Source organism: Wolbachia endosymbiont (group B) of Pammene fasciana, from assembly GCF_947251495.1.
In the GTDB taxonomy this organism is placed as follows: Bacteria; Pseudomonadota; Alphaproteobacteria; order Rickettsiales; family Anaplasmataceae; genus Wolbachia.
Genome location: NZ_OX366360.1, coordinates 692,057 through 922,742 on the forward strand (window position 1 = coordinate 692,057; position 230,686 = coordinate 922,742).

The 230,686-nt window shown below is 34.0% G+C and carries 210 protein-coding genes, 8 tRNA genes, 2 rRNA genes, 1 other RNA gene, 18 pseudogenes and 1 riboswitch (2 of these 240 cut by a window edge); of the genes and pseudogenes, 75 read left to right on the forward strand and 164 right to left on the reverse strand.

What is annotated here, in order from left to right:
- On the forward strand, nt 1–585 hold the 3' portion of the coding sequence (tsaB, locus tag OPR29_RS03145) for a tRNA (adenosine(37)-N6)-threonylcarbamoyltransferase complex dimerization subunit type 1 TsaB (protein WP_007302675.1). 21 nt of this gene lie to the left of the window's left edge; only the last 585 of its 606 coding nucleotides appear in the window; its start codon lies off the left edge, out of view; its stop codon occupies nt 583–585.
- Here the strand turns inward: tsaB and OPR29_RS03150 are convergent.
- Complete coding sequence (locus OPR29_RS03150) at nt 555–1,139, reverse strand: AAA family ATPase (protein ID WP_265025046.1); 585 nt, start codon at nt 1,137–1,139, stop codon at nt 555–557. The genes tsaB and OPR29_RS03150 overlap by 31 nt on opposite strands.
- Nucleotides 1,140–1,374: 235 nt before the next feature.
- On the opposite strand from OPR29_RS03150, the gene OPR29_RS03155 reads away from it, so the two are divergent.
- Nucleotides 1,375–2,085 carry a class II aldolase/adducin family protein gene (locus tag OPR29_RS03155; RefSeq protein ID WP_007302673.1) on the forward strand — a complete coding sequence of 237 codons (711 nt, stop codon included), beginning with the start codon at nt 1,375–1,377 and terminating at the stop codon, nt 2,083–2,085.
- A gap of 182 nt (nt 2,086–2,267) precedes the next feature.
- Here OPR29_RS03155 and OPR29_RS03160 read toward each other — a convergent pair.
- A pseudogene (locus OPR29_RS03160) lies at nt 2,268–3,096 on the reverse strand (IS630 family transposase).
- 78 nt (nt 3,097–3,174) lie between these two features.
- Nucleotides 3,175–3,822: a heme exporter protein CcmB gene (locus OPR29_RS03165; RefSeq protein WP_007302672.1), complete on the reverse strand. Its 648-nt coding sequence runs from the start codon at nt 3,820–3,822 to the stop codon at nt 3,175–3,177.
- Nucleotides 3,823–3,930: 108 nt separating this feature from the next.
- Here OPR29_RS03165 and OPR29_RS03170 point away from each other — a divergent pair, with 108 nt between their 5' ends.
- Nucleotides 3,931–4,308 carry a TraR/DksA family transcriptional regulator gene (locus tag OPR29_RS03170; protein WP_007302671.1) on the forward strand — a complete coding sequence of 126 codons (378 nt, stop codon included), beginning with the start codon at nt 3,931–3,933 and terminating at the stop codon, nt 4,306–4,308.
- Here OPR29_RS03170 and OPR29_RS03175 read toward each other — a convergent pair.
- The 10 genes and pseudogenes from OPR29_RS03175 to ssrA all read right to left on the reverse strand — a co-directional run bounded on the left by OPR29_RS03175 (nt 4,298) and on the right by ssrA (nt 13,766).
- Nucleotides 4,298–4,775 (reverse strand): annotated as a pseudogene (locus OPR29_RS03175) (transposase). The gene OPR29_RS03170 and the pseudogene OPR29_RS03175 sit on opposite strands and share 11 nt — an antisense overlap.
- A 27-nt stretch (nt 4,776–4,802) precedes the next feature.
- Complete coding sequence (locus OPR29_RS03180) at nt 4,803–5,909, reverse strand: DnaJ domain-containing protein (protein ID WP_406848648.1); 1,107 nt, start codon at nt 5,907–5,909, stop codon at nt 4,803–4,805.
- A gap of 250 nt (nt 5,910–6,159) precedes the next feature.
- Nucleotides 6,160–7,440, reverse strand: coding sequence for a flavodoxin-dependent (E)-4-hydroxy-3-methylbut-2-enyl-diphosphate synthase (gene ispG / locus OPR29_RS03185; RefSeq protein WP_265025047.1), 1,281 nt, complete (start codon nt 7,438–7,440; stop codon nt 6,160–6,162).
- A gap of 16 nt (nt 7,441–7,456) precedes the next feature.
- Nucleotides 7,457–8,095 carry a TRP75-related protein gene (locus OPR29_RS03190; protein ID WP_265025048.1) on the reverse strand — a complete coding sequence of 213 codons (639 nt, stop codon included), beginning with the start codon at nt 8,093–8,095 and terminating at the stop codon, nt 7,457–7,459.
- Nucleotides 8,096–8,274: 179 nt separating this feature from the next.
- Nucleotides 8,275–8,829: a hypothetical protein gene (locus OPR29_RS03195; protein ID WP_265025049.1), complete on the reverse strand. Its 555-nt coding sequence runs from the start codon at nt 8,827–8,829 to the stop codon at nt 8,275–8,277.
- Between the two features lie 181 nt (nt 8,830–9,010).
- Nucleotides 9,011–11,122: a DNA translocase FtsK gene (locus OPR29_RS03200; RefSeq protein ID WP_265025050.1), complete on the reverse strand. Its 2,112-nt coding sequence runs from the start codon at nt 11,120–11,122 to the stop codon at nt 9,011–9,013.
- The gene (locus OPR29_RS03205) at nt 11,123–11,401 is read right to left on the reverse strand and encodes a YggT family protein (protein WP_012481756.1); all 279 of its coding nucleotides are present in this window, start codon (nt 11,399–11,401) and stop codon (nt 11,123–11,125) included.
- A 368-nt stretch (nt 11,402–11,769) separates the two neighbouring features.
- Nucleotides 11,770–12,726, reverse strand: coding sequence for an IS5 family transposase (locus OPR29_RS03210; RefSeq protein WP_213863789.1), 957 nt, complete (start codon nt 12,724–12,726; stop codon nt 11,770–11,772).
- Between the two features lie 263 nt (nt 12,727–12,989).
- On the reverse strand, nt 12,990–13,418 hold the full coding sequence (locus tag OPR29_RS03215; protein ID WP_213863728.1) for a ClpXP protease specificity-enhancing factor SspB: 429 nt from the start codon (nt 13,416–13,418) through the stop codon (nt 12,990–12,992).
- A 16-nt stretch (nt 13,419–13,434) separates the two neighbouring features.
- Nucleotides 13,435–13,766: a transfer-messenger RNA gene (gene ssrA / locus OPR29_RS03220) on the reverse strand.
- Nucleotides 13,767–14,231: 465 nt separating this feature from the next.
- On the opposite strand from ssrA, the gene OPR29_RS03225 reads away from it, so the two are divergent.
- The gene (locus tag OPR29_RS03225) at nt 14,232–15,212 is read left to right on the forward strand and encodes a hypothetical protein (RefSeq protein WP_265025051.1); all 981 of its coding nucleotides are present in this window, start codon (nt 14,232–14,234) and stop codon (nt 15,210–15,212) included.
- A 52-nt stretch (nt 15,213–15,264) separates the two neighbouring features.
- Here OPR29_RS03225 and cgtA read toward each other — a convergent pair whose 3' ends face one another.
- The 10 genes and pseudogenes from cgtA to OPR29_RS03270 form a co-directional block, all read right to left on the reverse strand.
- Nucleotides 15,265–16,287: an Obg family GTPase CgtA gene (gene cgtA, locus OPR29_RS03230; protein WP_265025052.1), complete on the reverse strand. Its 1,023-nt coding sequence runs from the start codon at nt 16,285–16,287 to the stop codon at nt 15,265–15,267.
- Nucleotides 16,275–17,549 carry a phosphopyruvate hydratase gene (eno, locus tag OPR29_RS03235; protein ID WP_265025053.1) on the reverse strand — a complete coding sequence of 425 codons (1,275 nt, stop codon included), beginning with the start codon at nt 17,547–17,549 and terminating at the stop codon, nt 16,275–16,277. The genes cgtA and eno overlap by 13 nt, the downstream gene beginning before the upstream one ends.
- A gap of 195 nt (nt 17,550–17,744) precedes the next feature.
- Nucleotides 17,745–18,701: an IS5 family transposase gene (locus OPR29_RS03240; protein ID WP_213863789.1), complete on the reverse strand. Its 957-nt coding sequence runs from the start codon at nt 18,699–18,701 to the stop codon at nt 17,745–17,747.
- A gap of 44 nt (nt 18,702–18,745) precedes the next feature.
- Nucleotides 18,746–18,895 (reverse strand): WPE palindromic element domain-containing protein, encoded by a 150-nt coding sequence (locus OPR29_RS03245; protein ID WP_264686144.1) that lies wholly within the window; start codon nt 18,893–18,895, stop codon nt 18,746–18,748.
- An 87-nt stretch (nt 18,896–18,982) separates the two neighbouring features.
- Nucleotides 18,983–19,567, reverse strand: a pseudogene (locus OPR29_RS05980) (glutamate ligase domain-containing protein); the annotation flags it as partial.
- A 249-nt stretch (nt 19,568–19,816) separates the two neighbouring features.
- Nucleotides 19,817–19,951: pseudogene (locus tag OPR29_RS05985) on the reverse strand (recombinase zinc ribbon domain-containing protein); the annotation flags it as partial.
- A 39-nt stretch (nt 19,952–19,990) separates the two neighbouring features.
- A complete protein-coding gene (locus OPR29_RS03255; protein WP_265025055.1) occupies nt 19,991–20,602 on the reverse strand; it encodes an SURF1 family protein in 612 nt (203 codons plus the stop codon).
- 1 nt (nt 20,603) lies between these two features.
- The gene (bfr, locus tag OPR29_RS03260; RefSeq protein WP_213863731.1) at nt 20,604–21,080 is read right to left on the reverse strand and encodes a bacterioferritin; all 477 of its coding nucleotides are present in this window, start codon (nt 21,078–21,080) and stop codon (nt 20,604–20,606) included.
- A 53-nt stretch (nt 21,081–21,133) separates the two neighbouring features.
- Nucleotides 21,134–21,607, reverse strand: a complete 474-nt coding sequence (locus OPR29_RS03265; protein ID WP_064085312.1) for an RDD family protein — start codon at nt 21,605–21,607, stop codon at nt 21,134–21,136.
- On the reverse strand, nt 21,607–22,248 hold the full coding sequence (locus tag OPR29_RS03270) for an HAD family hydrolase (RefSeq protein WP_010401658.1): 642 nt from the start codon (nt 22,246–22,248) through the stop codon (nt 21,607–21,609). The genes OPR29_RS03265 and OPR29_RS03270 overlap by 1 nt, the downstream gene beginning before the upstream one ends.
- A gap of 125 nt (nt 22,249–22,373) precedes the next feature.
- Between OPR29_RS03270 and OPR29_RS03275 the strand changes: the two genes are divergently transcribed.
- Nucleotides 22,374–22,853 carry a hypothetical protein gene (locus OPR29_RS03275; RefSeq protein WP_264685478.1) on the forward strand — a complete coding sequence of 160 codons (480 nt, stop codon included), beginning with the start codon at nt 22,374–22,376 and terminating at the stop codon, nt 22,851–22,853.
- A complete protein-coding gene (locus OPR29_RS03280; protein WP_264685479.1) occupies nt 22,831–23,037 on the forward strand; it encodes a hypothetical protein in 207 nt (68 codons plus the stop codon). The genes OPR29_RS03275 and OPR29_RS03280 overlap by 23 nt, the downstream gene beginning before the upstream one ends.
- Here OPR29_RS03280 and tnpA (OPR29_RS03285) read toward each other — a convergent pair.
- Nucleotides 23,034–23,451 (reverse strand): annotated as a pseudogene (tnpA, locus tag OPR29_RS03285) (IS200/IS605 family transposase). The gene OPR29_RS03280 and the pseudogene tnpA (OPR29_RS03285) sit on opposite strands and share 4 nt — an antisense overlap.
- Nucleotides 23,452–23,770: 319 nt before the next feature.
- Between tnpA (OPR29_RS03285) and OPR29_RS03290 the strand changes: the two are divergent.
- Nucleotides 23,771–24,664, forward strand: a complete 894-nt coding sequence (locus OPR29_RS03290; protein ID WP_265025056.1) for a hypothetical protein — start codon at nt 23,771–23,773, stop codon at nt 24,662–24,664.
- A gap of 62 nt (nt 24,665–24,726) precedes the next feature.
- Here OPR29_RS03290 and fumC read toward each other — a convergent pair whose 3' ends face one another.
- The 4 genes from fumC to OPR29_RS03310 all read right to left on the reverse strand — a co-directional run bounded on the left by fumC (nt 24,727) and on the right by OPR29_RS03310 (nt 30,728).
- The gene (fumC, locus tag OPR29_RS03295) at nt 24,727–26,115 is read right to left on the reverse strand and encodes a class II fumarate hydratase (protein WP_017532669.1); all 1,389 of its coding nucleotides are present in this window, start codon (nt 26,113–26,115) and stop codon (nt 24,727–24,729) included.
- Between the two features lie 192 nt (nt 26,116–26,307).
- A complete protein-coding gene (locus OPR29_RS03300; protein WP_265025057.1) occupies nt 26,308–27,306 on the reverse strand; it encodes an ankyrin repeat domain-containing protein in 999 nt (332 codons plus the stop codon).
- A 7-nt stretch (nt 27,307–27,313) separates the two neighbouring features.
- Nucleotides 27,314–27,715, reverse strand: coding sequence for an ankyrin repeat domain-containing protein (locus OPR29_RS03305; RefSeq protein ID WP_265025058.1), 402 nt, complete (start codon nt 27,713–27,715; stop codon nt 27,314–27,316).
- 214 nt (nt 27,716–27,929) lie between these two features.
- The gene (locus OPR29_RS03310) at nt 27,930–30,728 is read right to left on the reverse strand and encodes a PD-(D/E)XK nuclease family protein (protein WP_265025436.1); all 2,799 of its coding nucleotides are present in this window, start codon (nt 30,726–30,728) and stop codon (nt 27,930–27,932) included.
- 108 nt (nt 30,729–30,836) lie between these two features.
- Here OPR29_RS03310 and OPR29_RS03315 point away from each other — a divergent pair, with 108 nt between their 5' ends.
- The 6 genes from OPR29_RS03315 (at nt 30,837) to OPR29_RS03340 (ending at nt 39,408) form a co-directional block, all read left to right on the forward strand.
- Entirely contained in the window at nt 30,837–33,896 is a 3,060-nt protein-coding gene (locus OPR29_RS03315; protein ID WP_265025059.1) for a phosphoribosylformylglycinamidine synthase subunit PurL, read from the forward strand.
- A 77-nt stretch (nt 33,897–33,973) separates the two neighbouring features.
- A complete protein-coding gene (locus OPR29_RS03320; protein ID WP_213863960.1) occupies nt 33,974–34,486 on the forward strand; it encodes a hypothetical protein in 513 nt (170 codons plus the stop codon).
- 262 nt (nt 34,487–34,748) lie between these two features.
- Nucleotides 34,749–34,826, forward strand: a tRNA-Arg gene (locus OPR29_RS03325).
- 82 nt (nt 34,827–34,908) lie between these two features.
- A complete protein-coding gene (dnaJ, locus tag OPR29_RS03330; protein ID WP_012481762.1) occupies nt 34,909–36,027 on the forward strand; it encodes a molecular chaperone DnaJ in 1,119 nt (372 codons plus the stop codon).
- A gap of 168 nt (nt 36,028–36,195) precedes the next feature.
- The gene (locus OPR29_RS03335) at nt 36,196–37,830 is read left to right on the forward strand and encodes a ribonuclease J (protein ID WP_265025060.1); all 1,635 of its coding nucleotides are present in this window, start codon (nt 36,196–36,198) and stop codon (nt 37,828–37,830) included.
- A gap of 321 nt (nt 37,831–38,151) precedes the next feature.
- A complete protein-coding gene (locus OPR29_RS03340) occupies nt 38,152–39,408 on the forward strand; it encodes a Tol-Pal system protein TolB (RefSeq protein ID WP_265025437.1) in 1,257 nt (418 codons plus the stop codon).
- Nucleotides 39,409–39,446: 38 nt separating this feature from the next.
- Here OPR29_RS03340 and gatC read toward each other — a convergent pair whose 3' ends face one another.
- From gatC to tkt, 3 genes are all read right to left on the reverse strand, one after another.
- Nucleotides 39,447–39,800, reverse strand: coding sequence for an Asp-tRNA(Asn)/Glu-tRNA(Gln) amidotransferase subunit GatC (gene gatC / locus OPR29_RS03345; RefSeq protein ID WP_010401704.1), 354 nt, complete (start codon nt 39,798–39,800; stop codon nt 39,447–39,449).
- Nucleotides 39,790–40,710 carry a ribose-phosphate diphosphokinase gene (locus OPR29_RS03350; protein WP_254229701.1) on the reverse strand — a complete coding sequence of 307 codons (921 nt, stop codon included), beginning with the start codon at nt 40,708–40,710 and terminating at the stop codon, nt 39,790–39,792. The genes gatC and OPR29_RS03350 overlap by 11 nt, the downstream gene beginning before the upstream one ends.
- 184 nt (nt 40,711–40,894) lie before the next feature.
- Nucleotides 40,895–42,823, reverse strand: a complete 1,929-nt coding sequence (gene tkt, locus OPR29_RS03355; RefSeq protein WP_265025061.1) for a transketolase — start codon at nt 42,821–42,823, stop codon at nt 40,895–40,897.
- 113 nt (nt 42,824–42,936) lie between these two features.
- Here tkt and rpsD point away from each other — a divergent pair, with 113 nt between their 5' ends.
- The 7 genes from rpsD to OPR29_RS03390 all read left to right on the forward strand — a co-directional run bounded on the left by rpsD (nt 42,937) and on the right by OPR29_RS03390 (nt 46,985).
- Entirely contained in the window at nt 42,937–43,551 is a 615-nt protein-coding gene (gene rpsD / locus OPR29_RS03360) for a 30S ribosomal protein S4 (RefSeq protein WP_006012690.1), read from the forward strand.
- Between the two features lie 10 nt (nt 43,552–43,561).
- Nucleotides 43,562–43,648: transfer RNA gene (locus OPR29_RS03365), tRNA-Leu, on the forward strand.
- Between the two features lie 20 nt (nt 43,649–43,668).
- On the forward strand, nt 43,669–43,863 hold the full coding sequence (gene iscX, locus OPR29_RS03370; protein ID WP_007302643.1) for a Fe-S cluster assembly protein IscX: 195 nt from the start codon (nt 43,669–43,671) through the stop codon (nt 43,861–43,863).
- Between the two features lie 267 nt (nt 43,864–44,130).
- Nucleotides 44,131–44,454 (forward strand): DUF721 domain-containing protein, encoded by a 324-nt coding sequence (locus tag OPR29_RS03375; RefSeq protein ID WP_006012687.1) that lies wholly within the window; start codon nt 44,131–44,133, stop codon nt 44,452–44,454.
- Nucleotides 44,455–44,508: 54 nt separating this feature from the next.
- Nucleotides 44,509–44,823: a 50S ribosomal protein L28 gene (gene rpmB, locus OPR29_RS03380; RefSeq protein WP_007302640.1), complete on the forward strand. Its 315-nt coding sequence runs from the start codon at nt 44,509–44,511 to the stop codon at nt 44,821–44,823.
- A complete protein-coding gene (gene lipA / locus OPR29_RS03385; protein ID WP_265025062.1) occupies nt 44,816–45,688 on the forward strand; it encodes a lipoyl synthase in 873 nt (290 codons plus the stop codon). The genes rpmB and lipA overlap by 8 nt, the downstream gene beginning before the upstream one ends.
- A 340-nt stretch (nt 45,689–46,028) precedes the next feature.
- The gene (locus OPR29_RS03390) at nt 46,029–46,985 is read left to right on the forward strand and encodes an IS5 family transposase (RefSeq protein ID WP_213863789.1); all 957 of its coding nucleotides are present in this window, start codon (nt 46,029–46,031) and stop codon (nt 46,983–46,985) included.
- Nucleotides 46,986–47,155: 170 nt separating this feature from the next.
- Here the strand turns inward: OPR29_RS03390 and OPR29_RS03395 are convergent, their stop codons facing one another.
- From OPR29_RS03395 to OPR29_RS03405, 3 genes are all read right to left on the reverse strand, one after another.
- Nucleotides 47,156–47,983, reverse strand: coding sequence for a hypothetical protein (locus OPR29_RS03395; RefSeq protein WP_213863955.1), 828 nt, complete (start codon nt 47,981–47,983; stop codon nt 47,156–47,158).
- Nucleotides 47,984–48,103: 120 nt separating this feature from the next.
- The gene (locus OPR29_RS03400) at nt 48,104–48,868 is read right to left on the reverse strand and encodes a hypothetical protein (protein ID WP_265025063.1); all 765 of its coding nucleotides are present in this window, start codon (nt 48,866–48,868) and stop codon (nt 48,104–48,106) included.
- Nucleotides 48,869–49,014: 146 nt separating this feature from the next.
- Nucleotides 49,015–50,163, reverse strand: coding sequence for a hypothetical protein (locus OPR29_RS03405; RefSeq protein ID WP_264685484.1), 1,149 nt, complete (start codon nt 50,161–50,163; stop codon nt 49,015–49,017).
- A gap of 303 nt (nt 50,164–50,466) precedes the next feature.
- On the opposite strand from OPR29_RS03405, the gene OPR29_RS03410 reads away from it, so the two are divergent.
- Nucleotides 50,467–51,423 (forward strand): IS5 family transposase, encoded by a 957-nt coding sequence (locus tag OPR29_RS03410; protein WP_213863789.1) that lies wholly within the window; start codon nt 50,467–50,469, stop codon nt 51,421–51,423.
- A gap of 357 nt (nt 51,424–51,780) precedes the next feature.
- On the opposite strand, the gene OPR29_RS03415 is transcribed toward OPR29_RS03410, so the two are convergent.
- From OPR29_RS03415 to OPR29_RS03430, 4 genes and pseudogenes are all read right to left on the reverse strand, one after another.
- Nucleotides 51,781–52,923 carry an AAA family ATPase gene (locus OPR29_RS03415; protein WP_265025064.1) on the reverse strand — a complete coding sequence of 381 codons (1,143 nt, stop codon included), beginning with the start codon at nt 52,921–52,923 and terminating at the stop codon, nt 51,781–51,783.
- Between the two features lie 87 nt (nt 52,924–53,010).
- A pseudogene (tnpA, locus tag OPR29_RS03420) lies at nt 53,011–53,429 on the reverse strand (IS200/IS605 family transposase).
- A 49-nt stretch (nt 53,430–53,478) separates the two neighbouring features.
- Nucleotides 53,479–53,661, reverse strand: a complete 183-nt coding sequence (locus OPR29_RS03425; RefSeq protein WP_265025065.1) for a hypothetical protein — start codon at nt 53,659–53,661, stop codon at nt 53,479–53,481.
- 317 nt (nt 53,662–53,978) lie between these two features.
- Complete coding sequence (locus OPR29_RS03430; RefSeq protein ID WP_265025066.1) at nt 53,979–55,136, reverse strand: ankyrin repeat domain-containing protein; 1,158 nt, start codon at nt 55,134–55,136, stop codon at nt 53,979–53,981.
- A 482-nt stretch (nt 55,137–55,618) separates the two neighbouring features.
- Between OPR29_RS03430 and OPR29_RS03435 the strand changes: the two are divergent.
- A pseudogene (locus OPR29_RS03435) lies at nt 55,619–55,900 on the forward strand (transposase); the annotation flags it as partial.
- Nucleotides 55,901–56,015: 115 nt separating this feature from the next.
- Here OPR29_RS03435 and OPR29_RS03440 read toward each other — a convergent pair.
- Nucleotides 56,016–56,720, reverse strand: coding sequence for a ComF family protein (locus OPR29_RS03440; protein ID WP_265025067.1), 705 nt, complete (start codon nt 56,718–56,720; stop codon nt 56,016–56,018).
- A 51-nt stretch (nt 56,721–56,771) separates the two neighbouring features.
- The gene (gene uvrA, locus OPR29_RS03445) at nt 56,772–59,585 is read right to left on the reverse strand and encodes an excinuclease ABC subunit UvrA (RefSeq protein WP_265025068.1); all 2,814 of its coding nucleotides are present in this window, start codon (nt 59,583–59,585) and stop codon (nt 56,772–56,774) included.
- 325 nt (nt 59,586–59,910) lie between these two features.
- On the opposite strand from uvrA, the gene OPR29_RS03450 reads away from it, so the two are divergent.
- Both OPR29_RS03450 and OPR29_RS03455 read left to right on the forward strand, forming a co-directional pair.
- On the forward strand, nt 59,911–61,242 hold the full coding sequence (locus OPR29_RS03450; RefSeq protein ID WP_265025069.1) for an ankyrin repeat domain-containing protein: 1,332 nt from the start codon (nt 59,911–59,913) through the stop codon (nt 61,240–61,242).
- A gap of 60 nt (nt 61,243–61,302) precedes the next feature.
- Nucleotides 61,303–62,301, forward strand: a complete 999-nt coding sequence (locus OPR29_RS03455; protein WP_007302625.1) for a pyruvate dehydrogenase complex E1 component subunit beta — start codon at nt 61,303–61,305, stop codon at nt 62,299–62,301.
- A gap of 10 nt (nt 62,302–62,311) precedes the next feature.
- On the opposite strand, the pseudogene OPR29_RS03460 reads toward OPR29_RS03455, so the two are convergent.
- Nucleotides 62,312–62,655, reverse strand: a pseudogene (locus OPR29_RS03460) (TrbC/VirB2 family protein); the annotation flags it as partial.
- A 199-nt stretch (nt 62,656–62,854) separates the two neighbouring features.
- Between OPR29_RS03460 and lepB the strand changes: the two are divergent.
- Nucleotides 62,855–63,640 carry a signal peptidase I gene (gene lepB / locus OPR29_RS03465; protein ID WP_265025070.1) on the forward strand — a complete coding sequence of 262 codons (786 nt, stop codon included), beginning with the start codon at nt 62,855–62,857 and terminating at the stop codon, nt 63,638–63,640.
- 3 nt (nt 63,641–63,643) lie between these two features.
- Here the strand turns inward: lepB and OPR29_RS03470 are convergent, their stop codons facing one another.
- Genes OPR29_RS03470 through iscU form a run of 4 tightly spaced genes read right to left on the reverse strand, consistent with a single transcriptional unit; the run spans nt 63,644 to nt 66,743 of the window.
- Nucleotides 63,644–65,539, reverse strand: a complete 1,896-nt coding sequence (locus tag OPR29_RS03470; protein WP_265025071.1) for an Hsp70 family protein — start codon at nt 65,537–65,539, stop codon at nt 63,644–63,646.
- Nucleotides 65,517–65,975, reverse strand: a complete 459-nt coding sequence (locus OPR29_RS03475) for an iron-sulfur cluster co-chaperone HscB C-terminal domain-containing protein (protein ID WP_214303510.1) — start codon at nt 65,973–65,975, stop codon at nt 65,517–65,519. The genes OPR29_RS03470 and OPR29_RS03475 overlap by 23 nt, the downstream gene beginning before the upstream one ends.
- Entirely contained in the window at nt 65,968–66,354 is a 387-nt protein-coding gene (locus tag OPR29_RS03480; RefSeq protein ID WP_006012614.1) for a HesB/IscA family protein, read from the reverse strand. Before OPR29_RS03480 ends, OPR29_RS03475 begins: the two co-directional genes overlap by 8 nt.
- Nucleotides 66,355–66,359: 5 nt before the next feature.
- Entirely contained in the window at nt 66,360–66,743 is a 384-nt protein-coding gene (gene iscU / locus OPR29_RS03485) for a Fe-S cluster assembly scaffold IscU (RefSeq protein WP_007302620.1), read from the reverse strand.
- A gap of 176 nt (nt 66,744–66,919) precedes the next feature.
- On the opposite strand from iscU, the gene ftsY reads away from it, so the two are divergent.
- Nucleotides 66,920–67,831: a signal recognition particle-docking protein FtsY gene (ftsY, locus tag OPR29_RS03490; RefSeq protein WP_265025072.1), complete on the forward strand. Its 912-nt coding sequence runs from the start codon at nt 66,920–66,922 to the stop codon at nt 67,829–67,831.
- Between the two features lie 996 nt (nt 67,832–68,827).
- Here ftsY and radA read toward each other — a convergent pair.
- Both radA and OPR29_RS03500 read right to left on the reverse strand, forming a co-directional pair.
- On the reverse strand, nt 68,828–70,171 hold the full coding sequence (gene radA / locus OPR29_RS03495) for a DNA repair protein RadA (protein ID WP_052264751.1): 1,344 nt from the start codon (nt 70,169–70,171) through the stop codon (nt 68,828–68,830).
- 66 nt (nt 70,172–70,237) lie between these two features.
- Complete coding sequence (locus OPR29_RS03500; RefSeq protein WP_052264750.1) at nt 70,238–71,509, reverse strand: MFS transporter; 1,272 nt, start codon at nt 71,507–71,509, stop codon at nt 70,238–70,240.
- Nucleotides 71,510–72,157: 648 nt separating this feature from the next.
- Between OPR29_RS03500 and topA the strand changes: the two genes are divergently transcribed.
- Nucleotides 72,158–74,608 carry a type I DNA topoisomerase gene (gene topA / locus OPR29_RS03505; RefSeq protein WP_007302615.1) on the forward strand — a complete coding sequence of 817 codons (2,451 nt, stop codon included), beginning with the start codon at nt 72,158–72,160 and terminating at the stop codon, nt 74,606–74,608.
- Between the two features lie 178 nt (nt 74,609–74,786).
- Here the strand turns inward: topA and OPR29_RS03510 are convergent, their stop codons facing one another.
- From OPR29_RS03510 to OPR29_RS03545, 8 genes are all read right to left on the reverse strand, one after another.
- A complete protein-coding gene (locus OPR29_RS03510; protein ID WP_213863946.1) occupies nt 74,787–75,671 on the reverse strand; it encodes a P44/Msp2 family outer membrane protein in 885 nt (294 codons plus the stop codon).
- A gap of 100 nt (nt 75,672–75,771) precedes the next feature.
- Nucleotides 75,772–77,790 carry a type IV secretory system conjugative DNA transfer family protein gene (locus OPR29_RS03515; RefSeq protein WP_265025073.1) on the reverse strand — a complete coding sequence of 673 codons (2,019 nt, stop codon included), beginning with the start codon at nt 77,788–77,790 and terminating at the stop codon, nt 75,772–75,774.
- 30 nt (nt 77,791–77,820) lie between these two features.
- Complete coding sequence (virB11, locus tag OPR29_RS03520; protein ID WP_007302612.1) at nt 77,821–78,813, reverse strand: P-type DNA transfer ATPase VirB11; 993 nt, start codon at nt 78,811–78,813, stop codon at nt 77,821–77,823.
- A 1-nt stretch (nt 78,814) separates the two neighbouring features.
- Complete coding sequence (locus OPR29_RS03525; RefSeq protein ID WP_265025074.1) at nt 78,815–80,326, reverse strand: TrbI/VirB10 family protein; 1,512 nt, start codon at nt 80,324–80,326, stop codon at nt 78,815–78,817.
- Nucleotides 80,327–80,342: 16 nt separating this feature from the next.
- Nucleotides 80,343–81,134, reverse strand: a complete 792-nt coding sequence (virB9, locus tag OPR29_RS03530; RefSeq protein ID WP_029237539.1) for a P-type conjugative transfer protein VirB9 — start codon at nt 81,132–81,134, stop codon at nt 80,343–80,345.
- Nucleotides 81,121–81,801: a VirB8 family type IV secretion system protein gene (locus OPR29_RS03535; protein WP_007302609.1), complete on the reverse strand. Its 681-nt coding sequence runs from the start codon at nt 81,799–81,801 to the stop codon at nt 81,121–81,123. Before OPR29_RS03535 ends, virB9 begins: the two co-directional genes overlap by 14 nt.
- A 72-nt stretch (nt 81,802–81,873) precedes the next feature.
- Nucleotides 81,874–82,959: a GTP cyclohydrolase II gene (locus OPR29_RS03540; protein WP_213863944.1), complete on the reverse strand. Its 1,086-nt coding sequence runs from the start codon at nt 82,957–82,959 to the stop codon at nt 81,874–81,876.
- Nucleotides 82,960–82,979: 20 nt separating this feature from the next.
- A tRNA-Leu gene (locus OPR29_RS03545) sits at nt 82,980–83,067 on the reverse strand.
- A 190-nt stretch (nt 83,068–83,257) separates the two neighbouring features.
- Here OPR29_RS03545 and OPR29_RS03550 point away from each other — a divergent pair.
- Both OPR29_RS03550 and OPR29_RS03555 read left to right on the forward strand, forming a co-directional pair.
- On the forward strand, nt 83,258–84,493 hold the full coding sequence (locus tag OPR29_RS03550) for a metallophosphoesterase family protein (protein ID WP_265025075.1): 1,236 nt from the start codon (nt 83,258–83,260) through the stop codon (nt 84,491–84,493).
- A 15-nt stretch (nt 84,494–84,508) separates the two neighbouring features.
- Nucleotides 84,509–84,849: pseudogene (locus OPR29_RS03555) on the forward strand (transposase); the annotation flags it as partial.
- Nucleotides 84,850–85,004: 155 nt separating this feature from the next.
- Here OPR29_RS03555 and dcd read toward each other — a convergent pair.
- The gene (dcd, locus tag OPR29_RS03560) at nt 85,005–85,562 is read right to left on the reverse strand and encodes a dCTP deaminase (protein WP_006012513.1); all 558 of its coding nucleotides are present in this window, start codon (nt 85,560–85,562) and stop codon (nt 85,005–85,007) included.
- 71 nt (nt 85,563–85,633) lie between these two features.
- Entirely contained in the window at nt 85,634–87,091 is a 1,458-nt protein-coding gene (locus tag OPR29_RS03565; protein ID WP_265025076.1) for a TrkH family potassium uptake protein, read from the reverse strand.
- Nucleotides 87,092–87,215: 124 nt separating this feature from the next.
- Here OPR29_RS03565 and OPR29_RS03570 point away from each other — a divergent pair, with 124 nt between their 5' ends.
- Entirely contained in the window at nt 87,216–88,172 is a 957-nt protein-coding gene (locus OPR29_RS03570) for a hypothetical protein (RefSeq protein ID WP_265025077.1), read from the forward strand.
- A gap of 102 nt (nt 88,173–88,274) precedes the next feature.
- Here OPR29_RS03570 and OPR29_RS03575 read toward each other — a convergent pair whose 3' ends face one another.
- From OPR29_RS03575 to rpsB, 5 genes are all read right to left on the reverse strand, one after another.
- Entirely contained in the window at nt 88,275–89,291 is a 1,017-nt protein-coding gene (locus OPR29_RS03575; protein WP_012482020.1) for a substrate-binding domain-containing protein, read from the reverse strand.
- Between the two features lie 193 nt (nt 89,292–89,484).
- Entirely contained in the window at nt 89,485–90,042 is a 558-nt protein-coding gene (gene frr, locus OPR29_RS03580) for a ribosome recycling factor (RefSeq protein WP_214303504.1), read from the reverse strand.
- Nucleotides 90,043–90,049: 7 nt separating this feature from the next.
- Nucleotides 90,050–90,793 carry a UMP kinase gene (pyrH, locus tag OPR29_RS03585; protein WP_015588403.1) on the reverse strand — a complete coding sequence of 248 codons (744 nt, stop codon included), beginning with the start codon at nt 90,791–90,793 and terminating at the stop codon, nt 90,050–90,052.
- Nucleotides 90,777–91,622: a translation elongation factor Ts gene (gene tsf / locus OPR29_RS03590; RefSeq protein WP_108784350.1), complete on the reverse strand. Its 846-nt coding sequence runs from the start codon at nt 91,620–91,622 to the stop codon at nt 90,777–90,779. Before tsf ends, pyrH begins: the two co-directional genes overlap by 17 nt.
- Entirely contained in the window at nt 91,619–92,434 is an 816-nt protein-coding gene (gene rpsB / locus OPR29_RS03595; protein ID WP_012482019.1) for a 30S ribosomal protein S2, read from the reverse strand. Before rpsB ends, tsf begins: the two co-directional genes overlap by 4 nt.
- A 181-nt stretch (nt 92,435–92,615) precedes the next feature.
- Between rpsB and OPR29_RS03600 the strand changes: the two genes are divergently transcribed.
- The 3 genes from OPR29_RS03600 to glmS all read left to right on the forward strand — a co-directional run bounded on the left by OPR29_RS03600 (nt 92,616) and on the right by glmS (nt 95,056).
- Nucleotides 92,616–92,692: transfer RNA gene (locus OPR29_RS03600), tRNA-Asp, on the forward strand.
- 130 nt (nt 92,693–92,822) lie between these two features.
- Nucleotides 92,823–93,236, forward strand: coding sequence for a preprotein translocase subunit YajC (yajC, locus tag OPR29_RS03605; protein WP_006012489.1), 414 nt, complete (start codon nt 92,823–92,825; stop codon nt 93,234–93,236).
- A gap of 8 nt (nt 93,237–93,244) precedes the next feature.
- Entirely contained in the window at nt 93,245–95,056 is a 1,812-nt protein-coding gene (glmS, locus tag OPR29_RS03610; RefSeq protein WP_265025078.1) for a glutamine--fructose-6-phosphate transaminase (isomerizing), read from the forward strand.
- Nucleotides 95,057–95,321: 265 nt separating this feature from the next.
- Here the strand turns inward: glmS and OPR29_RS03615 are convergent.
- Nucleotides 95,322–95,475: pseudogene (locus OPR29_RS03615) on the reverse strand (IS481 family transposase); the annotation flags it as partial.
- Between the two features lie 213 nt (nt 95,476–95,688).
- Here OPR29_RS03615 and OPR29_RS03620 point away from each other — a divergent pair.
- Nucleotides 95,689–96,435: a hypothetical protein gene (locus OPR29_RS03620; protein WP_213863941.1), complete on the forward strand. Its 747-nt coding sequence runs from the start codon at nt 95,689–95,691 to the stop codon at nt 96,433–96,435.
- 16 nt (nt 96,436–96,451) lie between these two features.
- Here the strand turns inward: OPR29_RS03620 and tnpA (OPR29_RS03625) are convergent.
- Nucleotides 96,452–96,870, reverse strand: a pseudogene (gene tnpA, locus OPR29_RS03625) (IS200/IS605 family transposase).
- Between the two features lie 340 nt (nt 96,871–97,210).
- On the opposite strand from tnpA (OPR29_RS03625), the gene OPR29_RS03630 reads away from it, so the two are divergent.
- Nucleotides 97,211–98,242: a hypothetical protein gene (locus tag OPR29_RS03630; protein ID WP_254229829.1), complete on the forward strand. Its 1,032-nt coding sequence runs from the start codon at nt 97,211–97,213 to the stop codon at nt 98,240–98,242.
- On the opposite strand, the gene OPR29_RS03635 is transcribed toward OPR29_RS03630, so the two are convergent.
- Nucleotides 98,232–98,756, reverse strand: a complete 525-nt coding sequence (locus tag OPR29_RS03635) for a gamma carbonic anhydrase family protein (RefSeq protein WP_265025079.1) — start codon at nt 98,754–98,756, stop codon at nt 98,232–98,234. The genes OPR29_RS03630 and OPR29_RS03635 overlap by 11 nt on opposite strands.
- 116 nt (nt 98,757–98,872) lie before the next feature.
- Between OPR29_RS03635 and secG the strand changes: the two genes are divergently transcribed.
- The 5 genes and pseudogenes from secG to OPR29_RS06075 all read left to right on the forward strand — a co-directional run.
- Nucleotides 98,873–99,193 carry a preprotein translocase subunit SecG gene (gene secG / locus OPR29_RS03640; protein WP_213863938.1) on the forward strand — a complete coding sequence of 107 codons (321 nt, stop codon included), beginning with the start codon at nt 98,873–98,875 and terminating at the stop codon, nt 99,191–99,193.
- The gene (locus OPR29_RS03645; protein WP_265025080.1) at nt 99,193–100,800 is read left to right on the forward strand and encodes a CTP synthase; all 1,608 of its coding nucleotides are present in this window, start codon (nt 99,193–99,195) and stop codon (nt 100,798–100,800) included. The genes secG and OPR29_RS03645 overlap by 1 nt, the downstream gene beginning before the upstream one ends.
- A gap of 39 nt (nt 100,801–100,839) precedes the next feature.
- Entirely contained in the window at nt 100,840–101,133 is a 294-nt protein-coding gene (locus OPR29_RS03650) for a hypothetical protein (RefSeq protein ID WP_007302591.1), read from the forward strand.
- A 17-nt stretch (nt 101,134–101,150) separates the two neighbouring features.
- Nucleotides 101,151–101,558 (forward strand): nucleoside deaminase, encoded by a 408-nt coding sequence (locus tag OPR29_RS03655; RefSeq protein WP_007302590.1) that lies wholly within the window; start codon nt 101,151–101,153, stop codon nt 101,556–101,558.
- A gap of 73 nt (nt 101,559–101,631) precedes the next feature.
- Nucleotides 101,632–101,773: pseudogene (locus OPR29_RS06075) on the forward strand (IS3 family transposase); the annotation flags it as partial.
- Between the two features lie 258 nt (nt 101,774–102,031).
- Here the strand turns inward: OPR29_RS06075 and OPR29_RS03660 are convergent.
- Both OPR29_RS03660 and OPR29_RS03665 read right to left on the reverse strand, forming a co-directional pair.
- Nucleotides 102,032–103,009, reverse strand: coding sequence for a hypothetical protein (locus OPR29_RS03660; protein ID WP_265025081.1), 978 nt, complete (start codon nt 103,007–103,009; stop codon nt 102,032–102,034).
- Nucleotides 103,010–103,057: 48 nt separating this feature from the next.
- Nucleotides 103,058–103,261, reverse strand: coding sequence for a hypothetical protein (locus OPR29_RS03665; protein ID WP_265025082.1), 204 nt, complete (start codon nt 103,259–103,261; stop codon nt 103,058–103,060).
- Between the two features lie 429 nt (nt 103,262–103,690).
- Here OPR29_RS03665 and OPR29_RS03670 point away from each other — a divergent pair, with 429 nt between their 5' ends.
- Together OPR29_RS03670 and ccmA are read left to right on the forward strand one after the other, a co-directional pair.
- Nucleotides 103,691–104,122: a hypothetical protein gene (locus tag OPR29_RS03670; protein ID WP_265025083.1), complete on the forward strand. Its 432-nt coding sequence runs from the start codon at nt 103,691–103,693 to the stop codon at nt 104,120–104,122.
- A gap of 347 nt (nt 104,123–104,469) precedes the next feature.
- The gene (ccmA, locus tag OPR29_RS03675) at nt 104,470–105,093 is read left to right on the forward strand and encodes a heme ABC exporter ATP-binding protein CcmA (protein ID WP_265025084.1); all 624 of its coding nucleotides are present in this window, start codon (nt 104,470–104,472) and stop codon (nt 105,091–105,093) included.
- Nucleotides 105,094–105,108: 15 nt separating this feature from the next.
- Here the strand turns inward: ccmA and argS are convergent, their stop codons facing one another.
- The 5 genes from argS to ubiE form a co-directional block, all read right to left on the reverse strand.
- A complete protein-coding gene (argS, locus tag OPR29_RS03680; RefSeq protein WP_265025085.1) occupies nt 105,109–106,809 on the reverse strand; it encodes an arginine--tRNA ligase in 1,701 nt (566 codons plus the stop codon).
- Nucleotides 106,810–107,037: 228 nt separating this feature from the next.
- The gene (locus tag OPR29_RS03685) at nt 107,038–108,447 is read right to left on the reverse strand and encodes a hypothetical protein (protein WP_265025086.1); all 1,410 of its coding nucleotides are present in this window, start codon (nt 108,445–108,447) and stop codon (nt 107,038–107,040) included.
- A 119-nt stretch (nt 108,448–108,566) separates the two neighbouring features.
- Nucleotides 108,567–108,779, reverse strand: a complete 213-nt coding sequence (locus tag OPR29_RS03690) for a hypothetical protein (protein WP_265025087.1) — start codon at nt 108,777–108,779, stop codon at nt 108,567–108,569.
- 133 nt (nt 108,780–108,912) lie between these two features.
- Nucleotides 108,913–110,610 (reverse strand): ABC transporter ATP-binding protein, encoded by a 1,698-nt coding sequence (locus OPR29_RS03695; RefSeq protein ID WP_265025088.1) that lies wholly within the window; start codon nt 110,608–110,610, stop codon nt 108,913–108,915.
- A gap of 174 nt (nt 110,611–110,784) precedes the next feature.
- Nucleotides 110,785–111,483, reverse strand: coding sequence for a bifunctional demethylmenaquinone methyltransferase/2-methoxy-6-polyprenyl-1,4-benzoquinol methylase UbiE (gene ubiE, locus OPR29_RS03700; protein WP_052265047.1), 699 nt, complete (start codon nt 111,481–111,483; stop codon nt 110,785–110,787).
- Between the two features lie 149 nt (nt 111,484–111,632).
- Here ubiE and OPR29_RS03705 point away from each other — a divergent pair, with 149 nt between their 5' ends.
- A complete protein-coding gene (locus tag OPR29_RS03705; protein ID WP_254229834.1) occupies nt 111,633–112,784 on the forward strand; it encodes a Bcr/CflA family efflux MFS transporter in 1,152 nt (383 codons plus the stop codon).
- 106 nt (nt 112,785–112,890) lie between these two features.
- Here the strand turns inward: OPR29_RS03705 and OPR29_RS03710 are convergent, their stop codons facing one another.
- Nucleotides 112,891–113,847 (reverse strand): IS5 family transposase, encoded by a 957-nt coding sequence (locus OPR29_RS03710; RefSeq protein WP_213863789.1) that lies wholly within the window; start codon nt 113,845–113,847, stop codon nt 112,891–112,893.
- 351 nt (nt 113,848–114,198) lie between these two features.
- On the opposite strand from OPR29_RS03710, the gene OPR29_RS03715 reads away from it, so the two are divergent.
- Nucleotides 114,199–115,458: an ankyrin repeat domain-containing protein gene (locus OPR29_RS03715; RefSeq protein WP_265025089.1), complete on the forward strand. Its 1,260-nt coding sequence runs from the start codon at nt 114,199–114,201 to the stop codon at nt 115,456–115,458.
- Nucleotides 115,459–115,849: 391 nt separating this feature from the next.
- Here the strand turns inward: OPR29_RS03715 and tnpA (OPR29_RS03720) are convergent.
- The 9 genes and pseudogenes from tnpA (OPR29_RS03720) to pgsA form a co-directional block, all read right to left on the reverse strand.
- A pseudogene (tnpA, locus tag OPR29_RS03720) lies at nt 115,850–116,268 on the reverse strand (IS200/IS605 family transposase).
- 382 nt (nt 116,269–116,650) lie between these two features.
- Nucleotides 116,651–117,331 (reverse strand): thiamine diphosphokinase, encoded by a 681-nt coding sequence (locus OPR29_RS03725; RefSeq protein ID WP_149168814.1) that lies wholly within the window; start codon nt 117,329–117,331, stop codon nt 116,651–116,653.
- On the reverse strand, nt 117,303–117,587 hold the full coding sequence (locus OPR29_RS03730; protein ID WP_010404806.1) for a SemiSWEET family sugar transporter: 285 nt from the start codon (nt 117,585–117,587) through the stop codon (nt 117,303–117,305). Before OPR29_RS03730 ends, OPR29_RS03725 begins: the two co-directional genes overlap by 29 nt.
- A riboswitch (TPP riboswitch) is annotated at nt 117,576–117,678 on the reverse strand. Its footprint overlaps the gene before it by 12 nt.
- Before the next feature lie 76 nt (nt 117,679–117,754).
- Complete coding sequence (locus OPR29_RS03735; protein ID WP_010404803.1) at nt 117,755–118,624, reverse strand: SPFH domain-containing protein; 870 nt, start codon at nt 118,622–118,624, stop codon at nt 117,755–117,757.
- Entirely contained in the window at nt 118,608–119,648 is a 1,041-nt protein-coding gene (locus tag OPR29_RS03740) for a M23 family metallopeptidase (RefSeq protein ID WP_265025090.1), read from the reverse strand. The genes OPR29_RS03735 and OPR29_RS03740 overlap by 17 nt, the downstream gene beginning before the upstream one ends.
- Nucleotides 119,645–120,385: a YebC/PmpR family DNA-binding transcriptional regulator gene (locus OPR29_RS03745; protein ID WP_265025091.1), complete on the reverse strand. Its 741-nt coding sequence runs from the start codon at nt 120,383–120,385 to the stop codon at nt 119,645–119,647. The genes OPR29_RS03740 and OPR29_RS03745 overlap by 4 nt, the downstream gene beginning before the upstream one ends.
- Before the next feature lie 7 nt (nt 120,386–120,392).
- Nucleotides 120,393–121,079: an outer membrane protein assembly factor BamD gene (gene bamD / locus OPR29_RS03750; protein WP_007302577.1), complete on the reverse strand. Its 687-nt coding sequence runs from the start codon at nt 121,077–121,079 to the stop codon at nt 120,393–120,395.
- 67 nt (nt 121,080–121,146) lie between these two features.
- On the reverse strand, nt 121,147–122,103 hold the full coding sequence (locus OPR29_RS03755) for a hypothetical protein (RefSeq protein WP_007302576.1): 957 nt from the start codon (nt 122,101–122,103) through the stop codon (nt 121,147–121,149).
- A gap of 99 nt (nt 122,104–122,202) precedes the next feature.
- A complete protein-coding gene (gene pgsA / locus OPR29_RS03760) occupies nt 122,203–122,745 on the reverse strand; it encodes a CDP-diacylglycerol--glycerol-3-phosphate 3-phosphatidyltransferase (protein WP_265025092.1) in 543 nt (180 codons plus the stop codon).
- A gap of 121 nt (nt 122,746–122,866) precedes the next feature.
- Here pgsA and OPR29_RS03765 point away from each other — a divergent pair, with 121 nt between their 5' ends.
- The gene (locus OPR29_RS03765) at nt 122,867–124,189 is read left to right on the forward strand and encodes a malic enzyme-like NAD(P)-binding protein (protein ID WP_082241867.1); all 1,323 of its coding nucleotides are present in this window, start codon (nt 122,867–122,869) and stop codon (nt 124,187–124,189) included.
- Between the two features lie 10 nt (nt 124,190–124,199).
- Here the strand turns inward: OPR29_RS03765 and OPR29_RS03770 are convergent, their stop codons facing one another.
- Nucleotides 124,200–125,114, reverse strand: a complete 915-nt coding sequence (locus OPR29_RS03770; RefSeq protein WP_019236934.1) for a P44/Msp2 family outer membrane protein — start codon at nt 125,112–125,114, stop codon at nt 124,200–124,202.
- Between the two features lie 119 nt (nt 125,115–125,233).
- On the opposite strand from OPR29_RS03770, the gene OPR29_RS03775 reads away from it, so the two are divergent.
- Both OPR29_RS03775 and grxD read left to right on the forward strand, forming a co-directional pair.
- The gene (locus OPR29_RS03775; protein ID WP_007302571.1) at nt 125,234–125,452 is read left to right on the forward strand and encodes a BolA/IbaG family iron-sulfur metabolism protein; all 219 of its coding nucleotides are present in this window, start codon (nt 125,234–125,236) and stop codon (nt 125,450–125,452) included.
- Between the two features lie 16 nt (nt 125,453–125,468).
- Nucleotides 125,469–125,786, forward strand: coding sequence for a Grx4 family monothiol glutaredoxin (gene grxD / locus OPR29_RS03780; protein WP_007302570.1), 318 nt, complete (start codon nt 125,469–125,471; stop codon nt 125,784–125,786).
- Nucleotides 125,787–125,843: 57 nt separating this feature from the next.
- Here grxD and OPR29_RS03785 read toward each other — a convergent pair whose 3' ends face one another.
- From OPR29_RS03785 to ppdK, 5 genes are all read right to left on the reverse strand, one after another.
- Nucleotides 125,844–126,755, reverse strand: coding sequence for a hypothetical protein (locus OPR29_RS03785; protein ID WP_264376750.1), 912 nt, complete (start codon nt 126,753–126,755; stop codon nt 125,844–125,846).
- A 148-nt stretch (nt 126,756–126,903) separates the two neighbouring features.
- Nucleotides 126,904–127,938, reverse strand: coding sequence for an efflux RND transporter periplasmic adaptor subunit (locus tag OPR29_RS03790; protein WP_250147227.1), 1,035 nt, complete (start codon nt 127,936–127,938; stop codon nt 126,904–126,906).
- Nucleotides 127,939–128,195: 257 nt separating this feature from the next.
- A complete protein-coding gene (locus tag OPR29_RS03795; RefSeq protein WP_265025093.1) occupies nt 128,196–128,543 on the reverse strand; it encodes a hypothetical protein in 348 nt (115 codons plus the stop codon).
- Complete coding sequence (locus OPR29_RS03800) at nt 128,530–129,567, reverse strand: hypothetical protein (protein ID WP_265025094.1); 1,038 nt, start codon at nt 129,565–129,567, stop codon at nt 128,530–128,532. The genes OPR29_RS03795 and OPR29_RS03800 overlap by 14 nt, the downstream gene beginning before the upstream one ends.
- Nucleotides 129,568–129,751: 184 nt before the next feature.
- Nucleotides 129,752–132,379, reverse strand: a complete 2,628-nt coding sequence (gene ppdK / locus OPR29_RS03805; RefSeq protein WP_265025095.1) for a pyruvate, phosphate dikinase — start codon at nt 132,377–132,379, stop codon at nt 129,752–129,754.
- Nucleotides 132,380–132,945: 566 nt separating this feature from the next.
- Between ppdK and fabG the strand changes: the two genes are divergently transcribed.
- Entirely contained in the window at nt 132,946–133,680 is a 735-nt protein-coding gene (gene fabG, locus OPR29_RS03810) for a 3-oxoacyl-[acyl-carrier-protein] reductase (RefSeq protein ID WP_254229850.1), read from the forward strand.
- Nucleotides 133,681–133,773: 93 nt separating this feature from the next.
- Nucleotides 133,774–134,109 (forward strand): TrbC/VirB2 family protein, encoded by a 336-nt coding sequence (locus tag OPR29_RS03815; protein ID WP_254229851.1) that lies wholly within the window; start codon nt 133,774–133,776, stop codon nt 134,107–134,109.
- Nucleotide 134,110: 1 nt separating this feature from the next.
- Here the strand turns inward: OPR29_RS03815 and OPR29_RS03820 are convergent, their stop codons facing one another.
- The 36 genes from OPR29_RS03820 to carA all read right to left on the reverse strand — a co-directional run bounded on the left by OPR29_RS03820 (nt 134,111) and on the right by carA (nt 154,933).
- Nucleotides 134,111–135,400 (reverse strand): M48 family metalloprotease, encoded by a 1,290-nt coding sequence (locus OPR29_RS03820; protein WP_265025096.1) that lies wholly within the window; start codon nt 135,398–135,400, stop codon nt 134,111–134,113.
- Between the two features lie 71 nt (nt 135,401–135,471).
- Nucleotides 135,472–136,116: a 3,4-dihydroxy-2-butanone-4-phosphate synthase gene (ribB, locus tag OPR29_RS03825; RefSeq protein ID WP_007302560.1), complete on the reverse strand. Its 645-nt coding sequence runs from the start codon at nt 136,114–136,116 to the stop codon at nt 135,472–135,474.
- A 3-nt stretch (nt 136,117–136,119) separates the two neighbouring features.
- The gene (gene greA / locus OPR29_RS03830; RefSeq protein WP_007302559.1) at nt 136,120–136,614 is read right to left on the reverse strand and encodes a transcription elongation factor GreA; all 495 of its coding nucleotides are present in this window, start codon (nt 136,612–136,614) and stop codon (nt 136,120–136,122) included.
- Between the two features lie 9 nt (nt 136,615–136,623).
- Nucleotides 136,624–138,165, reverse strand: coding sequence for a F0F1 ATP synthase subunit alpha (atpA, locus tag OPR29_RS03835; protein WP_265025097.1), 1,542 nt, complete (start codon nt 138,163–138,165; stop codon nt 136,624–136,626).
- The gene (gene atpH, locus OPR29_RS03840; RefSeq protein WP_007302557.1) at nt 138,162–138,710 is read right to left on the reverse strand and encodes an ATP synthase F1 subunit delta; all 549 of its coding nucleotides are present in this window, start codon (nt 138,708–138,710) and stop codon (nt 138,162–138,164) included. The genes atpA and atpH overlap by 4 nt, the downstream gene beginning before the upstream one ends.
- A gap of 38 nt (nt 138,711–138,748) precedes the next feature.
- Nucleotides 138,749–139,102 carry a YraN family protein gene (locus tag OPR29_RS03845; protein WP_010404733.1) on the reverse strand — a complete coding sequence of 118 codons (354 nt, stop codon included), beginning with the start codon at nt 139,100–139,102 and terminating at the stop codon, nt 138,749–138,751.
- Between the two features lie 11 nt (nt 139,103–139,113).
- Entirely contained in the window at nt 139,114–139,542 is a 429-nt protein-coding gene (rplQ, locus tag OPR29_RS03850) for a 50S ribosomal protein L17 (RefSeq protein WP_010404731.1), read from the reverse strand.
- A gap of 7 nt (nt 139,543–139,549) precedes the next feature.
- Nucleotides 139,550–140,617: a DNA-directed RNA polymerase subunit alpha gene (locus OPR29_RS03855; protein ID WP_265025098.1), complete on the reverse strand. Its 1,068-nt coding sequence runs from the start codon at nt 140,615–140,617 to the stop codon at nt 139,550–139,552.
- 20 nt (nt 140,618–140,637) lie between these two features.
- A complete protein-coding gene (rpsK, locus tag OPR29_RS03860; RefSeq protein ID WP_006012273.1) occupies nt 140,638–141,024 on the reverse strand; it encodes a 30S ribosomal protein S11 in 387 nt (128 codons plus the stop codon).
- 24 nt (nt 141,025–141,048) lie between these two features.
- Nucleotides 141,049–141,417: a 30S ribosomal protein S13 gene (gene rpsM / locus OPR29_RS03865; RefSeq protein WP_007302553.1), complete on the reverse strand. Its 369-nt coding sequence runs from the start codon at nt 141,415–141,417 to the stop codon at nt 141,049–141,051.
- 59 nt (nt 141,418–141,476) lie between these two features.
- The gene (locus OPR29_RS03870; protein WP_007302552.1) at nt 141,477–142,118 is read right to left on the reverse strand and encodes an adenylate kinase family protein; all 642 of its coding nucleotides are present in this window, start codon (nt 142,116–142,118) and stop codon (nt 141,477–141,479) included.
- The gene (secY, locus tag OPR29_RS03875) at nt 142,115–143,443 is read right to left on the reverse strand and encodes a preprotein translocase subunit SecY (RefSeq protein WP_007302551.1); all 1,329 of its coding nucleotides are present in this window, start codon (nt 143,441–143,443) and stop codon (nt 142,115–142,117) included. Before secY ends, OPR29_RS03870 begins: the two co-directional genes overlap by 4 nt.
- A 3-nt stretch (nt 143,444–143,446) precedes the next feature.
- Entirely contained in the window at nt 143,447–143,917 is a 471-nt protein-coding gene (gene rplO / locus OPR29_RS03880; protein WP_019236927.1) for a 50S ribosomal protein L15, read from the reverse strand.
- Nucleotides 143,918–143,920: 3 nt separating this feature from the next.
- Nucleotides 143,921–144,433 (reverse strand): 30S ribosomal protein S5, encoded by a 513-nt coding sequence (gene rpsE, locus OPR29_RS03885; RefSeq protein ID WP_007302549.1) that lies wholly within the window; start codon nt 144,431–144,433, stop codon nt 143,921–143,923.
- A 12-nt stretch (nt 144,434–144,445) separates the two neighbouring features.
- Nucleotides 144,446–144,817: a 50S ribosomal protein L18 gene (gene rplR, locus OPR29_RS03890; protein ID WP_007302548.1), complete on the reverse strand. Its 372-nt coding sequence runs from the start codon at nt 144,815–144,817 to the stop codon at nt 144,446–144,448.
- A 5-nt stretch (nt 144,818–144,822) separates the two neighbouring features.
- Nucleotides 144,823–145,368, reverse strand: coding sequence for a 50S ribosomal protein L6 (rplF, locus tag OPR29_RS03895; protein ID WP_007302547.1), 546 nt, complete (start codon nt 145,366–145,368; stop codon nt 144,823–144,825).
- Nucleotides 145,369–145,384: 16 nt separating this feature from the next.
- Nucleotides 145,385–145,780, reverse strand: a complete 396-nt coding sequence (gene rpsH, locus OPR29_RS03900) for a 30S ribosomal protein S8 (RefSeq protein WP_007302546.1) — start codon at nt 145,778–145,780, stop codon at nt 145,385–145,387.
- Nucleotides 145,781–145,802: 22 nt separating this feature from the next.
- Nucleotides 145,803–146,111, reverse strand: coding sequence for a 30S ribosomal protein S14 (gene rpsN / locus OPR29_RS03905; protein ID WP_007302545.1), 309 nt, complete (start codon nt 146,109–146,111; stop codon nt 145,803–145,805).
- A gap of 12 nt (nt 146,112–146,123) precedes the next feature.
- On the reverse strand, nt 146,124–146,660 hold the full coding sequence (gene rplE / locus OPR29_RS03910; protein ID WP_007302544.1) for a 50S ribosomal protein L5: 537 nt from the start codon (nt 146,658–146,660) through the stop codon (nt 146,124–146,126).
- A gap of 6 nt (nt 146,661–146,666) precedes the next feature.
- Nucleotides 146,667–146,984: a 50S ribosomal protein L24 gene (rplX, locus tag OPR29_RS03915; RefSeq protein ID WP_007302543.1), complete on the reverse strand. Its 318-nt coding sequence runs from the start codon at nt 146,982–146,984 to the stop codon at nt 146,667–146,669.
- Nucleotides 146,984–147,343, reverse strand: coding sequence for a 50S ribosomal protein L14 (gene rplN / locus OPR29_RS03920; RefSeq protein WP_007302542.1), 360 nt, complete (start codon nt 147,341–147,343; stop codon nt 146,984–146,986). Before rplN ends, rplX begins: the two co-directional genes overlap by 1 nt.
- An 18-nt stretch (nt 147,344–147,361) precedes the next feature.
- A complete protein-coding gene (rpsQ, locus tag OPR29_RS03925; RefSeq protein WP_007302541.1) occupies nt 147,362–147,592 on the reverse strand; it encodes a 30S ribosomal protein S17 in 231 nt (76 codons plus the stop codon).
- Nucleotides 147,585–147,788, reverse strand: coding sequence for a 50S ribosomal protein L29 (rpmC, locus tag OPR29_RS03930; RefSeq protein ID WP_007302540.1), 204 nt, complete (start codon nt 147,786–147,788; stop codon nt 147,585–147,587). Before rpmC ends, rpsQ begins: the two co-directional genes overlap by 8 nt.
- Nucleotides 147,789–147,799: 11 nt before the next feature.
- A complete protein-coding gene (rplP, locus tag OPR29_RS03935) occupies nt 147,800–148,213 on the reverse strand; it encodes a 50S ribosomal protein L16 (protein ID WP_006012233.1) in 414 nt (137 codons plus the stop codon).
- Between the two features lie 11 nt (nt 148,214–148,224).
- A complete protein-coding gene (gene rpsC, locus OPR29_RS03940; protein ID WP_007302538.1) occupies nt 148,225–148,845 on the reverse strand; it encodes a 30S ribosomal protein S3 in 621 nt (206 codons plus the stop codon).
- 39 nt (nt 148,846–148,884) lie between these two features.
- On the reverse strand, nt 148,885–149,235 hold the full coding sequence (gene rplV, locus OPR29_RS03945; RefSeq protein WP_007302537.1) for a 50S ribosomal protein L22: 351 nt from the start codon (nt 149,233–149,235) through the stop codon (nt 148,885–148,887).
- Nucleotides 149,236–149,244: 9 nt separating this feature from the next.
- A complete protein-coding gene (gene rpsS / locus OPR29_RS03950; protein ID WP_010404687.1) occupies nt 149,245–149,529 on the reverse strand; it encodes a 30S ribosomal protein S19 in 285 nt (94 codons plus the stop codon).
- A gap of 3 nt (nt 149,530–149,532) precedes the next feature.
- Nucleotides 149,533–150,357 carry a 50S ribosomal protein L2 gene (gene rplB, locus OPR29_RS03955; protein ID WP_052265061.1) on the reverse strand — a complete coding sequence of 275 codons (825 nt, stop codon included), beginning with the start codon at nt 150,355–150,357 and terminating at the stop codon, nt 149,533–149,535.
- A 1-nt stretch (nt 150,358) separates the two neighbouring features.
- Nucleotides 150,359–150,646, reverse strand: a complete 288-nt coding sequence (locus OPR29_RS03960; RefSeq protein ID WP_007302534.1) for a 50S ribosomal protein L23 — start codon at nt 150,644–150,646, stop codon at nt 150,359–150,361.
- Complete coding sequence (gene rplD / locus OPR29_RS03965) at nt 150,643–151,257, reverse strand: 50S ribosomal protein L4 (protein WP_007302533.1); 615 nt, start codon at nt 151,255–151,257, stop codon at nt 150,643–150,645. Before rplD ends, OPR29_RS03960 begins: the two co-directional genes overlap by 4 nt.
- A 2-nt stretch (nt 151,258–151,259) precedes the next feature.
- Nucleotides 151,260–151,982 (reverse strand): 50S ribosomal protein L3, encoded by a 723-nt coding sequence (gene rplC, locus OPR29_RS03970; RefSeq protein WP_029237662.1) that lies wholly within the window; start codon nt 151,980–151,982, stop codon nt 151,260–151,262.
- A gap of 9 nt (nt 151,983–151,991) precedes the next feature.
- Entirely contained in the window at nt 151,992–152,312 is a 321-nt protein-coding gene (rpsJ, locus tag OPR29_RS03975) for a 30S ribosomal protein S10 (protein ID WP_012482004.1), read from the reverse strand.
- A gap of 14 nt (nt 152,313–152,326) precedes the next feature.
- Nucleotides 152,327–153,499: an elongation factor Tu gene (gene tuf / locus OPR29_RS03980; RefSeq protein WP_265025099.1), complete on the reverse strand. Its 1,173-nt coding sequence runs from the start codon at nt 153,497–153,499 to the stop codon at nt 152,327–152,329.
- A 79-nt stretch (nt 153,500–153,578) separates the two neighbouring features.
- Nucleotides 153,579–153,649 (reverse strand) — tRNA-Gly (locus tag OPR29_RS03985).
- Nucleotides 153,650–153,653: 4 nt separating this feature from the next.
- Nucleotides 153,654–153,735 (reverse strand) — tRNA-Tyr (locus OPR29_RS03990).
- 109 nt (nt 153,736–153,844) lie between these two features.
- Nucleotides 153,845–154,933, reverse strand: a complete 1,089-nt coding sequence (carA, locus tag OPR29_RS03995; protein WP_052265062.1) for a glutamine-hydrolyzing carbamoyl-phosphate synthase small subunit — start codon at nt 154,931–154,933, stop codon at nt 153,845–153,847.
- Between the two features lie 202 nt (nt 154,934–155,135).
- On the opposite strand from carA, the gene OPR29_RS04000 reads away from it, so the two are divergent.
- Together OPR29_RS04000 and OPR29_RS04005 are read left to right on the forward strand one after the other, a co-directional pair.
- Nucleotides 155,136–155,852, forward strand: coding sequence for an SDR family NAD(P)-dependent oxidoreductase (locus tag OPR29_RS04000; protein WP_007302529.1), 717 nt, complete (start codon nt 155,136–155,138; stop codon nt 155,850–155,852).
- A gap of 132 nt (nt 155,853–155,984) precedes the next feature.
- Nucleotides 155,985–156,452 (forward strand): hypothetical protein, encoded by a 468-nt coding sequence (locus OPR29_RS04005; protein ID WP_007302528.1) that lies wholly within the window; start codon nt 155,985–155,987, stop codon nt 156,450–156,452.
- Nucleotides 156,453–157,226: 774 nt separating this feature from the next.
- Here OPR29_RS04005 and fsa read toward each other — a convergent pair.
- Nucleotides 157,227–157,871 (reverse strand): fructose-6-phosphate aldolase, encoded by a 645-nt coding sequence (gene fsa / locus OPR29_RS04010; protein ID WP_007302527.1) that lies wholly within the window; start codon nt 157,869–157,871, stop codon nt 157,227–157,229.
- 409 nt (nt 157,872–158,280) lie between these two features.
- On the opposite strand from fsa, the gene OPR29_RS04015 reads away from it, so the two are divergent.
- A complete protein-coding gene (locus OPR29_RS04015) occupies nt 158,281–161,517 on the forward strand; it encodes a coiled-coil domain-containing protein (protein ID WP_265025100.1) in 3,237 nt (1,078 codons plus the stop codon).
- Between the two features lie 402 nt (nt 161,518–161,919).
- On the opposite strand, the gene OPR29_RS04020 is transcribed toward OPR29_RS04015, so the two are convergent.
- The 3 genes from OPR29_RS04020 to pstC all read right to left on the reverse strand — a co-directional run bounded on the left by OPR29_RS04020 (nt 161,920) and on the right by pstC (nt 164,888).
- A complete protein-coding gene (locus tag OPR29_RS04020) occupies nt 161,920–162,261 on the reverse strand; it encodes a hypothetical protein (protein WP_019236916.1) in 342 nt (113 codons plus the stop codon).
- A gap of 5 nt (nt 162,262–162,266) precedes the next feature.
- On the reverse strand, nt 162,267–163,703 hold the full coding sequence (atpD, locus tag OPR29_RS04025; RefSeq protein ID WP_026097268.1) for a F0F1 ATP synthase subunit beta: 1,437 nt from the start codon (nt 163,701–163,703) through the stop codon (nt 162,267–162,269).
- A 96-nt stretch (nt 163,704–163,799) separates the two neighbouring features.
- Nucleotides 163,800–164,888, reverse strand: coding sequence for a phosphate ABC transporter permease subunit PstC (gene pstC / locus OPR29_RS04030; RefSeq protein WP_012482001.1), 1,089 nt, complete (start codon nt 164,886–164,888; stop codon nt 163,800–163,802).
- Nucleotides 164,889–164,995: 107 nt separating this feature from the next.
- Here pstC and rpmH point away from each other — a divergent pair, with 107 nt between their 5' ends.
- Genes rpmH through OPR29_RS04045 form a run of 3 tightly spaced genes read left to right on the forward strand, consistent with a single transcriptional unit; the run spans nt 164,996 to nt 165,773 of the window.
- The gene (gene rpmH, locus OPR29_RS04035) at nt 164,996–165,130 is read left to right on the forward strand and encodes a 50S ribosomal protein L34 (RefSeq protein ID WP_080600798.1); all 135 of its coding nucleotides are present in this window, start codon (nt 164,996–164,998) and stop codon (nt 165,128–165,130) included.
- Nucleotides 165,114–165,491 (forward strand): ribonuclease P protein component, encoded by a 378-nt coding sequence (rnpA, locus tag OPR29_RS04040; RefSeq protein ID WP_081439702.1) that lies wholly within the window; start codon nt 165,114–165,116, stop codon nt 165,489–165,491. The genes rpmH and rnpA overlap by 17 nt, the downstream gene beginning before the upstream one ends.
- A 60-nt stretch (nt 165,492–165,551) precedes the next feature.
- Nucleotides 165,552–165,773, forward strand: coding sequence for a hypothetical protein (locus OPR29_RS04045; protein WP_254229952.1), 222 nt, complete (start codon nt 165,552–165,554; stop codon nt 165,771–165,773).
- Here OPR29_RS04045 and OPR29_RS04050 read toward each other — a convergent pair.
- From OPR29_RS04050 to OPR29_RS04060, 3 genes and pseudogenes are all read right to left on the reverse strand, one after another.
- Nucleotides 165,752–166,609: pseudogene (locus tag OPR29_RS04050) on the reverse strand (IS66 family transposase); the annotation flags it as partial. The gene OPR29_RS04045 and the pseudogene OPR29_RS04050 overlap by 22 nt on opposite strands.
- A gap of 191 nt (nt 166,610–166,800) precedes the next feature.
- Nucleotides 166,801–166,907, reverse strand: a 5S ribosomal RNA gene (gene rrf / locus OPR29_RS04055).
- A gap of 67 nt (nt 166,908–166,974) precedes the next feature.
- A 23S ribosomal RNA gene (locus OPR29_RS04060) occupies nt 166,975–169,738 on the reverse strand.
- Between the two features lie 331 nt (nt 169,739–170,069).
- Here OPR29_RS04060 and OPR29_RS04065 point away from each other — a divergent pair.
- The 3 genes from OPR29_RS04065 to ruvX are packed head-to-tail and all read left to right on the forward strand — an operon-like array spanning nt 170,070 to nt 173,498.
- Nucleotides 170,070–171,140, forward strand: a complete 1,071-nt coding sequence (locus tag OPR29_RS04065; RefSeq protein ID WP_007302520.1) for a methyltransferase domain-containing protein — start codon at nt 170,070–170,072, stop codon at nt 171,138–171,140.
- A 48-nt stretch (nt 171,141–171,188) separates the two neighbouring features.
- Nucleotides 171,189–172,973 (forward strand): ribonucleoside-diphosphate reductase subunit alpha, encoded by a 1,785-nt coding sequence (locus tag OPR29_RS04070; protein ID WP_007302519.1) that lies wholly within the window; start codon nt 171,189–171,191, stop codon nt 172,971–172,973.
- Between the two features lie 57 nt (nt 172,974–173,030).
- Nucleotides 173,031–173,498, forward strand: coding sequence for a Holliday junction resolvase RuvX (gene ruvX / locus OPR29_RS04075; RefSeq protein ID WP_143689150.1), 468 nt, complete (start codon nt 173,031–173,033; stop codon nt 173,496–173,498).
- A 25-nt stretch (nt 173,499–173,523) separates the two neighbouring features.
- On the opposite strand, the gene ruvC is transcribed toward ruvX, so the two are convergent.
- From ruvC to pheS, 12 genes are all read right to left on the reverse strand, one after another.
- Nucleotides 173,524–174,012 carry a crossover junction endodeoxyribonuclease RuvC gene (ruvC, locus tag OPR29_RS04080; RefSeq protein ID WP_019236913.1) on the reverse strand — a complete coding sequence of 163 codons (489 nt, stop codon included), beginning with the start codon at nt 174,010–174,012 and terminating at the stop codon, nt 173,524–173,526.
- The gene (locus OPR29_RS04085) at nt 174,013–174,840 is read right to left on the reverse strand and encodes a cytochrome c oxidase subunit 3 (protein ID WP_019236912.1); all 828 of its coding nucleotides are present in this window, start codon (nt 174,838–174,840) and stop codon (nt 174,013–174,015) included.
- A 47-nt stretch (nt 174,841–174,887) separates the two neighbouring features.
- Complete coding sequence (locus OPR29_RS04090) at nt 174,888–175,547, reverse strand: TenA family protein (protein ID WP_007302513.1); 660 nt, start codon at nt 175,545–175,547, stop codon at nt 174,888–174,890.
- Nucleotides 175,548–175,586: 39 nt separating this feature from the next.
- The gene (locus tag OPR29_RS04095) at nt 175,587–176,252 is read right to left on the reverse strand and encodes a TenA family protein (RefSeq protein ID WP_265025101.1); all 666 of its coding nucleotides are present in this window, start codon (nt 176,250–176,252) and stop codon (nt 175,587–175,589) included.
- A 109-nt stretch (nt 176,253–176,361) separates the two neighbouring features.
- On the reverse strand, nt 176,362–177,528 hold the full coding sequence (metK, locus tag OPR29_RS04100) for a methionine adenosyltransferase (protein WP_265025102.1): 1,167 nt from the start codon (nt 177,526–177,528) through the stop codon (nt 176,362–176,364).
- A 39-nt stretch (nt 177,529–177,567) separates the two neighbouring features.
- A tRNA-Ile gene (locus OPR29_RS04105) sits at nt 177,568–177,644 on the reverse strand.
- A gap of 8 nt (nt 177,645–177,652) precedes the next feature.
- Nucleotides 177,653–177,922: a 50S ribosomal protein L27 gene (gene rpmA, locus OPR29_RS04110; RefSeq protein WP_006012184.1), complete on the reverse strand. Its 270-nt coding sequence runs from the start codon at nt 177,920–177,922 to the stop codon at nt 177,653–177,655.
- A 10-nt stretch (nt 177,923–177,932) separates the two neighbouring features.
- Nucleotides 177,933–178,235 (reverse strand): 50S ribosomal protein L21, encoded by a 303-nt coding sequence (rplU, locus tag OPR29_RS04115; RefSeq protein ID WP_007302510.1) that lies wholly within the window; start codon nt 178,233–178,235, stop codon nt 177,933–177,935.
- Nucleotides 178,236–178,453: 218 nt separating this feature from the next.
- Nucleotides 178,454–178,933, reverse strand: a complete 480-nt coding sequence (locus OPR29_RS04120; RefSeq protein WP_265025103.1) for an acyloxyacyl hydrolase — start codon at nt 178,931–178,933, stop codon at nt 178,454–178,456.
- Nucleotides 178,934–179,166: 233 nt separating this feature from the next.
- Entirely contained in the window at nt 179,167–179,637 is a 471-nt protein-coding gene (locus OPR29_RS04125; RefSeq protein ID WP_052264904.1) for a P44/Msp2 family outer membrane protein, read from the reverse strand.
- 82 nt (nt 179,638–179,719) lie between these two features.
- On the reverse strand, nt 179,720–180,955 hold the full coding sequence (locus OPR29_RS04130; protein WP_019236908.1) for an NTP transferase domain-containing protein: 1,236 nt from the start codon (nt 180,953–180,955) through the stop codon (nt 179,720–179,722).
- Complete coding sequence (pheS, locus tag OPR29_RS04135; protein ID WP_265025104.1) at nt 180,956–181,999, reverse strand: phenylalanine--tRNA ligase subunit alpha; 1,044 nt, start codon at nt 181,997–181,999, stop codon at nt 180,956–180,958. It lies immediately after the preceding gene.
- A 211-nt stretch (nt 182,000–182,210) separates the two neighbouring features.
- Between pheS and OPR29_RS04140 the strand changes: the two genes are divergently transcribed.
- The 4 genes from OPR29_RS04140 (at nt 182,211) to OPR29_RS04155 (ending at nt 186,965) form a co-directional block, all read left to right on the forward strand.
- The gene (locus tag OPR29_RS04140; protein ID WP_213863789.1) at nt 182,211–183,167 is read left to right on the forward strand and encodes an IS5 family transposase; all 957 of its coding nucleotides are present in this window, start codon (nt 182,211–182,213) and stop codon (nt 183,165–183,167) included.
- A 530-nt stretch (nt 183,168–183,697) separates the two neighbouring features.
- Nucleotides 183,698–185,683, forward strand: a complete 1,986-nt coding sequence (locus tag OPR29_RS04145; protein ID WP_265025105.1) for a hypothetical protein — start codon at nt 183,698–183,700, stop codon at nt 185,681–185,683.
- Between the two features lie 40 nt (nt 185,684–185,723).
- A complete protein-coding gene (locus OPR29_RS04150) occupies nt 185,724–186,320 on the forward strand; it encodes a riboflavin synthase (RefSeq protein WP_007302503.1) in 597 nt (198 codons plus the stop codon).
- A 57-nt stretch (nt 186,321–186,377) separates the two neighbouring features.
- Nucleotides 186,378–186,965, forward strand: coding sequence for a CvpA family protein (locus OPR29_RS04155; RefSeq protein ID WP_007302502.1), 588 nt, complete (start codon nt 186,378–186,380; stop codon nt 186,963–186,965).
- Nucleotides 186,966–187,095: 130 nt separating this feature from the next.
- Here OPR29_RS04155 and OPR29_RS04160 read toward each other — a convergent pair whose 3' ends face one another.
- Nucleotides 187,096–188,421 (reverse strand): phosphomannomutase/phosphoglucomutase, encoded by a 1,326-nt coding sequence (locus OPR29_RS04160; protein ID WP_213863916.1) that lies wholly within the window; start codon nt 188,419–188,421, stop codon nt 187,096–187,098.
- Nucleotides 188,422–188,550: 129 nt separating this feature from the next.
- On the opposite strand from OPR29_RS04160, the gene OPR29_RS04165 reads away from it, so the two are divergent.
- The 4 genes from OPR29_RS04165 (at nt 188,551) to OPR29_RS04180 (ending at nt 194,097) form a co-directional block, all read left to right on the forward strand.
- Nucleotides 188,551–190,671, forward strand: a complete 2,121-nt coding sequence (locus OPR29_RS04165) for a coiled-coil domain-containing protein (RefSeq protein ID WP_265025106.1) — start codon at nt 188,551–188,553, stop codon at nt 190,669–190,671.
- 189 nt (nt 190,672–190,860) lie between these two features.
- Nucleotides 190,861–192,372, forward strand: coding sequence for an actin-bundling T4SS effector WalE1 family protein (locus tag OPR29_RS04170; protein ID WP_265025107.1), 1,512 nt, complete (start codon nt 190,861–190,863; stop codon nt 192,370–192,372).
- A 235-nt stretch (nt 192,373–192,607) separates the two neighbouring features.
- On the forward strand, nt 192,608–193,315 hold the full coding sequence (locus OPR29_RS04175; protein ID WP_265025108.1) for a uroporphyrinogen-III synthase: 708 nt from the start codon (nt 192,608–192,610) through the stop codon (nt 193,313–193,315).
- On the forward strand, nt 193,315–194,097 hold the full coding sequence (locus tag OPR29_RS04180; RefSeq protein ID WP_265025109.1) for an exodeoxyribonuclease III: 783 nt from the start codon (nt 193,315–193,317) through the stop codon (nt 194,095–194,097). The genes OPR29_RS04175 and OPR29_RS04180 overlap by 1 nt, the downstream gene beginning before the upstream one ends.
- Before the next feature lie 37 nt (nt 194,098–194,134).
- On the opposite strand, the gene OPR29_RS04185 is transcribed toward OPR29_RS04180, so the two are convergent.
- The 6 genes and pseudogenes from OPR29_RS04185 to OPR29_RS04215 all read right to left on the reverse strand — a co-directional run bounded on the left by OPR29_RS04185 (nt 194,135) and on the right by OPR29_RS04215 (nt 204,992).
- Complete coding sequence (locus OPR29_RS04185; protein ID WP_007302496.1) at nt 194,135–195,085, reverse strand: hypothetical protein; 951 nt, start codon at nt 195,083–195,085, stop codon at nt 194,135–194,137.
- A gap of 851 nt (nt 195,086–195,936) precedes the next feature.
- Complete coding sequence (polA, locus tag OPR29_RS04190) at nt 195,937–198,465, reverse strand: DNA polymerase I (RefSeq protein ID WP_265025110.1); 2,529 nt, start codon at nt 198,463–198,465, stop codon at nt 195,937–195,939.
- 111 nt (nt 198,466–198,576) lie between these two features.
- Nucleotides 198,577–200,043, reverse strand: a complete 1,467-nt coding sequence (gatA, locus tag OPR29_RS04195; protein WP_265025111.1) for an Asp-tRNA(Asn)/Glu-tRNA(Gln) amidotransferase subunit GatA — start codon at nt 200,041–200,043, stop codon at nt 198,577–198,579.
- A 186-nt stretch (nt 200,044–200,229) separates the two neighbouring features.
- On the reverse strand, nt 200,230–202,602 hold the full coding sequence (gene gyrB / locus OPR29_RS04200; protein WP_007302477.1) for a DNA topoisomerase (ATP-hydrolyzing) subunit B: 2,373 nt from the start codon (nt 202,600–202,602) through the stop codon (nt 200,230–200,232).
- 221 nt (nt 202,603–202,823) lie between these two features.
- Nucleotides 202,824–204,056, reverse strand: a complete 1,233-nt coding sequence (locus OPR29_RS04205) for a hypothetical protein (RefSeq protein WP_019236892.1) — start codon at nt 204,054–204,056, stop codon at nt 202,824–202,826.
- A 70-nt stretch (nt 204,057–204,126) separates the two neighbouring features.
- Nucleotides 204,127–204,992: pseudogene (locus tag OPR29_RS04215) on the reverse strand (ankyrin repeat domain-containing protein).
- A gap of 232 nt (nt 204,993–205,224) precedes the next feature.
- Here OPR29_RS04215 and OPR29_RS04220 point away from each other — a divergent pair.
- Genes OPR29_RS04220 through plsY form a run of 5 tightly spaced genes read left to right on the forward strand, consistent with a single transcriptional unit; the run spans nt 205,225 to nt 210,090 of the window.
- Nucleotides 205,225–205,908, forward strand: a complete 684-nt coding sequence (locus OPR29_RS04220; protein WP_265025114.1) for a phosphatidylserine decarboxylase — start codon at nt 205,225–205,227, stop codon at nt 205,906–205,908.
- Nucleotides 205,905–206,690 carry a CDP-alcohol phosphatidyltransferase family protein gene (locus OPR29_RS04225; RefSeq protein ID WP_254229922.1) on the forward strand — a complete coding sequence of 262 codons (786 nt, stop codon included), beginning with the start codon at nt 205,905–205,907 and terminating at the stop codon, nt 206,688–206,690. The genes OPR29_RS04220 and OPR29_RS04225 overlap by 4 nt, the downstream gene beginning before the upstream one ends.
- A gap of 8 nt (nt 206,691–206,698) precedes the next feature.
- Complete coding sequence (locus OPR29_RS04230) at nt 206,699–208,033, forward strand: alanine/glycine:cation symporter family protein (protein ID WP_265025115.1); 1,335 nt, start codon at nt 206,699–206,701, stop codon at nt 208,031–208,033.
- A 2-nt stretch (nt 208,034–208,035) separates the two neighbouring features.
- Nucleotides 208,036–209,502 (forward strand): alanine/glycine:cation symporter family protein, encoded by a 1,467-nt coding sequence (locus OPR29_RS04235; protein WP_052264702.1) that lies wholly within the window; start codon nt 208,036–208,038, stop codon nt 209,500–209,502.
- A gap of 12 nt (nt 209,503–209,514) precedes the next feature.
- Nucleotides 209,515–210,090, forward strand: a complete 576-nt coding sequence (gene plsY / locus OPR29_RS04240) for a glycerol-3-phosphate 1-O-acyltransferase PlsY (RefSeq protein WP_007302484.1) — start codon at nt 209,515–209,517, stop codon at nt 210,088–210,090.
- Here plsY and OPR29_RS04245 read toward each other — a convergent pair.
- From OPR29_RS04245 to OPR29_RS04255, 3 genes are all read right to left on the reverse strand, one after another.
- Nucleotides 210,085–211,899, reverse strand: coding sequence for a hypothetical protein (locus OPR29_RS04245; RefSeq protein WP_265025116.1), 1,815 nt, complete (start codon nt 211,897–211,899; stop codon nt 210,085–210,087). The two genes, plsY and OPR29_RS04245, sit on opposite strands and share 6 nt — an antisense overlap.
- A gap of 55 nt (nt 211,900–211,954) precedes the next feature.
- Nucleotides 211,955–212,851, reverse strand: a complete 897-nt coding sequence (locus OPR29_RS04250; RefSeq protein ID WP_007302486.1) for a cation diffusion facilitator family transporter — start codon at nt 212,849–212,851, stop codon at nt 211,955–211,957.
- A 27-nt stretch (nt 212,852–212,878) separates the two neighbouring features.
- A tRNA-Val gene (locus OPR29_RS04255) sits at nt 212,879–212,951 on the reverse strand.
- 695 nt (nt 212,952–213,646) lie between these two features.
- Here OPR29_RS04255 and OPR29_RS04260 point away from each other — a divergent pair.
- Nucleotides 213,647–213,922, forward strand: a pseudogene (locus OPR29_RS04260) (DnaJ domain-containing protein); the annotation flags it as partial.
- Nucleotides 213,923–214,788: 866 nt separating this feature from the next.
- Nucleotides 214,789–218,172 (forward strand): annotated as a pseudogene (locus tag OPR29_RS04265) (peptidase M2).
- Between the two features lie 204 nt (nt 218,173–218,376).
- On the opposite strand, the gene OPR29_RS04275 reads toward OPR29_RS04265, so the two are convergent.
- Nucleotides 218,377–219,333 carry an IS5 family transposase gene (locus OPR29_RS04275; protein WP_213863789.1) on the reverse strand — a complete coding sequence of 319 codons (957 nt, stop codon included), beginning with the start codon at nt 219,331–219,333 and terminating at the stop codon, nt 218,377–218,379.
- Between the two features lie 275 nt (nt 219,334–219,608).
- On the opposite strand from OPR29_RS04275, the gene OPR29_RS04280 reads away from it, so the two are divergent.
- Nucleotides 219,609–220,694 (forward strand): hypothetical protein, encoded by a 1,086-nt coding sequence (locus tag OPR29_RS04280; protein ID WP_265025119.1) that lies wholly within the window; start codon nt 219,609–219,611, stop codon nt 220,692–220,694.
- Between the two features lie 90 nt (nt 220,695–220,784).
- Here OPR29_RS04280 and rlmB read toward each other — a convergent pair whose 3' ends face one another.
- Entirely contained in the window at nt 220,785–221,552 is a 768-nt protein-coding gene (gene rlmB, locus OPR29_RS04285; protein WP_007302490.1) for a 23S rRNA (guanosine(2251)-2'-O)-methyltransferase RlmB, read from the reverse strand.
- A gap of 92 nt (nt 221,553–221,644) precedes the next feature.
- On the opposite strand from rlmB, the gene OPR29_RS04290 reads away from it, so the two are divergent.
- A complete protein-coding gene (locus tag OPR29_RS04290) occupies nt 221,645–222,136 on the forward strand; it encodes a Smr/MutS family protein (protein ID WP_007302491.1) in 492 nt (163 codons plus the stop codon).
- Between the two features lie 11 nt (nt 222,137–222,147).
- Here OPR29_RS04290 and uvrC read toward each other — a convergent pair whose 3' ends face one another.
- The 9 genes and pseudogenes from uvrC to nuoH form a co-directional block, all read right to left on the reverse strand.
- Nucleotides 222,148–223,965, reverse strand: a complete 1,818-nt coding sequence (gene uvrC / locus OPR29_RS04295; protein ID WP_012481994.1) for an excinuclease ABC subunit UvrC — start codon at nt 223,963–223,965, stop codon at nt 222,148–222,150.
- Nucleotides 223,949–226,057: a glycine--tRNA ligase subunit beta gene (gene glyS, locus OPR29_RS04300; protein ID WP_265025120.1), complete on the reverse strand. Its 2,109-nt coding sequence runs from the start codon at nt 226,055–226,057 to the stop codon at nt 223,949–223,951. Before glyS ends, uvrC begins: the two co-directional genes overlap by 17 nt.
- A gap of 3 nt (nt 226,058–226,060) precedes the next feature.
- The gene (locus OPR29_RS04305; RefSeq protein ID WP_265025121.1) at nt 226,061–226,900 is read right to left on the reverse strand and encodes a glycine--tRNA ligase subunit alpha; all 840 of its coding nucleotides are present in this window, start codon (nt 226,898–226,900) and stop codon (nt 226,061–226,063) included.
- A 44-nt stretch (nt 226,901–226,944) separates the two neighbouring features.
- The gene (locus tag OPR29_RS04310) at nt 226,945–227,703 is read right to left on the reverse strand and encodes a phosphatidylglycerophosphatase (RefSeq protein ID WP_265025122.1); all 759 of its coding nucleotides are present in this window, start codon (nt 227,701–227,703) and stop codon (nt 226,945–226,947) included.
- A gap of 202 nt (nt 227,704–227,905) precedes the next feature.
- Complete coding sequence (locus OPR29_RS04315; RefSeq protein ID WP_265025123.1) at nt 227,906–228,133, reverse strand: hypothetical protein; 228 nt, start codon at nt 228,131–228,133, stop codon at nt 227,906–227,908.
- A 29-nt stretch (nt 228,134–228,162) separates the two neighbouring features.
- Nucleotides 228,163–229,016, reverse strand: a pseudogene (locus OPR29_RS04320) (IS982 family transposase).
- A 10-nt stretch (nt 229,017–229,026) separates the two neighbouring features.
- The gene (locus OPR29_RS04325) at nt 229,027–229,152 is read right to left on the reverse strand and encodes a hypothetical protein (protein WP_265025124.1); all 126 of its coding nucleotides are present in this window, start codon (nt 229,150–229,152) and stop codon (nt 229,027–229,029) included.
- A 244-nt stretch (nt 229,153–229,396) separates the two neighbouring features.
- Entirely contained in the window at nt 229,397–230,395 is a 999-nt protein-coding gene (gene hemB, locus OPR29_RS04330; RefSeq protein WP_052264901.1) for a porphobilinogen synthase, read from the reverse strand.
- Nucleotides 230,388–230,686 carry the 3' end of an NADH-quinone oxidoreductase subunit NuoH gene (gene nuoH, locus OPR29_RS04335; protein WP_265025125.1) on the reverse strand. Its footprint extends 727 nt past the window's final position, so only the last 299 of its 1,026 coding nucleotides appear in the window; the start codon falls outside the window, past its right edge; the stop codon is at nt 230,388–230,390. The genes hemB and nuoH overlap by 8 nt, the downstream gene beginning before the upstream one ends.

Below are 230,686 nucleotides of genomic sequence, written 5' to 3' on the forward strand. Positions count from 1 at the left end.
ACTGTAGGTGCTGGTAGTTCAATAGCAGTAATTGATTACGATGGTAATTGTTTTGTAGAACGCAATTCTGCAAACAATAGTCATGCAGAATCATTTTTTCAAATACTGAATACTTTGTTTGATAAGCATAATTACAGCTACGATAAAATAGACCATTTAGCAGTGATAGTTGGACCAGGAAGTTTTACTGGAATCAGAGTTGGTATATCAACTGCACAAGGTATAAATCTTGCTACAAATAAGCCGTTATATGGGGTTAGTGCCCTGGAAGCTCAAGCATATGCAATATCGCTACTTTGTACAAATAGCAAAAAAAATATTAAAGCTATAATCGAAGATGATCAAAAGTTTTATACGCAGTTATTTGATTTCAATTTGTTACCGCTATCAAATCCTGCTGTAGTAAGTGAACTCCAGCCTGAAACGCACTGCATTACATATATGGATTGCAGTTTACCAAAGTTGGATGCTAGCCATGCAGGGCTATTAGTCCGTTATAGACTAAAAAATAAACAAAAATTAAATGGAGTTGAGGCTCTATATTTAAATGAGCCTCAGTATATGAAATCGTTGCCTATTGCGTAAACACTATTAATTTGGCCAAGTTTGTACATCTGACTTACTATTTCTTCTGCTACTTCTTTTATACTCATATTTGAATTTTCTACCTCTATAGCATTTTGTGGTACAAATAAATCTTCCTCCCTAAATTTAATACTATTTATATTAGTAACCTTCCTATTTTTTCTTTGCTTTTTTGATATAGTACGCTCTTGTAATATCAATGGATTGCACCTAAGTACTATAGGGAGGATTTTTGTGCTCATTTTTTTACTAAGTTCTACTACTGAGTTATATATTCTTATGTTGTAATCATTATTTTTAATTAATTCATCAACAAATATATAATTTTTTGAGTCAATAAGATAGGCTTCTATTGCCTGAAACATAACATGTGTAGTGTTATATATTCTATCTCGAGCTTCTTTGGAAGTTTGATTATATTCAAGTCCACTTACAATTACTGCATTTATCATACTAGATAATACTATTGCTGTAGAAAGTTTACCACTTCCTGGAAGACCAGTGATATATATGAAAAATTTTGTTAGCTGTTTTTTTATCTCAACGTTTATCATATTATTTTTAATATTAAAACCTACAATTATAATAACATAAAAACAAGGCTTTAAAACATATGAAACATTACATAAAAAGTCGCTTTTATAGTTAAAATACTATGTAATCTAGAAATGTAAACTCTAATCACCTAAGGCAAGTAAAAGTGCTTAGTATTTTAACGTAGGTTCACCTTTTAGTTTGTAATAAACTTTTTTTTACGTATAAATCTTTAGAAAATTTTAGTCAAGAGCTATGTTATTAACAAATAGTGAGTTGAAAAGAGACCTAGTTAACGCCTATCAAATTTTATCTTATCTTAAATTAGATGATCATACGTATACTCATCTCTCTGTACGTTCTGAAGATAAAAAGTCATTTTATGTTTATCCGTTTGGTATACGTTTTTATGAAGTAGATGAAAGTTCATTGATGAAAGTATCGTTTGATGGGAATATAATTGAAGGCAAAGAATATCAATATAATAAAACTGGCTATGTAATCCATGGCTTCATTTATCAAGCAAGGAAAGATATTCAAGCAATTTTTCATCTACATACACCTTCTATTGTAGCAGTTTCTTCTCTCAAGGATGGATTACTCCCAATAAGTCAGTGGGCGCTGCACTTTTATAATAAGGTATCTTACCATGATTATAATTCCCTGGCACTTGATGATACAGAAGGAAAAAGATTAATAGCTGATTTGAAAGAAAATTTTGTGATGTTAATGCGCAATCATGGATCTATAACATGTGGTCAGACTATACAAGAAGCAATGTTTTATACGTATCACTTAGAACAAGCTTGTAAAACTCAATGCCTGATGCTAGCAATGAATAGGGAGTTGTCAATTCCAAGTGAAGAAATTTGCTCAAAAGCCGTAAAGGATCTTCTGTCTTTCGAAAGCAATCTTGGTGAGAGAGATTGGCACGCATGGGTTAGGTTGATTAAAGGTAAGTTATAAAAGTTTCTGACTCTTCGATAGATATTAGATTTCTTGCATAACCAGCCAGTCTGAAATCCAATAATGGTTTCACACGCTGTAATTCATGCAAGAAGTCTAATGTCTCCATCTCTACTTAAGTTAACACCCTTAACTAAGCAGATACAAGTAAATATAGCCCTTCCCATAATAGTCCAAAAAGGTCATAAGAAAGAAGAATCGACAGCATGACGAAAAGATTTGAATAAAGGAATGTTTTTTCTGGTTCTGTTTTTTATAGCAAACCAATAATGCTCAATTTTGTTGAAATCTGGAGAATATGGAGGAAGATATAAAATTTCTGCACCAACTCCTTTAGCAAATCTTATTAGACTTATGAAAAGTAGCATTATCAAGGATAACAGTTTGTCCAGGTTCCAAAATCGGTGTCAGAAACTGCTCAAACCATTTATTAAAGATATCCATATTGCAGTGGCCTTTAAAGGTTAACGGAGCAATTATTTTTCTTCCACTTAAGGCTGCAACCATGCTAATTCGTTGAGTTTTCTTTCCAGATTTTAGGGCATAAAACCGCTGTCCTTTCTGGCAATACCCATAGGTTCAGTGTTATCAATGCCAGACTCATCTATATACACTAATTCTTTAGGTTCTTTTGTTGCTATAACCTTTGAAAATTGAGCTCGCTTTTCTTCATTTCTTTCTTTATATCCGTAGGTCTTTTTTTTCTTGTGAATCCTATATTTTTAAGTGCTCGATGAATTGTTTGTCTACTAATATTGCCCCAGCATCTCTGACTGAGTTTTGCCACCTTGCTCATTTGCAAATTCGGCAAATGCATTCCAGTCGGTAATTTTATGCCACGCTTCCAAGCTTTTTTGATTGAAAATCTCCCGTTTTCTCACGTCTTTTCTTCCACTCATATAAAGTTGTTTTTCCGATCTTAAATCTCTTGGCAACAGTTTCTCCACTCTCTCCTTCATCCAATGCTTCCATTACCTTTTTTCTTAAGTCATAACTATTTGCTACTGGCATCCTTACCTTCCACTACTATCAATCCATATCTTACTCTTTTTGGACTATTATGAGAAGGGCTATAACTAGTAAGTTTTTTCAATCCTGCTCCACAGCAAATTTTAATGCTATGTGAGTAGTTATAGTGCTGTTAACAATTAAAATGACAAAAACTAAGATGGTGATTAGTAGTGTATAAATATTCAAGGATAAATTTTCAAATTGAGTTAGCAATTTGAAATATACAAAAGTTGGCATTATCATTGGCAAAACAAGAATTTGCGACACTCCTGATGCTAAGTTATTTCGACCAATCATCAATGCATTTCCAGTAGCTGAAATATTAATGATTATCAGCGTATTAAATAATAAAGACACTCCAACTGCTATTGAATGTTCAATATTATTGCCTAGAATTGCAAAGCTGAACATGAAAGAAATCACTGAAATCGGTAACCCAAATAACAACCAGTGAGCGAAGATTTTATAAGCAACTATCAGCCTAGAAGAGAGTGGCTGTAAAAAGATTTGCTCTAATATTCCATCATGATAATCAGATGTAAATAAATTATTTGTAGAGATCTGCAAAACAAATGTAGCACATATCCATGTTAATGTTAATATGACTTCTTGTTTACTGTTGTTTTCAAGTGTATATGAAGATAAACTTAACATTATAATAAAAATACATACTATATAAGTAAGATTATTATCATTTATTACTAATTTTTTTACCAAACTAATCATACCAGGATTTTAAATGTTTATTATAAATTATAGTGTTTACTTTGAGGGTAGTATAATTTTTTGTGTTTACAAGTTATATAAGTTTTAATATATTTTATTGATAATGCTATGGAAAAATTAATAAAAATAAAGTTACCGGAAGATTACGTTCCTTCAGAAAATGAAGAATATATGAACGTAAAACAACTGGAATACTTTAGCTTAAAGTTACAATCAATACTCTCTGAACTGGAGAAACAAGATCTAGAAGATAGTAGTATTTATTCTGATAGTGAAAATGGAGAATTAATTAAGCGCCGAAAAGATAGAAAAGAAAAAATTAAGGAGGCGTTGGAAAAAATAAAATTAGGCATTTATGGTTACTGCGATGGAACGGGAGAAGAAATAGGAGTCGAAAGACTTAAAGCTAATCCGCTTGCTATGTATTGTATTGAAGAACAAGAGAGAATAGAAAAAGAAAAGAACGTGTATAACATTAATGATTAGAACTTGTTCGCGAATTCAAGCATATTTCTCTCCTTAACATAACTCTACTCATAGCCAGATATATGAAATTTTCAGTGAATAAATCTTATTCTTTCGATAGTCTTCTATTCCTAAAGCAAAAGTCCTTTCTACAACCCACCTTCTTGGCTGCACTTTAAACCCCTCATTGGTAGTAGCTAAGGCGGTGTGTCTTTGTTGACTTAGAACCTACATGAAGGCCTTTTGACAATCTCAATATCCATACCATATTCTTCCTTTATATGATTTTTTAAATTTTCTCCTTGGTATCCCATCACATAGTAAATACCGCCATTTACACCTATACACAATACATAGAAAATTGCTTCTAATATTTCTCTTTTGCTATACTTTGACGACCTTCCTCCTTTCCTGTATGATACTCTGGAGTAGCTTTCTATTCTTGTCCATTCCCTTTGACTTAGGTCTGCTGGATGCTTTTTTCTCATCTTTACCCAGCACTAAAACTTTAGATATTATAGCCTTTTACTAATCTCTGGACAAGCTCTAGCTTCGGTAAACTCAGTAGAAGGTTCTTTTGCAAAAAATGCAGCATGTACAGCATTTTTAATGAAAAAACACGCGGCAAGTGCAAATATTGCTGTTGGTATATAACACCAAGGAGAAGCTATACTAAAAAAAGTAGCAGAAGCTACTGTTAAGCAACAACAAGTCAGTATCGTTTGATCACGTAGATAACGTCTATCAACTCCACCGTACTCAGCCATCAACCTTTTAACTTTATCATTGTTACCGTATGGCAGAGTAAGCGTTTTAATCAAATTCATTACACCATTATTAGTGAAATATGGAGCACACTCTATAACTCTGGAGCCATTAACCTTCTGATTAGGATCTGCACCATACTTTAGAAGCAACTCTACATATTTTTCGCGTTTATCGTTGTCACAATTGATTGCTTGATATAATGGACCTCGACCATTTTCATCTAACATATTAGGATTAGCACCACATTGTAACAATAACTCTACAATTATGCTGTCGTCGAGAACCATATAATAGTATAACGAAGCTTCATTATGTAATAGCTTTATATTAGGATCAGCACCATTTTCTAAAAGAAGTTTCAAAATACTATAATTTCTTGAATCTTTAGCTTGCATTAAAGCAATAGATAATGGAAAGTAAATATAAATAAGTTTTTCATTGATGTAATCACCAAATCTTCCATCTTTACTGCTTTTGAATTTGGAAAAAAGCTTTTCAAGAAACTTTATATCCTGATTATATAGAGCCCTACTTAAGTAAAACCTCAAATCTTCAGGCGAATTAATTTCATTTAAATTTTCGTCAGTTAGATTTGTAACCTCTTCTATGCTTTCCTTAGTAAGAAATTCATATGCAGAACCTAGCTTTTTAAATTTCTCCTCATTTTGTTTCTTTACAGCTTCTGAATGTTTATCAGGATGATATTTCAAGGCTAATTTTCTATACGCTGATTTAATTTCTTGTTCACTGGGCACATCGCTTGATTCAAAACCTAATATTTTTAAAGCTTCCTTTCTACTTACAATAAATTCCCCACTGAAATATGTTAAATTAAACGTAACCCAAAATTTCAAAAAGTAAAGCTTTTATGTCAAATTGCATCTATTTCATAACTGTACAAATATTGTAGATCAGGAAACTTCAGTCCTTGATACTGGAATAACATCTCTATACTACTCCGGGCCAATCTAAATATTAAGAAATTTACCATATAAAAAAAAGGCAGAAGAAACCCTATTATCTATTTTTTAAATTTACGTTCTTTATTGTCTCATTTGACGTTCACTAAACAGAATGTAGTCTAAGTACAAACTTGTGAAAGGCTTATGTGTAATGCTTCTCCACATAATCACTAATAATTTCCTTAAATTCTTCAAAAATATTATCACCTTGTAAAGTTTTGAAATATTTGCCGTCTTTGTAGACTGCTGAAACAGGTTTTTCTCCATACCCAGGCAGGCTGATCCCCAGATTTGCATGTTTGCTCTCTCCAGGACCATTTACTATGCATCCCATAACAGCAACTTTCATATACTCTACACCAGGATTATTTTTCTTCCATACCGGCATATGAGTTTTTATGTAGCCATTTACTTCCTTAGTTAATATACGAAAACGATCGCTACTTGTGCGTCCACAACCAGGACATGAACTCACCTGAGGGTTAAAGTAGCGCAAACCTATAGACTGCAGTATTTCCTGACATACTACCACCTCATTAGTGCGTGATTCACCAGGGCGCTGAGTTAAAGAAGCCCGGATAGTGTCTCCAATACCATTTTGCAATAAATAAGTAAGCCCTGCTGTGGTATTTATTATGCCTTTATTACCCATACCAGCTTCGGTTAAACCCAAATGCAGCGCATAATTGGAAGATTTTGCAAGTGCCGTATAAACCAAAATTAAATCCTGCACTCTACTGACTTTACATGAAATGATTATTTTCTCTGCATTAAGGCCAATCTTTTCAGCTTTTTTTGCACTACCAAGAGCAGACATTACAAGCGTCTTACGTAATATAACATCAGAAGTTTTTGGATTACTAGACAAGGAGTTTTCATCCATTAATTTTTGTGAAAGGTACTTATCAAGACTACCCCAATTTACTCCAATTCTGACAGGAAGATCATGCGTTATTGCATACTCTATAATTTTTTCAAATTTTTCATCACGTTTATCACCAAAGCCTATATTACCTGGATTTATCCTAATTTTACCCAGAATTTTAATGTTGTCTGGATAATCCTGAATCAGCCTGTAGAGCTCATATTGTCCACAGCCTACTAATATCTTACCATCAAAGCCTTCTTTATTTATTTCCTCTACTATATAAGGTATTGCTTTTGCTACTTCCTCTGAGTTCAAAGCAATTCGCACCAATTCTGAACCTGCATGCGCTAGTTCTATTACTTCTTTTGCATATTTCTGAGCACTGCTTTTTATGTTGTCAGAATCTATATGTGCACCAAGTGCCATGGATTGAACGACTATAGGATTATTTCCACCTATCTTCACTTGTCCAACTTTTACAGTATGAGTTTTATGCCTGGAAACCGGCGATGACTCATATGCATCATCACTCAATGTCAGGTCTCTATCTAGCATATTATTAATCGTGACACTATTTTACTGTGTCAACTACACTGCCAAATGAACTTGAACCATTTAAACTATGCTGTGGTGTTCTATTTAGATCAGTAATAGAATCATGAGAGCACGTTCTTCTTGATGGAGTTTCTTTTATAGTAACATTTATAGGGGAAACTTTTTTTTCTCGTGTTGAAGTAACTTTTTTCCCTTTTTGTTGTTCACTTTTTTTATGCTGCTTACTTTCATACTGAGAAACTGGCTCTTGATCTATAAATACAGCACCCTTTAAACGTGCAAGATTAATACCATGCTGATTGATCATAGCATCCTCTTCATCTTCAACTATACAGGCCCCTACCTCGTTTGGCTGGTTATCAAGGCTAGCAATTTTTTTTTCTTTTAATTTTTTGATTAGATCTTCTTTATTTATGTTAGCATTAGATTGCACTTGTAACTTTTTTTTCTTGAGAATCTCCCTACGCTTTTCATATAATTTATACGACTCAGCAAATTCCTCATCTGCATGAAAATTTATACCACCAGGGTTACCAGGAGGTATGTACCTCTTACTGAGCTTTACCTTAGACTTCGCTTCAACATTATGTACAGTAAAGAAACTAGAAACCAAAAGTATTAATGTAAATAAAACTTTAGAAAAGATCTTAAGCATGCTATAGTGAATATTGTACTTTAAAAGATACCAATTAACGAACTTTAAGTAAATCAGAATCTCTACTAACTTTATAATACAAACATCTTTCTAAAAAATTTACTACCAAAACCTGCAAAATCTAAAGAAAGTTTAAGGTGTTACAAATTTTACGTAACACCTCTTCAAGAAGAGCATTATCAACTCAAAAAGTCAATCAGTGGTGTTTCATGACTAACAACATTGCTTGCGTCAACTTTTCCATTTGGTGTACCTTGAGACAAGTCGTTTTTCTTTTCTTTATCAAGATTAACTCCCTGATAGATACAGAATGCAACAAAACTAGTTACAGCTATTGCAGCAACAGCACTGACTATGGCACAAGTTAGTATTGCTTGTTCTTGTCCCCCTACCATGTCTGCAAATGTTTCTACTTTTTCTTCTAAGCCTGTAAATTTTTCTTGCAAGCCGCTTAAGTGCTCTTGCATAGCTTGAAACTGCTCAGTACCAATCTTGTCTTCTAATGCACCAAAAACTTTTTCAAACTGCTCAACATCTATCTTTTGAGCTTCTTGCCACTCTTTTAATGCACTAAATACCTCTTCAAACTGTTTAGCATCTATCTTTTGAGCTTCTTGCCATTCTTTTAATGCGCTAAATACTTCTTGAAACTTTTTAGCATCAATATTTTGACTTTCCTGCAATGCTGTTACATCCGATTTATCAAAACCGAATACAAATTTGGTTATACCCATTTTTAACCCCCTAGCTAATTAATATATTACTATTGTACGTTTTTAGTAGTTAATTTAGTATTAAACACTATACAACTGGGATCCAATAAGAAATATCTGGTCATGCGCTGGAACTTTTGAATTCCAGTTATGCAAGAGATCTATTGATCTTAAAATAACTTTCTTTGGTTTAAGTTAAGGGTTATTCTACCAATATCTCTCTCTTTCCTGAGTAACTCGGAGCACTGACAATACCTTCTTTCTCCATTCTTTCAACAATATTTGCAGCTCTGTTATAGCCTATTCTAAGTTGCCTTTGAATGTAACTAGTTGAAACCTTTTGATCTCTCTGAATGATGGCCACTGCTTGCTTGTATAGATCGTTCTCTTCATCTTCTGTTTCACCTTCTGATTCCGCGAAAGAATTTTCATCTTCTTGAGTGATTTCCTCCATGTAGTTTGGCTCACCTTGCGTTTTCAGATGATCAACTATATTTTGCACCTCATCATCACTTACAAATGGACCGTGCACTCGAATAATCTTACCACCAGAGGCCATATAAAGCATATCACCCATACCGAGTAACTGTTCGGCCCCTTGTTCACCAAGTATTGTACGGCTATCTATCTTAGAAGTAACAGCAAAACTAATTCTCGTTGGAAAGTTTGCTTTTATCACACCTGTTATCACATCTACAGATGGGCGTTGTGTTGCCATTATGATGTGTATTCCTGCAGCACGAGCCATCTGAGCTAAACGTTGAATAGAGCATTCTATATCTTTGCCAGCAACAAGCATTAAATCTGCCATTTCATCTACGATCACCACAATATACGGAAATGTCTCCATTTTAAGTGGTATTTTTTCAAATAAAGGTTTACCCGTTGTTGAGTTAAAGCCAATCTGTACAACGCGCTCCAACTCTATTCCGCTATTCATCGCTTCTGTAATTTTTTGATTATAGTTTATTACATTCCGCACATTTAAATATGACATCATACGATAGCGATTTTCCATCTCTTTCACGATCCACTTAAGAGCAATAACAGCTTTTTTTGGCTCTGTTACCACTGGTGTTATTAGATGCGGTATTGCATCATATATTGAAAGCTCAAGCATTTTTGGATCGATCATTATCATCTTGCATTCATCAGGACTTAGTCGATAAACAAGCGACAGAATCATCGTGTTAATTGCAACCGACTTACCTGACCCTGTAGTTCCGGCAACAAGCAAGTGGGGCATTTTAGTCAGATCTGCAATAACTGGTTTTCCGCTTATTTCCTTGCCAAGCGCAATTGGAAGATTTAAGTTTGCATTTTGGTATTCTGGCGATTCAAGTAAATCACGCAGCATTACAATCTCTCGCTCCTTGTTTGGCAATTCTATTCCCATGGCATTTTGTCCACGAATTATTGAAATACGTGCAGAAAGTGCACTCATTGAACGTGCAATATCATCTGCAAGACCAATCACTCTTGCAGATTTTGTACCTGCTTGTGGTTCAAGTTTGTATAAAGTCACAACCGGTCCATAACATACACTTATAATTTTTCCTTGCACGCCAAAATCACTCAGCACCTGTTCGAGCAGAGATAAATTCTTATTGCTCTCTAATGCATTCAACTGTTTTCTCTGCATAGATTCTTCTACTTTAGAAAGTAAGTGAATGCTTGGAAACTCAAACTCGCTAGAAGGTGGTTTAAAAATCTCTTCGGTAGCTTTTTTCTGTCTTTCTTTTGGTTGTTGTCTAGTGGTTCTATATTTTCCCTCTATTACTAATGGTGCTATTGAATAATCAGTAGTTTTACGTAACCTGAAAAACAGAAACTTTGCAAAAAAGGAAGCTATTTTTTTGCATAGGAAAAGTAAAGAATAAACTGTTCTCTTCCAACCAACCAACCCTACAACACCTATTGATGCTACTATTGTGAATATGTAAAATGGGCAGTGGTCAATTAGAGCATTACCGACTATTCCACCGTGCATGTATCTAGCAGTAATGCCAAGCGAAAGTTGCGACAATATAGCATATATTGCTACATTGATTAACGTTAGGTAGATAATTTTCAGCAATGATGCTCTGAAAATTAAAAAGTAAACTATGGTTGTAGCTATTGTAATACTAGCGAGTCCAAGAAATTGAACCAATATATCAGCTAAATATGAACCTACTACTCCGCCCAAATTTGTTACTTCCTGATTTGTAGCTGTATTTAAGGATGGATCTTTATAATTATAGCTAAAAACCGATATATATATATACATTAATAGTGACAAGTATATCGCTGATTTTAGCTGTTTTTTTAACATCTACTTAAAGTAATAAGTAATTGTATATTTTACAAAGTGAATTGCTATTATCAATATCATCACGGATAAATCTAATCCATTGAATGGTTGTATATACCTTCTGATAACCTTTAGTGGAGGATAAGTGAGTCTGTTTAAAGTTTGCATTATGCTGCTTACAATCTCATTATACATGTTAACTACATTCAATTTAATCAACAAATCGAGAGCAATTGAGCATATTAGAACGAAGCTGTAAAGATCAAGTAACAGGTTAAGTAAGTATATGATTGGATGCATATTACTAATTTACACTAAAACCTATTATGTGTAGTGATATGTATAAAATCAAGCCCCACAATAATTTTTATGCTGAAATAGGTGTAAACAATAAGCTATAAGATATTATACCCTTTGATTCCACGTGGATAAAAAACTTATTGATAAATTAACGGAGAGATGTGTACTGTATGAATAGCTTTTTGATCATGTTTATTACATGCAGGATAAGTGTTCAGGTACGTATGAAACCAGCGCTTCTTTTCTTGTCACCTCTTGTTACCTAAATAGCCTCTGTTCAAGTAGCCCCTTTGTTGTCATCCAAGTGCCCAGACACTGGGATGGCTTTGTTGCACAGCTCTTCGGATAGTGGGTAATGTATAATAAATTCATGAAGCTATATCAAACTTAGCCATGCCTATTTCAGTAAATTTGTTAAGCAAATAACACTTGAGTAGCAGTTCCTTCTCACGATTAATCTCAGATTTATTCCTAAAACTAAATCCAAATATTTGCTTCAGTCGCGAGAAAAAACTTTCTATATAAGATCTCTTCCAATAATTTATCTCTTTTTTCCACCTCTTCATACCATCTTCATCATATGACTTTATGAGCTTGATTGTAGAATTTCTCTCATTCATATAATCCAACTTTGGATGCTCTACTGCATTATTTTGCGGAGGAATCCTTGTCTTTATGTCAAGCTCATCGCACAGTTTGTATAACTTCTTTCGATTATATGCCCTATCTGCATATATCGTGCTTATGTTATACTTGGTATCCACTCTTTCAATAAGATCACAGGCTCCATAGTGGTCGGAATAAACTCCACTACTGTATTTTGCAGCTATAACTTTTTTACTACCTATCTCTAGCATTACATGTAGCTTTCTTGTTTGCTCATAGCGGCGATACTTTCTATCTGTACCATTTGCCTTACTATGGCCTGGAATATTATTGTAGATGCTGATACCTGTACTATCTATAGCAATTTCAATATCTTCCATATCGTTCTTATCAACTCTGCAGTCGTTGATTTTGATATTAAGCTTTTTAAACCTTCTTGAAGCCTGCGAATAGCTGATAATTTGCAAAATTTTCCCTATTTGCTCAAGATATTTCTCTATAAATCCCACTGTTTGCCTAAGACCAATCCTGAATAGATAGGTTATTATGTGAATTAGAATCACTACTTTGTCGCTGTAGACATTGTTGCCACCTGCTACTTTTGGACTATTTTCGTACCAATTTTCAATGGCATCGTTGATATAATGAAAAACATTTCCCCTTTCTTGAAGAAATTTGTTATATTCATTGCAGTTACTGACTTTCATTCTTATTGGCATATTTTTCCTTTGTCGGCTAAATATCTATTTTATAACAAATTCCATCAGTAACTGCCTGTTCTTTCCTTGAGTGGTGCAACAAAGCCCACTGGGATCCAGATTGGCACTAAGTTGGTAAACATGAAAGCGCTTTATAACGTTTTTTATGTGAAAGCTAATGTCAGCTACTCAAATGACACCATTTGTTATAAACTCACTTTTACTCTATGGTCTTGTCGATATCCTGAACAGATACAATATTTTTTATTTATAAAATTAAGCAACTACTTATCGTAAAGTTGATCTATAGATATAATACTACCATTTGATGATTTTTCAGCACATTTTTCACTTTCGTATTCTTTATCAGAATCAACGCTAAATACTAAAATATCTCCTGAAATTTTATCATGAAACTCACTAATAGCAAAAAACGGTACAGTGACTTGTTCTTGTTTTCCACGAAAGCTCAAACTGACGCTAAACTTATCTTCAAGAACTTTTAGACCAAAAAATTGATGCTGTAATATAATAAGCATTTGAGTAGGGTATGATTCTTTCAAGTAGTCTGGTATGACAACACCATTAAAGCGCGTAAAAAATACTATTTCTAAGTGAGGAGTAAAAACATTATCTAATATAGTATTCAAAGCCTTTTTGATAACTTGAAATTTAGCATAACTAAGCGACTTCTGATAATCTGTTTTATCCATATAACCCTTACATGTTTGGGGGAACTTCTGTTACCCGGCGTTCCCTAAACCGTGCTTATAGCAATGAAGTTATAGTGCCTAAATTAAGCAGCTAATGCAACATTGTCTTCGGCAGCAAAGTTATCGTTTGCATCTAAATTATGAACTCTTAGCGGTGGTATCTAACCGAGCAAAGGTACCATCTTTACTATGCATGTCGATCCTTATTCGCCCCCGTATCAAAAATATGGTGGAGGCGCCGAGTACTGCCCTCGGGTCCAATACACCTATTACAAGGTAATTTTATTGCCATAGTGTATAAAAATACACATGTTTATTATACAGTAGTATTGAATAAATGTCAAGTTATTGAACTCCAAATTGATTGGCAACTAAAAAACTAATATAAAAATTACTTCGCCTATTTATCTAATCTTAGTATAATCAAAGTAGAGGTATTTTTAGAGCTCAAAATCTATCTTCGTCTGCAGACTTTTCTATCAAATAATCAAACTAAGTAAAGAATGTAGCGTATCTTCTTCAGCGCAAATGGGTGCACACATATGCTTAATCTCTGTCGCATGTGCGTTACATTTTTTCTGAATCTTTTCTAAGATGAGGGTAAATTTGGCTCTTTTTGCAGCTGTATATATTTTAATTAGCAATAAAATAGACATAAGGTTTCTATAGCACAAATGCTTTTGATAAAAGCTTTTTAAGCGTCTAGTCCTATTTCTTATATAAAAGAATTTGATTTATTAATAATATTTCTATTGATATTTACTACTACATATAGTATAATAAATTAGTTCTTAGTATTAAAATCTTCTTCTTATGAAGAAAAGTAGAGAGATCTTTAACAAAAGTAATACTAATCTTCTGGTTATTTCAACAATAGCTGGTGTAGCTTTCATAGCATCAGTAATGCCCATGATTGCCTTAAGTTTAACGTTACCTACAATCATTATTCTATGTGTTGTTGCTCTATTATCTGCTGTGGTTGGTATTTTTTCAATGTATTATGCTATTAGAAACAACATTAACAGATTGGGAAATGTGTTTGATATAAACAATCTCTATGCAAAGAAAGTAGATATAAAATTCTCACAAGGTGACATAATAAATGTAACCTCTAACTATAAATATCCCCTAACTGCAAAAATTCAAAAAGAGTTCGATGGGTTATGTGATATACTTTGCAATTATGTTACTGAACACGATTTACTACTTGATATAGGCTCATCACAAGAACTTACAGAAAAAAGTAGATATGAAAACATTCTCAGTGAGCTAGAAACACACACAGTACATTCACACATATTAAAAACCTCATCTTTAATCGAAAAAACATTGGCATTTTTATTTGGAATTTATCCTTGTAATATATTAACATATCCTAATCAACTAAAAATAATCAATTATAATAGTAGTAGTGGGTCTTATTGTATAAAAAAAGAAATACTTGAAAAAGATATTAATAGTATTGGTTACGGAAATTATATCAAGTTCTGCACTTTTAAAAGAACAACAACTCAATTTCACGGTCATTCTATGTTAATAAGAAAGAATGGAAACAATGATTTTACATTTTTTGACCCTAATGATGGTATTAGATTTAACCTTACACTAAGTGAATTAGTAGCATTTCTAAATAAACAAATGTTCGATCATAAAAAAATGTGGTCTCATAATGATGTTGCTTTTATTGACAATACGAAGTGCTTAAAGAAAATTCAAAGCTACCCAAGCCAAGAATTGACACCTACAAATGTGAATATAGCTAAAAATGGGATCAAGGTCAATTGCAGTGTTTAATATACTGAAAGAATCGGATTTACCTTAAGTGACCAACTGTTAAATAAAAAATTTATGTCTTAAAAGGATCATACACATCAATTTTTTTAGGGTCGCTTTTTTTCATTTTCTCACTCAATAACCTCAGAATGGGCTGTAAATCATCGTCGATTGATAAACACAGTACTTCTCTATCAAGAGAATTGGCTAAATGATTCTTCTTCTCAAGAATTTCTGCTTCCTCCAATAAGTCGCATTTGTTTAACACGACAGTTTCTTCCTTCTTGATAAGGTCACTATTGTAAAGCTTCAGTTCATTATGTGTACAATTATAAGCTGAGATAACGTCATCGCGCGTTACATCAATTAAATGCAGTAAAATTTTGCACCTTTCTATGTGCCTTAAAAATTTGTGTCCGAGCCCAACTCCAAGATGAGCATCAGCGATTATTCCAGGAATATCTGCTATCACAATTTCGCTATAATCTACTTTTGCTACACCTAAATGTGGTCTTATAGTAGTAAATTCATAATCGCCTACTTTCGTATCAGAATTTGAGCAGCGGGTTAAAAATTTAGATTTACCTGCATTTGGCATACCAATAATGCCAACATCAGATAAAACTTTTAGCTTCAATATTATATTTCTTTCTTCGCCAGGCTGACCATGAGTAAAATGTCTTGGTGCCCTATTAGTAGCAGATTTAAAGTTAGTATTTCCAAGCCCACCTTTTCCACCTTTCACTACTTGAAATTCCATGTCAGGTTTATCAAGATCTACTATTATTTCCTCACTTTCTTCATCGATTATTTGTGTGCCAACTGGAACTTTAAGTATAATATCTTTTCCTGCTGTGCCAGATTTATCTCTACTCGTACCACTTTTTCCACTACTCGCTTTAATATGTCTTCGACAACGAAAATTAAGCAAAGTGTTGAGATTTGCATCACTGACGAAAATTATGTCTCCTCCCCTGCCCCCATTACCACCGTTTGGGCCACCAAATTCAACGAATTTTTCTCGACGAAAACTAGCGCAGCCATCGCCACCATCACCTGCTTTTAAATATAATTTAACTTCGTCTATGAAATCCATGCTAACCCGCGATAATATTTAGCATTCTCTCCTAATGAACTTTCTATTCTCATCAATTCATTATACTTTGCAAGCCTATCAGAACGCGACAGCGAGCCAGTCTTTATTTGCCCACAATTCGACGCAACTGATATGTGGGATATCGTTGTGTCTTCTGTTTCACCTGAGCGATGCGAAATAATAGCCCTATAGCCATTTGATTTTGCCATTTCAATAGCAGCAAAAGTTTCCGTAAGTGTTCCTATCTGGTTTGGCTTGATTAGTACAGCATTTGCCATTTTCTCCTCTATTCCTTTACTTATTAGTTCACAATTTGTAACAAATAAATCATCTCCAACCAATTGAACTTTATTCCCAAGTTTTACAGTAAGTAATTTCCAACCTTCATAGTCGTCTTCATTCATTGCATCTTCTATAGAAATTATTGGATATTTGCCTACAAGGTCAAAATAATACTGAACCAATTCCTCTGAAGTGAGTTCTCTGTTTTCAAATTTATAAACTCCATCTTCATAAAAAGTAGATGCAGCAACATCAAGACCCAGTGCAAAGTGATTTTTCATCGAATAACCGGCAGATTCAACAGCCTGAATTATCAAATTAAGAGCTTCTTCAGTGCTTCCAATGTTTGGTGCAAAACCACCTTCATCTCCTACGTTTGTACTATAACCTTTTTTCTTAAGAATGCTGCACAAGTTATGAAATACCTCTGCAGATATTCTTATTGCTTCACTGAAAGTTTCAGCACCAACAGGAAGAATCATAAATTCTTGAAAATCGAGTTTATTATCCGCATGTACTCCACCATTAATGACGTTAATTAGCGGAACTGGCATCTGCTTCTCCCCTACGCCCAAATATTTATATAACGGTGTTTTGAAACTGTTTGCTGCTGCTTTTGCAACAGCAAGAGACACACCCAAAGTTGCATTTGCTCCAAGTTTAGATTTATTTTTTGTTCCATCTAGTTCAATTAAAACTTTATCAATTGCACTCTGGTTTGCTGCATCCATGCCAATGATTTTATTTGCTATCACTTCACTCACAGATTGAACAGCTTTCAGCACTCCTTTACCACAATACCTTTTTTCATCTTGATCTCTCAGCTCCAATGCTTCTAGTTTACCGGTCGAAGCCCCAGAAGGGACAGCGGCTCTACCTGTTGCTCCATCACATAGTTCTATTTCTACCTCAATTGTTGGGTAACCCCTGCTATCTAAAATTTCTCTTGCAAATACACTGCTGATCGTCTTTTTCATCATGCTAAACCTCCACTAGATTCACAATTGTGTTCACGTTCGGGAAATGTCACCCCAGCGCTGTAACATTTCAGTGTACGAACATTGCAACCTACAGATAAACAGATAATTTGAGTAGCAGATGGTGTCATTCCAGTGCTTGACACTGGAATGGCTTTGTTGCACAGCTCTTCGGATAGTGGGTAATGTATAATAAATTCATGAAGCTATATCAAACTTAGCCATGCCTATTTCAGTAAATTTGTTAAGCAAATAACACTTGAGTAGCAGTTCCTTCTCACGATTAATCTCAGATTTATTCCTAAAACTAAATCCAAATATTTGCTTCAGTCGCGAGAAAAAACTTTCTATATAAGATCTCTTCCAATAATTTATCTCTTTTTTCCACCTCTTCATACCATCTTCATCATATGACTTTATGAGCTTGATTGTAGAATTTCTCTCATTCATATAATCCAACTTTGGATGCTCTACTGCATTATTTTGCGGAGGAATCCTTGTCTTTATGTCAAGCTCATCGCACAGTTTGTATAACTTCTTTCGATTATATGCCCTATCTGCATATATCGTGCTTATGTTATACTTGGTATCCACTCTTTCAATAAGATCACAGGCTCCATAGTGGTCGGAATAAACTCCACTACTGTATTTTGCAGCTATAACTTTTTTACTACCTATCTCTAGCATTACATGTAGCTTTCTTGTTTGCTCATAGCGGCGATACTTTCTATCTGTACCATTTGCCTTACTATGGCCTGGAATATTATTGTAGATGCTGATACCTGTACTATCTATAGCAATTTCAATATCTTCCATATCGTTCTTATCAACTCTGCAGTCGTTGATTTTGATATTAAGCTTTTTAAACCTTCTTGAAGCCTGCGAATAGCTGATAATTTGCAAAATTTTCCCTATTTGCTCAAGATATTTCTCTATAAATCCCACTGTTTGCCTAAGACCAATCCTGAATAGATAGGTTATTATGTGAATTAGAATCACTACTTTGTCGCTGTAGACATTGTTGCCACCTGCTACTTTTGGACTATTTTCGTACCAATTTTCAATGGCATCGTTGATATAATGAAAAACATTTCCCCTTTCTTGAAGAAATTTGTTATATTCATTGCAGTTACTGACTTTCATTCTTATTGGCATATTTTTCCTTTGTCGGCTAAATATCTATTTTATAACAAATTCCATCAGTAACTGCCTGTTCTTTCCTTGAGTGGTGCAACAAAGCCCACTGGAATCCAGTTTTTATTATACAGCCACTTATTTAAAGTTAAGTCTTCTGGATCCCAGTGTCTGGGCACTGGGATGACACCATTCTTAATGGAAGCTATCCCCATATCACAATGTCTGTACAGTTGTTTGCCTAGACACTGGGATCCAGTTTTACTACACAATTTTATCATATAAATCACCAATGCTTAAGTTTATTTTACTAGCAGCAGCTTTGCAGTTTCTTTCGCTAGTTTAGCTATATTACTACCAGCACCAATAAATAATACTACATCTCCTGAACTTGTCGAATTACTAATAAAATGTGAAATGAGTAAAGCATCATTCATAATCTTCACATCATTAAACCCATTACTGATCAAGGCTTTTTGTATATCATCAATTCCACAGCCAGGAATAGGCTTATCTTCTGGAGGATGGACAGGAGTGAGAATTACATAATCAAACATCATGAAAATTCGTACGAACTCATCAAAAAAATTACGAATACGAGCAAAACGAAGCGGCTCGATAATTCCTATTACCTTTCTTTTAGCAATCGAACGTGCTGCTGCCAGGGTTGCCTGTATTTCATTTGGATGGTGAGCATAATCCTCAATTAACTTAACACCTTTAATATTGGCAATTAAAGAAAATCTCCTTGCTACTCCTTTAAATTCCAAAAGACCTTTTTTAATCTCTTCATCACTAATTCCAAGTTTCACTGCAGCTGATATTGCAGCCAGGGCGTTGCTAACTTTATGCATTCCTATTGCATTTGATAGCACTACATTCTTTATAATTCTGGTACAAGGTTGAATATCTTCTTTTTGTCCTTCGAGAGAGAGTTCTTTTAATTGAAACACTATATGTACATTATCATCATCAATTTCAATGCGTTGAACTAATTTTCTAATTATATTAAGTTTAGTCTCCCAATCTGCCTCTGATAAATCACACTTTTCCTTCGTTATGTGCTCTCTTACCATCTTAACTTCTTCCCATACTACCTCTTCTAGTATATCCGCGCGTATTGATTTGCTGTTACATTCACCAAAACGTTTTCCAGGACAACGATAGTAACTTCTTCCTCCCTTAGCATTACTCATTCCATAATAAACGGATTTGCAACACTGACATATCACTAACCCTTGTAATAAGTATTTTCTTCCACTTTGTTGCATTTTTTCTATTTGTAGCTTTTCTTTTTCCAAACTGTATCTCTACGACTTATATATATTTTGCCTATAGTAAAATACGCATATAATGAGCCAAATCAAGGAAAGTGCAAACCAAGTAATTGCGTATTCAAGATGCTTTATTGGCTGTATAGTCAATTTGCCACCAAAATTATCTTGCCACAATATACATTTCTCTAGCTTAATACCTAGTTCATTGGAGATCTCTTTTGTACTTAGGGTAAACCATGTATTTGAAGCAATATCATTTTTGATAAACCAATTTTTGCTACCATCACAATACAAAACGCCATCAGCAGCTACTTTTTCAATTTTTGCTTTTTCTTCTTTTTTTTCTCTGACTATTCCTTTATTTATTAACATGTAATGTCCATTGATAAGCAACATAGGAGACAGCACATGATAGCCACGTTGACCTGCGAAAACATATAGTTCTATATCACTTAAAATTCCGTCGATTTTAACGTTTCTGTAGTTAAACTTTGAAAGATTATCACTAGGCAGTAGATGAATAACTGGAAGATCCATATTTTTGATAATATTATTCTTCCAGCTCAATCTAAATAACTGCCATAACCCGAGTGAAAAAAGAAGTAAAAAAGGTATAATGAAAATAAATACTGTTTTTCTTAACACTCTATATTTGTGTTCTCAAGTAATTTTCAATACCCATAAGCTCAATAAGGTCAATCTGTTCTTTGATCCAATGTAAGTGCTCTTCCTCATTTTTCAGTAGTCCTTCTAATAACATTACACTCACGAAATCCTTTTCTTTTTCAGCAACGGAAATTGCCTCTTTGATGCCCTTGATACCTTCTTCTTCTAAGTTAGAATTATCTTCTAAGATTTTCTGCATTGTATCTTTTGTGAACTTTCCTTCATACTTTGAGATTTTATTTGTATCTTGAAAATTTGGCATGCCCTTAAGCAGTAAAATTCTTTCTGCCAACCTATTTGCATGCTCAAGTTCTTCATTAAGCTCGTTTTTCATCTTTTCTGCAAGTTTATTAATTCCGCTATTTTTAAGAATCGCAGAATGCAAAAGATACTGGCGTACAGAAGTCAGCTCATTTGTAAGTAATTTATTTAAATGTTCTACTATTTCTTTATTCATAACCTTTCTTTAGCTAATATACCAATGTAATCTACATAACAATCAAGGCAACATCAATTCATTTTTCTCACAACAATCGTATCAAATAGCACATCATGAAATGCCTGTTTCCTCTGAGAGAAGCAAGCAACTAAATACCAACTGAAGGTAAGCATCACTATAATCACTTCTAGTGTACTTAAAGCATTTACTGATGTTTGAAAAAGTTTGATAAAGGTGATAATTGAATTATTTAGCATAGGAAGGAAAAACTGAGAGATAGTGCGATCAAATGCTAAGCTCAAACCTATTTTAGAACTATCTAAAGTGATAGTATATATATTCATTAACTGTTGACCAGGAGTTGCTTGAGCTGTTGAAGATATAAAATATGTAAAGTATCCACAATTTATACACATGTATGACAGGTGTAAAATTAATGGAAAATCCCCTAATGACAACACAATTAGTAAGGTTGGAATTAATAAAATTGCTACATCTATTAAATATGCGCAAAAGCGCCTGTGTACACTAGCGATCTCTGTCATTACCACCTATCTTTCAAATACTTTACTATGAATTCTGTAAGTTTATTAAAATGTTGAAAATATAACAAATCTTCATAACCTCTTATTGATTGTCCGTATACAATAGGTAAGCAATTTGCATTTTGTGCACATAGAATATCTGTGATGCTGTCACCAACAAAAAACACATTTTCTCTATTTACAGGTAGCGTACTCTCCTCTAGTGCAAATAGCAGTGGAGTTGCAGATGGTTTATCTTCTGCAGTATCACATGATCCAACTATTCTTTCAAAGTAAGAATCTAGTTTAAAGTAGGCAACTTCTTGACGTAAATTAGTATTTTTCTTATTGCTAACTATCGCTAGGTAAATATTGTGGCTTTTCAGTGTCTGCAGCATTTTCTCTACTCCTTCATTCAGAGTAATATTTTGTAACAATGCATTATCTAGGTATTTTTGATATATCTGATTCGCTTTTTTCCACTGATCACCAAACAAATTGACCATGTAGCTCTTTCTTGATTCATGAGAATTTCTATCAACAACCTTACTGCCAGATCCCATCAAATCTAAAGTATGCTTAATGGCATTAGAAATATTATCTTGAGTATCAACTAAGGTATTATCCCAATCGAATACTACCGCTAATCGGCTATTTTTCATTTTTATATTGTTACGTATTTTAAGCTAATAAGTAAATAATATTTTGATGATAAAGCTTCTATGTTAATCATTTTTACATAATTACCTAGTATACTTATTTTAGCATAAGCTTTTATATAGTAGGTATGATACAGCTTCAAGATATATCAAATATTGAGAAGAAATTTCAAGATGCTTTTGCAGGCGCTTTTCCAGAAAGCACGTCGCTGAAAGATAAAGTGAAGATTATCAATGAGTTGCGTCTAGATCTTAAAGCTTACAAAAGGCAAGTAACTAGACAAAGTCTCGAGAAAAAGTTTGAAGATATTTCTGCATTGGAAGATAAAGTGAAGGCCAGTGCAAAATTAAATCGTAGTCTTAGAGATCGAATGAACCGTGCAGCTAAAAAAGTAGCTAAAGATTTTGAAAAGATCGTCGAGTTGAATCGGGAACTTAAAGATGTTTTTCCAGAAAATTCTTCATTGGAAGATAAAGTAAAAATTATTGTTAAATTGCACCGAGAGCTTAAAGCTCAAAAAGGGCGTAAAGATGAAGTGAAGATTATTAAAAAATTGATTCATAATCTTGAAGGTCGAATGGATCGTGCAGCAAAAAAAAATAGCTGAAGATTTTAAAAAGATTGCTGGATTTAAACAAAAATTCGAAGGAAAAGACGTTTTTACAAGTAAAAAAGTTGCAGAGTTTGAAAGTAATAAAAAATCTCAAACTACATTAGAAGGCAAAATTTCTGATCAAATTCAACCACTATGGATTAAAATCCAAAGATTGAGAGAGAGCATAGAATGCTAACTTTCGACTTGAAAGTCACCAAATTTATCTTCTTTTTTAGAGTGATTTTCAATATAATTTTTTATCATTTCGTCAGTTACATTTCCGCTAGTCCTGACAAAGTAGCCTACTGCCCACAACCCAATATCTCTTTTTTAGCTCTGGAAAGTTTTGCTGGATTTTTCTGGAACTTTTTCCTTTTATTAACTGCACTAACTTACTAATACTTAAGTATGGGGTACAGAAACGTATACGTGTACATGACTTGACGCAACTCTACCTCTGATAATTTCTACTTGATTATTTGCACATACTTCTTGTACAACTTCTTTAGCTTTCTGTCCAATATCTCCAACTAGTACTGGATATCGATATTTTGTTATCCACACTATGTGATATATATACAGAGTGACTGCTTTTTCTATAATATTCCACATTCTTTCAGATTTTTCACCTTAAAATTATATTCTTAAAAGGATGGACTTCAAGTCCAGGGTTTTTCTCCCAAATTTGGGACAATAAAAAATTTGCTTTCAATACACTCGATTGTATTTCTCCCCAATCTACTTTATTTAAAACCCTATTTAATCAACTGAATCCCCAGCAAAAAGAAGATTATAAAGTAAATTTAGAGACAAAATCAACTGTCAAAGCTAAGCTTGTCCTAAAGAATGTTTACTTAAGCAATAAAGAGAGTTCAAGCAACTTAAGTACTGAAAACTCCAATGAACCGTTAATACAAAACAGAGATGATTTGCCAGCAGCACATTTCTCTCTTATATCTCCTGCGTTCGAGGAAACAGTTGTTGAACATACATTTGATACTAGACTAGAACTTTCTTCTGACAAAGAGAATCAATCATGTAGCCAAACAGTAATTCCATTTCTGGGTTTTGCTGAATTCGATAATCAATTCTGCAATACTGTAACAGAAAATTCAACAGTTAGTAGTAGTTTAACGTCGAATGAGCATATATCAGATAGCCTAGAAGGTGAGCAATTATCCCCAGAGTATTATAACTATTTGATAAATGGAGTAACTAGTCTGCAATCCTCAATTGTGGATGATTTGCCAGAGTTAAATTTATCTCCTATAACTCCTGCATTCGAGGAAACAATTGTTGAACATACATTTGATAGTAGACCAGACTTTTCTTATGAAAATGAACCGTTAGTAAACAAAAGAAAAAGAGCTGAAGAGAATCAATTATATAGCCAAATAATTCGTTCAATAACTGGAAAACAGCGATCACAAGACTTATATTTTACAGCGTATAATAGTCTTACAGAATGTGAATTAGAAGAAATATGCACAGTGGAGCCACCAGCAAAGCGCCAGTGCATATCAGTACCTCCATTTGAGGGTTTTGCTGAATTCCATAATCAATTCTGCAATATAGTACCAGAAGATTCAATAGTTAATGATAGTGCAGTGCCAGAAGAACATACTAGCCTGGAAGGTGAGCTAACTTTCCTAGACTCTCAAATAAATGGCGGAGAGCCATTCACTAGTCTGCAATCCTCAAATGTGAATCCATTGCCAGAGTTCAGTTTCTCTCTAAGCTCTGTTACGCTAGATGAGATGGTTAAGAGATATGGCTTTAATCACAATGACCACGCTCTAAGTGATTTAGAAGAGTATATGTAGAGCAACCAGCAAAGTTCCATACATATTACCACAATTAACTAGGGACAAAAAAAGGTGGTAGATTAACCTACCATCTCCTCTGGTTTCACTATCCTTTCAAACTCCTCCTCAGTGAGCAGTTGAAGTTTTGCTGCTGCTTCTTTTAGAGTGATATTTTCTTTATAAGCAAGCTTCGCTATTTTTGCTGCATTGTCATATCCTATATGCGTATTTAATATAGTAACTAGCATTAACGACTGATTTAGTAAATCCTTTATTCTTTCTTCGTTTGCTTTAATATCAACTACGCATTTCTCTGCAAAATTTAAACTTGCATCAGCTAAAAGTCTTATAGACTGCAAAACATTGTAAATTATCACCGGCTTAAACACGTTCAATTCAAAGTGACCATTTGAGCCACCAATTGTCACTGCAACATGATTTCCCATAACTTGAGCACATACCATAGTCACTGCTTCGCATTGAGTTGGATTCACCTTACCCGGCATGATTGAAGAGCCAGGCTCATTTTCTGGTAACATTATTTCTCCAATCCCGCATCTTGGACCAGAACCAAGTAGCCTTATATCATTTGCAATTTTCATCAAGCTTACTGCTACTGTATTGAGTGCTCCACTGAGCTCAACTAAAGCATCATTTGCTGCTAGTGCTTCAAACTTATTTTTTGCTGAAATAAATGGAAAATTAGTGATTTTTGCCACTTCTTTAGCAAAATCCTCAGCAAAACCCTTTTTAGTATTGATTCCCGTGCCAACCGCGGTACCACCTTGTGCAAGTTCATATACATTGCTTAGAGTTGACTTTACTCTCTCTATTCCCTTTTTAATCTGAACTGCATAGCCAGAAAATTCCTGCCCAAGTGTTAGAGGAGTTGCATCTTGCAGATGAGTACGCCCTACTTTTATTATATCTTTAAATTCATGAACCTTATTATTTAGCGCTTTATATAATTCTTCAAGATTGGGAATAAGCAAGCGGTTTATTTGCTCTGCTACTGCTATATGCATTGCTGTTGGAAAAGTGTCATTTGATGACTGACCACAGTTTACATGATCATTTGGATGCACTGGAGACTTACTACCTAAATCACCGCCCAAAATTTCTATTGCACGATTGCTGATCACTTCATTCACATTCATATTGGTCTGCGTTCCAGAACCGGTTTGCCAAACAACAAGCGGAAATTGATTATTAAATTTACCGTCTATTACCTCCTGTGCCGCTGTGCAGATTGCATCCCCTACTCTATTATCTATGCTACCCTGTTTCATGTTAACACGTGCTGCTGCAAGTTTTACTATTGCTAGCGCTTTAATCAGGGGCTCTGGCATTTTCTCTGTACCAATTTTGAAATTTTCCAAAGAACGCTGAGTCTGAGCTCCCCAGTAACGTTCACTTGGTACTTTTACTTCTCCTAAGCTATCTGATTCTATCCTAATTTTTTTATCCATATTTCCTCCTTCTAGTGCTTGACGTTACCTACATATATGAATTAATTAAATCAAATTGTATTTCAGTGTCAAGTTGAGACATTTTTAGTGAAGACCTTAGAAAATTTTCAAGCCATATCTTTTGCTTCTATTATTTTTTTATTGTTATTAAGGCAATCATGCAACCTTAAGCAATAAACCTACTTTCACTCTCTATAAGGCTATTCTACTTAGAGCTTGAATAGTGAAAACATCTTTAAGCGCAGAAGCTATACCTTTGTTTGCTTTCTCTTTTTTTACTTCTACAATCATATAACCCAACATTGCACCTAACGCTAGACTAACGGTCGCTGATGCTGCACAAACTGTAATCACTGCTCCCGCAGAACATGATATTGTCATACCTGCAACATAACCTACTATACCACTAACACCAATGCAGACGTATTTCTTCCGTAGCTCTTTTTGTATATGACTTTTCAGATATTCTTTTACATCTAAATGCCCGTTTCTAGTAGCATAATTCAGAGCAGTGTTTTCATAGCCATCTTTCACATTAACATTTGCTTTTGCTGTTTCTATCAGGTACTTTACTACCTCTAAATAGCCACTTCCAGCAGCCCACATTAGAGCAGTTCTTCCATAGTGATCTGTTGAATTAATATCTTCTTTCTGTTTTTCTATCAGGTATCTTACTGTTTCTAATTGACCATTTTTGGCAGCTGAAAATAATCCTGCATGATTGTTAATCATTTGTGCAAATGATAATGTTTTTAGTTTAGGGGGTTGTAACTCTTGAGTATTAAAGTTTAATTGTGCTGGAACAATTTCTACTTCAAGCTCTACATGTTCTCTTGTGAAACGATCAAGTAGCCTTTTTACCTGATCAATTGTTTGAATTCTTACCTTATAATACCACGATAAAGAATTGATTATTTCCCTGTTGTTAAGAAAAAATATCACTAATTCTATTTTACCTGTTAAATCTTTAGCATAGATTGAGTATTCTATATTTAATCTATCTTGTGCAATATTTCGTATTGTCTCACTCTCTGTCCAAATTCTTACCTGTTCATTAATTCTCTTACTTACAAGAAAATTATATAATTCACTATCTTCTTCCTTCATTTTATTGAGCTCATCCTTACAGTCATACCAATAAGATGATAACTCTGGTATACAAGTAGGAAGAGGCAAGCGAGGTATTGACATATCAAGATTAGCTATTAAATGGATATCTAGTTAGAAGCTTTGCTATCTCCGTATGGCCATTTACAATAGCATATGTTAGGGCAGAGAATTGACCTTTACGTTTCACATTTAAATCAGCTCCATTTGCTATTAGAAGTTGTACTACCTCAAGATGACCATGGGCAGCAGCATGAATTAGAGCAGTTATGTTTCCCGGAGATTCTGCATTAACATTTGCTCCCTCTTCTATCAAGTATTGTAATATCTCTAGTTGACCATTGTCAGCAGCCCATATTAAAGCAGTTCTCCCATAATCATCATCTATTGTATTAATAATTGCTCCACCCTGTATAGCTTGCTGAACAAAATCTAGCTGTCCTTTTTTAGCAGCATCAATTAGCTGCGCATTTAGCTGTTTTTGTGATGGCATATACCCCTCTAAAATAAATATACAATTTAAAGCTATTTTAGCCACTATTCAAGTTTTAATGGCTAAAATTGATTGAATCACTTTTTAGTGTTTTTTTATGGTTGTTTGAGTCTAGCAAAGATGAGTCTATATCACAATCTAGTAATTCTCCTACTGCACTTAGTAAACCAGCTGTACAACCAGCTATTTTGATCTGGATGAGAGGAGATATAATTTATAACCACTCCCCTATCCTTTCTAGTTGTTTGTAGATGTTAAATCTCAGGAATTTATCAAAATAAGGAGAGGCAATGAAGGGAGTAGTATCTCTTAAATAATTAGATAAGAAATCTGGTAGAATATTCTGAAATTCATGCATTTTTTGTCTATAATCTTTCAAAGCAATAACCTTTATTTTATCATAATCAAGTTTCCAATAAGCAAGCTCCGAGACTTCTTTTTTTGTTGTGTATTCCACTGCTAAAGCTTGTAAAATTAATTGCGGGAAAAATCCTGACATAACTTCCTCATTGGAAGGTGGTGAACCAAGTTTATAGTCTATAATTGCTACTTGCCCACCTGGTAGATACTCAACTCTATCACATCTTGCTGTCAATAAAATTTCTTCTGTCATTCGAGTATCTGACCAGCTCTTATTACACAATTGTCTGGTGTGTTCATTTGCAATCAAATTTTTTGGATCCAAGTAGTCAAGCACTGGGATGACACCCTTATTCTTAGTGGAAGTTGTACAGCATCCGCGCAGTTGTGTGTCACGCGCTGGAATATGAAATATCGGATAGGAAAAGCTCTTCTCCAACTCAACTTGATTGTTTCCAGTCCTATCAAGCTCAACAAAAGATTGAATTATCCTCTGCAACCTTACCCACCACATATTTGAAAAGTGGAATCGATTAGACGAGAATATTTCTCGTGCAATATTCATCAGCGACTTTTCGTTGCGTAAATATCTTGCAAGAATATTGTGTACCATAGTGCCAAACTCCAATATCGATGGCTTAAAATTTAAGTCTTTCAACTGTCTAAGGTTCAGTATGTATTCAACATAAAATGAATAAGGGTTACGAATCAGTTTTTCTACCGCACTGCAAGACATCACTTGCATTTTTGCTTGCCTCACTTCAGTTTTAGGTTTTGGCATAGGCTGAGTACATGGAACAATGCACTCAGGTGTATTTAATATTCTTAGCCAATTGCGATAAGGATATTTTGGTTCTTGTAACAGAACTTCCAAACGGCGCAATAGAATTGATTTTCTATCACTCACTAGCCTCGTAATATAAACCTTGCCGGCACCAAATAAATTGCGCAAAGTATACAAAAAGTACCCTTGCTCTTCTTGCACAGAAGGAAGGTTAAATTTTTCTCTATTCAGTGCACTCAAAAACGGATTCTGAAAATTTGGTATATCATTAAATCCAGCAAGTACTACAACCTTATTGTGATATAAGCTGAATTTATCTAAGTTATTTTCTGGAGAAAAAAACTTCCTTTTTAAAAATAATATCAGGATTTGGCTATATAACTCTAAGGAGCATTTTATTGCTACATCTTCACATGCATTTAAGAAATCACGAGTAAAATTACCTATTTCACCATTTAGCTCTAAAAAATTGATATTAGAAAGGACATTAACACACTGCAAATGAGCTGATGCCACATCAAAAATGGGATAATTTACAAGATACAGTAAAGGATTAAATATAATCTTTAACTTACTGATAATAATTAATATATCTTCTTTATGTCTTAGCTTTTTACAAGTATTAATAGCGTTAATAATATCCTTAAGACCATTTGTATTAAAGCTACGCAATACTTCTATCTCAAACTCAGATAAAATACGAGTGTACTCTTCTTGAGCGTAACCAAAAGTCACTAGCCTATGTTTAAGAAGAGAAAGCAATGCCACACCGTTCCATTTTGAGTTCAAAATCTCAATACTATAAAGCAGAAGCGTCACATAAGAATAGTTTTCCGATATGGTACACGCCATACGATCTGCAAGTAATTTATCAAAGACAAACAAAGAAGCGTTTTCATAACCTTCATTCTTTATAATTAGTGACGTCACTTGTGCTTCTTCCTCCCTTGAATCACAAGTGATGACTTCAATATTTTCAATTGATCCGCCACCAACTTCACTTAGATCAGCAGTTGTATCGAAGATATAATCAAGATATTCCTCAGGACTTCCTGTTATCCCAGCCCTTTCTTCTGTCATCCCAGTGCTTAACACTGGGATGACACCAGAACACGCTTCTGACAGAAAACTAACATCCCTTCTATCCACTTTTAAATAATCGAGTAAATCTTTCAGGCAATGTTGATAGTGTTTTTTATCAAGTGATTTCCAATCTTTTTCGTTCATTTTCAAATTCAGGTTAGGTAGAATTATCTTTCCAAATGGCAGGTCATATATAGCCTTAATCAATAACTTGTAGATTTCACCCTTTCCAATTCCAATAAAGATCATATGCTGATCTTTCTGCAGGAAGTTTATCATATTGTTTATGTAGTCATTCTTATGCTTTAGTATATCTATTACTCCCAAACCTTTTAAAGTTTTACTCCAAGTTTTGATAAGTAAATTTATGAAATTCCCTACTTTTTTTGAGTGCTCATCAAGTTGATAATCACCCTCTATTTGGGTATATTGAAGCAATGACGGCAAACTGTAAACCAGATCGATTGGAAAATTATCATTGTTTTTTTTATTCCACTCCAATATAAATTGAATGAGTAGCAGTGTTCTTTTTGTTGGGTTGATAACTTTAACTCTATCAAGATTTAATATTAAATCTTCTTCATCAATGTTTTCTAGTGAAACTATCTCTGGCAAAATTATAGTTCTGTAATTCTTGAATGCACTCAGCAATGCTATAACATCCCTCTTGCAGGGAAGTATGATCTTTATCTCGGGAATTTTTTCTCTTTCATATTCAGAAAATATGTGCTGAACCAGCACATCAAAAAGGGACTCATTCACATTAACAGTAAAAACTCTTCCCACTAACAGTAACAATTAATACAACACTTTTATTGTATAGAAATTATTTAAAATATAAATGTGCTCGCAGTTTCTTATGCTATGATATATTAAAGTCTTTCACAATATTACATGGCAAACATCAGAATAGAAGTTTTTAATAAATGTGAACAAGTTAGCCGCAGAAGGGTAGTTAATGTTTACTTGATTTACATAAGCAAAGAATTACCATCAAAATTACATGAAGAAATTTGTGGGCTATTTTATAATAAAGCCATACAAGACTGCCGTTATTATTCCTACAATGAAAACCTTGAAGAAGTTCAATATAACTTCATAGAATCACAAGCAAAGTGGGGCTTGGAGATAAGCTTTTTACCTGGCATGACCGATAACGTAGGAAACACGGCAAAACAAATTGTTAGAGAATATCTAATGAGCAAACGCCACATTGATGAAAGTGTTTCTATCAAGGCAAGAAGTTCAAAATTGATTCTAAGTCAAGGAGGTTTTCCAACCGAAGATGACATAAAACAGGAATTCAATCCTATTACTGAATATTGCACACTTTTCCATAAAGAAAACGGCAATTGCCATTGGAAGTATTACAGTAAACAAAATACCCCAGTTGGTGTCATTACAGCGCGTGACCAGGAAAAAAAAGAATGGATTCCAGTGTCAAGCACTGGGATGACACCAGGTAATAATGGAGCAAAATCTGTCAAACTCAATGTAAGTGACCAAGAGCTTGAAAAAATCAGCAGAGATGGAATCGATGGTAATGGCACTTTAGGGCTCTCGCTGGCAGCAATGAAAGCTATAAAGGATTACTTTAAAAAACTCGGTAGAAATCCATATGATATTGAACTTGAGTCTCTGGCACAGACTTGGTCTGAACATTGTAAACACAATATTTTTTGCTCCCCTATTGATGAAATAAAAGATGGTCTATATGCTCATTATATTAAGCGTGCAACGCGTGAGATAAATTCTAACATATGCGTGTCAGTTTTCTCCGACAACGCAGGAGGAATAATTTTTGATGACGATTACTTGATTGTAGATAAAGTTGAAACTCACAATAGTCCTTCAGCTCTCGATCCGTTCGGTGGAGCAATGACTGGAGTGCTTGGAGTTAATCGAGATATAGTCGGTTTTGGCAAAGGTGCAGAACCTATCATGAATACTTATTACTTTTGCTTTGCCAAAGAATCAAAAGGCAAACTTTATAGAGATAAAGAGCGTACTGATAAAATCTTACCACCAAAATATATAATGAAAGAAGTGATTCACGGTGTTAATGTTGCTGGTAATTGCTCCGGTATTCCAACGCAACTTGGATCGGTATACTTTGACGATAGATTCTGTGGAAAGCCATTAGTTTTTGTTGGAAGCATCGGAATTATTCCACGGAATATAAATAATGCACCTTCACACATAAAAGAACCCAAAAACGGTGATAAAATCGTAATTATTGGTGGAAGAGTTGGAAGGGACGGAATTCACGGTGCAACTTTTTCTTCAGAGGCATTGTCGGGAAACAGCCCTTCAACAATTGTGCAAATTGGTGATCCTATAACACAAAAAAAATTATCCAACGCCGTCGTAAAAGCAAGAGATCTTGGTCTTTATAATGCAATAACGGATAATGGAGCAGGCGGTCTATCATCGTCCATTGGTGAAATGGGAAAAGACGGATTTGAAGTTGATTTGAGCAAGGTTCTCCTTAAAAACGATGGTATGGCTCCGTGGGAAATATGGATATCAGAATCACAAGAGAGAATGACCTTAGCAGTGCCAGAAGAAAATCTTCCTGCGTTTAAGCAAATCATGAAAACACATGATGTGGAGGTCTGTGTAATTGGAGAATTCAACAAAAGTGGCAAAGCCGTTGTTAAATGTCCCCCAGGAGAAGTAATAATGGACATCGAAACTGAATTTCTGCATGACGGTAATCCCAAAGTGCATTTACAGACGAAACCGTGGTCTAAGGAGTCTGCTGTATCCTTTCCTGTCATCCCAGTGCTTGACACTGGGATCCAGCAGGTAAAGCCTGCAAACATTTTACGCCAAAACCCATACGATGGTAGAGCTGAGCGTGAAATGGATTCCAGTCTCAGCTACTTGCATGACACCTTTGAACTAAAAGAAATGCTAAGCAGACCAAACATACGCAGCAAAGAGTTTATAGTGGTGCAATATGACCATGAGGTTCAAGGATCGTCAATACTGAAACCACTGCAAGGCAAGGGAAGAGTGTGCAGCGAAGCTGTTGTCTCGAGGCCAGTCCTTTCTTCAAACAAAGGTGTTGTAAAATCGCAGGGATTTGGCTCAAGTTATGGAGAAATTGACACTTATCACATGGCAGCATGTGCGATTGACACTGCCATACGCAACTACGTAGCTGCAGGAGGAAATATAAATCATCTAGCGTTGCTCGATAATTTTTGCTGGTGTGATGCTTATAATCCAGAAAGATTGTGGCAACTAAAGAGAGCTGCAGAGGCTTGTTACGACTTTGCAACTGCATTTAAAACACCATTCATATCCGGAAAAGACAGTATGTTCAATGACTTCAAGGGATATGATGAAAATGGCGAGAAAGTGATGATATCTGCACCACCTTCACTACTCATTTCAGCAATTGGAATTATAGACAATATTGAAAATGCGGTATCGCTTGATGTGAAAATGCCAGGGGACTTGATATATGTGCTTGGTACAACCCACGATGAGCTTGGTAGATCTGAATATCAGTTATATAGTGGAATAGATAATAACAACGTGCCAAAAGTTAATGCAAAGAGCGCTAGGAAGTTGTATGAACGTTACAACCAGGCAATAAAAGATGGCATAATTGTCTCTGCAATTGCACCAAACTTAGGCGGCTTAATTATTGCTTTGGCAAAATCGCTAATTGCAGGAGACCTTGGTGCTGAAATTGATCTTTCACTAGTACCAATAGGAAAAACACAAAATACAGACATAATAAACAAGATAATAATGTTTTCTGAATCGCAAAGTAGAATATTAGTAACCATTGCCCCGCAAAATCAGCGGAAGTTTGAAGAATTGTTTAAAGGTATAGTTTTTTCATGTATTGGAAAAGTGACAGAGGAGAAAGCTCTCAATATAAAGGATATTATAAGAATAGATTTGAAAGACTTAGGTACTAGTTTAAATAACTTTTGATTACGCTAGACAAATTTTTCATTATGTGTAATGTCTGATTAAAATAAATGCATATTATTAAATTTGGGTAGGTGATTATGTCCATTTTATCAATACTCTTGCTTATCAGTCTTTCTTTACTTAACACTTCAAATAAATTAATGATATGTGCTGCCTTATTTGTGGGAGCTACTTTAGTTGTAAACTCAATGGTTGAGTTTTATGGTAGAAGCAAAGCTACTTACAGCTTAATAGTGTGTACAGTGATATGCTGTCTTTTTAAATTGCAAAATTTTAGTTTTATGATACTGGTTCTATATACTCCAATTTTAATCTCTCTTCTCTCAAGCATAGTTGTTTTTGAAGAATTAAAGTCGAAATTGAATTTTCATATGGCAAATTTCATCACTTTAATTATAGCATCGGTCATTGATAGTACGATTATTTGTGTTGGACTACTATACAAAATTTCTGCAGGTAAATGCTTATCAATATATATTAAAGATTTAATTTTCAAGTTTTCCTATGCATCGATATTGAGTATCTGCTTGTTTGTAGGAATGTATTTATTCTCCTTGGCAAGCAAGAAGTATTTTAAGGTTTCTGCATAACCCGTCTTCTGATATAGCCAAAATAGTTTAGATTTAACTATAACCGTCATTCCGCTATTTGTTAGCAGCTTGGCAGTATAATGTGAAAAGCTCTTATTCGGATAGCGGTTCTAAAATCAAAGTAATTGGAAACTGTTAACTTAAGTTATCCTTTAAGAGAGCTAGTACAATTTCTTACAGGTTTCATACATGATAAGAGTTTTATTTTTAGCTAAACCAATTGAAATAAGCTATAAAATCTGTTAAAGTCAGCTTTGTGCAAGCACCCTTAGCTCAGTTGGATTAGAGCATTTGACTACGGATCAAAAGGTCGGGCGTTCAAGTCGCTCAGGGTGCACCATATTTTATAGGAAATAGAGGTCATACTTGAAATTCATATATGTAATACCTATCTTTAAAGGTAAAATACTGAGCTATTATATATGAACAAAAAAGACTACTATGATCTGCTAGAAGTGAGCAGAAATGCTAGTACTGACGAGATAAAAAAAGCATATAAAAAACTAGCATTAAAATATCATCCTGACAGAAATCCTGGTAATAAGGAAGCAGAGGAAAAATTTAAAGAAGTAACAGCTGCATATGAAGTTCTATCTGACTCTGAAAAAAGAGCAGGTTATGATCGTTATGGTCACGATGGTGCTTCCGGTGGATTTGATTTCAGCCAAGCTGGAGGGGATTTTAGTGATATATTTAACGATTTTTTTGGTGGAGGATTCGGCGGCAGTACAAGTAGGTCAAGAACAAAAAGAAGTACAACAGGAGTATCTGGAGCAGATCTGCGCTACGACCTTAAAATTACCTTGGAAGATGCATTTAAAGGAATACAAGCACCTATACATTATGTGACAAATATAAAATGTAATACATGCCAAGGCACAGGTAGCGAAGGAGCAATCAAACCAGTTCAGTGCAACACATGCCAGGGAAGCGGTAGAATTAGAACTCAACAGGGCTTTTTTACCATTGAAAGAACGTGTACTACATGCTATGGGGAAGGAGAAATAATACAAAATAAATGTAAGAAATGCGGTGGAAGTGGACGTAAAAGAGATGAAGTAAATATCTCCGTTTCAATTCCAAAAGGCATAGAAGAAGGAGCTAAGGTAAGGGTCAGTGGTAAAGGAGAAGCTGGAGCAAGAGGTGGAAAAAGCGGAGATTTATACGTATGTGTGAAAATAGCTACTCATCAGATCTTCACTCGCAATAGAGCAGATTTACACTGTAAAGTGCCTATAAGAATGACACTAGCAGTACTTGGTGGTGAAATCGATATTCAATCAATTGATGGAGCTAAAATAAAAGTAAAGGTCCCTGAAGGCACTCAAACTGGTACCAAACTACGTTGTAGGGAAAAGGGTATGCCATATATGAACTCACATGCTCGTGGTGATTTATACGTACAGGTAATAGTTGAGACTTTAAATCCAAAGAATTTAACCCAAAAGCAGATTGAGCTATTAAAAGCGCTTGAGGAAGAGGAACATGAAAGTGTAGAGCAGAAATCTGAAGGATTCTTTGGAAAAGTAAAAAAAAAGTGAGAAATTTGCTAAGTGATATAAAGAGGTAGCTGTCTACATTTAATTCTTTTTACCAATTTGAAAGCCTTCTCTTTTAGTGAAAAGATTTTTTAAGTTATGCAAAAGTGATAAATTCCTTTATTTAAGGTCGAAGTTTTGCTATTCTCACATTTTAATAATTTAAAATTAATGAACATAAACAAAAATGAGTTTTTATTTCTTCCTCTTGGAGGAGTAGGAAGAATTGGGATGAACGTTAGCCTATATCATTATCAAGGTAAGTGGATTATGATCGACCTTGGTATCGGTTTTGCAGATGAAACTATGCCAGGTGTTGAGCTGCTCATTGCTGATGTAGATTTTATTGCTCAAAGAAAAAAAGATTTGCTTGGAATAATAATTACACATGCACATGAAGACCACTGCGGTGCAGTGCCTCATCTGTGGGAAGAATTAGAATGTCCCATATATACAACAAAGTTTACGGTTAATTTTCTCAAAGAAAAATTGAAGGAATTTCGATTAGAAGGTATAGTACCTGTGAAAGAGGTTGACATAAATGGCAGTATAAATTTGGGTCCTTTTACCGTTGAGTTTATAAATGTAACTCACTCAATTCCTGAAGCAAATTCAATATTAATTAGCACTGAAGTAGGTAGTGCACTTCATACTGGAGACTGGAAATTTGATCCAAAACCTGTTGTTGGATTAATTTCTAATATAGAGCGTTTAAAAGAAATTGGCGATAAAGGTGATCTACTTGCAGCAATTTGCGATTCAACTAATATATTAAGCAAGCATCACCCTGAGTCAGAAAGTGCAATTTATAATAATATTTACAATATAATAAAGCGGTCTAAAAAATTGGTTGCTGTCTCGCTATTTGCCTCGAATGTGGCGCGAATTGAAACAATAAGCCAAGCTGCAAAAGCACTAAATAGAAAAGTGGTTTTACTTGGCAGATCTTTATGGAGAATAGTGAAAGTTGCTCAGGATAGTGGTTATTTAACTGATTCTCCTGAGTTTCTAGAAGCAAAGGAGGCAGTAAATTTTCCAAGGGAAAAGCTGGTGCTACTTTGCACAGGTTGTCAAGGTGAGCCACTGGCAGCTACCGCAAGACTTGCCGCTAAGAGTCATCAAGCATTTAAAATGCAGCAAGGTGATACCATGATCTTTTCATCAAAAATCATTCCTGGCAATGAAACTCGTGCACATAACATGCTCAATGCCTTTATTGAGATGGGAGTGGAAGTTATTACTGAAAAAACAGAGAATGTTCATGCTTCCGGTCATCCAGTAAAAGCAGAGCTAAGGGAAATGTATTCTTTGATAAAACCTAAGATGTCTATTCCGGTTCATGGTGAGTATATTCATACGGATGCACATGTAAAGTTTGCTAAAGAGTGCGGTGTGAAAAAAGCAATAATGATTGCACCAGGTGATATTGTTAATTTGGAAAATGGGGAAAAAGTTAGCTCCATTGATGTCAACTACTTTGGTATTGATGGTATGTTACTCCGTCATCCAGAATGCAGCGTTATAAAAATGCGTGAGAGAATGAGAGATGCCGGAGCTATCGTAGTGACAGCAGTTGTAAACAAGAAAAATAAACTGCTTGCTAAGCCAAAAGTATTTGCACCTGGTGTTTTCGAAGCGCAAAAAGATGCAGCCATTATGCAAAAGATCATAGAGAAGGTTGAGTCAGCATTTAGTCCACAACCGATAAAAAAAATAAGAAATAAGATTGAAAGTTCAATATTTAGTATCTTAAAGGAATATTTACTAAAAAGACCTATAATTGAAGTCCAAATAGAACAGGTATAGAAATATACCTCTTTTTATTAACCATTATTTGAGTAAGAAGTTAACAATGTATTCTTTGATGTTATTTCAGCATGCAATACTGGAATCCGTAAAAAAAAATCAGTGTCAGATCACACAACTATACAAACATTGTGATTTGAATCTACTAGAAGGGTGCAATCTCAACGCCCAGGCAAACATTGTAGTTTTAGAGCAATCTCCACCAGTAGAGTGTCATTCCAGTGTCAAGTACTGCAGAAATTGATTTACTCTACTGTCATGCAGTTTAACTTCAAAAGTAAGCTATTTGCTGAGATGAAAGGAGGTAATGCAAGAAATCTAATGAAGCTATTCGTTCAACTGGTGTTATTTATTTCGTTATTTATTCCTTATTCCACAAAAGCTGTTTTATATGTTGATATAAAAAAAAGCAATATTGGTAATATTGATCTTGTTGTATCTAAATGTGCATGCAAGACAGAAGTGGAAAGTGAGCTAAGTGAAAGCATCACAAAAGTAATTGAAACAAATCTATCTAATTGTGGCTTATTTAATGTGAAACGTAACACGAAAGTTGAGTCTTGGAAAAGCGATACTGTAGTCACAATAAGTTTAAGTGAAGTATCAAACAGAAATTTAGAGCTATCTTTTCGTTTATCTGACAGCTTTACAAACAGAAAATTACTCACTCAGTCAGTTGTTTTTCCGGCAAAAGACTGGAGAAAAATTGCTCACCTCGTTTCGGATGTGATACATGATAGACTGATTGGTGAGAAAGGGCACTTCAACACAAAAATCACGTATATTGCTGAAGAAAAAGATAGCAATTATAAATCCGTACGTAAAATTGCTGTGATGAATCAAGATGGAAGTAATATAAAGTACTTAACAAATGGTGAGAAATTTGTGTCAACACCAAGATTTTCACCAAATGGAAAGGGTATTGTTTATATCTCATACACAAATGGTAAAAGTTATATAATATTAAAAAATTTAAAAGATAACACTGAATCAATAATCAGCGCATTTGAAGGAGTTATTTCTGCACCAAGATTTTCTCCTGATGGTAAATCTCTTTTTATTTCCCACTCATTGAGTGGTGAAACAAATATATTATCTCTAGACTTAAGCAGTAAACGAACAAAAAAAATTACTAAAGGTTCAGCTATAAGTACTTCTCCCTCTTTGTCTCCAGATCAAAAGTACATGGTTTTTAGTTCTGATATAAGTGGAAGTCAGCAACTATATATCATAGATTTCACTAAAAAAAGCAAAAAACCCAAGAGAATTAGTTTTGGAAATGGAAGATATGCTACACCTGTTTGGTCGCCAAAAGGAGATCTGATAGCTTTTACAAAAATTCAGTCAGGAAAATTTTACATAGGAGTTATGAAGCCAGATGGCAAAGAAGAGCGCTTGCTTTCAGAGGGACATAAAATTGAATCTCCGGCATGGCTACCAAATGGCAGAGAAATTATCTTTACTAACGCAGAATCACCAAGCAACTCTAAATTATATTTAGTAGATTTAGTAAAGAAAAATCAAAAAATGGTTTTTACTCCAACGAATGCTTCTTTACCAGATTGGTCTTATTTTTGAAAGTAGATCTATAAAATCGGTATAAATCTTGCTTTATCTTAATCGTTTATAACCTTCGGTACTACGAAATACCCATGCTCCGATTTTGTATTGGATAATATTTCTTCTTTAATGTTTTGAGAATTTATAATATCATCGCGTACATGGACATCCTTATCTATAGTTCCATAACGCATAGGAGAAACACCTTCAGTATTAACTTTCAACAAAGTATCATGTATCCAATCCAGCATTGTCAGTTCTTTTGAGTAGTATTGAATCTCATCATCGGATAACTTAATCCTCACAAGCTGTGCAGTTTTAAGCATTTCTTCCTTAGTAATTGTTATTTTTCTCTTATTTGCAAATTCTATTAACGAAGTGATAACATCTTCTGTTGATCTAGCTGGCACTTTTACCTCCTTGCATAAAGCAAATTAAAATATTTACAATTGAAACAACCTCTATCTTATCATTTTTTTCAAATTTGTGAAATACGGTGTCCGTAATTACTAATTTATCCAGAGAAGAGGAAGAGATTTTCTCAACTGCATTTCCTGAAAGTATTCCATGTGTAATGCACGAAACTACAGACTTTGCTCCTCGGTTTTTTAAAGCAAGAGCTGCATTACATAATGTTCCGCCAGAGTCAACTATATCATCAACAATGACGCAATTTTTGTTTGCAACTTCTCCGATTACATTCATTACCTCAGATGTACCTGCTTTTTCTCTATATTTATCTACTACAACAATATCATTATCCAACTTATGTTTTTCCTCTAAAATCTTTGCAAAAGCACGAGCTCTGCCAATTGCTCCAACATCAGGCGCAACTATTGCCAAGTTTTCCTTGTATATAGAGTTAACAAATACTTCAAAACAACTTAGATTAGTAACTGGTATATCAAAAAAACCTTCAATTTGACTTGAATGCAAATCAATAGCAGCAACACTGTTTGCACCAGCTGTTTGAATAAGATTTGCAGTTAATTTAGCACTTAAAGCAGATTGCATATTATTGTTTTTAATAACCCTATCCTGCCTACTGTATCCGTAATAAGGAATAATAGCTGTTATTCTCTTGGTTCCAGATCTCTTTGCTGCATCAATTGTAAGCAGAAGCTCCATAAGGTTATCATTTACAGGGGAAGAAAGAGATTGTACTATATATACTTCTTGATTACGTAGATCATTTGCTACTTCTACATTTACCTCACCATCGGCAAATCTTGACACCTGATTGGGGAATAGCTGAGCATTTAGCCCACTTGCTATTGAATCTCCTAATCGTTTACTAGCGCTACCTATTATTACCTTCATATATACCAATTAAGTTTTGAAAATTATACAGAAACCATGGAATGATTAAAACTTTATTCTTGCCGTCAAGTAGCTCATAGAAAAGAAAAAGTTACTCGAAACATTTCACTAGCTTTCTTATCATAATAACGGTACTGGCTGAGTTCATTAAGTAATTTTATGCGCAGCGTAATGACAAAAAGTGTTATTCACAAACACATTTTACTACATAATCAGCGCTAATATTAAAATGCTTATAAAGAGCTTCATAAGGTGCTGATTCTCCAAAATTTTTCATGCCAATAAATATACCGTTTGAACCTATATATTTATGCCAACCCACTTCACTTCCAGCTTCAATTGCAACTTTGATGCTGTCATTATTTAATACTACCCCTTTATATTCATCACTTTGCTCGTCAAAAAGCCTCCAACACGGCATAGAAATGACCCTTGTACCTACACCTTTTTCCTGTAATTTTTCTCTTGCCTCAACTGCAATTTCAACTTCAGATCCGGTAGCAAATATCGTCACTTCTAGCTTCCCTGAATATTCGCATAGTATATATGCACCAAATTTTGATAGGTTGACCAATTGGTCAGTATAAGAGTGCATGTAATTAATATTTTGCCTTGAAAGCGCAAATAGTGCAGGTGACTCTTTTTTTTCAAGTGCAATGCTAATGCACTCCAAAGTTTCAATTGCATCTGCTGGCCTAAAAACATACAGATTTGGTATAGCTCTCAAAGAAGCTAAATGCTCTACTGGCTGGTGAGTTGGACCATCCTCTCCTACTCCAATTGAGTCATGAGTCATTACATATATAACCTGCTGTTTCATCAAAGCTGAAAGACGTATAGCAGGGCGGCAGTAATCGGAAAATACTAAAAAAGTTCCACCATAAGGAATAATTCCACCATGAAGAGCCATACCATTCATACAAGCTGCCATAGCGTGCTCTCTCACTCCATAATGGACATAAGAGCTACTATAATTATTACTATCTATTGTCTGCATATGCTTATATTTAGTACAATTTGAACCGGTAAGATCAGCAGAGCCACCAATTAGTTCTGGCATAGACTTAGTTAATAGTTCCATTACTCTGCCGAAAGAAGATCGAGTAGCTTCGTTTGGCATTAGCTTACATATTTGTTTCTTCAGATCAGCCAAATCACTCTCGATATTATTCGGCAAACGTTTCTCAAGTCTTCTTTGTAGTTCTTTATTGATCAAGGATGTATAGTTTTGCTTTGCCCTCTTAACTGTTTCTATCCAAGCGTTTCTCACATCTTCTGGTACATGAAATGGTTCATAGTCCCAATTTAATTTTTCTCTCATCTGTTTTACATCTTCCTCTGTAAAGGCACCACTATGAGCAGAAGATGTGCCAGCACGGCTCGAAAATTTTCCGATAATAGTTTTGCAACAGATTAGTGTAGGTTTATCAGACTTTTGCGCCTGCTCTATTGCAAGGGATATAGCATCAAAGTCATGCCCATCGATTTTGTCAACATTCCATCCATACGCTGAAAAACGCTTTTCTACATCATCAGAGCAAGAGAGGCTAGTAGAGCCGTCTATAGAGATGTCATTGTCGTCAAAAAGTGCTATCAGCTTATTTAATTTAAGATGCCCAGCAAGGGACGCTGCTTCATGGCTTATACCTTCCATAAGACAACCATCTCCTAGCATTACATAAGTGTAGTGACTGATTTCAAACTGCTTTTCAAGAATCGATTCAGCAAGTGCCATGCCAACAGCAGTGGCAAATCCCTGACCAAGCGGGCCTGTTGTTGCTTCTATACCAGAAGTTAAGCCAAATTCTGGGTGACCTGGAGTTTTTGATGTAAGTTGCCTGAAGTTTTTTAGTTCATCTATACTAATGTAGCCTGTCAGATATAATATAGAGTATTGCAACATTGAACCGTGACCATTTGATAGGACGAAACGATCTCTACTGATCCATTGAGAATCATCAGGGTTATGGTTTAGGTATTTAGCAAATAATACAGTGGCAACATCTGCCATGCCAAGTGGCATACCTGGATGTCCAGAATTTGCTTTTTGTACTGCATCAATTGATAAAAAGCGGACAGCATTTGCCATGGATTTTAGTAGTAGATGATTCATGTATTAATAGGAAAACTTAAAAGTGAAGTATACCATATCATAGTGGCAAAAACAAGTTGACACTTAATGTTAAAATCATTAATAATTTATAGTTAGATTGTGAGAATTTTTGTATGACAACTGTTATCAATAGAAAGTATAGAATCAGTCGCAGGCTTGGTGTAAACTTATGGGGTAGAGCAAAAGATTCGGTCAATAAAAGAAAATACCCTCCAGGTCAGCATGGTATTCTTGGATTTAAGAAGTTATCTGATTTTGGTAAGCAGTTTGCTGCACATAAAAAATTTAAGTTCTACTATGCAATTTCAAGTAAGCAGCTTAGACGTACATTTTTAGATGCCTACAAAAGAAAGGGTTATACGGCTGATAATTTTATTGGTGCCTTAGAATCAAGGTTAAGCTCTGTTTTATATCACTCTGGTTTTGTGCCAACAATTTACTCGGCAAAACAGCTTATATCTCATAAACATGTTACAGTTAATGATAAGGTGGTTAACATATCAAGTTATAGAGTGAAGCCTGGTGATATAGTAAAAATAAGGGAAAGAGCAGCAAAAATTCCTATATTAATAGAGGCTGAACAAAAACAAGAACGTAAGGCTCCAGATTATTTAGAGGCAGATAGCAAAGCACTTTCAGTGAAGTATTTGAGAGCGCCTCAATATTCCGAAGTCCCCTATTCAGCAGACATGGAAGTCAATTTAGTAGTAGAATTTTACTCTAGATAAACAACATAAGGCCCGTGTGGCGGAATCGGTAGACGCAGCGGACTTAAAATCCGTGGGTTTTGCGACCTTGGGAGTTCAAGTCTCCCCATGGGCACCAGTTTAATTTATTAAAAAAGTATGAAATGGCTTGATATAGAAGATATTGCAGAAGCTCTAGAAGAGAAATTTCCAAATGAAGATATAATTAGTATTAGATTCACTGAACTTAAAAGAAAAGTCTTGGATTTAGAAGAGTTTGATGATGATGAAAAGTATTGTAATGAAAAAATATTAGAGGCCATTCAAGCAGCTTGGATTGCAGAAAGATCTTAAAAAACAGATAGCTATAAGAAAATTACTGCATACAGTAAAAAGATAATCTTCTTGGAAATACTATACTTTACTCGAATTTTAATTAGCTTCATAATAATTTAACAAATTAAAATTAAAAATGATTACAAGGTAGGAAACACAAAATTCTGGCAAATGCTAGATATACAAATACTGCTTTTTATGTGTGAGGCCGAGGATCATGAAAACAATAAGTTAGTTTTTTGTATCAGAAAGTTGTAATATAATTTAATTTTAAGCACTGGAAAGATGTTTAAATATAGCGGGCCAAAGAAATTAAAATCTATAATAGAAAACTATGCATTAAAATGCATGAAAAATAAGATCAGCAAAAATGAAATACGTCTTATTTTAAACTGGAAAAGTATAGTTGGAGAGGAATTAGCAGAATGTACAAAACCACAAAAGATCTCATACGCACAAAACGTAAATTCTGGTGTTCTGCATCTGTTAGTAACAAATGGCAGTAAAGCATTAGAAATGCAGCATATGGTTTCTCTTGTAATAGAAAAAATTACAGTGTTTTTTGGCTATAAAGCAGTATACGGTATAAAAATCAAGCAAGGGAGTTGACTATTTAACTATATAAGGTTAACCTAGTTACATAGGATAAATTGGTATATTGAAGTGAGTAGAATTTGTGAATTAACAAATAGAAAAAAGTCTTTTGGTAATAAGGTATCGCACTCAAATCGTAAAACAAAGCGTACCTTTCTCTTAAATTTACATAAGGTTACATTAACGAGTAATATATTAGAAAAAAAGTTTAGCTTTCGTATAGCGACAAGAACTTTAAGAACTATAGATTACAAAGGTGATCTTGATGCTTTCTTGCTCAACACAAAAACAATCAAACTAAGTAAAGAAGCGCAAAAGATAAAAAGAAGACTAAAGAAAGTTTTAGCAAAACAAGAGGTAGAGCTAGCTGTTTCAGATGCATAGTAAGCCTACATGGCTCAGAGCAAAAGCTCCAGCTGGTAAAGTATTCAATGAAACCTTAAACACTGTTAAGCTACATAACTTACATACAGTATGCGAAGAAGCTGCGTGTCCAAATATTGGTGAATGTTGGAATAAACGTCATGCTACTGTGATGATTCTCGGTTCTGTTTGTACTCGTGCTTGTGCGTTTTGCAACGTTGCAACTGGCATTCCTGATAAGCTCGATCCTCATGAACCAGAAAATTTAGCAAAAGCAATAAAAAAGTTAAATTTAAAGCACGTTGTCATTACCTCTGTTGACCGTGACGATTTATCAGATGGTGGTACAAATCAGTTTATAAGGTGTATAGAAGAAATTAGAAAGATAACTTCGGAAACAACAATAGAGATTCTCACTCCTGATTTTTTAAATAAGAAAGGAGCATTTGAAGCAATAGCTATTGCATCACCTGATGTTTATAACCACAACATCGAAACAGTACCAAGGCTGTATGCAAAAATAAGACCAAGAGCTCGTTATTTTCATTCACTATATTTGCTAAAGATGGTGAAACAGATTAATCCTAAACTTTTCACGAAGTCAGGGCTTATGGTTGGTCTTGGAGAAACAAAAGAAGAAATCTTTCAGGTTATGGATGATTTACGTAGCGCCGAAGTTGATTTCATTACAATTGGTCAATATCTGCAACCAACTCCAAAGCATGCAAAAATTGATAGATATGTTACTCCAGAAGAGTTTGAGCATTATAAATATATTGCTTATTCTAAAGGCTTCTTGGTAGTTGCATCAAGCCCATTAACGCGGTCATCGTACCACGCTGAAGAAGATTTTAACAGACTTGCTGCTGCTAAAACTTCAACCTAATTTAACCTATCTGTTCAAAGAAATGTGCACTCCCTTTCTTTTCATTCAAGTAGCCTCTTATCCTTCCAGTAGCCCATCGGTGTTATTTCAGTAACACCTGTTATTCGAGTAGCCTAACACTGAAACCAAGAGGACTGACCAGGCAATCAGAACTGGTCACGCGCTGGAATGACACCGTCATAAATTGCTAGGCCTTCATAATGTCATCCCAGTTTCCTCTTTACTCTTGTCATCCCAGTACTTGATACTGGGATGGCTTTGTTGCACCACTCAAGGAAAGAACAGGCAGTTACTGATGGAATTTGTTATAAAATAGATATTTAGCCGACAAAGGAAAAATATGCCAATAAGAATGAAAGTCAGTAACTGCAATGAATATAACAAATTTCTTCAAGAAAGGGGAAATGTTTTTCATTATATCAACGATGCCATTGAAAATTGGTACGAAAATAGTCCAAAAGTAGCAGGTGGCAACAATGTCTACAGCGACAAAGTAGTGATTCTAATTCACATAATAACCTATCTATTCAGGATTGGTCTTAGGCAAACAGTGGGATTTATAGAGAAATATCTTGAGCAAATAGGGAAAATTTTGCAAATTATCAGCTATTCGCAGGCTTCAAGAAGGTTTAAAAAGCTTAATATCAAAATCAACGACTGCAGAGTTGATAAGAACGATATGGAAGATATTGAAATTGCTATAGATAGTACAGGTATCAGCATCTACAATAATATTCCAGGCCATAGTAAGGCAAATGGTACAGATAGAAAGTATCGCCGCTATGAGCAAACAAGAAAGCTACATGTAATGCTAGAGATAGGTAGTAAAAAAGTTATAGCTGCAAAATACAGTAGTGGAGTTTATTCCGACCACTATGGAGCCTGTGATCTTATTGAAAGAGTGGATACCAAGTATAACATAAGCACGATATATGCAGATAGGGCATATAATCGAAAGAAGTTATACAAACTGTGCGATGAGCTTGACATAAAGACAAGGATTCCTCCGCAAAATAATGCAGTAGAGCATCCAAAGTTGGATTATATGAATGAGAGAAATTCTACAATCAAGCTCATAAAGTCATATGATGAAGATGGTATGAAGAGGTGGAAAAAAGAGATAAATTATTGGAAGAGATCTTATATAGAAAGTTTTTTCTCGCGACTGAAGCAAATATTTGGATTTAGTTTTAGGAATAAATCTGAGATTAATCGTGAGAAGGAACTGCTACTCAAGTGTTATTTGCTTAACAAATTTACTGAAATAGGCATGGCTAAGTTTGATATAGCTTCATGAATTTATTATACATTACCCACTATCCGAAGAGCTGTGCAACAAAGCCTACTGGGATCCAGAAGACTGATTAGTCAATCAGAACTGGTCACGCGCTGGAATGACATCATTTTTTTTTGCATGAAAAGACTGGATTTTCATGATACCCACTTATTAGTTTCGTCTAATTTATTTTACCACTCTGCTGAACGGATACATTCTAACTGAGAGCAAAGCACACTTACATCATTTAACACCTTCAGTGGCTCCCCTAGACTATGTTCCACTTTTGTCTCAAATTTAAATCCCAAATTTCCAAAAAATTCTTGAAAATACTCAATAGTAATGTCACACAAACTTCTACCACTTGTTTTATAATTTTTCAGCTCTTTCGGAATAATAAGAGACACTTTACCATCTTCATATGTTACATTTCTACCCTTACAGTTCAGTTTAAATTCTACTGAACTGTAAAAACCTGGTGTTTTGATATCACTAGCAAGATCACTGCTAAGTACCCTTATACATTCCATGCTAAAACTGAGTTTTAGACAATTGGAACTATGGCAATCCATACTATAAGTTATTATTATATCAGAATCTAACACAAGCAAGCCAAGTGGAAAAAGAGCCTTTAATAAATGCAGAAACAAAAAATGATTATATCCTTCTTGATGATAACTAGTTATCAATTCTTCTATAATAGAGTCATTTGGAACTGTTGCACCAACACGTATAAACATTTCCATAAAGACTACTTTAAGAAACAAACAATAGTTTCTTTTCCCTTTTTCATTCCCTAAAATGAGATCTTTATGTTTTGAATATAGCTCCTCGATAAGCTCATTGGTTATTTTTTGTTTGTTGATAGTAAGGTTGTGTGATCTATCAAGGTCAATATATGTGTTGTAACCAGAGTTTATGCTACTCCAACCACCTGATTTCATTGGTATAGATTTTAAATCAGAATACTTGAGCTTTTTTACTTCAGATTTCAATGCGTTAACTATTTTTTTTGACATATCACAATCTTATATTATATACGTATTACGTACTTTTCATCATAAGTAAAGGTTTTCTGTAAAACTTGATTTACTTTTTATTATACTCACCTTATTAAAAAAAGCGGAGATTTCAATATCTTATTTTAAATTCTTCAAGTTTAGATTCTTGTCTTTGGTTGTATTTATATCACTTAATACTCCAAGTGGCTTATCCAGATTATACTCAAAATTTTCCTCAAAAAAGTGAAATCCAAATTTTTCGCAAAATTTCTGAAAATACTCAATAATAACGTCAAACAAATTCTTATCATTTGCTTTGTAATTTTTCAGCTCCTTAGGAATAGTGAGAGAAACCTTACCTTCTTCATATATCACATTTTCACCTTCACATTTTAGTTTAAACTCCACTGAGTTTTGTAAATCACATACTAAAATTTTATTACCGTTATATATACCATCATTTACGCTAAAACTGAACTTCAGATAATTTGGATCTTCACAACTTATATAGGTCCTTTCTCTGTAAGAAGGAATTAAATAGTGGAATGAATACATGCACAATCCAAAAGAACGAAGTGCTTGACTTTGAGAAGAAAAGAATTGCTTGTACCCAGACCTGTTATAATAAGTTATCAATTCTTCCATAATAGAGTCATTTGGAACTGCTGTACCGGCGTGTACAAATATTTCCGTGAAGATTTGCTTAAGAAACAGACGATAACTCCCTTTTTTGTCCTTATCTTCTGTAATGAGATTTTCATGTTTTAAATATAAATTTTTAATGAGATCATTAGTTATTGCCTTCCCATTAATAACAAGGTCACAAACAAATTCATATTCACTATTGAAGTCCATATCTAAATCCTTATATGTTCTATAATCAGAACTTTCTGTAGACTTCAAATCAGCATATCTCCTCTACCTCGCCTTATCTTTCAGCTCATTAATCACTTTTTTTGACATATATACTATAATAGATATAAATCATTAATTTTTAACTAATATAGACTATGAACTGTAACTTGAGTTTCTTGCGGGTTTGCACTTGATTACTTTAACGATAGATCTTCCAATTCCATCTGATCTACTTGTACTTTTTCTAACTCACTTTTTACCTGCTTATGGTATAAGTTTTCTCTTCTCGCCCAAGATAGATCACTATCTATTATATAAACGTAATTGCCATTGTCCTCTTCGAAGCAAAACAGCTTCAGTTTACTTTCGTCTTGACCAATTAATTCACTACGAATTACTTCTACAGTATAAAATTGACCCAAATTCATACTTACTTCAGGATGTTGCATATACCTTAACACCCGTGGCTCATATAATTTTCTTATCTCACCATTTTTGAGATCACCTATTGTACACTCTATCTTCTTTAATCCGTATTTAATAACTCTCACTAATCTCTTCGTCTCATAATCCCACAGCTGTTCTTCTTCCAATCTTTTACATGCGGTAAAAAATTGTGATTCTTCTCTTTGCATAAACCGAGATAAACGTTCTGCCAACTCATAGCACATTTTTTCTTGACTCAGTATTTCTCTTTTATATTGAGCTAAAATATTAATCGCTATACTTGGACAACTTACTGCAATCAAGTCATTATTTAAATCCGTTTTAATAATTTTGCCGCTCTCTTGATTAACATGTACAGTAACTTGCCCTAACAAAATTCCCTTAGAAATCGTTATGTCTTTTCCTATATGAGTGTCAATGGCTTTTAAAGAATCAAAGTCTATATATATTGCACCTTTCTCTCCTGTCATTTTTTCTGAAAGAGCAAGAGCAATCAATCTAAAGGTATCTATTTCAACAGCAAAATACATCCTTTGCTCCTCTGACATATTATACATATTCTTAAAGAAATCCTTTATGCTAATGTCTTCACCATCTACCTTCCATCCTGTATCTATTTCGCTCCAGTCGTATTGGTGTAAATCTACAACATGCACTCCTTCCATTCCTTTCAGTTCACGCTTTAAATCATCTATTTGATTTTCTTCAAATCCAGGACCATTTATAACCAGATATATGTCCCTCTCCTCTTCATTTGTTAATTTATGATTTTTGATTATATCTAAGTAACTAAGATCACTATTCTTACCATTCAGTAGAGACGCACCATATACTCTTGGCACCCAAGTTAGTATTATTGGTGCTTTATTTGATAATTTTTTTATATTACCGATCATTGTTTTACCTCACAACATTCACGGCATAATAAAACATTAGTAAAAAAATTCAACCAATTGCTTTTCAGCAGAGTGATAGAATCAGTTAGACGAGAAAAGAAAACTATAGGGTCAATTTGTGACACTAAAATCCAGAAAATTTAATTTCAAACCAGCACTTTCTTCCTTGTCATTCCAGCACGTGACCAGTTCTTATTGCCTGCTCTGGACCCCAGTGGGCTTTGTTGCACCACTCAAGGAAAGAACAGGCAGTTACTGATGGAATTTGTTATAAAATAGATATTTAGCCGACAAAGGAAAAATATGCCAATAAGAATGAAAGTCAGTAACTGCAATGAATATAACAAATTTCTTCAAGAAAGGGGAAATGTTTTTCATTATATCAACGATGCCATTGAAAATTGGTACGAAAATAGTCCAAAAGTAGCAGGTGGCAACAATGTCTACAGCGACAAAGTAGTGATTCTAATTCACATAATAACCTATCTATTCAGGATTGGTCTTAGGCAAACAGTGGGATTTATAGAGAAATATCTTGAGCAAATAGGGAAAATTTTGCAAATTATCAGCTATTCGCAGGCTTCAAGAAGGTTTAAAAAGCTTAATATCAAAATCAACGACTGCAGAGTTGATAAGAACGATATGGAAGATATTGAAATTGCTATAGATAGTACAGGTATCAGCATCTACAATAATATTCCAGGCCATAGTAAGGCAAATGGTACAGATAGAAAGTATCGCCGCTATGAGCAAACAAGAAAGCTACATGTAATGCTAGAGATAGGTAGTAAAAAAGTTATAGCTGCAAAATACAGTAGTGGAGTTTATTCCGACCACTATGGAGCCTGTGATCTTATTGAAAGAGTGGATACCAAGTATAACATAAGCACGATATATGCAGATAGGGCATATAATCGAAAGAAGTTATACAAACTGTGCGATGAGCTTGACATAAAGACAAGGATTCCTCCGCAAAATAATGCAGTAGAGCATCCAAAGTTGGATTATATGAATGAGAGAAATTCTACAATCAAGCTCATAAAGTCATATGATGAAGATGGTATGAAGAGGTGGAAAAAAGAGATAAATTATTGGAAGAGATCTTATATAGAAAGTTTTTTCTCGCGACTGAAGCAAATATTTGGATTTAGTTTTAGGAATAAATCTGAGATTAATCGTGAGAAGGAACTGCTACTCAAGTGTTATTTGCTTAACAAATTTACTGAAATAGGCATGGCTAAGTTTGATATAGCTTCATGAATTTATTATACATTACCCACTATCCGAAGAGCTGTGCAACAAAGCCATTCCAGTGTCAAGCACTGGAATGACATTAAATGATTTTTCTTTGAATTTGAGTTATGCAAGCAAGCCCCTTTGTTGTCATGCAAGTAGCCCCTTCGATGTCACCCGAGTAGCCCTCTTCCTGTCATCCCAGTACTGGGATCCAGCCTTTCTTACCAACAAAAAACTTGGCATAACTTGCGTGCTCAAAAAATTCCTGGATTTCAGTACTGGAATGACACCCTTTTAGAAGTTCCTTCTGGATAAAAACTATTGTCAAGCACTGGAATGACATGATTCGACTTGCATGACCAGACTGTGTAGTAATTCTCTTTATTCCTCGATTTGCCACTTACTTCCTCGAGAAGATACATCACTCAATGAAGAGCTTACTGATGAACTTCTAGATAAGCTTCCAGATGATAGCCTTGTATCCTTGTTTTTAGTTTTTCCGTTACTATGTTTCTCATTCTTCTTATCTTCAATGTTATGTTCCTTCTTAAATCTTTCACATAAAGTGAAAATAGGAGTGCTTTTGCCTTTACTTTTCTCCTCTCGTATATACTTGGCTAAACCAATCAGATTTGCTGGTGAAAAACCATTAGTACTCTTTACAATAGTTTCAATATTTAGAGGGCTTAATTCTTTGAGATATTCTTTTAGTATTCCCCTACGCGTACTTTCTTTATCCAGCCCAGGAACCTCAATACACTCCAAACGACCACCCCTAGTAAACGCAGGATCTAAATGATCCTTATGATTAGTTGCAGCAATCACCATTATATTTTTTGAGGATAAAAACTCTTTATCCAATTTAGTGAGTAAATAAGTTAAAGGCCCTGCATCCTCATTAACAGTTCGCTTTTTACCAACTCCGTCAATCTCATCTATAAAAATCATACAAGGACTGTTTGTCTCTGCTTTCTCAAAAACTTGATCTATATTCCTTTGACTAGACAAGCAAGACGCAGAAACAGACATAAACGCAAACAGAGATTTAGTTTGATTTGCAATTGCCTTACTAATACTAGTCTTACCAGTTCCTGGTGGACCGTACAAGAGATATCCTCCGCTTTTTGACTCACAAATTCCTCTCAACTTTTCTTTTATGTCATTTGGTAATATAATATCACTAAATGTTGTATTCCACCCTCTTTCTTCATCTTTTGCGTAAAATTCCATATTCAGCTTTGCTTCTACTTCATTTTTTGTTGCAGGACTATTAATTAACCTTGCAGAAAGATCACTAACCTCTTTTTTTAACCCATTCACTTCATCTTTCGTTACAAAATTCTCTGAAATTCTATGAACTTTTTCTTCTAGACCACTAAACCCGTATTTATTTTCTTTATCCTTTCCATCTTCTAATTCTTCTTTAATTGGAGTTAGCTTATTTTCTTCTTTCCTTAACCCTTTATTCGGCTCTTCGACTTCAGCTTTCGAGTTTTCTTGAGATTTTTTATTTTGTTTAATCATTTTATATGAAAACACAATTACTACTGCAGAAAGCGCAATTCAACCACTATGGATTAAAATCCAAAGATTGAGAGAGAGCATAGAATGCTAACTTTCGACTTGAAAGTCACCAAATTTATCTTCTTTTTTAGAGTGATTTTCAATATAATTTTTTATCATTTCGTCAGTTACATTTCCGCTAGTCCTGACAAAGTAGCCTACTGCCCACAACCCAATATCTCTTTTTTAGCTCTGGAAAGTTTTGCTGGATTTTTCTGGAACTTTTTCCTTTTATTAACTGCACTAACTTACTAATACTTAAGTATGGGGGTACAGAAACGTATACGTGTACATGACTTGACGCAACTCTACCTCTGATAATTTCTACTTGATTATTTGCACATACTTCTTGTACAACTTCTTTAGCTTTCTGTCCAATATCTCCAACTAGTACTGGATATCGATATTTTGTTATCCACACTATGTGATATATATACAGAGTGACTGCTTTTTCTATAATATTCCACATTCTTTCAGATTTTTCACCTTAAAATTATATTCTTAAAAGGATGGACTTCAAGTCCAGGGTTTTTCTCCCAAATTTGGGACAATAAAAATAACAGGGGGAGCTATATTTAAAGCTGCAACTGAAGATAAAAATGCAACGTAAGGAGCTACAGCAAAAACTCCAGATGTAATTAATGTAAGAGAAGCAATAGCACCAGCTATAAAAAAAGGTATATTAGCTCTACTAGACATATTTTAGCTTATAAACAGTTAATTTATAAATAATACATTTAAAGAGTACAAGCTTTTCATAGTAAAGCAAGACTAATTAAAGAGATAACTCAAGGTGTCCTTAATCAATCTATGATCGAGGTATTATGCAGTATTAAGATATAAGATGGTATGTTGTATTTTTAATTCAGTGTTCTTTTTCTGTCATTCCAGGGTACTGGAATGACAGATGCTATGATAAGAAATTCAATAACTTAAAGTAGGTAATTAAAGCCTCTAATTAAAATATGAATCTATAGTTATCATAAGCAACACTAAAGAAGTGCGGAAGTAAAAATTTACGAAAGAGCATTATGTATACGTATGCTTTGTAGATCTAAACTTTGCCACCCTTCTGTTAAGCTTTGCCTCCCTTCCATTACGTTTTGTCGCTCTTTTATTTCTTTTATTTCGTTATCGAATTTTGACATTAGATATTTAACATAACCAGATGTTAATGCTGTTGATGCAGATACAGCTATTGCTGCCGTAACAGATGTTAATGTAATTTCCATTGTCTCGGTTATAAAAAGCGTCGATGTTACAAAATTCCCTAACATGGCAACTAAGCCACCAACAACTACACTACCTTGAACTACTTTATTTTTTAAAAACCCTTTTATACTCTCTACCGTATCTTCTTGGTGATTTATAATGGCATAATACAAAGGAGTTTTCTGCAAACTATCTTTTTTATAAACATCTGCACCTCTGTCTAGTAGAGCATCTACTATCTCTAAATAGCCATTTTTAGCAGCATAATGCAAAGGAGTACTACCATTTCTATCTTTTACATGAACACTTGCGCCTTCAGCTAACAGAGCATCTACTACCTCTACATGGTTACTTAAAGTAGCATAATGCAAAGGAGCACTACCATTTTCATCTTTTACATTAATATCTGCACCTGTTTTTAGTAGAACATTTACTACATCTATGAATTTATATATAGTAGCATAATGTAAAGGAGTACGACCATTTCCATCTTTTATATTAACACCTGCACCTCTCTTTAGTAGAGCATTTACTACATCTATGAGTTCATATATAGTAGCATAATGCAAAGGAGTACTACCACTTCTGTCTTTTACATTAACATCAGCACCTTTTTTTAGTAGAGCATTTACTACACCTACACATCTACTATAAACGGCATGATGCAAAGCAGTCTCTCTATTTTCATCTTCTACATGAACATCCGCATGCCTATCTAATAAAACATTCACTAAATCCTTACAGCTAGATGCTGCAGCTGCAATTAATAATGTAAATTCGGCATCAGGATCACTTTGGATGAATGTATGATTTATACTAAAATTTTTATTTTCCCACTCTTGATACGCTATTGTATCTTCCCTTCGCAATACCTCTTTTATTTTATTAATTACGTTATCTTTATTTACACTTGCATCTTTATCAATTGCACTTAATATCTTTTTCAGATTTTCAAAATTCATCTTTACCTCCTATAACTTTACGTTGCAGTTACTACACAATTACAAACAAAAGTAAACACATTTTTGGAAATTATTTAGAAAAAGAATCCATTAAAAAAGTCAGTGATTTGCAATAAATAACTGATCCATTTAATTGAAAGAAATATGTGATGTAACTATAGTCATTATAAACAACAATAGAAAAAACACGGAAGTAAAAAATTTATACTGATCTTATCATATTTATTATTAGCATAATTATAAACATGGGAAAGCAAATACAAGTCAACTTATCTAAAAAAATAGTGAGAGGGTCTTATCTGGCGCAAAATGGATGGCCAACCTTAGTGAAAATTATTTTGCATCATTGAATAATAACAGCATTAAACCAGCCAGCTCTATAAGAAAACTAATAGAGGCTTTTTTACTTGTTCCAATTATTACATCCAGTGCTATTACACTAGCATGTACCTATTTTTTTCTGAATGCAGTGAGTATTCAAAAATATGATTGCAGCTTTGAATAAGGGAAAAATTATGGCGCCTATGATTTTTGAAGGCTATTGCGATACAGACGTTTTTAATAGCTAGTTCAAGCTTTTTGCTGGGTGATTTTGGATAATGCAACTTTTCATAGAAAATAAGTGACTTTGTTAAAAGTGTCGGTGCTGAAGTTATATATCTGCCTCCATATTCTCCTGATTTTAATCAAACCATTGGTTTGTTATAAAAAATTTAGCCAGAAAGAATATTCAGCTATTCGAACTATTAGAAAAAGAGCTATAATTATAGACTCCGTATACACTATAACTAGACTTTTTTTTAAGAGGAATGATACACAAGTTAGTACTAAGACACTAAACAGTTTTCAAAAATGAAAATTATACCTTAAAGCTGATTTTCATACAGTTCTTGCAAGCGATAGCACTCTCACTTCTCTGGCACCAGAGTTTAAAATTTCCTGAGAGCAAGACCTTGCGGTTGCGCCAGTTGTTACTACATCATCAACCAATATCACGATTTTGTTTTTGATAATTTCGCTGTTACTTACTTTAAAAGTATTTTTCAAATTTTTTTCACGCTGTTTAAGTGAAAGACCAGCTTGAGGTTTGGTGTGACGAATACGTTTTATTGCAAATGGTGTATAAGATAAATTAGATAACTTACTTAATTCCTTCGCGAGCAATTCTGCTTGATTATATTTACGTTTAAATAAGCGTATTTTATGTAGCGGTATGGGAACTATGACCTCTGCATTTTGAAACATGTCTTTGTTAGCTTTGTACATCCACTTTGCATAGACTTTCACATAATTTAAATTATCAAAAAATTTAAAATTTATAATCATATTTTTGCTATGTTCATCATAAGCAAAAACTGATCTTAATACTTTAAATGGTGAAGGGTTACTGATGCATTTACCACATGTATCAATGTTATCTGGAATTACTACACCACAAACATTACAGTAATGCTTAGTTAAAAAATTGATTTTTTTATTGCATTCACTACATAAATCATAACTTTTATCAATTATACGTTCACAACTTACGCATACGTTTGGAAATATGAGATCTGTAGCTTTTTTTAATAAGAGAAGATTCATGAATTAAATATGTTAGGTATACCTTTTAAAATGCTCCTCATAACCTAATTATTAAGAAATAGTCGATACTTGATCCAATAAATATGTTTTAAGATACTTGCCTGTAACGCTTTTTGGAGTCTGTGCAACTTTTTCTGGAGTTCCTACAGCAACCACTTCGCCACCTTTTACTCCACCCTCTGGACCAATATCTATTATGTAATCAGCAGTTTTTATAACATGTAAATTGTGCTCAATAACTATAACAGTATTTCCTAAATCAACTAGCCTATGGAGTATTTTCAGTAAATTATTTACATCTTCAAAATGTAACCCAGTTGTTGGCTCATCGAGAATATACAATGTTTTCCCGGTAAATCGCTTTGATAGTTCCTTAGACAGCTTTATTCGTTGTGCTTCACCCCCGGACAACGTTGTTGACGACTGTCCAAGCGTTATATAGCCAAGCCCTACTTCCTGTAAAGAAATCAACTTTTCCTTTATCATTGGAAGATTTTCAAAAAAGTCACATGCTTGATCTATTGTCATATCAAGCACATCAGAAATTGATTTTCCCTTGTAAGTAACTTCCAATGTTTCTCGGTTATACCTCTGTCCTCTACATTGCTCACATTTCACATAAACGTCCGGTAGGAAATGCATCTCGATCTTTAAATGCCCATCACCTTTACAAGCTTCACATCTTCCTCCCCTGGTATTAAATGAAAATCGGCCTATATTGTAACCTCGTGCCTTCGACTCTGGGAGACCTGCAAACCAATTTCTGATGTGAGTAAACATACCAACATATGTTGCTGGATTTGATGCTGGGGTCCTACCAATTGGCGATTGATCAACTTCTATAATTTTATCTATATACTCAAGGCCTTCTATTTTGTCGCATTGACCATGCCTTGCAGATGAATGATTTATCTTGTGTGCTGAGTATTTATATAATGTTTCTATCACTAAACTTGATTTCCCTCCTCCTGATATTCCAGTAACACAAATAAAATTCCCTATAGGAAATTCAACATTTATATTTTTTAAGTTGTTCTCACAAGCATTAACTACCTTTATGAACTGAGTTGTTTGCTTTCTTCTTTTTGAAATTGAAATTTCCTTCTTTCCACTTAAATACTGTCCTGTTATGCTCTCTGAATTTTTCAGTAACTGATCTGGTGTTCCTTCTGCAACAACTTTTCCTCCGTTTACACCAGCTCCAGGACCAATATCAATCACATAATCAGCAGCCATTATTGTGTCTTCATCATGTTCAACAACAATCACAGTATTACCCATGTCTCTCAGATTTTTAAGTGTGGCAATTAATCGATCATTATCACATTGATGAAGGCCAATTGAGGGTTCGTCAAGCACGTATAGCACTCCTGTTAAACCAGAGCCAATTTGCGAAGCAAGCCTGATCCTCTGGCTTTCACCACCAGAGAGAGTGCTAGATTCACGGTCAAGTGTAAGGTAATTTAGCCCTACATTCTTTAAAAATGTCAGCCTTTTGATTATTTCGTTTAATATTTTATTTGAAATTTGCTTATGTTGTTCTGTGAGCTTGTCTGGCAAATTTTCAAACCAATCAAGGGATTCATCGACGCTGAGCCCTGATATTTCACCTATGTGTTTTTCATCAATTTTCACTGTAAGTGCTTCTTTTCTCAATCTATAGCCAGCACATTCTTTGCAGTCAGTAACAGAACAATACCTATCAATAAGTGATGCATCGTAATCCATCTGGCGTTCTAGGATACTGACCAAACCTTGAAATTTCATTTCTCTAGAGCCAAAAAGTATTAAATCCTTCACTTTTTGGTCTATATTCTTCCACGGAACATCAAGACTAAATTTGCAATTTTCAGCCAGTGACAGAATTGCATTTTTTAGCAATCCATAGTTTGTATGCACTTGACGGAATATTGATCCAATTGGCTTTAAAGCACCTTCAGATATCGAGAGCGTTTCATCTGGCACTATTAGCTTTGCATCAACACTTAGCTTTTTACCGAGCCCATTGCATGAACTGCATGCACCGTAGGGGCTGTTAAAAGAAAACAATCTTGGCTCTATTTCTTCAAGAGTAAAGCCAGACTCAGGACATGCAAAATTCTCTGAGAAAGTTAAAGTTTGACCATTTTTATACTCGGAATTGTGGTTATCAGGTAAGTTAACTATTTCTGCATACATTAAGCCATGGGCAAGTCTCAATGCTGATTCTATACTGCTTGGTAGTCGATTTCCTATATCATCTGATATGGACACTCTATCTGCAATCACAAAAATATCATGTTTCTTGTTTTTATCGAGCTTAGGCAAGTCATCTATATCACATATTTCACCGTTTATTTTTAGTCTTACGTAACCCTGCTTTTTAATTTCCAGTATCTCTTTTAGATGCTCTCCCTTTCTACCACGTACAATAGGAGCAATTATATATACTTTAGTTTCTAAAGGTAATGCTGTAATAGTATCTACAATTTGAGATACAGTCTGTTTCGTTATTGGCAATCCAGTTGCGGGTGAGTAAGGAATGCCTATTCGCGCATATATTAAGCGTAGATAGTCATAAATTTCAGTAACGGTTCCAACAGTTGATCTTGGATTTTTTGAGATCGATTTTTGGTTAATTGATATTGCAGGAGAGAGGCCTGTGATCGATTCAACGTCAGGTTTATCTTGAATATTAAGAAATTGACGTGCATAAGCCGATAGACTTTCGACGTATCGGCGTTGGCCTTCTGCATAAATCGTATCGAATGCGAGGCTAGACTTACCAGAACCACTTAGTCCAGTTATAACAACTAACTTATTTTTTGGTATATTGACATCAATACCCTGCAAATTATGCTCTCTTGCACCTTTAACTCTGATCATACTTCATGTACCTTTGACCATTACAGCCTCAAAATACATAAACTTACAACAACTTTCTACTAATTTTTTCAACTATTACGGAAAACGAAGTAGCACAACTAGTGCAAAACATTTTGCCATACAACTATATAAACATCTGTTTTCGCCAAGTTAGTTCGTACAACAAATGGTGTCATAAAAGTATGTTTTCTACAATCTCATCAAAAACATGCTTACCAATTTTTGGAAACAGGAAATTTTATTTTATATAAAATATAGAATTTTGATAAATTTAACTTTTTTGTGAGATTATGCAGCGATAAAAATAAATTTAGAGGGAAAGGTTATGGTAATAGAGAAGGAGAAGTTTTTTGAAATAATAAATGAGGTAAGTGAAAGTAGCGATTTGGATGAAGATAATTTACTTGAAAAAATAAAGAATGAGTTAAAAGGAAAAGATGCAGGAGAGTACAACAAGTTTAGTAAAAATTTTAGTAAAGAACATCAATTTAGTATAAAAATTTCAGAAGAAGCTGCAGAAGATTGGACGTTGTTACATCTTGCTACAGCATGCAACAATATGTTAATAGTGGAACTTTTACTAAAAAAGAAAGCAAGTGTTAACGCTCGAGTAAAAGATGGTTCTAAAAATGATGGGCCAACTGCTTTGCATATTGCTACTTCTTGTGGACATGAAAGCATGGTAAAACAACTACTAAGTGATGATCGAGTGAATCCTTCATTAAAAAGCAAAAATAAGACTCCAAGAGAGGTGGTAGGCAATACAGAAAATAAGGAAGCAATATTACAAATGTTAGAGGAAGCAGAAGAAAATTTTTATGCAAAGCATAAGAAAAAAACTGATATATCAGCAGATGTTATAAATTCTGTGAAACAATACAATACCATACGTAGTGGTGAACAGGCTCCTGTTACGTGCGAAAGTAGTGACAGTATAGTAAGTGAGCAATACTTACATGCTGGTGTTAAGAATATGGTAGAAAAATTTGAGTCACCGCAAAGAGGAAGTGTTACATGTAGTGGTAAACAGACTCCTATTGGTGAAAGCGTTAGTAGTGACGACAGCGGTCTAGAGTCTGAGGCTACATTTGATACTTCTTTCTGCTCCGAAATAAATCACGACGGGACAGCTAATGAAGTTGATGACCAAATTTTAGAAAGTCTGCAACCTCAAATTCAGCTGCAAGATAGACAAATTCGGAAGTTAGAAAAGCCAGGTAAAGAATTAAAACATGTTGAGAAAGAACTAGAAAAGTTAAAGAGTGACTTAGCTGGACATGAGACTCGGTTAGAAATAGTTGATAAGCTCAGTAAAGAGAATCAATCACTAAAGCAAAAAATAAAAGATCTGGAAAACGAGAATACAACACTTAATAGTGAATTAAGCAAAACCAAAGCAAATAAAGTATTACTAGAAAAAACAGAAAAAAGACAACTGTCTTTCTTAAAAATTGCTTCTGTAAACTTTACAATCATGTTGACAGTAGGTGTTGCCTTTAGTATAGCCTTCCAATTACCAATTCTATTGATGATTGCAACTTCTGTGATGTCTTCATTGATAGTCGGTGGAGTTACATACGCACTATCACCGCAACCTACTGAATTAAAAGAAGTAAGTATTCAATGCTCAGTGCAACATGATGCTTGTAAAACTTAACTTGTGCGCTTCCTGGTAATTTTGATATAGTTATTTCAGTTGAAATCTACAGGTTTACAAATGGCAATCTTAAGTGTAAGAGAAGCTTTATGCACAGCGATCAGAGAAGAAATGCAAAATGACCCTGATATATTTATCATGGGTGAAGAAGTTGCAGAGTATGATGGTGCTTATAAAGTAACGAAAGGATTACTGAAAGAGTTTGGAGAAAATAGGGTAGTTGATACACCCATTACTGAACATGGATTTGCTGGTCTTGCTGTTGGAGCAGCATTTGCTGGACTGAGGCCAATAGTCGAGTTTATGACTTTTAATTTTTCTATGCAGGCTATCGACCAAATTGTGAATTCCGCAGCAAAAACAAATTATATGTCGGGTGGACAACTTGGATGCCCTATAGTATTTCGTGGACCAAATGGAGCTGCAGCAAGAGTTGCCGCACAACATTCTCAGTGCTTTGCATCTTGGTATTCGCATGTTCCAGGTTTGAAAGTAATAGCACCTTACTTTGCCTCCGATTGCAGAGGTCTGCTTAAAGCTGCAATTCGTGACCCTAATCCGGTAATATTTCTAGAAAACGAGATCGCTTATGGACATGAGCATGAAGTTCCTGACTCTGAGCTATCAAATAAAGATTATCTACTTGAGATAGGCAAAGCTGCTGTTATACGGGAAGGAAAGGATGTAACTATCACTGCTTTTTCATTGAAACTAATGGATGCGTTAAATGCGGCAGATTTACTCTCTAGTGAAGGAATAGAAGCTGAAGTTATCGACCTCAGAACCTTAAGACCACTTGACACTGAAACAGTTATTAACTCTATTAAGAAGACCAATAGATTAGTAAGCATAGAAGAAGGTTGGCCATTTGCAGGAATAGGAGCAGAACTCTCAGCCATGATTATGGAACAAGGATTTGACTACCTTGACGCTCCGGTTGTACGGGTAACCGGCAAGGATGTCCCCTTACCTTATGCTGCAAACCTAGAAAAGAAAGCATTACCACAAGTGGAAGATATAGTTGAAGCTGTGCACCAAGTCTGCTTTAGAAAGAAATAGTCCTATTGACTCTTTTTTTATCTCCCGTTCCACATTCTTCCATAAAAGAGGCATTTGTAGAGTTTATACCACCCATTACTTTTATGACAATAGTTTTAGCGCCAAAAAACACAGCGCAAAATACACCGAGGGCGAAAAGAGCAACGGCATTCTACCAAATATTGCAAGTAAAGCTGCTCCTATTATCACTACGGTCATAAGCGGTCCACCTATTCCCCAAACGTAGCCAATAATATTACATATTACTTGAGCAGTTGTATCGTCATTAGAGTTAGCAGCACTTCCAACATGAGAAAAAGAAATAAATAATACTATAAGTAGAATACAAAAAACCTTTCTAATTGTAGGGTTCATCCCTATACCTTAAGTTTAAATACTATAATTATATCTAAAATAGTATAATTTTTAGTAAAACTAGCATTGTGATTTATACAATATTGCATAGCAAATGATGTCTATTGGTTATCAATCACTGTCAATTACTTGAGAGCTTATTTCGACTTTCGAAAAAGAGCAATAACACCCATGAGTAAAATTTCACATTACCACTTTTATGTGTTATGATAAGCTTAAATTTATAAAGAAAATAAAATTGAAAGAATTGAGAGAGAACCGGATAGCAAGAACGAGAAAGTTTTTATCTTCACTGTTTTTTTTGCTACTAATTGCGCTATCAATACGTAGTTTTTTATTTGAGCCATTTCATATTCCTTCTGGTTCAATGAAAAGCACTCTACTTGAGGGAGATTATATTTTTACTAGTAAATATTCATATGGTTATAGTAAATACTCTTTTCCATTTTCTCCAAACATCTTTAGCGGTAGAATCTTTTATACCCCTCCGGAGCGTGGTGATATAATAGTTTTCAAGCCTACAAGAAATGACAGCATTAGATTTGTTAAGCGGGTAATAGGAATACCGGGCGATAAAGTGCAAATGATAGAGGGGGAGTTATATTTAAATGATCAGAAAGTAAAACGAAGACAAATTGAAAATTTTTTTGATTATGAGTCAAAGCGTAATATAGCAAGATACATCGAAACACTCCCGAGCGGCAAGGAGCATGAAATTCTAATAGATAATCTTTCTAATAAGTTATCATACAATACTCCAGTTTATTATGTGCCTGATGATCAATTTTTTGTTATGGGAGACAATAGAAATAATTCTTTTGATAGCAGGTTTTCTGAAATTGGGTTAATACCAACTGAAAATATAGTTGGACGCGTAAGCATGGTTGGTTTATCGTTTAAATTAGGCAAAGTTGATTGGTTGCCGTTTGATTTTAGGTTACCTATTGCTCTGAGATTTGACAGGGTACTTCACAAAGTTGTATGAACTCTATCTGTCTGCTGATTCGCATAATTCTAAAGCAGAGTTTTCTAACTCAGAGATAGCATTATTAATGTTGTCTAAGTCATTTTCCTGTAAAGCGTCTTTTGCGTTCTGTAGTAAAATTTTTAACTTTTGCTCAGTGGAAACATTTTCAACTAGATGTATGAGCTTGTTACCGTTAATTTTAGCCTCTGCAAGGGAACGAGCCTTCATGTCTTCATCAAAGTTACTTACTGACTGATTGACCATATCTTGAATATCTTCTTCATTTAAGCCAGAGCTTGAATTTATTTTAACTGTCTGTTCGACTCCAGTAGTTTTTTCTCTTGCAGTGACAGTCAATATTCCATCAATGCTAACTGTAAATCCTATTTCAACTTTTGCAGAACCTGCAGGCAATTGTGGTATACCTTTGAGTTCAAATCGTGCTAGAGATTTATTATCTTTTATCATTTCACGTTCTCCTTGACAAACGTGAATTTTCATTGCTGTTTGCCCGTTAGCGTAAGTTGTAAACTCTTTTATTTCTGAAACTGGTAGTGGTGTATTTCTTGGTATAATTTTTTCAACTATTCCCCCCATAGTTTCTATGCCAAGTGATAAAGGCAGCACATCAAGGAGAATATTCCTATCTTTTGAGTTTGAAGTTAAATAATGAGCCTGCAAAGCTGCCCCATTGGCAACTGCTTTGTCCGGATCCACATCATTCAGCACTTTATTGCCAAAGAGTTTGATTAGTGAATTTTGCACTAATGGCACTCTAGTTGCGCCACCAACTAAAATTACCCCTTTTATATCATCGATTTTAAGATCTATGTTGCTTATAGTACGAGTAACTATATTTATAGTCTTATTAACCAAAGGACTGATTGCTTGCTCGAATTCTTCTTTGGTAATTTTGCACTTAAATAATTCACCATTGATGCTGAATTCAAAAGTGCCAGAGGTATCTTCACTTAGGTACTCTTTTATAGCACGTATATTGCAGATACCAGTTTTAGTGTATGAATGTTGTAATTTGTAGGTAGTTGTATCAGATGGTGCAGTGCTTGACACTGGAATCCAGTTCTTATTATATAACTTTCTGGTGTGTTCACTTGCAATCAAACTTTCTGGATCCCAGTGTCGGAGCACTGGGATGACACTAGAGCATTTTTTATTTAAACCTACCTGTTCTCTATACTTTTCAAGCACGATTAAACTAAGTAGATGATCAAAATCATCACCACCAAGTTTAGTATCACCACCAACTGCAAGAACTTGAAACACTCCTTGATGTAATTTTAATATTGAAATGTCAAATGTTCCACCACCGAGGTCATAAACTGCATATATGCCACTGTTATTGTTCTTTTCAATGGAGTAAGAAAGTGCTGCAGCGGTTGGTTCATTAATGAGGCGAAGAACATCTATGCCAGCTAATTTTGCTGCATATTTGGTTGCGTTACGTGCTGAATCATCAAAATAAGCTGGTACAGTAATCACTGCTTTGTTAACTTTCATCCCTGTGAATTTTTTTACCCTCTTGCATAGAGTTTTTAGTATCTCAGCAGAGATCTCAATAGGAGTGAGATACTTTTCTTCTGAGCATTTTACCCTAATAACTTTTTCACTTTCGTTATCTATTTCACAATTGATACCTTCTTTATGCAAGTCTTTAACACTTTTACCCATTAAGCGTTTTATAGAGCAGATAGCGTTTTCGCCAACATCGTAGCCTACTTTTAGTACATCCTTTTCATATGAAATGACAGAAGGTAATAGTTCACGACCTTGCTCATCTTTAAATATTTCTACATTGCCAGCTTTATTTACCATGGCAATTAAAGAGTTAGTAGTTCCAAGATCTATACCAAAAACTACCTCATTTGAACTTGGTTCAGAAATTTGAACTGGCCGCATTTTCCTTTATCTCCTCAAATGACTTATATAAATATCTCAATCTAAAAACTTGCGTAGCAACTTCATCAAAATTTTTTGTAGCAAAAGCATTAATTAGGTTTTTAGTACAATCTTTTACCTTTTCATCAATCATCCTACTTGCAAATTGTAAATCATCGCAGTCTAGAAAGTATTCTCTTATTTCCATTGATTCATTTAATATTTCAGGATCAAGATGCTCTTTTTTGCTTTTTACGTCAAAAAGATCCAACAAATGTTCGGCACGCTTTAGCGGTGACTTCAGTACCTGATAAGCTTTGTTGATATTTTCCATACTTTTGGACTCTCTTTCATTTATATCAGTTTTGCTTAGCTCAATATATTTTTTCTCCAGCTCATCAAAGCTGATGTTAAAAGCCGGTTCAATTCCAAATAATGTGAAATGGTTGCTAGACATGAAAACTCTCTCCACAACCACATTTTCCTTTCTCATTAGGATTTTTGAAAATAAAACCTGATGAGAATTTTTCCTCTACATAATCCATTTCAGAGCCAAGGATAAACATGATAGATTTTGGATCGATCAGCACCTTGACTTTTTGATCATCACTGCAGCTTTCTTCAATTACCGACTCCAAAGGACGAACATCATATGCATACTCAATATCATATTTTAAACCAGAGCATCCTTTTTGCTTAATTAGAACTCTTATTCCTATTGCTTCTTCAAGGTTAGCATGCTTCTTTTTGTCCAATAAAAACCTTACCCTCTCTACTGCATTTGCAGTTAGAGTGATAGGTTTTTTAACAGAATTTACTCCTTGAAATTCACTCATATTCCTCAATGTTTTTGTTTATTTTGATAATCATGAATAGCAGCTTTTATAGCATCCTCAGCAAGTACTGAACAGTGTATCTTTACTGGCGGCAAAGACAATTCTTCCACTATTTGAGTATTCTTTATCTTTGTTACATTCTCAATAGTTTTTCCTTTGATCATTTCTGTAAGCAAAGAACTTGAAGCTATAGCAGAACCACAACCAAAAGTTTTAAATTTTGCGTCTTCAATAACACCTTTATCGTTGACCTTTATTTGCAGTTTCATTACATCTCCGCATGATGGTGCACCAACTAAACCAGTACCAACATTTGGATCATTTTTATCCAGAGAACCAACATTCCTTGGATTTTCGTAATGATCTAAAATTTTCTCATTATAACTCATAGATTACCCGTAAACCATTACTTACATTATAACATATTTAGGTTAAAAACTAAAGTAAAATACACTAGCAAGCAGTACATTTTACTCACAAAATATATAGGTTACGAGTGTATTTACTTTACAAATACATATAGTGCATGTCATTCTTTATATGGTAATTTTGAAAGGAGTATTTCTTGAGTTTATTCAGTAATCTTTATCAAGGACTATTAAAAACCTCCTCCCGTTTTAGTGATGGAGTAAAAAATATTTTTTCTGGCAAAAAAAAATTAGATCAGTCGCTTTTAGATGATCTGGAAGAGCTGCTGATTAGCATGGATATAGGTCATAAAACTTCTAGATTGCTTATTGATAAGCTCGCAAGTATCAAATTTGAATCAGAAGTTGAACATAACATTATCACACAGCAGTTAATGAGCGAAATAGAAACAATATTAAACCCTGTTGTGCAGCCGCTCATTTTGAATAAAAAACCACACATAATAATGGTGTGCGGAGTGAATGGTAATGGAAAAACTACAACTATAGGTAAACTTGCCTATAAATATAAGGAAAAAGGAAAATCCGTTATGCTTGTTGCGTGCGACACATTCAGAGCTGCTGCGAGTGAGCAATTAAATATTTGGGCAGAACGTTCTGATTGCTCTATTGTTACTGGAGAACACGGTAGCGATTCTGCAAGTGTGGCATATAGAGCTGTAAATCAAGCGATAAAAGATAGCGTTGATGTTGTTTTAATTGATACAGCAGGAAGGCTACAAAACAATGTAAATCTCATGCAAGAGCTGTCAAAAATACATAGAACGATAAAGAAATTGGATGATACTGCTCCTCATGATGTTATTTTGGTTCTTGATGCAACTACTGGCCAAAATGCTTATAGCCAATTAGAGGCCTTTAGTAAAATGGTTGGTGTTACCGGGTTAATTGTAACAAAGCTAGATGGTACTGCCAAAGGTGGAGTAGTGATTGGGCTTGCAGAAGCTTATAAGGTGAAATTACACGCTATAGGAATTGGTGAAAGTATAGAAGACCTGAGGGAATTTACTGGCAAAGAGTTTGTTGAAGCGCTGTTTAAATGTGATTGAAGATCTCTTTAATTTTCTCATATGACCAAGCTTAATTATCATGAGAAGCCGTTTTTAGATGGTCTCATTCCAGCATGTGACGCTGGTTGCAAGTGATTATTGGGTTGGGTGAGCCGTTAACGTATAAAAATTACTTCCGCATATTTTCAATCTCATTATAATTACAAATAGAGATATTTTAAGAGCTCAAAATCTATCTTTAGTCTGCAGACTTTTTAATCAAACTTATTAAAAAATGTATTCTTCAGTGTATATCTGTCGTATGTGCACTGCATTTTTTTTCTAACTCTTTTTTACACAGGAGGATTTTATGTCCAGAATTCCAGATACTTGACCTTTACTTTAGCTAAAAACCAACTGGTACCTATGGTTTTAGAAAGTGTAGGAAATAGAAACGTTTCTGTTTTTTGAGTAATTAAAAACCACTTCAGCTTGTCACTCATGCCTAAAAAGTTACTATATTAATGTAATATTGATACTTGTATACCAACATAAATATATTTTAAAAATTTAAGGAGTATATTATGACAATGTCTACCACAAATTAGTGAGAAATTAGCAGCTAGCGCAAAAAGTCTCTTTGATGAGAGCGAAAAATTATTGCTTATAGCAGAGGAAATACACAATCAAGATTTAATGTATCTTTAATCACAAAAAAGAAGATATTCTACATCTTCTTTTTTTTATGCGATAATTAGCTACTTGTTTTCGTATTCGTCCAGACAAGGTAGTTATGAGTAAAAACAGCAAATGGTCAGTGCGTGAAACTGGAATCCAGCTAAACACTTTACAATGTTTTTGATGACGAAAAGACTGGATGCCAGTGTCTGGGCACTTGCATGACAGGAGTGTGAGATAAGGCTACATACATACTCCAACAGGTATGATGGTGTCATTCCAGTCTGGAATCCAGAAAAAAAGAAGCCAGTGTCAGCTACTTGAATGACATTATGGAAGACATCCTTCTCGCAAGCAAAATGTTCATGCAGATAATATTTAACTGTGATTGAAGATCTCTTTTAACTCTTTTATATGACCAAGCTTAATTATCTCAATATCATGAGAAGAATAATTGCCATTTTTAGGCATAATCGCTTTTTTAAATCCTAACTTTTGTGCTTCCCTTAATCTGAGATCAGCATGCGAAACATTTCTAATTTCTCCTGAAAGTGCAACTTCACCGCAGATTATTGAAGAAGTTGGTAGCGGTAAATTTACTAAACTTGAAATAAGGGAAGCAGCAACAGCAAGATCAGCTGATGGTTCCTGTATTTTGAGTCCTCCCGCAATGTTTAGGTATACTTCTTTATCATGCAAAAACATTTTACAACGAGCACTTAGAACCGCGATTATCATAGCTAATCTATTAATATCCCAACCAACTACTGCTCTTCTTGGAGTTGCCATATTAGTCCTTGCTATTAATGCTTGCACTTCCATTAAGATTGGTCTTGAGCCTTCAACTCCTGCAAATACGGCGCTGCCAACTACTTCTCTATCATGTACGGTCAAGAATAATGATGATGGATTATCAACAGGCATGAGTCCTGCTTTAGACATCTCAAAAACACCAATTTCATTTGCAGGGCCAAATCTATTTTTAATAGTGCGTAAAATGCGATATTGATTACTATTTTCACCCTCAAAATATAGTACTGTATCTACCATATGCTCCAGGGTTTTAGGTCCTGCTATTTGTCCATCTTTCGTTATATGACCAACTATTAAGAGAGAAACACCATATTGCTTTGCAAGAACAGTCAATTCATGAGCGCAGGTACGGACTTGAGTTACAGTTCCTGGTGCTGATGTGACTTTGCTATCATACATAGTTTGTATAGAATCAATTATCAAGAACTTAATACTTTTATTTTTCCTTATTGTTGCTACTACATCAGTTAAAGATACTGTAGATAAAAGCTTAATTTTAGGTTCATTTATCTTAAGACGCTTTGCTCTGAGGCTCACTTGCTCTAAAGATTCCTCGCCAGATACATAAAGACATTCAAAAGAGGAAAGTTGTACAACATTAGCTGCAATCCTAAGCAAAAGAGTAGATTTGCCAATTCCAGGTTCACCACCAATTAAAATGCTAGCACCTTGAACGATACCTCCACCAAAAACTCTATCTAACTCTTCTATTCCTGTTAAAAAACGATCGGGGGTAATAATTTCACTATCTGATAACGCTTTTATTGAAATTGGTGCAGATGTACTTCTCGTTTCTGTTTTTAGTACTATTTCTTCGACAACCGTATCCCAACTGTCACATGCAATACACCTTCCTACCCACCTTCCAGTGCTATGACCGCAGAATTGACATACGTATGCAGTTTTCATAAAAGCCAAAATTATAATTCTAATAAAAATTAGCTAAATAAGTGAAATAAATTTAAATAGAGAAAATTACCAATCACACTTTTTATCTTGTGGTTTTATTTGCAATATTGCTACTAAGCTGACTAATAAGCAAAAAATTACATAAAGCCCAGCAGCAAAGTCTATTTTAGGAAACATTATAGTAAACCCAGTGCATATCATAGGAGTAAATCCACCATGCAGGGCATAAGAAATGTTACGTGATAAACTCACACCACTAAATCTAACATTAGTAGGAAAAAGCTCAGCAGTAACTATCCCTATAGGATTAATACCCCTCTCGATTATAGAAAGAGCCATAACACTCAACATGATTATAAGATAGCTTTTATAGTAATATGCAATAGATAACATAGGACAACATAATACCATTGTTATCACTATAAATAAGATTGCAGTGCGTTCTCTTCCTGTTTTATCAGCTAAAATTCCAAGCATTATTGAAGATATCGGCATTAATATACTGGTTATAATGAGTACAACTTCGTTGACATACGTTGTTACATAAGTTTCAACAGACACTATTTCTTTTGCAATTGTTCTAAGAAATATGGTAAATCCAACAGCAACATTAACAGGTACAGATATTAAAATGGCAAGTATCAGGGCTCTTTTATAGCGTTTTGTAAGCTCTATTATTGGTAAATTAGGTAAATTTCTTTGTTCTCGATTTTTTTCATACACTGGAGTTTCTCCTAGTGTATATATACTATATGCGCTTATTAATCCTAAAATGGCTGAAAAAATAAACGGCAGCCTCCAACCCCAAGCGTTAAAATCAGTGGTTTTTTTACAGATGATCACTGCAACCACAGAGAGCAATATGCCAATAGAGCGACCAAAACTTATTATTCCAAAAAACATTCCTAGTTTTTTCTTATTAGGTAAATGCTCTATGAGATAAACAGAGCTACCTCCTTGCTCAGCGCCAAGTGCAACCCCTTGTATCAGATGGATTGTAAGAAGCAACATAGTAGAGGTTATTCCTATTTTACTATAACTTGGAATAAACGCAACGAGACTAGAAGGAATCGATATTAGCAAGATAGCAATCGTTAACGCCATTCTCCTTCCATACCTATCACCAATGTGACCAAATACAGATGCACCAAGTGGTCTTACCATTGCACCCAGTCCTGCAATTCCAAACAATTGCAATATGCTGTAGTAGATATCTTTTGCATAACAAAATTCTCTACTAATTATATTAACCAGATCAATAAAGAGCATATGGTCATACCATATTGCGATTCTACAGAGTATTGTTGCAATCAATACTCTTGTTTGTTGATTGTACACTTAGTTTAATTTGTAAATGTCTACTTATTTTTATTTTGGCTGCTTTTTAGAACTTTGCAACTCAAGCGTATGGCTTATATGTAAATATTATTAAAATTGGAACTTGCATAACCAGCCAGTCTGGGATCAAATAAAAAAATCTGGTCATCCGCTGGAATGACATGGTGGAATGTGTCATTCCAGTACTCCTTTTCTTGTCATCCCAGTGCTCCGACACTGGGATGACACCTCTCTTAAATTACTTTAGCTACAAATATCAAGAAATTTACCAAGTAGAAAAAAGACAAAAGAAACCCCCTATTAGCTAGCTCTAATCCTGAAAATTGGCCTGTCTTAAACAGCCCGTTTCAGCTTATATGGTTAAAAAACTGGAAGTTTTGTAAAGAAATAAGATGCACATAGTGCAAAAAATTAAAAATAAGACGACAACTGCGTTATGCTTTTGTCGTTTAATCTGCACAGACGAAGATAAATAGTATAGCGTTATCCTTATGGTAAGGGAGTTGAAAAAATTTATAAAGCAGGTTCTTTCATTAGTTTTTTTGCGAACATCAAACAATTACTTAGAAAAATTGGAAAGACCATTAAAATATTTTTTTACTTTTTATTCTATATATTTCAACATATTACCTTTAAGTACTAATAATTATGGCATTATTAATAGTTGAGTCGCCAGCAAAGGCAAAGACGATAGGTAAATATTTGAGTAAAGAATTCAAAGTGGCTGCATCTTTTGGCCACGTCAGAGATCTGCCAGCGAAGAATGGTTCTGTTGATCCTGATAATGACTTTGCCATGAAGTATGAGATTATTGAAAAAGCAGAAAAGTATGTAAAAGAGTTAGTCAAGGAAGCTAGTAAAACATCAGATATATACCTTGCAACAGATCCAGACAGAGAAGGGGAAGCAATAGCTTGGAATGTGATAGAGGCACTAAAGGAAAGAAAAGCAATCAATGATGAAAGTAACATTCATAGAGTAGTCTTTAACGAAATAACAAAAAGAGCAGTGCAAGAAGCTATAAAAAATCCACGTGAAATTAATATGGACTTAGTGCGTGCACAGCAAGCACGCAGAGCTTTGGATTATCTAGTTGGATTTAGCTTGTCACCGCTGCTGTGGACAAAATTGTCGGGAAGCAAATCTGCAGGGCGAGTGCAGTCTGTTGCATTAAAGCTTATATGCGAACGAGAAGATGAAATTAGTAAATTTATAACACAGGAGTATTGGAGCATAAAGGCAGAAATGCAAAATAGCAAAGATGAGGCTTTTTTTGCTATGCTAAGCCACTATGACAATAAAAAGCTAGAAAAATTTGATATTAAGAATGAAGAAGAGGCAAAGAACTTAGTCAGGGAGATCGAGTCAAGGCAGTATGCTGTAAGCACAGTAGAACGCAAGCAAGTTAAGAGAAACCCGCTTCCTCCATTTATCACCTCAAGTCTTCAGCAAGATGCAGTGAATAAACTGTATTTTAATGTGAAAAATGTTATGCGAGTAGCGCAAAATTTATATGAAGGTATCAATATTGGTGGTGAAACCGTAGGGTTGATAACTTACATGCGTACAGATGGGTTTCATATTGCAGATGAGGCTATAAACTCAATCAGGGGATCAATTAAGTCATTATATGGTGATAAATATTTACCGCAGTCTCCTCGTAAATATGTAAAAAAGGTCAAAAATGCTCAAGAAGCACATGAAGCAATCCGGCCAACTGATATTAATAGAACACCGGGTAGTATTAAGGATTACTTAACGCCAGAGCAATTTAAATTATACGATTTAATCTGGAAAAGAACCATCGCAAGTCAAATGGAATCGGCGATTCTTGATCAAGTGGTAGTTGAAATTAGTTCTATTGACCAGAAAGTGATTCTGCGAGCAAGTGGATCAAGTATATTCTTTGATGGTTTTTATAAAGTTTATCAAGATAACATAGAAGCCGAAAATGAAGGCCTGCTACCTGCCATGAAGGAAGAGGAAGCGTGCAAGTTGATTTCTGTTGATCCGAAACAGCATTTTACTCAACCGCCACCTCGTTATAGTGAAGCGAGTATAGTAAAAAAAATGGAAGAAGTCGGTATAGGTCGCCCATCAACTTATGCAACAATTATTTCGGTATTACAAGATCGTGAATATGTTTCATTGGATAACAAAAGATTTATTCCAAGCAGCCGCGGTAAGATCGTGACTATATTTTTGGAAACTTTTTTTCAGCGTTGTGTAGAGTATGACTTTACAGCACAAATGGAAGAAAGGCTTGATTCAATCTCAAATGGACATGCAGATTGGAAAAAAGAACTAGGCTATTTTTGGGTGCCATTTTTTAATCATGTAAATTCTGTTAAGCAAATGACACATGATGAGATTTTTAGTGGTATTCATGATTTGGTAGTCAATTGGTTTTGCTCAGAGGAAGGAAAGGAAGAAATAGGTAAAAAATGTCCTAATTGCTCTGGTGGTATATTGAAATTAAATTTTGGAAAAGCCGGTGTGTTTCTTGGATGTTCTAACTATCCTGCATGCAATCATACAAAAGAAATTACGGGCAGTAATGACAATTCAGAATATCCAAAAAGTTTGGGTATAGATGATGTGACAGGCCAAGAGGTAATGATCAAAAAAGGTCCTTTTGGACTTTATCTGGAGTTTAATAGTGAGTCAGAAAAGAAAAAAAAGATTTCTGTACCAAAAGATATAAATGTTAATGATATTGATCTAAATACCGCCACTCGATTACTTTCCCTGCCGAAAATAATCGGAGAGCACCCTGAAACTGGAAAAGAAGTAAAAATAGGTCTTGGACGATTTGGGTACTATATTCTCTATGATGGTCGATACTTTTCTCTTAAAAAAAGCTCTAAGGAGGTATTAGACACACAATTAAACGAAGCTATACAAATTATTGAGAGCAGCCCACGCAAAGAGCTAAAATCTCTTGGTTTTAATGAAAAGGGAAAAGAAGTTTTTATCTGCAACGGTAGGTACGGATTCTATATAAAATGCGGTAAAACAAACGTTGCGTTGGGCAAGAATGCAGATATTGAAAGTATAGATCTGAAGAAGGCTTTAGAGTTAATTAAGAATAAAAAGTAGACTTCTTGCATAACCATATGCTTTTTATTGTTGTTCCAGCGCTACACGCTGGAACTGAGAAAAAAAGAGCCTGAATTACAAGAAAGAAAATATTCAGATAACGAGAAAGTTGTCACCTGGTTAGCAGCTACAGTCGTGTGACGCAGACGTGCTACCAGGAAAATAGTCTCTATCAGAGTTAAGCTTTGCTTGCAAAATGAAAAGTAAGACCAGCTTCTATACCGTGTGTGTGAAACACTTGATTGCCTATACTGATACTTTCTTTGTGTAACTTCTGGTCCGATGGTTTTTGACTTTTATTCAATTCTAATATCTTTTTTCCATCTGGGTTTACCGGTTGCTTTGCTTTCATTTCTCCTAACACCTCTGCTTCAAAATCAACATTACTACCAAGAACACCAAAACCTCTATATCCGATGTGCATATTTACATCTTCGTTTATACGATAATCAAAGCCAGCTTTCAATTGACCTGCAGGTCTTATTGACGATTTTTCAAACATTGTCATTCTTGTTGCACCGACTCCAACCCCAACATAAGGAGAAAAAGATAAACTATCACTTTTCCAATAATGATAAACATTTGCCATTACAGATGCGTTTTCTACTTGGTCATGATTAATTACAGTTTTATACATATAAGTTTTTTTATTAGCACTCTCACTAACGTCTTTTAGATACGAAACAGTTACTTGATTACTTGATAAACCAATATTATCTACTTTTACAGAAGAGTACATCCCTTCCAATTCAGCTCTATAGCTATTATTGCCTAGTTCTCCTGTGTAACCAAACGTTACATTTGCAGCAAAAGGTGGGTTATAATCTCCTTTATACTTACTTATTAACTGACCTTCTGTTCTCTGAGCGTCTATGTCATTTATAGATACACGGTTATCATCTTTAGCATCTTTGCCTCCAATTTTTGCTTTCAACTTACCCAAGTTCAAATATTGACCGTAATATCCACCACCAAAGTAAAATCCTTCTGTTTCACTTGCAAAAGATTGTTGTGACAACAATAAAGCAAGTGCTGTAACTGCTAATGTTTTTTTACTCATCATGACTATTCCTCTAGTTAAAATAGCTAATCTAGTACTAATTAATTAAAAATGATTTAATATGAAAAAACTAATTATTTTCTAAGCTAAAAAATAGGTAAAATTAACCTCTATCCTCGATTTTATTGCCGTCTAGTTTGTCCTCATCTTCAAATTCATCATCATCGTCAAATTCATCCTTACTGTCTTCATCATCAAACCCATCATCGTCTTCCTCATCATCAAACCCATCACCACCTTCAAACTTATCATCAATATCCTCGTCTTCAAATCCATCTTCAATCTCTGGCTCATCGTATATTGCATCTTCAGTTTTAGCTTCAACAGTATAATCAGCAGCTTCAATAGCATTACTCTCTTCTTCATTACTAATCTTATCTTTGTTAGCAGCAGAAAAGACCTTGTTTGGATCATATGGCTCTTGTGTAGGCACACGTGTTGGTTTAATCAGCCTTCTTGTGAATGTGCTATCACTATAGTACAAAATTTTCTTTGACTTAATTGGATAAGTCGATTCTATCAAAATTATCTGATCATCACGTGGCAGCATAATAATTTCTTGAGGTAAGAGCAATGCTCTCTGTGTTTCAGAGATATGCAATGATCTTGATGCAGGATTCAAGTCTAAAAATTTAGGTTTGTTTAATGATTCTTGTTGTACAGTTTTGTTTCCTATAAGCTGAGATATCAAATTAGCCGTTTCAATATTATTGGCTGCAAAAGTTATTCTATAGGTTGAATTTGATAAAAAGGAGTTCATTCCTGCTTCTTCATATATTCCTTTAAGCTGTTCAGTATCTTGAACAATTAAAAATAACCTTACTCGATAGCCACGAAAGTATGCGATGCCCGTTTGAAATTGCTCCATTTTTCCAAGTGTTGGAAACTCATCCATTAAAAATAATACGCCGTAAGGCTCGTCATCCGATGGCAATTTTCTACATAAAAACTCAGTTGCCTGTTGGTAAAAAACCTGCATTAAAGGCCTGAGCCTAGTTAAGTTATCAGGAGTTAAACCAACATAAACTGTAGTTTTCTTCTTTTTAAAATCCAAAATATTAAAATCACTTGATGCAGTTGCAGTATCGATCAATGGGTTTGCCCACAATTCAAGCGACGAGTTCATAGTTGACACAACACCTGATCTTTCTTTGTCAGCCTTTTGCAAAAAAGCTGCAATGTTCATATACGCTACCGGATGTATTATTTTACCCATTGTGTCCAAAACTACAGCAAGATTGTAAACTACGTCATCGCTACGCATCGTACGCACAACCTCACCAAAAGATTTAACTTTCTCTGGTGCAGCAAGTAAATATAGTACCACCCCAACAAATAAGCTTCTTGCTTCGTTTTGCCAAAAATCTTGTTCAGGCATGATTAGGTTAGCTATTTTTTGCACATCGTCAACCATCTGTCCAGGTTTTTCACTAATCCATTCCAGTGGATTATAACAATGGCTTACCCCATCTGGCTGCGCTGGGTTCCATACATATACTTTTTGTCCTTGTCGCTCTCGCCAACCACTTGTTATTTCATAGTTTTCTAATTTTATATCATGCACAATTACCGAATCATTCCAAAATAACAAATTAGGAATTACAAAACCAACACCTTTACCAGAGCCTGTAGGTGCAAAGAGCAATGCATGCTGAAACCCATCAGCAATAAAATATCCTCTCTTATCTTTACCAAGCAATAGACCTTTTTTGCTTCTTAATCCCGCTTTTCGTATGTCTTTCTCTGATGCCCACTGTGAATCTCCATGAAGTGATTCTTTCTTTTTAAATGGCCGCCACTCAATTAGTCTTTCTCTCACATTCCACAAAATAATCATCAAAACAATTTGAGGCAGTATAGAAGATACAACTAATTTAATTTTGAGCTCAAAGCTATATAGCTCTGGATGATGCCAACAATATTGTATATGATCAAAAATTGTCGGCCAGAGAGCTTGAGGAAAAGGTGTCAAGCTAGGATTAATTGCTCTAAAATCTACACCATCTGGACCGTCAACAAACAGGTAGAATAATATACCAGACAAATAGAAGCAAAATTCAAGTATGCTAAAAGATACTACACCTCCTATGAGAATATTGCGTAGGTGATTTCCATTACTCATAAACTACTTTTTCTTAACTTACGTATAAATTTAAGTATTTTCATTTGAAGATCTAGTAAATAATATCTCAGAAATGCTTCTTTTGCCTCCACTGGTTCTTTTTAGCTGAATAACAATATCAATTACATTTCTAATGTATGGTATGATCTGATCTGGGGGAATGCCAAGATTTGCTTGCATAACCATAAGTTTTATTTGCTCAAGAGCCATTGCCGGACTATCCGCATGAAGAGTTGATATTGACCCTGGGTGGCCAGTGTTTATTGCTCTAAGAAAACTAAAAGCTTCTGCTCCACGTAATTCACCAACTATTATCCTATCTGGTCTTAAACGTAAACATGCCTCTATCAAATCTTGAGTGGTCACTTTTGCCCTGCCTTGCCCTCCTTTAGAAGCAATAAGATGTACTCTATTCGGATGATCATTCAAAACTATCTCCCTCGCATCTTCAACAGTAATAATTCTTTCTTCAGATGGAATAGCACGCAAAGTAGCATTAGTAAAAGTGGTTTTACCAGTGGAAGTTCCACCACTAATTATGATATTTTTCTTACTTATTACAGCATATTCTAAAAACTCTTTTATTTTTTTTTGTTTCAGTAGCAAATCTAGGTGACGATCTACTGGATTATCGGTCACTCCTATAACAGTTTCAGAAAAAGCCCCCATTTTTTCATAATCATCCAATGCCAATTGCATAGAAGAAGGTTTACGAATTGAAATGACTACTTTATCAGGCTCACATGCTGGAGGAAACACTATCTGTATACGATAACCATTTGGTAATGTAGCTGAAAGCAGCGGTGTCTCTTCGCTCAGTTTTTGTTCTGTAGCTTGAGCAATCAACCTGCTAAGAGATTTTAAATGATTAAGATCAAATATTTCTAACTTTTCGCATCTTATTTCACCGCGATTTTCAATCCATACTTCCTTCGGTTTATTTATTGATATTTCATTTACACCTTCCTCTTGAAATATCCCTTGTAATGGTTCCAAGTATGTATCAAGTGCAGCATAGTTCATTTCAGTTATTTAATATTGACTGTGGAGGAAATACTATATCTTGGTTAACAAATACTTTCAATGCAGTTCCTTGATTAACATAAATAGTTGGTTTTTTATCTACACTCCTATCAACTATATCTCGCATGTCTTTGGAAAAATCATTGATTGACTTCCCAATTTCTTCATCATAAACAGATTTGCTTCTTTTCTGAGTTTGCCTCAACAGTTGACGTACATCGTCTAAAGTTATACCGATATTGTCACTAGTAATTGTATCAACTCCACTAGCTCCAGAACTTTTTATCACACTTACTATTTCTTCCTTTATTATTCTCAGCAAATCCTGATCACTTTTAGCATTTCGAATTTTTTCAATAGCCCTAATACCCAATTTCCATTTTTCGTCTCCTACCTTCCCAACTTCAGTTTTTATAGAATTCTCCAATCTCTCAACAATAGCCCCTTTGAGAGAAGAAATATCTATTTCAGTTGCAGTAATAGACTTCTCTGCATCCATGGCAGTTAGCGCATCGATAAGATTAGAGGCTTTTTGTCCTACAACAGCTGAACCAATCGAAACACCAGCAAGTGCCACTGAAGAGAATAATGCACTTACTATTTTATTATCAACTATTCCAGCTATCCCTGCCCTTCCAAGCTCATCGGTACCAGATGATGCAATAGCAACATCTATACCATGAGGAAGAATGATCCTATTCCAATTTATGTTCACGCGGGCTTTTGCAACATTTGAGTCGAATGAATAACCACCTATTAACCTTGAACCTTTTGGTATTAAAATTGTATCACCAGTTTCTGCATAAACGTCTCTACTAACAACAGCACGGAGCATTCCTTTTAAGTCAGAACTTATTGCAGTTTCAAGAATAGCGTCAATAACTTTACCTTGAATAATCATTAAACCAAGCTTTCCAGCTTTGGTAGCTTTGCTCGACTGTGCTGAGGTATTGGATAAAACAGCATCTGTAGCTTTACCTTCCCCACTACTACCTGAAATTGCTAACATTTGTGCACTACGTCTGTCTCTAGGATAACCGCCACCCCCTATTGTAGGAAATGAAGTAGGCAAATTGCTAATAACATTACCAGAAGGAAAATTTTGCTTTGGTAAAACAGGTATATTTGACAAGGGAATTTCTTTTAGTTGCTCTTCTTTTTTTGTCACTTCCTCTTTTTTGATTTGTTTTACTTCTGGTATGACTTGTGGGATAGGAAGAGGAGGTAAGGGTGGCAAGAGATCAGTTGCTATCCTCTCGGAAACTACTACATTATCTGGAACTTGTTCTAACTTTCCTTTCAATTCTTGAATGTTTTGCTTTGTTTCCTCTTTTTTAACAATCTCTGGACCCTCTTTATTAGAAGGACTAAAATAAAGATAGTACACTCCACCAACTAAGAGCGCTACCATAACTATCATCAATGCCTTATAACCTTGATTAGAGCCAACTGTTACTACCTTGCTTTCTATCTCTGATTCATCTTCTACACTATTATGCCTTTCTTTACTCATATTATATGTACCAGAACTAAAGTGACCTATTTATAACTTCAACTTCACTACCTTCATAACGCATTAATAGCTTTTTATGTACTCCTTTTATTACAACATAATCATCAAATAACAGCCTTTTACAGGATTCGCCTTCTATAAAAATCTGAGGAATTTTATTACTATTTCTAAACTTTAAATAGGTTAAATAACCATCATCGAATAACTCAATTGGAACTATATCTATGTTACCACCTTCATCAATATATGTATAGTTGTACCTCGTATTATTTTCTTGTATTATTTTTTCTGGCTTTTCTGTAATGTATTGCATTTGAGTAGGTAAAGAAACCTCATCTAAATCAACATCAAATTCATCTTCTTCTTGAGGATAATAAAAACGTATTACGTAAGATATATCCTTTTCAACGGAATAATCATGATCCACTTTTTTAGCATCAGTATCTGGGTATTTATCGTAATTTGGTCTTGAAATTAGATCAAAAATGTAATTTCTCTTTTTAGTTGTCGTAATAATCATGTTAGTGCGACTACTGACTTCAAATGGCATGACAAGCAGTTTATTATCATAAGGATTAATTTTCCAACTTGATGCATCACCAACAGCAATATTTTTGACTTTTTCCCCTTCTGCAAACTCAATATAAGAATAGTAACCTTGACTAAAAATTACTGTAAACACCTCATTAGGGCTATATACAAAAGTCTTTATTCTACTATCTACAGAAATAGGTTTATTATTAATAGATGCATTTAAGTTGCCACTTATTAGTAAAGCTAAAACTAACAATATCCTACACATATTCATCATCTACTCTATATGAAATAACTTGAAACCCTAACGGGTTAATATATCTTTGCTGATCATTCATTTCAAGCGATGCATATTTATACGACATCACAACTATCTTATTTTTCCTTGAGGAATTTCCATCTTTTCGTGTAAATTCTATAGAAAATCTCACTTGAAGAGCATCATTACCTAATTTTTGAATTGAACGAATTTTCAACTCACCTTTAGCATCTGAATATAAATTAAAAAGGTCATTCATATTCTGCGATTTTATATAATTGCTAAATTCACTATATACACTAGGCGAAGAAAACAACCTTACTTTTGTATAATAATTATAATTATAATTATATGGGTCAAAAACCTCCCTTGCTTTTATATACTCTGAAATAAAATAATCGTTCAGCGTTTCATTTGCAGAATATTGTTTTACTGTAACAGGATCAACCAATTGCACTATTCCTGACTTTTTGTCAATTTCTATAACGAATGGCTCAATAGTGCTACTTGTGCTAATTTTAAATATAGCTAATATGCTTATAGAAATTGCAACTAGTAATATTAATGTAAATAAAAGTAAAGTATTTCTCTGAGCAACAACTGTGCTATAGCGACTTGAATTCCAATTTATATCCTTATCCAATGACTCATTACTTTTTTCTTGTTTTAAAAATTTCAGCATCTCAATATTCTTAAAAATCTTAACTTATATTAATTAACATAGCAAGCTAACAAAGTAGTTATAACAAAAAAGCTAATAAACCCTTAATCCATGGCCTAACTTGCCAAATTTTGTTTCCATATATGAATGATTATATTCATTGCGTTCCATAATAAGTGGTACACACTTTGTAACTTCTATACCGTTATTTTTCAACTCTGATAACTTTCTACCATTGTTTGTAAGTAATTGTATTTTGTTAATGTTCAATTTCTTAAGTATTTTAGCTGCAACAGCAAAGCTCCTTTCATCATCTTCAAAACCCAATACTCTATTTGCATCAACAGTATCAAGATTATATTTTCTTTGCATACTGTATGCTCTTAACTTATTAGTTAAACCAATGCCTCTCCCATCTTGCATCAAGTATAATATAATGCCATTCCCAAAGTCGGTCATTATTTGAATCGCTTGATGTAACTGGCTTCTGCAATCACATGATAAGCTGTCTAATAAGTCTCCTGTATAGCATGCAGAATGAATTCTCACTAATGGCTCATTATCTTTATCTGGATTGCCAATGATAATTGCATAATGTTCTCTTCCGCCACTTTTGGTTCTATAAGATATGATATCTACTTCTTGAGTCTGCTTTAAAAATAATGATGTTTTGCACACTTCATACACACTATGATTTTGTTGAAAATCATTCACAAGTAACGTATTTAGTGCAATAATGTCATTTTCTTCACACCAATTTCGCATTTCATGTTTATTCTCAAAAGTCATATCAGCCACTAACGCGTATGGCAATAATTCTGAGAACTTAAGCAAGGCAACAGCATACGCATCTATTGTCTTTGAGCATTGCAACTCTTTTATCCAATCTTCCTTTGAACAGTTTATTAAATGGAGCAGTTCATCAAAATTGCTTATCAACAGACGTTTGCTACTATGTTCTTTACTCTGACATATGTATTTTACCTTACTTGCAGTCAAAGTAACATACACATTACCTGATATAAGCTTATATTGACTAAATAAATTTTTTTCTAAAGTTTCAGCAGCAGCAAGCAATAGATAGTTATTTTCATCATCATATATTAAAATTGGAAGACCACGCCTGACTTCACTGATGGCCCTTTCTACTTTATTTCTACTTTGATTTCCTATAAACATTTCACCTACACCAAACAACTTGGTGCGGTCGAGAAGACTTGAACTTCCAAGGCTTTGTGAGCCACAGCGACCTCAACGCTGCGTGTCTACCAATTCCACCACGACCGCACTTTATTCTAGTTTCTATATAATTACTTTAAATTACTTAATCATTTTAGGGTTTTTCATCTAAAGTGTCAATCTGATACTAGGATAATTTAGGAAATGCCTGTATAATTTAACTATGAATTTTATGGTTACAAACTTTAATCATTTAAGATAATCTTACTACTAATTCTTAATTTAGGTCTTTATACAAATGAAAATAGCTAATATCTTCATTTTTTTAATTCTATCTCTTACAATTAGCTTTTACACCACTCATGCACAAATATTGTACACATGGTCTCAAATCATTCCAGAAAATAAATTAAGCATACGTGCGATTATAGACAATAACATGTGTCCCGTTGCTTATGTCGATAATAAGGCAGTAGAAATGCTAAGTCGCAGCTCAATTAACAATACCGAAACAGTTTGTGAACTGATAGTAGAAACAAATGCTCAAAACATTAGTATTGACAATATAAAAGTTCCCGTATTAGCGGAAAAGATCAGCAAAATTGCCTTCATTGGCGATACAGGATGTAGAATAAATATGTTATTTCAGCAAGAATGTAATTCTGTAGATAACTGGCCTTTGAAAAAAAATTTAGATTCAATCGCTTTTCATAAACCAGATTTAATTATCCATGTTGGTGATTATCATTATAGACAAACAAAATGTAGAAACACAAAAAAGTGCGGCGATATTTATGGATATAGCAAAGAAGCTTGGTACGCTGATTGGTTTGAGCCTGCAAAAGATATTTTAACACAATCTCCTTTTCTTTTTGTTCGTGGAAATCATGAGAGTTGTAATAGAGCTTATGAAGGATGGTTCAGATATTTAGATTCATACCCCTTTTCCCCTCAAAAATGTGAAGATCTTATTTCCAGTTGGTTCTTAGATGCTGGGCCGATGAAGTTTTTTATCTTCGACTCTTCATCCGGTGAGGAAATTTTTACAACCCAAAGCACAGTTGATGCTTTTGAGAGGCAGTTTGATAAATTGATACAAGATAAGCCCACGTGGTTTTTGACTCATAAACCACTTTGGAGATCTCCAAAAAAAGAATTTTTGACATTAAAAAGCCATGGCAATCTTACACAAATTGAAGCTTTTGGAGATAAATTTCCAAGCAATGTTACTACCATAGTTTCTGGCCACATTCATATAGCCCAGATTTTATTAATGGATAATGTTCCAGATCAGATTATAGTTGGAAACGGCGGTGCATTATTACACGCTCAAGATCAAGAACCTGTTTATCAAAACGTAGAATTTAACTATCCAAATAGTAGAAATTACTTAGCACACGAAGTTAGAAACTTTTTCGGCTTTGGCTTTGCAATATTAGGTTTAGACGATCACAAATTTACTTTCTATAACCAAGATAATAAGGAAATGTATTCTGCAAACCTAACGAAAGACTTTAAACTTAAAACAAATTAAAATTAGGACTATTTAAGGACGCAGAAAAAACGTGCTGAGCTTAAAAAACTCATAGCAACAAAAAACACTGAAATTCTTGTATATATCGACTAATCTGGAATTGATAACACAAAAGTCAGCGTATTAGTATGATTGCAGCTTTGAATAAGGGAAAAATTATGGCGCCTATGATTTTTGAAGGCTACTGCGATACAGACGTTTTTAATAGCTAGTTCAAACTTTTTGCTGGGTGATTTTGGATAATGCAACTTTTCATAGAAAACAAGTGAATTTGTTAAAAGTGTCGGTGCTGAAGTTATATATCTGCCTACACATTCTCCTGATTTTAATCAAACCATTGGTTTGTTATAAAAAATTGAGCCAGAAAGAATATCCAGCTATTCGAACTATTAGAAAAAGAGCTATATATGAGCATGTTTTAGCACAGACATTATTTTTGTAACTAGGCAAATGCAATCAGTATTAGCGGCTTGAAAGGATATCAATTAATAAAGAAATGCATCTAAAGTAATCACTTAACTAACGGCAAAGTGATACCATGTTGGTTCATATATTTTCCTTTCATATCATCATATGATTTCTCGCATTCACTTTCGCCGCTTAAAAACACAAATTGGCATGCGCCTTCATTAGCGTAAATTTTTGCAGGAAGTGGAGTGGTGTTCGAGAATTCAAGTGTGACGTGACCTTCCCATCCAGGCTCTAAAGGTGTGACGTTTACTATAATACCACACCTTGCATAAGTTGACTTACCAACACAAATTACCAGTACATTCCTTGGTATACGAAAATACTCCACTGTGCTGGCAAGTACAAAACTATTTGGTGGAATTATACATACATCTGTTTCCTTATCTATGAAACTATTCTCAGAAAAATTCTTGGGGTCTACAATAGCTGAATTAACATTAGTAAAAATCTTAAACTTATTACTAACTCTTGCATCATAGCCATAAGATGATAATCCGAAAGATACAACACCCTTACTGCTTTTATGATTCACAAAAGGCTCTATCATTCTAGAGTTTTCAGCCTTTTCCCTTATCCATTTATCTGGCATAACTGCCATAATTGTCCTTTAAAGTTTTGTAATACTTATAATAATATGTAATAGAATTTAAATGTAAACCTGAATTAGCGTTACACTCTGGAATGGCAAAGTTTCCAGTATAAACTACCTATACAAAAATAAATTGGCAATATTTCAAGCCTGCCAAGCAGCATCAAAAACGATAGAAATAGCTTTACTCCACCACTAAAGGAGGAATAATTACCTGAAGAACCTATTAGGTTACTAAACCCTGGGCCAGAATTTGTAAGCATTGCAGAAACAGAGCTGATGCTAGTTATAAAGTCCGCATTGCTCAAGTAAGACATCACTATTGATGATATAGTGAACGTTAACATGTAAATCGCAAAAAACGTAAAGACGGATTGAACTTCATCATTTTCCAGTATTTTACCATTGAGTTTTACTCTATCGCTTTCACTTGGATTTAATAAAGAGCTAAAGTAATTCCTTATAGATTTTAGACAAATGACTAAACGGAAGATTTTGATTCCACCACTAGCAGAACCACCACATCCACCAATAAAGGCTAAAAAGAAAGCTAAGACTGAAATAAAGCTCCAATTCAAGTAGTTGGACATTACATAGCCAGTTGATGTGATAAAGGAGGTAATGGTGAATGTGCTGTACCTAAATGATAAAAATACTCCTAAGTCAAAATTTTTATATAACCAAAAACAAGCAAGCAAAGATGAGATAACAACTATCTTAATAAAGTAAGAGACCTGTTCATCATAACAAACGTCTAATCGTCTTATAATTTTTAAATAGCTCAGAAAAGGTAAAGAGCCTAAAATCATAAAGATAATTGTTATGACCTCCAATATAGGGTTATTGTAGTAGCCTATAGAATCGTTATAGTTAGCAAATCCACCAGTTGATACAGCGGACATTCCGTGACATACTGCGTCAAATAATGGCATGCCAGCTAGATAGTAGGAAAATATGCACAATAAAATTAGGCAGTAATATATTTCTGCAATATGTATTACTACGCTTCGCGTATGTGGTAACTTTCTTTTAAGAGCATCTGAGTACTCAGAATAGAGTAAATTATTTAAGCTCAAAACCTTAAATATGGGAAAAATTGCAATTCCTACTGTAATTACTCCAAAACCACCTATACCGTGCAGCATTGCTCTCCACAGTAGTATCCCCGGAGATTGTTGCTCGATGTAACTTAGAACAGTTGCTCCTGTGGTTGTAATCCCAGATACTGCTTCAAACAGTGCATCAATGTAGCTTAAACTATCAAGATAAAATGGAATAGCTGCAAATAGAGATAATGCAATCCAGGTACAACTGGTAATCGCAAAAATTGCCGGCATTCCATGTACCCTATTTAGTTTACCCAGTAGAATAAAAATCGCACTAAATGTGCAGGTAACTATAAATCCAACCAGAAAATTTTTCCATTCGTAACCTAGATAATTATTAGTAATAGCAGGAATAAGCATTGCTACGCCAAACAACAATAGAAAAATTCCCACAATAAACGCAATTGAACGTAAAACTTGCAGACTTTCCATAGACAGTACTGTGAAAGCTATATGTTATTAAAACTTCAACCGCTTTGCTAATTTTTTCTCTTGACTTGATTATAAATACGTATAATTATAGCGCTAAATTTGCCATAAGAGATAGAGGTAAGGTATGTTATTAACTGACAGACAAAAAAACATTCGAGATTCATTAATTAGTGAAGCTATACAAGGCAACTTTGAGAATATAAAAAATAATTACGATAGCGATATACAAGAAGTTTTGAAAAGCGAATTACCTAGTAATATACAAAAAGAGTTTAAAGACGATCTACCTAACCCTTGTACCACTTCACAGTTGATTATATTCAAAAAAAATCAAAAGGAAATTAATCAATGTATACAGAAAATGGAGCAAAAAATTGAGAGTATTTCGTGTGATATAGCTATGCAAGAAGCGAAAGGAAATGATGATTCGCATATGCAAAAAGTGAAAAACTTAAAGAGAACAAGTGATCTTCACCACAAATTACGTCAAGCAATAGATTATTTAGATGTTAAAAAAGTTAAAGCAGTATTAGAAGATTGTGATACAAATCTAGCAATGATTTTAAATAGACCTATACATTCACAGAGCAAAACTACCCTTTTACTTTATCCTCTGCAAGTTGGTCTTAATAAACGATATATAGGTGATGGTAAAAGATTGAAACAAGAAGATCTGAGAAATATAAAAGAAATTACTAAACTTCTTTGGGATAAAGCTTCTCCTGATATTCGCAATTTCTGGTTTAAATTCCATCAAGATCAACAAGAAGAAAGTACAAAAGACACAAAAGCAACCTTTGAAGCTCATTTGAAAAAAGCTCCTCCTGATATTCGTGACTTGTGGCTTAAATATCAAAGAGTGCCTGAAAATCAAGATGCAGCTGTAATAAAACTTCTTAAAGGTGAGCAACAACGACATGCCAAGATAGGTAGTGAGAAGTGGCTTGAAGATTTCATTCAAGAAGTTAAAGATTACAGAGAACAAAAAACCATAGAAGAAAACCTTGAAATAGCTACAGCAAAATCTGTTCTACAAGACGCACAACTTTCTCAAATAAATAGAACTTGTTGTATTTTGTAGTAAATAAGTTCTTAGGAAATCTAAGTATGATAACAATAAAAACAAGAAATTTAAACGTTCTATTTTTAACCTAGTATCCAGAATAAAAAAATATCAAAGTCATCATATTATATCACGAACCTTTTCCAAGACTTTTTTTATATTTTCGCTTGAAAGTGGAATTAAGCCAAGCCTAGATAAATATCCACCTTCAGTACTAATAGAGTCTACAACTTCTCTAATGAATTCCCTTAATCCATCAACAGTATCTAAGTGTTCTTTCTTTATATAAAGATATAAAGGCCTTGCTAACATATACTCCCCCGATGATATATTTTTATAAGTTGGCTCAATTCCTGCGATTGTGCTTCCTTGAATCTCATCTTGGTTTTTCGCTAAAAAGCTGAAGCTAAATATTCCTAAAGCATTTTTATTGCTCTTCAATTTTTGTATTATTATGTTTTCATTAATTCCAACTTCTATATATCTTCCATCATCTCTGATATTACTACATGCTTTCTTTCTTTTTTCTTGGTCTTGATAATTCTCTTTGAAAATCCTTGAGTTCATACATGAATATTGATCAAGCATAATAAAATTAATCAAAGTTTCATGTGTACCTGTATTTTGATGTGGGCCATAGATTTTAATTTCTGTTTTTGGTAGAGCTTGATTTACATCAGACCAAAATTTCTTGTTATTCTTTACTAATCTATCATTGTCTTCAGAATATGAAGATAAAGTTTCAAACAGGTCATTTTTTGTAAAATCAAATCTATGGCTTTGATTTGAATTTGCAATAACAATTCCATCATAGCCAATTATTATCTCTATTACTTCATTCACTTTATTTCTTTTACATAATTCTCTCTCTACTTCCTTCATAGGGCGAGATGAAGTAGTGATATCTGGTGTGCCTTCCCCTATTCCTGAACAAAACATTTTGAACCCTGATCCACTTCCTATCGATTCTACAACTGGAGTTTTAAAGGAAAATATACGGCTGAATTCTTCAGATATAAATGAGATAAAAGGAAAAACAGTTGAAGATCCAACAATTCTGATATATCTTCTGGCATCAACATTTGACAGTGGGATGAGTAATACAAATGCAAAAATAAGGAAAAGGCGTTTCAGCATCGTTTTCGCTCAAGAGTGTAAACTTAATTATCGTAATAAAAAATCAAACTGAAAAGCTTTTTTTCTAGATTTCAAAAGGTATAACGATCAAATGTGTGCGTAATGATGAGATCTGAATCACAGCATTCATACAACTGTATCTATATCGAATCCTCTTATGTTTTTCAATACTGAAAAATTCTTTCATATTAACTTAATGATGCAATATATCCTTTTCTTTAATAGATAAGTCATCATCGACTTTTTTTACATTATCATCAGTAATGTTTTGTATTTCCTTTTTGGCAACATGAAAATCATCTTCTGAGATTTCCTTATTTTTCTTCATTTCCTCTATTTCTTCCATAACATCTCTGCGTATATTTCTAATTGCAACTCGTGCATTTTCAGAAAATTGATGCAATAGTTTCACTAATTTTTCACGAGTTTCTTGTGTTAAGTCTGGAAGAACTATACGTATAGTATTTCCTTCAACAACAGGATTTAAATTTAGGTTAGCATTGATTATCGCATTTTTCACTTCACCGACAACAGTAGCATCCCAAACTTTAACTGATAGAGTTTTGTTATCTATAGCTGAAACGCCTGCAACTTGGTTCAGTTTTTGATGTCCACCATAGATATTTACAACTATACCATCAAGTAATGATGAGTTAGCTCTACCAGTACGTACACCTTTCATATCATCATGAAAAGACTGAATAGTTTTTAGCATTCTTTCTTTTGTTTTAGCTTTTATTTCGTTTAACATAAATTACCTAATGTTTATAATCTGAGACTATAGTATAAGTACCTTGACCTTTAATAATATTGACCATTTTTTCACTTTTCAAAGAAAAAACTACAATTGGAATAGAATTTTCACGAGCAAGTGAAATTGCTGACGCATCCATAACCTTCAAATCACGAGTTAACAAATCTGTGTAAGAAAGCCTATCGTACATTACAGCATTCTCATTTTTTTTTGGATCAGCAGAATACACGCCACTTACTTGCGTACCTTTTAAAATAACATTACAATTCATTTCAACAGCGCGTAAAGCTGCAGCTGTATCCGTAGTAAAAAATGGATTACCCGTTCCTGCTGCAAAAATTATCACCCTGCCCTCTTCTAAATGATGAATAGCCTTCCTTCTTATATAAGGTTCACATATAGTAGTCATAGGTATAGCAGACAACACCCTAGAGACTATAGAGCTTTTTTCTAAAAAATTTTGCAAAATTAAAGCATTAATAACAGTACCAAGCATTCCAATATAATCACTGCTTGCTCTTTCACAGCCACTTAAAGATGCTGATGCACCACGAAAAATATTCCCACCACCAACAACAATACAAACTTGAACTCCGAGATTACAAACTTCAACTATGTCTTTGGATAGTTTATCTATAACTTCCATATCATGGCCAAATAGCTTTGATCCCATCAAAGCCTCCCCAGAGATTTTGAATAACACTCTGGGGTACTTTACTTCTGAAGTTTTGTTACTTATTTGCACCATCCAAAGTAAGTAACTTATAATTAGCTAATTTAACAGCACTTGATTCTATAAAATCAGCAATCTTCATTTTATCATCTTTTATAAACTTCTGCTCTAGTAGAACAACTTCTTCATAGTATTTAGCCATTCGTCCATCTACTATTTTTTTCGCTACCTCTTCAGGTTTATTTAAGCTCTTTACTTGCTCCTCAATTATAGAACGCTCATTGTTTAATTTTTCTTGATCTAAATCATCTATAGATAAAGCTTCAGGTTTCATAGCAACTACATGCATAGCTATTTGCTTTCCAATCTCTTGTTTATCACCAGATGATTGCAATGCTACTAAAGCACCAATCTTACCTAAGCCATGCATATCACCATGTACATAGCCAGCAATAATCCCATCCTTAGTCTCTAGGTAGCAAAGATTGCTTAACTCTAACTTCTCACCAAGAACCGATGTACCACTCATAATAGCTTCCTGTACTGTACCAACATCTTCATATTTGGCATTTTTTAACTCATCAAGACTAGTACAACGTTCTTGACAAGCAATTGATGCTAAATTTGAAACTAATGCTATGAACTTCTCATTTCTAGCAACAAAATCAGTTTCACAATTGACTTTAACCAATACACCATAATTTTTAGCCAAGCACATAGCAATAAGCCCATCTGAAGCTACTCTATCAGACTTTTTGTCAGCTTTAGCAAATCCTATTGTACGTAACCTATCAACGGCTTTCTTAATATCACCATCACACTCTTCTAACGCTTTCTTACAATCGCTTAAGCCAAGCCCTGTTCTATCGCGTAATTCCCTTATACTACTTGAATCCATCTTCATTTACTTACTATTACCTCCCTTTCTGTTTCATCCTTCATACGCTTCTTTTTAGTTTGCACAATACCCCCTTCTTTTTCTTGAATAAGCTCATCATCCTTAACTCTAGACCTTGTCAAACTAGACTCTATTCCAGCTAATATAGAATCAGCAGCTAATTTACAGTAGAGCTCTATTGATTTTCTTGAATCATCATTTCCTGATATAGGATAGGCAATATCATCTGGGTCAGAATTGGTATCAAGTACTCCAACTACAGGAATACCCAGTTTTTTAGCCTCTTTAACCGCTATATGCTCTTTGTTAGTATCAATAATGAATAAAATATCAGGAACTGCTCCCATTTCTCTAATGCCACCCAATTCTTTATCAAGCTTTTTTCTTTTCTTTTCAATATTTCCTAATTCTTTTTTTGTTAAGATACTATCTTCATCATTTAATATTTTCTCATATTGTATCAAAGTTTTTATCGAAGAAGAAACAGTGTTCCAATTAGTAAGCATACCACCAAGCCATCGATCATTTACATAATATTGACCACAACGAACCGCTTCACTTGCAACAATATCTAAAGCTTGAAATTTCGTACCAACAAATAAAATGCGACCATCTTGAGATGCAACATCGTATAAAGCTTTCATTGCCGCCTCTAACAATGGTAATGTTTTTCGTAAGTCTATTATGTGTATACGATTCTGTTGATGTACACCATATATATATGGGGCCATTTTCGCATTCCAGCGACTAACTTTATGGCCAAAATGCACACCAGATTCAGCTAAATCACGTATAGTGACTTTAGGCAAATTTGTCATATTTACTCCTCCAAATAGTTTATCCTCCATGGCATAACCCTAACGGGACTACTTGCATAAGCCATGTGTGAAATTAAGTTATTTACATAGTAATAAAAAAGACAAAAAAGCGCAAACAAAAAATATTGACAAGTAGCAACACGTTGATTAGCTTTAAGATTGCAAACGTTAAAAAGCAATGGGGGGTGTAGCTCAGTTGGTTAGAGCGCATGCCTGTCACGCATGAGGTCGTGAGTTCAAGTCTCATCACTCCCGCCATTACAGCAGAAACACCTTAAAATTCCTTAAGTTTCTTATTAATTTGAATTAATTTCTTTCAGAGACTTGACATGATATTGTAATTGCTGCTTAATCTATTTAACTTTATCGTTAATAATTGGGATTAAATATGTTCATTTCTGAGGTTTTTGCGGCAGATGCGACTAACAATGTATCAGCATCTGTTGCTAGCTTTATTCCACTCATTTTAATATTTGTAGTATTTTATTTTCTCATTATTCGTCCCAATCACAAAAAACTAAAAGAACATAGAAGGATGATAGATCAAATAAAACGTGGTGATACGGTTATTACTTCTAGTGGAATAATAGGTGAAGTAAACAAAGTTGACGAAGTAAATGCACAACTAATACTAGAAATAGCACCAAAAATTGAAATAAAAATCCTAAAGTCTGCTATATCTGAAATCTTAAATAAAGAAATTCAAAAGCCAGTAGCTAAATCTATTGAAAAAAGCAAAGTTGAAAAGAATGGCAAGAAAAATAAACTAGAGGAAAGTAAAAAAGACAAAAATGCTTCATAATTTAAGAAGTGTGTGGAATATTAGGTATAGTAAGTAGCGGTGATTCAGTAACACCAACTTTACTAACCGCGTTGCAAAAATTGGAATACAGAGGTTATGACTCTTCAGGTATAGCAATTATAAATAATAGAGGTAAGATAGAAGTAAAAAAATCAGAAGGTAAAGTTGAAAGATTGTGTGAAGTTGTTCATGAGAGCAAGATATCTAGTAGCAAAGTTGGTATAGCACATACTCGTTGGGCTACACATGGAGCTCCAAATCTTAAAAATGCTCATCCCATTTATATAAATAATGTTGTTGTTGCTCATAATGGCATAATTGAAAATTACAATATATTAAAAAAGGATCTGGAGGAAAAGGGAGTATCTTTCCACACCGATACTGATACAGAAGTGATACCAAACATATTAACTTCATATCTTGATGAAGGGTTATCACCAATTGATTCTATATTACAGTGTCTAAACAATTTACAAGGTTCACTTGCTTTGGCTTTATTATTTGCAGAATATCCAGATACTTTATTTGTTGCAAAAAGAAATTTGCCTTTAGCAATAGGATATAACTGTAATAAAGTGTTTGCTGCTTCTGATACTAATACTTTGAATTCATTTGTAGAAAAAATATTGCATTTAGAAGATAATGATATTGCAGTAATAAAATCTAACGAATTCAGTATATATAATAATGGTATACAAGTTAAACGCAGAACAGAAAATAGCAGTCCAAGAAATTTTCTAATTAGTAAAAATGGTTACCCTAGCTTTATGCTAAAAGAAATTTTTGAGCAACCGTATGCATTAAACAAAACAATAAATCAATTTTATAAACAATATAAAGAAATCAACAAAGAATTATTTTCTGAACTAGGTTACATTACTATAGTTGGATGCGGTTCATCCTATTTTGCTGGACTAATAGCAAAGTGTTGGCTGGAAAGTATTGCTCAAATTCGGGTATATCTAGAAATCTCGTCAGAATTTAGGTATAGCAGCGTCAAGCTGGAAGAAGGTAGTATTGGCTTATTCATTTCTCAATCTGGTGAAACTGCAGATACTATGGAAGCACTACGTTATGCGAGATTGCAGAAACAAATGATCATTAGCATAATTAATACATTTAATAGCAGCATAGAAAAAGCCTCAGATATTGTATTGCATACTCTTGCTGGACCTGAGATTGGTGTTGCTTCGACAAAAACCTTTTCTACGCAGCTTGCAATTTTAGCATGCTTTGCTGTAGAGCTTGGAAAAATAAAAGGTATACTGGATAGAGAGAGGATAAAGGAACTAAGCGGTGCTATTAATTCCATTCCCGAACATGTAGAGCATGTTTTGAATGTGATGGAAATACAACATATATCAGGCAGTATATTAGAGCACAATAATATAATTATAATTGGGAGAGGAAGCTCATATGGAGTTGCAATGGAAGGTGCATTGAAGATAAAAGAGCTTTCATATATCAACACAATTGGTATTGCAGCGGGAGAAATGAAGCACGGTTCTATCGCCTTGATAGACTCTACTGTACTTGTTATCGCAATTATTCCTTACGATAATTTATTCTTTAAAACGCTATCCAATATACAAGAGATTATTGCAAGAAAAGGTAAAGTAATTGCCTTTAGTGATAAGCAAGGAGCACCGCTCTTAAAGGGAATTTGCATAGATGTGGTGCAACTTCCAGAAGTTGACAATTTTGTTTCTCCAATTATCTACAGTGTTGCTATGCAATTTCTTGCTTATTCTATTGCAGAAAAAAAAGGGCTAGATGTAGATTGTCCGAGAAATTTAGCTAAATCTGTCACAGTTGAGTAACTTATTTAAAGTGAGTTGCTAATTAACAGCTCTAATTGTCAGTTATAAATTACTGAATTTTACTAATAAATTCATTGCTATCATTAGCCCTCTGCGAAAGAATATGTAACTAATGTAAGGATGAGAGAGGCTAAAATCCACGCCTCAAATTAACAAGATTTGCCGTTATGGTTACCAGACACAACTTAACCTCGCAAGCAAGAATTAACTAACAGAAAAATTGAAAACTAATATCAGTCCCTTATGTAATGCTACTAATATTTTTCTAAAAAGCAATATGTTTTCTATTCAGGAAAGTCTACATCGCCATAACAATATTTACTAGAATGAGGTCTTGTCTCATTGTAAAAACACAACCAATGATCAACGTCTATCTGAAGATCTTCTAATGAATTGTAGATTGTTTTACAAAAAAAGAGGAGTAAATGAGAGTTCAGTAACTTGATCATAGAGTTGTACTGCCTTTCCATATTTGAAGCAAGTTGTTATTCTACCTCAAACCATAGCACAAAGTAAATATGGCATTTTATACTAAAATTTTCTGTTTATGAGTTATATTATGTAAAGATACTATTTGACATTGAGCTTTAAAGATATTATGTAATAGCATTATTTAATATGTGAGGTTTATTATGGCTAAAGTAAGTGCTGGTGAAAACTCAAAAAAGCTTAAAGATGGTAAAAATCAGCCCATATCACCAAAAAAGTTCAAAGGCAGTCAGTCTATGTCACCAAAACGGAGTCAGAATTCTGGTGAAAAGCTATGGAATGTATTAGAATCATTAGAAGAAGCAAAATCAGAGTTGAAAAAAAGAAAGTTTGAAATAGAACTAAAAAAAGACACTAAAATATCAGAAGAAGGAATAGAAAAAGTAGTGGAATTGGAAAGGAAAATAGAAAAAGAGATAGAAGAAATAGCAATGCCAATATCAACGTTACTACTTAAGGAAACAATAATAAAATTACAAGGAACAAAAATAATAAATTTTTTAAAAAAATTAGAAAAACAAGTAAAAGAAATGCAAGAATTATGTAAGAAACTAGAATTAAATGCTAAAATAGAAAAAGAAGATCTAAATAAGCTCGAGGACATAAAGAAAGAATCAGAAAAGTGTTGCAGAGAGTTAGTGAGCTATATGCCTAATTCAAATAATCCTAGAATGTTGTACACTGCTGTTATTGGTCTTGCTGTTGGGCTGGTAGCAAGTACTATACTTGAACATACAACTAGACTAAGTATATTAGCAATAATTGGCATAGCTACAGCATCTGCACTCGTAGCTGGTGGTGCTACATATGAAGCACTAAGACCTAATACTAAAATAGATGAATCAAAAGAAGTCCAATTCAACCACTATGGATTAAAATCCAAAGATTGAGAGAGAGCATAGAATGCTAACTTTCGACTTGAAAGTCACCAAATTTATCTTCTTTTTTAGAGTGATTTTCAATATAATTTTTTATCATTTCGTCAGTTACATTTCCGCTAGTCCTGACAAAGTAGCCTACTGCCCACAACCCAATATCTCTTTTTTAGCTCTGGAAAGTTTTGCTGGATTTTTCTGGAACTTTTTCCTTTTATTAACTGCACTAACTTACTAATACTTAAGTATGGGGGTACAGAAACGTATACGTGTACATGACTTGACGCAACTCTACCTCTGATAATTTCTACTTGATTATTTGCACATACTTCTTGTACAACTTCTTTAGCTTTCTGTCCAATATCTCCAACTAGTACTGGATATCGATATTTTGTTATCCACACTATGTGATATATATACAGAGTGACTGCTTTTTCTATAATATTCCACATTCTTTCAGATTTTTCACCTTAAAATTATATTCTTAAAAGGATGGACTTCAAGTCCAGGGTTTTTCTCCCAAATTTGGGACAATAAAGAGTTCTCATCACTCACTTTCCTAATCACACTTTAATTCAAACTTTATCAGTTTTATTCAAGTTGCTTCTAAAAGGAGAATATTAATGGTGTCCTCCTTACTGATTTGGTTAAAATGCAGAAAATGCCTATGTCAAAATTTACACAGATGTTAAGTGCTGCCACTAATTCCCAGTTAGTACAATTTGTGTATATTATTGACATATTTAATTTATTCTGTTACAATTTTTATTAATTAGGTTTAGGTAAAACAATGAAGAGTTTTAAATGGCTACTTAATCAAGTCAGACTTTCATGGATTAGCTTAATATCAAAAGTAAAGAGCTTTTTTCAAACTAACGATACACATCATCAAACAACTGCTAGCAATGGAAATGACCATACAAAAAAAATAAGTATAGAGAATAAAATAGAAACGAAAGGTAATGAGATTGATTTAGAGGATGAACAGGATGTGTTTGAGGATGCTCTAACAGGAGAAGAGCTAGATGAAGAAGAATTTTTTTATGCTGTTGAAAGTTTTAATGAACAGGAAGTTAATGCTAATAGAGAAAAAAAGGAATATGAAAAAAATAAGTACTATAGTCTACAAGATGGTCTACAAGAAAAAAATGAATTTGATCACACAACGCACACTCTTACACTTGCTTTTGAAATTGAAAAGCCATTTCCAGACTCTGACCTTAGTAAATTTAAATTGTGCGAGCTTAAGCAAAATGGTGGTAAATATACATTTACTCTAGAGGATGACCAGAAAAATCGTATAGAGCTACACTCTGAATACCTTAATATGTATTTTCCTAAGTATTTTGAGAAACACAGAAAAAAAGGAGCATACACTGAACTTTTTTCTCAAGAAGAAAATGGAATTAGCAATGATATTATCATCCCATTAGAAGTTCCAAAAGAGGTAGGGATACTTATTGAAAAATTCGGCCGGATGAACTTCATAAAAGCAAATATACAATCTCAAATATCAGATTTTCCGGGAGATATAAATCTAAAAGATTGTAAAGATCATGTAAACTTCTATCTTAATTCAAATAATACTATATCTCTTTTTCTAACGTCAGCACCGATAAAATTTGCAGCTAAATTATCAGGTACTCCAATAGAAACAAACTGGCCAGTAAAGGATATTCTAGTCAGAGGTAGTTTTATTAATCAGCATATTCCTAGAGTTGAAGAAGCTTATATTGATAAGCATTCTATAGTTGAAGAAGCTTTTGAAGTAGTTGACGTAGAGTGTGCATCAGGGCTGAAGATTTCTCAATCTAGCATATAGGCTTATATTCTTTCATTAGCGTAATATAATTTTGTGCAGATTGTGTAATATATTTTATCTCTTCACTTGACATCTTTTTGAAGATTTTTGCTGGCCTGCCAGCCCATATTTCACCACTTTTTATCACTTTTCCATGTGTCACCAGTGAGCCAGCAGCTACCATAGCTCCAGACTCCACAATCGCATGATCCATTATGATAGAGCCCATACCAATAAATGCTTTATCATGCACCGTGCATGCGTGTAATACGCAAAAATGTCCTACCGTCACCATACTACCAATAATCGTATCACCACCTGGGTTTCTATCTACATGAATTACAGTGCCATCTTGAATATTCGTTCCATCGCCTATTTTGATTGATCCAACATCTCCTCTGATCACACAATTAAACCAGATACTCGCATTCCTTCCTATTTCAACGTTACCTATGATACGCACACCATCTGCGATAAAAGAACTTTCATCCATTTTTGGTTCATAATCTTTGTATTTTAAAATGTGATAGCTCATAATTTAAATAAGGTTTAATACATACTTGGATTCCAGTAGTCAAGTTACTCGGGTAAAGATATTCTTGACTTATGATCCTTATGCTCCTAAAATCTTTATTTTTAGCTCTATTAATAATGTCAGTAACAGTACTTAGTGTACTTCAAATAATATTAGTTGTTGTATTGGTAATTTTAGTACTCCTGCAGCCACCTGGAAGTAGTTCATTAAGTGGCTTTAGTAATTCACAACAGCAAATGAATTCAATAATTCCGGTAAAGTCTTCTGAAAATCCACTCAGTAGAATAACTTCTATAGTTGCTGGATTGTTCATTATAAATACACTGTTACTATCAGGATTATGTTCAAAAGATGTACATAAAAAATCAATTGCAGAGAAGATTATATCAGAAAAGAAGCAAGAAGGCCAATCAACTTCTGTTCCATTTGAAAATTAATGAAAGAAACCAAGTTTATCTTTGTTACAGGTGGAGTTGTTTCATCACTTGGTAAGGGTTTAGTTGCTTCAAGTGTGGGAGCACTTCTTCAAGCTCATGGATTCAATGTTCGCATCAGAAAGCTTGACCCATATCTCAACATTGATCCTGGAACAATGAGCCCAGCTCAGCACGGGGAAGTATTTGTTACTGAGGATGGTGCTGAAACTGATTTAGACCTTGGACATTACGAGCGTTTTACTAAAATTAAAGCAACCAAGGACGACAATATAACAACTGGTAAAGTATATAATAAATTATTAAAGAAGGAAAGGTGTGGTGATTATCTAGGCAAAACTGTGCAAATCATTCCTCATGTGACAGATTTAATCAAATCTTTCATTTTTAATGGTACAGAAGATTTAGATTTTGTAATATGCGAAATAGGAGGAACCGTAGGTGATATTGAAAGCCAACCGTTTTTGGAAGCTATACGCCAAGTTAATTATAAACTAGGAAAGCAAAAAGTTATCCTTATTCACTTAACTTTAATACCATATCTCACTGCAGCACAAGAATTAAAGACAAAACCGACACAGCATTCAGTTCGAGAGTTAAACTCTGCGGGGTTACAACCAGATATTATATTATGTCGCAGTGAAAAAGAAATTTCCGATAATCAAAAAGAAAAGATAGCCAATCTTTGCAATGTTTCTTTATCTAACGTAATACCTGCTCCTGATGTAAACCATATATACGAGTTACCGTCCTTGTATAATCAATGTGGGCTCGGGGCACAAATTTTGGATCACTTTCACTTAAGTAAGCCAAAACCAAGCTTACCTGAATGGGACCAAATAGTACACTCTATGAAACATCCAACACAAGAAGTTATCGTTTCCATAGTAGGAAAATATACTGAATTTCCTGACGCATATAAATCACTGATTGAAGCATTAAACCATGGTGCAATTAGTAATAAAGCTAGAGTGAAGATAAATTGGGTCAACTCAAGAGAAGAGAATGGAAAATCTATAGATGCAAAGTTTATCAGAGAAAAATTACAAAGCTCTAATTCAGTCCTTGTTCCAGGAGGATTTGGTGATAATGGAATAGAAGGTAAAATATTAGCAATAAACTATGCCCGTGTAAATAACATTCCTTTTTTAGGAATATGTCTTGGTATGCAGCTTGCAGTGATTGAATTTGCTCGTAACGTTATTAAGCTTGAAGATGTACACTCTGAAGAATTTTATACTTGCAAACACCCAATCATCAAGCTCGCTGATGGTAAGAACGTTGATCTTGGTGGAACCATGAGACTTGGAACATACAAGTGTAATGTAAATCCAAATTCAAAAATGGCAAATGTGTATAGTAGTGTCACTATTTCAGAAAGACACAGACACAGATATATAGTTAATTTAGATTATAAAAATAACTTAGAAGAGAATGGAATGATATGCAGTGGTATATCAGAAGATAAAACATGCATAGAGGCAGTAGAGCTAAAAAATCACTCATGGTTTATTGGTGTGCAATTTCATCCAGAATTTCAATCAAGACCATTTTCTCCTCATCCTCTCTTTACATCATTTATTAAGGCAGCTATTGACAATAGAGTTTAATAGAACTGAATAAACTATATTCTAATAGAGAGGTAAAAAATGTTACTAAGAAATAGTAAAGATAGCATTACATATGGATCTGCGACCTTCGAGGAATTGAATAGGCATGTAGAACAAATAATATATAAATTAGAGGAGGATCAAATTATAGAGGATATAATGGAAGAAGTAGTTGTAGCTATAAACGAACTAAAATCGGTAGAAGAAATAAAAAAATATTTAAAGCGAGAAATAGATAGCCTTGTAAAAAGGACAATAGTCCTTAGTGAATTCTATAACCTAGAAAAAATAGAAAAGCCAAGAAAAGAAAATTATATTTACCCAAGCACCTAATGTTTAAGTACCAATACATGGCACTTGCCATAGAGCAAGCAAAACTTGCTCAGAAAGATGGCGAAGTGCCAATAGGTGCTGTAATAGTTAATGGAAACAATATCATCTCCTCTGCACACAATATATCTAATGATCCAACTGCACATGCAGAAATGTTAACAATTAGACAAGCATTTTCAACTTCCACGCTTTATGAAGCTGAAATGTACGTAACGTTAGAGCCGTGCCCGATGTGCGCTCAAGCTATCTCTTTTGCAAAAATTAAACGTCTGTACTTCGGGGCTTACAATCCCAAAGGTGGAGGAGTTGAAAACGGCACTAGAATATTTCAATTCTGTAACCACATACCTGAAGTTTATGGTGGAATATTAGAAACAAAATGTTCTCTTTTGTTAAAAGATTTCTTTGAGAAATTGAGAACTTAGTTTAAGATGTGTGAGATTGTTTCAATATTTTTTGAGTAAAATCTGTATTATAACTCTTTCGTATATTTGACCAATTTGCTCATGCAACGTACATAAGGGGTGTTATTACGATAACTCCGTTGCAGAAAAGTTTACTCAAAAGGGAGCTTCTTATTGATACTTCTCAACGTTCTGTTCAGCAAACTAGAACTTCCATATTTGAATACGTAGAAATTAGATTTCTTGCACTACTGGAATTTAAAGAGTTTCAGCGCGTAACGCTGGAATCTAGATTTTCTTGCTAAATCCCAGACTGGCTGGTTATGCAAAAAATCTATTTTTTATCATAAATAACTTAAATATTATATTATAAACTCTGCTAAATTTATTCTCACAACAAAAACTTCTTCTCTACTTTTTTTTGAGTAAGGTCACCAACTCTATTTTTCTACAAAAGTGTTCTCTGAACTAAAAAATCCAGAGAACATTCTCTCTTATATCAACTCATTATCAATGGGAAAAGAACTAACCTCATTATCATAAGAGTAAGGAGTTGTTCTTTGCACATTATTAAAGACAGCTTTTAATAGTACTTCCTTATCACTATCCCATGCAACTTTCTCCATAATTGCATTATAATCTTTACACTTTTTATCATTTCCACAGTCCCTGATTTTACCATTAAGCTTTAGATAAGGCTTTAATGAATTATAGTGTACTTGAGTATTATTGCCCTCTTTATCTATCATATTCCCTGCGTTATTAACAATTATCAATGGTGCAACTTGTTTCGCTTTCACAATATTTGCTCCACCGGGGTCTTTGATGAGATCAGGACATGATTCTCTAGAAAAAAAATTCTTGTTTAATTCTTTATTATCATAATCAGTGCCAAACTGGCAGAAACTCTTAACCTTCTCGTCCTGACAAGCTAACTCTAGTGGACTATCAATACATTTAAGACATTTCGTATTACTAAAGTTGGCTGCTGAACTAATATTATCAGTAAAGGCAAATTTAAAATTTACTGCACCATAAACACCCTCTGATCCCTTTTCTATATATGGCACAATTTTAGAATTACTATACATCTCAGGATAGAGTTCTTTTAATAAATCAGATGTATTAAAACCTTGACAACCTATCTTATTATTCGATTTATACAAAGTAGCCTTAGGCCCACAAATTCCTGGCAGGCTAAGATCTGGTGTTATTTCTCGAGATGTAATTTCTCCACTTTCATTCCCTCCTTCATTGGTAACATGTTTGCCTCTATCATTTTCATCCTCTCCCCTAATACTAGGTTTATCTTTACCGATTCTTTTCTCATTTTTACATTCTTCAGCTGCTTTTTTATACCACTCAGTCTCTGCTTTTGCCATGTTAATTTTACACTTTAAAAGTTCTTCTTTTACTCCTTCAATCTTACTCTGCATCACTTCTTCTTTCTCCTGTTCAATTTTGTACCTCAAAACTTCCTCTTTTGCTGCCTCAGCTTCATTCTTAGTTTGTTCTACCTTCTATCTTTCTTCTTGAACTTGTTTTTTTAACTTATCAACTTCTTCTTCTAATTTTGTAATTTCTTTTTGTGATTCCACAGCATCCTCTTCTCCCGCAAACTGATCTCCTAGATTTTCGACTTGCTCACCCTCTTCACCATAAAAAAGTTTGTTGGCATATAAATTACTATTATTAACTTGATCGCTATAGATATTGTTTGACATTGTGACCTCCTATACAGTCAAAACTGGAATTAAATTAGAGTATAAAAGCTGAGAATTCAACATGGGTAAAAGAAACCACAGTTCAGGAAATCTCAGGTTAACTCAGAAATTATTATAAGCCAAAATGATTAAAAATTTTATAACTTATATTTTAGATCTAGCATGATAACCAACAATTATTCAATTTCCACCTTACTCACCAGCTTGACACAGTCCATCTTTATTCATTAGAGAGCCGTGATTCCTCTACTCTCCAATGATTAATCACTTGTCAGTTTTGAGTGTAGTAGTTGATAGCCTGTACGTAAATACGTTGCTTTTGTCCTTTAGAAATTTTTAGTCTACTATCTTTATCCAGAAAAAAATTGTAAAATTTCTATAGTTATGGTATAATTGTAAATACCGCTTGCCAATAAGCTGAGTATAAAAATGCCGTTCGGACAAATCATTACATATAGCACGATATTACTTGCTATAATTGCAGTATCTCTCTTTTTGAGAAAAATATACAAAAATCATATTAGGAAAATTATATTTCCTCTAAAAGTTCTCAAAGAAGAGTGGGAAGAAAATAGAAGATTTAATGAATTGTATCAAAAAAATAAGCAAAAAGAGTTGATGAAACAACAGGAAATGCTAAGGGAGAAACAAAAGAATATGCAAGTTTACAAAGAAGATCTAGAAATAGTTGATATAGCAAAACCGTTAGGCAAATGGACAAAGATGGTTATGATGGGTAATAGTTTAATGAAACATTTTGCACAATTGATACACAGAGAAGGTGATAAGAAAGGATTTTGGGAGCTATTTATAAAAGCTCAGTCTTCAACTAAGGGTAAATATAGAGGAAAAGGCAGATGACGTATCCGTTGTATAACCTGCTTTCTGGCATTAAACTTCTTAAGTGTTATAGTCAGTCAAGTATAAGGGTGTCATCCCAGTGCTTGACACTGGGATCCAGCTCTTCATGTAATCTAGTTAAAAATATTAATTTTAACATAAAGCAACTACTTTTATGCCAACCAGCTCAGCGTGCTTACTTAAAATTCCTGGATCCCAGTGTCAAGCACTGGGATGACACCATCTGCTACCTACAAACCCAATGTTCGTACAGTTGTATGTCAAACACTGACTGTTTGTTATGCAAGCTATCGAATGTTCATACACTGAAGTGTTTAGGCTCCAAGTTCTCTTTAAAGGTCCAATAGATGCTTGAATGTAAAAATCTATTCTGTGCTCGTAATAACAAAGTATTATTTAAAAACCTCAATTTTAAAGCTGAACCAAAATCAAAAATCTTAATCACTGGTCCAAATGGTAGCGGCAAAACCAGCTTAATCAGAAGTTTATCTGGACTTTTGCCGCCAGTGTCAGGTAATATAATGTACTGTGGAAAAGATATATATGATGACCTAAAATCCTATATACCTTCCATGGTCTATATAGGCCATAAAAATGCCTGTAAAGATAGCTCAACAGTTGGTGAAAACATACAATTCTGGGCAAGAACACGGAATACTAGAGAATTAATTATGGCAGCCGTTTGTTGCTTACAGTTGCAACCTATACTTAATATCAAATATAGTGAACTTTCTGCAGGTTGGAAAAGAAGAGTTGCGCTTGCTCGCCTCTTAATTTCTAATGCAAACGTTTGGCTGATAGACGAACCATTTTGTAATCTCGACAGTGCAACGTGTGAATTAATATTAAATCTAATCTCAATACGCTCTGAGCAAAACGGTATAGTAATTATTACAGGACATAGCTCTACAGAACAACTGTGTGACTTCAAGACAATCGATATACGTGATTTTAACAGACCTCTTGTATAATTTTTGGCCTTAAAATTAACACATCTCTTTCAAAGGCTCTATATTAAAAATAGAAAGCCCAGAAGCGATTACGTGCGCTAAGGCTTGTACAAGAAACATTCTTGCAGCGGTGAGGTTCAAGTTATCTTCTAGTATGAACCGCATGTTTAAATCACTTTTGCCATACCCCCATAAAACGTGAAACGCTTCTGCAACTTCAAGTAAGTAGAAAGTAATTCTATGTGGCTCACAAAGCCTTGCAGATATTTCTACCACATCTGGCCACTTTGCTAAGGTTTTTATGAGGAAGAGCTCCCCATCAGTCTTTAAAAGTGAAGGATCTGCTGTTGGAAGCTCTTTTGGAGCATTACGCATTAATGAGTGAGCACGAGCATGGGCATATTGCACGTAAAAAATAGGGTTGTCTCTTGATTGTTCTTTTACTTTAACAAAATCAAAGTCCAAGACCATATCATTCTTGCGTGTTAACATTATAAAACGAGTTATATCCCTGCCAACTTCCTCCACTACATCTCTTGCTGTTAGGAAGTTTCCTGATCTTTTGGACATCTTAACAGGTTTTTCATTCTCGAAAAAATTCACAATATTATGCAGTTTTACCTCTATTTTTGCTTGATCATCACTGAGCGCAGAGACGACTGCTTTTAGCCTTTTGACATAACCACCGTGGTCACTACCAAGCTCTACGATCATATTGTTAAAACCACGCGATATCTTATCAAAATGGTAAGCGATATCTGAGGCAAAATAAGTCCAACTGCCGTCCTCTTTCTTCAATGCGCGGTCAACATCATCGCCAAATTTTGTAGAGCGAAATAACATTTCTTTTCTGGAAGTCCAATTTTCACTTTCTTTGCCTTTTGGTTTCTCCAGGTACCCTTCATACACTAGACCCTTGTCAGATAATATCTTTATACTCTCTTCGATTTTGCCACGTAGCTCATACTCTGAAGTAAAGACATCATGACTTACTCCAAGTAAGTTCATGTCTTCCTTTATTATCTCTAAAATGGAACTTAAAGTATATTCTCTAATTACTCGATTATCTTCCTCTTCTCTAAGCTCCTTGCCATATTTTTTGGCCAGCCCATTCCCTATCAGTTTTAAATATTCACCTGGGTATAAACCTTTTTCGATGCTGATTTTTTCTCCCAGAGCTTCCTTATACCGCAAATATACTGACCGAATTAGCGTATCTATCTGCGCTCCAGCGTCATTGATATAGTACTCCTTAGTAACATTATAGCCAACTTTCTTTAGTAAATTTGCCAGAACATCACCAAACACTGCCCCTCTTGCATGACCAATATGCAGAGGACCTGTTGGATTTGCAGATACAAATTCAACATTGACAGCTTGGTTATTTCCAATATTTAGAGTGCCAAACTCTGTTTTTAGCTCATTTATTTGTTTTAAAATCCCATGCCATACTTCCATTTTCAAGTGCATATTGATGAACCCAGGACCTGCTATTTCCACTTTTGCAACTTCATCAAAAAGTTCAAACTCTTTAGCTAAAACCTCTGCGATTTCAATAGGATTCTTCTTTTCATGTTTTGCAAGCACCATAGCAACATTTGTATAGATATCACCATGTGCTCTATTGCTTGGAGGTTCCACAATAAAATTTTCTGCACTTATATTTATGATACCTCTTCGTTTCAATTCATTTAATTTACTGAAAATCAGAGAGAAAATACGCTTAAAAATGTTCATTAACTAAAAAGCTACAAAACCTGTAGCAGTATAGCGAATAAGTGGGGGAAGTTGAAGGGTTATCTTACATCGGCTGTTTATACTTACTTGAAGTGTGCATTCAAAGGGAACGTTCAAAGAATTATTAAGAAGCAATCAGTGGATAGAGATGCATGTTATGCATCTCTATCCATGGTAAATAATTTACACTACTTGCTGATAGTACGGCTGTACGACTAGGGAAGCTAATTAGTACAAATAGTCAGAATATCCTAAATATCCTGTATCAGGTAATGCATTGAACATTACCTTGTGGCCAGAACCACAGTGATTCCATCCTGCATCGTAACCACTATGACAAGGACTGCCATGATAACTATTGAAATACTGATCATGATGATGTTTGTAATGCGGGTAATTATCAATTATAGGCTTAAACTCACATATTACAGGTTTAACCTCATTTACTGTAGGTTTTTTCTCATCTATTACAGATTTAATTCCATCTATTATAGATTGTTTCATTCCATCTATTGCAGATTTAACCTCATTTTCTGTGTGTTTTTTCTCATTTATAGTAGTAACCTCATCTTTGATAAGTTTCATAACCTTATCCATCGTAAGCTTTTCTTCTTGCACCGTAGGTTTTTTCTCATCTATTACAGATTTAATTCCATCTATTATAGATTGTTTCATTCCGTCTATTGCAGATTTAACCTCATTTTCTGTGTGTTTTTTCTCATTTATAGTAGTAACCTCATCTTTGATGAGTTTCATAACCTTATCCACCGTAAGCTTTTCTTCTTCCACCGTAGGTTTTTTCTCATCTAACGTAGGTATAACCTTATCTATTATGAGTTTAATTTCATCCATTATAGGTTTCCACTCACTTTCTATAGATTTGTCTTTACCTACTTTGTCATCAACCTTAGGTTTAACTTCATCCATTATAAGCTTTATTCCATCTACTATAAGTTCTTTGATCTCATTCATGATAGACTTTTCTTCATCTACAGTAGGTTTTTTCTCATCTATTACAGATTTAATCCTATCTTCGATAAGTTCCCTAACCTTATCCACCGTAAGCTTTTCCTTATCTATCGTGTCATCAACCTTAGGTTTAACTTCATCCATTATGAGTTTTATCCCATCTACTATAAGCTCCTTAATCTCATCCATTATAGACTTATCCTCATCACCTGTAGGTTTCTCTTCATCAACCTTAGGTTTAACTTCGTCCACTACAACTCTTATTTCCTCTATCAGTTTTTTAACCTCATCCACTATAGACTTAACCTCATCACCTTTAGTTTTTTCTCCATCACCTGTAGGTTTCTCTTCATCAACCTTAGGTTTAACTTCGTCCACTACAACTCTTATTTCCTCTATCAGTTTTTTAACCTCATCCACTATAGACTTAACCTCATCACCTTTAGTTTTTTTTCCATCACCTGTAGGTTCCTCTTCACCACCTGTAGGTTCCTCTTCACCACCTGTAGTTTTTTTTTCTTCAACTATAAGTTCTTCTTCGTTGATTATATTGGTGGTCTTATCTAAGACGGACTGATCTACATGTAATGTAAATTTCTTTTTATCAGTATTGTTGCCACTTTTAATATCGTTATTAGATAATATGTTGATATGTGAGTTATGAGACATATAAACCTCCTGAAATGGTTATGTTAAAATTAAATAAAATCAAATAAAAAAACTTATTATAAACTGGACAGTCTGCCATATCTTTAAGTAAGCTTATTGGAACATGAGTCAATAATTCTCTAATAGAGAAAACCAAATCCATCATGATAATTGTGGAATGTATCATGATAATTATTATGCAAACCAAAATGATTATGATATAAATCAAATTGGCCATGGTGTAAATTAGGTGCATGTGCAAGCATATGAGACTGCATATGCGAGAATGCTGGTACTTTTAACGCATAAGAAGTCATATGCTGTTTTGGCAAAGCGTTACGAATATGAATCATAATAATCCTCTAAAAATATTATAGAACTATTATAGAACTATTATAGGTCAAAATAATTAAAGATTTAATAACCAGATTGCCAAATTTAGCATAACAACCAACAAGTATGACTCAAATTTTCCTTCAGTTTTTACTATATCTTCGCCAATTTTGCATACAGCCCATCTTTATTCATTAGAGAATCATGAGTACCAACTTCTTCCACTTTCCCGCAATTAATCACTATAATCTTGTCAGTTTTGAGTGCGGTTGATAGCCTGTGCGTAATTATAATTGTTGTTCTGTTTTGCATCAACTTGCTAAGTGCTTTTTGCACTAGGCTTTCACTTTTATAGTCGAGGGCGGAAGTTGCTTCATCCAGTATTAAAACCTGAGGATTTTTCAGTATTGCTCTTGCTATTATAATACGTTGTTTTTGTCCTTCAGAAAGTTTCAGTCCTCTTTTTCCTACAAATGTATCAAATTTATCCGGTAGCTTATCAATAAATTCCATCGCATAAGCGCTGATAGCTGCTTGCTTCACCTCTTCATATTCAGCATCTGGTTTACCATATAGTATATTTTCCATTATTGAGCAAGAAAATATCATGTGATCTTGTGGTACTAAGCCAAACAGCGATCTTAGATCATTTAGCGCAATTGTCTTAATATTCTGTCCATCGATAGTAATACTGCCTTCACTTGGATCATGAAAACGGAGCAGAAGTTTTAAAATGGTGCTTTTACCACTGCCAGATGGTCCAACAATTGATACTGCTTGACCTGCCTCTATAGAAAATGATACGTTATTTAATGCTGGCTTATCAGCATAAAAAAATGTTACATCGTTAAACGAAATTCCTTTTTGAACACTATTGATCCTTATAGGATTATCATTATCTAATATAGAGCTTTTCATGTTCATAAATTCAAATAAACGCTCTACAATTCCAAGACCTCGTTGCAAATCACTGATGTTATCGCTTAGATTGTTTACAGCCCCTGCAGCAAGTGCTGAATAAAACACAAATGAGGAGAGTTCTCCAATGGTCATATTATTACTTAAGACTTCTTTTATTCCCAAAAAAAGCAAAACAACTAGCGAACCTATCACACACGTGATAACTAGAGTTACTAAAATAGCACGCAAGAGTACTAATTTTACGTATGATTTTGATACTGAGTTTAGATGTTTCTGAAAATGGATTTTTTCATTTTCTTCGAGTACAAACGATTTGATAGTTACTATAGATCTAAAATTTTCCTCACTAAATGATGCAAGCTCACTTAATTTATCCTGAGCAAAGCGTGCATAATTGCGTACTTTTTTCCCAAGTGAAGTCATGACAATGAGCAGTATAGGTATTATTGCAGCTGCATATGCGGTTAGATGTAGATTTGTATACAACAGCATTGCAACACTACCAGTTAGTACCACAAAATTCCTCAATATTGTCAATAAGCTGCTGTTTATTATCGATTGCAATGCAGAGGTATCAGTAATTAATGCTGAGATAACATCTTGCACACCTGTATTCTCAAAGAAACTTGGTTGTAAATCAGTAATACTGCTATATAAGTCATATCTGATTCTTGCGATAACTTTTTCGCTTCCAATGCCAATGAAATATAACCGAATAAATGCAGTGAGAGAGATGCCTAAAACTATCAGTATTGCAACTAATAGATTAGTAGTAAAATTATGCTCTGCGCCAGAATCAATTATGTTGCTTAAGCCCCTACCAAAAAGAAGAATCGTTAAAGCTGAAAATAGAACTGCAATAAACGCTACGGTAAAATAATGTAAACTAGGTTTTATATAGTAAAATAACTGCTTAATGTTAGATTGCATTTTATTTTAAAGTTAAGTATTTAGCTTCAGGAAAAAGTTACAGCATTAGTCTACAGTGTACTTCCTTAGAACAATACGTTCAAGAAACTTTAGCTTGATTTCTACTGAAGGAAAAACGCTGCGAAATTACAGAAAGTTAGCAAAAAAACTACTGAATAGACCAGAGTTTAATATTCATTTTGTTCCAATATGTAATGCTACTATTCCATAACTCATATTGTGGAACTCAACATTCTTAAAGCCTACCTCTTCAATTTCCATTTTAAAGTTAGTCTGAGTTGGAAATTCTCTTATGCTTTTTACTAGATATTCATAAGAACCCTTATCTTTAGCAACTATGCTGCCAATTTTAGGAATTACTTTAAATGAGTATAAGTCATAAAATTTGGTGAATATCTCATTTTGATAATGCATAGGGGCAAATTCCAAGCAGACAAATTGTCCATTTTGCTTCAATACCCTATATGCTTCACTTAAAGCCCTCTTACGGTCGGAAAAGTTTCGAATACCAAAAGCTACTGTATAATAATCAAATTCGGAATCTTCAAATGGTAAACTCTCTGCATTTGCACATACCCAATTGAAATTTAGCTGATTTGAATTTATAGCTTTATCACACCCTTTGTCCAGCATGTTTTGATTTATATCACATACTGTAACTTGAGCACTTGGCTCCCCTCTTGCTATTCTTATAGCTATATCTCCGGTTCCTCCAGCAATATCCAAAACCTTGGAGTGCTTTTTAAAATGCACACTATTTACCATCTTATCCTTCCATAGCCTGTGCATTCCAAAACTCATTATATCATTCATGATGTCGTAGCAATTTGCTACAGAATCGAAAACCTCTTTAACTAGTTGTGATTTATCCATATTTTATATAGAGATTGCTTACATAATTATTTTAAACTTTAGCAGTTAAATTAATATACTAATGAGAAAAATATACTACAATTAAACATATTTAATCCAGTAAATCATTAGTGTCGACAGCTTTTTCACAAAATATCATCTCTCTTATTATGATATTATCTGTAGCAGTTGTTGATATGGCAACAGACTTATACTCAGTTGCATTGCCAAGTATTGCCAACTATTTTAAGGTGAAAGGTAATATAGCGCAGCTTACGATCAGTTTAAATTTAGTAGGAGTTGCAATATCTGGATTAATTTATGGGCCACTGTCAGACTATTATGGTAGGCGCCTAATAATGCTGATTGGCATGGCAATTTTTACTTTGGCAAGTATTGTATGTTGCATAGCTGATAATATTATACTTTTAATATTAATCCGTTTTATACAAGGAGCAGGAGCTGGTGTTGCAGGCGTTGTCGGATATGCAGCAATCAGGGATATGTACTCAGGTAGTGAATACTCAAGAGTAATCTCAAAGTTAAATATGGTAGTAGCACTTTCACCTGGAATAGCTCCAGTGGTAGGCAGTTATATAATTTCACATGGTTATAGTTGGAAGTTTTTGTTTTTTATCATATCACTTGCCGCAATTATTATGCTCATTTTTATTTACTTGAAGCTACAAGAAACGCTGACCGTAAATAAAAGTAAAGCCAGTATTAATATCTTCAAGCAGTATATATTAATATTTAAGAATTATCGTTTCCTTGGGTTTTCAGCCATTCATGGATTAACTTTCATGTGGCTTTGGGCATACATTGCTAACTACCCGTTCATATTTGAATCAATGGGCGTTGAAGTACAATATTTTGGCTATCTCATATCAATCATAGTTATATTTTACATAATTGGAACTTTAATTAATAGAAGGTACGTACCAAAAATAGGAGTGAGCAAGATGTTAATAATAGGTTTGGTATTACCGATGATATCGGATGGTTTATTGGTATATTTTTATCTCACAAACAAGTTAAGTGTACTTATTCTTCAAGTTACTTGGATTCCGAGCAATATCGGGCTTGCACTCGTAATCAGCAATAACGTAACTTCTGCTTTAGAAACGGTCAAAAGTATAGGGCTTGGTAGTGCAGTTCTCTCATTTTGCAATATGATGTTTGGGGCTGTTGGAATATACATAGTAGGAAAATTTTTTCACTATAGTATTTTACCAAATTTACTGTTAACAGTTGCATGTTCTATAATTGCAATTCTTATATATAGTTTACTTAAATATACTGAAAAACACAGAGAAGGCTGATTACAATAGATTTCTTATATAACCTTATGAAGGTGTAATTTCGGTATGTGGTGCTGGCATGGCTTTGTTGCACAGCTCTTCGGATAGTGGGTAATGTATAATAAATTCATGAAGCTATATCAAACTTAGCCATGCCTATTTCAGTAAATTTGTTAAGCAAATAACACTTGAGTAGCAGTTCCTTCTCACGATTAATCTCAGATTTATTCCTAAAACTAAATCCAAATATTTGCTTCAGTCGCGAGAAAAAACTTTCTATATAAGATCTCTTCCAATAATTTATCTCTTTTTTCCACCTCTTCATACCATCTTCATCATATGACTTTATGAGCTTGATTGTAGAATTTCTCTCATTCATATAATCCAACTTTGGATGCTCTACTGCATTATTTTGCGGAGGAATCCTTGTCTTTATGTCAAGCTCATCGCACAGTTTGTATAACTTCTTTCGATTATATGCCCTATCTGCATATATCGTGCTTATGTTATACTTGGTATCCACTCTTTCAATAAGATCACAGGCTCCATAGTGGTCGGAATAAACTCCACTACTGTATTTTGCAGCTATAACTTTTTTACTACCTATCTCTAGCATTACATGTAGCTTTCTTGTTTGCTCATAGCGGCGATACTTTCTATCTGTACCATTTGCCTTACTATGGCCTGGAATATTATTGTAGATGCTGATACCTGTACTATCTATAGCAATTTCAATATCTTCCATATCGTTCTTATCAACTCTGCAGTCGTTGATTTTGATATTAAGCTTTTTAAACCTTCTTGAAGCCTGCGAATAGCTGATAATTTGCAAAATTTTCCCTATTTGCTCAAGATATTTCTCTATAAATCCCACTGTTTGCCTAAGACCAATCCTGAATAGATAGGTTATTATGTGAATTAGAATCACTACTTTGTCGCTGTAGACATTGTTGCCACCTGCTACTTTTGGACTATTTTCGTACCAATTTTCAATGGCATCGTTGATATAATGAAAAACATTTCCCCTTTCTTGAAGAAATTTGTTATATTCATTGCAGTTACTGACTTTCATTCTTATTGGCATATTTTTCCTTTGTCGGCTAAATATCTATTTTATAACAAATTCCATCAGTAACTGCCTGTTCTTTCCTTGAGTGGTGCAACAAAGCCTGCTGGCATCCAGAGAACTTTATCTGCAGAGTTCATTGATTATTAGCAACTGTACCATGATAATACAATTTCTATAGAAAAGTGCAGATGAGTGGCAATTTTATTGATTATACACATTTTAACAGCTCTCTAAATCAGGGTGAGAAAGTTCGATTAGCTGAAAAGACTCACAAAGTTAGGGAAATCTTCTTAAAATATATCAGCAATGATGTTCATAATATGTCAGTTAAGGTTCTTAACACCTATGATTTTGGAAAAGAATATAATGATATATTCAAACAGTATTCATGTACAATTTGGAGATGTTGGAGATAAAGTATTAATTTACTCATGGCCTCGTTACAACGAGTTTGATGAAAGTAAATGGAAAAATTTTTTATCACAACTAACAAAGGATCATAATCTAAAATTTATTGGAACTGGGCCACTTGAGTTTAAATATGAAGGTTTTAATTACAGTGTGTATCCTCCAGCTTTCAACTTTTCACAAAAAGAAATATCTTCAAGACAAATCAATAAAGTTTATACCCTTTTCAAAGCGACAATTTCTGATGATTATAAAGATTATGAACCTTTAGCTTTCAGCTTTTCACAAGAAGAAGTAAATAAAATTATAGAAAATATTAAAAGATCTCATAAGTCAATAAAAAAGCAAGTCATTGACCATTACCAATCATCAGGAAAAGATTTTGTTAAAAATGATTTAGACTTCATAAAGATTGGTACCGATATAAATAATAAAACAAGATTTAGTTCTGTAATATATTTTAACAAACCCAATGGTGTTAATGAAATTAAACTAGAATTATATAAAGCGACTCCCTTACACTTATTTGCTAAGCTTGGGGACAGTTTTTCTCAGCAGCTAGAAGATGATCTAGATAAGGGGGCAGATGTTAATGCAATAGATGAAAGTGAAAAGACCCCTTTACATTATGCTGCTAAAAATGGTCATATAGAAATAGTAAAAATTCTATTAGCAGTAGACGGAATCGATATCAATGTAAAAGACAAGGATGAAAAAACTCCTTTTGATTTAGCTAAAACAGAAGAAATAAAAGCTCTATTAAAAAAAGCCGCAGAAAAAACTGATGACAGTTCAGTATCGACAGATAGTAAAGGAGATCAAGAGAAAGATGCTGGACAAGAAGGTAATGTCCAACCAGTTACACAAGAGCAAGAACCAAAGGAAGAACAACAGGAGATCAGTGCAGAAGAAGAAAGTGATGTAAAAATTGAAGCTGCTGATAATGGACATTCTATTGACATAACACTTACACAAAATGGTGTTAGTCCACGAAGTGAATCATCAACAAATGAAGAACAGCCAAGCTCTTTTTTTAGTAGTTTGTTTGGTATACTGATTAAACCTTTTTCTTTAATAGGATCATTTTTTGGTGGATTTTTTTCATGGTTGTTTGGATCTGATGAACCATCAACTGAATCTGATCAAATAATTGCACCAAGTAACTCAGGAGGAGAGGAGCTAACAAACTATCAAGAGGGTGATAATAATATTATATAATAGATTTCTTGCATAACTGGAATGCAAAAGTTGATGTCATGAAACCAATTAAATTTACGGAGTATAATGGATTCCAGACTGGAATGACGCTCTTTTGGTGCACAACCTTTGGTGTATTACGAAACGATTCCCATTCAAGACAATGTCATCCCAGTGTCAAGCACTGGGATGACAATAAGGAGCTACCTGAATGACAAGAAAAGACTACTTGAATGACAAAAAAGGGAGCATTGGCTTGCACATTCCCCTGAATAAATACCTTGATACATTAAAGTTTCTAGGTTTGAGTAGTGAAATCCGATCAGTATGAAAATTAGCAAACTCCTTTTTATTCGCTGTAGATTCAACCACTATGGATTAAAATCCAAAGATTGAGAGAGAGCATAGAATGCTAACTTTCGACTTGAAAGTCACCAAATTTATCTTCTTTTTTAGAGTGATTTTCAATATAATTTTTTATCATTTCGTCAGTTACATTTCCGCTAGTCCTGACAAAGTAGCCTACTGCCCACAACCCAATATCTCTTTTTTAGCTCTGGAAAGTTTTGCTGGATTTTTCTGGAACTTTTTCCTTTTATTAACTGCACTAACTTACTAATACTTAAGTATGGGGGTACAGAAACGTATACGTGTACATGACTTGACGCAACTCTACCTCTGATAATTTCTACTTGATTATTTGCACATACTTCTTGTACAACTTCTTTAGCTTTCTGTCCAATATCTCCAACTAGTACTGGATATCGATATTTTGTTATCCACACTATGTGATATATATACAGAGTGACTGCTTTTTCTATAATATTCCACATTCTTTCAGATTTTTCACCTTAAAATTATATTCTTAAAAGGATGGACTTCAAGTCCAGGGTTTTTCTCCCAAATTTGGGACAATAAAATTTTTTATTTTAATGAAAAAATTGCTTCCGCATACTCAAGATGCCATTATAATGATGGTAGAGATATTTAGAGAGCTCAAAATCTATCTCGGTCTGCAGACCTTTTAACCAATTTTTCAATAAAAATTCAGCCACATCTGTTGTGTGTACATTCTGAATCTTTTTTATACAGGAGGATTTTATGTCCAGAATTCCAGATATTTGACCTTTACTTTAGCTAACAACAGGCGCCTGTAGTTTTTAGAATTAGTGTTAACACGGTTTTTCTACTTTTTTTTTCTTAATGTTTTAACTCAATACACACCATCATCATTTACTGCTTCTAAATATATCATTGCTAAACACACGCCGCTGTGTATTTCTATAGATAACTCATTGCCTAAACTTCGATTAAAGCAAGAATTCTTTCCTGGAAAAGCAAGGTTACTATGGCATAGTTCCCATTTTAATCCTTTAGTTGATATTTGAGCTTTCGGTATACCAAGTAAGGATATTTTAGTATTTTTTAGCAAAGAGGAAAAATAGCTAATACCTTTTTGTAAGGCGTACCCCACCATGGGAGGCGAAGGCATATAAAAGATACTATCTGTACTTAAAAAAAAGTTAATATTTTGTAGTATATGATCAATTGCTCCTCCAGTAATACCCGTTACTATTGATGGCAATAACTTTACTGTTTTTAAGTGAGCCATTGCTTTAGAAAAGTCGCAATAATCTTGATCAGGTAGATATACTGTATTTAAGTTAGCACGTAAATTCGGATTTATACTATCCAAATCTCCTATTACAAGATCAGGTTTTACGCCAATTGATAGAAGCTTGTTTGCTCCTCCATCTACAGCAATAACAGGTATATCTTGTTTAAAAAACGATGAATCAGGTATTTCTCCATTTAGCACTACAATAGAGCGATATTCTTGCTCCACGCTACAATGTAGCATATGGTTATAAAACGCTCCGTGCAGTTTTTGCATCGTAGTAACATTTTTGAACAATTGATATTATACTGATCACTAATCCAGCAATATTACTGAGTATCACAAAAGTTAAACCCTGACAAATACCGTAAATAAGCCAAGATGATGAACAAATAAGATAATTCACCAACATTAGCATCGATATGTCACGAGTAAGTTTTGTGATATATGCTCTATATACTTGAGGCAATAACCCAATGAGAGATGTAATGAACGCGATGAAGCCAAAGCATTCTTCAATATTTATATACATACATTTTCCTACGTTTGTTTTAACAAGATCAGGTTCAAAGGGTTGTACTTTATGTACTCTCAGCTTTTTTAGAGCACCCCTAATGCGTGTAATTTATAACATCATTTAGTCTATTAATCAAGAAATTAACAGTGACTTGCATTCATGAAACCCAATCGGCTTCTATGCTAATTATTATCCAAACTAATAGTCGGCTGTGCATCCTGCTCAGAGATCAGAGCAACTAGCAAATTGTTTATCAATTGAACCTTTTGTTTTCCATCCAATTGTAAGCTTTTATTTTTTTCAAAATGGGCTATTACTTCTTCGATAATTCCTATTGCATTTTGCACTATATGCTTTCTTGCAGAGGTGATGGCATGCGCTTGTTGACGCCTCAGCATTGCTTGTGCAATTTCAGATGAATAGGCCAAATGCGATATTCTTGCTTCTGCAATTTCAATTCCAGCAATATTCAATCTTTGTTGTAGCATTGATCTCAATTCATTTGAAATTTTATCAGAATTTTTACGCAAAGATTCCTCATCGTTTTCGCTATCATACGGATAATTACTTGCCAGTTCTCTAATTACCGAGTCACTTTGCACAAAAACAAAATCATGATAATTATTAACATTATAATATGCCTTCGCAGGACTGCTCACTCTCCAAACAATTACTACTGAAATCTCTATCGGACTTCCATTAGCATCATTAACTTTAATTTTTTCTGTGTTAATATTCTGAAATTTCAGAGACACTCTATATTTACTCGAAAACGGAAGCGTTACGCATATTCCAGACTTAAAATAAGTTCCAATATAATGACCAAAAAACTCTATCACTCTTGCTTCATTAGGGTCATTAACGAAAAGTGCCTGAAGAAAAGTCAAAATTGAAACAGCAGCAACTCCAAGTGCAATTGTGCTGTCATACACAAAAAGTACCAATAAAATTAACCCTAGCGCTATTAGTACAGGAAAAGCCTGAATTTTACTTAAATTTCTATCACTTATCGTATTTTTATCTGTGCTGTCTTTATCAGATTGCTTTTTCACTTGCACCCTCTCTGCTGATTATTTCATCTACCTTACTTACAAATAATTTAAACTCTCTTAATTCACGATCAGGCAACTTTATCTCATTGCCATGAGCTATCGTAAGCGGATCAATGTGTTTACCATTATACATAACTTCATAATGTAAATGGGGCCCTGTTGCAACACCAGTGCTACCAACATAAGCTATAACCTGACCCTGCTTTACTTTAGAGCCTAACTTTACATCGCTACTAAATTTGCTTATATGTGCGTAACAAGTTGAATATTTATTGTTGTGCTTTATTTTGATGTAATTACCATAGCCACCATTCTTTCCTATATATTCTATTACACCTTCTGCAGTGGCGTGTATAGGAGTGCCAAGTTTAGCTGCATAATCTACTCCTTTATGAAAAGCAATTTTACCATGAATGGGATGCTTTCTATTACCAAAATTCGAGGATATACGAAAATCTCCGTTTAAAGGACTTACAAAAATTTCGCTACTCTTCAAGCTTACCCCCTCTTTATTAAAATACTCTTCTTTGCTGTTTTGTGACTCATAATAATATAAACTTATAGCTTTATTGCTTGTTGTGAGTGAAGTATATAAAATTTTTTCTTCAGCCTTCTGATTACCGAGCGATTTCTCAAAAAGAACCTCCAACTTACCTTTTGGCACAATGTCTTTTTTAAAATCTACACCATAATCTTTATATATGCCGATTAATCTCATTATTGTATCTGGCGCCAAACCTTCTGCATCAAAAAAAGAGGATTTTATGTCACTGGATATGAATAACAACTTTCTATCACTTTCTGTAGATTTTTTTTTCCTGATCCCGTCTTGGAATAACACTGGAGAGTGGGTTAGTGTCATTCCAGTGCTTGACCAGTTTTTTAATCGAAAATGTTGTATAGCGTGCTGTTTACAATCAATTTCCAGTGTCTGGGCACTGGAATGACAATAGTCTTTCTGCGCAAATGTTTCAGTTGCATATGCTGGTAAAATACAAAGCAGTAGAAATATTACCAGCCTCATAGTTTATCAGCAAAAATAAAATTACCTTCAACATACTGCACATCATCATTATCTTCTAGCTCTTCAACTAATATAGATAATTTATCAATTAATTCTTTGTCGCTAACTTCAATCAGGTCCTTTGGTTGCCATGAAAGACGAGCAAGTTCTGGTTCTCCAAATTTTGTATAGAAAGCATCACGCACTCTACCAAAATCTTTCACTCCACAAGTTATAACATATAATTCTTCCTTGTTATTTTCCTCAACATTCAATACTTCTAATTCAATTCCATAGTTAAATAAATCTTCAAAATTTATACCCTCTGCTTTATAGACAATTAAGCCTACATGATCGAAAAGGTAACTCACACATCCTGTTTCTCCCAAATTACCGCCTTTGCGAGAAAAGATATAACGTATCTCAGAAGCAGTTCGGTTGCGATTACTTGTCAGAGCATGGACAATAAGTGCAGCACCAGAAGGTCCGCAGCCTTCATATTGTATTTCTTCATAACTTTCTCCAGCAACGTTACCAGCTGCATTTTTTATTGCTGTTTCTATTTTATCTTTTGGTAGATTTTCCTTTCGCGCAGAAAAGATAGCAGAGCGAAGACGTGGATTAAGCTCGGGATCAGTTAGCCCTTGTTTTGCAGCAACTGTTATTTCCCTAATGAGCTTCGTAAATTTTTGCGAGCGCTTTGCATCCTGAGCACCTTTTCGATGTTTTATATTTGAAAACTGTGAATGACCAGCCATAAGAAAACTAATTCACCCCTTCTACTAACATATTTTCATACTGCTCAGCTTCTAAGTCAAGGCCAAGAGCTAAGTGAGCTGTTATTAAATAACTAATAACTCTAGAAGAATATTTAGAATCTTTATTGCTTATCATATCTTGAAAACGCTTAATTGCTGCTAAATATTCACCACGCTTTAGGTAAAATTCACCAATAGAATACTCTTTTTTTGATATATGTTCTGTGATTAATTTTTCTTTTTCTTTGATCTCTTCTATATATTCGCTATTCGGAAAAAGATTAATATATTCAGTAGCTAGCTCTAAAGTTTTATATGCAATTTGTTGCCCAAGCTGCACTTTATTAATTTGCATGTAATAAGATAATACTCTTAAGTAATATACATATGGCAAATCTTCACCATTTGGATAAACGTATATATAATCATCCATATCACTTGCAGCACTGCTGTAGTTACCCATATTATAGTAAGAAACTCCAGATAATAATTTTGCTTTCATTGCCCAATAAGATAAAGGATACAAATCCTCTATCTTTTGAAATGCTCTAATAGCTTGCTTATATTTTTTCTGATCATAAAGCTTAACTGCCTCCTCATATAGTTCAGTTTCAGTGTGTTCAAGATCATTCGCATATAACTGCGTGAAGGGGCAAGTCAGAAGAAAAAAGCATATGATTAAAGTCTTATACATAAGATTTTTTTTGATCAAAATAAAGTATAGACTAAATATTACCTAAATAAACAAATTTTTGGCATTATCATCGAACGAAAAGCGTCTCTTGGCCACCATTACCTATATTGCTCGCACCACCACCTATTGCAACACCCTTTCCACTCACTTCTACGTTCTCTAGCTTTCTACTATAAGAATGTGTGATCAATCCACTTCCTACCATCAAAAGAGCAATACCTACCAGACCTAAAGCAGGCCCAACAGCAGATGATGCTAATGCTACTCCAGAAATCAATATTATTTTCCTGATTAGTAATAAAGAAGAACCAGCGAGCATTAACTTAGCTGAAGACATATTGCTTGTCTTTTTTTCAAACTTCTCATCAAAGTCTTGCTCTTTTTCTACTTCATATTTTTTACTTTTCTTGTACTCGCGATAGCAGAAAGTAGCACTCGCTACAAAGTAAAATAGACTAGAAATTGAAAAAGCTACGTCTCCTATTATTCCTTGCTCCAATGCTTCACCTACTATGCTAGCCACAATAACTAATGTAACTAAAGCAGCATCAGCATAGTTAAAGTAATCATCAACGGTACAAGGAAGGTCTCTCTTTTCTTTTTCTACTGTTTTCCCACTTTCAATATTCTCCAATTCTCGTTCTTTTTGTGCTATTTTTCTATTATTATAAATTAAATATAGCGTGCAAATAAGGGATAAGACTGTGAAAGGTAATATAGTATGGCCTAATGAGCTGCTTATAAGGCCAAGTAATACCTGATCGCTACATGTTTTTTCGAGCTCAATTGCCATCAATAATGCAAATGGAACCATTGTTACCAATGATACACATTTCCTATGTAGCTCTCTTTTTTTTAGTGTTAATAGTTCTTGTTCGAGCTTTTTGCTTTTTTCTTCCTCTCTTTCTTTTCTGACTTCTTCATCAACTGTTGGCCAAAAATCCCAGAAAAAATCTTCCATTTTAGCACCTTTTTTACCTTTGGATCTTTTTAAAAAAAACTTAGTGCCTGTAATACTAGTCATATGAACAGACCAACTTATGAACTAATACATTATATAGGATTTTAATTACTAAGTCAATGTTATGAAATTATTAACTTTCTTTGTATACTCTTAAGCAATTTAGTCAATCTGTTTGATGCCAGCTAGAACGTAATTATAGCCTGACCACATAGTCATAACAGCCGCAGCCCATAAGCAAACCACACCTATATATTTAGTTGCTTCATAATCACTCATTATTAACGCTACTATAGCAACCATCTGCAAAAATGTTTTAATTTTCCCAGCCTTACTCACAGGTAAACTAACGTTTGTAGCTATCAAGAACTCCCGCAAGCCTGAAACTAATATCTCCCTACAAACAATTATAACTGACGGTATAATTGTAATATCATCTATCTTATGCTTATAAACTAGCATGATTATTGTTGAAGCTACTACTAACTTGTCGGCAATTGGATCAAATAATTTGCCAAAATTCGATTGGACTTTCCATGCACGCGCTAAATAACCATCAAAAAAATCTGTAATGCACCCAAACATAAAGATCAATATTGTTATTAGACTTGCATACTTACTCTCTATATAAAAGCTTGATATTATTGCCGGTATTGCGAGCGCACGAGAAATTGTTAGCAAATTAGGCACGTTTTTCTTAAGCATGTCACATCACCCTACGTAGTAGATAAATTTATACAGAAGTACAATAGAGTTCACAAGCTAATAGTTGAACATTCATAAAAACCCCATATACTTAGGAAATTACTAACAATAAGCTCAAAGCATGAATAATGATTTAGATAACACCACAAAACAAGAAGCACTTAAGTACCATAATAAAAGTGGTAAACCTGGTAAGGTATCAGTTATACCAACAAAACCCTTATCCACACAGCATGACCTATCACTTGCTTATTCCCCTGGTGTTGCAGCCCCATGCCTTGCAATAGCTAAAAATCCTAAAGCTGTTTATGATTACACGGCAAAAAGCAATTATGTGGCTGTCATTTCAAATGGCACCGCAGTGCTGGGACTTGGCAATATCGGTCCTCTTGCTTCAAAACCCGTCATGGAAGGCAAAGCTGTTTTATTTAAGCGTTTTGCTGACATTGATGCAATTGATATAGAAGTTGACACAGAAAACATAGAAGATTTCATCAATGCAGTAAGGTATCTTGGTCCAAGTTGGGGGGGAATAAATCTAGAAGATATAAGATCTCCTGATTGTTTTATAATAGAGAAACGTCTAAATGAGTTGATGGATATTCCGGTGTTCCACGATGATCAACATGGCACTGCAGTAGTTGTTGCAGCTGGTATAGAAAATGCCCTCGATATTGCTGAAAAGAAATTAGAGAATGTCAAGATCATCATGAATGGTGCTGGAGCAGCTGGTATTGCGTGTTTGGAAATACTAAAGTCCATGGGCGCTAAGAACATAGTGCTATGTGACAAACAAGGAGTAATACACAAAGACAGAAAAGAGGACATGAATAAGTGGAAGGAAAAATATGCAATTGACACTAAAGAACGTTCTCTACTTGATGCCATAAAAGGCGCTGATGTATTCATCGGACTCTCTGCAAAGGATGTGCTCAGCGAAGAGATGTTAAAAAGCATGGGTAAAGACCCGATCATTTTTGCTCTTGCTAATCCTGATCCAGAAATAAGGCCTGAGTTTGCAAAGTCTGTAAGGCCAGATGCAATAATTGCAACTGGTAGGTCAGACTATAACAACCAAGTCAATAACGTAATGGGGTTTCCTTATATATTCAGAGGAGCACTTGATGTACATGCAACGACAATAAATGAAGAAATGAAAATTGCAGCTGCAGATGCAATAGCGAAGCTTGCCCGTGAGCCAGTGCCAAATGAGATATCTGCAGCCTATGGCGGTCGTAAAATGAGCTATGGACGTGAATATATAATACCTACTCCATTTGATCCAAGATTAATTTCTATGGTATCTCCTGCTGTTGCAAAAGCTGCCGTTACCTCAGGTGTGGCAAGAAAGGAAATAGAGGACTGGAATGAGTATGCAAGTCAATTAAAATCTCGCCTCGCTAAGGCTCTCAGCACGCTCAATTTATTGTCTTCACATACGTAATTGGATAAATTTAAAAGCGATAAACCAATCCAAACTCTAAGCCATATATGCCAAACCTATTGGTAATTGTTGTAGTTGTTGATTGCATACGTGCAGTTTCATCAACTTCATTGCTTTTACCAGCAGGAATATATTTTTCGCCAGCTAGTATCTTTGCTACTGGCAGAATACCTTTAAATTCGTTACCAAGAATACCAAAATAGCGTAAACCAGCAAACGCTTGAGTGTTTGTTGTAAGTGGATAATTAACACCAAGCTTTGCTTGGTAAGCCAAAGCATATCTGGTTTTTCCTAAAAATTTAACCTTAGTTACACCTGCACCAACTCCAAAATATGGAATGCAGAGCATTTCTCCGACGTTAAAATCATTATACACATTGATCATTCCAGCCAAATTATTAAAACCTTCATTTTTCATCTTAAATGCAGCTTTGAACTTTACTTGAACATTAGGCGGCTTTTCTTGAATTTCAATATCAACTTTTCCACTTCTCCAAGGTGATTTACGTTCTGTTCCAACAGAAACATCATCATTACGACGAAGTTCAATATATCTTGCTTTTCCTTTATCTGAGTAATCTTCATCATCTAAGTTAGTCTGAGAATATAGAACTTCAAGATCAACTCTCATATTTTTGAATACATATCCTATTGAAGCACCACCTGCAAGTCCTGGAACGTATTTAGGACTATATCCAGCCTCAATCCTCTCCTCCTCATTAAAGCTAAAAACACCTTCCGTTACATTTTCACCTGCATCTTCTTTTCCTTTTAGAGAACCTATTGCATTGAAAAATGCTCCAAAATAGTTAGCTTGAATATAAAAATTCTTTAAATTATTTATTTCACTATCATAAGATAAGCACCTAAATGAAAAAGTGAGCAAAGTTAGTAGGTATGTAAATTTAAATCTTTTATTCGCCATATAAACCTCACATAATTTCACTTTTATGCTAACATACTTCTATTTTTTATGTAGCAATTTTTTATTGCGCTCAGTTGTTTTAGATTTAGAATAAGAGTATTGTAATTTAAAGTGAATCAATGGTTGTTGCAGTTCATGAATTAGAGAAAATTATCAAACAGTCATTCCCTGGTGCCGATATAAAGATTAAGGATCTTGCTGGAGATGATGATCACTACCATTTAAAAATAACTTCCCAGTGTTTTTCTGGAAGGACAAAAATAGAACAACATAGAATGGTATATAAGGCTCTTGAAGGTCAATCTATACATGCATTGCAACTAGAAACTGGAGCTTAAAATTAAGGTGATATTTATGAACAACTTTGAACAAATAAAAAAAGACATAGCAGAAAACGATGTAGTGCTGTATATGAAAGGCACCTCTGACTTTCCTCAATGCGGATTCTCTGGGCTCGTCGTATCAATTCTCAAAAATTTGAATGTAAAGTTTAAATGCATCAACGTACTTGAGAATGATGAAATACGTCAGTCCATAAAAAGTTTTTCTGATTGGCCAACAATTCCACAAATATATATAAAGGGAGAGTTTATTGGTGGCTGTGACATAATCCGCGAGATGTATGAAAAAGGTGAATTACAGAGTTTATTGAAAGAAAAACAGATTGTTTAGTAAGGAAATAAGCAAGAAAAAAATAGGCGTGCCTCACACCTAGCCTGATTAAAAACTTTAGTTTTTTGACTTTTGTACACTATTTGTACATAAGACATTCTCTTTAAGAAATGTACCAGGCCAAGTAATATTTGCCTGTACATCACTAATAGCGCGTGCCATATTTACATTTTGTTTAGCCTTTTTTATTAGAGAACTTAATGACGTACTGATTTTATCAATAATGCGCAGATCAGCTTTAGGAACACTTGCTTCAATTGCTTTCAGACCACTTTGCACTTTATCAAGACTATCACTTCTTATGGCAGCAGCAATATCTATAAACAATCGCTTTAGCTCTCGAGGTTGATCTTTTATAGTAAAAAGATAGTCTGGAACGATTTCGTAATCACCATTATCATTTTTTGTGCAATATTCTTCAATAGCCTCTTTTGCATCGTAGTAATCTTGTGGATTATCAGAACAAGAATATGCTGCACAAGATTCATTTCTATAATAAGGGCTCCCATTACTCTCAATGTTTTCTATTCTCTTCTTTACACTAGAAACTAAACCTTTTCCAGATACGATAGTATCGTCTCTGTCTGATTTTGAAACAGCCTCTAATAGAGTAGGTATTGCGTCTTGTCTGTAACTAAAGATAAATTCTATGTATGGAATATTACCCAAACTATTTCTAGGGCCTTCTCCACACAAAAATTTACTTGGAACATGTTGTATAAAAAAGTTAACTACATCACTTGAACTACTGTCTCCTAGCATAAGTAAAAATTTGGGAAAGCTAGGATATTTATTCAAAAATAATGCACCATATATTTCATCGTCAATTGACTCCAATTCATTGTCAAAAATAATACTCCTTATCTTATTATAATCTAGCTCATTTATAGCTTCTTTTAACTTTTTATTTAAGTCAAGGTTATTCAACTCACGATAACGCTTATACTTTTCTTCACTAATACGTGGCATATAATACACTCTTTTTTTATAAAACATTTATACAACTAGCTTTCTTGTTAATAATTGTCAATACTTAGATAAGTATATTAGTAAGTATTTTTATAATTATTGCTAACACGGAATTTTATCTGATTTTTACTAAAAGTGTATATACAAGCTAAACCTTATCACCAGGCTTAACAAATAGATGACCCAATGTTATTAACTTTATAGGCTTACTTTCATTATTTGCGACTACCCAAACTCCATCGTCTTCATAATCAACAATTTCTATTGCTGTAAATACTACATAATTATTATCATCAACAATCTTTATTCCAAGAATACCATCGTCATTTAAGCTTAAGGCCGAAGAAGGAATTTTATATGCAAATCTTTCACCTGAAGGGAGGCTTACACTAGCAGTCAGTCCTTGCAAAGATATAATCTCATTATCAGTTACCTTTACCTCCACTCTATAAGATCCAGTTTTAGGCTCAGCAATTTTACTAATAAAACTCACTTCACCTACTAATTCCCTTCCGTCTAGCAAATTAATTTGCGCTGTGCTACCTAGCTTTATTTTATTTACTTCATTTTCTGAAACATATAACACCACAAGAACCTGATCAAAATTAACTATGTCAGTTATCTTATGTCCAAGATTAACAAAATCCCCTTCATTTACGTTGATCTTATCTACATAACCATCAATAGGGGATTTAATCGCAGTATTTTCTAAATCCAACTCTAGCCTTTTTAGGTCAGCTTTTGCACTCTGCAATGCAGTAAAAGCTGATTCCACTCTTATCTGTGCTCCATACCCTTTTGTATTCAATTTTCGAGAGGAATCATACTCAATTTCACGCTGATTTAATAAAGCTTTGGCTTTTTCAACTTGCTCAACTCTGTCATAATCTTCTATCTTTAAAATTACATCGCCTCTTTTTACTTTTTCACCATCAGACAAATAAATAGCAATAACTTGACCACTTGTTCTTGAGACAAGGCTGACCCTATGCAAGGGATTTACCGTACCAGAAAAATTTAAATATACAGTGCGATTTTGTGGAGTATAATCCTGAGTTTTTAATGAAAAACTACTAATTGGATTATCACTATGAACCGCCTGATCTTTTTTTAAAAATGTACTGTTGATAAAAAACAGTAGAATAAGAGCAATACCGGAAACGATGATTACTTTGTTTCTCATCCTTAAACAGTAAAATTTATTGACCAATCTTGTTAGAAATAACTGCATAAATTTTCGAATCAGAAGTGTAAGTATAACACAGCTATTGTCACTCTATAAATAGTTTTATATGAGCAAGTTTTCTTACAATAAATAAGTTTTTATTGCAAAAATGCAATTTTTAATCAAATAAAAAAGTTGTGCATAAAATTTCCATCATATTATATGATGAAAATAAGAATATTGTAACAAAACTAAATATATATTTAAACAGAGCTTTAGCCCATCACTAAACCAACACCCAATTGCTCAACACTATCAATTTTAATTTGTAAAGTGCCCTTTATAAATTTATTAGCCTGGTCTGTACTCATAAAAACTGCATGTTTATTGGGCATTAATTTTTCCATATCTGCTCTATTTTTTTTATCTTGCAAATGAGGTTCGCAAATATAGCTATACTTTTTAAAATCTAGAAGTTTAGCAAAGCCATCACGATCATTCTCATGGTGAAAAGCAACATTTATACCTACTATTTCGTCCGTTTCTTGCAGCTTTCCATCTTTATCTATTACCTGTGCCTTAGCAAGCGCAACTGTAGGCTTATGGCCATTAATTTGCTCCAATAACCCTTCTTATTGAATGTTCTATTGCTATTTTTTGCACTTCAGGACTTTCATCAAACTCTTTCAAAAAATTAAGGTGTAAGTTAATATATTCAGAGTATTTCAATCTGTGTTTTTTATGTATAGTTGGTTTGTAGGACAGTTCATTTGTAGGTGACTTATAGTTTGCAAGAAGGAATTTTTGTTCATATTGCTCATTAAATTTCTTTATCTTTTCAAAATGTCTTTTATATTGAGTCAATCCATCTTTCCCTTTTTTCTCCATCCTTTTCAAGAATTCCTCTACTGGCTCTCGTTTGGCTAGATTAATTTTGCGTATAAGCGGAATTTGTTTTTTCAAGCTAATCCAATATGGTAAGCAAACAACTTTCGCATCTTTCGAAAATAGACCTTCTAACTTTTTCACTGCATTGTATAAGTTTGCTGATTCTGGTTTATAATGCCCGCTATTATTGTCTATATAAGTTATTTTACCATTTACCACTTTCATTAAACCAGAACATAAAATCGGCTTACCGCCTGCAAGAGTTGAATGACGATAAGCCCATTCGCTTTTGTTAACATTAATATGTTCATGAGTTACTAATTTTCCATCAAGCGTGATAACATAAGCTACACAACCTTTTTTACCCTTACTAATTTTATCAGTTGTATCATATAATTTGCCCTCTAAGTTGTATAACTTAAGTTCCCCATCTTGCTCGCCAATAAATTTTCTTTGATCAAATTGTTCATCAGAGTTAAAATACTTAACCCTTGTATTAGTTCCAGGAATTTTTCTTCCTTCAACTCCAACTTCTGGAAACAAATTATATCGTGGAAAAAAATAAGTAAAATTATTCTCTATCCAATACAGAATCTTATTTATGATACCAAAAACTTTTCTATTACCTAAATCAATAGAGAGTTGCTGTTCCTTTGGTACTGCTAGATGATTGGACTTTGTACCAGACTTGCCAAATTCTTTGGCAGCATATTTAAACTTTTCTAGTAAATATTCCTTACGTTCTTTTGATATTGACATTTTTACCTCACTCACTATTATTTTATCCTATATTATTTTAGACAAAAAGTCAATCTTTCTTAAGATATTAAGAAAAGAAAAAGCAGCAGCAAAATAGCTAAACTGACTTAGATTTATCGACAATTTGAAAAATCATCATTCCGCTACTTGTTAGCCGAATCTATGTTCGCACAGTTAGTTATCGCTATTTACCCAACAAACTTATGCTAAGCTGTGCTGCCACTAATTTTGCAACCAGTACTCTATAAGGCGAGCATGACACATAATCAACCCCTGATTTGATGAAAAACTCTATGGACTGTGGATTCGCTCCATGCTCTCCACATATACCAAGTTTAATTTCTTTTCTGGTTTTTTTGCCCCTTTCGATAGCTATTCTGATTAATTCCCCTACCCCTTCGACATCTAGCACCTCAAAGGGATCGTTTTTGAATATGTTGCTTTCCTTATAAGAATCGAGGAAATTAACTGAATCATCTCGTGAAAGTCCCATAGTTGTTTGTGTTAAATCATTAGTGCCAAAACTAAAAAATTCTGCGTGTTTTGCGAGTTTGTCAGCAATAAGTGCTGCTCTTGGCAGTTCTATCATCGTTCCAATTGAATAGTTCACATCGAAATTTTCGGCTTCTTTCTTTATTAACTCGCATATCAGAATAAACTCTTTCTCACTCATGATAAAAGGAATCATGATTTCAGGTTTCACTTCTATCTTCTTTTCTTTCCTTAATTCACTTGCAGCACTGAGTATTGCCCTAATTTGCATGCCATATATTTCAGGATGAGAAATAGCAAGTCTACAACCTCGATGGCCAAGCATTGGATTTTTTTCTGATAACTGTGCTATTTTATTTTTTACTGATTCAACTGACTTATTCAGTGATTTGGCAATTTTCTCTATAATAGATTGATTGTGGGGCAAAAACTCATGTAGAGGTGGATCAAGTAAACGTATAGTAACCTCCCTGCCCTCCATAATAGAAAATATTTCTTTGAAATCAGACTTTTGCATTTCTTCGAGTTTATTTAATGCATTTGTCCTTTCATTTTCATCATCAGCTATTATCAACTTTTGAATGAATTCGATTCTATCACTAGCAAAAAACATATGTTCTGTGCGACATAATCCTATACCTTCTGAACCGAATTCTTTTGCAATTTTTGCATCTTTTGGAGTATCAGCATTCGCTCTCACCTTCACTGTTTTGATTTCATCTACCCAGTTAATTATCGTTTTGAATTCTTGAGATAATTCAGGCAAAATTGTAGGAAGAATACCAAGCATAACCTCTCCTGTTCCTCCATTGATGGTGATTGATTCACCTTTATTTACTTTTATATCCCCCATAGAAAGAAATTTTTCATCTTTATCAATATAAAGTCCATTTAGACTACAAATGCATGGTTTACCCATTCCACGAGTTACAACAGCGGCATGCGAGGTCATACCTCCTCGCGCTGTTACTATTCCACTTGCAGCATTCATTCCATTAATATCTTCAGGGCTCGTCTCTGATCTTACCAAAATTACTTTTTTACCCTGCTCTGCAGCTTTTTCAGCATCACTTGCACTGAATACTACATATCCAGAAGCAACACCTGGAGAAGCTGGCAGTCCTTTGCCTATTACTTCTTGATCGATTTTAACATCAAGAACTGGATGCAATAAATTGTCAAAAGTTTTTGGATCAATTCTCAATATTCCTTCCTCTTTTGTAATCACTCCTTCGTTTACCATATCAACTATTATGCGAATAGCAGCTTCGGCTGTGCGCTTGCCAGACCTAGTCTGCAAAATCCATAACTTACCGTCCTGTACAGTAAATTCGATATCCTGCATGTCCTTATTATGACTTTCAAGTTTTTCACATACCGCGCATAATTCTCGGTAGACACTTGGTAGCAACTTCTCCATGGTACTTTCTTGCTCCCCGTCAATTGGCATAGGAGTATAAACACCAGAAACCACATCCTCACCCTGAGCATTAACTAAAAACTCACCAAAAAGCTTTTTTTCTCCAGTTGAAGGATTACGTGTAAATATCACGCCGGTTGCAGAATTATCATTTAAATTACCAAAAACCATTGCTTGCACGTTGACCGCTGTTCCAAGGTTTTCAGGAATATTATGTATTCTTCTATAGGAAACAGCCCTATCGTTTTTCCAAGAGGCAAATACTGCATTAACCGAGTTTAACAATTGCTCTTCAACGTTCTGCGGGAAATGCTTTCCAGTTTTTTCACATACTATCTCTTTAAAATCATTAACAATTTTCTTTAAAACATCAACATTAAGATCAGCTAAGCTTTTTGCTCCACTTTTTTGCTGTTCACTATCAACAATGTCTTGAAATAAGTGATGGTCAAGCTGTAGTACAACACTCGAGTACATCATGATGAAACGACAGTAGCTATCATAGGCAAAACGTTCGCCACTTTTTTTTGCAAGCCCAACAACGGTTGCATCATTTAGGCCAACATTTAGGACTGTATCGAGCATGCCCGGCATTGAATTCACACTACCAGAGCGTATGGAAACTAATAAAGGATTATTTGAATCCCCGAATTTACAACCGATGTCACTTTCGAGCATCGCCATGTAGTTTTTTATCTCGTTACGTAGATCACAAGACAATTCATTATCTTGACAATAGGCCTGACAAACAGCAGTGGAAATTGTAAAACCAGGTGGAACAGGAATGCCAATGTTACACATCTCTGCCAGATTTGCTCCCTTCCCTCCTAGTAGATTTCTCATTGCTGCATTACCTTCACAGTTGCTTTGGCTAAAGTAATATATTAACTTTTCTTGCATTTTTTTCGGATTTTCACTAATAAACATACTATACATACTATTCTAATAAATTTGTCAGGCAGGAGTAATAAATTTTGTAAAATTCAGCACAATTAAATAGCCTCTTTTCCTTTCATTCTAGTGTCCCTATTGTCATTCAAGTATTCTTTCCTGTCATCTCAATGACCTCTATGATGTCATTCCTGTTGGAGTATGAATGTAGCCTTATCTCACACTCCTGTCATTCCAGTACTGGGATCCAGAAGACTGATCAAGTAATAAGAACTAGTCACGCGCTGGCTCTCTTAAATTACTTTAGCTATAAGTGTTAAGAAATTTACCAATCAAAAAAAGGCAAAAGAATCCACATGGTGCTGATTTTATTACTGTAATTGATAATGTGCTAACGCTTAAACGAAGCGTGTTTAGGCTGAATAGAAAAAAATAAAAAAAGGCATGCAGCCGCCATAATTTCGCCAATAAACACAAGATTTGTCAAGAATCTTCTATTAAATGAAAGTTATGAAAAAAATCTATTGCAAGTCTTTTAATATTCTGTTAAGAGCTGGGATAATATAAAAATTATCATGTTCGGATTAGAAGACAGGAAATTTCTGATTACTGGTGCATCAGGCGGAATAGGGCAGGCAATTGTAGAGGTTATGCATAAAGCCGGAGCAACTTTATGTATCTCTGGCACAAAAAAAGAAGTACTAGAAGAAGTTGCTAAAAAATATGAAAAAAACATTCATGTACTTCCTTGCGACTTATCAAATCCTGAAGAGGTAAATCAACTAATAAATAAAGCAAGTGAGTTGATGAAAGGCTTTGATGGACTCATATTCAATGCAGGCATTACACAAGACAGTTTGGCGTTGAGAATGACAGATGAAGAATGGCAAAAGGTGATTGACATTAATTTGACCTCCACATTTAAGCTAAATAGAGAAGCATGCAAGAAATTAATTAAAAATAATTGGGGAAGAATCATAAATATTTCTTCAATAGTAGGATTGACAGGAAATGCCGGGCAAGCAAATTATGCAGCTTCTAAAGCTGGGATAATAGCCATGAGTAAATCTATAGCAAAAGAAGTTGCAAGTCGCGGTGTAACAGTAAATTGCATTGCTCCTGGGTTTATAGATACTAAGATGACTGAAATTTTAAATGAAAAACAAAAAGAAAAAATATTAGATAATATTCCAATGAAAAGAACGGGAACAGGAGAAGAAATAGCAGCAGGGGTATTGTTTTTAGCAAGCGACGAAGCAAAATATATAACAGGGCATGTGCTTAACATCAATGGTGGGCTATTTATGTAGCAATACTTATTTATGGACAAATTATGAGTTTTACCTTAAAATAAATATATATAAATTTAAATTCACACTAGTTTATTATTTGGAGGCAAAAGAATGAGCTATATAATAAAAAAACTTTTTAATGCTTTATGTATAGTGCTGTTTCTCTCTTTTTCAGATTACGCAAATGCTGCTAATGATATAGATGATACAACTGCCCAAGTAATATGCAATATTATTGGTTATATTTGGGGAATAGGTGGGCCACTTATGACTGTAGTCATAATAGGTGCAGCTTTGCTTGCAATATTTGGTAGAATGCCATGGCCAGCTCTCTTTGCCTTGGGTATGTTTTGTGGTGTATTTTTTGGCGCCAAAACGATTATAATGAAAATTATACCCAATATAAGTACTGAAGTAAAAGATACGTTGGATAAATGCGGAAAGTAATCTAAAAATAAGTGTGTTTTTGTGTGTATTGTTCCTTCATGTCTTCAATCTGTAACAAATAATGACTGTCTTTCGGTAAAGTTTTAACAGCTACCTCAGCGTATTTCATAAATTTCTCTAAATCACCTTCAATACAAGCCTTCTTTGTCAAAGCAAAGTAATACATTGCCATATCAGCGCTACGTTTATATGCAATACTTAAATACTTCCAGACAAAAGCGTTATTTGCTTCTACGCTTGCAATCTGCTCTAGGTAAAAAATTGCCTTCTCTATTTCACCGTGTAATAATAAAGTATGAGATAACGCAAGTTTCACTAAATAGTTATTCTTCTCAGATAAATATCTAAGTGATTCTTCATACATTTTTATTGCTTCACTTAAATTTCCAGCTTTGTATAACATCTCCGCTTTTAATTCATATAAATAAGGATCATTGCGTGACTCTTGAATCAATGAATTAACTTTAGTAATAGCCTCTTCTATCTTTCCTTGCCTATAGTGAATTACAGCATTTACATACTTAGAACTACCTTCATATTTATTAGATAACACATGAATAGGAGCAAAGAAAGAGTCTAGCTTTGCAACCATACGCTCAAACTTCAGCAATTTATCTGCAAGGATTGGTTTTATATTGTTTTTAACCTTATAATTCTGTACAGCAAATATACGCTTATCACTAAGTGGGTGAGTGCGGAAATACTCTTCAGTGTTTTCATGCTCAATACTCTTAAAATAGTCAAAAATCTCTTTCATACCCAAATTATCATAGCCAGATTCATCTAGGTATCTTAAAGCATAGCTATCTGCTACACTCTCTTGCTCTTGAGAATAGTTAAAAAACAACCTTGAACTAAGCGTTACACCACTAAGCAAGATTGCACTCGCAACCTGAGGGTTAATGACAATACTAGAAACTAATCCTACCATATAACTAATCATTGCTATTGATTGAAAATAACCTACAGCACTACTCATTTGTAATACATGACCAGCAGATATATGAGCAATTTCATGTGCTAATATACCAAGTAAGACATAAGGTTCAGTCGAATATTGTAAAAGCCCTAAATGAATGAAAATGCTATTATTGTTAATTACAAAAGCATTAATCGATCTATCATCAACTATAAAAACTTTTATTTTATCATTATCAATACCCGCAGCAGAAAATAAAGGTTGCGCTAGATCCTTAACTACCGCTTCCACTTCACTATCTCTAATAATACTAACAGAGTAAGCGCTATTACAGTATACGAAAAAAAATAGTAAAACAAAAAGCTTAGACATGGAAATTCCTTGTTTGTATAACTTTGAGGAATTTTATATTTTAACACTTAAACTATACGAATCTATAAACGCTAGTTTAAATTTTGAACGTAACTGATAAGTTTATCAATGGTAGTTAACTTAATATTATGTTGTTCAGCAAATTCAAGCAACTGGGGTAAGCGCATCATAGAGCCATCATCATTCACTAATTCACAAATAACTGCAGAATGATTACATCCCACTAACTTAGCTATCTCAACACTTGCTTCAGTATGACCAGCACGTTGCTCTACTCCACCCTCATGTGCAATCACAGGAAAAATATGACCGGGAGTTATAATGTCATCCTGAGTTCTATTTTTATCAATAGCAACATGTATAGTTTTTGTTCTATCCTCAGCTGAAACACCCGTAGTAATACCATAACGTGCATCAATTGATGTAGTAAAAGCAGTATGATTTTCACCAACATTTTTTTTTTCCATGAAACTAAGGCCTAACCTTTTCATGTGAACTTTAGTCATTGCTAAGCAAACAATCCCTGTACCGTATCTAACCATAAAAGCCACATGTTCTGGCTCTAATTTCTCAGCTAATACAATCAGATCACCTTCATTCTCTCTGTTTTCATCGTCAACTAAAATGAATAATTTACCAGAACTAGCATCCCTCAATACATCTTCCACAGAAGAAATACCAGGTAGACTAATTGAAGGATAAGTTACTTGTACCATGATTTACTTAAACTCAATCTTAACTATTTTATACAATTTCTCTCCATTTGGCACTATCACTTCCACATACTCACCAACTTTTTTGCCAATTAAAGCACTACCGAGTGGTGAATCCGTAGAGATCAACTGCTTTGAAGCATCAGCTTCATACCCACCTACAATCTTATAAACATATTCTATTTCACTGTTATCATCACCGAGCATGCTTACCGTAACAGTTGCACCAAACATTACTGTATCACCAGACAAATTTTTTACTTCTATCACTTCTGCATGTGAAAGTTTACTCTCTACCTCAATTATGCGGCCTTCAATAAAACTTAATCTTTCCCGTGCTGCATGATATTCTGCATTTTCAGATAAATCGCCTTGATCACGAGCATCAGAAATAGCCTGTATGATAGAAGGTTTTTCTTCCTTTAATTTCTCAAGTTCGACTTGCATACTCTCAAAACCTTCCCTTGTAATAGGAAACTTGTTAACAATGGATGAAGTCATAATCACCGCCTAAACGCAATTAAATTGAGTGACAAAATCACTCACAATACCAAGAATATCATCTTTTATATCATCATTCATGTCACCTGACAACTTTTTTAAAACTCCAGGGTGAACAGTTTGAAAATAATTGATAAGATCACACTCGAACCTATTGATGTTGCTCACCTGTACCTTATTTAATTGACCATACAGATTAGAAAAGATATACATAAGCAATACTTGCTCTTCTATTTGCATAGGTGAATACTGTTTTTGCTTTAATAATTCAATAAGGTATTTACCTTTGTTTAAGGACAATTGAACAGTAGCATCAAGATCAGAACCAAATTTAGCAAAGTCTTCCAGTTCTCTATATTGGGCCAAACTCAGCTTTATAGAACCAGCAACTTTTTTCACAGATTTCAATTGTGCAGCAGAGCCAACCCGAGAAACCGATAAACCTATATTCACTGCAGGGCGAAATCCTTTGTGAAACAATTCAGACTCAAGAAAAATTTGTCCATCGGTAATTGAAATCACATTAGTTGGAACATATGCAGATACATCACCAGCCTGAGTCTCAATAATCGGCAAAGCAGTCAAAGATCCCTGTCCTTTTTCATCAGACATTTTGGCAGCTCTTTCAAGCAAGCGAGAGTGTACATAGAATATATCTCCAGGATAAGCTTCACGACCAGGAGGACGTCTGAGCAATAAGGACATCTGCCTATATGCCACAGCATGCTTAGATAAATCATCATATACCACCAAGCAATGCATTCCATTATCACGGAAAAATTCTCCAATAGTGCAACCGGTATAAGGTGCTAAAAATTGCATAGGCGCGCAGTCAGATGCGCTAGCCACAACTACGGTTGTATACTCTAATGCTCCACTTTCTTTTAGCTTATTCACCACTTTTGCTACTGTCGAAATTTTTTGTCCAATAGCAACATAAACACAGTAAATTTTTTGATTTTCGTTTACCTCATCATTAATCTTCTTCTGATTGATAATAGTATCAATCGCAATAGTGGTTTTACCAATTTGTCTATCGCCAATAATTAATTCACGTTGCCCTCTACCTATAGGAATCAACAAATCTATAATTTTAATTCCTGTCTGCAGAGGTTCATGCACAGATTTACGGTCAATAATACCTGGCGCTTTAGATTCTATATACATTTTGTTCTTGGCTCTAATTTCTCCGCCATCGTCTATAGGATCGCCTAATGCATTTACAACTCTCCCTAATAATTCATGACCTACAGGCACCTGTACAACATCACCACTACATTTTACAACGTCCCCTTCTTTTACATCACGGTCATTGCCAAGCACAACTATTCCAGCTGTATCATGATCTAAATCAAGAACTATTCCTTCTACACCGCTTGCAAAAGATACCTTTTCACCAAACTTTGCTTTTTCCAGCCCATAGACCAATGTGATACCATCCGTTACTGAAATTACTTCACCTATATTTTCTCGTTTTATAGGATTATCAAATGTCTCAACCTTCTCTCTTATTATGTTTACTACTTCAGAGGCATTTATGCTATTCTTCATATACAATTCCTTATTTTCAACATTTCCATTTTACTCAAATCAACCAATCTATCCAAATAACTCTTAAGCGAAGCATCAATCACGTTAAAACCATACCTAACTACAAAGCCACCTAGTATAGAAGGATCAACCACATGACTGACTTTTATTATTTTACCAAGAAAGTTCAAAGATTCAGTAATTATTTTTATATCAGGTTTCTTTAAAATCTCTGCTGATTTTATAGTAATTTCCAATTCATTTTCACTTTCCCTTACAAGATTTAAGAATTTTTCTAATATAAGGATTAATAAACGGGAGCGCTTGTTTGCAAGTGTAACCATAATAAATTTGACTAAGTTTTCACTCAAGTTCTCCTTTATAGAAAGTATCGCTTCTTTTTTGTGCAAAAGAGAAACCATAGGATGAGATAGATACACAAAAACATCTTGATCTTTAAAAAAAGCTAACAAAAATTCTACTTCTTTTCTTATAATACCTAATCTGCTTCCTGAGACATGAAACAGTGCTCTAGCATAAGATGAAACTAAATTATTGTTTTTCATATTCAATTACCTGTTCTAGTAAATCTAAATTATTTTAGCTACCATTGTTCAATCCAAGCATTTTTTATATAAATAGGTCTTCTCCTTAAGGAAAGAAAACATAAATCATATCTGACTGAATAATCTAAAAAATCAAGATTTTTACTTAAGAAATATTTAGAAGAATTTATAATAGACTGACACTGAAAATGAGATATCGGTACTTCTTTTCCAAATAAACTTGTTTTAACTTCTATAAAAATCAGCTCCCTTTTTTTAGATACAATTAAGTCAATTTCACCCAACTTACAACGGAAGCGACGTTTTATAACATTATAGAATTTCAGCTTTAAATATATCGAAACTAACAATTCTCCAAAGTAACCTACAAAATAGCGTAACCTACTTACCATAAAAAGAATAATTAGCTTTGTGTAACTACTTTGCTTCCTTTTTTATTTTTACTATAAATCTCACCTTTTGCTGAAATATCTCTATCAACTAGCTCTATCACTGCCATTGGAGCGCAATCACCCTTTCGAGTACCAAATTTTATTATTCTAGAATATCCACCTTTACGGTCTTGATAACGATTAGCTAGAACGCTTAATAATTTATCAACTACTAACTTACTATTATGAAGACGTGAAAGCAAAAGCCTTCTACCATGTAAAGAATCGTTATTCTTAGCAATTGTAATAAACTTTTCCACATATGGACGAAGTGCTTTAGCCTTTGGTAAAGTAGTTACAATCTGCTCATGATTAATTAACGAGATAGATAGATTCTTTAACATTGATAACCTATGCTCGGTACAACGAGACAGTTTATTTTTCTTTATTCCATGTTTCATATACTACCTAATCCTCATCAGTATGTTGTTTAGCCAGTTCATCTATATCCTTAGGCGGCCAATTTGGTATATTCATACCCAAAGACAAACCTGAATTATTTAAAATTGCCTTGATTTCATTCAAAGACTTTCGGCCAAAATTAGCAGTTCTTAACATTTCAACTTCCGTCTTTTGCACAAGATCACCTATATAAGTGATATTTTCATTTTTCAGACAGTTATGAGATCTAACAGATAATTCCATTTCATCTACTTTACGCAATAGAACAGGATCATAGCCCAAATCTTTAGCACCACTAGACAAAGAAACCTGCGATTTTTTATAACTCATATCAGAACTAATAAAAGGCTGAAATTGCTCCTGTAATATTCTTGCAGCATAGTCAACAGCTTGACTTGGAGAGATTGTACCATCAGTTTCAATTGACAATATCAGCTTATCTTTATCAGTAACTTGACCAACACGACTATTCTCTACTCTATACGAAACCCTCTCAACAGGACTATATAAAGCATTAACTGGAATAAAACCAATTAAATCTTGTTCATTCATAGACTTTAAAAATTCATTTTCTTTATATTTATTTACAGAAAGATAACCTTTTCCACTAGCAATATATATAGTAATGTTAAGCTCCACATCTTGACCTAGTGTACATATCACCAAATCTTTATTAACAATAGAGCATTGGTCATCAGTTTCTATCATTCCAGCTAATACTTGACAAGGCCCTTTAGCGCTCAAATTTAAGCACTTATTAGACGTGTTATTTAACTTACATCTCAACATGCCCATATTTAATGCTATATCAGTTATGTCTTCCCTAACTCCTTGGATCGAAGTAAATTCATGATTCACGCCTTCAATTTTTATTCCATAAACAGCACTACCGGGAAGAGAAGACAACATTACACGCCTTAATGCATGACCCAACGTTAAAGCAAAACCACTTTCCAAAGGTTCTAGAACTATATCACTTTTTTTACTTGAATCACCTGATATTACCTTAATCGCATTAGGCTTAGTTAATCTATCTAAATTTCCACAGAAAGAGACATTATCACTATAATACATACAAAAACCTTCCAAATATCCTATACTCTTCTTTTTTTCCTTAGTCTACACCCATTATGAGGTATCGCCGTTTTATCTGCAATTGAAGTGACAGTCAATCCACAATTCCGAAGTGCTTTAACTGCAGCTTCTGCACCAAAACCAGGACCACGAATTATTACAGAAACAACCTTCATACCAAATCTCTCTATTACTTTCTTCGCAGCAGAATCGGCAACCTTACCTGCAGCATAAGGTGTGGATTTTCTCGAACCAGAAAAACCACATGCACCAACAGAAGTCTGGTAAAGCGTATTACCACAAACATCAGTCACATTTACAAAAGTATTATTAAAAGTTGCACGAATATGGACAATACCAGTAATAAACCTTTTTGTATTCTTACCAACCGTTTTAACTTTTTTCATAAAAACTCACGATAATAACAAATTTTATTTTTTTCCAGCAATAGGCAATTTAGATCTGCCTTTACGAGTTTTAGCATTAGTATGGGTTCTTTGTCCCCTCACAGGCAAACCTTTTCTATGCCTTAATCCTCTATAGCAACCGATTTCCATTAAAGATTTTATATCCATAGCTACTTTTTTTCTGAGCTCACCCTCTATGACATATTTTTGCCTAATAAAACTACTAATTTTCTCTATATCTTCATCTTGTAATTCTAAAACACGCTTACGCTCATCAATTTTACAGCTACGACAAATTATATTCGCAGTAGTAATACCTATACCATGTATATAAGTTAATGCAAAAGGAACACACTTCTTCACTGGAACATTTATGCCTGCAATACGTGCCACTGATACCTCGATACTTTATTAATAATAACTCTTAATTTATACCATAAAACAACTTATAGTCAAATCAAATTACAAGAAATTTTACTTTCAATCTCTTGCATTACTCTATCAACACTCAAATTAGCGTTAATTGTTAACAACTTGTCCTTATAATACTCGCGCAAACCCTCTATCTGAGAATGATATTCTCTTATCCTCTTATTAATTGCAAGCATATTAGCATCATCAATTCTCTTCTCCAATCTCGTACTTTTACATTTAGCACAAGTAGTATTCTTAAAAGAAGATATACTATATATACTTTTACAATCCAAACAAGTAAGACGATCTTTTAATCTATCAATTGCAATATTATCGTCAAGCTGCAACTCAATTACAAGATCAACATCCCTATTGCATCTTTTTTGCAAAACTTGAGTTAAAAAATGAGCTTGATTTAAATTTCTTGGAAAACCATCTAACAAAAAATCACCATCTATTAATGCAAGCTGGTCACACAATAATTTACATATAACTTCATCTTGAATTAAATTACCAGATTCAACAGTATCCTTTATTCCTTTACCTAATTTACTCTCACTAGATATAATATTCCTTAATAAATCTCCTACTGAAACTAATTTAAAATTATACTTTGCTATTAACAAACTGGACTGAGTACCCTTACCAGAGCCAGGAGGACCAAAAATTGTAATAATCACTTTAGTCTCCTTGTTTTAGACTCATATTTCTTTATCCAACTATCGTACCTATTTGAAAAAACATAAGATTGTACTTGCATAATAGTATCAGTAATAACGTTAACTATAATCAGCAAGCTCGTCCCACCAAAAATAAATGGTATATCATAATGATACCTCATAATTTCAGGTACAGTACATATTACCACCAAATACGCAGACCCAATAAATGTTAATTTAAAAACTATATCTTGAAGATAATCAGAAGTATGTTTTCCAGGCCCTCTACCAGGAATAAAACCACCATTTTTCCTAAGAAAATCAGCATTTTCCTCTGGATTAAATATAAAATTGGTATAGAAAAAATTAAAAAGCACTATGAGTATTAAGTAAGTTATAATGTACATCACTTTATTTGCCATAAAGTAGTTTAAAATAAAATCAGCAATGGCATGACCTTTATAGAAATTTGCAATTGAAATAGGCGTTAATAGAATTGCGTTAGCAAAAATAGTTGGTATTACACCAGATAAATTGATCTTCAATGGAATGTAAGTAAAATCATCATTATGTAATTTTTTAAACTGTTTTTTGGGATATTGAACAATTACCTTTCTATAAGAAGATTCTGTAAAAATGACTAAAAGGAGCAGTAAAAAAAACAATGCTATAACAAAAAGGGTAATGAAAAATGACATACTACCATTTTTATTTAATGTTAGCAGAGATGATAAAGCATTATGTAATTCAGATGTTATGCCAGTAAAAATGATTAATGAGATACCATTTCCTATACCGCTCACACTGATCCGCTCACCAAGCCATATTAAAAATATAGTTCCACCTAAAAGGCTAAAGACACCTATAGTACGAAACATAATACCAGGTTCAACTACAACTAATACCCCTTCTCTATTCATTCTTTCTAACCCTATTAAGATCGTAATTGATTGAAAGATACAAAACACTATAGTCATATAGCGTATATAAGAGTTCATCTTTCGACGTCCCAACTCTCCGTCATTTTTAATTTCATTGATTCCTTTAACGGCAGAAGATAATAATTGCATAACTATGGATGCAACTATGTATGGCATAACGTTTAACGCCAAGATCGTCATTCTAGCTAAAGCGCCACCAGAAAATAAATTAAATACTCCAAAAACACCAGAACTCTCTTTTGGAAATATATCATTGATTATATCAAGATTAATTCCAGGAATAGGAACATAAGTGCCTAAACGATAACAAACTAAAGCCATTAGAGTAAAAAATATACGCTTTAGTAAATCACTTTTATATAACAGCGTAGAATCCAAACTATTAAATGCAAATTTACTGTTCATGATTTACGATAGTATTTCTACACTACCACCAACTGAAGCTACAGATCTTTTTGCAGCTTCTGATGCAAAATCAACATGAAACACAAATTTTTCGCTTAATTTACCCTTATTAAGAAGTTTGATTTTACTTTTAACAGATCTGATAAAACCTAACTTATGCAGTAGCTCCTTATCTATGATAGAATCCTTGACTATTTTTTTAGCTTCCATTAAGCACTGTACATCCCCAACATTAAATATAGAGTATAAGTTTTTGCGTATAGGCTTAAAACCTCTTTTAGGTAAACGAGTATATATAGACTGCTGTCCACCTTCAAAACCATTTATAGAAACGCCACTTCTCGCTTTCTGCCCTTTATGCCCCCTACCGGATGTTTTACCTTTACCACAACCAATACCTCTACCTAATAATTTAGGCTTCTTTTTCTTAGATAATTTGGTAAATATAGAATTTAATTTTACAGCATCATTCATAGTTTACCTATTTCCAACTATCTCACTAATCTTTTTACCCCTCTTACCTGCCACTTGGCGAGGAGATAACATAACATCAAAAGCCTTAAATACTGCACATATAATATTATGAGGATCATTTGATCTAGTAGACTTAGCTACCACATCCTTTATACCTAATACCTCAAAAACCGACCTCATTGCTCCACCAGCAATAATACCTGTTCCAGCTCTTGCAGCTCTTAAAACTATCTCACCAGAACAGAATTTAGCTTTAATATCATGATGTAAAGTTCTACCTTCACGTAAGTACACCCTAATCATCGACTTCTTTGCAGCATTTAAAGCTTTCACTCTTGCTTCAGCAACCTCTGCGTGTTTACCTATTCCACATCCTACCCTACCCTTACCATCACCAACAACAACCAAAGTTGAAAATGAAAATCTTCTACCACCTTTAGTAACCGTTGTTACCCTTCGGACTGAAACCAAAAGTTCTGATAAATCATTATTATTTTGTAAATTCTTTACAGCCATATTTAAAACCTTCTAAAATTTAAATCCAGAGCTTCTTAAAGCCTCAGCAAATTGAGAAATCAATCCTGTATACTTATATGCTCCCCGATCAAAGACGAACCGCTGCTGCAATTTTGTACTAGGGAGACGCTCAATCAATAAAGAAGAAACCTGTTTTATAGTTTCAGCATTAACCCTACCTTTACATACATTCCTAATTTTATCATCCAAAGTAGAAGCAGAAGCTAGGGTTGTTCCTTTTGCATCGTTAATCAACTGAACATAGAAATGTTTATTAGACTTAAATATGGATATACGTAAACGCCCAGCGCTCTTATCGAGCTTCGCTCTATTACGAAGTTTCCTTTTTTCATAGCTACTTAAAAAATTATACAATCTTTTCATTTTAATTACTTCTTTTTATTTACAACCTTACGCAGCATAAATTTGCCTTTTATTACAATACCCTTACCTTTATAAGGATCATATTTTCTAATTTTGCATATATCAGAAGCCACCATATAGACTTTTTGCTTATCCATACCGCGAATCACTAAATGAGTTGGCTTTATACACTTAATCTCAACGTCTTTAGGCACTTTATACTTAATATTATGACTATAACCAAGATATAAAGTCAAATACTTATCATCACATTCTGCTTTATACCCCACACCATTAATCTCAAGATCAACAGAAAAATCATTAACCATACCGTTAATCATGTTATTAATATTACTTCTATAAGTGCCCCATATAGATTTTATTTTATCATAATCATCCCTGCCTTGATCAACAGAAAGTAACAATTGATTATCAACTATCTGACACAGAATGCCACTACACAAGTTCAGCTCTTTTTCTGCCCTAACACTTCTTATTAATACCCTACCATTATTATATTCAACTGAAAGATCAGCAGGAATATTGATAGGTGCGGCACCTATACGAGACATACATTTCTCCTATCATTTAAAATACACGACACAAAACTTCTCCACCAACTTTTAATCTACGTGCATTATAATCGGTCATCACTCCTTTCGGTGTAGATATAATAAAAATTCCAAGACCATTATATGCTTTAGAAATGTCCTTACACTTAGAATAATAACGACAACCGGGCTTTGATACCCTAGCTATATCATTAATCACAGGTGATTTATCATAATACTTCAACTGCACAACAAGGGAAGGGATACTATCACTCTCTTGCTTTTCATAATTAAGAATATACCCTTCCTCTTTTAAGATCTTCAATATAGAAGAATTCACTTTAGAGAATAGGACTCTTGTTTCCCTATGCATTGCCAATTGAGCATTACGTATTCTTGTTAAAAAATCACCAATACCATCAGATAACGACACTATTACACTCCTTATATCACATTTACCAACTAGATTTTGTAACCCCTGGAACTTGTCCAAAAGAACACAAATCACGTAAAACAATCCTACATAAACCAAATTTTCTATATACTCCTCTCGGCCTACCAGTTAAAGCGCATCTATTCCTAATTCTGATTTTAGAAGAATCTCTAGGCAATTTTTTAATCAGCTTACTTTGAGCTGCAAACCTTTTTGCAATAGATAAATCCTTATTATTCATTATAGATTTTAATTCTTCCCTTCTCTCCCTATATTGATCGCATAACTTTATTCTACGAAGATTCTTCTGTATCATGGATTTTTTTGCCATATATATTTTCTCTCAATTATCAAAAAAAGGGAATTTAAGAGCCAGTAATAATTCCTTTGCTTCCTTATCACTAACTGCACTTGTTATAATATTAATATCCATACCTCTAATTTTACTTATTTTATCATAGTCTATTTCTAAAAATGATATATGCTCCTTGATACCAAAGGAAAAATTACCATGACCATCAAATTGCTTCACACTAAACCCTCTAAAATCTTTTTCCCTTGGCAAAGCAATATATATTAATCTTTCTAAGAATTCATACATTTTGTTTCTACGCAAAGTCACTTTACAACCTACAGTTGCACCTTTTCTAATTTTGAAACCAGAAATAGATTTTTTTGCAAAGGTTAACACAGGCTTTTGCCCAGCAATCGAATGTAGATTATCAAATGGCTCATTTATCGCTTTATTGTCCGTAGCAGCATCTCCAACGCCCATATTGATACACACCTTGACAAGTTTAGGCACTTGCATTACATTGCTGTAATTAAACTTATCCTTTAAGGATTTTACTATATTATCTTTATACAATTGTTTAAACATATCAACCTAATCTATCACTTCTCCAGAAACTTTTGCAAAACGCACTTTTCTACCATCTATAATCTTAAATCCTACTTTAGTTGGAGTTTTATACTTAGGATCCAATATTGCAACATTGGATACATCAATAGCTAACTCTTTATTGAATATACCACCACCACTACCAGCTCTTGGTTTAGTATGTCTCTTACACACATTTACGCCAGAAACAACTACTTTCTTTTTAGCATTACGTATTATAACTTTGATTACCTTACCAATTTTTTTCTTATCTTTACCAGTTAAAACTATAATATCATCACCACTTTTTATTTTAGCACTCATTATAAAACCTCATCAGCTAATGACATTATTTTCATAAAAGAACCAGATAATAACTTTTTTACTGGACCAAACACCCGAGTGCCAAGTGGTTCACCTTGATCATTAATTAAAACCACAGCATTGCTAGAAAAACGAATTACAGAACCATCAGATTTCTTAACACTATTTTTTACTCTAACAACAACTGCTTTATATACTTTTCCTTTTTCAACTTTACCTTTTGGGTTAATAGACTTAGTAGATATAATAATCGTATCACCTACAGATGCAGATTTCCTACCACCTAACAAGCCAATACAAAGCACTGCACGCGCACCAGAATTATCAGCTACTTCTAACAATGTATTTTTTTGAATCATATAAATACCTATTCCTTTTTAGCTATTGATAACAACCCATTTTTTAGTAACAGAAATAGGCTTATGTTCCTGTATTAAAACCCTATCTCCCTTTTTGCAACTATTATTCTCATCATGTGCTGTATACTTCTTGTATTTTTTAATAACTTTTTTATACAGCCTATCCTTATACACTTGTAACACCGAAACCTTTACAGTCTTATCAGAGTCAGCCTTAGTTACGACACCATAAAAAACCTTCTTAGGCATTTTTTCCCTCTCTCTTTCTTCTATTTAATACAGTTAGACTACGAGCTATGCTCTTTCTTATTAAGCTAAAACGCGAAAAATTGTTGCACTGGCCAAGTTTTTTTTGAAAAGCCAAATTAACAAATTCTTTCCTCAAATTCACAAGAAGTTCATGTAATCCTTGTGAAGATTCTGATTCAAATTTAACTATATCCATTGCAACTCCATTCAATTATGATTAGATATAAATTTACACTTCATAGGAAGCTTAGCAGTCGCTTTTTCAAGGGCCAATCTTGCTAAATGCATGGGAACATCACTACTAATTTCAAACAAAACCCTACCGGGCTTAGCTTTAAATACCCAAAATTCAACACTACCTTTCCCTTTACCCATACGTACATCTGCTGGCTTTTTACTAACCGGGGTATCAGGAAAAATTCTTATCCACACTTTACCAGAGCGTTTTAACGTTCTAGATATTACGCGCCTTGCAGTTTCAATATGCTTAGACTGAACCTTACCTACTTCCATAGCTTTTAATCCATAATCTCCAAAAGACAGCGTGCTACCACCCTTAGCATTACCCTTGATTCTCCCCTTAAATACCTTTTTATATTTACTCTTTTTGGGAACAAACATTTCAATATACCTTAACTACCAACATAAACCCAAACTTTAACTCCTATAATACCACATATAGTCTTCGCTTCACAAAAAGCATAATCTATATTAGCACGCAAAGTGTGTAAAGGCAAACGACCTTCTTTGTACCATTCAGTACGAGCTATTTCAGCTCCGCCAAGACGCCCAGAGCAACTTACTTTAATACCCTCAGCACCCATCTTCAAACAATTTTGAATAGCTTTTTTCATCGCTCTTCTACATGAAATCCTTTTTTCTAGCTGATGTGTAATACTCCTTGATATTAAAACTGCATCTATTTCAGACTTTTTAACTCCTACTACATTCACTTCAACACTACTTTCTACTTTTTTAGCTATTTTTTGCTTTATCTTCTCAACATCCAAACCTTTCTTACCTATTATAACCCCAGGTTTAGAAGAATGTATTATTACAGACACTAAAGTAACTGTACGCTCTACAGTTACTTTAGAAATACCAGCATGCTTAAAGGATTCATTTATATAACTGCGAATAAATAGATCTTGATGCAATTTCTGTTTATAATCGTCCGTAGCACACCAAACAGAATCCCAGGTATTACTATTTATTTGCAATCTAAATACTTTAGGATTAACCTTCTGTCCCATATTTTTACACTTTCCTTATTAATTTTCCATTTCTATAAATCATACAATTTCTTTCAATTTTATAGTAATATTACTATAAAATTTGCTCATTCTATTAGCCCTACCCATAGCTTTTGGATATACTCTACGCAAAGTAAGTGACTTACCTATTAAAATTTCCTTTATATATAAATTATCAACGTTCAATCCATAATTATTTTGAGCATTAGCAATTGCAGAATTCAACACCTTCATTATAAAACCGGCAGCCTTTTTTTCACAAAATCTTAATTGTACATTAGCAAAAGAAACTTTTTTATTACGTACTAAATCAGCAACCAAATTTAATTTGCGAGGAGTTGATCTTAAAACCTTAGAACCAGCCTCAACTATTATATCCCTATTTTTCATATCAATTGCCTACCTTCTTGTTGCCTTTTTATCACCACCATGCCCAGTAAATTTACGAGTAGGTGAAAATTCACCGAATTTATGACCTATCATATTCTGATTATCAACACTAACAGGAATGTAATCTTTACCATTATAAACAGCAAATTTTAAACCCAAACAATTAGGAAGAATTACAGAAGCCCTGGAATGAATTTTTATCACCTTATTAATAGAACCCTCTTTTAAAGCTCTCTGAACTAATCTTAGTACAGATGGGTGTAAAAAAGGTGGTTTCCATACAGATCTACTCATAAATTAACCTTTCAATTTTTTTATATACTTATCACTAGATTTATTTTTTTTCCTAGTTTTTTTTCCTTTTGTTGCAACACCCCAAGGAGTAACAGGATGACGACCGCCAGAAGTTTTTCCCTCTCCACCTCCATGAGGATGGTCAACCGGATTCATTGCAACTCCACGTACAGCAGGTCTAATCCCAAGCCACCTACTTCTCCCAGCTTTACCCAACTTTCTATTCTTATGGTCAGGGTTAGATACTACACCAATAGTAGCCTTGCAAGAAGATAAAATCAACCTAATTTGACCAGACCTGAGTCGTAATAAAACATATTGGCCATCACGACCAACGATTTGTGCATAACAACCAGCAGCTCTAGCAATCGCAGCACCATTACCTGGCTTCAGCTCAACATTATGAACGAAAGAACCAACAGGTATATGCTTGAGTAGTAAACAATTCCCTGGCAAAATATCAGCATCATCTCCAGCTGTCACAACATCACCAGGCTTCATACCTTGAGGAGCTAATATATAAGATTTAGTATCATCTTCCTTATATGATATTAATGCTAAAAACCCACTTCTATTTGGATCATACTCTATTTTCTCAACTATACCCTGATCACTTCTATTACGTTTAAAATCTATAACTCTATACTTCTTCTTGTGACCACCACCCCTGTGACGAGTTGTAATTCTACCATGATTATTTCTTCCACCACTGGATTTCTTGCCAAATACAAGAGACTTCTCCGGCTTATCTTTTGATAAACCAATTTTACTTATTAATATAGTCCCACGAGAAGACGGAGTAACAGGATTAAAAAATTTCATACCCATATTAAACGCTCATTATATCTAATTTTTGACCATCCATCAAAGAAAAATAAACCTTTTTTCTCTGTTTTTTACAACCAACCACACCCCTGAAACGTCTATATTTAGGTTTAACTCTAATAACATTTATAGAAGAAATTCTGACATTAAATAAAGACTCTATTGCCGATTTTATTTGACGCTTATTTACATTTACAAAAACATACAAAGAGTATTTATTAAACTTCTCTCTTAAAAGAGAAGCCTTTTCTGTGATTACAGGAGATTTTATTATATTATTATATTTAATCATAACAATCTACCTTCAAGATGCTTTAAAGTGTCTTTTGTTAACATCACGCATTCATGATTCAATATATCAAAAACATTTAACCCAATAGGTTTGATTAAATCTACATAATGCAAATTTTTAGCAGCACGTAACAAATCATCTCCATAATCACCAACTATTAAAAAAGAAGAAAATTTAAAATTTTTAATATATTCACACATTTTAGATGTTTTCTTCACATCAACATTTAAACTATCAAGAACAACAACTTGATTATTTAAATATTTTAGAGATAAAGCAATTTTCAAACCAAATTTACGTACTTTTTTATTAAGAGAATAAGCATGACTCCTCACAACAGGACCAAAAATAATTCCACCACCTCTAAACTGAGGAGATCGCAAGCTCCCCTGTCTCGCCCTACCGGTACGTTTTTGACCATACGGCTTAGCTGTTGTACCAGAAACATCACTGATACCCTTTGTTTTATGAGCACCAACTCTTCTCTTTGCTAATTGCCATCTCACTATATCATGCAAAATACTCAATTTTTGCTTGGCAGAAAATATCAAGGGATTAAGCTCAACACTACCTACATTATTATTAGATAGATCAACTAATTCACATTCCATAACTAACTCACCAAATTATTAGCATCATCACTCATATTCAACAGCAGACCTGCTGGAAAAGGAACATCTTTATGTAAAGGCTTTTTAACTGCATCTCTCACAAAAACATAAGAGTTTTTAAACCCAGGAACATTATTACCCTTTACAGCAATTATGCTATTTTCATAATCAATGGATAATATTTTCATATTCTGTACAGTCACTCTGCTATTACCTAAATGACCAGCCATTTTCTTCCCCTTGAATACTCTACCAGGATCTTGACATTGACCAGTAGAACCTTGTGATCTATGAGCAATAGAAACGCCATGAGATGCCCTAAGCCCACTGAAGTTATGCCGCTTCATCACACCAGCAAACCCTTTGCCTAAAGAATAACCCGTAATGTCAAGATATTGACCAACTACAAAATGATTAACCCCCACCTTTTTACCACATTCTATTCCGAATAGATCAGTTAATCTACTTTCGTATAATTTACATTTACTATTTATACCCTTTTTCTTTAAATATTCCAACTGAGGTTTTGCTATTTTTTTTAAATCCCCTGTGCCTAAAATGACTGAATTGTAGCCACATTTATCTTGTCCTTTTATATCGATAATATAAGTTTCGCTGAGATGCAATAAGGTTACAGCCATGCGACTATTATCAAAATACATAGCAGTATGGCCAACATTGGTCATTAACAAACCAATTCTCCTAAGCGAATTTATTCTCTTCATTTCCTTTTCCTAAATATTGACTTCCTTAACCTTTAAATCCACTTCTACACCAGCAGAAAAAGATAAATCTGCAAGCATCTTCATCATAGTAGAAGTAGGATTATGTACAATAATTAACCGCTTAGAAATTCTCATTTCAAATTGCTCACGAGATTTTTTATCAACATGAGGAGACCTATTAACAGTAAATTTAGAATCTTTTCTTGGCAACGCAATCGGACCAGATAAATCTGCATTAAACTGCTTTAATTGATCAATAAACTCGCGAATACACTTTTCCAACAAAGAACAATCGAAAGCTTTGATTCTAATATATATATCTTGCTTCATCTTAGTTATTATACTCATTCTAAAATTTCCGAAACAACGCCAGAACCAACAGTTCTACCACCTTCTCTTATCGCAAAACGTAATCCTTTATCCATTGCTATTGGTACTTGCAACTCCACTTCTATACTTACATTGTCCCCTGGCATTACCATCTCCTTTCCATCTAGCAATTTTATGCTCCCAGTTACATCCGTTGTCCTTAAATAAAACTGTGGCTGATAATTTCCAAAAAATGGTGTATGCCTTCCTCCTTCTTCTTTCTTCAATATATACACCTCCGCATTAAATTTCTTATGCGGGGTTATTGTCCCTGGTTTTGCCAATACTTGCCCTCTCTCCACTTCTTCTCTCTTTGTTCCTCTTAGTAGTATTCCTACATTGAGTCCTGCACTTCCCTTATCTAGCAACTTCTTAAACATCTCAACACCAGTACATATCGTCTTTTGCGTCGCTTTCAGACCTATTATCTCTATCTCATCCCCTGTCTTTATCTCCCCCTTCTCTATTCTTCCTGTTACTACCGTCCCTCGGCCCGATATTGAAAATACATCTTCTATTGGCAACAAAAACGGCAAATCTATAGGCCTTGGAGGTACTGCCACATACTCATCTAACTTCTCCATCAATTCATCTATTGATTTCTTTCCATACTCACTACTATCATCCTCTAATGCTTTTAACGCAGACCCAACTATCATAGGCACTTCATCACCTGGAAATCCATACTTACTCAGCAACTCTCTCACTTCCATCTCTACCAAATCTATCATATCAGCATCAGCAACATCAGCTTTATTTATATATACCACGATATATCCAACACCCACCTGTTTTGCCAGCAATATATGCTCTCTCGTTTGTGGCATCGGCCCATCAACCCCTGACACTACCAATATCGCTGCATCCATCTGTGCTGCACCTACTATCATATTCTTTACATAATCAGCATGTCCAGGGCAATCAACGTGTGCATAGTGTCTCTTTTCTGTTTGATATTCAACATGCGCTGTTGCTATTGTTATACCTCTCTTTCTTTCTTCTGGCGCTTTATCTATTTGATCATATGCTACAAAATTACCATAATGCTTTGTTATCGCCGCTGTTAACGTTGTCTTCCCATGATCCACATGTCCTATCGTTCCCACGTTTACATGCGGCTTTCCAAATGCTTCTACTATCGCTGTCATAATTTTAACTCTTCTACCTAAAATATAAATACATCAACAAATAATATGTTGATTTTATATAAATACAACAAAAATAAAGAGCGGATAGTGGGAATCGAACCCACGTCACTAGCTTGGAAGGCTAGAGCTCTACCATTGAGCTATACCCGCACAATGGAGGAGGTAGGATTCGAACCTACGTACGCAATGCGGACAGATTTACAGTCTGTTACCTTTAACCACTCGGTCACTCCTCCACAAAAATCTGTTAAGAGAACACTACCTTAACTTAAGTTTTATTATTCCTAATATTAAACATCCAAATCCAAAAGATCAAGTAATAAAAGCTAATCTAACTGATTTCAGTTAGATTTTACTTTTATATAACAAAATATTGTCAATAAAACGCCCAAATAAGTAATGTGAATCATGTGTACCTGGCGCTTCTTCTGGATGGTATTGAGTAGAAAAGACTGGGTAATCCTTCATCATTATCCCCTCTACACTATTATCAAATAGAGAAATATGAGTAACTTCAACGTTACTTGGAAGAGAAGCTGAATCAACAACAAAACCATGATTTTGGCTAGTTATCTCAACTTTTTTACTCTCCAGATCATAAACTGGATGATTACTCCCTCGATGACCAATATCCATCTTGACAGTCTTTGCTCCCAAAGTAACTGCAAGTAATTGATGGCCCAGGCATATGCCAAAAACTGGTATTTTAGATTTCACAATAATTTCTATTTCTGAAGTTACACTCTCTCCTATCTCTTGTGGATCACCAGGGCCATTTGAAAGCACTATACCATCTGGATTCATGCTTAATATTTTGTGAGCAAAACCTGTATCTGGTTTGACTAATTCAACCGTACAATCAAGTTCTACTAAGCGTGAGATTATACTATTTTTTACACCGAAATCAACAATTACAACCCTATATTTTGCATTAAGAACGCTTTGAAAGTTATTACTTAAACTGACTTTCTTAGTTATTTCTATTCCATTTACAGATTTGTATTTCTTCAATTCATCTAATATATGTACCTCACTTGACGGACATATCATTCCATTTTGAGATCCATGTTTTCTCAAATATCTCGTCAAAGCTCTAGTATCAATTCCCGATATCCCAACTACATTATTTTTCTCCAACCAATCATTTAAACTAATATATGAAGAAGAGTGAGACATAGGAGAAAGTTCACGCATAACCACACCACTTGCAAAAACTTTTTCTCCTTCATTATCTTTGTGATTTATTCCAACATTACCAATATGAGGAAAAGTGAACGCTATTATTTGATCAGCAAAAGAAGGATCTGTTATAGTATGCTGATAACCTGTCATACCAGTGGTAAAACAAACTTCACCTATACATTTGCCTCTTTTACCTACCGATTTTCCCAAAAAGTACTTGCCATCTTGTAAAACTAAAGCTGCATCCTGCATTTAATTCTCTCAACTCATTTAAGATATTATATAAGAATTTTAAATTACAAGTAAGCAAATACTAAATTTCCCTTTAAGTTTATATAAAATTCAAAATTATAAGTAGCTTTCTTTTTTTATTATTTAGGAAAATTATAGCAAACTTAACTTGTGTGAATAGGCAATAGTCATTACATTCATACTTCATGTTATATAAATTCACATGGATAGAAAAACTTGTCTCATTACAGGAGCATCATCTGGCATTGGAGAAAGTCTAGCACGGTTGCTCATTAAAGATCGATGGTTTGTGGTTGGCATTGCAAGGCGCACTGAAAAACTGGAAAAATTAAAAGAAGAATTAGGTAGTAATTTTTTACCTATAACATGTGATGTAAGCAAAAGTGAAAATATTAAAAACTCGTCTGATTTTTTAAAAAAGCAAAATATTATACCAAATCTCTTTTTTCTTAATGCAGGATGTGGCGAAATAGAAGATAAGTTTCATACCAACATTCATAGAAAAACATTTGAAACCAATTATTTTGGCGTTATCAACTGGATTGAAGAATGGATTCATCATAATTCCTTGGCAACTTTTGCGGTTATATCTTCTCTTGTTGCTATGCATGCAACACCACATGCTTCTGCATACTGTGCCAGCAAAGCAGCACTAAAAAGTTGTTTTCAATCACTAAAAATCCAATATTCTAACAGTAGCACAAAGTTTATCACCATAATGCCAGGGCCAGTAAAAACAGATATGTTTAAGTCTAATAAACCACTTCCCTTCATATGGGAGCCAGAAAAAGCTGCAGCATATATTTTAAAAAGTATATTTAAAGGAAAGAAAGTTATAGCGTTTCCAATTTTCTGGCGGTTATTTTTTCATATTTTACAAATTCTTCCCACTAAAATGACTGCAAGAATCTTACGATAATCACCAAATCTACCATCTTGTAAAGCTAAAGCTCTTCAAAACTCAATCGCAAGCTTCTCCACACAAAAACATCTTGACTATCGCATGTTTCATATTATATGAATAAACTGTTAATGAAAGTGGAGGGTTGCAATGCCTAATAATACAGATCAGTCTAAAAAAATAAATGAGAAATGGTTATTTATAGGAGGTGCTTCACTGTTTCTTGTAATAATGCTACCATCAATTTTTCTCTTAGCAAAAATAGCTATGATGTTTGTTATAATCTCAACTACAGCAATAGCAATAAAAATTGCCTCAAAAGCAATATCAAACGTTTTAGAGGATAAAGAGAATCAATCAACACAAAATAAAATTATAAACCTAGCTATTGGAGCAGTGTCCATACTTGCAGGTGGGCTATCATTACTTATTACAGCAAAAGTTGGTTTCATCGCAATATGTTCAACTATAGCTATTTTAGCTCTGTATGAATATATTAAAGATGAAAAAATAGGTAAGGATATAAATGATAAATTCGATGAAATAGCTAATAATACAACTGAGTTTTGCGTCAACAGCATTGAAAAACTTATTCCATCACAAAGTTGTGAAGTGTAATCTTTTGTTTATAAATTTTTAGATGCATGGCTAACGTATAAACACTGAAATCAGCACTTCCTTTCTTGTTATACTAGTAATGGCTTCCATCATCAAAAATGTTGTATTACTTTTATACTCGCAAATCTAACTGGATTCCAATGCTGGAATAACATTACCTTGAATGGAAATCGGTGCGTGATGTACATCTGTATAGAGATTAAATATGTCATTCAGTTTGTTATCATTCTAGTACTGCCATTCTATAGGTAACAGCTGTACCTGGAGCTCCTCTCTTGTCATTCCAGCACTGGAATCCAGAAAACTTAATTTCAAACCAGTACTTTCCCTCTTTTCATCCCAATTTCCAAAATGTTACTCCAGTACTGAAATCCAGCTTTTTTATAACTATCGAAAACACTGTATTACTTTACAAATTTAACTAGATATAATTACTGGCATGGCACGTTCGTAAAATTACGATAAAAAATTACTTGACAAACTCTAATAGTTTTGTTACCATGCACAGTGAAGGTGTTCTAGAGCTCGGAATCTATCTTCGTCTGCAGACTTTTCAATTCAATTAATCTATAATCTTCAGTTAAAATATATTTTAGCTATACTTCGGTCGTAGCTGTATACATTTTTCTCAATCTTTTTTATTAGTGGAGGACTATCATGTTTAAAACACTGAATTACGCATATCATTGACCTACATGTCTTTAAAGGACAGATGGTACCTATGTCCTTTTTATATAAATTATTGTGTTTTTATGTCTTTTTTAGCAATGTCATTTATTGTTTTACGCCCCAGTCTTTTTCAAATATTGCGAGCCCTTGATCAGTAAGTGGATGATTAATTAACTGTCTAAGTATTTTTGCTGGCACAGTAATTGAATGAGCACCAAGCCGTGCAGCTTCTATTACATGTGCTGGACTTCTTACTGATGCAACAAGAACTTTTGTCTTAAAATTATAATTAGAATATATAGTGCATATATCTTCTATTAGCGATAAGCCATCATAGCTTATATCATCAAGGCGACCAACAAAGGGAGAAATAAAACAAGCACCGGCCTTAGCGGCAAACAGTGCTTGTCCAGGAGAAAAACATAATGTAATGTTAGCAGGTATTTTATGTTCTGTCCACAACTTTTTACAAGAAATTAATCCTTCATGTGTAAGAGGTAACTTTACTACGATATTACTAGCGATTTTCGCTAACTTAAGGCCTTCCTTAACCATATCTTCATGGCTATCTGCAACAACTTCAACACTAACAGGTCCTTTTATAATAGAACATATTTCGCTTACTAAATCTTCGTACTTATCTTTATGTCCAGATTTTGCTATTAAAGAAGGATTAGTTGTTATACCATCAATGAACTCTTTTAGCTCCTTAATTTCATTCAAATCAACACTATCAAGAAAAATTTCCATATTATTGTCCTATTAAAAACCTATTTTTACAAAATATTGTCATCTTTGAAAAGTATTAAATAAAATCGGATTTTTAACTCAACTCAATTTTCAGTCCGTTAGGAAAGAAAATATTGCACTGAGACACAGTATAGCGCTTTCCTTAATTGGTTGCATTTTATTAACAAAATTAGCATAACCAATTTCTGAAGTTTACTAGCTTTACGTTCAATAGAAATTCTTGCATAGCCTAAAACTTAGTGCTACTATTAGTATAGTAACACAAATAGATAGTGGGGAACAATAAACAAAATGACTAAGATCTAGTTTAACGCTCGCAATTAAATTCAACTAAAAAGGTTAATACAAAAGGAGTTAATCACTCCCAAAGTAAATATATTATCAAAACAATAGTAATAGGGGGTATACTATGTCAACAAATTTCCTGACATTGAAAAACATATTAGCAGAACTGAAAAGAAAAAATAGCATTACTGTTTTAGAAGAATACTATCAGGACAAATGGGAGATTTATGACTTGCTCATGGATTTGACAAATGATGAAAATTTTAAGCAAGCATATATAGATCTATCTTTCAACAAGAGCTTTAAAAAAAACTTTATAGAATTAGCAAATCAGGCAAAAAAAGCTGTAAGTAAGTATTTTAGAGACAAAGACATAGACCTTCGAGCTTTTTATGTAGAAACTAACAATTCTGATAAAGTGTTAAACATTAATCTTATTAATTACAATAGAAGTGAGCCAATAAGAATTAGTGATATCTTACAGCAAGAAAGGGATATTAGCACATTGAATATTTATTGCAATAAAAAGCATGACATATACGCTTACCGAAAAGGTAAGGAAAGACATTATGAATTTAAAGAGGGTGCATATTATGAAATGACAAGCACTTGGCCTGTGCAGGACAAGGATGGGAAAACTTTTACCTGTACTATGGTTATGAATGTAAGTAATTCTGGTATAACTAAAGTACTACAGTTTAATGGTAAAGATTTTGAATCGCCACCTGAGGAGTTTTGGGAATTAATAAGACAAAATGAGGAATTATATATTCAAGACCTCTCTCTACATGATGCTGTAAAAGCATTATTGAAAAAGAACAAAAATGCTAACATTGCACCGGCTGTTAGTAATCTGCAAAATAACGAACATATCGTAATCAATCAAGACGAAAAGATGAAAGATCTTGAAAATGATGCTAAAAGCAATCCTATTCTTTCTTTCACTAGCAACAATGTATCAGAGGTTAATCCACAGCAGATTGCAACTCAGGCAATTGCAACTCAAACAGAAGTTAATTCACAGCACACTGAAACTCAAACAGAGGTCTCTGTGCAACACGTTAAGACTCAAACAGAAATTGGCTCTCAACAGACTGAAACTCAGACAAAAGTTGATTTACAAGAGGTTGCAATTCAAACAGGAATTAGTTTACAGCACACTGAAACTCAAACGAAAATTGGCTCTCAACAGGCTGAAATTCAAAGTTTACAAGAAGTTGCAACTCAAACAGAAGTTAATTTACAGCACACTGAAACTCAAACAGAGGTCTCTGTGCAACACGTTAAGACTCAAACAGGAATTGGCTCTCAAGAAACTGAAACTCAGACAGAAGTTAATTTGCAAGAAGCTGCAGCGCAAACAGAAGTTAACTCACAACAACTAGATCAAAAGCTTACAAAAGCTGAACAAGAAATTAGAGAATTAAATGAGCAGAGGAACGAATTACGATATAGGTTCGACAAGGCTGAACAAGAACTTGAAGAGTTAGAAAAGCACAATAGTGACTTACAGAATGAACTTGGAGAAGAAAAGCAAGAAATTAGAGAATTAAACGAGCAAAAGAATAAATTACAATATAGGCTCGATGAGGCTGAGCAAGAAATTAGAGAGTTAAATCAGCAGAGAAACAACTTACAATGTAGACTCGAAGATGCTGAGCAAAAATTTGAAGAGTTAAAAAAGCATAATAGTGATTTACAGAATAAACTTGGAGAAGAAAAGCAAAAAAATGCAAAATTACAAACTGAACTGACACAAAAAGATGAAAAACTAGCAAATATGTCAACAGAGCTGCAAGAAAGAGCGCAAGAACTTGAAGGTGCATATGAAGAAAAGAAAGACCTGAAGAAAAAGCTGGAAGTTGCCAATGTAAAAAATAAGAAACTGGAAGATACATTGCAGATAGAGAGCGAGCAAGCAGAACGTATAATGATCGAAGAGAATGAGCGCTTAACGAATTTAAAATATAGGCTCGACAAGGCTGAGCAAGAATTTGAAAAGCATAATAGTGATTTACAGAATGAACTTGGAGAGGAAAAGCAAAAAAATGCAAAATTGCAAGCTGAACTGACACAAAAAAATGAAAAGCTAGCAAATATGTCAACAGAGCTGGAAGAAAGAGCGCAAAAACTTGAGAGTGTGTATGAAGAAGAAAAAGAAGATCTAAAGAAGAGGCTGGAAGTTGCTAATGCAGAAAAAGAAGAGTTGACAAGTGAGGTAAGAAAATTGCAAGAGGAATTAGACCAGCTGTTAAGTAATTGCATAATAAAGCAAAAAAAATCAGAACAGGAACTCATGGAGGCTAAGCAAGAAATTGAAGAATTAGAGAAGTGCAATAGTGATTTACAGAATAAACTTGAAGAAGAAAAGCAAAAAAAAAACGTAAAATTGCAAATTGGACTAACACAAAAAGATGAGAAGCTAGAAAATATATCAACAGAGCTGCAAGAGAAAATACAAGAACTTGAAAGTGCACATGAAGGAAAGAAAGATCTAGAGAAAAAGTTAACAATTGCTAATGCAAAAAATGAAAAACTGGAAGATAAATTGAAACAGTTTAAAAAAGCGGAAGAGGAAGCAGGAGATATATTAGATGAAAATTGGAAAGATATACAGAATTTAAAATCTACAATTCAATGCTTAGATTATAAGTACAACACAAATCTGGAATCTTATAAACAAGAGGTAGATCAGCTAAAGTGGAAATATGAAGAGTTAAAGAACGAGGTAGAGCTTAAAAATAAGCAGATTAAGAGTCAAGAAGAACAGTTACGGCAGGATGAACGTTTAACGAATTTAAAACCTCAAATGCAAAATTTGCAAAGTGAGCATAACGCACATTTAGAATCTGATGAACAAGAGGTAAGTGAGCTAGAGTGGGATGAAAAGTGGGATTTTAAATCGTCAGAGGGAGAGCTAGAGACTAAAGATGAGCAAATTGAGAGGCAAAGAGAACAGTTACGGCAGGAGATGGAAGAAGAAATAATGGATCAATACCGTTCATTTATAGAACCAAAGTTTGAAGAGTATGAGAATGAGATTGAAATATTGAAAGAAAAGATTAAAGATATGGAAATTGAAAGAATAACGGGAGAAAGAGAAGAGCTAAACGGTAAAGAGCAACATCTAAATAACCAAGTAGAAATGTTAAGTACAGAGATTTCTCAACAGGAACCTTTGAACAATCGTGCAAAAATATCTGATCAGCTTGTAGGGGAAGTTGATAATGCAGAAAGAAAATCTAGATCTTCAAGCTCTGATAGTGCATTTTATAGTGATGATGATTGTTGTAATTCACTTCTAGACTTCATCAGCAGTCCCTCAAAGGTGTGTAGCCAAAGTCAGCACGGAAGTGTTTAATAAACATACTTATTTAGATGCATGTAAAATCAGTGCTTTTTTTCCTGTCATTCAACTCTTGTCATTCCAGTGCGTGACACTGGATAAAAACATTTGTGAATTACGCAATGGACAACAAATTCTAGGAACATATGTTAAAATAATATCCACGATTAAAATAAGATAGATCCCAGTGTCACGCACTGGGATGACACTATTTTTTGTACTTTTACCTTCAAAGCTGCAACTTTTGCACAATTGTAGTCTTGACCATACGATCCTAGTTGTAAAAATTTCTAGATTTCAGTGTCTGAGCACTGGGATGATATCCTTCTAATGTTCGTACAGTTGTGTGTCAGCTACTTGAACGACAAACATTGAGATGACAAGAGTAAACCCATTTCTTGAACAAAAAAAGAGCCCCTAAAGAGATTTGACATCAAGATAACTTAAATATATACCAACTCTCTTATTTTTTAATGATTCCTCATCATGAGTCAAATGATCAAAAACCTGAATTTGATTTGTTACAATGTTACAATTATTATTTGCAACCTCCAATATACCATTATCAATTACAATTTTTTCCTTTGTCTGGTTACTCATTTGAGCAGTAATTATACCAGGCAATAAATAAATTAAATAAGGGGAATGGTAGGCTAAAATCATCAATTCCCCTTTAAGCCCGTTCACTGAAAGAGAAACTACTTCATCGAATGAAATTCGATTATCAGGAGAAAAAAATTGCACCTTAAAAGTGTTCATAATCTTTAATGTCCGGCTCCAACTTCAGCTTTTATTGATTCAGCCTTTTCTATTGCTTCACTTATACTTCCCACCATATAAAAAGCAGCTTCTGGCAGATGATCATATTTACCTTCAATAATTCCTTTAAAACTAGAAATAGTATCAGAAAGTGAAACAAATTTGCCAGACATGCCAGTAAATACCTCCGCAACATGAAAAGGTTGAGAAAGAAACTTCTGAATTTTACGAGCTCTATCAACAATAATTTTATCTTCATCAGATAGTTCATCCATACCAAGTATTGCGATAATATCTTGCAGCGACTTATAAGTTTGCAATATACGTTTCACCTCAGAAGCCACATTATAATGTTCTTCACCAATGATTTCAGCAGATAAAGACTGAGAAGTTGAGTCAAGTGGATCAACAGCAGGATATATACCCATTTCAGCTATCTGCCTTGACAACACTGTGGTTGCATCAAGATGAGAGAATGTCGTTGCTGGAGCTGGATCGGTCAAATCGTCTGCAGGAACATATATAGCCTGTACAGAAGTAATAGAACCAGCAGTAGTTGAGGCTATTCTCTCTTGCATAGCGCCCATATCAGTCGCAAGAGTTGGCTGATAACCAACAGCCGACGGTATTCTTCCAAGCAAAGCAGAAATTTCAGAGCCAGCTTGAGTAAAACGGAAGATATTATCTACAAAAAATAGAACATCTTGATTTTCATGATCACGAAAATACTCCGCCATAGTTAGTGCTGTTAAAGCAACCCTAGCCCTTGCTCCAGGAGGTTCATTCATTTGACCATAAACCAAAACGGCTTGAGATTTTTCGTGCTCACTTATATCTATTACATTCGAAGTAATCATCTCGTTATAAAGATCATTACCTTCACGCGTTCTCTCTCCTACTCCAGCAAACACAGAAAATCCTTTATGAGCTTTTGCTATGTTGTTAATCAGCTCCATTATCAGAACTGTTTTACCAACACCAGCTCCACCAAATAAGCCAATTTTTCCTCCTTTAAGATAAGGAGCAAGAAGATCTATAACCTTTATTCCTGTAACTAAAACTTCTTCCTGTATCTTCTGCTCAGTAAAGCTTGGAGGTGATCTATGTATAGGTTCTAAATCATACTTTCCTTTTAGCGGACCACACTCATCTATAAGCTCCCCTACAACATTAAAAATCCTTCCTAAAGTTGAGCGTCCAACCGGAACTGATATTGGTGCACCTGTATCAACAAACTCATCACCTCTTGACATACCATCTGTGCTATCCATAGCAATGCAACGAACTATATTGTCACCTATATGCTGTGAAACCTCTAAAACTAGCTCCTTGCCCTTATATTTTAGTTTGCTTTTTAAAGCATTAAATATCTTAGGCAACCCGTCTTCAAATTTTAAATCAACAACTGCTTGAGTTATTTTAACTACTTTACCTGTACTCATCTCTTTCATCACCTAACACTACAATTCTATAAAAGAACTTCTAAAGAAAATAAATCTTATATTATTAACAGAAATTTTGCAATATTAAAACACTTACTAGTTACGTTTCATTATAAACAATGCAAATGCATTCAATAGCCAAGTAATAACAAACAGCACCAAACTAAGCGCATAAGCAGCAAGAGTTTGCACACTATTGAAATCCTGATCTCCGGTAAGTAATGTAGCAATTTGTACAGTGATAGTAGTAACTGAATTGAGAGGATTAAAGGTCAAATTTGCATTGATTCCCACAGCCATTAGTACAATCATTGTTTCACCTATTACTCTTGAAATTGATAATAAAATTGCACTTAAAATTGTAGGCATTGCATAAGGTATTGTTATATGCCATATAGTTTCCGCTGGTGTTGCGCCAAGCGCCATAAAACCATAACGTAAACTTTTTGGAACAGATCTTATAGCATCTTCAAGCAAAGAAATAATAAAAGGAAGAATCATTACCCCGATCGATAAACCAGCAATCAAAGCACTTTCTGAGTGTATACTTAAATTAAAAAAATTTGCTACCTGCTTTATAAAAAAAGACAAAAATATAACTGAGAAGTATCCATATACAACAGTAGGAATAGCAGACAAAACCTGTAAGGCTGTATTAATAACATAACGCACTTTTTCACTCGCATACTCACTAATATATATTGCAGAAAATAAACCAAGCGGCACCGCAACTAACATTGCTACAATAGTTATAAGTAATGTCCCCACTAAAAGTGGCGCTATACCAAAACACCCCACCTCTCCTTCACCAATAATAGCTACATTATGCTTCCATTTTAAGCAAAATAAGAATTCTGAAATAGCTACTTTATTAAAAAAAGAAATGGACTGAACAAAAATAGATAGCATTATAAATAAAGTGATAAAAAGTGATATTGCTAAAGCCATAAATAACAAAAATTTTACCATCTTATTTCTTTTACCTTTAAGGATAAAAATCAGCATAAAAAAAAGTAACGCTATAGAAATAGAAGTTATAAAATAACCATCATAGAATGCTAACAAACAAGGTAGCATCCACATACAACTCAAATATATATAAGACTTAACTTTACTTACTGCTTGAAACTTACTCAAACAAAATAAAAGGACTAGTAAAACAAGTACGCCTATAATTAAATTCATTTTTCCATATATCAAATTTTATTCAACAAGAATGCCACAGAAGTTGACCATTATTTGACAATAGAGCAAAATAGTTTAAAATAAATAGTCATATTAATATAAAAACAATGAAAAGAACATTTCAACCAAAAAATTTTAAAAAAAAGCACAAACATGGATTTCGTTCACGTATGTCAACAAAAGCTGGAAGAAAAATTCTTAATAAGCGTCGCTCATTAGGGTGTAATAAATTATGCGCATAGTAAGCATAAAAAAAAAGAGTTTTCCTTTGCTTTTAAAAACAGATTAGCATCTTACAGTCTTTTTTATCGAGGGGTATATATATCACTATATGCTATAAAAGAAAGAGAACCTGAAAAGTATATTCATGTTATTAGAGTAGGTCTGGCTATCAGTAAAAAAGTCGGAAAAGCAGCAAAAAGAAATAAAATAAAAAGGCAATTACGAATGCTAGCTAAAGTTAGCATTTCTAATATAAGTAATGTAGGATACTATTACATAATACTAACCCATCAAAACATTATGCAAGCAGGCTATAAAAATTTACAAAAAGACCTCAATATTTGCTTAAAGAAAGATAAAATAAGAAGGAATTTTCACTAAAGTATTTACAGCTATATTTTTTATGATAAGATAAGTGAGGTTTTTAAAATAAATTAATAGATGTGGGTGCTTGAGGTAGAAAGTATAAAAAAACAAGATAAAAAGCTCGATACAAATAATGCTGAAGAGAGTTTTTATGAATATAGAAAGTCTAGCTATCGTACACAATGGGGAATGGCATTTGAACAAAGCCAATATTTAGAACAAAATAAAGATCATCCTAGAGGGAAATTGCTAAATTTTAATATAGAAGCAACTCATTACAATAAGAGAATAGTTTGATAAAAGTACCCGTTCAGGGAAGTGGTTGAAGAAACGATAGGTAGGGGATTGTATAGTTCTCTTTGCTTCCATGTTAAGTATAATGAAATTATCCTTTCAAGTTCCTAGCTCTGATTACGTAAAATATGAGCTTTTACAGTAAACGATATAATGCCTAATTTGCTGTTCAGCGTGATAGTGGAATACTTTCTGGTTTACTTAAAAAATTTCACATCATTCTTTCAGATTTTAAAATATTTTTCGCAACTTGAGAAGCTCCAGTTGCTTCAGATAGGTAGCTTCAAGTAATACCTTATACGTTTTGCAACTTTCTTACACTTCTGTTTCATTTTTTAATAAAGCTTTTTTTAGCATAAATAATTCAGTGGATGCGTTTTTTAAGTAACAGCCCAGAATTTTAACTTCAATAGTCCAGCTATGTTTCAAAGTACCTTTCAGCGACTATTACGATTGCAACATACACTGTCTTTTAAATCTTCTTTCCCTTTAAAACTTGCAGTATTGCTTCAGCACTAACCAAGTTTACCTTTATTATAACACGTTGATGCGCAAAACCTCACTTTTCTTATTCGATTTGCTCATACACCTTTTTGCATTTGAGGGAATTCTATATTCACTATTTGATACGCTTTCAATTCACATTAAAAACATCACTTATAATTTTCACGTTTTGAATTTTTATAAGATCCACTGAGTGCTACAATTATCACCTAACTATTGGACCAAATGTATCTGCTTTTTGGTAGTTTGCTACTTCTTCTTTCTCCTCATCTCCAACAACTTAATTAATATTCAATTATATAAAGTTTGATTTTCGGAAGATCAATTGTTTGATGATTTGTTAAATGTTGCTATCTCTCCTCCTAATTTGGAAATAAGTGACAAATTCTACTTTTAAATTTTCTACTTTTATCTTAAAGTTTTCGCAGAGTTCTAAAAGATCAGTTATATTACCTCACAGCTACTCTATGTTTACCTTGTTTCATCGCTCTACTGAAAAGATATAAATAAGAAGAAATTTTTATAAACTTGGCAACGACCTACTTTCCCTTTTTAAGTATCATCGGCGCTAAAAAGTTTCACTTCCGAGTTCGAAATGAGATCGGGTGGTTCATTTTTGCTATAGCCACCAAGTCAACAAAAATTTCTGACTTAATAAATTTTAATTTAATATTTAACACTGCATATGCACATATAGAAAGCAAATAAATCAATCAGGCTATTAGTACCAGTTAGCTTCACATGTTACCATGCTTCTACACCTAGCCTATCAACGTGGTAGTCTCCCACGGCCTTAATTGGGAAATTTTTTTGAAGAGGGTTTCTTGCTTATATGCTTTCAGCAATTATCCCATCTATACATAGCTACCCAGCGATGCTATTGGCATAACAGCTGGTACACCAGAGGTATATACATCTCGGTCCTCTCGTACTAGAGTCAGATCTTCTCAAATTTCCTTCACCCACGGCAGATAGAAACCGAACTGTCTCACGACGTTCTAAACCCAACTCACGTAACACTTTAATCGGCGAACAGCCGAACCCTTGGGACCTTCTCCAGCCCCAGGATGTGATGAGTCGACATCGAGGTGCCAAACGGTGTCGTCGATATGAACTCTCGAACACCATCAGCCTGTTATCCCCGGCGTACCTTTTATCCGTTGAGCGATAACCCTTCCATACAGAATTACCGGATCACTATGACCGACTTTCGTCTCTGCTTGGCTTGTCAGCCTCGCAGTCAGGCAAGCTTATGCCATTGTACTATCAAGCTGATTTCCGACCAGCTCTAGCTTACCTTCGCACGCCTCCGTTACTTTTTAGGAGGCGACCGCCCCAGTCAAACTACCCACCATACAATGTCCTAGTTCCAGATAATGAAACATAGTTAGATATCAAAAGTGTAAAGGGTGGTATCTCAAGGTTAACTCCATTATAGCTAGCGCCATAACTTCAAAGTCTCCCACCTATCCTGCACATCACACTTTTAATAGCAATGTAAAGCTATAGTAAAGGTGCACGGGGTCTCTTCGTCTAACCGCGGGTACCCCGCATCTGCACGGGGAATTCAATTTCGCTGAAGTGATGTTGGAGACAGTGGAGAAATCGTTACGCCATTCGTGCGGGTCGGAACTTACCCGACAAGGAATTTCGCTACCTTAGGACCGTCAGTGTTACGGCCGCCGTTTACTGGGGCTTCAATTCAGAGCTTGCACCCCTCCTATTAACCTTCCAGCACCGGGCAGGCGTCAGACCCTATACTTCCACTTACGTGTTTGCAGAGTCCTGTGTTTTTAGTAAACAGTCGCTACTCCCTATTTTGTGCCACCTACTTATAGTTGCCTAAAAGCAGGTTACCCTTCTTCCGAAGTTACAGGTATAATTTGCCGAGTTCCTTCAACATCATTCTTTCAACACCTTAGTATACTCTACTCATCCACCAGTGTCGGTTTACGGTACGGCCTCATAAATATAAGTGCTATTTCCTGGAGCTTCTTTTAAGCGTAGATCAATCCAATCAGACCTATACAAATACAAAACCCGTCACACTTAAGAGGTTTAGGAATATTAACCTAATTGCCATCGACTACTCCTTTACGGACTCGCCTTAGGAACCGACTAACCCTACGTAGATTAACTTAACGTAGGAACCCTTAGATTTTTGGTGAGAGTGTTTTTCACACTCTTTTACGCTACTTATGTCAGCATTCTCACTTCCGATATCTCCAGCAGTTTTTACAAACCACCTTCACAGACTTACGGAACGCTCCGCTACCGCACCTATTAATCGAAATCAATAAGCACCCACACCTTCGGTATACAGCTTTAGCCCCGGTACATTTTCGGCGCAGAAAAACTTATTTAGACAAGTGAGCTGTTACGCTTTCTTTAAAGGATGGCTGCTTCCAAGCCAACCTCCTAGCTGTAATGGTTTTTCTACTTCCTTTCCCACTTAGCTGTAATTTTGGGACCTTAGATAGTGATCTGGGCTGTTTCCCTTTCCACCACGGACTTAGCACCCATAGTGTGTCTGCTGTATAATTAATTATTGGTATTCGGAGTTTGGTTAGATTTGGTAAGATGATGAATCCCCCTAGTCTATCCAGTGCTCTACCCCCAACAACATAAATACAACGCTCTACCTAAATAGATTTCGCGGAGAACCAGCTATTTCCAAGTTTGATTGGCCTTTCACCCCTAATCACAACTCATCCAATAATGTTGCAACATTAACTGGTTCGATCCTTCAGTATGTTTTACCATACCTTCAATCTGGTCATGACTAGATCACTTGGTTTCGGGTCTAATCCATAAAACTAAACGCCCTATTCAGACTTGCTTTCGCTACGCCTACACCTATCGGCTTAAGCTTGCTTCATAGATTAACTCGCTGACCCATTATGCAAAAGGTACGCTGTCACTCTAAATATCAATAAATTGATATAGAGCTCCAACTGTTTGTAAGCACTTGATTTCAGATTCTATTTCACTCCCCTCCCGGGGTTCTTTTCACCTTTCCCTCACGGTACTTGTTCACTATCGGTCGTTAAGGAGTATTTAGGCTTGGAGGATGGTCCCCCCATATTCAAACAGGATTTCACGTGCCCCGCTCTACTCAAGGATTTAAAAACTTTCTATTTGTACAGGACTATCACCTTCTATGGTTACCATTTCCAGAGTATTCTAATTCTTATTTTAAATCACTAGCCTTTTCCGCTTTCGCTCGTCACTACTAACAGAATCTCGGTTGATTTCTTTTCCTTTGGCTACTTAGATATTTCAGTTCACCAAGTTTGCTTTATATACTTAGTATATAATAACTAGCTAAGCTAGTTGGGTTTCCCCATTCGGAAATCTGCGGATCAAAATTTGTTGACAATTTCCCGCAGCTTATCGCAGCCTGCCACGTCCTTCATCGCCTCTTAACGCCAAGGCATCCATCAAGTGCTCTTAATAATTTATTTATCTGACTATATGTAGAATATGCAGAGTTAAATATTAACTTACAATTGAATTGAGATTAAATAATCTCTACCATAAAACTTTTCAAACATCTAAAAACTAATCTTTTATATGTTACAATCTGATAAATCATATGTCAACGCCTTTTTACACAAAACATTTACCTATTATTATCAACAACAATATACCAGCAATCTTAAACATTATAATCTAAGAAATATTTGACAAATTGATATGTACAGAAAAATTAATGAAAAAGATATTTTGTAAGATAAAATGTGTTAAAATTAGTTACCTAAAAATGAAAATGAACATTTGGAGTATTTCTAATGTATGAAAAGTAATCTATCTTTTATAAAAAACTTTGCTTTAAATTGTATATCCAAGCTCACTGGCTTATTAAATAGTAAAAAAGTAAAAAATTTCATTATGGATAAATACAGTACTCTCCATAAAGAAATTGTAGTGTTTCTTGAAAAATCTAAAAACCTGTTAAATACCAACACTGAAATCGGGTTATATCACTTCTATAAAGGTAATATATCAGATGCAAAGTTAAGATTTTGGTTAATTAGCATATTCTACCCTAATTTACCTCTAGTCTGGTATAATATCGGAAGATGTCATTTTGCAGTAGGCAATACTAACAAAGCTTATAATTATTTAACAAAAACCCTAAAATTAGATAGTAGTCATAAAGAAGCTTCTTACTATATAAAGAAAATAACAAACACATCAGATATTGTGGAATTGCCTGAAAATCTCATAAAGCAATATTTTGATTACACAGGTGAATATTTTGTTGAGCATTGGCTAATTGCCAAACAATACAGAGGGCATGAACTAGTACACATGATAATTACAAAAGTCTTTAACAACTCCACTTCTAAACTGAATATACTCGACCTTGGTTGCGGTACTGGAATATGTGGTCACTTCCTAAAAATAAGTAATATTAGAAGTCGCATAACAGGAGTTGACATCTCAAATAGAATGCTCAATATTGCAAGAGGATGCCTTATAAAAGGTAAACCTGTTTACGATGAGTTAATACATACAGAAATGAAAGAGTTTCTTAAACAAGAGAAGAACCAGCAGTATGATGTAATTATCTTTGCTGAAGTGCTACACTATCTACATGATTTTCTAGCAGAATTGGAACTAGCAAAAGGATTGACAAACAAAAAAGGGGTTATTGTATGTTTAGTAAGAAGAAAGGAAGGTAAAGGTATTGACTTTGTAAACAAAGGAGATTATTTTCGTCACTCAGAAGATTATATTCAGCATGTTGCAAAAGAAACAAATATGCAAATAAGTCAAATGAGTTACTGTAAAATATATGGCAGCCAAGTTGATGGTATCTTGTTTGCATTACAGTATCCACAAAAAAATTTAACAACTTAATCGAGAAATCGCTCAAATAAATGTCTATATTATCATAAAGGGAGTCTTATGAATTACATTGCTATTAACTACGCAAAGGATAGTAAATTAACTGATTTTGGAAAAGCAGTTCTATTGGACAGGTATTTAATAGAAAATGAAAGTTATCAAGATCTCTTTATACGTATTGCCAATTACTACTCTGATAATAAAGAGCATGCACAGCGTCTTTATGATTACATGAGCAATTTATGGTTCATGCCTTCAACTCCAATACTTAGTAATGGTGGTACCAAGAGAGGATTGCCTATTTCCTGCTTTCTTAACGAAACTGAAGATAGCTTGCAGGGAATAGTTGATTTATGGAATGAAAATGTTTGGCTCGCTGCACGTGGTGGTGGAATAGGTAGTTATTGGGGAAATTTACGTTCAATTGGTGAAAGTGTCAAAGGTAGCGGTAAAACATCAGGAATTGTGCCATTTATCGTAGTACAAAATGCTCTGACGCTTGCAATCAGCCAAGGATCCTTAAGAAGAGGAAGCTCAGCAGTTTATCTTCCTGTATGGCATCCAGAAATAGAAGAGTTTCTAGATTTACGTAAGCCAACTGGTGGTGACCCAAATCGCAAAGCATTAAATATACATCATGCTGTAATAGTAACAGATAAGTTTATGCAAGCTGTTGAAGATGATCAAGAATGGGATTTAATAAGCCCTCATAACAATAAAGTTATTTCAACAGTAAAAGCACGGGATATATGGATTAAAATATTAACAGCAAGAGTTGAAACTGGAGAACCTTACATTATTTTCCTTGATGCAACAAATAACAATAAGCCAGAATCTTACAAAAAACTCAACTTAGACATCAAAATGTCAAACCTATGCAGTGAAATAACTTTAACTACAGGTTACGATCACCTGAAAAAGTCACGCACTGCTGTATGTTGTTTATCATCCGTAAATCTTGAATACTACGAAGAATGGAAAGATAATGAGCTTTTCATAGAAGATATAATGCGTTTTCTTGATAATGTATTAGAGGATTTCATAAACCAAGCACCAAATGAAATACAGCGAGCAAAATATTCCGCAATAAGAGAGCGTAGTATCGGTCTTGGCGTGATGGGTTTTCATTCATTTTTACAAAGTAAAATGGTTCCTTTTGAATCAGTAACAGCCCAACAATGGAATAAAAAAGTATTTAAGCATTTGCGCGAGCAAGCAGATGTAGTTTCTAAAAAATTAGCAGAAGAAAAAGGGCCATGTCTTGATGCTAAAGAAATCGATCTAATGGAAAGGTTTACACATAAGCTCGCTATTGCTCCAACTGCCTCAATTTCGATTATCGCAGGCAACACTTCCCCTGGAATAGAGCCATATGCAGCAAACGTATTTATACAGAAGACACTTACAGGTTCATTTGTAGTACGAAATAAATTCTTGCAAAAACTACTAGCAGAAAAAAATCAAGACAATGATGAAATATGGTCCTCAATTTCAACAAATGAGGGTTCTGTTCAGCATTTAGATTTTCTTAGCAAGCATGAAAAACTGACATTTAAAACAGCATACGAACTTGATCAACAATGGATCATAGAACATGCAAGTGATAGAACTCCTTATATTTGTCAATCTCAATCAGTAAATCTGTTCTTACCTGCCAATGTGCATAAACGTTACTTACACAAAATACATATGCTTGCTTGGAAAAAAGGATTAAAAAGCTTGTATTATTGCAGATCACAATCAATGCAGAGAGCTGACAAGGTCTCACATGACATATTCAAAAAAAGTGAAATATTGCAACAAAAAACAGATATTAATTATGATGAATGTCTATCATGCCAGTAGACTGTACATAACTTACTGTCACAAAAATACAATTGTACAAAAGTTATGTTTTCATAGATGCTACATAGAAATCCAGATGAATTTCTAAAGTCTATTCCAAGAGATAAACGTATAATGTGCCTTGATATGGGAGAAAAACAAATAGGCATAGCATTTAGTGATAAAACACAGCTTATAGCTACAGCTCATAGTATATATTATAGAAGAAATATGAGCAAAGATTTAGGTTATCTAAATAGAGTGCTTAAAGAAAATGAAGCTGGATCAATGGTAATAGGACTACCATTCAAAATAGATGACCAAGAGACTGAATGGTGTAAAGCAATAATCCAGTTTGCAAATAAAATAATAAAAAAATGTAAAGTACACATATACCTACAAGACGAAAGTCTATCAACATCTCTTGCAACTCACGCACTAAAAATTACTGGAATATCAATCACAAAATCAAAAAAAATAGATGATAAAATTGCTGCATGTATTATTCTGCAACGAACGTTAGATAAGATAAATACCATCAAATAGTTTTTTCAACTGAATTCATGTAAAACTATTCAATAAAACAAGAACTTCTCGTATAAGCATGACAAATTGCTGTAGCAAGAGCATCAGCAGTATGATGACATTTTATATTTAAGTTTTTAACTATTTGCTTCACCATAAATATAATCTGATCCTTATCAGCATGACCATTTCCAGTAATGCTCTTTTTTATATAGTTTGCATCATATTCATTCATGGGTAAATCCGTCATTCGTAATATTAAAATTGCAATCGCTCTTGCATATCCTAAAGTTAGCGAAGATTTTGGGTTCTTATTAACAAAAATTTTCTCTACTGCAGCTTCATTTGGAGAGTATAGAGAAATTACTTTCTTTAATTCTTCAAAAATTATATGTAAACGCTCACCTGTACCCAACTTACTATCAGTTGATATGGCACCACCACCCAAAAATTCAATACTATTTTTTTCTTCCAGATTGATAATTGCCCAACCAGTTTTGCTTATTCCTGGATCTAGACCTATTATCTTAATCACTTAATAAATGCTGAGCCAATAAACAAACAAAAATAAAAATATCCAAACTACATCAACGAAGTGCCAATACCAAGAAGCAAACTCAAAACATAAATGATCTTGAGGTGTAATCTGATTTTTTCGAGCTCTAAATAAACATACTGACAAGAATATTATCCCTATTATAACATGTACACAATGAAAACCAGTAATCATGTAAAAGTTGGATGTATAGATAAGTTTCTCTCCCGCTTCTTGTAGAGAAAAACTTGCTTCATAATACTCAATTGCTTGCACTATTATAAAGAACATCCCAAGCAATATAGTTATAGACAGCATTTTAATCATGCTCTTTTGATCATTTTCAAGTAAAAAATGATGTGCTGAAGTAATCGTTGTACCAGAAAGTAATAATATTAGTGTATTCATAAATGGTAACGACCACGGATCCGGTGGTAAAATCCCTTCAGGGGGCCATTCAACTTTTTTTGTAGGAGAAAACGCTTCAAATAAAAAAACCGGATCAAGCCAGGCTTTAAAGAATGAACAAAAGAACGCTATAAAAAACACAACTTCCGAGAGGATAAATAAGTACATTGCAAGCTTGAGTCCATGTTTTACAATGGCAGTATGGCATTTATCATAAATTGCTTCTCTTATTACATCTCTCCACCAATAAAACAGCACTCCTGATACCGCAGAGATTCCCAAAACTAAACCAAATATTCCAGAAATTTGTTTATGGAGTGTACCAACTAATCCAAGTGCAAGAACAAGAATTGCTGCTGATATAGCAATTGGCCAGGGACTTGGGTCCACTAAATGAAAATCATGTTCTTTACTTTTCATATCACCTTCAAAAATACATATCAAGCATACAAATTAGCTTAAAATTGTCAATATTTCTTAAAATCTTGATCAAATTTTGAAAAATTATATGCGCTATTCCAAAAGTCTAACTCAAATTGTGCAGTTATTTTAAATAATTCAAGCATTCTGGTTCTTTCACTTTCCCTTGCTTTGTTACAATACTCGTCAACAATATCTTCCAAAGCAACACATCCAGATTCCATCAAACTACCGCCAAAAAAATCAAACCAATCCTTATATCTATTATTTTTTTTAATTTTATTTCTCATATTATCAACAATAATTTTATATATAAAATGGCAAGAGTAAAGAACTGTTACAGCTTCATAAATGTCGCTATACGAAGTAGACAAAAGAAAGTTAGTAAAATTGAAACATTCAAGCGACTTTTCTCCACGATTTATGGAGTATACAGTAAAGTAGTGGTCGTATAACACTCTCATAATCTCTATTCCTCCTTTAGCCACCCCAATCAATGGAACAATGTTATTACAACTCTCCATTTTTGATGCAGTCATTAAAACAGTACGAACATAATCAGCTAAAAAGAATGCATCTTGTTGTATATAAAATTTGAAGTTTTCTATGTTTAAAGTATTATTTGCTAATTCAACATTGAAAGGATGCTCAATAATATCCTTTAAAAGATTTGACCCATAATAACTCTTAATTATACCACTAAACATCACATAAACTAGAATATAATTTAGTGTTAATACTACAGATTATGCTAGAGAATACATCTCATCCCAAAACATTATTTCTAGCTCTAGACCTCTCTTAAAAAACTCACGCATCTTTTTCCTCTCACAATCACCAGCCTTTGCATATAGATTATTTGCAACGTCAGTAACTTGATTAATCGTAGCATTCATTACTGTGTTATTATAGATATCAATCCACCCTTGATATCTGTGATCTTCAACTTTTTTAGGCATAACCTCTCCTACCATATGATTTATAATAATTTGGTATATATTAAAACAAGGATAAGACGCTGCTAAAGCTTCAGCAACAGAATTATGATATGCAGCACGCATAAAAAAATCAGTAAAAGCAGAACAAGATTTTGATTTTTTATGATTATCGGATAAATCACAAGTCTCAAAATATTCAGTATACTGCTTTCGAACCGCAAATGTTCCCCCTGCTACATTAACCAAACTGCCCATTATTTCAATGTCATCAACTTTAGCTGCAATAATCAATAAAGCACGAGTACAGTCCACTAAATATAAAAAATCCTGCTGAAGATAAATTTTGAACTTTTCATAATCTAGCGTATTGTTTATCAATTCAACATTGAAAGGATGTTCTTTTATTTCTTCAATAAGATCAGATGATTCTTTTATAGCAATATCATAAAATTCTTCTTTTGGTTTGTTGGACATCTTGTAAGCCTCATAAATATTAAAACTAGTATAGTTACTAAAAAGTTACTTACAATTTATAATAAGTTATTATATCAGTATCAAGCTAGAAATAAAAGAGTTTAATAGTTTAAAGAAATTCTCTCTTTTCTTCTTCTATATTAAATTCTTTACAAAAATCAGTAGATAAGTCCACACCTTCCCAAGAAAATCCACCATCACTTTCTAACTTTTTACCAAAATGCCCATAGCAGGCTGTACGTTTATATATAGGACGATTAAGTGATAAATGTCTTATTATGCCTTTAGTTGATAAATCTATGTTACCTTCAATAAACCCTTTAATCCTCTCTTCATCTATTGTATTCGTGCCAAATGTATCAATGTAAAATGAAGTAGGTTTTGAGACACCAATTGCATAAGAAAGCTGCACAAGACAACGTTCAGCTAAACCTGCAAAGACAATATTTTTAGCAAGGTATCTCGCCATATAAGCTGCGGATCTATCAACTTTTGTTGCATCTTTTCCAGAAAACGCTCCTCCACCGTGTGGAATATAGCCTCCATAAGTATCAACCATAATTTTTCGTCCGGTTAATCCACAATCACCAACTGGTCCACCAATAACAAATCTACCTGTTGGATTGACTAAGAGATTTTCTTTAGGGCACATCCACCCTTCAGGTAAAGATGAAGCTATGTAAGGATAAATTATTTCCTTCACTTTCGATTGACTCAGATCCTCAAGATGCTGTATTGAAACAACAATACTTTCAGCACGCACTGGAAGGTTATTCTCATACGCCAAAGTGATTTGCGATTTTGCATCCGGACCAAGCTTTACCCCTTTGACCATACTCATGATATTTCTCAGAATCGAGTGTGCATAAAAAATGGGTGCTGGCATGAGGCTTTCTGTCTCTATTGTTGCATAGCCATACATTATGCCCTGATCCCCAGCACCTTGATCCACACCTATTGCAATGTCATTTGATTGTTCATGTAGTAATATATTTACTTTCACTGTTTCCCAGTGGAAACCATCATGCTCATAACCAATATCTTTTATTGTATTCCGTACAATACTTTCAATCTTGCTATTTTCAATGTTCAGCCCAAATACTTCCCCAGCTATAATAACATTATCTTTAGTAACTAAAGTCTCTATTGCAGTACGAGAGGAAGAGTCATTAAAAAGGTATTCGTCAAGTATTGCATCTGAAATCTGGTCTGCTACTTTGTCTGGATGACCGGCTGCTACTGATTCACTGGTTACTGAATTCTTATGTAAAACCATCGCTTAATTACACGATATCAAAACTATTGCAAATTTAAATGGTGGGTCTGGGAAGAGTTGAACCTCCGACCTCACGCTTATCAGGCGTGCGCTCTAACCACCTGAGCTACAGACCCGTATCTATTCAAGCCAAGGCTTGCATATCATCTGTAGGCACAACATCAATAAACGTCTTTTTATTTGCTGATTTTCTAAAACTCACCCAGCCTTTCGTTTTAGCAAAAATCGTATGATCTTTACCCATACCAACATTCTTTCCAGGATGAAATTTTGTACCTCTTTGACGTACAATTATGTTACCTGGAATAACCTCACCATTCTTCTTTATCCCGAGCCGACGCCCTGCCGAATCTCTACCATTACAGGAACTACCACCTGATTTTTTAGTTGCCATATCTTACCTCTTACTTTTGAAGACTAATTTCATTGATACGAAGAACAGTAATATACTGCCTATGACCATTTTTCCTACGGTAATTTTTTCTTCTCTTTTTCTTAAAGATTATAATTTTTTTATCTCTACACTGCTCCAGTACTTCAGCTTTAACAACAGCATTAGATGAACAAGATAAGCCATTGTTTGAAACACAAATCACTTTATTGATTTCCACTTCCTCTTTTTCTTCAGCTTGTAATCTTTCTACTTTAATTATGCTGCCTTTTTTTACTAAATACTGCTTTCCACCAGTTTCGATTACTGCAAACATGACAAATATCAATTATTGTTATTAACACTAATCGTAAATGATGTCACACATACTGTCAATATAAATAAAAACATGAAATACTTCTACCTTTATCTGCTTTTCCTCGTGGAGAGTAGTCAAGTTTTAAAACTTGACTACTCTCAAATTCTCTTAGTCTCATGAAAACTTTACGACGTTAATAAAAACTCAAGCTTTCACTAAAAACATTCAATCGGAGCTTATAAATTAAAACTCATTCCAAGTTCAAACCCATGAGAAAAATTACTGAACTTGTGAAGTTTATAGCCAGCGAAAACATTCGTTCTCTCAGAAAGTGGAAGATTAATACCAGCACCTATCTGGTAGGAAAAAAACTTTTCTACGTCTGGCTGTTGATCTTGCTGTGCTGGTTGAGATACTTTAGCTCCACCTCCTACACCAAAAGTAATATAAGGAGTAATATCCGTACTTTCAAATTGATGATTATAATGAAGCTTTGCCATGAATCCTAACTCTGCCAAAGATCCTCCAAACAAAACAGATTTGACTACAGGACCAGCTGAAATTTTTATGCTATCTGTATAATGATAGCCAAGATCATAATTAACACCAAGATTGCCATATGACGACGAAGTATAGATTCTATCTCTAATCCAATCAACTCCAAAAGACGGTGCTGACAGAGAACAGCAGACTACTAAAGTAAGTAATTTTTTCATTTTTACCCTCTAACCATGAATATACGCATATATACTCACAGAAAAGTTAAAATTATATAACTTATATAATAAAATCGGAATCACTTTCTTAGCTACTTGCCTTTCTCTCGCAATTGCCAAACTTCTCTTTGTCACATTTTGTTACCTACTGCAATCATCATTTTAGCCTATATCACTTGCTTTTTTTCAACAAAAATTCAAACCAGACTTCACTAAAAACATTCAATCGGAGCTTACAAATTAAAACTCATTCCAAATTCAACCCCATGCGAAAGTTCATGAAACTTCTGCAGCTTGTAGCCAGCAAAAACACTTGTTCTCTCAGAAAGTGGAAGATTAATACCAGAACCTATTTGATAAGAAAAAAATTCTTCTACGTCTGGCCCTTGATTTTCTGAAAGAGGAATTTTAGCAACTCCTCCTATACCAAAAGTAACATAAGGAGTAATATCTGTATTTTCAAATTTATAATGATAATGAAGCTTTGTCATAAGTCCCGCGTCTAAAATCCCTTCACTCATAACAAGTTTAACTGCAGGACCAAATGAAATTTTAATGCTATCTGTACAATGATAGCCAAGATCATAATTAACACCAAGCATGCCATATGACGAAGAGGTGTAGGTTCTATCTTTAACCCAATCAACTCCAAAAGACGGTGCTGACAAAGAACAGCAAGCCAACAAAGTAAGTAACTTTTTCATTTTTATCCTCCAAAGATTAATATATGCATATACAAGCATATAAATATTAAAAATAGTATAAATTGCAAGTAAAAAATTGGAATTATTTTATTTTTTTTGTTATTTGTCTTTCTCTTGCAATTGCCAGACTTCCCTTTGGCACATCTTTGACTACAACGCTACCTGCTGCAACTAGAGAGTCATCATGAACATTAAGCGGTGCAATTAATGAACTATTGGCACCAATAAAACAATTGCTTCCAATATTTGTTCTATGTTTCTTTTTCCCATCATAATTACAAATAACGGTACCTGCACCTATGTTACTCCCCTGCCCTACCTGAGTATTTCCTATATAACTTAAATGCTTTATCTTAGTATTTATACCTATATCACTTGCTTTTGTTTCAACAAAATTACCTATGATTGCACCATCACCTATTGTTGTATTTTCACATTTGGCAAATGGACCAACCCTAACACCAGATCCTATTTTTACTCCAGGACCAAAAAAAACGTATGGGTAAACAATCGAATCCATACCAATTTGCGTATCAAGAGAGAAGAAAACAGTTTCTGGAGCAACAAGCGTTACTCCAGAGTTAGTGAAAAACTTTCTTTTTTCTTCTTGAAAGTAAAACTCGGCCGTTGCAAGGTCATTCCTATTATTTATGCCAGTTGCCTCCTCCTCATCAGCAATAACATAGCCGACATTTAAATTACTCTTTACTGCAATGGCAACGATATCGGTCAAGTAATATTCATGAGCTTGGTTATTACACTCTATTTTCTCCACCAATTCACGTAGATTCTTTTCACGTGCAACCATTATTCCGGCATTAGCAAGAAATTCCTCATCATTATTTCTACCATTTTGTGCTTCTACGATTTCTCTTAGGGAACCGTTCTCAATAATTAGTCTACCGTATCCTTTATTATTAGTTTTAAACCCAAGACAAACTAAAGCATTGCTCTCTCCTAAGCAGCTTATCATTTTAGTTATTGTGCTGCTTTTTATTAGTGGAGTATCCCCATACTGCACAACAACTATATCTGACAATTCTTTCAGGTTCCTCATTGCAATTTTGACTGCATCTCCCGTGCCGAGCGTTGACTCTTGTGTAATTAGTTTTATACCCTCAAAGCATTTCAGCCTTTGAGTTAAAGGCAAATCGACTACAATAACTATTTTTTCAGGATTCAGCTGCTTTGCATTGTAAATGACATGCTCAAGCATGGAGAAATTACCTATTTTGTGCAGAACCTTAGGCAAGCTTGAATTCATTCGTTCACTATGCCCAGCAGCAAGTACAACAAATGTATAAGATTTATTTGTCACTTATCTTAAAGACGAAAAATGAAAACCATAATGGTTGAGCCAACTAACTCTATTGTCGTAAAAGCTCCTTAGATCACTAATTTGATATTTCAGCATTGCTAGCCTTTCTATACCAATCCCAAATGCAAAGCCACTGTATTTAGTATGGTCTATTCCAACATTTTTAAAGACATTTGGATGCACCATACCACATCCAAGTACTTCAATCCATTTACTATCTTTATAGCTTATGTCCACTTCCGCAGAAGGTTCAGTAAAAGGGAAAAAACTATTACGAAAGCGTATTCTTAGACCTTTATCTCCGAAAAATTTACTAAGGAAGCGATGAATAGTAAATTTTAATTGGCCCATATTGACATTTTCATTAACATAAAGCCCTTCTATCTGATGAAACATAGGAGTGTGAGTTGCATCAAAGTCATTTCTGTATACCCTGCCTGCAGCCACTATTTTAATTGGAAAAGTTTTTGTCTTTTCCATAGTTCTAATCTGCACAGATGAGGTATGAGTGCGCAGCACCATTCTTTTATCGTTTATTTTATTCTTTAAGTAGAAAGTATCTTGCTCTTCTCGAGCAGGATGATGACTTGGAGTATTTAGCGCATCAAACACGTGAAATTCATCTTCAATATCAGGACCATCAACTGCTTTGAAGCCCATATGTGCAAAAATGAGCTTTACTTCACTTATAACTTTGCTCAGTGGATGAATCTTGCCAATTCTTTCTGGTCTGACAGGCAGTGTGATATCAACTGCTTCATTTTGCAGTTTTAACTTAACTTCTTTATCTTTTAGTTCATTTTCTTTGCTTGTTATAAGCTGGTCTATCTTATTGCGTAAAACATTAATCACTGCACCTAGGTCGCGTTTTTCTCCTGCATCATCTATATTCTTTAAGTCATCGAAATAAGCTTTTACTACACCCTTTCTCCCCAAGTATGACAACCTAACTTTTTCTAAATCCTGCAAAGAAGCAGCATTTTCAATCTCAGAAACTGCCTTATCTTCAAGTAAAGGTATTTCACTTATTAGCTCTTTATTCACCTTAAAAACGCTAGCTTAAACTTTCATTATAGTGCAATCTTTAATATCATCAATAAAACTATTTGGATAAAAAGGTGTCATCCCAGTGCTCTCCTTCTTGTCATCCAAGTAGCTGACACTGGGATGGCTTTGTTGCACCACTCAAGGAAAGAACAGGCAGTTACTGATGGAATTTGTTATAAAATAGATATTTAGCCGACAAAGGAAAAATATGCCAATAAGAATGAAAGTCAGTAACTGCAATGAATATAACAAATTTCTTCAAGAAAGGGGAAATGTTTTTCATTATATCAACGATGCCATTGAAAATTGGTACGAAAATAGTCCAAAAGTAGCAGGTGGCAACAATGTCTACAGCGACAAAGTAGTGATTCTAATTCACATAATAACCTATCTATTCAGGATTGGTCTTAGGCAAACAGTGGGATTTATAGAGAAATATCTTGAGCAAATAGGGAAAATTTTGCAAATTATCAGCTATTCGCAGGCTTCAAGAAGGTTTAAAAAGCTTAATATCAAAATCAACGACTGCAGAGTTGATAAGAACGATATGGAAGATATTGAAATTGCTATAGATAGTACAGGTATCAGCATCTACAATAATATTCCAGGCCATAGTAAGGCAAATGGTACAGATAGAAAGTATCGCCGCTATGAGCAAACAAGAAAGCTACATGTAATGCTAGAGATAGGTAGTAAAAAAGTTATAGCTGCAAAATACAGTAGTGGAGTTTATTCCGACCACTATGGAGCCTGTGATCTTATTGAAAGAGTGGATACCAAGTATAACATAAGCACGATATATGCAGATAGGGCATATAATCGAAAGAAGTTATACAAACTGTGCGATGAGCTTGACATAAAGACAAGGATTCCTCCGCAAAATAATGCAGTAGAGCATCCAAAGTTGGATTATATGAATGAGAGAAATTCTACAATCAAGCTCATAAAGTCATATGATGAAGATGGTATGAAGAGGTGGAAAAAAGAGATAAATTATTGGAAGAGATCTTATATAGAAAGTTTTTTCTCGCGACTGAAGCAAATATTTGGATTTAGTTTTAGGAATAAATCTGAGATTAATCGTGAGAAGGAACTGCTACTCAAGTGTTATTTGCTTAACAAATTTACTGAAATAGGCATGGCTAAGTTTGATATAGCTTCATGAATTTATTATACATTACCCACTATCCGAAGAGCTGTGCAACAAAGCCCACTGGGATCCAGAACAGGTAATAAGAAGTGCTGGAATGACATCTCTATAGGACTCCTAACTAATCCAAAATATTAAGAAATTTACCAAGCAAAAAAAAGGCAAAAGAATCCCCCAGTAGTGAGTTTTAACCCTATAATAATGTAAATCGGCATTGTAATAATGTGCTAACGCTTATTTAAAGCGCGTTTTGGCTGAATGTAGAAAAAATAAAAAAGACATGCAGCCGCTATAATTTTATGTAATCTGCCAATATATACCTGAGTTTTTTACTGAATTTTGTTGTTAAATCTGCAGAGATTATAAACAAGGATAAACACTCTTATTGTTATGATAAGAAGATTGATGAGATTTGTAAAGTAACTTTTTCTGCTCTTATTGAATCCAACACGCCGCTGTTATGCAAGGGTGCTATAATTATTAATTTATTGACTAATTATATTTTTTTTGTTAATATTATATTAATAAATTAAAAAATTAGAAACATGCACAGTAATGATACCACAACTCCGTGGGAGCAAAAAAAAAATTCATTTAAGTCTTTTATGGATAAGGCTAAAAAAACCATACATACAGCAGCTTCCGAAATTCAAAATAAGGTAACACATGAAATAGAAGATTTCTCTAAGTCCTTTAAAAAAGATTGTGAAAACATAAAGGAAGATGTTACTAACCTTAATACCACACTGCAGAAACAAGCAAAGAATTTATTTAAAAATAAAGCTCAAGACACAGAAAAAAATCTCACCAAAGTTGGAGCTGAGAAAAAATATGAGGTAGAAGATTTACCTAAATTTTTCAAAGATAAATCTAAAGAGATAGGCAAAGTATTTTCCGATGAAGTAGTAGAAATCAGCACTATTCGCTCAAGAAGTGTTACAAGTGACACACAAGAGTTTTCATTTAAGATCAAACTGCTGACAGAGGTAAACCCTAATACAATATTACCTCAAATAAAACATTTGATTGACTTTTTTGAAACCAGCCTTTCTCAGGAGAAAAACTTCACAGCCAATATAAAAGTAGCAAAAGAAAGTGAAGAATTATATAATAACTACCATAAAGCTAATAAAACTGTAGAAGAATTCATAAATAATGCTCCAATTCAAATCCTCATGCAGGGCATAACGATAACGCTACAAACAAACGTTAAAAACATCAACCTCAATAGCTTGCAACAAATCGAGATATTCTTGAATAAGCAGCTAAAACATGTAGAAAAAGCCAAAAGTGAGGAGCAAAGTCAAGATACATTACAAATAGAAGAAACTGAAAATAAAAACGAAAATGTGATTGAAAAAAGAAACACGCAAGATAAACAAATTGTGCAAGGTTCGTTTGGCTACAATATAGCAAGTAACAGAAAGCAAATTACACGTGCACCAGTAATTGTTGCTGCAATGCATGAAAATATTTCCTGGTTTAGGTCTCTTTTTCAGCCATTCAATTTTTTTAATACGGCACAATTCTTTTTCCCACAACTGCCCAAATTTTCTATACAGAGTAACAATATGCCACCTGGTGTTATTCCAGCACTTGACCAAGAAGAGAAAGAACCAGTGTCAGCCACTCGGATAACAGAGGGTAGTATAGGAAATTTAGTCCCTCAAGAAACAGAGCGGGATATAGGTCAAACCAGGTCGCACACAGATTATTTTAAGGATAATAGAAAAAAGGAATCCGAACAGCAGGCTAAAGAATCACTGAGAGAAGAAAAACAATCAACCATAAAACAAGATCAATTTGATGCTAGAGTAGCTATGATAGATAATTTGGCTGAGCACAAGGAAAAAAAACTCGATGAAATATTTATTGAAGTGATGAATGGATACAAAAATCAAGATCCAGAAATATTTCACAATATTTTCAACTCAGTGTTTAATATTGTTTACTTTCAAGATAAACAATTACATGAAGTATTAGAACCAGATAAAATATCAGAAGTGCTAGAGGTACTCAAAAGGCCACAACCTCCTAATAACTCACCTCTAGGTAAAGAATACTTACAAAAGCAAGTATATAGAAAAAAAGTGCAATTGCTCAAATTAGTTTCGGGCATTCCTATACAACCTTCTCCACAGCCTAAAAATGTTTCTCATGAAATTTTACCAAGCAAAGCTGTAGACCATTTACCAAAAACAAATGAAGCTAAAACTCCATTGCCTACTAATATTAGGCTCAAATCACCATTAAAAACTGTATTTTCTTCAAAAGAGACTTATTTTTGTCTATTTTTAGTAGCAGCTTCTATATCAGCACTCTGCCTATGGCACTTGCCGCTGGGAAAAGTGTCAATTTTAAAGGAATTGGTGCCAACAGAAAAAGGGAAAAGTATCGGTCTAACATTAAACATAGGGTTACCGATATTAATTACACTGTGCGTTTTGAACCTGGCTTACTTTCTATATTCTGAATATTCTGTAGAATCTATTGAGCAGATAAGTGAAAAAGATCTTCCTTTGCACATCTAACAAATAAGATCTTTTGTGATATAATTATTTATTTTATTGCATGTTTAAAGGAATTATCCAAGATATTGGCACTATAACTGATATCACTATCCACCCTAACTCTGATCAAATCTTCCATATTGAGACACAAAATTTATCCTCTATAAACAAAGGAGATTCAATATCCTGCTCCGGAGTGTGTTTAACTGTTGTCGACATAATGAGCAATGTATTCACAGTTCAAGTATCTCAAGAAACTATGAAGGTTTCTAACTTAAATATGTGGAAAATAGGAAAAAAAATAAACCTAGAACAAGCAATGAAACTGAGTGACAGAATTGACGGCCACTTGGTTCAGGGTCATGTGGATGACACAACAGAAATTTTAACAATCAATCAAAATTTAGAATCTCATGAAATCAGACTATCATGCCCACAAGAATTAATTAAATTTATTACAAAAAAAGGTTCTGTAACGCTAGATGGAGTTTCCCTTACAGTAAATTCAGTTGTCGATCAAGAATTCACTGTGAATATAATTCCCTATACATGGAAAAACACAACTTTTCAGCATAATAAAACAGGTAATTACCTAAATTTAGAAGTTGATATGATTGCCCGGTACTTAGACCAGCTGATAAAATATCAATACAATTAATTTTACAACTTTGTTATTTACAACTATTATATCTTGAAAATCATATAGATACAAAATATGTTTTTCGATAGCCTAATTATCTTTATTATTGTCTTGTGTGTAATAATATCGATAACTAGAGGTTTTATAAAAGAGCTATGTGCATTAATGTTCTTGCTCTTATCAGTCTTTTTGACAGCTAGTTACTATGATTTTTTTATTATAAATTATAGTAAGTATTTTAACTCTAAAGTTACACAAAACATACTTTCTACAATCTCTGTATTTATTATACTTAATCTTACATTCATGACAATGAATAACTGGCTAATGTACATATTATCACCTATAAGGTTGGGATTAATGGATAGAGTTACTGGAATCTTTGTCGGAGCACTCAGAGGAATATTGCTTTCTTATGTACTATTTTTTGCTGTGCACTTATATTGCCACACAGTATATGATAAAAAAGAGGGAGAGTCTAAAATAGACGCAGAAGACATATTGCCCAATTGGATAATAAATTCACACTCTTATCAGGCTTTATTTGTGACAACAGAAGAAGTAATTAACATGTATGTACCAGAGTCATTGATACTAAAAATAAAAGAGATTGGTGAGGAAATGGTTGATCAAGAAAAACCTCAAAACAATAAAGAAAAGTGAGTGTTGATTTTCTATAGCTAAACTAGCCTAGACAGCTATTATCCACAGCAGTGCGCCATAGGTTACCAATTCCTATTACTAATCAAACAAAACTGCAAACATTGACGAATAAGTAAATCATCAAAAAAATTTAAATGTATAATTTTAGTTCATCAATGTAATAAAACAAAACTTTTTTAGTGAGTTCAAAATCTTCTAAGGTATTTCCTTCACATCTTGCTGTTATGCAGTTTTGCGTATTTGATACTCTAAGAAGCCACCAACCTTTATCATCAGTTACCTTAATTCCATCAAGCTCTGAAAATACAATGTTTTGCTGCTTTAGTGTCTCCTTGATTGATTCAATTATTTGAAATTTTTTCTCATCCTTCACCACAATTTTCACTTCATGAGTGATATATAACTTTGGTAAATCTTCAATCGCCTCAGATAGGCTTTGGTTTTTCTTAAGTAAAATGTCAATGGCTTTAATAGCAGAATATAGTCCATCATCAAAACCCAGCTCAGAAAAGAAAAAATGCCCACTCAGTTCACCGGCAAACTTGGCCCCTTCTTCTACCATCTTTTTCTTAACTAGTGAGTGTCCAGTGGCACAGGTAATTATTTGTCCTCCTAATTTGCTAACGAAATCATGCACTTTCATACTCATTTTTACGTTGGCAATAACTTTGCTTTTTGGGTATTCCGCCAATACTTCACGTGAAAAAATCATAAACAAGTGATCATTGGAAACAACATTACCTTTATTATCAATCAAGCGTACCCTATCACCATCACCATCAAGTGCAATACCAAGATCACATTTATCTTTCTTGACAATACTGATTAACTGAGCAAGATTTTTTTCTTCTATGGGATCTGGGTCATGCAGTGGAAACGTCCCATCTATAGAGTTATTGGTTATGATGTGTATATGACTTGGTAAAACTTTTTCAATATACCTTACAATTGTTGGACTATTGCCAAAATCCCAAGCTATTTTTAGTTTTTGTGTAGCGTTATTCTTGAGCGCATTTTTTAATATGTTAACGTACTCACTATATATATTCGTGTTAATTAAGCTTCCAATTTTCGTGCTGTTTTTAATTGTATTGCCTATAATTTCCTTCATTTCTTGATCTGAGTAAACTTTTTTACTACTGAAAAATTTAAAGCCGTTATATTCTCTGGGGTTATGAGAAGCAGTGATCATAATCCCAAGATCTGCCTGCATTGTTGCAGCGTAGAGCATAGGTGAAGAACAGAGCCCAACGCGTATAACATTCGCACCGGATAAAATCAAGCCTCTGATTAATTCTTTTTCTATACTTGGTGAATCTATCCTGCTGTCATAGCCTACACAAACGTTAGCTGCAGTTTGACCGAATTTTCTACCTATTTCATACCCATCACTGATTTGCAGGTCTCTGCCTACCACACCTCTAATATCGTATTTTCTTATAATATTATTGTCCATACTGCACTTCTTGGAGTGGTTAATATATAACATTCCCGTCAAATACTCAAGTTTATTTAACTATAAAATTAGTTGATTTTTTAAAAAAATATGTTAATATTATAATATAGCTCTCTAAAAATAAAAATTATGCCAAAAGAAAATTTACTTGTAACTGAAAATCAAGGTTTAGATGTAGATGAGCAAAAGAAAAATGATATTTTAAGTTTCATTGAACCTTGCAACAATTTTCAGGATTTTATAAAAAAATTAGAGGAAGAAAACTTAATTTGGTATTTTATTGGCCCTTTACGCAAAGATAAGGACATTAAAGAACAGATAAATTTAAAGTGGGAAAATGAGTTTCAAAAGTTTGAGCAATCAATAAATGCAACACATAAAAAATTCGCAGAATCTCTACCAAGTGAAAATTTCTTAGTATATACAACACAAGATAATGAATTTAAAATTAGATTTGAAAATAAAGAAAAACCAATAGAGATTAGCACCCTTTTAAGAGCCAGTGACGAAGGCAAGGTTTATAACCTATCTTTAGGGAAAGATAGTCAAATAACTGCAACCAAAAAAGGCAGCGAAAGGCACTATGATTTTACTGGTTCAAGCTCATGTGAGATGACCATTAACTGGCAGGCTAAGGATTCTAAAGGCAATAGCGTAGATTGTAGCATGACTGTAGAAGTAAATTCTAAGGGCATAAAAAGAGTGATTGATAAATCAAAATTTGGAGAAATAACCGACCCAGAAGAGGTATTAAAATTAGTTGAGCAGAATAAAGAAGTTTTTATCAATGGCAAAACTTTATATCAAGCTTTTACTGACATGGGCAAAAGTGTGAACGATCAGCAAACACCAGCAGAGGAAACATTTACAAAAAATTCACCACAGTCACCTATATTAAGTAGTAGTGGATATTCCTCTCCTGATTCGCGTAGAAGTTCTTTCTCTAGCATTAGTAAATCTAGTGACAAAGAAGAAGTGGATGAAATTATAGATGGAATTGAGGAGTTAAAAGAAGAAAAAGAAATGCTTGCTCAATATTTTGCAAAGCAGGCAAAGCAGCTTGAGGATCTAAAGTCAGAACGTAACTCCTTGAAAAAGGAAGTTAATGAACAACAGCAAGCAATATTTGAAAGAGATCAAAAAATCAAGGAACAAGATGCTTATATTAAGTCACTTACAGAGAAACTCAAAAAATCAGAAGAACTTAATCAAAAGATAGAAAAGGAAGGTGATACAGAAATAAGAACACTAAGTGAAGAAAAGCAAGATTTGGGAAAAGAAGTCACAAGACTTAAAGATGAATTGAAAAGAAAGGAAAAAGAGTTAGCTAAAAAAGATCAAGACATTAAGCAATTAGAACGAAAGGTAAGCACACTAGAACAAAGTCAAAAAAATAAAAATGTTGAAATAATAGATTTAACTAATCAATTGAACGATAAAGAAAGTGAGATTCAGTCAACAAATAGAATAAATGCGGAACTACAGAAAAAATTGGATCAAGGTGAGATTGAACTAAGTAAGTTGAAAGAAGAAAACACAGAGCTGAGAAATTATATAGAGAAAATATTGGTAGAAGGTTCACAAGATAATCATGAAAAGCAGTTTGTAGAACAATGGATGGAAGCAAAAAATGAAAACGAAAAATTGACTGATAAAGTAAATCAATTAGCTGAAGAATTAAATCAACTGCAAAAAGAAGTTTTGGAGGAAAAAATTCGACAACTTGAACCCGGAAGATCACTTGCAGATGAGTTCAGTGAAGTAAATGCGAAAGTAGCTACTTCAACTCAAACTGAAGCTAAATATGAAAGTAGAGGAATCCAGGCAAGTAATCACGAAACTACAGTTCCTAAAACACAAGACCAAGGTACACAAGCTGCGGATAAATCTTCAAGCAAAAGAATTAGTAAATTAGGAAAGGAAAATAAAAGTTTGGCTAGGGACAAACTAATGATATCTGAACAATTAAAACAAAAAACAAAAGAGATTGATGAGTTAAAGAAAAATTCAAAGCAATTACAAGAAGAAAATACACAACTAAGACAAAAAGCTACTAAAGATAAAGAAGTTAATGCATCATCTTCAACAGATCAAAAAAAGACTAATACAGTGGAAGTTCAAACTGATGTGCAAATGAATGATTTTCGCGATTTATATGATAAAGAAGGCAAATATGTCAGAACAGAACTATCAGATCCAAACACAGTTCCTGCTAAGACTACGGAAAAATCTACTCCTTCAAAAGGATGAGTTTTGCTTCAACTATAGCTAATCCAAACGAGATATTATATTGCAATAATCACTAATTTTCTGTGCTTTCAAAAAAACACATCAAGCAAAATCATTTGAGAGTAAGTGGACATTGTTAGATGAATTAACCCTAACTTAAGAATCAGATATATACAATATTAGTATGTTTAATTAATAGTGAGGTTAAAAATGTCACCTAGTGAAATAAAATCTAACTCACGTCCTGTTGAAGCTCAACAAGATAATTTGGGTGTTAGTACAATTATGCAAGATTCATCAAGTGCAGATATTGTTCATGATTCTAAAAAACTAAAGGAAAGAATTACTGACTTGTTAAAAGGAGATACAGAATTCTCCAAAATGAAGAAAGGAGATCAGGCTCTTGTAGTAGGTACAGCAAGTGGATTATTTGCAGCAGTGTTACCATTTTTGGCAGTTGGTGCAACACTTGCTATACCAAGTGCTATAGTTGGTCTTACTCTATTTTTCGCTGCGAAAGTTGCTGTAAAAGCAGTTCAATCTGGATATAAAGGACTCAAATGGTCAGCAGAAAAAACAGTTGAAGGGGCGAAGCATATTGGCGGAAAAATTAAGGATGGCTATGAGTATTCAGCAGATTCACTGAAGAGAGGTGCTAGTTTTGTAAGCGAGGGAGCAGCAAACAAATTATATAAGGCAGCTGGTAAGGAAGACTATTCAGATAAACTGAAAAGGTTTACTCCAAAACAGGTTGGAAAATCTGACGAAATAAGAAAGGATTTGAAAGAAATTTTTGCTGATAAAGGGAATAATTCTGGGTTAATAAAAGATATACTTTCTGGAATATCATCAAGGATCGATTCAAAAATAAAAGAAAAAAAAGAATCAGGACAGACTGATCAGACTTCTCAAAGGCTGCTAGAGCAAGAAAAATTCATTAGTGGTTTAAGTAAAGAAAGTTTGCATAACTTATTGACACAAAGGTCATTACCTAAAGATACTTATCTCATCGATAGTATTTTCTCTGAACATCATGATGAGATTAAGGAAGTTATTAAGGAATACAAAGAAAATCATTTGTACTCAAGCGTAAGCAACATGTTTGATAAAGCCGAAAAAAAAGCTAACAAGCCCTCTGTCAAAGGTTTGATTAGGTCTACATCATCACCCTTACCTCTTTCACTAAGGAGAAGCAACTCTGAGCAATCTCACAATTTATCAGGAAGCAGTTCAATGAATTCTTTAAGCACTACTAGCAGCGAAGCGGAATTATTAAATCCTAATGAGCATAAGGAAGTAAAAGCACCTACCTCACTTTGGAGCAAGTGGTCATCATCTCTAAAAGGTGGCAAAAAGCCAGAGGAAGTTACTTGCACAGGATATAAAAGGATTTCTGAGGATGAGATGCAATCTGCAGAGATAGGAAATAGCCGTTTTTATGTTGCTCCGGAGAAACCGCCAAGAAGCAATTCAATGGGTTCTATAAGCACTGACAGTACTGCTACAACTTCTAGCTTTGCCAGTTACCGTCGTAATTCTGATAGTGGGTTCAATTCACCAAGTTCTTCTCCGCAACATGGTATGTTCACTGAGAAAAATGGCAAGTTAAAAACCCAAGCTGACTTAAGAAAGACAGGTTCTTTGGACAAATTGGTGGGACCTTCTTCAACAGTAACTGCTGAAGTCGATGTAGAGCATCAAGCTCCAAAAATGAAGATATAGAGAGTAAACAAAACTATCTATCTTCTTAAAAAAGATGTTACTCAGTGAGTAACATCTTTTTTTCATTTTATCAAAAACATTCGCTTATTTAAGATCAGTTTTCTAGCACTGGGCCAATTTATGGAGTTTCTCTTGCCTTTTTCATAGGTTACGTAAGAAACTTAAAAAATAAAAGTTTTTATTCAATAATTTGTGTATAAGGGATATTATTTTACTGCTAGTGAAATAAACCAGAATGAAGTCTATTTTATTGACAAGGCCTTTATTAGATTCGTTGAGCACAAGAAGCACGCTAAAAAAATATGGATACAAAGTTTTTATAGAGCCAGTATTCACAATAAAGTACTTAAATCCTGATATATCTACGTATGAATTTGACGTTGTGATATCTACAAGTAAAAACAGTGTAAAGGCTTTCAGTCAAATATGTAAAGAGTATGGCTTTCCAATTATTACGGTTGGTAATTCAACCATGCAGGCTGCAAAAAATTTGGGATTTTCCGATATAATCTCAGCAGACAGCAACGTTGATGGTCTGATATCATGCATAAAATCTCATTATTCAAATACAATAAAGTTCTTATATATAAGGGGACAAGAAGTATCATGTGACCTAAAAAAAAGATTATCTGAAGAAGGTTTTAACGTAAGAGAAGTTGTACTCTATAAAACAATTACTAAAAGGAGTCTAACTAATAGGTGTAAAAATTTACTATTGGACGGTAAAATTGATAGCGTTGCTTTTTTTTCCTCACAAACTGCAAGGGTATTTTGTTCATTAGTTCTAAAAAGTGGGCTATCTCCTGTGATGAATAATACAGTTGCATATACCATGAGTAAAAACATTGCTGATAGTTTAAAGTTAATCAAGTGGAAAAAAATTATAACATCGAGGTTGCCCACAGGGGAGAGTTTAATTGATATAATTAATAAGGATTGTTGATGCTAAAGATTGCAACTTGGAATGTAAACTCCATACGTAAAAGAATTAACCAACTTTGTAGTTTTATAGTTGATAGTCAGATAGATATAGTTTTGCTGCAAGAGATAAAATGTACAGAAGAGCAATTTCCTTATGCAGAGATAGAAAAGTTAGGATATGAATATGCTATCTATGGACAGGTTGCAAGAAATGGCGTTTGTGTTTTATCTAAATATCCAATACTGGAAAAATTAAAAATTGATGTTGTAGATAGTCATCAAGAAGCACGTTATATAGAGTGTGTGATAAAACACACCAATAATAAGATAAGGGTAGGAAGTTTATACGTGCCCAATGGTCAAAGCTTGGACTCCCAAGCATTTGAATATAAACTCAAGTTTTTTGATAACCTATATAAAAGGATGGGCACTTTGTTGAAAAATGAAGAGTTAACTATTATAGCTGGCGATTATAATGTTGCACTGGATGAAATTGATGTTTTTGATTCAAATTTATTAAATGGCCAAGTGTGCTTTCATATAAAAGAGCGTGAGAAATTAAGAGCGATCTTGAATCTTGGTTTTAAAGATGCATTTAGAATATCTCACCTCAACTTACAACAATTCACTTGGTGGCATTATCAAGGTAATTCACTCAGAAACAATCAAGGAATGCGAATAGATCATATGCTGCTATCGCCACAAGCTGCAGATAAATTGGAAACATGTTACATAGATGATAGGTTGCGTAAACTAGAAAACCCATCTGATCATACTCCTGTTGTATGTGTTATAAAACAATAAAAGACCTATTACACAATTCACCTTTGGCAAATAGGTCTTACTTGACTGCTGTCTTTTCTGTGCTTTTGGCTGGCTGATCTATAGTAATTTTTCCATCAAGCATAGTAAGCTGCTCACCCCCTTTATTTCCCACCTGAGGAGCTTGTTCCGGAGTAGGTTGTTTTTTACTCCCGTCAGCAATTGTTTCAAGAGAGCTTTCAATTGGGGTTTTTAAAATATCATCAATACCCTTGCGAATTTTTTCATTCAATTTTGCTCTCTTTTCTGTATCATCTTTATCTGGTGAGCTAGGGTCATATAAAGTACCTGGCCTATTATTTGAAAAAAGAACTTCAATTCCTCCCTTTACAGCAAATATTGTACCAATAACAGCAGCAACTATCGCAAGTGTAGTAGGACCAAAAATTAATATTGAAGCAATGGAAAAAAGAATAGGAAGAAAAACCTTACGTAAGCACTTTGTTACCATCTCTTGATCACTAAGTAGTGGTTCATCCTCTTCTTTTTTATCTCCACCTAAAAATGGTATTTTTTCTTTCACTCCATCCATAAAGGAGCCAGAAATATTTTTCGGGTCTATTTTTATTCCCAATGGGAACCCAACAAGTTTTATTAGTAAATCTTTAGCTTCTGTACCACGTACATCATCTAAGCATTCCTCTACTACTTGCTTTACTTTACTATCTTCCTCTCCAGCCAATTTTTTCTCTCTAACTTCTTTAAATATAGAAAGTAAAAACTGACAAAAATTCTCTTCACTGAGTGGTCTTATTTTTTCCGGATTGACATTAGTTAGTAGTATCTTCTTATAAGCTAATATAAAATAATCAGTTATTCCTTTGCTCTCCTTTAATTTGGCTTTAACTTCTAATACTTTTACAAAGTAATCGTAAATTTCCTTATGTTCCTTCTTGAAGAGCATCTCATTTTGCCCGGTCACCTGAGTAGATGACTCTAAAGGCTTATTTTTTGCTTTTGGAACTGTCATAACGATCTATTTGTACTAACCTATGCTATAATTATAGCATATTTTTCGCATTAATTCAAATTTCTTAGAACCTGTCTTGAAAGGGAAAAAAGAAAAGAATAAAGCAAGAAATAGAAAAGTAACAAATGATAAGGGAATGTAAAAAATTGCTTCCATATATTTTAAATCTGATTATAATTACAGTTAGAGATATTTTAAGAGCTCAAAATCTATCTTTGTCTGCAGACTTTTCAGTCAAATTTTTAATCAAAAAGCGTAGCGTATCTTCTTTAGTGCATGTAAATATGCTTAATCTCTGTTGTATGTGCGCTGCACTTTTTTCTAATCTTTTTTTTACACAGGGGGATTTTATGTCCAGAATTCCAGATATTTGACCTTTACTTTAGCTAAAAACCAATAGGCGCCTATTGTTTAACGCTAATTAAAATAAAAATTTTTCTAATATATAGAAAAATCACTGTTTACTGAAAACGGGGCAAGAAAGCTGCTAATGTCACAGAATTTTAGGTAAACGTTGTTTGCTTAACGTGCTCTCCTTACTTCAAGAACTCTTTAATATGACTACTATTATACTTGCGAAATTAACCACTCAAGGCATCCGTTCAGGGGTGTGGCAAAATAAGGTAAAAGTGAATTTACAACAATAAGGCAGTGCCCAGACACTGGAATCCAGCCTTTTGTAGTCTCATTGAAAGCGTTGCTTTTAATATCTATGATTAGGTTGCTTGTGAGCACCAGTGTCAAGCACTGGGATGACATTATTTTTGCTTTAATATTTACACATTAGCCATGCATCTGAACAGATACTACTTAGGTCCTTTCAAGACAGGTTCTTAGGGTCTACGGTATAATTAAGAAAAGCCCCAGTTGTCGCTAATTTTTATTTCTACTTCAAGTGGTATAGAGATTTCTATCGCATTTTCCATTACGTCTTTCATAAGTTTTGCTGTTTCTTGTACCTTGTCGTCCTCTACTTCAACCAGTAGCTCATCGTGGACTTGGAGGATTATTTTACCTGTTTTCAATTGATCAAAAAGCTGAATCATTGCACGTCTTATTATATCAGCGGCGGTTCCTTGCAGCGGTGCATTGATTGCTGCCCTTTCTGCAAATTGTCTTAGATAAGGAATTTTATTGTTGATGTCTCTTACAAAACATCTTCTACCAAACAAAGTCTCTACATAACCGTGCTGTCTTGCGATAGATACTGCTTTTTCCATATAGGCTTTTATTTCTGGATAACAAGAAAAATAGTAATTAATATATTCAGCAGCCTCTTGAAAGGTAATGCCAAGTCGCTTTGCAAGGCCAAATGGACTAATGCCATATATAATGCCAAAATTAATGGTTTTTGCTTTGCGTCTTAATTGCTCATCTATTTCTTGCACTCCAAAAACTTGTCTTGCAGTGATATCATGAATATCTTGCCTGTTTGCAAAAGCTTCTTTAAATGCGGTAACATTTGCAACGTGTGCCAGGAGTTTTAATTCTATTTGTGAATAGTCGGCAGAAATTATCTTGCAACCTTTTGGTGCAATAAATGCTTGTCTGATGAAATTTCCTTCTTCGCTCCTGATAGGAATATTCTGCAAGTTAGGGTTGCTCGAGCTCAGCCTTCCAGTTGCAGTCACAGTTGTTGAGAAACTTGTGTGTATTCTACCATCAATAGGATCAACTTGCTTTATTAGCGCATCAGTGTAGGTACCCTTTAATTTACTTAAATGTCGCCAATTTAAAATTTTACTTGCAATTTCTACCCCTTCTTCTTCAAGAGCCTCTAGAACTTCATAATTGGTGCTATACGACCCAGATTTTGACTTTTTCTTTTTACTTAGCTCCATTTTATTAAATAAAACATCACTTAATTGTTTTGGCGATGCAATGTTGAATTTTTCTCCTGCTAAATTATGTATATCGTTTTCAAGTACAGCAATTAGCTGCTCAAACTTATCAGACAATTCCTGTAGTTTTTGAATATTGAGCAGTATTCCATTTTGCTCCATATCAAATATTACTTTCATGAGAGGTCTATCAAAGCGCTCGTAAATCGTAAAAAGTTTTTCCTGAAATAATCTTTGTGTCAGTTTCTCATGGATCGCTATTAAAATTTTTGCCGAGAAAGTTTCTACATTTTTACTTAAATTGTGTGCAATTATGTTTGGAATGCTGTGATCATGCTTACCTGTGTCAAGGCTGTATGACATGATCATCAGGTCATCAATTGAGTCTAGCACTCTCTCTATTGTAGGAAATATTTCTCTGATCTTTCTAATATCATGTACTATTTTAAGCACCCCATTTGAAAATAAAGTTGAATTTATTATAGTAAGTGCATCTTGTAGGCAGCTTTGATCTATGTAGAAAATATTATCCTCACTACAAGATAAGGAGATTTTGTTCAATCTATTGTTTTCAAAGTGGCAATGAATTGCAATTTTACCTTCATATCTGCAATGCTCCAAAAATTTTTCTAATTCTTCACTACTATATTCTGTTTTCTCTTTTGTGCTAGATCCACTATAAGAAAAGAGCTTTTCTACTTTTCCTATCAATGAATTAAATTCATATTTCTTCAAAAAGGATAACAATTTTTCCATATTTGGAGGATGGACTTCATATTTTACAATATCATGTTGAAGATCTACTTTTTTGCATAGTGACAAAAGTTCTCTTGAAATTAGTGCTTTTTCCTTATGCTCAGTAAGAATATTACGAACTCTTGTTTGCTCAATGTTATTGATGTTTTCTATAATGTTATCCAACGAATCAAATTTATCCAGCAATTTAGCTGCAGTTTTTGGGCCTATTCCTGGAACACCTGGAATGTTATCAGATGCATCTCCAGTTAGAGAAAATAAATCAAGAAGCTTATTTGAATTTACACCAAATTTTTCTATCACTTGTTTTTCATCTACGTATATATTTTTGATAGGATCAAATATTAGAATGTTGTAATTCAAAAGTTGAAATAAGTCTTTATCTGATGAGACTACTACTACTTTAAAGTCTTCGTGGTTGGCATATTTTGCAGCTAGTGTTGCAATTATGTCATCTGCTTCATAGCCTTCAATCTCTTCATAGCTGAAGTTAAAAGCTTCTACCGCTTCTCTCAGTATTGTAAATTGTGGAATTAGATCCTCAGGAGGTGTTACTCTGTTTGCTTTATACTCAGAATATAAACTGTGCCTGAAATTTTTTTTGCCAGAATCAAGTGCTATAGTTAAGTAGTCCGAATGGGAAATATACTTCAGAACCATATTAAGAAAACCGTACACAGCACCTACTGGAATACCAGCTGTGGTAGTCAAATGATGCAAAACGTAATAAGCTCTGAAAAGAAAACCATAACCATCAATGATTGTGAAAGTTTTTTCTTTCATTGTAGATATTTATGTGTGCCTTTGATGGTCTGTTATTTAGCTGTAAAAATCAAGCTCTTGTTTCCTATAGCCAAAATAATCATAATGCTATAGTTACTATAAGAAAACATATTACGTAAGGGAATTAACTATTCTGCCACAATTTTGCTCTATCACACTTGCCATATTTAATATTCCAGCTTCATCGTAATAATTTCCAATTACTTGTAAAGCAAGTGGTAAGCCTTCATTGGAAAGTCCAACAGGAACAGAAATAGCAGGTAACCCTGCTAAGCTTGCCGGCACGGTAAACACATCATTGATGCACATAATTAGCGGGTCTGGCTTTTCATTTAAGCCAAAAGCCTCTGTTGGAGCAGATGGCACAAGTATGTAATCTATTTTTTCAAACGCTTTTATAAAATCATTTCTGATTAATGCCCTAATGCACTGTACTTTTTCATAATACTCATTGTAATGACCTGAAGAAAGAGCATAAGAACCAATTAAAATTCTCCTTTTCACTTCTTTACCAAAACCTTCTGCTCTTGTTAGCGAATACATTTCTTCAAGGGTATCAGCATCAACCCTGAATCCATAACGTACACCATCATAGCGAGCAAGATTAGATGAAGTTTCAGCAGAACAAATTAGATAGTAAACCGGTATCGCATATTTAGTATGAGGCAGAGTAATGTCAACAACTTCAGCACCATTTTCTTTTAAATTGGAAGAAACTTTTTCCCAATTATGAACTATTTCATCTGAAATTCCATCCATCTTATACTCTTTTGGTATACCAATGCGCTTACCCTTAATATCACCATTTATAAAACTGGAAAATTTAGGCACTGTCCTTTTGCTCGATGTTGAATCTTTTTCATCATAGCCACAAATTATTTCAAGCATTAATGCTGAATCAGAAACGGAACGAGTAATTACTCCTGCTTGATCGAGAGAACTCGCAAACGCAATCATACCAAAACGCGAACACCTTCCATAAGTTGGCTTTATTCCCACTACTCCGCAATAAGCTGCTGGTTGACGTACAGACCCACCAGTATCGCTTCCTAATGCTCCAGCGCATAAAAACCCAGCAACTGATGCTGCAGATCCACCAGATGATCCACCAGGAACAACTTTTTCTCCGTCACTTTTTCTAATCCATACATTTTTAACAGGACCAAAATAGCTATTTGTGTTCGCAGAACCCATAGCAAACTCATCCATATTAAGTTTACCAAGCATGGCTGCTCCACTTTTTAAAAGCACATTAGATACCGTAGATTCATAAGTCGGGACAAAATTTTCCAGCATTTTTGAGCATGCTGTTGTTTTTATTCCTTTTGTACAGAATAAATCTTTAACACCAACTGGTATGCCCATAAGTGGTGAAATATTATCTTTTTGTTTCAAGAAGTATTCATCTGCTATTTTAGCAGCTTTTATCGCGATTTCTGGGGTTTTTGTTACAAATGCATTCAGTTGCTCATTTTCAACTGCATTAACATGCGTCTCTACAAGCTCAACAGCAGAAAAATCTCTCCGCCTAAGTCCATCATGCATCTCTGTAATAGTGAGCCTTCTCAATTCATTCATTAATATTCAATTTTAGCGAGGCATTAATTATAACAACAATAGGACAGAAAATCTATATATTTATGATCGAAAACGGGAATACAATCAAGATCAATTCAGATTTCTGAAATGGATTGGTTAGTAGTACGTTTTAAATAGCCGGTTTGGCACACAATGCTAAGCCATAAGGGTTTAGCGTTTCTAAAATCAAATATCAACATCATGCACGTTAAGTGCATTGTTATTTATAAAGTCACGACGTGGTTCAACTATATCACCCATTAGCACCGAGAATATGCTATCTGCTTCTTCACAATCTTTTATTTCAACTTTTAGCAGAGTTCTAGTTTCTGGATTGAGTGTAGTTTCCCAAAGCTGATCAGCATTCATTTCACCAAGGCCTTTAAATCTCTGCAGAGTTAAACCTTTTTTACCATAATCCATCACTATTTTTGCGAGTGTACTTGGAGACTTTATTTTTATTTCAGTTTCTTGCGACTGTAAAAATGAATCACCATTAAATAAGTCAATTATGTTATCAAGAGAACTCAATATATTCCGTATTTCTTTGCTTTCAAGCATACTAAGCGAGAATACATATTTGTCTGCTAACCCTTGAAACAATTTAGCAATGTGAATTTCCTCATCTTTTACTTCTACTTCCCAATTATATTCACTATACATCAATTTTAAATATTTTAATATCTCATCAGCAGACAATAGAGCATTCTTTTTGCTTAAAATTAGCAATGATTCTAAGAGATCTTTTGGTATTTCCCTATCATAATTTTTGCTAATGTTTGAAATACTGAGGCACTTATTCAAAACGAAACGCAAATCTTTGCCTACACCATTTAATGTTAATCTTTTAATCGCTGAATTTACTATATACTCTTCAAAAGTTTCATCATCTTTGATATAAGTATCTTTAGCATTTTTTGTAACTTTATAGAGCGGTGGCTGCGCTATGTATAAATATCCTTTCTCAATTACTTCACGCATATGTCTAAAAAAGAAAGTTAGAATCAAAGTTCTTATATGCGAGCCATCAACGTCTGCGTCTGTCATAATGATAATTTTATGATACCTAGTTTTTTCAATATCGAAGTGCTCACTCCCTATTCCAGCCCCAATTGCCGTGATCAGAGAGCCAATTTCTGCAGATGAAAAAATACGATCCAGCCCTGCACGTTCTACGTTTAGAATTTTCCCTCTTAAAGCAAGTACCGCCTGTGTTTTACGATTACGTCCCTGCTTTGCAGTACCACCTGCGGAATTACCCTCTACTATAAACAATTCCGATAACTCAGGAACTTTTTCCTGACAATCGGCAAGCTTTCCCGGTAGAGTTGCAATATTAATATTGTTTTTATTTTTAACTAACTCTCGTGCTTTTCTTGCGGCTTCTCTTCCTTTTGCTGACCTAATCGCTCTTTCTACTATACTTGCTGCTAACTTGGGGTCAGTTTCAAGTATTGTACTCAACTTGTCAAAAACTATGCTCTCTACAACTGCCCGCGCTTCAGAACTGACCAATTTATCTTTTGTCTGTGAAGAAAATTTAGGATCAGGCATCTTGAGAGATAAAACACAAGTTAAGCCTTCTCTAACATCTTCTCCAGTCAAATTCACTTTTGCCTTCTTCAAAAAACCTTCATTGTTTGCATAGTTATTGATACATCTGGTTAGTGCAGATCTAAACCCTGCCAAATGCGTACCACCATCCCGTTGTCTTATATTATTTGTGAAGCATAGCATATTCTCATAGTAGGAATCATTCCACTCCATTGATATTTCTACACTGGTACCTAGATCTTTTACATTATCTCTAATGCTGGCAATTTTAGTAACATGTGTCTTATTCTTGTCTAAGTACCGTACAAAATTAGCTGTACCAAAATTATCTTCAGACTCTTTACTATCGTTAAAATGAGACTCTACATGTGGTTTATTACGGAGATCACGCAAAATGATCTCAATATTTGAGTTTAAAAATGCCAATTCTCTGATGCGACTCTCAAGAGTGGAGTAACTAAAATCAATACTACTAAAAGTCCCCGTTGATGGCATAAACGTTACTCTAGTTCCTCTTTTATTTGTGTTTTCATTAATTATCTTTAAAGATTCAATAGACTCACCATCTTCAAAGCGCATAAAATGTTCTTTTTTATTGCGCCAGATGGTTAATTCCAGCCAACTTGATAATGCATTCACAACTGAAATTCCAACACCATGTAATCCTCCGGAAACCTTATAGGTATTGCTGTCAAATTTACCTCCTGCATGCAATTGGGTCATTATTACTTCTGCTGCCGATATTCCTTCCTCTGGATGAATGTCTGTTGGAATGCCACGACCGTTGTCGGTTACAGAAACTGAACCATCTTCATTTATGCTAACTTCAATCTTACTACAATAACCAGCTAAAGACTCATCTATCGCATTATCAACAACCTCATACACCATATGGTGCAAGCCTGATCCATCATCAGTGTCACCAATATACATACCTGGACGCTTTCTTACAGCATCAAGACCTCTTAGGATTTTTATTGCGTCGGCGTTGTAGTTACTTTCCATGGAATTGCTTTATTTATAAATATTAATTAATATTACATTTGTATGTGCTGATTAGCAACATCTTTAAGTTGAGAGAAGGATCCTTGACATGTAGATAAAACATAACATATCACCTACACGAAGTGGTTTTACATGTTATTTCAATACATAAACTTAAGTTCAAATAATCATACAAAACTCTGCTTCATATTTTAAAATAAATGGCGACAATCAAATACAATTTACCTTCTCCTTTCAATTGGACTTTCTAGCTCAACACAGGATAAGTTGCTCATACACTCTTCTAATATTTCATTCTTTTTATCATTGTTTAATCTATTGCTGAACTCTTGACACCTTCTCTCAAGAGCTGAATGCGTAGTCATAATATACCTTACTGTTTCAGATGATAACTCTGGTAACTCGCTACGGATCCTTTCTTGTTCTGTTCCAGAGAAATTGGTGAAATTGGCTCTGGCCATTTCAGGGAATTTTTGTGTGATCGTTTCTTTTATCATTTCTCTAGCCTCTTCTCCATCGAGTGTAATAACCACTGATGGATGTAAGCCAGATAAAGACTCAAATAATTTATTGTATGTTCCACCTGCACAACTTTGACCTTGATTACCATAAGTTGTTGCAGCGTCTACAAGACCTTTTACAAACATATCCTTTCTATTTTTTATGCCTGCATCACTCAAAGGAATTCTTTGATTCTCTGTTCCTGTATTTCTATCATTGCAGGCTTTCCAACATAAAATAGCTGCTTGCTTTAATGTTAACTTACTATGATTGTCTTTAAAATTATCTCCTGTTCTATTGATAAATCTTAAGCATTCAAGTGCATGAGATTTATCGCCTTCTGTAAATTCATTTGATTGTTTGATGTACTCTTCAATGTCGGTTGTGTTGCCTCTATTTAGCTGTACATAGAATTCATCTTTGCTTAAATTCTCTTTATACTTTTCTATGAGTCTATCAACACTCAAGTTTATACTAGCAACTGCACTTGGGTCATGAGTAGTTTGTGCCATAAAAGGAATGGCTGCTAAATCTTGAAAGAAAATAGGCCTTTCTTCCTCTGGAATTTGTTGTATTAAATCGTTAAACTGCTGTATTTCTTCAATGAGTGATTTGTTTAGCAAACATAAGCACAATATAGGCAGTACCAAAAGCACACAGGAATTAATAATGTGTATAATTAAAAAAATGCTTAATGTTATTCTAATAACATTTTTTGGCCACGCTGATAATCTTTTTTCATTTTCCCTTGGTTTGAAAAAATAATTTACTAATGATAAATACAAAGAGAGCTGTACAAGAAGAAAAAATGAAGGAATCATACTTACTAATAAAACTATATTAATGAATCTTTTAATTTTATTAGTGTTGTTGTAAGCATTTTGCACTCTTTCTATTAAAGCCTGTGCTCTATTTCTATTTTGCTGTTGATTATTATTTTGACCTGCAAACATACCCTATTCTAACATTAATATATCATACTATAGAAAGAATGTAAATAAAGCAAGGAATTTAGAGCTGCTTTTATTTTTGTTTGATTGGGGATACCACTTCTATACTTTCCGCTCCATCTAAGGTACTATTTGGTTTTTCTACAGTAATCTTGGGAGTTACTTTATTCTCGATATCTGCTCCATATGAGCTAAGTACTTCAATGGCCTTTTCATTCCCACTATTGAGTGCAATATCCAAGGCATCCATTCCAGCTTTATTTTTGTGATTGATAAAATTCTTCAACCGATCTCTACCAAAGCTTTCTATATATTGTTTAATGATGAGTTCCACTACTTTTCCAGGACAATTATTAGCAGCAGGAAAAAGTATTGTGTTGTTATTATTATCTTTTTCGTTATGTCTGCTTTGAGTTTATTTATCAAATACTCGATAACTTCTACTCTGCTATCATCCTTTGCTTCAGTGCATTGCCTAATAGCTAAAAATAAAGCTGTACGCCCATTATTATCAATATCTTCAATATTCTGTCCCTTGTCAACTAAGGCTTGTATTACACTTTTATTTCCATATAAAGTAGCAAGGTGAAAAGGTGTATGTCCTTCAGTGCTTTCTCTTTCATCAATTGACGCACCATTGCTAGCTAGCAATTCTATAAACTCTGGCGTGTTTGCAAAAATTGCAAGGTGCATTGGTGTTAAGTCATCTTTGCCATGATTTCCAGTTTTTGCGTTAACGTTTGCTCCGTTATTTATCAGCAATTTCGCTATTTCAAACTGCTTATACCCGATAGCAATATGTAGTGGTGTACGATTACGTTCATAATTATCATTGACATTTGCACCAAACTTTATTAGCAGCTCTGTAGCTTCAATATCACCCATCCGAATTGCAGAGTATAAGGAAGGAGATTCATCTTTTTCTATTTCCCCTGTCATACGAAATTAAGAACACAACAATTCATATATTATTAAGAATTATTATTAAGTTTTTATTAAAATAATATTAACAATAGCTAAGAAATTAAATTTTCATTAAAAATTAATCTCTATCAATGGTTATATAAGCAAATGTTTATATAACCATTCCAAAAGTGAAGAAGTGAAAAAAAGCTTTTCATGAGAAATTATAAATGATAAATTGTTAATAATGAATTATCGAGAATAAATTATGTGCTTTGGTTTACCTAACATAAACAGAGAAGGTTATTTATTTATAGTTGTTTCCTTTATCGTAACATGTATAGCATTCTCTATATCTTGGGGAGCTGGAATTACTTGCTTATTTCCAACGTTATTATGTACCTATTTTTTTCGTGATCCAGCAAGAGCTGTACCAAACAATAAGGACTTTATATTAAGTCCTGCTGATGGTGTAATTTCAAAGATAGAAGAAGTTAGTTACTCTTTATCAGAAGAGAATGAAGAAGAAAAGAAGTTTACGCTTGTTAGCATATTTCTAAGTGTTTTGAATGTCCACGTTAATCGTATACCAATATCTGGTACAATAAAGGAAATGAGTTATAAAAAAGGCAAGTTTGTTTCCGCAATAAGCAATAGGTCTAGTAATGAGAATGAAAAGCAGGTTATTGCGATTGAATATGAGAAGGGAAAAGAAATCATTGTAGAGCAAATAGCTGGATTTATTGCACGCCGTATTGTTTGTAATTTGAGGACATCTCAGAGTGTAAAAGCAGGTGAACGATTTGGAATTATAAGATTTGGTAGCAGAGTAAATATTTATATTCCCATTGGCATAGAAGTAAGAGTTTCAGAAGGGCAAACTGTTATTGGCGGTGAAACAATTATAGCAGATTTTAATAAACAAGAAAAGCTTACTTTTGATGTTATATGAATAACGATGAAAGTAACAGTAAATTTTTACCTATTACCAAGTTATTCCCAAACTTTATAACTTTATTAGGTTTATGTGCTGGCCTTACTTCACTTAAATTCACATTTAATGAACAATGGGAATTTTCAGCAATTTTTATTATCATTGCAGCAATAATAGATGGAATGGATGGCAGAATAGCCAGAATTTTAAAATCAACCAGCGATTTTGGAGCACAACTCGATTCTTTTGCAGATTTTCTAAATTTTGGTTCAGCACCTGCTTTTCTTTTATATTTTTGGAAGTTAAATGAAATTAAAGTTGTAGGATGGATTTTAGTAATGATATATGTAATCTGCATATCAATAAGACTTGCAAGATTCAATGTTTCGCTACATTTAGAGCAATTATACTGGAAAAAATTTTTCTTTTCTGGTGTTCCAGCCCCTGTATGCGCTTTACTTGTTCTGTTTCCAATAATTATTACCTTTCAATCTCATGAAAGTGAATATCTACTTCTTATAGAGCAATTTTTTAACGTAAAGAATACAGCTTGTTACTTTTTGACCATCTCATTTTTTTCGATAAGTCATATTCCAACTTTCTCTGCAAAATACATTTATGTCCCTAAAAGTTTATCCTATATATTTGTGTCATTTTTTGGAATATTGATCATACTGTTTATAAGCAAGCCCTGGATAACACTACCAATTTTAGGTGTAGTTTATATCTTGACTATTCCAATAAGTATCGGACTTTATATACATTACGCATATAAAACTAGTCAGCTACATAAAAAATAGTGAGCAGCATGATTATAAAAGTAACTGATCTATTAAACTCTTTTTTATATATAAAGATATTCAACATACCATTTATAATTATTTGGGTAATTGCAACTGGGGTTTTTTGTACGATTCGATTCAAATTCATTAACTTTAGGTTGTTCAAATATGGAATACAAACACTATTCAACCTAGAGAGCCATAATAATAACGGCATAATCACCCACATTCAGGCATTTGCAACGGTAATTTCAGGAACAGTTGGTCTTGGAACAATATCAGGAGTTGCAATAGCTATTACAATAGGGGGGCCAAGTGCAGTTTTTTGGATGATAATTACCGGAGTACTTGGCATGTCAATAAAATTTGCTGAAGTAGTGCTTGCATTTACTCATCGCTCTGAAAACACAACTGGTGGGGCTTTTTATTATATGGAACATGGACTTGCAAAGATTGGATTTATGAAGACTGGCAAATTCCTTGCATTTATCTACGCAGTTATGCTGCTTGTTGCAATGATTCTAGGCGGCATACCATTTCAGGCAAATCAAATTGCAGCGTTGTCAAGTAACTTATTTGAATACAACACATCTGTTATTATCTCGCTATTTGTATTAATTGTAATACTGGGAGGAATAAAGCGAATTGCTTTAGTTGCAACAGGTTTAGGGCCGATCATGATAATGTTATATATAGGCATGTGTATATATTTAATCTGTGTAAACGGAAATAATCTACTGAATGCTCTATCTATAATATTTCAAGATATCTTTAACAAATCAGCTATAGGAGGTGGAGTATTGAGTGGATTAATAGCAGGGGTAAGAAGGTCAGTGTTTGCTAATGAAGCAGGTACTGGAACAGCAGCTATAGCACATTCGATTGTAAAAGAGAAAGACCCAGTTAAAGTTGGAAGTGTTGCAATGATTGCACCATTTGTAGACACAATATTAGTCTCATTTTTGACTGGTGTTGTGATAATTATTACTGGTATGCACAGTACCAATGAAATTGGTGATATTACTCTAGTTAGTTCAGCATTTTCAACAGCCTTGCCTTTATTGAGCAAGCTAGCTCTTCCGCTGATAATGTTTTCCTTTGCATTTTCCACAATAATAGCTTACTATTACTACTGTGAAGTTGCCCTGTTGTACTTATTTGGTAACAAAAAAGTACTGATATTGTTCCAAATTCTTATAGTGGGTTCAGTGTATATCAGTTGTATGTCAAAAAATATAGAATTTATATCTTATTTAGGCGATAGCCTGTTTATGTGCCTTATGATTCCAAATGCTGTTGCAATATATCTACTGAGAAGGGAAGTCTTAAATACAATAGATTCTTATTACAAAAGGTATTAAACATGATTTATAGATTGCTTTGCATGATGTTATTTTGCCTATCGTTTAACGATGTATACGCTGCTTCAGTTTTTCATAAAAGTTATGACACTGCATTAAATGGAGTAAGCAACTTCATGAATGAAGTGTTGTTTTTCAAGATCTTTCACGTACCATTTATAATTCTTTTATTGGCCTTTGGTTATATATTTCTAACACTACGTTTTAGATTTCTCAACATAAGGATGTTTAAGCATGCGTTCGCTATTTTATGTGGAAAATATGACACAGATCATCATGATGGTCACATTACGCATTTTCAGGCATTTGTAACCGCGCTATCAAGCACAGTAGGTCTTGGAACTGTTGCTGGTGTTGCAATTGCAATTTCAATGGGAGGGCCAGGAGCGGTACCTTGGATGATGATCACAGGCTTTTTTGGTATGTCTGCAAAATTCGCTGAAGTGACTTTAGCATTCAGGCACAGAACAGAAGGTCAAGAGCAGTTATTCAGTGGTCCCTTTCAATATATAAGAAATGGACTAGAGGAATTTGGATTTAAGAAGCTTGGTATTGTGATAGCTGCAATATATGCAGTGTTTTTTGTATTGTCAGGTCTTGGTGGAAGTGTAGCATTTCAGACTAATCAAATGGTTTCAATATTATCTGGCTATTCAAGCTGGATAGATAGTCATCCTTGGGTTCTTTCCTTCATAATTTCTACATTACTTGCTCTAGTGATTATCGGTGGAATCAGGAGAATAGCTAGAGTATCTTCTGCACTAGTGCCTATTATGTCACTCATATATATTTTGAGTTGTTTCACGATTATTGCATTCAATATTCACAATTTTAGCAATACATTAAAAATATTGTTTTCCAGTATGATAGACTTCAATGCTGTTGGTGGTGGAGTAGTAGGAGCATTTGTCGCTGGGATTCAAAGGGCAATTTTTGCCAGTGAAGCAGGTGTTGGTTCTGCTGCAATTACTCACGCTGTAGCTAAAGATGAGGAGCCGGTTAGGACTGGTCTAGTTGCTATGATAGAACCATGCTTCGATACAATGTTAATTTGTTGTTTGACAGGAATAACAATAGTAATAACAGGCGCATACCAGACTGGCATTGGCGAGGGAATATTGATCACCCAAAAAGCATTTGAAACAGTTTCTTCTTGGTTTCCTATACTTTTAACCATCGCTGCGCCTTTGTTTGCGTTTTCCTCAGTAATTTCATTTGTATATTGTTGTGAAATGGGATGGCTGTATTTGTTTGGTGTAAAAAGTGTAGTAATATATCGTATAGCGGTGGTGGTAGTTGCATTTTTGTCAGGTTTGTCTAAAGATATAATGGCTATTGCTAATATTGGTGGGGCTTTATTCTCTTGTTTAGCACTCATCAATATGACAGCACTTATACTGTTTAGCAATCAGATTAATGATGAAGTTCAATGCTATCTAAAAAGACTGAGGAATAACAAGATCAACTAGATTTTTAGTATAATGGAGAAATATATAATTCTTATATTATCTTACGTAATCGGTTCAATACCGTTTAGCTTAATTATTGCAAAAATAAATGGTATAAATTTAAGAGAAGTAGGTTCAGGAAACATTGGTGCTACAAATGTTGCAAGAACAGGAAATAAGAGACTTGCTGTCCTCGCATTATTTTTAGACTCTTTGAAAGGATTTGTCGCGGTTTATACAGCACAACAATTTTGTGATAATAACGATTTATATATATATGTATCTGCAATTTTAGCAGTTCTAGGTCATATGTTTCCTATTTGGCTAAGGTTCAATGGAGGAAAGGGGGTTGCAACAACTTTGGGAGTTTTGATAGCACTTAACATTTCTATAGCATTAGCATTTGTATTTGTCTGGCTAATAGTATTTTTTATCTTTCGGTACTCCTCTCTTGCTTCCTTGGCTGCTACTGCAGCAGCTGTTATAGCATCTTTCTTTTTTCAAAAGGAGTTATTCCTTATACTACTCACTGTAGCGATATTAATTTTCTTGAAGCATTACAAAAATATTGCAAATCTTCTGCAAGGCAGAGAACGTAAGTTTTTATGAGCTATGTCTCATTCCTTCTACTACATTACTAGCGGATACTCCATGTGAGAGACGACTTGAGACTACTTCTTCTACTTCTTTTATTATTTCTTCCATGTTTTTTCCACTTTTTTTACATGCATCATCAAGTGCTAATTTTAGCTTACGTATATCATACTCTTCTAGCATCTTATTCATTTCTTCTTTCGTTATCTCTAATTTTTTTAGTAAGATGTTCTCCATTATTTCTCTTTCATCACCTTTATATTGTCCATTTAGTCTGTTATATGCAATGCAACACTTCCTTTCTCGTGGCAAGGCTGACAGATTTTGCAATGTAGCATCTATTTGAGCTTCTATAGGGTTAACTTTCCTAGCCTTTTCAGCAGTTTCTGACCTAAATTTCTCTACTTCTTCTTTTATTATTTCGTCAGCTATTCCCTTAGCTTCATTCAAAAATGAATCCTTAAGAGCAAAATCTATCCTAAGTAAATTTTGGTTTAAAAGCTTCAAAAAGACTTTTTCTTTGATATTTTCGAGTTGGTCATCTAAAGCATGCTCCTGCAGTCTATCTCTCATGTGCTGACCCAACACAAAGTGCTCTAATTTATTTAACTTTACAGAGCTGATATTTTTCATTAATGTCAGCACAATTTGTTCACTATACTGAGAAGTAAAACTTAGCAACCTTCTCATTAAAGGAACGCTTACTTCTGCAATAAAATCATCAACTATTTTTTGACTTTTATCATCTTCATAATTATTTTGGGCGTTATGCCAAGCCCTAAGAATTTCTTTACTGTTCTTCTTATTTTTTAGCCTGTCTAACATAAACTTACGTGCTTCATTTTCTGCTTCTGTAAGGAGCATTTGTCTAGGTGGTGTAAATTTAATCTCTGGATCGGAATGAATACCCTCTAATGTACTTAACATTCTGTAGATAACACCAGTAAAACATGTGTTAGGAATTCGTTCTTTTCTAGAGAAAGTTTGGCTATCTAGTAAATTTGCAATCAACGCGTCTTTTTTATTTTTTACAGCTTCTCTATCTCCATCATTGCAGGCTCTAAGAACTAACAGAAGAATTTGTCCACCAGTGAAGCCAGAGCTATGTTTCTCATTACCTTTGCAAAAATCTTGCAAAAACATTACTAATTTTCCCTTATTCTCATTACTAAATGGTTGGCCATCAAGCATATGTAAGTGATTTATATATTCAATAAATTCTTTAAATCCCTCATTATTAATAGTGTCTTCAGATACTTGTTCAGTATATTTATCTTTTAATTTGTCAATATTTTTAATGATATCATTATTTAATTGATGGGGTAGTAAATGTTCAAGCTTAATATCAAAGCTATTGACTAGCCCACGTGAGTTTTCTTTTATGCCTTCTAAAAAGAAACTAATAGCAGCTTTGAGTAACGTAAATGGATTAAAATCCTTTGGCCTTAATTCACTTTGTAATAGAATTAAAATCATTGCAAGTGGTATTGTTGCAAGTAACGAAACAAGCAGGAAAGTAGTTGTAAAAGTTATATATGTTATAGAGGCAAAAAATAAAAGGAAAGATGCTATCTTAATTTTATTTTTCTCAAAAAATATTTCCCAATATTCCTTTTTACTTATTTTTTCCTGCTTTGCAGCTTTTATGTCTTTATAAACGTAAAAAGTTTTTATTTCAGATCTAAAAAACAATGTGGCAAAAGATAAAAAGACATTGGCAGGATTAACTAAAATGCTTAAAGAAACAAAAGCTGCGAAGTAACTTGCTGTCTTTAATCTGTAAGAATCCTTTCCAGGAAATTGTATTTGGGAAACACCTATCATAGCCTACTCTCTATAATATTATGATATTGTAGTAATAACAAATAGCCTATAGATGTCAATGCTTAAGTATTTTACTGTCTACGCACTCATCGTATTCAATTTCAACTGTAGAGTGTGCAATTTCAAATCTATTTAATAGTATTTTTTTTATCTCATACAGAATATTAGTATGTTGCCCATTTTGCTTTATCTTGGCATGCATAGTAAGTATAAAATAATTATCAGATAGTGACCATGCATGTATATGATGCACATCTATCACTTCAGGTAACTTAGATACAATCTCACTTTTTATCTCCTCAGCAGATACACTCTCAGGTGTACCTTCAAGGAGTATATGGCAAGAATTCTTGAGAATTTTATAGCCACTGTTTAAGATTATTACACTGACAAATACTGACAAAATAGGGTCCACTATTTGCCATCCGGTAAACATGATAATTATGGATGCAAGTATAGCAGCTACAGAACCTAAAATATCTCCGATAACATGCAATACAGCACTTTTTATGTTTATATTACTTTCGCATTTACTATGTAATATAAAAAAGACTATAATGTTAGAGATCAGGCCAAGTGTGGCAATTATTAGCATTACTTTCCATTCAACATTGACCGGACAAATGAATCTCTTTATTGATTCAATTATAATGACCGCTGCAATGAAAAATAGAGTTAAACCATTAACAAATGCTGCAATTATCTGCAATCTGTGATACCCATATGACCTCTGTAAATCAGATTTCTTAGCTGAAAATTTGTGTGCTATCCAGCTTAAAACCAAGGCAAAAAGATCAGTGAGCATATGTCCTGCATCTGATAGTAGAGCAAGCGAATGTGAAATTACTCCACCTGCTATCTCCATAAGCATTGTTATTGCGACTATTATTATGGAATAAATTAAGCGCTTGGACTCTGCTATTGAGTGTTTGCCATTGTGCACTGCTGTCATATAAAATCTTTTTATGAGCAAAAATCGTGGGTAACACTGGGCTCGAACCAGCGACCCCTTGCACGTCAAGCAAGTGCTCTACCAACTGAGCTAATTACCCATCGTAGCTTTAGTATAGTGCTTCAGTGAAATGAAAGTCAATTTGCTTTTAGACTTCTTGCTGGATGAAACTCCTTGACAAATTTCCATAAGTGTTGAAAGTATCAAAAATGGCGTGATATAAGGTGATCAACGACATGTAAGTTACCTCCTGATAGTAAAACAATTGAACGTAAAAAAAGAGTCATTAAGATTTAATGTAAACTGTAATAGTTCTATCTTAAATCCGTCTAAGTTACTTCTGATTTTATAAATAAGAAGCTGCTTATATAAATATACACTTTCATTCCATTCATGTCCAAGTTAATGTAATTTATTTGGAAATAGTAGGAAAATTTAGTATATCGTGAAAATATCTATATTAGCCTACTTTTGCCACATTTATATACGAACTAATTTACCTGAACTAATTTACCTGACTTTGTTGCAGCAATTTGAAGCTTCTATTTTTACAACCACGTATTTATGCGGCTTGCTCTTACAAAGGTGGGTGTTTTTTGCAATTTTAAGAAGGTAAATAAACAAATTTCTTGTAACGCTACAGGGTTTAGTATTTTTTATAAATCTTTACTCAATTTATTAAAATTTTGACAGTTATTATAATATTTGCTACACATTTATATTGTATTACCGTGCTTTCATAAAGATGTAGTATTGGTGATGTAATGAAAAATGTTTCAAAATAGAGAGGAATAAATGATTGATCATTATAAAGTATTAGAAGTAGAAAGAAATGCTACTCAAGATGAGATAAAAAAAGCATATCGAAAATTAGCACTTAAGTTTCATCCAGATAAATTTCCTGAAATAGTAGATCTCAATATGTTAAAAGCAAAGACGCACCTTTCAGAAGCAGAAAGAGATCAACTAATTCAACTGAAAAAAAAATTTAAAGAGTGCGAGGAAAAGTTCAAAAAGATATCAGAAGCATTCGAAGTATTATCTGATCCAGAAAAAAAAAGCCAGTACGATAATGGAGATGATCCTAGTCAACAAACTTATGATGAACACTCATCATGGGAACAACAAGAGTCAGAGAAAAGACACCAAGAAAATAAAAATCCAATAATTCCTATGTCTTTAGTAATACTTTTAATATCTACGACAATAATCTCAAAAACTAGTCTTGGAAAATCAAAAGTAGGTGCAGTTGTTGCAGCAACACTTGGAGGACTGCTATCTATGCCAGTTGTAAATAATTTAGAACACATAGTGGAGTCAATGTCAGATAATTCTGAAGCAAGACAGAAGTCAGCGCTAATTGCAGATAATTTAAAAAAAGTATGCAAGTCAATTAGTACAAAAAATATTGTATTATCAGGAGTTATTGCAGGATTATGTACATCGATTTCTTACATCATCCTTAATACTCATATAGAATCTTTCAAATCTGACCTTATAACTGTAGCTGCAGCTGCAATTGGGGGTGGAGCTGGTGCTGCATTGTCAAGAACTGTTTTTACAAAATTGGAAGATGTTGATACTGAACAACCAAATATCCCAGAACAGAGCATATAGCTACTCTCTCCTTTATCGTTACCCCGGTGTTGTGATACTGGGGTAACACCGTTCGCTATGTAAATTAGCTAAAATGTTCATACATTTTTTACTGAAATGACATTATTCACTGCTTCCTATATAGTTTGAAGACATGCTCTTAGCGGCTGCCTGAGGTTAGCTATAGAATTTTATCTATATTCTCGATTTTTCATATTGAGTTAACTATCTATACTTTTTTATTAAGATATAAATTATATCAATATGAGAATTTACACTTTCTTAGCGGAAGTAGCTTTATGCTTGATATTGTAAAGACTAATAAATTAGGGGTTAAAGTAATGACAATCAATCGACAAGTAAATAAAAATATATCTAAAGATGAATATTTTAACAACAAGCATATCATAGAAGTTAAAGATTTAAATATCAAAGTAGAGGTTCATTCTCATGATTTAAGAACAAGTAAAGTTGCTCACATTGAAAGTGAGATAAGAGAAACAGCTACTAATTTTAAAGATGCATTTAAGCTGGAGCCTGGTAGCTCAGAACAAACATTCAAAATTTATGTGTTTGATGATAAGGCTGATTACACTCACCTTGGTGGAAGCGAACGTTTTGGTTCTTACCTTGGAGATGAAGGTGGTAAATGTTACTACAAAGGAGAAGCTGATATTTTTGCTGAGATGTATGTCTATCAGCAAGGTGGCGTTCATAACCTTCAGCATGAATTTGCACATGGTTTAACTTACTTGGCTACAGGAGGAAAATCTCTACCTACAGTATTAATGGAGGGAATTGCAGATTACTTTGAGCACCATTCAGATCACAAGTTCAATGCTCAAGGGTCAAGTATCGATAAAACCGAAGCTGCAAATCTAGATTTAGATAAAATTTTAAGTTTAAAATATTCAAATAACAGCGAAGAAAATAGTTTGGTTTATAAGACAGGCCATGCGTTGATAATGTACTTACAGGAAAAAGATCCTAGTTTATTAAGAGACTACCTAGATGCTTTACGTCAAGGTAACTCAGATGAATCAAAAAGTTTCTTGAAAGACATAAAAGGACATGATGCTGACTTCAAAAGTTGGCTTGCTGAGAATGATACAGAAACTGCAATGGAACATCTCAACGCTTTGCAAGTTACAAAAGGAGATTTTATAGCAACTGGTCAAGAAATAGTGGGTGGAGAAATTAAAGATGTATCGTATTATAAAGCAAATATAGAAAAAATAGATGGAGAAAACGTTGGAAGTTTTTCTCCTGTAGAACATGTTGCGTTTTATGATGTTGCTCGTGCTATAAATAGAGCAACAAATGATACACTTGATATATCAAAGGAATATCATTTCCTTAAGGTAGTAAAAACTTCCGATGGACAGGATAAACTAACTTACTCTGACCAACAAGGTAATGAATACCAAAACAGTCTAGAGTATAAAAGTCAGGCTTTAAGGACATTGTCAAATTACGATGAGAATTTAAAAAAAGTTTATGATAATGCATTGAAAGCCCTGGATGAGCAGATTCGCAAGGAATCCGATGCAGTACGTGAAAAATACCATAGGCAAGAGATTTCTCGTGAAAAACTTTTGGAACAATATAATTTCATTACTTCTTCCTCTCGATATGAAGAATTGAAAAAATCCTTGCTTGATGAGATGATAAGCACTGGTTCAAAACAGTTAAAGTCAACTCAGAACATTGACGTAGAAAAGATGTTAGAAGAGATGGTTAATATCGATCCAAACCTAATCAGAGGTGCTCATATTAATCTACAAGAAGGTAAAGTTTTCTCTATCAAAGCTCTTGGTCACGGAGATATGGGTGCACTATCTATATATGATGGGAATACAAAGCTTGGAGAGTTGTCGAGCGAATCGGGCTTTTTTAAGCAAGTTGAAGGTCAAACTAAAGAAACTTTTGTTTTTGAGGACATATTGCACAACTTGAATACTCAATATGACGGTGGTGCTTATATGGCTATTACAAAAGAAAATGGTCATTATAAAGCTTCTCTGATAGATGGCAGAACAGTTGAACGTGATGAATACTTTGATGAAGCACATTTACATGAAAATGAATTGTTGCATCCTAGCACTGGACACATTCAAAAAGATTTAGATTCTCTGCTTCTTAGAGGGACCAAAATTCTAAATCATCAGGATTCAAAGCATGCTCAATATTCTGATGAGCAAAGAGAAAGCGGTGTAATCGTAGAAAAAGGAACATTATTGGATGATAAAGGGACTGATAGAACAGACGACGATGTATACGAAGCGGTTGTAAAGCAAGGAGGCGAAAATCTACATGCATTCAAAAATATGGGCTTCTATATCACTGAAGAGATGAAAAATGAAAGAGGTGAAGTTGTAAATGGGAGTAACTTATTCATTCATGATCACGGAAAAAATGTACGCTATCAGTTACCTGAAGAAGTTACTCATCTAAAGTTAGTGCAAAAGGATGACGGATACAAATTAGTGCCAGCTGATGAACGTGGTAATGAATATAGGTATGATGCTCAAGGTAATACTATACCAGAAGAATACAAATATATCAACCCAGTATTTGCACATGAATATGAAAAGAGAGATTATTCTCATAAACATATAAATGTGGGCCTTATAAACTTAGAAAAATATGCCCCTGGTAAACTTTTTACCATTAAACATGATCCAAATGATTATCAGATACAAAGAAACTCGAGTGGTGAAATAGTGAGAATCAACAATCAAAGATATTTCACTAAAGTAAAACTATTTGATGGTGATACTGATGAAGAAATTGGAATGTTATCTAATAATTTCCATAACTTCAAAGGAAAAATATTCTTTTCTGCTGATTATAACTACAGTTATAACGATTTCCTATCATCTGTTTCTCCTCAAGTTGAAATTGAGGATATGGGAAATGGAAGTAAAAAAATAACTTTTGATCAAGGTGATGGCGATATCGGTGACACTAATAGAGGCTACACTGACTATCAAAGGATATACACAAGGGAAACCGAAAGTCCAAAAGGGCAAGTAAGTGAAACTAAGACAGAAGTTCATAGTACTACTAATGTTGTTGCTGAAGAGAGAAACGACAATAGTGAAATACAGTCTGATCAACCACAAATTCCAACAAGGGCAAAAAGGTCAGCTTCAGTGGAGGAGAAAGAGCAGGTAGTGTTGAAAGACACAATCTTGAAAATAGAAAAGAGCTATGATCGAGATTCATAAGGAAAGCATAAGGCAAATGTAACCATAGATTATAATGATGTAAAAGCTTTGTATGATAGGGCAGAAGGAGCAGAAAAGCAATCTGTGTTAGATTTTTGGAACAAACTGCATACATCAGAATACAAGGTTGGTGCTTTGCCGGAAGACAAGTATTACTTTAAAGATGGCAAATTTGTAATTCACGATAGTGATACAAAAAAGCTTATAGTGTTACCTGAAGATAAGGTATCCATCAAAATAATGAAGGATGGTGATAGTTATAGTTTGGCTATATCAAATGGTAATGGCAAAGTAATAAGCAGCATTAGTAAAATAGATAATCCAAATTACGAATTGCTATCAGATTCAAGCCACTTCAGCTTAGAAACACAAGATAACTTTGAGTTATTAGATCAACATCATGAATATAATCTCTATCTAGAGAATGGTTTTGTGAAAATGTTCGACTGCGCAAGCGATCACGTTTATCACGACCACAACTCGGCCTATATCTAATATACAAGGAGGGCCCTGCCCTCTTCTTGTCATTCAAGTAGCTGACACTGGTTCACCTTATGATGGTGTCATACCAGTGCTCAGACACTGGCATCCAGTTAAATTTGCTAGTATAAAAGTAATCAACGTTTCTTATGATGGAAAAATGGATTCCAGTGGGCTTTGTTGCACAGCTCTTCGGATAGTGGGTAATGTATAATAAATTCATGAAGCTATATCAAACTTAGCCATGCCTATTTCAGTAAATTTGTTAAGCAAATAACACTTGAGTAGCAGTTCCTTCTCACGATTAATCTCAGATTTATTCCTAAAACTAAATCCAAATATTTGCTTCAGTCGCGAGAAAAAACTTTCTATATAAGATCTCTTCCAATAATTTATCTCTTTTTTCCACCTCTTCATACCATCTTCATCATATGACTTTATGAGCTTGATTGTAGAATTTCTCTCATTCATATAATCCAACTTTGGATGCTCTACTGCATTATTTTGCGGAGGAATCCTTGTCTTTATGTCAAGCTCATCGCACAGTTTGTATAACTTCTTTCGATTATATGCCCTATCTGCATATATCGTGCTTATGTTATACTTGGTATCCACTCTTTCAATAAGATCACAGGCTCCATAGTGGTCGGAATAAACTCCACTACTGTATTTTGCAGCTATAACTTTTTTACTACCTATCTCTAGCATTACATGTAGCTTTCTTGTTTGCTCATAGCGGCGATACTTTCTATCTGTACCATTTGCCTTACTATGGCCTGGAATATTATTGTAGATGCTGATACCTGTACTATCTATAGCAATTTCAATATCTTCCATATCGTTCTTATCAACTCTGCAGTCGTTGATTTTGATATTAAGCTTTTTAAACCTTCTTGAAGCCTGCGAATAGCTGATAATTTGCAAAATTTTCCCTATTTGCTCAAGATATTTCTCTATAAATCCCACTGTTTGCCTAAGACCAATCCTGAATAGATAGGTTATTATGTGAATTAGAATCACTACTTTGTCGCTGTAGACATTGTTGCCACCTGCTACTTTTGGACTATTTTCGTACCAATTTTCAATGGCATCGTTGATATAATGAAAAACATTTCCCCTTTCTTGAAGAAATTTGTTATATTCATTGCAGTTACTGACTTTCATTCTTATTGGCATATTTTTCCTTTGTCGGCTAAATATCTATTTTATAACAAATTCCATCAGTAACTGCCTGTTCTTTCCTTGAGTGGTGCAACAAAGCCATTCCAGTGTCAAGCACTGGAATAACACCAAAGGGGCTACTAGGATGACATCGTCTGCTACATACTTAGATCACAAGAGAAGAATTCTGAAGCGAAAAGCTTCAAGGAAATCTTATGCAAAATCTAGTATTTACGGAATTTATATTATTTTCATGCACATTATGGTTTTTATAATTAACGGAAAGTGATATGGCTAGTTTAACTTTTAAAGACAACTCTGGAGCAAATGTACCATCCCCTAACATTAAAAGCATAATTTATGAAGATGCTGCACAGAATAAGTATACCTTTGGTGTAGACAATGCTACTAATGTTTTCAACACTTTTAAGTATGAACCTAATGGTGCTGCTGAAATAGATTACAGTGCTACAGCAACAAAGTTCATGACTGGAGGTGCAATTGCTACATTATTAGGTATTGGAACTAATGTAGATGCAATAAAAACTAAGACTGATTCTATTCCAGCTGACTTAAGCGCTGACTTAGTTACCATAAAAACTCAAGTCGGAACAGATCTGATATCAGGAATAAAGGCTAAGACTGATAAGATTACAGATACCTTAGGAGCTGATGTCACTGCTATAAAGGCTAAAACTGATACTATTCCAGATGACTTAACAGCTAAAGTAACTGCTATAGAAACTGCTACAAATTCTGCTAATTTAGGAGATAAGGTTACTGCAATACAAACTAAGACTGATAAGATTACAGATACCTTAGGAGCTGATGTCACTGCTATAAAGGCTAAGACTGATAAGATGCCTGCTGATTTAGGAACTGAGTTAGGTAATTTAGCTAAATCTGCTGAACTAGCTCCTTTAGCTAAATCTGCCGATGTTACTGCTATAAAGGCTAAAACTGATACTATTCCAGCTGACTTAACAGCTAAAGTAACTGCTATAGAAACTGCTACAAATTCTGCTAATTTAGGAGATAAGGTTACTGCAATACAAACTAAGACTGATAAGATTACAGATACCTTAGGAGCTGATGTCACTGCTATAAAGGCTAAGACTGATAAGATGCCTGCTGACTTAAACGCTGAGTTAATTAAGTTAACTACAATAGGAAATGCTATAAATGGTAATGGTAACGTCACTGAAGCTGCTAAAGCTGTACTAGAGAGCAGTTTCAAGAAAGCTATTAAAGAAGCTGGAGAAGAAGCTGGAGAAGATGGTAGCGAATGGCTTAAAAATGAGATAAAAGAGATAGTGTCACAGCCATCCTTCGAGATTCCAACAGATTCAAGTTCACCTCTTTCTTGGGATTGGTAATGTAAGTGCTAGTGAATGACATCGCAAGATGTCATTCACTGTTGTCATTCCAGTATCACATGCTGGAATGACATCCTTGTTTTATTGCAACTAATTTGCAGTGATTTTTGTTTTAATGTAAATGGAATATAGTCCTATTGCTGCTGCGTTTGAAACATTTAGACTATCAATTACGTTTGACATTGGAATTTTTAAAAGATAATCACAACTTTCTTTCACTAATCTCCGCATTCCTTTCTCTTCAGAACCAAAAATAATTACTCTTTTTTGCCCAAAATTCTTTATTTCATCTATATTTTCCTTTGCATTGCAATCAAACCCATAACACCAGTAGCCTATCTTTTTTAAAGACTCCATCGTTTTTACTATGTTTGTAACGTATATTAGAGGAACAATATCCAGTGCTCCACTTGCTGCTTTTGCGATAGATGCATTTTCGCTCGGTGAATGGTGATGTGGTAAAACCAGTGCATCAATGTTGAAACAAGCTGAGGTTCTTAAAATCGACCCTATATTGTGTGTATCAGTAATTTGATCTAAAATGACTATAGTAGAGCTGTCACCTGAACCTTCAGCTATTTCTTCGATATTTAAGCTGTGAAAAATAGGAGCAACTTTTAAAGCAATTCCTTGATGATTGACACCTTTGGGTAAAACATCATTGAACATTTTGTTCTCTACCAGTCGAGGTTTAATGCCCTTACTATCTGCACATTGTTTAATTTCTTTCTCAAATTCTCTGTAGAAATTTTCTGTTACTAACAGTTCTATACACCGCCTATTTTTGTTTCTTAATGCTGAAATACAAGTGTGCTTTCCATATATCCAACAGTTTTCATTAGCTTTTGATGATTTCATCTCATTATTGAAAATCAGTTTTTTATAGAATAAGCAATATTTTACTGTGTTTATATATTGTTGTAAAATTATGCAGTTCAATTAATGAATTTATGTCAGATGATGAGTTAGATTGGCAAAAAAATGTTAAGCCAATAGAATGTGGAAAAGTTACTTTGAAAGTTGATCACAAAGTAAATATAAAATCTATGATTGATAAAGGTGCCTCTAGTTTACAAGAAAATTTTCTTAATACTGATAATGGTGATTCATCATTTTGTCTTGACTACAATACAAAATTAAAGATCGATAGGGGCAAATATTTTATAAGCGATAAACTCGATTTGCATGGCTATAGTATAGATAATGCTTATTGTAAATTGATAGATTTTATTATCAAAAATTATCAAGCAAGGAATAGGTGCTTATTGGTAATTACGGGGCATGGTAATAGTACAGATAAAATAGACACTATAAAGAATAGCTTAAATAAGTGGTTGAATGACACAAAAGTTCGAAATATGATCTTATACTATCAGCAAGCCATAAAAAAACATGGTGGCAAAGGAGCTTTTTATGTCTTATTAAGAAGAAATAAAGGTTAATTTTAGAGTACCTATTTAGGAGTACCTTTCTTAGAATTCACGTGTTGAAGAATGATTTCTGCTAAACCTTTACTAATTCCAGGTACGTTTTGAATTTCAGCTAGAGAAGCTTTGCTTATATTTTCTACAGAACCAAAATGAGACATGAGTGCCTTCTTTCTTTTACTGCCAACACCGGATATTTCACTTAATTGTGAAGCAAAAAACTGTTTATCGCGTTTTTTTCTATGCGAAGTTATCGCAAAACGGTGAGCTTCATTACGCAGCAATTGTAAATAAAGCATGACCTTACTGTCACTTGCTAGAGTAAATTCTTCTCTGTCCGGCACATAAAATCTTTCATTTCCTGCATTACGATCATGACCCTTTGCCATACAAGCAAAAGGAACTTTTATATTCAATATTTCCAACACATTCTGCACTATGGAAACATGTCCTGGACCGCCATCAATCAGTAAAAAATCAGGGATTATATCTTTTATATTGCCAGAGAAACGTCTAGTCAGCACTTCTCTCATCATTTTATAGTCATCACCTGAAATTTCTTCTTTTATAGTAAATTTTTTGTATTCACTTTTTAAAAAACCTTCCTGCCCTGCAACAATCATCACACCAACTTGTTGATTTCCAGATATATGGCTATTATCATAAACCTCGATACGCTTTGGAATATTTGGTAACGAGAAAATCTTCCTAAGCTCTTCGAGCTTTTCTAGGTTATTTCTATAATCAGTAAGCTTCTGTTCTAGACTATGCTGAGAATTATTGTAAATAAAATTCAACAAATCACGTTCTTTACTATTTTTCGCATGCAAAACTTTTATTGATTTTTGAGTAAGAGCATAAAGTGCTTGTTCTATAATTTCCTTATCCTTAATAAAATCGGGAACGTAAATTTGCGCTGGTGGTGTGTTAACTGGATTATACAAATTGACCAAAAAGGTGGATAAAATTTCATCATTTGAATGATCACTACAATTCTCAATGAAGTAAGGAATGCTTCCATAGTTACCTTTATCTCTGAAAGATAGTACACCAATGCATGCTAAGTCTGCCTCACGTACAACGCTAAAGAAATCTGCATCTTCTTCAAAAGAAAAATCCATTGGCTGCATTTGAATTTGCTGAAGAAATTTCAATCGATCTCTATAGACAGCAGCAAGCTCGTAGTTCATTTCCCTACTGCACTTTTCCATTGTAGAAAATAGCTGTCTTTGCACTTCTTTATTCCTTCCTAGCAGAGTATCTTGTGCTTGTTTTACTGATTTGCAGTAATCATCTTTTGTAATTTTATCTACGCATGGTGCTGAACAGCGCTTAACTTGATACTCAAGACATGGTCTTTTTGTTGAAGAGAAATATTGATCTGAACATACTCTTAAGAGAAAAGCTTTTTGCAATGATAATATAGTGTTCTTAACAGCAGCAGCAGATGGAAAAGGGCCGTAGTAATGAAACTCATTCTTCTTAAACTTACCTCTATATTTCGCTATTCTTGGATAATCATGCTTAGAAATTGTTATATAAGGATAAGATTTTCCATCCCTAAGCAAAATATTATAGGATGGTTTTAACGATTTTATTAACTGTGCTTCAAGAAGCAATGCTTCGATTTCATTCTCAGTGATGAATATTTCAACCTTAATAACCTGTGAGATCATTACTCTGATTCGTTCAGAAAGGTTTTCGAATTGAAGGTAGTCAGATAATCTCGACTTCAAGTTTTTTGCTTTACCAATGTATAAAACCTTACTCTTATCTCCAATCATCTTATAAACGCCACAGGATTGTGGAGATGATTTGATTTGTTCCTTATATTGCCTGAGCATTTATCAATTGTTTAACCTGTATAAGGTTAAACTCTGCTACTAAATGAAAGGTAGAAACAACATTTGCAAGCAAAGATAACCTGTTTATTCTAAGCTCATTAGAATCACAGTTAATCTTTACACTGTCCATAAATTGATTGATAAATGGAGCAAAACGAGCAAGTTCATCAAGCGCTGTATTAAAGTCGTTATTTTCTATCGCTTGTTTGATGTTTTTACAAGCAGCTATAGCACAATTTGATAGCGCAATCTCCTCATCTTCAATCAAAAACTTCTTACTGTAAGATGCATTATAAGTAGTGCCATCACTTTTTCTCACTTTGCTCATCATGTTACTGGCTCTTTTATAAGTGCTTAGAACCTGTTCACCTTCTTTTGTACTAAGATAACGATCCAATATCACAGTTTGCTTTTCCGCTTTCAGCAGATCATTAATATCGACTTTATATAGTATTGAATCTACAACATCTTGCCTTATATTTCTATTTTTTAAAATAATCTTGAACCTTTCTAAGCAGAATTTAAATACTAGTTCTAAAATTTGTTTTTCACTTGGCTTATCAACTGGAGTTATATTTTTATTCAATAGAAGCCTTGAACATAAAGATACTGACTTATCTATCAGCAATCTAATTGGAATATGCAAATTATTTTCAAGTATTGTTCTAATTATACCAATTGTCATTCTACGCAAACCAAACTGATCATACGAACCAGAGATTTTCTCACCTGCTGCAATTAAGCCAACCAAACTATCCATTTTGTCTGCAATAGCTACAGCAATCGCAGTAGGAGATCTAGGGCATTCTTGGTCCGATCCAATTGGCTTATAGTGCTCAGTTATAGCTTCCACTACTTCTTTATCCTCTTGAAAATAAGAAGCGTAGTATCCACTCATTACTCCTTGCAATCCCGGAAATTCTTTCACTATCAACGTTGCAAGATCTGCCTTTGCTAAATATGCAGCACGTTCAACTTTAATTAATGAAGCATGTGGAATAAATATCGCTATATACTTTGAAAGAGCGATAATACGCTTCACTTTTTCTTCTACGCTACCGAGCGAAGCATGAAATGAAATAGAGCTCAATTTTTTGACATAGTAATCTAGGTTTTCCTTCTTGTCTTGAGATATCAAAAACTGGGCATCAGCAAGACGTGCTTCTAATATTCTTTCATGGCCTTTGACAACTTCATTGTTGTTAACATTTACAACAGTAACAAAATGTGATATTTTCTGTCCATCACTTAAAGCAAGATACTTTTGCTGCGTATTAATTATACTAAGTATTACTTCCTTCGGTAATTCTGATGATTTTACTTTACCAAATAATACTATTGGCCACTCTATAAGCCCTGCCAATTCATTAAGTAAATAATCATTTTTTTCAAGTTGTAAGTTCTCCTCTTTTGTAAACTTATTAATCTGATCTAGTATAAATTGCTTTCTTTTGTCCAACTGGAGAATGACATTATTTTTTTCTAACAATTCAAAATAGTCTTTGGGTGTTTTAACAGTAAGTACTGCATCACCTGAAAGAAACCTATGACCATACGTCACGTTGCATGCTGTAACCCCTGCAAAAGATATAGGTATTATTTCGTCATTTAAAATACATAGAATATTTTTAATTGGCCTAACCCATCTCTCTTTTCTTTCACTCCATCTCATACTCTTTGGCCAAGAAAAGTTTTTTAGCATTTCCTCCAGTTGATTTTTGAGAAACCCGTTGATGTTAAATAAGCAGCTTTCTCTCTTAATGAAGTAAAAATCTTCATCGTTTACTTTGCGAATGAGTAAATCTTCTTCACCTTTCCGATTTTTTCTCAAAAAACCTTCGATAGCACTTTTCGGTGCATTAACTCTTGGTCCTTTAATCTCATTGTTAGAATCTTTTAGCTCCAAAGCACTTATACCATCAATAAAAAGAGCAATGCGACGTGCAGTCACATAAACTTCTATAGATGCAAATTTCACATTATTTTTACTAAAAGCATTAGTGATATAGCTCTTAACCTGAGCTGCAGATGAATTCTGCATTCTTGATGGAATTTCTTCTGAAAGACATTCAAACAATAATTGCGACAACATATTCTACTTTGCTCTATATAATTCACAGCATTTTTTTGTTAACTCTCTCACTCTACCAATATAGGCTGTACGTTCATTCACACCAAGCACACCTCTTGCATCAAGTAGATTAAGTAGATGGCTCGTTTTAATACATTGGTCATAAGCTGCTATCGGCAATTCTTTTTCAACAAGGAATTTACACAGTTTTTCTGTATCCTCAAACTGCTGTTGTACTACTTTAGTATCATAATAATCAAGTGCCAGGTAAGAAAACTCTCGCTCTCTTTGTTTAAAAATATCTCCATAAGTTGCACCGCTACCGTTCCACATTATGTCGTAAACATTATCTACACCCTGTATGCACATTGCTAAACGCTCTAACCCATATGCTACTTCACCAGGAATTATTCTGCAGTCAATACCTCCCACTTGCTGTATATAAGTAAGTTGTGTTACTTCCATTCCGTTGCATGTAACCTCCCAGCCAAGACCGGATGCACCAACACTTGGGTTTTCCCAATCATCTTCAATAAACTTAATATCATATTCTTTTGTCGATACACCAAGAGCTTTTAAGCTATTTAAGTAAACATCTTGCAAACTGCTGCCAGATGGTTTTATTATAACTTGGTATTGATGATGCTGATATAAGCGATTAGGGTTGTCGCCATAGCGCCCATCTGCAGGTCTGATTACTGGTTGTAGATACGCAATTTTTGTTGATTTTTCGTCAATCGCTGACATGATTGTTGCGGGATGTAGTGTTCCAGCTCCAACTTCAGACGTATATGGATGAAGTATAGTACACCCTTCATCTGCCCAAAAATCTTGTAATCCCTTTATTATATCCTGTAGATTCACGCAAACTGTATATCTTTTAAACTGAATACATAAGCAAATAAGTACTATTCTATACTTATTTTTTTAATAGTGCCATGAAAATAGTCACTCAAGGCTATTGAACTTTCTTTTACATACTCAAATATGCTTTTGTTTAAAACAATCGCATCATGCATAGTCAGATCGCAGAATATAAATGCAGTCAAGTACAATAAAATCACTGCATAAAACATATGAAAAATCCCTTCAAATGTGATTGATATTGCATTGTTATAACTAAGCTGTATCGTACTTATCGGCCATGGTTTTATTACTTCTACAATATTAAAAAATAAATAAGGTATTATAAAGAAAAAGAACAAATGCATAAGATCATTAAACCAAAATGGACATTGAAGTATTGCTTTACATATACTTAGATAGAATTTACTTACAGTATAATAAATTGACATTATTGCCGGCATCGAAAACGCAACAGTCATCACCTGCCCTGATGCTATTTGTATTACTATATTCTCATCACTGCTGGCTGAAGGATCTTGAGTATGAAAAATAGATATGCCAACTAATTGCAGCACTAACATAACTATTGCTAGCTTGGTAAAAATAGCAGCTACAACTATGCCTGAATTCGGCATTTTATATAGTATAAAATCACCTCCGTATGTAAGCATTAATATAATGTCGGTAATAAATAATATTAGAAAAGAAGACCAATAATGCTGCCAACCCGGTAAATATCCTACTCCTAAAAAAGAGCTTACTATTTTGGCAGGAAAAACCTTGCCTAGCACCTTACCCAAAAATTGAAAAAAAATCCCCATGTCCTAACTAACACTTGACTTATATTTTTCACAATACTGAATTGTAATGGACTTATCAATACACTTCTTGCATAGAAAAAAGGCAAATAGTTAAAAACGATCTAAACCGTTGCCCCTTTATACTAGTAGCCTCCTTTTTTGTCATCCCAGTGCTCCGACACTGGGATGGCTTTGTTGCACCACTCAAGGAAAGAACAGGCAGTTACTGATGGAATTTGTTATAAAATAGATATTTAGCCGACAAAGGAAAAATATGCCAATAAGAATGAAAGTCAGTAACTGCCTGTTCTTTCCTTGAGTGGTGCAACAAAGCCATTCCAGTGTCAGCTACTTGAATGACATCTTTAATCTCCGTATAGCTATGCGTCACGCGCTGGCCTGAAGCTTTAACTATAAATATTAAAAAATTTACCAAGCTAGAAAAAGGCAAAAGAATCCCCTAGTAACCCCAACTATGGATTAGCCAGCAAAGAAAGGCATAGAAATAGAGGGCTTTTTCGACTGCATGGAATAGGAAATCAGAACAGAAAAAACATGAATTAGGAAATTTGTTGGCGATCTGTGTCTTGTGTGCTCAATCTCAAATTTGTTTTTCAAGGAGTCGAAAACAGTCTCAACAATCGATCTTTTCCTTAGTAAAATCTTCTCTTTAAGTGAAATGAGTACGTTTTTCATACCTTTTTTTACTTTAGTGACGAGTTTTAGGCCTCTATCAAAGAGTTTCTCAAAGAGCTCTTTCTTTATATAGCCCTTATCTCCAAACAAAAGTCCGGTCAGTCTTTTAGTGAGAGTTGGCACAGGTTTTCTGTCATCAACGTTACCTTTGGTTAGAGTAAGTGATTCCAATTTCATTAATTACCAAGTGCAATTTAAAGCCAAAAAACCAACCATATGTGCTCTTACTAATTTCTGCCAAACCATCAAAAACTTTGTTCTTGGAGATTCTTTTTTTGTGGCAAACAGCGATTGTAGAAGTGTCTATGTAGGCAATACCTGTCATTTTTGCTTGTTTGCAGAACCATTGCAAAAGTAATGCTAAATACCATAAAACCCGTGATTTAAGAGCGATAAATCGGTCATATGTTGGCAATTTAGAAAACTCAGATTTATAAAGTGGCAGATAAAGTAGGTAAAAAGCTTTGAAACTTTTGCAAGGGGATTGATGATATAATAGAATTATGGTGAGAATTTCCGAAGTCCGGTATTCTAGTTGGTTTTCTTCCTTTTGATAGGAGCATATTAGCAAAATTATCATCGACTGTGCGACAAAAATCCTCGACGCAACAGTAAAGTTCTGTAATATCTTTCTTCATGGGTAACCTCTTAATTATTGATAAAATACTTGAGCTTACCCTGTTTTCCTCTTCTTAGCTGCACTTTTATCTCTTTATTTAATCCATAGTTGGGGTTAGTAGTGAGTTTTGACCCTATAATAATGTAAATTGGCATTGTAATAATGTGCTAACGCTTAAAATAAGCGTGTTTTGGCTGAATGTAGAAAAAATAAAAAAGACATGCAGCCGCTATAATTTTATGTAATCTGCCAATATATACCTGAGTTTTTTACTGAATTTTTGTTGTTAAATCTGCAGAGATTAAAAACAAGGATAAATACTCTTATTGATATGATAAGGAAAGTGGGAAGGTTTGTCAAGTCACTTCGGCCAGCTACCTACTTAGATGTTCCACACTGCTAAGTAGATACCAAATTTTTTGCAACATCAAGTGCAGCATAGGTAAATATTGCACTTGCACCTGCACGTTTAAAACCAATTAAGGACTCATAAATCACTCTGTTATAATCCAGCCAGCCATTATTTGCTGCAGCTTTTATCATTGCGTATTCACCGCTTACTTGGTAAGCAAAAATAGGAAAATTGAACTTGTCACTTGCTGTTTTTATTATATCTAAGTATGGCATACCCGGCTTTATCATAATAAAATCTGCACCTTCATTTATATCCATTTCAATTTCGCAGATTGCTTCGCGTGCATTTCGATAATCCATTTGATAACCACTTTTGTCGATGAAATTTGATGATGCGCACGAACCGACAACTTGCCTGAACGGCGCATAGAAGCTAGAACAGTACTTTACTGCATAGGACAATATTGACACATTCTGAAAGTTATTATCATCCAATGTTTTTCTTATTTTTCCTATCCTGCCATCCATCATATCAGAAGGAGCAACTATATCGCATCCTGCTTTTGCTAAAACAAGCGCTTGCTTACACAATATTGACACAGTTTCATCATTTTCCACATCCATCTTGCCGTCTTTTAAAATGCCATCATGACCGTGAGTAGTGTATGGGTCTAGTGCAATGTCTGCAATAATGCCAATATCCGGTACATTTGATTTTACAGCACAAATTGCTTTACAGATTAAATTGTCAGGATTGTACGCTTCCTCGGCGTTTTCAGATTTTAGTTTACTATCAACTACAGGAAAAATTGCAACAGCATTAATCCCCGAGTCCTTAGCTTTCTGAATTATAGAAATTAATCCATCTATTGAATAACATTTGATATCAGGTAAGCCAGAAATTGGCTCAATTGTTTCTTCTCCGTCATGAACAAATAAGGGAAAAATCAAATCATTTACTGATAAAGTGCTTTCACTTGTTAAATTGCGAATCCACTTGCCTGAGCGCCTACGCCTTAACCTTGTATTTGGGAAATTAAACATTGGATCCAGGCAAATTCCCAGTAAAAAGCAACACTCCTGAAATGAGTATTACCCAAAGTACCGATATTGGCAAAAATACTTTCCAACCAAGACGCATTAATTGATCATAACGATAACGAGGTATTGTAGCTCTAATCCAAACAAATATAAACAAAAGTACAACTATCTTCAAAACAAACCAGATTAAACTAGGAATTTTATACAGCAAACTAAGCTCTAATGGAGGATACCACCCTCCTAGAAAGAATATTGTCATCATAGCGCTTGCTAAAATCATATTTGCATATTCTC

What these genes read in the sequence shown, in the direction of transcription:
- bfr (WP_213863731.1), bottom strand. Translation starts at nt 21,080, where the DNA reads ATGAATAAAGAAATAGTAGAACATTTAAATAAATTACTTACAAATGAG.
- OPR29_RS03635 (WP_265025079.1), bottom strand. Translation starts at nt 98,756, where the DNA reads ATGAGCTATCACATTTTAAAATACAAAGATTATGAACCAAAAATGGAT.
- frr (WP_214303504.1), bottom strand. Translation starts at nt 90,042, where the DNA reads ATGTTAAACGAAATAAAAGCTAAAACAAAAGAAAGAATGCTAAAAACT.
- OPR29_RS03225 (WP_265025051.1), top strand. Translation starts at nt 14,232, where the DNA reads ATGAAGAAAAGTAGAGAGATCTTTAACAAAAGTAATACTAATCTTCTG.
- rplV (WP_007302537.1), bottom strand. Translation starts at nt 149,235, where the DNA reads ATGAAAAATAGGGATATAATAGTTGAGGCTGGTTCTAAGGTTTTAAGA.
- OPR29_RS03205 (WP_012481756.1), bottom strand. Translation starts at nt 11,401, where the DNA reads ATGCATCCAATCATATACTTACTTAACCTGTTACTTGATCTTTACAGC.
- fabG (WP_254229850.1), top strand. Translation starts at nt 132,946, where the DNA reads ATGTTCGGATTAGAAGACAGGAAATTTCTGATTACTGGTGCATCAGGC.
- plsY (WP_007302484.1), top strand. Translation starts at nt 209,515, where the DNA reads ATGGAGAAATATATAATTCTTATATTATCTTACGTAATCGGTTCAATA.
- OPR29_RS03575 (WP_012482020.1), bottom strand. Translation starts at nt 89,291, where the DNA reads ATGCTGAAACGCCTTTTCCTTATTTTTGCATTTGTATTACTCATCCCA.
- OPR29_RS03335 (WP_265025060.1), top strand. Translation starts at nt 36,196, where the DNA reads ATGAACATAAACAAAAATGAGTTTTTATTTCTTCCTCTTGGAGGAGTA.
- OPR29_RS04155 (WP_007302502.1), top strand. Translation starts at nt 186,378, where the DNA reads ATGTTTTTCGATAGCCTAATTATCTTTATTATTGTCTTGTGTGTAATA.
- OPR29_RS03730 (WP_010404806.1), bottom strand. Translation starts at nt 117,587, where the DNA reads ATGTATATAAATATTGAAGAATGCTTTGGCTTCATCGCGTTCATTACA.
- yajC (WP_006012489.1), top strand. Translation starts at nt 92,823, where the DNA reads ATGTTCATTTCTGAGGTTTTTGCGGCAGATGCGACTAACAATGTATCA.
- OPR29_RS03665 (WP_265025082.1), bottom strand. Translation starts at nt 103,261, where the DNA reads ATGTCAAACAATATCTATAGCGATCAAGTTAATAATAGTAATTTATAT.
- rplB (WP_052265061.1), bottom strand. Translation starts at nt 150,357, where the DNA reads ATGGGTATGAAATTTTTTAATCCTGTTACTCCGTCTTCTCGTGGGACT.
- ruvX (WP_143689150.1), top strand. Translation starts at nt 173,031, where the DNA reads ATGCTACATAGAAATCCAGATGAATTTCTAAAGTCTATTCCAAGAGAT.
- OPR29_RS03200 (WP_265025050.1), bottom strand. Translation starts at nt 11,122, where the DNA reads ATGTTAAAAAAACAGCTAAAATCAGCGATATACTTGTCACTATTAATG.
- fumC (WP_017532669.1), bottom strand. Translation starts at nt 26,115, where the DNA reads ATGGATAAAAAAATTAGGATAGAATCAGATAGCTTAGGAGAAGTAAAA.
- OPR29_RS04180 (WP_265025109.1), top strand. Translation starts at nt 193,315, where the DNA reads ATGCTAAAGATTGCAACTTGGAATGTAAACTCCATACGTAAAAGAATT.
- OPR29_RS03165 (WP_007302672.1), bottom strand. Translation starts at nt 3,822, where the DNA reads ATGATTAGTTTGGTAAAAAAATTAGTAATAAATGATAATAATCTTACT.
- tsf (WP_108784350.1), bottom strand. Translation starts at nt 91,622, where the DNA reads ATGAAGATGGATTCAAGTAGTATAAGGGAATTACGCGATAGAACAGGG.
- rlmB (WP_007302490.1), bottom strand. Translation starts at nt 221,552, where the DNA reads ATGAAATCATCAAAAGCTAATGAAAACTGTTGGATATATGGAAAGCAC.
- OPR29_RS04245 (WP_265025116.1), bottom strand. Translation starts at nt 211,899, where the DNA reads ATGATAGGTGTTTCCCAAATACAATTTCCTGGAAAGGATTCTTACAGA.
- OPR29_RS04090 (WP_007302513.1), bottom strand. Translation starts at nt 175,547, where the DNA reads ATGTTTAGTGGTATAATTAAGAGTTATTATGGGTCAAATCTTTTAAAG.
- rplD (WP_007302533.1), bottom strand. Translation starts at nt 151,257, where the DNA reads ATGGAATGTGAATTAGTTGATCTATCTAATAATAATGTAGGTAGTGTT.
- OPR29_RS03155 (WP_007302673.1), top strand. Translation starts at nt 1,375, where the DNA reads ATGTTATTAACAAATAGTGAGTTGAAAAGAGACCTAGTTAACGCCTAT.
- OPR29_RS03245 (WP_264686144.1), bottom strand. Translation starts at nt 18,895, where the DNA reads ATGGGGATAGCTTCCATTAAGAATGGTGTCATCCCAGTGCCCAGACAC.
- OPR29_RS03670 (WP_265025083.1), top strand. Translation starts at nt 103,691, where the DNA reads ATGCCGTTCGGACAAATCATTACATATAGCACGATATTACTTGCTATA.
- OPR29_RS03620 (WP_213863941.1), top strand. Translation starts at nt 95,689, where the DNA reads ATGGCTAAAGTAAGTGCTGGTGAAAACTCAAAAAAGCTTAAAGATGGT.
- OPR29_RS03240 (WP_213863789.1), bottom strand. Translation starts at nt 18,701, where the DNA reads ATGCCAATAAGAATGAAAGTCAGTAACTGCAATGAATATAACAAATTT.
- argS (WP_265025085.1), bottom strand. Translation starts at nt 106,809, where the DNA reads ATGAACATTTTTAAGCGTATTTTCTCTCTGATTTTCAGTAAATTAAAT.
- polA (WP_265025110.1), bottom strand. Translation starts at nt 198,465, where the DNA reads ATGAAAGAAAAAACTTTCACAATCATTGATGGTTATGGTTTTCTTTTC.
- gyrB (WP_007302477.1), bottom strand. Translation starts at nt 202,602, where the DNA reads ATGGAAAGTAACTACAACGCCGACGCAATAAAAATCCTAAGAGGTCTT.
- OPR29_RS03450 (WP_265025069.1), top strand. Translation starts at nt 59,911, where the DNA reads ATGGTAATAGAGAAGGAGAAGTTTTTTGAAATAATAAATGAGGTAAGT.
- rplP (WP_006012233.1), bottom strand. Translation starts at nt 148,213, where the DNA reads ATGTTTGTTCCCAAAAAGAGTAAATATAAAAAGGTATTTAAGGGGAGA.
- rpsN (WP_007302545.1), bottom strand. Translation starts at nt 146,111, where the DNA reads ATGGCAAAAAAATCCATGATACAGAAGAATCTTCGTAGAATAAAGTTA.
- OPR29_RS04140 (WP_213863789.1), top strand. Translation starts at nt 182,211, where the DNA reads ATGCCAATAAGAATGAAAGTCAGTAACTGCAATGAATATAACAAATTT.
- OPR29_RS03210 (WP_213863789.1), bottom strand. Translation starts at nt 12,726, where the DNA reads ATGCCAATAAGAATGAAAGTCAGTAACTGCAATGAATATAACAAATTT.
- rpsD (WP_006012690.1), top strand. Translation starts at nt 42,937, where the DNA reads ATGACAACTGTTATCAATAGAAAGTATAGAATCAGTCGCAGGCTTGGT.
- OPR29_RS04170 (WP_265025107.1), top strand. Translation starts at nt 190,861, where the DNA reads ATGTCACCTAGTGAAATAAAATCTAACTCACGTCCTGTTGAAGCTCAA.
- atpH (WP_007302557.1), bottom strand. Translation starts at nt 138,710, where the DNA reads ATGAAAAACAATAATTTAGTTTCATCTTATGCTAGAGCACTGTTTCAT.
- OPR29_RS03630 (WP_254229829.1), top strand. Translation starts at nt 97,211, where the DNA reads ATGAAGAGTTTTAAATGGCTACTTAATCAAGTCAGACTTTCATGGATT.
- OPR29_RS03300 (WP_265025057.1), bottom strand. Translation starts at nt 27,306, where the DNA reads ATGTCAATACCTCGCTTGCCTCTTCCTACTTGTATACCAGAGTTATCA.
- OPR29_RS03405 (WP_264685484.1), bottom strand. Translation starts at nt 50,163, where the DNA reads ATGATCGGTAATATAAAAAAATTATCAAATAAAGCACCAATAATACTA.
- OPR29_RS03775 (WP_007302571.1), top strand. Translation starts at nt 125,234, where the DNA reads ATGGTTGTTGCAGTTCATGAATTAGAGAAAATTATCAAACAGTCATTC.
- OPR29_RS03375 (WP_006012687.1), top strand. Translation starts at nt 44,131, where the DNA reads ATGTTTAAATATAGCGGGCCAAAGAAATTAAAATCTATAATAGAAAAC.
- topA (WP_007302615.1), top strand. Translation starts at nt 72,158, where the DNA reads ATGGCATTATTAATAGTTGAGTCGCCAGCAAAGGCAAAGACGATAGGT.
- OPR29_RS03390 (WP_213863789.1), top strand. Translation starts at nt 46,029, where the DNA reads ATGCCAATAAGAATGAAAGTCAGTAACTGCAATGAATATAACAAATTT.
- OPR29_RS03770 (WP_019236934.1), bottom strand. Translation starts at nt 125,114, where the DNA reads ATGGCGAATAAAAGATTTAAATTTACATACCTACTAACTTTGCTCACT.
- OPR29_RS03315 (WP_265025059.1), top strand. Translation starts at nt 30,837, where the DNA reads ATGGCAAACATCAGAATAGAAGTTTTTAATAAATGTGAACAAGTTAGC.
- OPR29_RS03410 (WP_213863789.1), top strand. Translation starts at nt 50,467, where the DNA reads ATGCCAATAAGAATGAAAGTCAGTAACTGCAATGAATATAACAAATTT.
- rplE (WP_007302544.1), bottom strand. Translation starts at nt 146,660, where the DNA reads ATGTTTAAACAATTGTATAAAGATAATATAGTAAAATCCTTAAAGGAT.
- OPR29_RS03685 (WP_265025086.1), bottom strand. Translation starts at nt 108,447, where the DNA reads ATGTCTCATAACTCACATATCAACATATTATCTAATAACGATATTAAA.
- OPR29_RS04095 (WP_265025101.1), bottom strand. Translation starts at nt 176,252, where the DNA reads ATGTCCAACAAACCAAAAGAAGAATTTTATGATATTGCTATAAAAGAA.
- OPR29_RS03845 (WP_010404733.1), bottom strand. Translation starts at nt 139,102, where the DNA reads ATGGTAAGTAGGTTACGCTATTTTGTAGGTTACTTTGGAGAATTGTTA.
- OPR29_RS03440 (WP_265025067.1), bottom strand. Translation starts at nt 56,720, where the DNA reads ATGAATCTTCTCTTATTAAAAAAAGCTACAGATCTCATATTTCCAAAC.
- rplX (WP_007302543.1), bottom strand. Translation starts at nt 146,984, where the DNA reads ATGAGTGCTAAAATAAAAAGTGGTGATGATATTATAGTTTTAACTGGT.
- rplU (WP_007302510.1), bottom strand. Translation starts at nt 178,235, where the DNA reads ATGTTTGCAGTAATCGAAACTGGTGGAAAGCAGTATTTAGTAAAAAAA.
- rpmA (WP_006012184.1), bottom strand. Translation starts at nt 177,922, where the DNA reads ATGGCAACTAAAAAATCAGGTGGTAGTTCCTGTAATGGTAGAGATTCG.
- OPR29_RS03340 (WP_265025437.1), top strand. Translation starts at nt 38,152, where the DNA reads ATGAAGCTATTCGTTCAACTGGTGTTATTTATTTCGTTATTTATTCCT.
- OPR29_RS03470 (WP_265025071.1), bottom strand. Translation starts at nt 65,539, where the DNA reads ATGCGGCCAGTTCAAATTTCTGAACCAAGTTCAAATGAGGTAGTTTTT.
- OPR29_RS04220 (WP_265025114.1), top strand. Translation starts at nt 205,225, where the DNA reads ATGTGCTTTGGTTTACCTAACATAAACAGAGAAGGTTATTTATTTATA.
- OPR29_RS03960 (WP_007302534.1), bottom strand. Translation starts at nt 150,646, where the DNA reads ATGATTAAATATAATAATATAATAAAATCTCCTGTAATCACAGAAAAG.
- carA (WP_052265062.1), bottom strand. Translation starts at nt 154,933, where the DNA reads ATGCAGGATGCAGCTTTAGTTTTACAAGATGGCAAGTACTTTTTGGGA.
- OPR29_RS04225 (WP_254229922.1), top strand. Translation starts at nt 205,905, where the DNA reads ATGAATAACGATGAAAGTAACAGTAAATTTTTACCTATTACCAAGTTA.
- hemB (WP_052264901.1), bottom strand. Translation starts at nt 230,395, where the DNA reads ATGTTTAATTTCCCAAATACAAGGTTAAGGCGTAGGCGCTCAGGCAAG.
- dnaJ (WP_012481762.1), top strand. Translation starts at nt 34,909, where the DNA reads ATGAACAAAAAAGACTACTATGATCTGCTAGAAGTGAGCAGAAATGCT.
- OPR29_RS03745 (WP_265025091.1), bottom strand. Translation starts at nt 120,385, where the DNA reads ATGGCTGGTCATTCACAGTTTTCAAATATAAAACATCGAAAAGGTGCT.
- OPR29_RS03480 (WP_006012614.1), bottom strand. Translation starts at nt 66,354, where the DNA reads ATGAGTGAATTTCAAGGAGTAAATTCTGTTAAAAAACCTATCACTCTA.
- OPR29_RS03705 (WP_254229834.1), top strand. Translation starts at nt 111,633, where the DNA reads ATGATATTATCTGTAGCAGTTGTTGATATGGCAACAGACTTATACTCA.
- rplO (WP_019236927.1), bottom strand. Translation starts at nt 143,917, where the DNA reads ATGAATGATGCTGTAAAATTAAATTCTATATTTACCAAATTATCTAAG.
- rpsC (WP_007302538.1), bottom strand. Translation starts at nt 148,845, where the DNA reads ATGGGACAGAAGGTTAATCCTAAAGTATTTAGATTGCAAATAAATAGT.
- rplR (WP_007302548.1), bottom strand. Translation starts at nt 144,817, where the DNA reads ATGAAAAGATTGTATAATTTTTTAAGTAGCTATGAAAAAAGGAAACTT.
- OPR29_RS04085 (WP_019236912.1), bottom strand. Translation starts at nt 174,840, where the DNA reads ATGAAAAGTAAAGAACATGATTTTCATTTAGTGGACCCAAGTCCCTGG.
- OPR29_RS03430 (WP_265025066.1), bottom strand. Translation starts at nt 55,136, where the DNA reads ATGAATTTTGAAAATCTGAAAAAGATATTAAGTGCAATTGATAAAGAT.
- lipA (WP_265025062.1), top strand. Translation starts at nt 44,816, where the DNA reads ATGCATAGTAAGCCTACATGGCTCAGAGCAAAAGCTCCAGCTGGTAAA.
- metK (WP_265025102.1), bottom strand. Translation starts at nt 177,528, where the DNA reads ATGGTTTTACATAAGAATTCAGTAACCAGTGAATCAGTAGCAGCCGGT.
- OPR29_RS03395 (WP_213863955.1), bottom strand. Translation starts at nt 47,983, where the DNA reads ATGTCAAAAAAAATAGTTAACGCATTGAAATCTGAAGTAAAAAAGCTC.
- OPR29_RS03320 (WP_213863960.1), top strand. Translation starts at nt 33,974, where the DNA reads ATGTCCATTTTATCAATACTCTTGCTTATCAGTCTTTCTTTACTTAAC.
- radA (WP_052264751.1), bottom strand. Translation starts at nt 70,171, where the DNA reads ATGAAAACTGCATACGTATGTCAATTCTGCGGTCATAGCACTGGAAGG.
- ccmA (WP_265025084.1), top strand. Translation starts at nt 104,470, where the DNA reads ATGCTTGAATGTAAAAATCTATTCTGTGCTCGTAATAACAAAGTATTA.
- rpmH (WP_080600798.1), top strand. Translation starts at nt 164,996, where the DNA reads ATGAAAAGAACATTTCAACCAAAAAATTTTAAAAAAAAGCACAAACAT.
- OPR29_RS03525 (WP_265025074.1), bottom strand. Translation starts at nt 80,326, where the DNA reads ATGAGTAAAGAAAGGCATAATAGTGTAGAAGATGAATCAGAGATAGAA.
- OPR29_RS03305 (WP_265025058.1), bottom strand. Translation starts at nt 27,715, where the DNA reads ATGCCATCACAAAAACAGCTAAATGCGCAGCTAATTGATGCTGCTAAA.
- gatA (WP_265025111.1), bottom strand. Translation starts at nt 200,043, where the DNA reads ATGAATGAATTGAGAAGGCTCACTATTACAGAGATGCATGATGGACTT.
- rpsB (WP_012482019.1), bottom strand. Translation starts at nt 92,434, where the DNA reads ATGACAAATTTGCCTAAAGTCACTATACGTGATTTAGCTGAATCTGGT.
- uvrC (WP_012481994.1), bottom strand. Translation starts at nt 223,965, where the DNA reads ATGCTCAGGCAATATAAGGAACAAATCAAATCATCTCCACAATCCTGT.
- lepB (WP_265025070.1), top strand. Translation starts at nt 62,855, where the DNA reads ATGTGTTATGATAAGCTTAAATTTATAAAGAAAATAAAATTGAAAGAA.
- rpsS (WP_010404687.1), bottom strand. Translation starts at nt 149,529, where the DNA reads ATGAGTAGATCTGTATGGAAACCACCTTTTTTACACCCATCTGTACTA.
- atpD (WP_026097268.1), bottom strand. Translation starts at nt 163,703, where the DNA reads ATGAGTACAGGTAAAGTAGTTAAAATAACTCAAGCAGTTGTTGATTTA.
- greA (WP_007302559.1), bottom strand. Translation starts at nt 136,614, where the DNA reads ATGACTTCATCCATTGTTAACAAGTTTCCTATTACAAGGGAAGGTTTT.
- OPR29_RS03855 (WP_265025098.1), bottom strand. Translation starts at nt 140,617, where the DNA reads ATGTATTATAGTGATAATGTCTCTTTCTGTGGAAATTTAGATAGATTA.
- OPR29_RS04185 (WP_007302496.1), bottom strand. Translation starts at nt 195,085, where the DNA reads ATGACAGTTCCAAAAGCAAAAAATAAGCCTTTAGAGTCATCTACTCAG.
- OPR29_RS04235 (WP_052264702.1), top strand. Translation starts at nt 208,036, where the DNA reads ATGATTTATAGATTGCTTTGCATGATGTTATTTTGCCTATCGTTTAAC.
- OPR29_RS04175 (WP_265025108.1), top strand. Translation starts at nt 192,608, where the DNA reads ATGAAGTCTATTTTATTGACAAGGCCTTTATTAGATTCGTTGAGCACA.
- OPR29_RS03195 (WP_265025049.1), bottom strand. Translation starts at nt 8,829, where the DNA reads ATGGGTATAACCAAATTTGTATTCGGTTTTGATAAATCGGATGTAACA.
- bamD (WP_007302577.1), bottom strand. Translation starts at nt 121,079, where the DNA reads ATGTATAAGACTTTAATCATATGCTTTTTTCTTCTGACTTGCCCCTTC.
- rpsK (WP_006012273.1), bottom strand. Translation starts at nt 141,024, where the DNA reads ATGAAAAAAGTTAAAACGGTTGGTAAGAATACAAAAAGGTTTATTACT.
- rplF (WP_007302547.1), bottom strand. Translation starts at nt 145,368, where the DNA reads ATGTCTCGTATAGGTGCCGCACCTATCAATATTCCTGCTGATCTTTCA.
- OPR29_RS03550 (WP_265025075.1), top strand. Translation starts at nt 83,258, where the DNA reads ATGAAAATAGCTAATATCTTCATTTTTTTAATTCTATCTCTTACAATT.
- tkt (WP_265025061.1), bottom strand. Translation starts at nt 42,823, where the DNA reads ATGAATCATCTACTACTAAAATCCATGGCAAATGCTGTCCGCTTTTTA.
- OPR29_RS04015 (WP_265025100.1), top strand. Translation starts at nt 158,281, where the DNA reads ATGTCAACAAATTTCCTGACATTGAAAAACATATTAGCAGAACTGAAA.
- fsa (WP_007302527.1), bottom strand. Translation starts at nt 157,871, where the DNA reads ATGGAAATTTTTCTTGATAGTGTTGATTTGAATGAAATTAAGGAGCTA.
- OPR29_RS04125 (WP_052264904.1), bottom strand. Translation starts at nt 179,637, where the DNA reads ATGAAAAAGTTACTTACTTTGTTGGCTTGCTGTTCTTTGTCAGCACCG.
- OPR29_RS04045 (WP_254229952.1), top strand. Translation starts at nt 165,552, where the DNA reads ATGTGGGTGCTTGAGGTAGAAAGTATAAAAAAACAAGATAAAAAGCTC.
- atpA (WP_265025097.1), bottom strand. Translation starts at nt 138,165, where the DNA reads ATGAAGAATAGCATAAATGCCTCTGAAGTAGTAAACATAATAAGAGAG.
- OPR29_RS04005 (WP_007302528.1), top strand. Translation starts at nt 155,985, where the DNA reads ATGCCTAATAATACAGATCAGTCTAAAAAAATAAATGAGAAATGGTTA.
- dcd (WP_006012513.1), bottom strand. Translation starts at nt 85,562, where the DNA reads ATGGCAGTTATGCCAGATAAATGGATAAGGGAAAAGGCTGAAAACTCT.
- OPR29_RS03540 (WP_213863944.1), bottom strand. Translation starts at nt 82,959, where the DNA reads ATGTTTATAGGAAATCAAAGTAGAAATAAAGTAGAAAGGGCCATCAGT.
- OPR29_RS03790 (WP_250147227.1), bottom strand. Translation starts at nt 127,938, where the DNA reads ATGAGAAACAAAGTAATCATCGTTTCCGGTATTGCTCTTATTCTACTG.
- OPR29_RS03710 (WP_213863789.1), bottom strand. Translation starts at nt 113,847, where the DNA reads ATGCCAATAAGAATGAAAGTCAGTAACTGCAATGAATATAACAAATTT.
- OPR29_RS03765 (WP_082241867.1), top strand. Translation starts at nt 122,867, where the DNA reads ATGAATAATGATTTAGATAACACCACAAAACAAGAAGCACTTAAGTAC.
- OPR29_RS03475 (WP_214303510.1), bottom strand. Translation starts at nt 65,975, where the DNA reads ATGTCTAGCAACCATTTCACATTATTTGGAATTGAACCGGCTTTTAAC.
- rpsJ (WP_012482004.1), bottom strand. Translation starts at nt 152,312, where the DNA reads ATGAAGCAAGATATATATATTAGAATCAAAGCTTTCGATTGTTCTTTG.
- OPR29_RS03740 (WP_265025090.1), bottom strand. Translation starts at nt 119,648, where the DNA reads ATGAGGCTGGTAATATTTCTACTGCTTTGTATTTTACCAGCATATGCA.
- eno (WP_265025053.1), bottom strand. Translation starts at nt 17,549, where the DNA reads ATGATGAAAAAGACGATCAGCAGTGTATTTGCAAGAGAAATTTTAGAT.
- rpmC (WP_007302540.1), bottom strand. Translation starts at nt 147,788, where the DNA reads ATGGATATAGTTAAATTTGAATCAGAATCTTCACAAGGATTACATGAA.
- ppdK (WP_265025095.1), bottom strand. Translation starts at nt 132,379, where the DNA reads ATGCAAGAAAAGTTAATATATTACTTTAGCCAAAGCAACTGTGAAGGT.
- OPR29_RS03570 (WP_265025077.1), top strand. Translation starts at nt 87,216, where the DNA reads ATGTTATTAACTGACAGACAAAAAAACATTCGAGATTCATTAATTAGT.
- OPR29_RS03815 (WP_254229851.1), top strand. Translation starts at nt 133,774, where the DNA reads ATGAGCTATATAATAAAAAAACTTTTTAATGCTTTATGTATAGTGCTG.
- OPR29_RS04020 (WP_019236916.1), bottom strand. Translation starts at nt 162,261, where the DNA reads ATGAACACTTTTAAGGTGCAATTTTTTTCTCCTGATAATCGAATTTCA.
- virB9 (WP_029237539.1), bottom strand. Translation starts at nt 81,134, where the DNA reads ATGAATATGTGTAGGATATTGTTAGTTTTAGCTTTACTAATAAGTGGC.
- OPR29_RS04205 (WP_019236892.1), bottom strand. Translation starts at nt 204,056, where the DNA reads ATGTTTGCAGGTCAAAATAATAATCAACAGCAAAATAGAAATAGAGCA.
- OPR29_RS03350 (WP_254229701.1), bottom strand. Translation starts at nt 40,710, where the DNA reads ATGAAGGTAATAATAGGTAGCGCTAGTAAACGATTAGGAGATTCAATA.
- OPR29_RS04250 (WP_007302486.1), bottom strand. Translation starts at nt 212,851, where the DNA reads ATGACAGCAGTGCACAATGGCAAACACTCAATAGCAGAGTCCAAGCGC.
- grxD (WP_007302570.1), top strand. Translation starts at nt 125,469, where the DNA reads ATGAACAACTTTGAACAAATAAAAAAAGACATAGCAGAAAACGATGTA.
- OPR29_RS03415 (WP_265025064.1), bottom strand. Translation starts at nt 52,923, where the DNA reads ATGATTAAACAAAATAAAAAATCTCAAGAAAACTCGAAAGCTGAAGTC.
- rplQ (WP_010404731.1), bottom strand. Translation starts at nt 139,542, where the DNA reads ATGAAACATGGAATAAAGAAAAATAAACTGTCTCGTTGTACCGAGCAT.
- OPR29_RS04145 (WP_265025105.1), top strand. Translation starts at nt 183,698, where the DNA reads ATGCACAGTAATGATACCACAACTCCGTGGGAGCAAAAAAAAAATTCA.
- iscX (WP_007302643.1), top strand. Translation starts at nt 43,669, where the DNA reads ATGAAATGGCTTGATATAGAAGATATTGCAGAAGCTCTAGAAGAGAAA.
- OPR29_RS03715 (WP_265025089.1), top strand. Translation starts at nt 114,199, where the DNA reads ATGATATATTCAAACAGTATTCATGTACAATTTGGAGATGTTGGAGAT.
- OPR29_RS03535 (WP_007302609.1), bottom strand. Translation starts at nt 81,801, where the DNA reads ATGCTGAAATTTTTAAAACAAGAAAAAAGTAATGAGTCATTGGATAAG.
- iscU (WP_007302620.1), bottom strand. Translation starts at nt 66,743, where the DNA reads ATGAGTTATAATGAGAAAATTTTAGATCATTACGAAAATCCAAGGAAT.
- OPR29_RS03270 (WP_010401658.1), bottom strand. Translation starts at nt 22,248, where the DNA reads ATGAAAAATAGCCGATTAGCGGTAGTATTCGATTGGGATAATACCTTA.
- OPR29_RS03645 (WP_265025080.1), top strand. Translation starts at nt 99,193, where the DNA reads ATGAAAGAAACCAAGTTTATCTTTGTTACAGGTGGAGTTGTTTCATCA.
- ispG (WP_265025047.1), bottom strand. Translation starts at nt 7,440, where the DNA reads ATGCTAGATAGAGACCTGACATTGAGTGATGATGCATATGAGTCATCG.
- OPR29_RS03515 (WP_265025073.1), bottom strand. Translation starts at nt 77,790, where the DNA reads ATGAGTAATGGAAATCACCTACGCAATATTCTCATAGGAGGTGTAGTA.
- OPR29_RS03755 (WP_007302576.1), bottom strand. Translation starts at nt 122,103, where the DNA reads ATGACTAGTATTACAGGCACTAAGTTTTTTTTAAAAAGATCCAAAGGT.
- OPR29_RS03425 (WP_265025065.1), bottom strand. Translation starts at nt 53,661, where the DNA reads ATGTCTAGTAGAGCTAATATACCTTTTTTTATAGCTGGTGCTATTGCT.
- virB11 (WP_007302612.1), bottom strand. Translation starts at nt 78,813, where the DNA reads ATGAACTATGCTGCACTTGATACATACTTGGAACCATTACAAGGGATA.
- cgtA (WP_265025052.1), bottom strand. Translation starts at nt 16,287, where the DNA reads ATGGATTTCATAGACGAAGTTAAATTATATTTAAAAGCAGGTGATGGT.
- OPR29_RS03650 (WP_007302591.1), top strand. Translation starts at nt 100,840, where the DNA reads ATGTTACTAAGAAATAGTAAAGATAGCATTACATATGGATCTGCGACC.
- rplC (WP_029237662.1), bottom strand. Translation starts at nt 151,982, where the DNA reads ATGAAGAGAATAAATTCGCTTAGGAGAATTGGTTTGTTAATGACCAAT.
- OPR29_RS04150 (WP_007302503.1), top strand. Translation starts at nt 185,724, where the DNA reads ATGTTTAAAGGAATTATCCAAGATATTGGCACTATAACTGATATCACT.
- OPR29_RS04070 (WP_007302519.1), top strand. Translation starts at nt 171,189, where the DNA reads ATGAATTACATTGCTATTAACTACGCAAAGGATAGTAAATTAACTGAT.
- OPR29_RS03690 (WP_265025087.1), bottom strand. Translation starts at nt 108,779, where the DNA reads ATGATTCATATTCGTAACGCTTTGCCAAAACAGCATATGACTTCTTAT.
- OPR29_RS04120 (WP_265025103.1), bottom strand. Translation starts at nt 178,933, where the DNA reads ATGAAAAAATTACTTACTTTAGTAGTCTGCTGTTCTCTGTCAGCACCG.
- OPR29_RS03510 (WP_213863946.1), bottom strand. Translation starts at nt 75,671, where the DNA reads ATGATGAGTAAAAAAACATTAGCAGTTACAGCACTTGCTTTATTGTTG.
- glyS (WP_265025120.1), bottom strand. Translation starts at nt 226,057, where the DNA reads ATGTTGTCGCAATTATTGTTTGAATGTCTTTCAGAAGAAATTCCATCA.
- secG (WP_213863938.1), top strand. Translation starts at nt 98,873, where the DNA reads ATGTCAGTAACAGTACTTAGTGTACTTCAAATAATATTAGTTGTTGTA.
- OPR29_RS03785 (WP_264376750.1), bottom strand. Translation starts at nt 126,755, where the DNA reads ATGCCACGTATTAGTGAAGAAAAGTATAAGCGTTATCGTGAGTTGAAT.
- OPR29_RS03170 (WP_007302671.1), top strand. Translation starts at nt 3,931, where the DNA reads ATGGAAAAATTAATAAAAATAAAGTTACCGGAAGATTACGTTCCTTCA.
- ubiE (WP_052265047.1), bottom strand. Translation starts at nt 111,483, where the DNA reads ATGGATAAATCACAACTAGTTAAAGAGGTTTTCGATTCTGTAGCAAAT.
- OPR29_RS04290 (WP_007302491.1), top strand. Translation starts at nt 221,645, where the DNA reads ATGTCAGATGATGAGTTAGATTGGCAAAAAAATGTTAAGCCAATAGAA.
- OPR29_RS03275 (WP_264685478.1), top strand. Translation starts at nt 22,374, where the DNA reads ATGATACAGCTTCAAGATATATCAAATATTGAGAAGAAATTTCAAGAT.
- pgsA (WP_265025092.1), bottom strand. Translation starts at nt 122,745, where the DNA reads ATGCTTAAGAAAAACGTGCCTAATTTGCTAACAATTTCTCGTGCGCTC.
- ribB (WP_007302560.1), bottom strand. Translation starts at nt 136,116, where the DNA reads ATGGTACAAGTAACTTATCCTTCAATTAGTCTACCTGGTATTTCTTCT.
- pyrH (WP_015588403.1), bottom strand. Translation starts at nt 90,793, where the DNA reads ATGGTGCAAATAAGTAACAAAACTTCAGAAGTAAAGTACCCCAGAGTG.
- OPR29_RS04160 (WP_213863916.1), bottom strand. Translation starts at nt 188,421, where the DNA reads ATGGACAATAATATTATAAGAAAATACGATATTAGAGGTGTGGTAGGC.
- rpsQ (WP_007302541.1), bottom strand. Translation starts at nt 147,592, where the DNA reads ATGCCTAAGAAGGTTTTTTATGGTGTCGTAACTAAGGCTGACTCTGAT.
- OPR29_RS03695 (WP_265025088.1), bottom strand. Translation starts at nt 110,610, where the DNA reads ATGCAATCTAACATTAAGCAGTTATTTTACTATATAAAACCTAGTTTA.
- OPR29_RS03190 (WP_265025048.1), bottom strand. Translation starts at nt 8,095, where the DNA reads ATGCTTAAGATCTTTTCTAAAGTTTTATTTACATTAATACTTTTGGTT.
- OPR29_RS04000 (WP_007302529.1), top strand. Translation starts at nt 155,136, where the DNA reads ATGGATAGAAAAACTTGTCTCATTACAGGAGCATCATCTGGCATTGGA.
- OPR29_RS03800 (WP_265025094.1), bottom strand. Translation starts at nt 129,567, where the DNA reads ATGTCAATATCAAAAGAACGTAAGGAATATTTACTAGAAAAGTTTAAA.
- secY (WP_007302551.1), bottom strand. Translation starts at nt 143,443, where the DNA reads ATGAACAGTAAATTTGCATTTAATAGTTTGGATTCTACGCTGTTATAT.
- OPR29_RS04280 (WP_265025119.1), top strand. Translation starts at nt 219,609, where the DNA reads ATGGCTAGTTTAACTTTTAAAGACAACTCTGGAGCAAATGTACCATCC.
- OPR29_RS03565 (WP_265025076.1), bottom strand. Translation starts at nt 87,091, where the DNA reads ATGGAAAGTCTGCAAGTTTTACGTTCAATTGCGTTTATTGTGGGAATT.
- rpsE (WP_007302549.1), bottom strand. Translation starts at nt 144,433, where the DNA reads ATGGCTGTAAAGAATTTACAAAATAATAATGATTTATCAGAACTTTTG.
- OPR29_RS04230 (WP_265025115.1), top strand. Translation starts at nt 206,699, where the DNA reads ATGATTATAAAAGTAACTGATCTATTAAACTCTTTTTTATATATAAAG.
- rplN (WP_007302542.1), bottom strand. Translation starts at nt 147,343, where the DNA reads ATGATTCAAAAAAATACATTGTTAGAAGTAGCTGATAATTCTGGTGCG.
- OPR29_RS03655 (WP_007302590.1), top strand. Translation starts at nt 101,151, where the DNA reads ATGGCACTTGCCATAGAGCAAGCAAAACTTGCTCAGAAAGATGGCGAA.
- OPR29_RS03150 (WP_265025046.1), bottom strand. Translation starts at nt 1,139, where the DNA reads ATGATAAACGTTGAGATAAAAAAACAGCTAACAAAATTTTTCATATAT.
- OPR29_RS03725 (WP_149168814.1), bottom strand. Translation starts at nt 117,331, where the DNA reads ATGCAAAAACTGCACGGAGCGTTTTATAACCATATGCTACATTGTAGC.
- uvrA (WP_265025068.1), bottom strand. Translation starts at nt 59,585, where the DNA reads ATGATCAGAGTTAAAGGTGCAAGAGAGCATAATTTGCAGGGTATTGAT.
- OPR29_RS04310 (WP_265025122.1), bottom strand. Translation starts at nt 227,703, where the DNA reads ATGGGGATTTTTTTTCAATTTTTGGGTAAGGTGCTAGGCAAGGTTTTT.
- OPR29_RS04065 (WP_007302520.1), top strand. Translation starts at nt 170,070, where the DNA reads ATGAAAAGTAATCTATCTTTTATAAAAAACTTTGCTTTAAATTGTATA.
- OPR29_RS04165 (WP_265025106.1), top strand. Translation starts at nt 188,551, where the DNA reads ATGCCAAAAGAAAATTTACTTGTAACTGAAAATCAAGGTTTAGATGTA.
- OPR29_RS04325 (WP_265025124.1), bottom strand. Translation starts at nt 229,152, where the DNA reads ATGCCAATTTACATTATTATAGGGTCAAAACTCACTACTAACCCCAAC.
- OPR29_RS03455 (WP_007302625.1), top strand. Translation starts at nt 61,303, where the DNA reads ATGGCAATCTTAAGTGTAAGAGAAGCTTTATGCACAGCGATCAGAGAA.
- OPR29_RS03215 (WP_213863728.1), bottom strand. Translation starts at nt 13,418, where the DNA reads ATGGATAAAACAGATTATCAGAAGTCGCTTAGTTATGCTAAATTTCAA.
- pstC (WP_012482001.1), bottom strand. Translation starts at nt 164,888, where the DNA reads ATGAATTTAATTATAGGCGTACTTGTTTTACTAGTCCTTTTATTTTGT.
- OPR29_RS04275 (WP_213863789.1), bottom strand. Translation starts at nt 219,333, where the DNA reads ATGCCAATAAGAATGAAAGTCAGTAACTGCAATGAATATAACAAATTT.
- OPR29_RS03820 (WP_265025096.1), bottom strand. Translation starts at nt 135,400, where the DNA reads ATGTCTAAGCTTTTTGTTTTACTATTTTTTTTCGTATACTGTAATAGC.
- tuf (WP_265025099.1), bottom strand. Translation starts at nt 153,499, where the DNA reads ATGACAGCGATAGTAGAAGCATTTGGAAAGCCGCATGTAAACGTGGGA.
- OPR29_RS03265 (WP_064085312.1), bottom strand. Translation starts at nt 21,607, where the DNA reads ATGACAGAGATCGCTAGTGTACACAGGCGCTTTTGCGCATATTTAATA.